General features: G+C 68.2%; 173 protein-coding genes and 10 pseudogenes (1 of these 183 cut by a window edge). 93 read left to right on the top strand and 90 right to left on the bottom strand.

Going from position 1 to position 230,686, the window contains the following annotated elements; all coding sequences use genetic code 11:
• A protein-coding gene (locus ACGFW6_RS00915) for a TetR/AcrR family transcriptional regulator (RefSeq protein ID WP_393503045.1) crosses the window boundary here: on the top strand, positions 1-345 show its 3' portion. 330 nt of this gene lie to the left of the window's left edge; the window shows 345 of its 675 coding nt (coding positions 331-675); its start codon lies beyond the left edge, outside the window; it ends in the stop codon at positions 343-345.
• A gap of 371 nt (positions 346-716) precedes the next feature.
• Here ACGFW6_RS00915 and ACGFW6_RS00910 read toward each other — a convergent pair whose 3' ends face one another.
• Complete coding sequence (locus ACGFW6_RS00910; RefSeq protein WP_393503043.1) at positions 717-3,458, bottom strand: ATP-binding protein; 2,742 nt, start codon at positions 3,456-3,458, stop codon at positions 717-719.
• A gap of 409 nt (positions 3,459-3,867) precedes the next feature.
• Complete coding sequence (locus ACGFW6_RS00905; RefSeq protein ID WP_393503041.1) at positions 3,868-4,320, bottom strand: SsgA family sporulation/cell division regulator; 453 nt, start codon at positions 4,318-4,320, stop codon at positions 3,868-3,870.
• Between the two features lie 322 nt (positions 4,321-4,642).
• Here ACGFW6_RS00905 and ACGFW6_RS00900 point away from each other — a divergent pair, with 322 nt between their 5' ends.
• Positions 4,643-5,443, top strand: a complete 801-nt coding sequence (locus ACGFW6_RS00900; RefSeq protein WP_393503039.1) for an alpha/beta hydrolase — start codon at positions 4,643-4,645, stop codon at positions 5,441-5,443.
• A gap of 7 nt (positions 5,444-5,450) precedes the next feature.
• Here the strand turns inward: ACGFW6_RS00900 and ACGFW6_RS00895 are convergent, their stop codons facing one another.
• The 3 genes from ACGFW6_RS00895 to ACGFW6_RS00885 form a co-directional block, all read right to left on the bottom strand.
• Positions 5,451-8,189, bottom strand: coding sequence for an ATP-binding protein (locus ACGFW6_RS00895; protein WP_393505033.1), 2,739 nt, complete (start codon positions 8,187-8,189; stop codon positions 5,451-5,453).
• Positions 8,190-8,663: 474 nt separating this feature from the next.
• Complete coding sequence (locus tag ACGFW6_RS00890) at positions 8,664-9,245, bottom strand: TetR/AcrR family transcriptional regulator (RefSeq protein WP_393503037.1); 582 nt, start codon at positions 9,243-9,245, stop codon at positions 8,664-8,666.
• 148 nt (positions 9,246-9,393) lie between these two features.
• Positions 9,394-9,882: a TetR/AcrR family transcriptional regulator gene (locus ACGFW6_RS00885; RefSeq protein WP_393505031.1), complete on the bottom strand. Its 489-nt coding sequence runs from the start codon at positions 9,880-9,882 to the stop codon at positions 9,394-9,396.
• A 198-nt stretch (positions 9,883-10,080) separates the two neighbouring features.
• Between ACGFW6_RS00885 and ACGFW6_RS00880 the strand changes: the two genes are divergently transcribed.
• Positions 10,081-11,619 carry an MDR family MFS transporter gene (locus ACGFW6_RS00880; protein ID WP_393503035.1) on the top strand — a complete coding sequence of 513 codons (1,539 nt, stop codon included), beginning with the start codon at positions 10,081-10,083 and terminating at the stop codon, positions 11,617-11,619.
• Between the two features lie 82 nt (positions 11,620-11,701).
• Here ACGFW6_RS00880 and ACGFW6_RS00875 read toward each other — a convergent pair whose 3' ends face one another.
• Together ACGFW6_RS00875 and ACGFW6_RS00870 are read right to left on the bottom strand one after the other, a co-directional pair.
• Positions 11,702-12,190: an SRPBCC family protein gene (locus ACGFW6_RS00875; RefSeq protein WP_393503033.1), complete on the bottom strand. Its 489-nt coding sequence runs from the start codon at positions 12,188-12,190 to the stop codon at positions 11,702-11,704.
• A gap of 164 nt (positions 12,191-12,354) precedes the next feature.
• Positions 12,355-15,141, bottom strand: a complete 2,787-nt coding sequence (locus ACGFW6_RS00870) for an ATP-binding protein (protein WP_393503031.1) — start codon at positions 15,139-15,141, stop codon at positions 12,355-12,357.
• Between the two features lie 181 nt (positions 15,142-15,322).
• Here ACGFW6_RS00870 and ACGFW6_RS00865 point away from each other — a divergent pair, with 181 nt between their 5' ends.
• A complete protein-coding gene (locus ACGFW6_RS00865) occupies positions 15,323-16,525 on the top strand; it encodes an RNA-guided endonuclease InsQ/TnpB family protein (RefSeq protein ID WP_393503029.1) in 1,203 nt (400 codons plus the stop codon).
• Between the two features lie 433 nt (positions 16,526-16,958).
• Complete coding sequence (locus ACGFW6_RS00860) at positions 16,959-18,362, top strand: FAD-binding protein (RefSeq protein WP_393503027.1); 1,404 nt, start codon at positions 16,959-16,961, stop codon at positions 18,360-18,362.
• A 144-nt stretch (positions 18,363-18,506) separates the two neighbouring features.
• On the opposite strand, the gene ACGFW6_RS00855 is transcribed toward ACGFW6_RS00860, so the two are convergent.
• Positions 18,507-19,076, bottom strand: coding sequence for a TetR/AcrR family transcriptional regulator (locus ACGFW6_RS00855; RefSeq protein ID WP_393503025.1), 570 nt, complete (start codon positions 19,074-19,076; stop codon positions 18,507-18,509).
• Positions 19,077-19,231: 155 nt separating this feature from the next.
• Here ACGFW6_RS00855 and ACGFW6_RS00850 point away from each other — a divergent pair, with 155 nt between their 5' ends.
• A complete protein-coding gene (locus ACGFW6_RS00850) occupies positions 19,232-19,624 on the top strand; it encodes a hypothetical protein (protein ID WP_393503024.1) in 393 nt (130 codons plus the stop codon).
• A gap of 165 nt (positions 19,625-19,789) precedes the next feature.
• Here ACGFW6_RS00850 and ACGFW6_RS00845 read toward each other — a convergent pair whose 3' ends face one another.
• The 3 genes from ACGFW6_RS00845 to ACGFW6_RS00835 form a co-directional block, all read right to left on the bottom strand.
• Positions 19,790-20,665, bottom strand: coding sequence for a helix-turn-helix domain-containing protein (locus tag ACGFW6_RS00845; protein ID WP_393503023.1), 876 nt, complete (start codon positions 20,663-20,665; stop codon positions 19,790-19,792).
• Positions 20,666-20,771: 106 nt separating this feature from the next.
• Complete coding sequence (locus tag ACGFW6_RS00840; RefSeq protein WP_393503021.1) at positions 20,772-21,632, bottom strand: alpha/beta fold hydrolase; 861 nt, start codon at positions 21,630-21,632, stop codon at positions 20,772-20,774.
• Positions 21,633-21,980: 348 nt separating this feature from the next.
• Positions 21,981-23,048, bottom strand: coding sequence for an alpha/beta fold hydrolase (locus ACGFW6_RS00835; RefSeq protein WP_393503019.1), 1,068 nt, complete (start codon positions 23,046-23,048; stop codon positions 21,981-21,983).
• 489 nt (positions 23,049-23,537) lie between these two features.
• Here ACGFW6_RS00835 and ACGFW6_RS00830 point away from each other — a divergent pair, with 489 nt between their 5' ends.
• Positions 23,538-24,980: an aldehyde dehydrogenase gene (locus ACGFW6_RS00830; RefSeq protein WP_393503018.1), complete on the top strand. Its 1,443-nt coding sequence runs from the start codon at positions 23,538-23,540 to the stop codon at positions 24,978-24,980.
• A 227-nt stretch (positions 24,981-25,207) separates the two neighbouring features.
• Here the strand turns inward: ACGFW6_RS00830 and ACGFW6_RS00825 are convergent, their stop codons facing one another.
• Positions 25,208-26,065 carry an oxidoreductase gene (locus ACGFW6_RS00825; RefSeq protein ID WP_393503016.1) on the bottom strand — a complete coding sequence of 286 codons (858 nt, stop codon included), beginning with the start codon at positions 26,063-26,065 and terminating at the stop codon, positions 25,208-25,210.
• 147 nt (positions 26,066-26,212) lie between these two features.
• The gene (locus ACGFW6_RS00820; RefSeq protein WP_393503014.1) at positions 26,213-27,052 is read right to left on the bottom strand and encodes an oxidoreductase; all 840 of its coding nucleotides are present in this window, start codon (positions 27,050-27,052) and stop codon (positions 26,213-26,215) included.
• A 610-nt stretch (positions 27,053-27,662) separates the two neighbouring features.
• Between ACGFW6_RS00820 and ACGFW6_RS00815 the strand changes: the two genes are divergently transcribed.
• A complete protein-coding gene (locus ACGFW6_RS00815) occupies positions 27,663-28,382 on the top strand; it encodes an alpha/beta hydrolase (protein ID WP_393503012.1) in 720 nt (239 codons plus the stop codon).
• Between the two features lie 290 nt (positions 28,383-28,672).
• Complete coding sequence (locus ACGFW6_RS00810) at positions 28,673-28,870, top strand: hypothetical protein (protein WP_393503010.1); 198 nt, start codon at positions 28,673-28,675, stop codon at positions 28,868-28,870.
• 295 nt (positions 28,871-29,165) lie between these two features.
• Here the strand turns inward: ACGFW6_RS00810 and ACGFW6_RS00805 are convergent, their stop codons facing one another.
• The 11 genes and pseudogenes from ACGFW6_RS00805 to ACGFW6_RS00755 all read right to left on the bottom strand — a co-directional run bounded on the left by ACGFW6_RS00805 (position 29,166) and on the right by ACGFW6_RS00755 (position 40,661).
• A complete protein-coding gene (locus ACGFW6_RS00805) occupies positions 29,166-29,612 on the bottom strand; it encodes a hypothetical protein (RefSeq protein ID WP_393503008.1) in 447 nt (148 codons plus the stop codon).
• 286 nt (positions 29,613-29,898) lie between these two features.
• Positions 29,899-30,828, bottom strand: a pseudogene (locus tag ACGFW6_RS00800) (IS5 family transposase).
• 26 nt (positions 30,829-30,854) lie between these two features.
• The gene (locus ACGFW6_RS00795; protein ID WP_393503006.1) at positions 30,855-31,088 is read right to left on the bottom strand and encodes a hypothetical protein; all 234 of its coding nucleotides are present in this window, start codon (positions 31,086-31,088) and stop codon (positions 30,855-30,857) included.
• Positions 31,089-31,276: 188 nt separating this feature from the next.
• Complete coding sequence (locus ACGFW6_RS00790; protein ID WP_393503004.1) at positions 31,277-31,903, bottom strand: DUF6192 family protein; 627 nt, start codon at positions 31,901-31,903, stop codon at positions 31,277-31,279.
• Positions 31,839-32,159 carry a hypothetical protein gene (locus tag ACGFW6_RS00785; RefSeq protein ID WP_393503002.1) on the bottom strand — a complete coding sequence of 107 codons (321 nt, stop codon included), beginning with the start codon at positions 32,157-32,159 and terminating at the stop codon, positions 31,839-31,841. Before ACGFW6_RS00785 ends, ACGFW6_RS00790 begins: the two co-directional genes overlap by 65 nt.
• Positions 32,160-32,544: 385 nt before the next feature.
• Positions 32,545-32,742 carry a hypothetical protein gene (locus tag ACGFW6_RS00780; RefSeq protein WP_393503000.1) on the bottom strand — a complete coding sequence of 66 codons (198 nt, stop codon included), beginning with the start codon at positions 32,740-32,742 and terminating at the stop codon, positions 32,545-32,547.
• Positions 32,743-33,134: 392 nt separating this feature from the next.
• The gene (locus tag ACGFW6_RS00775; RefSeq protein ID WP_393502998.1) at positions 33,135-36,998 is read right to left on the bottom strand and encodes an SAV_2336 N-terminal domain-related protein; all 3,864 of its coding nucleotides are present in this window, start codon (positions 36,996-36,998) and stop codon (positions 33,135-33,137) included.
• Positions 36,995-38,026 carry an AAA family ATPase gene (locus tag ACGFW6_RS00770; RefSeq protein ID WP_393502996.1) on the bottom strand — a complete coding sequence of 344 codons (1,032 nt, stop codon included), beginning with the start codon at positions 38,024-38,026 and terminating at the stop codon, positions 36,995-36,997. The genes ACGFW6_RS00775 and ACGFW6_RS00770 overlap by 4 nt, the downstream gene beginning before the upstream one ends.
• On the bottom strand, positions 38,023-39,918 hold the full coding sequence (locus ACGFW6_RS00765; RefSeq protein ID WP_393505029.1) for a trypsin-like peptidase domain-containing protein: 1,896 nt from the start codon (positions 39,916-39,918) through the stop codon (positions 38,023-38,025). The genes ACGFW6_RS00770 and ACGFW6_RS00765 overlap by 4 nt, the downstream gene beginning before the upstream one ends.
• A gap of 80 nt (positions 39,919-39,998) precedes the next feature.
• Positions 39,999-40,391: a CU044_2847 family protein gene (locus tag ACGFW6_RS00760; protein ID WP_393502994.1), complete on the bottom strand. Its 393-nt coding sequence runs from the start codon at positions 40,389-40,391 to the stop codon at positions 39,999-40,001.
• Positions 40,392-40,526: 135 nt separating this feature from the next.
• Positions 40,527-40,661: a hypothetical protein gene (locus ACGFW6_RS00755; RefSeq protein WP_393502992.1), complete on the bottom strand. Its 135-nt coding sequence runs from the start codon at positions 40,659-40,661 to the stop codon at positions 40,527-40,529.
• 28 nt (positions 40,662-40,689) lie between these two features.
• Between ACGFW6_RS00755 and ACGFW6_RS00750 the strand changes: the two genes are divergently transcribed.
• The gene (locus ACGFW6_RS00750; RefSeq protein ID WP_393502990.1) at positions 40,690-41,244 is read left to right on the top strand and encodes a DUF6328 family protein; all 555 of its coding nucleotides are present in this window, start codon (positions 40,690-40,692) and stop codon (positions 41,242-41,244) included.
• 157 nt (positions 41,245-41,401) lie between these two features.
• On the top strand, positions 41,402-41,644 hold the full coding sequence (locus tag ACGFW6_RS00745) for a DUF6411 family protein (protein WP_393502988.1): 243 nt from the start codon (positions 41,402-41,404) through the stop codon (positions 41,642-41,644).
• 571 nt (positions 41,645-42,215) lie between these two features.
• On the opposite strand, the gene ACGFW6_RS00740 is transcribed toward ACGFW6_RS00745, so the two are convergent.
• On the bottom strand, positions 42,216-43,202 hold the full coding sequence (locus tag ACGFW6_RS00740) for an NAD-dependent epimerase/dehydratase family protein (RefSeq protein ID WP_393502986.1): 987 nt from the start codon (positions 43,200-43,202) through the stop codon (positions 42,216-42,218).
• 430 nt (positions 43,203-43,632) lie between these two features.
• On the opposite strand from ACGFW6_RS00740, the gene ACGFW6_RS00735 reads away from it, so the two are divergent.
• The 4 genes and pseudogenes from ACGFW6_RS00735 (at position 43,633) to ACGFW6_RS00720 (ending at position 46,046) form a co-directional block, all read left to right on the top strand.
• Positions 43,633-44,106, top strand: coding sequence for a hypothetical protein (locus ACGFW6_RS00735; protein WP_393502984.1), 474 nt, complete (start codon positions 43,633-43,635; stop codon positions 44,104-44,106).
• Positions 44,107-44,229: 123 nt separating this feature from the next.
• Positions 44,230-44,417: pseudogene (locus tag ACGFW6_RS00730) on the top strand (IS5/IS1182 family transposase); the annotation flags it as partial.
• A 95-nt stretch (positions 44,418-44,512) separates the two neighbouring features.
• Complete coding sequence (locus ACGFW6_RS00725) at positions 44,513-45,235, top strand: hypothetical protein (RefSeq protein WP_393502982.1); 723 nt, start codon at positions 44,513-44,515, stop codon at positions 45,233-45,235.
• A 43-nt stretch (positions 45,236-45,278) separates the two neighbouring features.
• Positions 45,279-46,046, top strand: coding sequence for a transposase (locus tag ACGFW6_RS00720; RefSeq protein WP_393502981.1), 768 nt, complete (start codon positions 45,279-45,281; stop codon positions 46,044-46,046).
• 283 nt (positions 46,047-46,329) lie between these two features.
• On the opposite strand, the gene ACGFW6_RS00715 is transcribed toward ACGFW6_RS00720, so the two are convergent.
• The gene (locus ACGFW6_RS00715) at positions 46,330-46,908 is read right to left on the bottom strand and encodes a TetR/AcrR family transcriptional regulator (RefSeq protein ID WP_393502979.1); all 579 of its coding nucleotides are present in this window, start codon (positions 46,906-46,908) and stop codon (positions 46,330-46,332) included.
• 416 nt (positions 46,909-47,324) lie between these two features.
• Here ACGFW6_RS00715 and ACGFW6_RS00710 point away from each other — a divergent pair, with 416 nt between their 5' ends.
• From ACGFW6_RS00710 to ACGFW6_RS00695, 4 genes are read left to right on the top strand one after another with little or no spacing between them, the layout of a single operon-like run.
• A complete protein-coding gene (locus ACGFW6_RS00710; protein WP_393502977.1) occupies positions 47,325-47,903 on the top strand; it encodes a (2Fe-2S)-binding protein in 579 nt (192 codons plus the stop codon).
• Positions 47,900-48,892, top strand: a complete 993-nt coding sequence (locus ACGFW6_RS00705) for an FAD binding domain-containing protein (RefSeq protein WP_393502976.1) — start codon at positions 47,900-47,902, stop codon at positions 48,890-48,892. Before ACGFW6_RS00710 ends, ACGFW6_RS00705 begins: the two co-directional genes overlap by 4 nt.
• On the top strand, positions 48,889-51,012 hold the full coding sequence (locus tag ACGFW6_RS00700) for a xanthine dehydrogenase family protein molybdopterin-binding subunit (RefSeq protein WP_393502974.1): 2,124 nt from the start codon (positions 48,889-48,891) through the stop codon (positions 51,010-51,012). The genes ACGFW6_RS00705 and ACGFW6_RS00700 overlap by 4 nt, the downstream gene beginning before the upstream one ends.
• Positions 51,005-52,192 carry an XdhC family protein gene (locus ACGFW6_RS00695; protein WP_393502972.1) on the top strand — a complete coding sequence of 396 codons (1,188 nt, stop codon included), beginning with the start codon at positions 51,005-51,007 and terminating at the stop codon, positions 52,190-52,192. Before ACGFW6_RS00700 ends, ACGFW6_RS00695 begins: the two co-directional genes overlap by 8 nt.
• A 23-nt stretch (positions 52,193-52,215) precedes the next feature.
• On the opposite strand, the gene ACGFW6_RS00690 is transcribed toward ACGFW6_RS00695, so the two are convergent.
• The 4 genes and pseudogenes from ACGFW6_RS00690 to ACGFW6_RS00675 all read right to left on the bottom strand — a co-directional run.
• The gene (locus ACGFW6_RS00690; RefSeq protein ID WP_393502971.1) at positions 52,216-57,390 is read right to left on the bottom strand and encodes a hypothetical protein; all 5,175 of its coding nucleotides are present in this window, start codon (positions 57,388-57,390) and stop codon (positions 52,216-52,218) included.
• A 445-nt stretch (positions 57,391-57,835) separates the two neighbouring features.
• The gene (locus ACGFW6_RS00685) at positions 57,836-58,177 is read right to left on the bottom strand and encodes a helix-turn-helix transcriptional regulator (protein ID WP_393502969.1); all 342 of its coding nucleotides are present in this window, start codon (positions 58,175-58,177) and stop codon (positions 57,836-57,838) included.
• A 149-nt stretch (positions 58,178-58,326) separates the two neighbouring features.
• Positions 58,327-60,051, bottom strand: a complete 1,725-nt coding sequence (locus ACGFW6_RS00680; protein ID WP_393502967.1) for an MOSC domain-containing protein — start codon at positions 60,049-60,051, stop codon at positions 58,327-58,329.
• A 217-nt stretch (positions 60,052-60,268) separates the two neighbouring features.
• Positions 60,269-60,464: pseudogene (locus ACGFW6_RS00675) on the bottom strand (ANTAR domain-containing protein); the annotation flags it as partial.
• A 506-nt stretch (positions 60,465-60,970) separates the two neighbouring features.
• On the opposite strand from ACGFW6_RS00675, the gene ACGFW6_RS00670 reads away from it, so the two are divergent.
• The 3 genes from ACGFW6_RS00670 to ACGFW6_RS00660 all read left to right on the top strand — a co-directional run bounded on the left by ACGFW6_RS00670 (position 60,971) and on the right by ACGFW6_RS00660 (position 63,426).
• Positions 60,971-61,243, top strand: a complete 273-nt coding sequence (locus ACGFW6_RS00670; protein ID WP_393502965.1) for a hypothetical protein — start codon at positions 60,971-60,973, stop codon at positions 61,241-61,243.
• A 387-nt stretch (positions 61,244-61,630) separates the two neighbouring features.
• Positions 61,631-62,725 carry a hypothetical protein gene (locus ACGFW6_RS00665; RefSeq protein WP_393502963.1) on the top strand — a complete coding sequence of 365 codons (1,095 nt, stop codon included), beginning with the start codon at positions 61,631-61,633 and terminating at the stop codon, positions 62,723-62,725.
• A 71-nt stretch (positions 62,726-62,796) separates the two neighbouring features.
• Positions 62,797-63,426: a hypothetical protein gene (locus ACGFW6_RS00660; protein WP_393502961.1), complete on the top strand. Its 630-nt coding sequence runs from the start codon at positions 62,797-62,799 to the stop codon at positions 63,424-63,426.
• Between the two features lie 429 nt (positions 63,427-63,855).
• Here the strand turns inward: ACGFW6_RS00660 and ACGFW6_RS00655 are convergent, their stop codons facing one another.
• Complete coding sequence (locus tag ACGFW6_RS00655; protein ID WP_393502960.1) at positions 63,856-64,254, bottom strand: winged helix-turn-helix transcriptional regulator; 399 nt, start codon at positions 64,252-64,254, stop codon at positions 63,856-63,858.
• Positions 64,255-64,426: 172 nt separating this feature from the next.
• Here ACGFW6_RS00655 and ACGFW6_RS00650 point away from each other — a divergent pair, with 172 nt between their 5' ends.
• Positions 64,427-65,152 (top strand): alpha/beta fold hydrolase, encoded by a 726-nt coding sequence (locus tag ACGFW6_RS00650; protein ID WP_393502958.1) that lies wholly within the window; start codon positions 64,427-64,429, stop codon positions 65,150-65,152.
• A 389-nt stretch (positions 65,153-65,541) separates the two neighbouring features.
• On the opposite strand, the gene ACGFW6_RS00645 is transcribed toward ACGFW6_RS00650, so the two are convergent.
• The 3 genes from ACGFW6_RS00645 to ACGFW6_RS00635 form a co-directional block, all read right to left on the bottom strand.
• Positions 65,542-66,012, bottom strand: coding sequence for a hypothetical protein (locus ACGFW6_RS00645; protein ID WP_393502956.1), 471 nt, complete (start codon positions 66,010-66,012; stop codon positions 65,542-65,544).
• 411 nt (positions 66,013-66,423) lie between these two features.
• Complete coding sequence (locus ACGFW6_RS00640; RefSeq protein ID WP_393502954.1) at positions 66,424-66,789, bottom strand: iron chaperone; 366 nt, start codon at positions 66,787-66,789, stop codon at positions 66,424-66,426.
• Positions 66,790-67,156: 367 nt separating this feature from the next.
• Positions 67,157-69,136 carry a hypothetical protein gene (locus ACGFW6_RS00635; RefSeq protein WP_393502953.1) on the bottom strand — a complete coding sequence of 660 codons (1,980 nt, stop codon included), beginning with the start codon at positions 69,134-69,136 and terminating at the stop codon, positions 67,157-67,159.
• 466 nt (positions 69,137-69,602) lie between these two features.
• Here ACGFW6_RS00635 and ACGFW6_RS00630 point away from each other — a divergent pair, with 466 nt between their 5' ends.
• The 3 genes from ACGFW6_RS00630 (at position 69,603) to ACGFW6_RS00620 (ending at position 71,689) form a co-directional block, all read left to right on the top strand.
• Complete coding sequence (locus ACGFW6_RS00630) at positions 69,603-70,001, top strand: hypothetical protein (RefSeq protein WP_393502951.1); 399 nt, start codon at positions 69,603-69,605, stop codon at positions 69,999-70,001.
• Positions 69,998-70,192: a helix-turn-helix transcriptional regulator gene (locus ACGFW6_RS00625; RefSeq protein WP_393502949.1), complete on the top strand. Its 195-nt coding sequence runs from the start codon at positions 69,998-70,000 to the stop codon at positions 70,190-70,192. Before ACGFW6_RS00630 ends, ACGFW6_RS00625 begins: the two co-directional genes overlap by 4 nt.
• Positions 70,193-70,789: 597 nt before the next feature.
• Entirely contained in the window at positions 70,790-71,689 is a 900-nt protein-coding gene (locus ACGFW6_RS00620; protein ID WP_393502947.1) for a LysR substrate-binding domain-containing protein, read from the top strand.
• A 31-nt stretch (positions 71,690-71,720) separates the two neighbouring features.
• Here ACGFW6_RS00620 and ACGFW6_RS00615 read toward each other — a convergent pair whose 3' ends face one another.
• The gene (locus ACGFW6_RS00615) at positions 71,721-72,473 is read right to left on the bottom strand and encodes an SDR family NAD(P)-dependent oxidoreductase (protein ID WP_393502945.1); all 753 of its coding nucleotides are present in this window, start codon (positions 72,471-72,473) and stop codon (positions 71,721-71,723) included.
• A 383-nt stretch (positions 72,474-72,856) separates the two neighbouring features.
• On the opposite strand from ACGFW6_RS00615, the gene ACGFW6_RS00610 reads away from it, so the two are divergent.
• Positions 72,857-74,314, top strand: coding sequence for a dihydrolipoyl dehydrogenase family protein (locus ACGFW6_RS00610; protein WP_393502943.1), 1,458 nt, complete (start codon positions 72,857-72,859; stop codon positions 74,312-74,314).
• Between the two features lie 332 nt (positions 74,315-74,646).
• Here ACGFW6_RS00610 and ACGFW6_RS00605 read toward each other — a convergent pair whose 3' ends face one another.
• Positions 74,647-75,153: a GNAT family N-acetyltransferase gene (locus ACGFW6_RS00605; RefSeq protein WP_393502941.1), complete on the bottom strand. Its 507-nt coding sequence runs from the start codon at positions 75,151-75,153 to the stop codon at positions 74,647-74,649.
• An 851-nt stretch (positions 75,154-76,004) separates the two neighbouring features.
• Between ACGFW6_RS00605 and ACGFW6_RS00600 the strand changes: the two genes are divergently transcribed.
• Entirely contained in the window at positions 76,005-76,424 is a 420-nt protein-coding gene (locus tag ACGFW6_RS00600) for a ricin-type beta-trefoil lectin domain protein (RefSeq protein ID WP_393502939.1), read from the top strand.
• A 246-nt stretch (positions 76,425-76,670) separates the two neighbouring features.
• On the opposite strand, the gene ACGFW6_RS00595 is transcribed toward ACGFW6_RS00600, so the two are convergent.
• The 5 genes from ACGFW6_RS00595 to ACGFW6_RS00575 all read right to left on the bottom strand — a co-directional run bounded on the left by ACGFW6_RS00595 (position 76,671) and on the right by ACGFW6_RS00575 (position 81,688).
• The gene (locus tag ACGFW6_RS00595; RefSeq protein ID WP_393502938.1) at positions 76,671-77,018 is read right to left on the bottom strand and encodes a hypothetical protein; all 348 of its coding nucleotides are present in this window, start codon (positions 77,016-77,018) and stop codon (positions 76,671-76,673) included.
• A gap of 940 nt (positions 77,019-77,958) precedes the next feature.
• Positions 77,959-78,798: an alpha/beta fold hydrolase gene (locus ACGFW6_RS00590; protein ID WP_393502936.1), complete on the bottom strand. Its 840-nt coding sequence runs from the start codon at positions 78,796-78,798 to the stop codon at positions 77,959-77,961.
• 124 nt (positions 78,799-78,922) lie between these two features.
• Positions 78,923-79,615 (bottom strand): alpha/beta fold hydrolase, encoded by a 693-nt coding sequence (locus ACGFW6_RS00585; protein WP_393502934.1) that lies wholly within the window; start codon positions 79,613-79,615, stop codon positions 78,923-78,925.
• Positions 79,616-79,850: 235 nt separating this feature from the next.
• Positions 79,851-80,909, bottom strand: a complete 1,059-nt coding sequence (locus ACGFW6_RS00580; protein WP_393502932.1) for a CU044_5270 family protein — start codon at positions 80,907-80,909, stop codon at positions 79,851-79,853.
• Positions 80,906-81,688, bottom strand: a complete 783-nt coding sequence (locus ACGFW6_RS00575) for an RNA polymerase sigma factor (protein WP_393505027.1) — start codon at positions 81,686-81,688, stop codon at positions 80,906-80,908. Before ACGFW6_RS00575 ends, ACGFW6_RS00580 begins: the two co-directional genes overlap by 4 nt.
• 771 nt (positions 81,689-82,459) lie before the next feature.
• On the opposite strand from ACGFW6_RS00575, the gene ACGFW6_RS00570 reads away from it, so the two are divergent.
• The 3 genes from ACGFW6_RS00570 to ACGFW6_RS00560 all read left to right on the top strand — a co-directional run bounded on the left by ACGFW6_RS00570 (position 82,460) and on the right by ACGFW6_RS00560 (position 86,063).
• Positions 82,460-83,788 (top strand): cell filamentation protein Fic, encoded by a 1,329-nt coding sequence (locus ACGFW6_RS00570; protein ID WP_393502930.1) that lies wholly within the window; start codon positions 82,460-82,462, stop codon positions 83,786-83,788.
• 76 nt (positions 83,789-83,864) lie between these two features.
• Positions 83,865-84,689: a methyltransferase domain-containing protein gene (locus ACGFW6_RS00565; protein ID WP_393502928.1), complete on the top strand. Its 825-nt coding sequence runs from the start codon at positions 83,865-83,867 to the stop codon at positions 84,687-84,689.
• Between the two features lie 270 nt (positions 84,690-84,959).
• Complete coding sequence (locus ACGFW6_RS00560) at positions 84,960-86,063, top strand: AI-2E family transporter (protein ID WP_393505025.1); 1,104 nt, start codon at positions 84,960-84,962, stop codon at positions 86,061-86,063.
• Positions 86,064-86,146: 83 nt separating this feature from the next.
• On the opposite strand, the pseudogene ACGFW6_RS00555 reads toward ACGFW6_RS00560, so the two are convergent.
• From ACGFW6_RS00555 to ACGFW6_RS00545, 3 genes and pseudogenes are all read right to left on the bottom strand, one after another.
• Positions 86,147-86,748: pseudogene (locus ACGFW6_RS00555) on the bottom strand (XdhC family protein); the annotation flags it as partial.
• Complete coding sequence (locus tag ACGFW6_RS00550) at positions 86,703-86,927, bottom strand: hypothetical protein (RefSeq protein ID WP_393505121.1); 225 nt, start codon at positions 86,925-86,927, stop codon at positions 86,703-86,705. The pseudogene ACGFW6_RS00555 and the gene ACGFW6_RS00550, both read right to left, overlap by 46 nt.
• 280 nt (positions 86,928-87,207) lie before the next feature.
• Entirely contained in the window at positions 87,208-87,831 is a 624-nt protein-coding gene (locus ACGFW6_RS00545; protein WP_393502927.1) for a TetR family transcriptional regulator, read from the bottom strand.
• 104 nt (positions 87,832-87,935) lie between these two features.
• On the opposite strand from ACGFW6_RS00545, the gene ACGFW6_RS00540 reads away from it, so the two are divergent.
• The 3 genes from ACGFW6_RS00540 to mycP all read left to right on the top strand — a co-directional run bounded on the left by ACGFW6_RS00540 (position 87,936) and on the right by mycP (position 90,963).
• On the top strand, positions 87,936-88,631 hold the full coding sequence (locus ACGFW6_RS00540; protein ID WP_393502925.1) for a hemerythrin domain-containing protein: 696 nt from the start codon (positions 87,936-87,938) through the stop codon (positions 88,629-88,631).
• Positions 88,628-89,314, top strand: a complete 687-nt coding sequence (locus tag ACGFW6_RS00535; RefSeq protein WP_393502923.1) for an SDR family oxidoreductase — start codon at positions 88,628-88,630, stop codon at positions 89,312-89,314. Before ACGFW6_RS00540 ends, ACGFW6_RS00535 begins: the two co-directional genes overlap by 4 nt.
• 428 nt (positions 89,315-89,742) lie before the next feature.
• Positions 89,743-90,963, top strand: coding sequence for a type VII secretion-associated serine protease mycosin (gene mycP / locus ACGFW6_RS00530; RefSeq protein ID WP_393502921.1), 1,221 nt, complete (start codon positions 89,743-89,745; stop codon positions 90,961-90,963).
• 466 nt (positions 90,964-91,429) lie between these two features.
• On the opposite strand, the gene ACGFW6_RS00525 is transcribed toward mycP, so the two are convergent.
• Complete coding sequence (locus ACGFW6_RS00525; RefSeq protein ID WP_393502919.1) at positions 91,430-91,918, bottom strand: hypothetical protein; 489 nt, start codon at positions 91,916-91,918, stop codon at positions 91,430-91,432.
• A gap of 54 nt (positions 91,919-91,972) precedes the next feature.
• Here ACGFW6_RS00525 and ACGFW6_RS00520 point away from each other — a divergent pair, with 54 nt between their 5' ends.
• On the top strand, positions 91,973-92,953 hold the full coding sequence (locus tag ACGFW6_RS00520; RefSeq protein ID WP_393505023.1) for a helix-turn-helix transcriptional regulator: 981 nt from the start codon (positions 91,973-91,975) through the stop codon (positions 92,951-92,953).
• A gap of 916 nt (positions 92,954-93,869) precedes the next feature.
• Here ACGFW6_RS00520 and ACGFW6_RS00515 read toward each other — a convergent pair.
• From ACGFW6_RS00515 to ACGFW6_RS00505, 3 genes are all read right to left on the bottom strand, one after another.
• Positions 93,870-94,391: a MarR family winged helix-turn-helix transcriptional regulator gene (locus ACGFW6_RS00515; RefSeq protein ID WP_393502917.1), complete on the bottom strand. Its 522-nt coding sequence runs from the start codon at positions 94,389-94,391 to the stop codon at positions 93,870-93,872.
• A 165-nt stretch (positions 94,392-94,556) separates the two neighbouring features.
• Positions 94,557-95,642: an alkene reductase gene (locus tag ACGFW6_RS00510; RefSeq protein WP_393502915.1), complete on the bottom strand. Its 1,086-nt coding sequence runs from the start codon at positions 95,640-95,642 to the stop codon at positions 94,557-94,559.
• 314 nt (positions 95,643-95,956) lie between these two features.
• The gene (locus ACGFW6_RS00505; RefSeq protein WP_393502913.1) at positions 95,957-96,523 is read right to left on the bottom strand and encodes a TetR/AcrR family transcriptional regulator; all 567 of its coding nucleotides are present in this window, start codon (positions 96,521-96,523) and stop codon (positions 95,957-95,959) included.
• Between the two features lie 104 nt (positions 96,524-96,627).
• Here ACGFW6_RS00505 and ACGFW6_RS00500 point away from each other — a divergent pair, with 104 nt between their 5' ends.
• Positions 96,628-97,521 (top strand): alpha/beta fold hydrolase, encoded by an 894-nt coding sequence (locus ACGFW6_RS00500; RefSeq protein ID WP_393502911.1) that lies wholly within the window; start codon positions 96,628-96,630, stop codon positions 97,519-97,521.
• Positions 97,522-97,818: 297 nt separating this feature from the next.
• Here ACGFW6_RS00500 and ACGFW6_RS00495 read toward each other — a convergent pair whose 3' ends face one another.
• The gene (locus ACGFW6_RS00495; protein ID WP_393502909.1) at positions 97,819-98,445 is read right to left on the bottom strand and encodes a TetR/AcrR family transcriptional regulator; all 627 of its coding nucleotides are present in this window, start codon (positions 98,443-98,445) and stop codon (positions 97,819-97,821) included.
• Positions 98,446-98,619: 174 nt separating this feature from the next.
• Here ACGFW6_RS00495 and ACGFW6_RS00490 point away from each other — a divergent pair, with 174 nt between their 5' ends.
• Positions 98,620-99,192 carry a YceI family protein gene (locus ACGFW6_RS00490; RefSeq protein ID WP_393502907.1) on the top strand — a complete coding sequence of 191 codons (573 nt, stop codon included), beginning with the start codon at positions 98,620-98,622 and terminating at the stop codon, positions 99,190-99,192.
• 335 nt (positions 99,193-99,527) lie between these two features.
• Here ACGFW6_RS00490 and ACGFW6_RS00485 read toward each other — a convergent pair whose 3' ends face one another.
• The gene (locus tag ACGFW6_RS00485; RefSeq protein WP_393502905.1) at positions 99,528-100,574 is read right to left on the bottom strand and encodes a LacI family DNA-binding transcriptional regulator; all 1,047 of its coding nucleotides are present in this window, start codon (positions 100,572-100,574) and stop codon (positions 99,528-99,530) included.
• A 245-nt stretch (positions 100,575-100,819) separates the two neighbouring features.
• Here ACGFW6_RS00485 and ACGFW6_RS00480 point away from each other — a divergent pair, with 245 nt between their 5' ends.
• The 5 genes from ACGFW6_RS00480 to ACGFW6_RS00460 all read left to right on the top strand — a co-directional run bounded on the left by ACGFW6_RS00480 (position 100,820) and on the right by ACGFW6_RS00460 (position 110,243).
• A complete protein-coding gene (locus ACGFW6_RS00480) occupies positions 100,820-101,713 on the top strand; it encodes a carbohydrate ABC transporter permease (protein WP_393502903.1) in 894 nt (297 codons plus the stop codon).
• On the top strand, positions 101,710-102,531 hold the full coding sequence (locus tag ACGFW6_RS00475) for a carbohydrate ABC transporter permease (protein ID WP_393502901.1): 822 nt from the start codon (positions 101,710-101,712) through the stop codon (positions 102,529-102,531). The genes ACGFW6_RS00480 and ACGFW6_RS00475 overlap by 4 nt, the downstream gene beginning before the upstream one ends.
• A gap of 32 nt (positions 102,532-102,563) precedes the next feature.
• Positions 102,564-103,829 (top strand): ABC transporter substrate-binding protein, encoded by a 1,266-nt coding sequence (locus tag ACGFW6_RS00470; RefSeq protein WP_393502899.1) that lies wholly within the window; start codon positions 102,564-102,566, stop codon positions 103,827-103,829.
• A 75-nt stretch (positions 103,830-103,904) separates the two neighbouring features.
• Complete coding sequence (locus tag ACGFW6_RS00465) at positions 103,905-107,087, top strand: family 78 glycoside hydrolase catalytic domain (protein WP_393502898.1); 3,183 nt, start codon at positions 103,905-103,907, stop codon at positions 107,085-107,087.
• 207 nt (positions 107,088-107,294) lie between these two features.
• On the top strand, positions 107,295-110,243 hold the full coding sequence (locus ACGFW6_RS00460) for a family 78 glycoside hydrolase catalytic domain (protein WP_393502896.1): 2,949 nt from the start codon (positions 107,295-107,297) through the stop codon (positions 110,241-110,243).
• A gap of 17 nt (positions 110,244-110,260) precedes the next feature.
• Here ACGFW6_RS00460 and ACGFW6_RS00455 read toward each other — a convergent pair whose 3' ends face one another.
• The 4 genes from ACGFW6_RS00455 to ACGFW6_RS00440 all read right to left on the bottom strand — a co-directional run bounded on the left by ACGFW6_RS00455 (position 110,261) and on the right by ACGFW6_RS00440 (position 114,926).
• Positions 110,261-110,617 (bottom strand): hypothetical protein, encoded by a 357-nt coding sequence (locus ACGFW6_RS00455; RefSeq protein ID WP_393502894.1) that lies wholly within the window; start codon positions 110,615-110,617, stop codon positions 110,261-110,263.
• 143 nt (positions 110,618-110,760) lie between these two features.
• Positions 110,761-111,888, bottom strand: coding sequence for an alpha/beta hydrolase (locus ACGFW6_RS00450; protein WP_393502893.1), 1,128 nt, complete (start codon positions 111,886-111,888; stop codon positions 110,761-110,763).
• Positions 111,889-112,463: 575 nt separating this feature from the next.
• A complete protein-coding gene (locus ACGFW6_RS00445; protein WP_393502891.1) occupies positions 112,464-113,507 on the bottom strand; it encodes a zinc-dependent alcohol dehydrogenase family protein in 1,044 nt (347 codons plus the stop codon).
• A gap of 45 nt (positions 113,508-113,552) precedes the next feature.
• On the bottom strand, positions 113,553-114,926 hold the full coding sequence (locus ACGFW6_RS00440; protein ID WP_393502889.1) for an MFS transporter: 1,374 nt from the start codon (positions 114,924-114,926) through the stop codon (positions 113,553-113,555).
• A gap of 134 nt (positions 114,927-115,060) precedes the next feature.
• On the opposite strand from ACGFW6_RS00440, the gene ACGFW6_RS00435 reads away from it, so the two are divergent.
• Entirely contained in the window at positions 115,061-115,966 is a 906-nt protein-coding gene (locus ACGFW6_RS00435) for a helix-turn-helix transcriptional regulator (RefSeq protein WP_393502887.1), read from the top strand.
• A gap of 477 nt (positions 115,967-116,443) precedes the next feature.
• Here the strand turns inward: ACGFW6_RS00435 and ACGFW6_RS00430 are convergent, their stop codons facing one another.
• Both ACGFW6_RS00430 and ACGFW6_RS00425 read right to left on the bottom strand, forming a co-directional pair.
• The gene (locus ACGFW6_RS00430) at positions 116,444-116,596 is read right to left on the bottom strand and encodes a hypothetical protein (RefSeq protein WP_393502885.1); all 153 of its coding nucleotides are present in this window, start codon (positions 116,594-116,596) and stop codon (positions 116,444-116,446) included.
• A 1,701-nt stretch (positions 116,597-118,297) separates the two neighbouring features.
• Positions 118,298-118,684, bottom strand: coding sequence for a LacI family DNA-binding transcriptional regulator (locus ACGFW6_RS00425; RefSeq protein WP_393502883.1), 387 nt, complete (start codon positions 118,682-118,684; stop codon positions 118,298-118,300).
• Positions 118,685-118,758: 74 nt separating this feature from the next.
• Between ACGFW6_RS00425 and ACGFW6_RS00420 the strand changes: the two genes are divergently transcribed.
• From ACGFW6_RS00420 to ACGFW6_RS00410, 3 genes are all read left to right on the top strand, one after another.
• Positions 118,759-119,637 carry a YhjD/YihY/BrkB family envelope integrity protein gene (locus tag ACGFW6_RS00420; protein ID WP_393502881.1) on the top strand — a complete coding sequence of 293 codons (879 nt, stop codon included), beginning with the start codon at positions 118,759-118,761 and terminating at the stop codon, positions 119,635-119,637.
• A 497-nt stretch (positions 119,638-120,134) separates the two neighbouring features.
• Positions 120,135-121,046, top strand: coding sequence for a PQQ-dependent sugar dehydrogenase (locus ACGFW6_RS00415; protein WP_393502879.1), 912 nt, complete (start codon positions 120,135-120,137; stop codon positions 121,044-121,046).
• Between the two features lie 126 nt (positions 121,047-121,172).
• Complete coding sequence (locus tag ACGFW6_RS00410) at positions 121,173-121,436, top strand: hypothetical protein (RefSeq protein ID WP_393505021.1); 264 nt, start codon at positions 121,173-121,175, stop codon at positions 121,434-121,436.
• 240 nt (positions 121,437-121,676) lie between these two features.
• Here the strand turns inward: ACGFW6_RS00410 and ACGFW6_RS00405 are convergent.
• A pseudogene (locus tag ACGFW6_RS00405) lies at positions 121,677-122,423 on the bottom strand (transposase family protein); the annotation flags it as partial.
• A gap of 323 nt (positions 122,424-122,746) precedes the next feature.
• Here ACGFW6_RS00405 and ACGFW6_RS00400 point away from each other — a divergent pair.
• Positions 122,747-122,941 carry a hypothetical protein gene (locus tag ACGFW6_RS00400; protein WP_260474593.1) on the top strand — a complete coding sequence of 65 codons (195 nt, stop codon included), beginning with the start codon at positions 122,747-122,749 and terminating at the stop codon, positions 122,939-122,941.
• Between the two features lie 595 nt (positions 122,942-123,536).
• Here the strand turns inward: ACGFW6_RS00400 and ACGFW6_RS00395 are convergent.
• Complete coding sequence (locus ACGFW6_RS00395) at positions 123,537-124,400, bottom strand: helix-turn-helix transcriptional regulator (protein ID WP_393502877.1); 864 nt, start codon at positions 124,398-124,400, stop codon at positions 123,537-123,539.
• A 103-nt stretch (positions 124,401-124,503) separates the two neighbouring features.
• Between ACGFW6_RS00395 and ACGFW6_RS00390 the strand changes: the two genes are divergently transcribed.
• Complete coding sequence (locus ACGFW6_RS00390; RefSeq protein ID WP_393502875.1) at positions 124,504-124,944, top strand: VOC family protein; 441 nt, start codon at positions 124,504-124,506, stop codon at positions 124,942-124,944.
• Positions 124,945-125,104: 160 nt separating this feature from the next.
• Here ACGFW6_RS00390 and ACGFW6_RS00385 read toward each other — a convergent pair whose 3' ends face one another.
• Positions 125,105-125,440 carry a hypothetical protein gene (locus ACGFW6_RS00385; protein WP_393502873.1) on the bottom strand — a complete coding sequence of 112 codons (336 nt, stop codon included), beginning with the start codon at positions 125,438-125,440 and terminating at the stop codon, positions 125,105-125,107.
• 164 nt (positions 125,441-125,604) lie between these two features.
• Entirely contained in the window at positions 125,605-126,168 is a 564-nt protein-coding gene (locus ACGFW6_RS00380) for a TetR/AcrR family transcriptional regulator (RefSeq protein ID WP_393502871.1), read from the bottom strand.
• Positions 126,169-126,279: 111 nt separating this feature from the next.
• Between ACGFW6_RS00380 and ACGFW6_RS00375 the strand changes: the two genes are divergently transcribed.
• From ACGFW6_RS00375 to ACGFW6_RS00360, 4 genes are all read left to right on the top strand, one after another.
• Entirely contained in the window at positions 126,280-127,212 is a 933-nt protein-coding gene (locus ACGFW6_RS00375; RefSeq protein ID WP_393502869.1) for an NADP-dependent oxidoreductase, read from the top strand.
• A gap of 22 nt (positions 127,213-127,234) precedes the next feature.
• On the top strand, positions 127,235-128,305 hold the full coding sequence (locus tag ACGFW6_RS00370; RefSeq protein WP_393502868.1) for a saccharopine dehydrogenase NADP-binding domain-containing protein: 1,071 nt from the start codon (positions 127,235-127,237) through the stop codon (positions 128,303-128,305).
• Between the two features lie 1,342 nt (positions 128,306-129,647).
• Positions 129,648-129,983 carry an inner-membrane translocator gene (locus ACGFW6_RS00365; RefSeq protein ID WP_393502866.1) on the top strand — a complete coding sequence of 112 codons (336 nt, stop codon included), beginning with the start codon at positions 129,648-129,650 and terminating at the stop codon, positions 129,981-129,983.
• Entirely contained in the window at positions 129,974-130,456 is a 483-nt protein-coding gene (locus ACGFW6_RS00360; protein WP_393502864.1) for a hypothetical protein, read from the top strand. Before ACGFW6_RS00365 ends, ACGFW6_RS00360 begins: the two co-directional genes overlap by 10 nt.
• 1,176 nt (positions 130,457-131,632) lie before the next feature.
• Here the strand turns inward: ACGFW6_RS00360 and ACGFW6_RS00355 are convergent.
• The 5 genes from ACGFW6_RS00355 to ACGFW6_RS00335 all read right to left on the bottom strand — a co-directional run bounded on the left by ACGFW6_RS00355 (position 131,633) and on the right by ACGFW6_RS00335 (position 137,045).
• Positions 131,633-131,959: a hypothetical protein gene (locus ACGFW6_RS00355; RefSeq protein WP_393502862.1), complete on the bottom strand. Its 327-nt coding sequence runs from the start codon at positions 131,957-131,959 to the stop codon at positions 131,633-131,635.
• Positions 131,944-133,833 (bottom strand): NB-ARC domain-containing protein, encoded by a 1,890-nt coding sequence (locus ACGFW6_RS00350; protein WP_393502860.1) that lies wholly within the window; start codon positions 133,831-133,833, stop codon positions 131,944-131,946. Before ACGFW6_RS00350 ends, ACGFW6_RS00355 begins: the two co-directional genes overlap by 16 nt.
• Positions 133,834-134,251: 418 nt before the next feature.
• A complete protein-coding gene (locus tag ACGFW6_RS00345) occupies positions 134,252-134,701 on the bottom strand; it encodes a hypothetical protein (RefSeq protein ID WP_393502858.1) in 450 nt (149 codons plus the stop codon).
• A gap of 118 nt (positions 134,702-134,819) precedes the next feature.
• Positions 134,820-135,392 carry a hypothetical protein gene (locus ACGFW6_RS00340; protein ID WP_393502856.1) on the bottom strand — a complete coding sequence of 191 codons (573 nt, stop codon included), beginning with the start codon at positions 135,390-135,392 and terminating at the stop codon, positions 134,820-134,822.
• 132 nt (positions 135,393-135,524) lie between these two features.
• Positions 135,525-137,045 (bottom strand): hypothetical protein, encoded by a 1,521-nt coding sequence (locus tag ACGFW6_RS00335; RefSeq protein WP_393502854.1) that lies wholly within the window; start codon positions 137,043-137,045, stop codon positions 135,525-135,527.
• Between the two features lie 576 nt (positions 137,046-137,621).
• Between ACGFW6_RS00335 and ACGFW6_RS00330 the strand changes: the two genes are divergently transcribed.
• The 3 genes from ACGFW6_RS00330 to ACGFW6_RS00320 all read left to right on the top strand — a co-directional run bounded on the left by ACGFW6_RS00330 (position 137,622) and on the right by ACGFW6_RS00320 (position 140,837).
• On the top strand, positions 137,622-138,890 hold the full coding sequence (locus ACGFW6_RS00330) for an AAA family ATPase (protein ID WP_393502852.1): 1,269 nt from the start codon (positions 137,622-137,624) through the stop codon (positions 138,888-138,890).
• A 103-nt stretch (positions 138,891-138,993) separates the two neighbouring features.
• The gene (locus tag ACGFW6_RS00325) at positions 138,994-140,607 is read left to right on the top strand and encodes a Mu transposase C-terminal domain-containing protein (protein WP_393505019.1); all 1,614 of its coding nucleotides are present in this window, start codon (positions 138,994-138,996) and stop codon (positions 140,605-140,607) included.
• Entirely contained in the window at positions 140,604-140,837 is a 234-nt protein-coding gene (locus ACGFW6_RS00320) for a hypothetical protein (RefSeq protein WP_393502850.1), read from the top strand. The genes ACGFW6_RS00325 and ACGFW6_RS00320 overlap by 4 nt, the downstream gene beginning before the upstream one ends.
• 382 nt (positions 140,838-141,219) lie before the next feature.
• Here ACGFW6_RS00320 and ACGFW6_RS00315 read toward each other — a convergent pair whose 3' ends face one another.
• The 3 genes from ACGFW6_RS00315 to ACGFW6_RS00305 all read right to left on the bottom strand — a co-directional run bounded on the left by ACGFW6_RS00315 (position 141,220) and on the right by ACGFW6_RS00305 (position 142,960).
• Positions 141,220-141,894, bottom strand: a complete 675-nt coding sequence (locus ACGFW6_RS00315) for a helix-turn-helix transcriptional regulator (protein WP_393502848.1) — start codon at positions 141,892-141,894, stop codon at positions 141,220-141,222.
• A gap of 31 nt (positions 141,895-141,925) precedes the next feature.
• Entirely contained in the window at positions 141,926-142,189 is a 264-nt protein-coding gene (locus tag ACGFW6_RS00310) for a hypothetical protein (RefSeq protein WP_393502846.1), read from the bottom strand.
• Positions 142,190-142,720: 531 nt separating this feature from the next.
• Positions 142,721-142,960, bottom strand: coding sequence for a hypothetical protein (locus tag ACGFW6_RS00305; protein ID WP_393505119.1), 240 nt, complete (start codon positions 142,958-142,960; stop codon positions 142,721-142,723).
• Between ACGFW6_RS00305 and ACGFW6_RS00300 the strand changes: the two are divergent.
• Both ACGFW6_RS00300 and ACGFW6_RS00295 read left to right on the top strand, forming a co-directional pair.
• Positions 142,923-143,111 (top strand): annotated as a pseudogene (locus tag ACGFW6_RS00300) (hypothetical protein); the annotation flags it as partial. The gene ACGFW6_RS00305 and the pseudogene ACGFW6_RS00300 overlap by 38 nt on opposite strands.
• A 298-nt stretch (positions 143,112-143,409) precedes the next feature.
• Entirely contained in the window at positions 143,410-146,877 is a 3,468-nt protein-coding gene (locus ACGFW6_RS00295; protein WP_393502844.1) for a P-loop NTPase fold protein, read from the top strand.
• Between the two features lie 116 nt (positions 146,878-146,993).
• Here ACGFW6_RS00295 and ACGFW6_RS00290 read toward each other — a convergent pair whose 3' ends face one another.
• Both ACGFW6_RS00290 and ACGFW6_RS00285 read right to left on the bottom strand, forming a co-directional pair.
• Complete coding sequence (locus ACGFW6_RS00290; RefSeq protein WP_393502842.1) at positions 146,994-147,260, bottom strand: hypothetical protein; 267 nt, start codon at positions 147,258-147,260, stop codon at positions 146,994-146,996.
• A gap of 45 nt (positions 147,261-147,305) precedes the next feature.
• Complete coding sequence (locus tag ACGFW6_RS00285; protein ID WP_393502840.1) at positions 147,306-147,638, bottom strand: hypothetical protein; 333 nt, start codon at positions 147,636-147,638, stop codon at positions 147,306-147,308.
• Between ACGFW6_RS00285 and ACGFW6_RS00280 the strand changes: the two genes are divergently transcribed.
• The gene (locus ACGFW6_RS00280) at positions 147,616-148,053 is read left to right on the top strand and encodes a hypothetical protein (RefSeq protein WP_393502838.1); all 438 of its coding nucleotides are present in this window, start codon (positions 147,616-147,618) and stop codon (positions 148,051-148,053) included. The genes ACGFW6_RS00285 and ACGFW6_RS00280 overlap by 23 nt on opposite strands.
• A 276-nt stretch (positions 148,054-148,329) precedes the next feature.
• On the top strand, positions 148,330-149,703 hold the full coding sequence (locus ACGFW6_RS00275; RefSeq protein ID WP_393502836.1) for a helix-turn-helix domain-containing protein: 1,374 nt from the start codon (positions 148,330-148,332) through the stop codon (positions 149,701-149,703).
• 93 nt (positions 149,704-149,796) lie between these two features.
• Here ACGFW6_RS00275 and ACGFW6_RS00270 read toward each other — a convergent pair whose 3' ends face one another.
• Both ACGFW6_RS00270 and ACGFW6_RS00265 read right to left on the bottom strand, forming a co-directional pair.
• The gene (locus ACGFW6_RS00270; RefSeq protein WP_393502834.1) at positions 149,797-150,960 is read right to left on the bottom strand and encodes an XRE family transcriptional regulator; all 1,164 of its coding nucleotides are present in this window, start codon (positions 150,958-150,960) and stop codon (positions 149,797-149,799) included.
• 12 nt (positions 150,961-150,972) lie between these two features.
• On the bottom strand, positions 150,973-151,245 hold the full coding sequence (locus ACGFW6_RS00265) for a hypothetical protein (protein WP_393505017.1): 273 nt from the start codon (positions 151,243-151,245) through the stop codon (positions 150,973-150,975).
• Between the two features lie 817 nt (positions 151,246-152,062).
• Here ACGFW6_RS00265 and ACGFW6_RS00260 point away from each other — a divergent pair.
• The 5 genes and pseudogenes from ACGFW6_RS00260 (at position 152,063) to ACGFW6_RS00240 (ending at position 157,643) form a co-directional block, all read left to right on the top strand.
• A complete protein-coding gene (locus ACGFW6_RS00260) occupies positions 152,063-152,950 on the top strand; it encodes a hypothetical protein (RefSeq protein WP_393502833.1) in 888 nt (295 codons plus the stop codon).
• Between the two features lie 263 nt (positions 152,951-153,213).
• A complete protein-coding gene (locus ACGFW6_RS00255; RefSeq protein ID WP_393502831.1) occupies positions 153,214-154,422 on the top strand; it encodes a hypothetical protein in 1,209 nt (402 codons plus the stop codon).
• Between the two features lie 14 nt (positions 154,423-154,436).
• A pseudogene (locus tag ACGFW6_RS00250) lies at positions 154,437-155,309 on the top strand (alpha/beta fold hydrolase); the annotation flags it as partial.
• Positions 155,310-155,375: 66 nt separating this feature from the next.
• A complete protein-coding gene (locus tag ACGFW6_RS00245) occupies positions 155,376-156,923 on the top strand; it encodes a CHAT domain-containing protein (RefSeq protein ID WP_393505015.1) in 1,548 nt (515 codons plus the stop codon).
• A 270-nt stretch (positions 156,924-157,193) separates the two neighbouring features.
• Positions 157,194-157,643, top strand: a complete 450-nt coding sequence (locus ACGFW6_RS00240) for an SUKH-3 domain-containing protein (RefSeq protein ID WP_393502829.1) — start codon at positions 157,194-157,196, stop codon at positions 157,641-157,643.
• Positions 157,644-157,965: 322 nt separating this feature from the next.
• Here ACGFW6_RS00240 and ACGFW6_RS00235 read toward each other — a convergent pair whose 3' ends face one another.
• The 3 genes from ACGFW6_RS00235 to ACGFW6_RS00225 form a co-directional block, all read right to left on the bottom strand.
• Positions 157,966-158,736 carry a hypothetical protein gene (locus ACGFW6_RS00235; protein ID WP_393502827.1) on the bottom strand — a complete coding sequence of 257 codons (771 nt, stop codon included), beginning with the start codon at positions 158,734-158,736 and terminating at the stop codon, positions 157,966-157,968.
• Between the two features lie 1,095 nt (positions 158,737-159,831).
• On the bottom strand, positions 159,832-160,887 hold the full coding sequence (locus ACGFW6_RS00230; protein ID WP_393505013.1) for a DUF4135 domain-containing protein: 1,056 nt from the start codon (positions 160,885-160,887) through the stop codon (positions 159,832-159,834).
• A gap of 242 nt (positions 160,888-161,129) precedes the next feature.
• Positions 161,130-161,717 carry a hypothetical protein gene (locus ACGFW6_RS00225; protein ID WP_393502825.1) on the bottom strand — a complete coding sequence of 196 codons (588 nt, stop codon included), beginning with the start codon at positions 161,715-161,717 and terminating at the stop codon, positions 161,130-161,132.
• 2,014 nt (positions 161,718-163,731) lie between these two features.
• On the opposite strand from ACGFW6_RS00225, the gene ACGFW6_RS00220 reads away from it, so the two are divergent.
• The 8 genes from ACGFW6_RS00220 to ACGFW6_RS00185 all read left to right on the top strand — a co-directional run bounded on the left by ACGFW6_RS00220 (position 163,732) and on the right by ACGFW6_RS00185 (position 174,615).
• Positions 163,732-164,706 carry an endonuclease/exonuclease/phosphatase family protein gene (locus ACGFW6_RS00220; RefSeq protein WP_393502823.1) on the top strand — a complete coding sequence of 325 codons (975 nt, stop codon included), beginning with the start codon at positions 163,732-163,734 and terminating at the stop codon, positions 164,704-164,706.
• A gap of 101 nt (positions 164,707-164,807) precedes the next feature.
• Positions 164,808-165,920 carry a hypothetical protein gene (locus ACGFW6_RS00215; protein WP_393502821.1) on the top strand — a complete coding sequence of 371 codons (1,113 nt, stop codon included), beginning with the start codon at positions 164,808-164,810 and terminating at the stop codon, positions 165,918-165,920.
• 873 nt (positions 165,921-166,793) lie between these two features.
• Entirely contained in the window at positions 166,794-166,997 is a 204-nt protein-coding gene (locus ACGFW6_RS00210; protein WP_393502819.1) for a hypothetical protein, read from the top strand.
• A 670-nt stretch (positions 166,998-167,667) separates the two neighbouring features.
• Positions 167,668-168,513 (top strand): hypothetical protein, encoded by an 846-nt coding sequence (locus ACGFW6_RS00205; RefSeq protein WP_393502818.1) that lies wholly within the window; start codon positions 167,668-167,670, stop codon positions 168,511-168,513.
• 10 nt (positions 168,514-168,523) lie between these two features.
• Complete coding sequence (locus ACGFW6_RS00200) at positions 168,524-170,482, top strand: SsgA family sporulation/cell division regulator (RefSeq protein ID WP_393502816.1); 1,959 nt, start codon at positions 168,524-168,526, stop codon at positions 170,480-170,482.
• Positions 170,483-171,303: 821 nt separating this feature from the next.
• Positions 171,304-171,789 carry a DNA-binding protein gene (locus ACGFW6_RS00195; protein ID WP_393502814.1) on the top strand — a complete coding sequence of 162 codons (486 nt, stop codon included), beginning with the start codon at positions 171,304-171,306 and terminating at the stop codon, positions 171,787-171,789.
• Positions 171,790-171,811: 22 nt separating this feature from the next.
• A complete protein-coding gene (locus ACGFW6_RS00190) occupies positions 171,812-173,896 on the top strand; it encodes a hypothetical protein (RefSeq protein WP_393502812.1) in 2,085 nt (694 codons plus the stop codon).
• A complete protein-coding gene (locus ACGFW6_RS00185) occupies positions 173,896-174,615 on the top strand; it encodes a helix-turn-helix domain containing protein (RefSeq protein ID WP_393502810.1) in 720 nt (239 codons plus the stop codon). Before ACGFW6_RS00190 ends, ACGFW6_RS00185 begins: the two co-directional genes overlap by 1 nt.
• A gap of 34 nt (positions 174,616-174,649) precedes the next feature.
• Here the strand turns inward: ACGFW6_RS00185 and ACGFW6_RS00180 are convergent, their stop codons facing one another.
• Together ACGFW6_RS00180 and ACGFW6_RS00175 are read right to left on the bottom strand one after the other, a co-directional pair.
• Positions 174,650-175,282, bottom strand: a complete 633-nt coding sequence (locus tag ACGFW6_RS00180; RefSeq protein WP_393502808.1) for a hypothetical protein — start codon at positions 175,280-175,282, stop codon at positions 174,650-174,652.
• Positions 175,283-175,476: 194 nt separating this feature from the next.
• Positions 175,477-176,073 carry a hypothetical protein gene (locus ACGFW6_RS00175; RefSeq protein WP_393502806.1) on the bottom strand — a complete coding sequence of 199 codons (597 nt, stop codon included), beginning with the start codon at positions 176,071-176,073 and terminating at the stop codon, positions 175,477-175,479.
• A 643-nt stretch (positions 176,074-176,716) separates the two neighbouring features.
• Between ACGFW6_RS00175 and ACGFW6_RS00170 the strand changes: the two are divergent.
• The 4 genes and pseudogenes from ACGFW6_RS00170 to ACGFW6_RS00155 all read left to right on the top strand — a co-directional run.
• A pseudogene (locus tag ACGFW6_RS00170) lies at positions 176,717-176,977 on the top strand (helix-turn-helix transcriptional regulator); the annotation flags it as partial.
• Positions 176,978-177,140: 163 nt separating this feature from the next.
• On the top strand, positions 177,141-177,998 hold the full coding sequence (locus ACGFW6_RS00165) for a DUF6083 domain-containing protein (protein ID WP_393502805.1): 858 nt from the start codon (positions 177,141-177,143) through the stop codon (positions 177,996-177,998).
• Between the two features lie 2 nt (positions 177,999-178,000).
• A complete protein-coding gene (locus tag ACGFW6_RS00160; protein ID WP_393502803.1) occupies positions 178,001-178,477 on the top strand; it encodes a hypothetical protein in 477 nt (158 codons plus the stop codon).
• Complete coding sequence (locus tag ACGFW6_RS00155; RefSeq protein ID WP_393502801.1) at positions 178,474-179,973, top strand: UvrD-helicase domain-containing protein; 1,500 nt, start codon at positions 178,474-178,476, stop codon at positions 179,971-179,973. The genes ACGFW6_RS00160 and ACGFW6_RS00155 overlap by 4 nt, the downstream gene beginning before the upstream one ends.
• 141 nt (positions 179,974-180,114) lie before the next feature.
• Here ACGFW6_RS00155 and ACGFW6_RS00150 read toward each other — a convergent pair whose 3' ends face one another.
• The 4 genes from ACGFW6_RS00150 to ACGFW6_RS00135 form a co-directional block, all read right to left on the bottom strand.
• A complete protein-coding gene (locus ACGFW6_RS00150) occupies positions 180,115-180,501 on the bottom strand; it encodes a hypothetical protein (protein WP_393502799.1) in 387 nt (128 codons plus the stop codon).
• A gap of 641 nt (positions 180,502-181,142) precedes the next feature.
• Complete coding sequence (locus tag ACGFW6_RS00145) at positions 181,143-182,459, bottom strand: TIGR02679 family protein (protein ID WP_393502797.1); 1,317 nt, start codon at positions 182,457-182,459, stop codon at positions 181,143-181,145.
• Positions 182,456-186,694, bottom strand: coding sequence for a TIGR02680 family protein (locus ACGFW6_RS00140; RefSeq protein WP_393502795.1), 4,239 nt, complete (start codon positions 186,692-186,694; stop codon positions 182,456-182,458). Before ACGFW6_RS00140 ends, ACGFW6_RS00145 begins: the two co-directional genes overlap by 4 nt.
• 111 nt (positions 186,695-186,805) lie before the next feature.
• Positions 186,806-187,315 carry an exonuclease SbcCD subunit D gene (locus ACGFW6_RS00135; protein WP_393502793.1) on the bottom strand — a complete coding sequence of 170 codons (510 nt, stop codon included), beginning with the start codon at positions 187,313-187,315 and terminating at the stop codon, positions 186,806-186,808.
• 136 nt (positions 187,316-187,451) lie between these two features.
• Here ACGFW6_RS00135 and ACGFW6_RS00130 point away from each other — a divergent pair, with 136 nt between their 5' ends.
• From ACGFW6_RS00130 to ACGFW6_RS00095, 8 genes and pseudogenes are all read left to right on the top strand, one after another.
• Positions 187,452-188,312 carry a hypothetical protein gene (locus ACGFW6_RS00130; protein WP_393502791.1) on the top strand — a complete coding sequence of 287 codons (861 nt, stop codon included), beginning with the start codon at positions 187,452-187,454 and terminating at the stop codon, positions 188,310-188,312.
• Positions 188,313-188,344: 32 nt separating this feature from the next.
• A complete protein-coding gene (locus tag ACGFW6_RS00125) occupies positions 188,345-189,478 on the top strand; it encodes a hypothetical protein (protein WP_393502789.1) in 1,134 nt (377 codons plus the stop codon).
• Complete coding sequence (locus tag ACGFW6_RS00120) at positions 189,475-190,974, top strand: hypothetical protein (RefSeq protein WP_393502787.1); 1,500 nt, start codon at positions 189,475-189,477, stop codon at positions 190,972-190,974. The genes ACGFW6_RS00125 and ACGFW6_RS00120 overlap by 4 nt, the downstream gene beginning before the upstream one ends.
• Positions 190,971-192,303, top strand: a pseudogene (locus ACGFW6_RS00115) (AAA domain-containing protein). The gene ACGFW6_RS00120 and the pseudogene ACGFW6_RS00115 overlap by 4 nt, the downstream one beginning before the upstream one ends.
• Before the next feature lie 39 nt (positions 192,304-192,342).
• The gene (locus tag ACGFW6_RS00110; RefSeq protein ID WP_393502785.1) at positions 192,343-194,610 is read left to right on the top strand and encodes a Helicase associated domain protein; all 2,268 of its coding nucleotides are present in this window, start codon (positions 192,343-192,345) and stop codon (positions 194,608-194,610) included.
• 468 nt (positions 194,611-195,078) lie between these two features.
• A pseudogene (locus ACGFW6_RS00105) lies at positions 195,079-196,296 on the top strand (DUF6531 domain-containing protein); the annotation flags it as partial.
• A gap of 45 nt (positions 196,297-196,341) precedes the next feature.
• Positions 196,342-200,679 (top strand): RHS repeat-associated core domain-containing protein, encoded by a 4,338-nt coding sequence (locus ACGFW6_RS00100; protein ID WP_393505012.1) that lies wholly within the window; start codon positions 196,342-196,344, stop codon positions 200,677-200,679.
• 88 nt (positions 200,680-200,767) lie between these two features.
• Positions 200,768-201,070, top strand: a complete 303-nt coding sequence (locus tag ACGFW6_RS00095; protein WP_393502784.1) for a hypothetical protein — start codon at positions 200,768-200,770, stop codon at positions 201,068-201,070.
• Positions 201,071-201,639: 569 nt separating this feature from the next.
• On the opposite strand, the gene ACGFW6_RS00090 is transcribed toward ACGFW6_RS00095, so the two are convergent.
• Both ACGFW6_RS00090 and ACGFW6_RS00085 read right to left on the bottom strand, forming a co-directional pair.
• Positions 201,640-202,302: a hypothetical protein gene (locus ACGFW6_RS00090; RefSeq protein WP_393502782.1), complete on the bottom strand. Its 663-nt coding sequence runs from the start codon at positions 202,300-202,302 to the stop codon at positions 201,640-201,642.
• A gap of 6 nt (positions 202,303-202,308) precedes the next feature.
• Entirely contained in the window at positions 202,309-207,495 is a 5,187-nt protein-coding gene (locus ACGFW6_RS00085; RefSeq protein WP_393505010.1) for a DUF6531 domain-containing protein, read from the bottom strand.
• Positions 207,496-208,271: 776 nt separating this feature from the next.
• Between ACGFW6_RS00085 and ACGFW6_RS00080 the strand changes: the two genes are divergently transcribed.
• The 7 genes from ACGFW6_RS00080 to ACGFW6_RS00050 all read left to right on the top strand — a co-directional run bounded on the left by ACGFW6_RS00080 (position 208,272) and on the right by ACGFW6_RS00050 (position 221,781).
• A complete protein-coding gene (locus ACGFW6_RS00080) occupies positions 208,272-209,003 on the top strand; it encodes a DUF6531 domain-containing protein (protein WP_393502780.1) in 732 nt (243 codons plus the stop codon).
• A 351-nt stretch (positions 209,004-209,354) separates the two neighbouring features.
• On the top strand, positions 209,355-211,343 hold the full coding sequence (locus ACGFW6_RS00075; protein WP_393502778.1) for an NACHT domain-containing protein: 1,989 nt from the start codon (positions 209,355-209,357) through the stop codon (positions 211,341-211,343).
• Positions 211,344-211,911: 568 nt separating this feature from the next.
• The gene (locus tag ACGFW6_RS00070) at positions 211,912-213,681 is read left to right on the top strand and encodes an ATP-binding protein (RefSeq protein ID WP_393502776.1); all 1,770 of its coding nucleotides are present in this window, start codon (positions 211,912-211,914) and stop codon (positions 213,679-213,681) included.
• Positions 213,682-213,756: 75 nt separating this feature from the next.
• Complete coding sequence (locus tag ACGFW6_RS00065) at positions 213,757-214,926, top strand: exonuclease SbcCD subunit D (RefSeq protein WP_393502774.1); 1,170 nt, start codon at positions 213,757-213,759, stop codon at positions 214,924-214,926.
• Between the two features lie 41 nt (positions 214,927-214,967).
• Positions 214,968-218,321: an AAA family ATPase gene (locus ACGFW6_RS00060; RefSeq protein ID WP_393502773.1), complete on the top strand. Its 3,354-nt coding sequence runs from the start codon at positions 214,968-214,970 to the stop codon at positions 218,319-218,321.
• Positions 218,318-219,412: a hypothetical protein gene (locus tag ACGFW6_RS00055; RefSeq protein ID WP_393502771.1), complete on the top strand. Its 1,095-nt coding sequence runs from the start codon at positions 218,318-218,320 to the stop codon at positions 219,410-219,412. Before ACGFW6_RS00060 ends, ACGFW6_RS00055 begins: the two co-directional genes overlap by 4 nt.
• Before the next feature lie 104 nt (positions 219,413-219,516).
• On the top strand, positions 219,517-221,781 hold the full coding sequence (locus tag ACGFW6_RS00050; RefSeq protein WP_393502769.1) for a Helicase associated domain protein: 2,265 nt from the start codon (positions 219,517-219,519) through the stop codon (positions 221,779-221,781).
• 58 nt (positions 221,782-221,839) lie between these two features.
• Here ACGFW6_RS00050 and ACGFW6_RS00045 read toward each other — a convergent pair whose 3' ends face one another.
• From ACGFW6_RS00045 to ACGFW6_RS00035, 3 genes are all read right to left on the bottom strand, one after another.
• Positions 221,840-222,256: a hypothetical protein gene (locus tag ACGFW6_RS00045; RefSeq protein WP_269643080.1), complete on the bottom strand. Its 417-nt coding sequence runs from the start codon at positions 222,254-222,256 to the stop codon at positions 221,840-221,842.
• 140 nt (positions 222,257-222,396) lie between these two features.
• Positions 222,397-222,594, bottom strand: coding sequence for a hypothetical protein (locus ACGFW6_RS00040; protein ID WP_269643081.1), 198 nt, complete (start codon positions 222,592-222,594; stop codon positions 222,397-222,399).
• A gap of 211 nt (positions 222,595-222,805) precedes the next feature.
• Positions 222,806-223,303 (bottom strand): hypothetical protein, encoded by a 498-nt coding sequence (locus tag ACGFW6_RS00035; RefSeq protein ID WP_393502767.1) that lies wholly within the window; start codon positions 223,301-223,303, stop codon positions 222,806-222,808.
• 717 nt (positions 223,304-224,020) lie between these two features.
• Between ACGFW6_RS00035 and ACGFW6_RS00030 the strand changes: the two genes are divergently transcribed.
• Complete coding sequence (locus tag ACGFW6_RS00030) at positions 224,021-224,611, top strand: restriction endonuclease (RefSeq protein ID WP_362769286.1); 591 nt, start codon at positions 224,021-224,023, stop codon at positions 224,609-224,611.
• Between the two features lie 173 nt (positions 224,612-224,784).
• On the opposite strand, the gene ACGFW6_RS00025 is transcribed toward ACGFW6_RS00030, so the two are convergent.
• The 3 genes from ACGFW6_RS00025 to ACGFW6_RS00015 are packed head-to-tail and all read right to left on the bottom strand — an operon-like array spanning position 224,785 to position 227,898.
• Positions 224,785-225,762, bottom strand: a complete 978-nt coding sequence (locus ACGFW6_RS00025) for an RNAseH domain-containing protein (RefSeq protein ID WP_393502765.1) — start codon at positions 225,760-225,762, stop codon at positions 224,785-224,787.
• Positions 225,674-227,431: a pPIWI_RE module domain-containing protein gene (locus tag ACGFW6_RS00020; protein WP_393502764.1), complete on the bottom strand. Its 1,758-nt coding sequence runs from the start codon at positions 227,429-227,431 to the stop codon at positions 225,674-225,676. Before ACGFW6_RS00020 ends, ACGFW6_RS00025 begins: the two co-directional genes overlap by 89 nt.
• Positions 227,428-227,898 (bottom strand): hypothetical protein, encoded by a 471-nt coding sequence (locus ACGFW6_RS00015; protein ID WP_393502762.1) that lies wholly within the window; start codon positions 227,896-227,898, stop codon positions 227,428-227,430. The genes ACGFW6_RS00020 and ACGFW6_RS00015 overlap by 4 nt, the downstream gene beginning before the upstream one ends.
• Between ACGFW6_RS00015 and ACGFW6_RS00010 the strand changes: the two genes are divergently transcribed.
• Positions 227,897-229,456 (top strand): hypothetical protein, encoded by a 1,560-nt coding sequence (locus tag ACGFW6_RS00010; protein WP_393502760.1) that lies wholly within the window; start codon positions 227,897-227,899, stop codon positions 229,454-229,456. The two genes, ACGFW6_RS00015 and ACGFW6_RS00010, sit on opposite strands and share 2 nt — an antisense overlap.
• Here ACGFW6_RS00010 and ACGFW6_RS00005 read toward each other — a convergent pair.
• A complete protein-coding gene (locus ACGFW6_RS00005) occupies positions 229,374-230,126 on the bottom strand; it encodes a hypothetical protein (protein WP_393502758.1) in 753 nt (250 codons plus the stop codon). The two genes, ACGFW6_RS00010 and ACGFW6_RS00005, sit on opposite strands and share 83 nt — an antisense overlap.
• Positions 230,127-230,686: the final 560 nt, after the last annotated feature.

Below are 230,686 nucleotides of genomic sequence, written 5' to 3'. Positions count from 1 at the left end.
CGTCGGCCCCTGCTGTGCGGCCTGTTCGGTGCGCTCGGCTCCGAACTGGAGCGCAACATCTCCGCCGAGTCGGCACACGCGTTCAAGCTCGCTCACGTCCGCCTGCTGGGCGCGCTGGCCGAACTGCTGCGCGGGCGCATCACCACGCTGAGCCCGTCCGCGGCCCGTGAACTGGTCTCCCTGACCGTCGTGTGCACGGCCGGGCTCTGGCCGTTCGCCCACCCTTCGCCGGCCGTCACCGAAGCCCAGCAGGACCCCGAACTCGCCGACACCAAGGTCGACTTCGCCGCCCGGCTCGGCCGCACCCTGCACGTCGCGGTCACCGGTCTGCTCAGTCTTCAGTGAGGCCCGTGCGCGGAACTCCGGTTCAGGCGCAGCCCTGCGGTAGACCTCGCTGCAGGCGATCTCCCCGCTCAACTGAAACTGGCCGACGCCGAGGACGGAGACAGCCCTCAGCGCGCTGGACCACGTTCGCCGGAGCCGTCACGGATGCGCACACACCGGCGGATCCGAACTTCGAGCGGGCTCCGTCCGGCTCCGGTCACCGGCGTGCGTGCCTACGGCCAGCCGGTCTCCTCGCAGGACGTCGACCCCGCCGGAGCAGGACCACAGCCGAAGCCGCGTGTCGTGTGTGGTGAGCAGCCCTGGATCATCAGCCCCGCCCCCGCTGCGGCCTTCCCGCCCACGACGTCGATGCAGCGCTGGGATGCGGGTCATCACTGATTCTGTCGCTGCAGCGCGTCGCGCAGGGCCACCCGGGAAGCGATGCCGAGCTTGGGGTAGATCTGGTACAGGTGCGCGCCGACCGTGCGGTGGGAGATGCCCAGCCGCTCAGCGATCCGCTTGTTGGTCAGGCCCGCGGCGGCGAGTTCCGCGATCTCGCGCTCCTGCGCGGTCAGGGCGGCTCCGGGGCCGAGGGCCGGCGCGGCCTCCCGGCTCGCCGCCCGCAGTTCCCTGCGCGCGCGTTCGGCCCAGGCGAGGGAGCCCAGTCGTTCGAAAGTCTGCAGCGCGGCCGTCAGCGCGGCTTTCGACTCGGACACCGCCCGCGAGCGGCGCAGCCGCTCCCCGTGGGCCAGTTGGACCCGGGCCACGGTGAACGGCCAGCGCTCGGCGTCGGCAGCGGCCGGCGCACCGGCGAACAGGCCCGCTGCCTCGGTGTCGTCCTTCGTGGCGAGCGCCTCGGCCGCGTCGGCCAGCAGGGCGAGCCGGGGCGAGAGGCCGGCGATGTTCGTCTCCGCGCGCAGTGCCCGCACGTGGGACACCGCCTCGGCGTGCCGGCCGGTGCGCACGGCGGCCTCCACGAGTTCGAAGAACACCCAAGAGGCATGGGCGACGTAAGGCGGGAAGGTGCCGGCCGGGCTGATCGCGGTGACTCGTGTGAAGGCGGCATCGAAGTCGCTGTCGGCGATGTCGGCGAGGGCGTGGACGTGCTGGGCACAGTGGACGGCCTCGCGGATGCCGCGCGGCGCCGCCCAGTTGACCATCGCCTCGGCGAGCGCGTGTGCCGTTCCGGTGTCACCGCGGGAGGCCGTGACCAGGCCCTTGGTGTACTGGAAGAACCAGGTGCACACGGAGTAGCCGGATTCGGCGCACTGTGTCAGTCCCTCCTCGGACAGCTCCAGCACGGAGTCCCAGGCGCCCCGGTGGTAGTCCTCCAGGCACAGGTGCAACAGCGCGCCGATGTGGCGGCGTACGGCCGCGCCGTCACGTCCGTGCCGCACCAGCCGCCAGGCCGCTTCGCGCACACCCGCCAGCCGGTCCGGATACACGGCGGCGGTTCCCACGCGAACGATCCGCGCGGGGTCGCTGCCCGCGGTGGTGGCTTCGATGATCTCGTCCAGCTGCCGCAGGGTCGCGGTGTCGGCATGGGCCGGATCGCCCCAGGTGCGGGCGGCCACCAGCAGCAGCGGCGGGGGAGCGGGCCGCAGCTGGGACACCGCCCGGTGGTAGGGCTCCCACAGCTCCTCACGGGCTCCGTAGTTGCACAGCAGGAGCAGAAAGTGCAGCGCGTCGACGAGCGCCGGGTCCTCGGCGTCGTAGCCGTGGCTGCCCTCCTCGATGGCGCCGACGAGGAGGCGATGCGCGGTGCTGAGGTCTCCGTCGCTGTTGAGTACGAGCTGGACGGCGGCGGTAGCCGAGCGCAGGGAGCCGCCGTGGCCGGGATCCGCCCGCAAGGCGTCCTCCAGCAGCTCCGAGGCGCCGTCCAGAGCGCCGATCGTCTCCGCGCCCACGTAGGCGGCCTCCGAGAGCCGCCGCGCCCGGTCACTGTTGCGCGGGCTGAGGTCGGCGGCACGGGTGAGAGCGGCGATCGCCGCGACGGCGTCGCCGCGCTCCATGATGCGGTGCGCGGTCCGTTCCAGCAGGAGGGCCACCTCCTCGTCGGGCTGGAGCGTCGCCTCGCCGAGATGCTGAGCCCGTCGCTCGGGCTTGTCGGCCTGCACCGTTGCCAGCACGCGGTGGGCCGCCCGCCGGGCGCTGCTGGTGGCTTGGGCGACGACGGCGGACAGGATCAGGGGATGACGGAACACCAGACGTCGCGGTGACTCCGTGAATCTCACCAGCCCGTCCTGCTCGGCGGGGTCCACATCGAGCAGATCCACCTGCCCGTCCGCTTCCCGGGCGGCGGCGGAGAGGACCCCCAGGTCGCCGCTGCCGTCGAGGGCGGCGAGGAGCAGCACCGTGCGGGTCGCGGCGGGCAGCGTACGGATACGGGAGACGAACAGTGTGTGCAGGCGCTCGCTCAGCGGCAGGACCGCGGGCAGTACCTCACGAGCCCGGCGCTGTTCCGTCCGCAGTGCCGCCGGCAGTTCGAGCAGGGCCAGCGGGTTGCCCTGAGCGGTGTCCAGCAGTCTTCGGCGCACCGGCTGCGCGAGGTCGGGGAAGTGCAGGTCCACCAGGCGGGCGGCCGCTGACGTGTCCAGGGCGGACACCTCGAGGGAGGGCAGCCCGCCGCCGTCGAAGAAGCTGCTCACACCAGTACGGGAGGAGGCGAGGAACCGGATGGGAGTGCCGGACAGACGGCGGGCGAGGAACCCGAAGACGGCCGCGCTCGCCCGGTCCACCCAGGGCAGGTCGTCCACGATCATCAGGAGTGGGCCGTCCTCGGCCGCCGACCGCAGCAGGGTCAGGGCGGCGTTGCAGAGGACGAGCCGGTCGGGCACCGGCCCGGCGCTGAGCCCCAGCGCGCTCTTGATGGCGTCCCGTCCCGGGGCCTCAAGCCGGTCCAGGAGCGCGTCCAGCGGCAGCAGGATCTGGTGGAGCGCGGCATAGCCGACGTCGGCCTCGAACTCGGCGCCGCCCGCACGCAGCACGCGGTACCCGTCGGCGGCGGCCGTCTTCGCCAGGGCTTCCAGGAGTGCGCTCTTGCCGACGCCGGGTTCTCCCGACAGCAGCAGGACACCGCTCGCGTTGTGCGCGAGGTGCGCGCGGATCTGCTTCAGATCGTGGTCGCGCCCCACGAGCCGGTCGTCGGGCCCGGGTCGCGCGGGGCCGCTCAGGCCCACCTGCGGGAAGCAATCTGGAGCTGGTGGGGCTGCGTCGCACAGCGACACGACCGGCAGGTCGAGCGTCCTGGCGCGGTGCGTGTCATGGGCGTGCCTCCTGGGTGTCCGGCCATTGTAGGAGGTCACAGGCCACGGAACGGCGGACGGTGTGCCGTTCGCTCCGCTCTCCGGGGTAACGGGACGTGAGCCATGGCGGGTTCACCCGTCGGCGGACTCCGGCTCCGGCGCACCCGGCCCCGCTCGCACTTTCCCGCGCCCCCGGCCCGCTGGCCTCCGCCGCGCCCCGGCCCCGCTAGCAATCTCCCGCGCCCCGGCCCGCTAGCCCTCTCCCGCGCCCAGGGCCACCGACGTCCGTGACCGCCTGTCAGAGGCGCCCCAGCAGATCCGCGGTGGTGGCGTCCCAGTCGATCTCGGCCAGCTCGCGCCCCGCGGGAACGAGTGCGTAGGTGTACTCCAGCCACTTCGCCAGCGGAGGCACGGGCAGCTCGAACAGGGCGGCCATGTCCCTGGACGCCAGCTGCAGCCACACGGTGCCCCCGTCTTCGGGGCTCGCCGGCCACATCTGGATGTCACCGAGACCGCTCGCCGAACAGAGCCCCTGGTGGAGAAGATCGCGGCCGATCCGCCACAGGACACGCGGGCCGTCCTTGACGACGAGCTCCAGGGACACCGCCAGGGGCGACTCCGGGTCGAAGCGGAACTCCGCCCTGATCGTCTGCCGGGCGGCCACGTCCAGCACGCGCTCGATGTCCAGGATCAGCTCGGGACGGGCGTACGACGCCGGTCGGGGCTGCACACCAGGTGGGTTGCTGCTCATTGCGGATGGATCCTTCCCCGTGACGAGAACTGGCTCGCCCCACCCTGGCCGGTCCGAGCGCGTCGTTCATAAGTCACTTGACCGTCCACTTCGCCGATGTGCCGGCGCGGCGTACTGAGCGAGTGCCCGGGCCGAGCGGCGTCAGGTCCGGATCCAGTGCCTCGAAGGGGGTGCCCTCCCCGGGCCGCTCGGGCTCCCGAGAGCGCCGGGGGCCATGAACATTAAGTCATTCGACTGTCGCCTCCCACCTGCGCCTGAACGATCCTGAAAGTGTCGCCGGCGCGTCAGGGCCGGATGATCGTCATGCTCGGAGGAGCCAGCCGTGAACCACACTCCCGTCGTCTTCATCCATGGCACCTGGCTGCATGCGCTGTCCTGGGAGTCATGGGCGGAGCACTTCGCCAGCCGGGGGTTCCTCGCGTTCACGCCCGGCTGGCCGGGGGAGGCGGCCGCGGTCGGGGAGCTGCGCAAGACGGCCGAGAGCCTCGCGGGCATCAGCCTGGACGTGCTGACCGACCACTACGCCGGGATCGTGCGCTCGTTCGACACCGCGCCGGTGATCGTCGGGCACTCGGTCGGCGGCCTTATCGCGCAGCACCTCATCACCGCCAACATCGCGCGGGCGGCGGTCGCCATCGCTCCCACCCCGATCAACGACGTCCCGCTGCCCGGCACCTCGTCCCGGCTGTGGACCCCCGCAGGGTCCGATGCAGCCGAACCACTGGTGACCCTGTCACCGGAACAGTTCCACGACGTCTTTGCGAACACCTCCACGACGGCGGAGTCCGACCGGCTCTTCGAGCGGTACGTCGTCCCGGCGCCCCGCCGCCTGCTCGCAGACGTCGGTCACGGGGGAGCGACACGCAGCCCCCGTGCGGAGGTGGACGTCAGGAACGCCGACCGAGGCCCGCTCCTGCTGATCTCCGGGCAGGAGGACCTGCTGGTGCCCGACTCCGTGACGCGCGCGGTGTACAAGCAGTACGGCGACTCCACGGCTGTGACCGACCTCAAGCAGTTCGCGGACCGCGCCCACTCCCTGGTCGTCGACAGCGGTTGGCGGTACGTCGCCGACTATGTGCTCGGCTGGCTGGACGAGCATGGTCTGCGCGCCCACCACACATGACGCCGCGTCACACGTTCTCGTCGTCGGAGATCCTGCCCAGTGCGTCGCGGAGGGCGGCGCGGGAGGTGATGCCGAGCTTGGGGAAGACGCGGTAGAGGTGTGAGCTGACGGTGCGCGGCGAGAGGTGGGTCTGTTCGCCGATTTCCTTGTTGGTGAGCCCGCGGGCGGCGAGGTCGGCGATGCGGTGTTCCTGCCAGGTGAGCGGGGTGTGGTGGGTGGTGGTGCGAGTGGTGAGGCCCGTGGCGCGCAGTTCGGCTCGGGCGCGCTGGGCCCAGGGGGTGGCGCCGAGTCGTTCGAAGGTTTCCGCGGCCTGGGTGAGGTGGGAGCGTGCGGTTTTGGGGCCGTGGGTGTGGCGTTGGCGGATGCCGTGGGCGAGTTGGATGCGGGCGAGTTCGAAGGGGAAGGTGGTGGCGGCGGGGTGGTTCTGGGCGTGTTGGTAGTGGGTGGTGGCGTGGGCGGGGTCGGGGGTGGTGAGGGCGAGGGCGCCGTGGGTGATCAGGGCGAGCCGGGGGGAGAGGTGGTGGAGGTTGTTCTGGTGAGCGGCCAGGGCGTGGGTGTGAGCTTGTTGGGTGCGACCGGTGTGCAGGGCGGCTTCGGTGAGGTCGAGGAGGGTGCGGGGGGCTTGGTGGGCGTAGGGGGTGAAGGTGCCAGGAGGTGTGATGCCGATCGCGTGGAGGTAGGCGGCTTCGTAGTCGCCGTCGGCGAGCGCGGCGGTGGTGCCGATGGTGTCGGTGATCTGCGTGAGGAAGCCGATGCCGCGGGGGCGGGCCCAGGTGTCGACGGTGGCCTGGAGTTCGCGTGCTCGGTCGGTGTGGCCTCGTAGTGCCGCGATCTGCCCCAGATACGCCTGTGTATGCATGACGAACAGAGTGTGCCGGTGCGTGGTCGTCAGTTCCAGGCAGCGTGCTCCGGTGCGTTCGGCCTCGTCCCATTCGCCGACCGCGATCTGGTCCAGCATGATCAGATGCAGCATGGTCATCGCGTCGGCCAGCGCACCCGTCTCCACCTCGCGGTCCACGATGCGCTGCAGATGCGGCCGGTACGGGCTGAGGGAGTCCACGTGATAGGCGGCGACCGCCAGCCGCGTGATGTCCCAGGGCTCCAGGTCTCCGAGAGAGGCGAGGGCGCGGTCCACCCGATCCCGAACGCCGGCACCGCGCAGTACCACGTCGCCCCACGCGTCCTGGTAGATGCGTGAGTGCGAGGAGACCAGGTCGCCCAACGAGTCCAGCAACTGGTGAGTCCGCTCCCACGCGTCCCGGTCACTCGCGTACTGGTTGACGGCCAGCAGCAGGTCGATCAGGCGTGTGAGCACTTCGTTCGGCTCCTGCACCCCGCTGTCGCGCATGCTCTCGATCGCCGCGAAGACCTGGCGCTGTGAGGACCGCACATCGCCGTCCTCGAAGAACGCGACGTAGCCCGACGCGACCACCGATGAGGGGGAGTCGGCGGTGCCGGAGCCGGTGTCCGAGAGGACCAACTGCCGGGCATGATCCAGGCGTCCGGAGTGCCCGGCGACGTACGCCGCGTCGCCCAGTCGTCTGGAGCGTTCCTCGCGGGTTTCGCTGAGTTCGGCGGCGCGGGTCAGCCAGGCGACGGCGGTGACCGCGCCGCCTCGTCGGGTGGCGGAGTCGGCGGCTGCCTCGAGTGCGGTCGCCACGTCTTCGTCGGGGTCGACAGTGGAGGCTGCCAGGTGGGTGGCTCGTCGTTCGACGTCGTCGTGGTGCAGTTGGGCGAGGGCCGCGTGTGCGGCGCGGCGCTCGTTCGGTGTGGCGGTCTGTACGACGGTGGACCGGACGAGGGGGTGGCGGAAGACGAAATCGCCGTTGAGCGGGTCGATGTCCAGCAGCCCGCAGGCCACCGCCTCGTCGACATCGCGCATGCGGTAACGGGTGCCCCGGGTGCGGTCGGCCGCGGTGCCGGCTCCGACACCGTCGAGCGCACCACGCAGCAGTTCGGCGCGGACTCCCGCGTCGAGGGAGTCGATGCGCGCGCCGTAGACCTGCTGCAGCCGCTGAGGCAGCGGGACGCCCGTGTAGCCCAACCGTTCCTCGGAGTTGCGTCCGGTCCGGCCGCCGCGCATGTAGGGCGGGAGTTCGAGCAGGGCAAGCGGGTTGCCCTGGGCCTCGTCCAGCACCAGATCGCGGACCCGCGGATCGAGCCCGGGGTGGCGCTGGTCCAGGAGGTGCTCGGCCACGTTCTCCTGCAGCGGGGTGACGGGCAGTTCCGGCAGTGCGGCCGTGTCGAAGCCGGAGGGGACGCCGGAGCGCAGACCGACGACGAGCTTCACCGAGCTGCCGGTCAGCCGGCGGCCCACGAAACCGCACACCTCGGTGCTGGAGGTGTCGAGCCACTGGCCGTCGTCGAGCACCAGCAACAGCGGCTGCTGGGAGGCGGCGAGGGAGAGCAGGTCGAGGACGGCGATCCCGAGCGTCATGACCGAAGGGGGAGTGTCCTCGCCTCTGCCGAAGACGACGTCGAAGACCTTCCGATGCGCCTCGTCCAGCCCGTCGAGATGGTTGAGCAGCGGATACAGGAACTGATGCAGCCCGGCGAACGGCAGCTCCGACTCGGCTTCGACGCCCGCAGCCCTGATCACCCTGTGCTTGTCGGCGGCGAGTTCGATGACGTGGTCCAGCAATGCGCTCTTGCCCACCCCCGCGTCGCCACGCAGGACGAGAGCTCGGCCCTCGGGCGCCGTCACGAACGCCGACAGCACCTCCTGCTCGCTCTTGCGGCCGACCATGGTCCTGGCGATCGACTCCACACCCCACTCCCTTCACCGCTGAACCTCCCCGGCTCGAACGGTCTCGCGTCTGTGTGCACGGATCACGCCAGGCGCAAGGGCGAGGGTACGTCGTCGTCCCGGGCAGCCACATGCCGGGCGGCCGTGTGAATGCGCGCAGGCCAGGCGGCCCGTATGCGCACTCACACTTCTCGCAGAAGATTAGATGCCTCGACGGTGTTCCGTCACCCGGTATGGCCGAAACAGTTCTTGTTGTACCCGCCGAGCTGCCTCACATATGACATGTGTCGCCGTAGGAGGGCGGCCGGACGCGTTCGGTGGGACGGTAGCGCATGTGTGGGGACAGACTCATATGTGTGTACTGCCATGTGCACACCGACGCAGAGGCGGGGCTCGCGGCTGACCGCTGGGAAATGGAGTGAGCGTGCACCGGAGCGGCCGAGGCTCCTGGCGGACACAATGGCAGGGCCCGGCTCAGGGCCGCAGCGCTTGGAGGGTCAGTTCGCCGTACCGGCGCCACAGCGCCGGGTCCCGCTCCTCGAGTTTGATCAGCTGCAGACACATGCCGCACAACACCACCCGCAGATCGAGCGGGCTCGCGTCCGGGCGGACCCGGCCCGCGGCCTTGGCCTCGTTCATCAGAGCGGTCAGCCGGTCCAGCAGGGGACCCGTGTAACCGGTCGACGGCCCCTCGGCCAGCGTTTCGGACAGCAGACGGTCCCGGGCGAGGTTCTCGAAGAGCAGGATCACGTACGTGTCGAAGGTGCTGGCGGCTCCGGCCCGCTCCAGTGCGGGGGCGGTGACCCGGTCCAGTTCGGCCAGCCGGTGCCGGACGACCGCCGCCACCAGGTCCTCCTTGGCCGGGTAGCTGCGGTACACCGTCGCCTTGCCCACCTCCGCGCGCTCGGCGACCTGCGGGACCGTGGCCTGGAGCCCGAACTCCTCGAAGACCTCCAGCGCCGCGGCGAAGACCCGCTCGTGGTTGCGGCGGGCGTCGGCCCGTTTGCGGGGGGATTCCTGCCGGGCCTGCTGCGAAGTCGTGTGCGCCGGATCCATCCGCTCATTCTGCCCGCCGTTCGGCGAGGCGGCGGACAGGGTGAAGCAGGAGGGGAGCGCACCGGTTACGCAGGTGAGAAGCCCTCCTCTTCGCCGCCGACGCATCTCGGCCGGAGGCCTCCCTGAGCCCAGGCGGGCCGGCGGTGTGTCAGGACGTCCCGAAGCCGTGCAGAAAGGTGTCGACGACGACATCCGCCGCCTGACCCGCGCTCAGCTCGGGCATCTGCTGGGAGACCAGGTGCATCAGCTGGGGCAGCAGCGCGCTCGCCCAGCCCTGTGGCTGTTGCCGGCGGAGGAGTCCTTCGTCGGTGGCGCGTTGGAGGAAGGTGTCGACTTCCTGGATGGCTGCGTCGCGGCGGGTGTGGACGGTGTGGTCGGTGAGCATGCGGGTGAGGTCGACGGGCCAGGTGCGGTTGACGGTGATGATGTTTTCGACGTAGCGGTGCAGGGCGACGGCGACGGGTGCTTCGCGGAGCCGGGCGTCGTCGATGGCGTGTTCGATGGCGGTGAGCCGGGCTTCGTAGATGGCCGCGAGGAGGTCCTCGCGTGAGGCGAAGCGGCGGTAGACGGTGCGTCGGTCGACTCCTGCTTCGGCGGCGATGCTCGCGATGCTGGCGCCGGGGTCGGCTGCGAGCATGCGTGCGCCGGTGGTCAGGACGGCTTCGAGGTTGCGCGCTGCGTCGGCTCTCACCGCGCCGAGTCTAGTGGCGAAATGTGATGCCGGAGACATCTAGCGTCTCTCGGGAGTAGAACCCTGCCATCTAAGTGCTACAGTCAAGTGACAGATAGATCTGATAGTGGCAGATCAATGAGTCCTCTAGGAAGGCATCCTCCGATGTCGAAGGCAGACAAGTCCTCCTCCGCCAAGGCAGGGGGTGTCACCGCCGCGATGAGCGCACTGGTCCTGGCGGTCCTCCTCGCCGCCCTGGACCAGACGATCGTCTCGACCGCGTTGCCCCGCATAGCCGAGGACCTCAACGGGTTCGACGACATCGCGTGGGTCAGCGCCGCCTACCTGCTCGCCTCGACAGCGGTCACCCCGCTGTGGGGCAAGCTCGGCGACATGTTCGGCCGCAAGCGGCTGTACCTGGCCTCGACCTCGGTCTTCCTGGCCGCCTCCGTGGCCTGCGGCCTGGCACAGAACCTGCCCGAACTGATCGGCGCCCGCGTACTTCAGGGCGTGGGCGGCGGCGGCATGATCGTGCTGACCTTCGCCCTCGTCGGTGACATCGTCGCTCCGAACGAACGCGGCCGATACCAGGGCATGTTCGGCTCGGTCTACGGCGTAGCCAGCATCGCCGGCCCCCTGCTGGGCGGTGTCTTCACCGACCAGCTGTCCTGGCGGTGGGCCTTCCTCGTCAACCTCCCGGTCGGCATCGTCGCCCTGACCATCGCCGCGCGGGCACTGCCCGCCGCCACCCGGGGCACCCGGGCCCGTATCGACTACCTCGGCGCCACCGTGCTGGCCGCCATCGCCACCGGCCTCGTCCTCGTCACGTCCTTCGGCGAGCGCTGGGGCTGGGGGTCACCGGCCATCGTCGGCCTGATCGCCGCCACCCTCGCACTGGCCGTCGTGCTCGTGCCGGTCGAACGACGCGCCGCCGCCCCGGTCCTGCCGCCGGCCATGTTCGCCTCACGGACAGTGGTCTTCTCCTCCCTCATCGGGTTCTTCGCCAACGCCGCGATGTTCTCCGTACTGGTCTACCTCCCGACCTACCTCCAGATCGTCCACGGAGTCTCCGCCACCCTCTCCGGCATCCACATGCTGCCGCTCGTCGCAGGACTCGTCGTCAGCCAGTCCCTGGCCGGACGCTGGGCCGCACACGCCGCCCGACTGCGGATGATCCTCCTGGCGGGACTGGCGGCCAACCTCGCCGGACTGCTCCTGCTGGGCACCATCGGAGCAGCGACCAACACCCTCGTACTGAGCGTCTACTTCCTGATCACCGGCATCGGCATCGGCATGGTGCCCATGGTCGTGCTCACCACCGTCCAGAACAGCGTGCCCACCACCGACCTCGGCGCCGCCAGCGCCGTCGTCACCTTCGCCCGCTCCATCGGCGCGGCCTTCGGAGTCGCCGTCTTCGGCACCCTCCTCAACACCGGCTTCGCCGAACGCACCCACGCCCTGCCGACCGCGGGCGGCTTCGACGCCACCCGCCCCGACACCATCGGCCGGCTGCACGGCGCCCTGCGCGACACCGCACTGGACGCCTTCGCCCACGCCACGGCCACCGGCTACCTCTGGATCGCGCCCACCCTCGCCGTCGGCATCCTCCTCGCCCTCTTCCTGAAGCCGGCACGGAAGACCGGTGACACCCCCGCCTCCGGCCCGTCCACCCCCGCGACCACCGAGGAATCCGTCCCCGCCTGACTCACCGCATACCACGCCGCGACCGGCCGACGCCCCCACGGGGTGCCGGCCGGCGGCACGCCCTGACCGCTCACCACTCGGGCTACGCGTCGTCGTCCTGGCGGCCCGGCTCCGAAAGCCGCTTGAGCTGCGTGACCCACAAGGAGTTCAAACGCTGTACCCACAGCGGGGACAACACCGTCAACGACTTGGCTGCCGGACCACGGACCACGTTCTCAGTCACCACATGGGTGCCGCCGGACACCGCAGTGAGCAGCCACGCCTGATACAGCTGCACACCGGCACCGACACCCGACCACCCCACCCGCGCGTACGGCACATGTTCTCCCGGGAACAACTCGAACCGATGGCCGTGGAACCACACCTCGAAGCTCCGGACGAGCGGCCCGGCCCGCACCTCGGTGAGACCCGGCACCCACTCCGGCCACCGCGGCACATCCATGAGCAGCGAGAAGGCCAGATCCGGCGGAGCGTCCACCACGGCCTGCGCCTGGCAGAAACCGTGCGCCTGGTCGGGCGAGAAACCCGACGGCCAGTGGATGTCCGGATGGCCATCCGAGGCACCGGACATTCCGGCTCCCCCCTCATACGTGGCGCGAGGTGACGTCGGACGAAGCCACCGCGGAGAGGACACCTCAACAGGACATCCCCGCATCCACTGTGCGCGGGGGCCACGACCCCGGCATAGGTCAAATGACTCGGCCCACGACAGAGCGTCACCCCACACCCGGCGGCTCAGCCGCCGCCGTCGCTCTCCAGCCCCGACAGCGCGTCCCGCAGCGCGGCCCTCGAGGTGATGCCCAGCTTGGGATAGACCTGATACAGGTGCGTGCCGATGGTCCGATGCGACAGCAACAGCCGCTCGGCGATCTGCTTGTTGGTCAGCCCGGTCGCCGCCAGCCTCGCGATCTGAAGTTCCTGAGCGGTCAGCGACCCTGCGCCCGGTCCGGCGGCCGCCGAGCCGGAATGGCCGCCGGCCCGCAGCTCCGCCGCCGCCCGCGCCACCCAGGGTTTGGCGCCCAGGCGTCGGAACACCTCCAGCGCCTGCGACAACTGCTCTCGGGCCTCCGACGCTGCCCTCAGCCGCCGCAGCCGTTCACCGTGGAACAGCCGCACGCGCGCGACGTCGAAGGGCCGACGCTCCGGATCAGGCAGGGACAATGCCTTCTCGAAAAGCGCGAGCGACGCCTTTCCCGGCGTGGTCAGCGCCTCGCAGGCGAGCACCAACAGCTCCAGCCTGGGCGACAGCGCGGCCATCGACGAGGCACGCATCGCCGCCGCGTGCGCCGCCGCCTCCTTCTCCCGGCCGGTCCGCACAGCGGCCTCGACCAGATCCATGGCGCCCCACATCGCGATCGGCACGTAGGGGGCCACGGTCCCGGGCGGGCTGAGGGCACAGGCATGCTGGTAGGCGGTCTCGAAGTCGTTGCTACCCAAGGCGGCGAGAGCCCTGGCGTGGCACGCGAAATACCGTGCGCCGTGCGTCCCCCGGGGAGTCGCCCACCGCACGATCTCCTCCGCCAGCCCGGCACTGGTGCCCACGTCCCCCTGCACCGCGGCCACAGCCGCCTGAATGTACTGGAAGTACCACGCGAAGAACCGGTAGTCGTGGTTCTCGCACAGGCCGAGCCCTTCGGCCGCCAGCTCGGCCGCGTCGTCCCAGCGGCCCAGATGGAAATAGTCCAGACCCAGATGCATCAACGCGCCCAGATGACGGCGGACGGGCGCGGTCCCGGCGCGCCCCTGTTCCACCAACCGGCGCGTGGCCCACCGGAAGTCCCCCAGCCGGTCCGCGAACACCGAGGCGGTGCCCACACGGATCACCCGCGTGGGGTCGTCGCCCACTGTGGTGATCAGCTTCGTCAGCCGGGGCAGCGCCGCGGCGCCCGTACGCGCCGGATCGCCGAAGGTCCGGGTGATCACCCACAGCAGCTCGGGCGGCTCGGGAGTCAACCGCTCCACATACGTCAGCAGCGGCTCCCACAACTTCGGATCCCCGCCGTACCAGCACAGCAGCACCAGCACGTGCAGGGCCTCCACCAGACCGTCGTCCGACGCGTCGTAACCGTGCTCCCCGGACTCGATGGCGCCGATCAGCAGCTGGTACGCGGTGTCCATGTCACCGTCCCTGTTGATCAGCAGGAACGCGGACGCGGCCGCCGCGTGCAGGGACTGCTGACCGGCGGGATGGGCCTGAGCCCCGGCCAGCAGCCGCGAGGCGTCGTCCAACTCGCCGCTGGAATCCACCCCCACATACGCCGCCAAGGCCATCCGGCGGCTCTCCTCGGACGCCGTCGGGCTCAGTCCCGCGGCACGGGTCAGCGCCGCCACCGCGCCGAGCGCGTCCCCGCGCCGCAGCCGACGGCCCGCGGCCTCCTCCAGCAGCGCCGCCACCGACTCGTCCGGCCCCGTCGCCGCCTCGCCCAGATGCCAGGCGCGACGCTCGGGCCGTTCGCCGAACACATCGGCGAGCGCCCGATGGGCGCGTCTGCGTTCGGCGGCCGTCGCCAGTTCCACCACCGCGGAACCGATCAACGGATGACGGAAGGCCAGCCGCCGGTTGTCGGTCGAGACCGTCACCAGCCGGTGCAGCTCCGCGGAAGCCAGGTCGTCGACACCCGCCCGGTCCGCCGCGGCCGCCTCGACGGCGGTCAGGTCACCGGTTCCGTCAAGAGCCGCGAGCAGCAGCAACTCCCGGGTCCGATCGGGCAACCCGGACACACGTGAGGCGAACATGGCCTGGAGCCGCTCGCTGAGGGGCAGCACACCGGGCACCGCCGCCAGGGTCGTGCGCTGCTCTGCGGAGAGCGCCATCGGCAACTCCACCAGCGCCAGCGGGTTACCGCGCGCCTCGGCCGCGATACGGCGCCGTACGGCGGGAGAGACGTCCGGGTGCGCGAGGGCGAGCAGCTCGGCCGACGAGGCGTCGTCCAGCGGCTCCAGCCGCCGTTCGGTCAGACCACTGGACTCGAAGAAACTCTCGGAGCCGGTACGGGAGGCGGCGAGGAAGCCGATCCGGCTGCCCACCAGCCGCCGGGCCACGAAACCGAGCACGGCGTTGGTCGCCCGGTCCAGCCACGGCAGGTCGTCGACGACGATCAGCAGCGGCGTCCGAGCCGATGTCAGCCGCAGCAGCAGCAGAACCGCGGTCGAGGTCAGAAGCCGGTCGGGCGCCGGCCCGCCGCCGATCCCGATCGCGACCCGCAGGGCGTCACGGTGCACGGCATCCAGGACGTCGAAGTCGTCGAAAAGGGGAACCAGGAGCTGGTTCAGGCCGGCGTAGCTGATGTCCGCCTCGAACTGCACACCGGCCGCGCGCAGCACCCGGACGCCGTTGCGCACGGCACCGGAAGCCACCGCGTCGAGCACGGCGGTCTTGCCGACCCCCGCCTCGCCCGAGAGCAGCAGCGCCGCACCGTGCACCGCGGAGTCGTTGAAGAAGGAGTCGATGAAGCCGAGGTCCCCGTCGCGCCCGACCAGCCGTGTCGAGGCAGGGCAGACGATCCGGTCCAGGTCATTCATCAGGTCTTCCTTCGTGGATACCCCCGACTTCAGCGGGAGGAGGAAACGAAGCTCACGCGGGAGCGGGGCAGGGAAAGACGATTCGCGGGCTGGGCGGATCGGCGTAGACCGAAGCGCAGGTGAAGCCACCTTGTATTGCTGGAGGTCCCAACTGTCAGTCCTCCTAGGTAGGTTGGGACGCATGACGACAGAGGCGACCACGGAGGCGACTGGCCACTGCCGATACACCTACCGTCTGCGTCTGTCGTCCACGGCCCGTTCTGTTCTGGAGACGGAGTGGGACCGGTTGCGCTGGGTGTGGAATGAGTGCGTCGCCAAATCCAGGGCCGTCCACGCGCACAACCGGGCGACTGACGAGAGGACGACGTGCGGGCCGGTCCAACTCGCGGCGATGCTGACCGAGGCCCGCGCCCGCACAGCATGGCTGCGGGAAGGCGCGTGCGTTCCTCAGCAGCAGGTAATACGCGACTTCGGCAAGTCCCGCGCCAAGGCACTGAAGGACATCAAGGCCGGTGTCCCGATGCGGCAACGGGCCGGCATGCCCAAGTACAAGAAGAAACGTGAGGCACTGCCCACCCTCGAATACACACGGCGCGGCTTCCGTCTCAAGGACGGCCACCTGCATCTTGCCGGCGGGATCGTGGTGCGGCCGGTGTGGTCGCGGGAACTGCCGAAGCCGCCGTCGAGCGTGCGTGTGCACCAGGACGCGGTCGGGCACTGGTGGGCATCCTTCGTCGTCCCGGCCATTACCGAACAGCTGCCCTCCACCGGGCGTGTGATCGGGATCGACTGGGGCGTGAAGGAGACCGCCACCACCACATCCGACGGCCACGACCTTCCCCACCCGCAGCACGGGCGCACGGCCGCGCAGAAGCTTGCCCGCTACCAGCGGATGATGGCCCGCAGGAAGCCGAAGAAGGGACATCCCGCCTCGAAGGGCTACCGTGAGGCGAAGCGCCATACCGCCAGACTGCACCGCAAGGTGGCCGCTCAGCGGATGGACACCGGCCGTAAGTGGGCCAAGAGGGTCGTACGCGACCACGACGCCATTGCCGTGGAGGACTTCCGGCCCACGTTCCTCGCGAAGACCACCATGGCGCGCAAGGCCGCCGACGCGGCGATCAGTGCCACAAAGAAGGCCCTGGTCGAGATGGCCCGGAAGCACGGCCGGGCCATACACCTGGTCCACCCCGCGCACACCACCACGGACTGCGCCGAGTGCGGAGCGAGAACCAAGCACGCACTCCCTCTTTCCCAACGAACGTATACCTGCACCGCGTGCGGAGCCGTCTCCCCGAGAGACAAGAACAGCGCCCGCGTGATGCTGCTCCGGGCTGGTCTCAACCCGACTGGTGTTGATCTTGTAAGCCCTGCCACCTGCTAGGCGACAGGCGAAGTGAGTCAGGAATCCTCCTCCTTCAGGAGGGGGAGGAGTCAACGAGCTGCCTCCAACGGATGACGTCCGGAGGCCCGGTGAGGTCCGTCTGATGCGCCCGCACCTGTCTCCGTGCGGCCCATGCAATCACTGGATCCTGAGGGACGTCCATATCCGTCCGCGTCAGCGCGGTCGGGGGTCGAGGGCAATGGGGCGGTGCTCCTGAGCGCATCGATGGTTCGGCGTAGATCGTTTCGTTGATGCGTGCCAAGGGTTCGGCAAGTCTGCCGGCCGCCGCCCACGTATCCGCCGTCGGGCACACGTGTGCGTGGTGCGTGGCTCAGGTTGGTGTGAACGGTACAGAGCGTTCTGCTCGTCTCACTCGTGTCAGGTAATGACGCCTTCGGGTGTGAGCGAGGTTGTGATCAGGATGAGTGCGGACGTGTCACGTACGGCAGGTGTGAACTGGGGCCCGGAGGACGTGGTGGCTCTGCGGCGCGTAGTTCAGGGCCCGGTTCTGGAGCCCGGATCGGAGGGTTACGCGGCTGAGTGCGCCACGTTCAACCTGAACTGCGGGCTCAGCCCGGCCCTTGTGGTGGGCGCGCGCAGTGAGCCCGATGTGCGGGCGGCGGTCCGGTTCGCCGTGCGCCACGGGCTGCCGGTGGCGGTGAAGTCCGCGGCCCATCAGATCGTCGCGTCGGCCGAGGGCGGACTGCTGATCACCACGGAGCGGATGAAGGGCGTCTCCGTCGATGAGCGGAACCGCACGGCCCGGGTCGAGGCGGGTGTGCGCTGGAGCGAGGTGCTGCCGCGCACGGCGGAGTTCGGGCTCGCCCCCATCGTCGGCTCGGCGCCGGAGGTCGGCGTCATCGGGTACACACTGGGCGGCGGCCAGAGCCCGCTGCTGGGCCGCAGTCTCGGCTACGCCGCCGACCATGTGCGGTGGCTGAACGTGGTCACGGCCGACGGCGAGGCGCGCCGCGTGACACCGAGGAGTGAACCGGATCTGTTCTGGGCGCTGCTGGGTGGCAAGGGCAACTTCGGGGTGGTGACCGAGATCGAGTTCGAGGTGTTCCCGGTCACCCGGTTCTACGGCGGCGGCCTCTTCTTCGCGGGTGAGCACCTGCCGCAGGTGCTGGACGCCTGGCGGGCCTGGCTGCCGACGGTGGGGGAGGAGACCACCTCGTCCCTGGGCATCCAGCGCCTGCCCGACGTCCCCGTGCTGCCCGAGCCGCTGCGCGGCGCGTTCGTGATCCACCTGCGGATCGGGCATCTCGGCCCGGCGGCCGAGGGGGCCGAACTGATCGCCCCGCTGCGGGAGTCCGCGCCGGTGCTCATCGATCTGGTGGAGGAGAAGCCCTTCACCTCGATCGGGGAGATCCACATGGATCCGGTGGACCCGATGCCGTACTTCGACCGCAGTCTCTGCCTGGCGGAGTTCTCCGAGAAGACGGCGGGGACGCTGGTGGAGCTGACCGGTGCGGAGTCGGGGTGCACTCTGGCGAACGTCGAGATCCGGTCGCTCGGCGGAGCCTTCGACCGGGAAGGGGAATTCCCCAACGCGGTGCCCAGCCGGGGTCTTCCCTATGTCGTCTTCGCGTTCGCGGTGGGCGCCCTGGACCAGGCGGGGACGCTGCGGGCCGAACTGGCCCGGCTGGTGGACGGGCTGGCGCCCTGGGCGGCGGAGCGCGGCATGGTCAACTTCCTGTCGCCCGACGAGGCCACGGATGCCGATGGTGTGCGCGCGTTGTTCGGGGTGGGGCGGTTCGAGCGGCTCGCCGCGGTGAAGAAGCGCTACGACCCGGACAACGTCTTCCGCTTCAATCACAACATCGTGCCCGCCTGATGGCTGGGGTCTGAAGTGAACCGGCGGCCGTCCTGGATCCTTGCCGCGACCGACAGGGATCCGGGACGGCCGTTCCGGCGTGGTGCGTCCTCGCCTGCAAGCTGCAAGCTGCAAGCCGCTCGCCCTCTTCCTCGGTGAGGACGTCTACTGACCGGACTCCGCCACTTGCGCAGCTCCCGACGGACACAGGCCCCGTACGAGCACCTCCAGGAGGCGTCCGGACCGGTCGCGCCTCTCATGGTGCCCACCGACCCGCCACAGCGGTCCGAGCAGTAGGAGCACATCCTCGGCCGTCGTCCCGGGCACGATGGTGCCGGCCTTCTCGTTGGCCTCCACCAGCGCCGACAACGCCTCCAGCAGCGGCTGGTACGCCTGCCGGCACTGCTCGGTCAGGACCCCGCCGGCCGTGCTCATGGCGTCCGCGAACTCCGGCGTGCACGCGCCGACGTCCAGCATGCGCTGCAGCCACGTCCGCAGCGCGAGCGGCGGGCACAGGGCGCTCAACAGGTGGGGCACGGCGCTCACCAGTTCCTCGACCTCCTCCCCGTACACCGCGAGCACCAGGGACTCCCGGGTGGGGAAATGGCGGTAGAGCGTCCCCTGGCCCACGCCGGCTCTGCGCGCGATGGACTTCAACGAGGTGTCACCGGCGGCCAGCGTCTCCGCCGCCGCCTCCAGGATGCGCAGCCGGTTGTGGCGGGCGTCCGCTCTCATCGATGCTCCGGTCTCTCTCCGGTGGTGATGCCATGGGGCCGCGGTGCCGCGCGCGCCCGGCGGGGATCCAGTGCCACACATGTAGCCGTCGTCGCGGAGCCACACATGAAACACGTATTCTGAGTGAAACCTACTGCCAGGTGCCGTCCGGCGGGGTGGGTCACATACATATCTTCCGCACCGAACAGAAGGCCGCCGACTCGATGCCGCATGAGCGCCTCACCGCACTGTCCGCCGCCCTCACTCAGGATCTCGACCGAGGCGCCTGGGCCCCGGGGCCGCTGGAGCGCACCCTCGCGGCCCGACTTCTCGTGGCGTGTGCCGGAGACGGCCAGTTCACCCCCGTGCGGCTGCGCGAGGTCCTGTGGGAGGGCAGTCTTGCCCTGACGTACGCCGGCGGGGGCCGCCTCGCCCACCTTCTCGCCGACCTGCACGAGGTGACCGCTCACCACGTACCGGACGCCGACGCCGCTCTGGCCGACGCCGCACGGCTGCTGGAGCGGGTGGCGCGGGACGCCGAGGCCACCACGCACCCCTCGGTCATATGACATGTGCCCGTGCCGACGGGCGTCCGGGGCGCGAATGTGACGCCGGTGCACGGCAGGCTGATGGCCACCTGGATGCCCCTCACCGTGCCGTCCCGTATTCCGCTGGGCCGCGTCCTGCGAGGCCGCGTCCTGCTCGAGGGTGCCCGGGTTCGCTCGCGCGGGCCGCTATCGGGTCGTGCCGCGCGCCGGGTCGGGCTCCGTCTGCTGCGCGGTCCAGGAGGCGAGGATGCGCAGGGCGTCGTGGGAGGGGGTGCCGGGTTCGGCGGTGAGGACCATCAGGCGCTGTCCGGAGCCGTCGGGGCTTGCCCAGGTGTCGCAGTCCAGGGTGAGTTCGCCGACCACGGGGTGGCGGTAGTGCTTGGTGCCGTAGGTCGCGCTGTTGACACGGTGTTCGGCCCACCAGGTGCGGAAGTCGGCGTCCTGGATGGTCAGATCGCCGACCAGGCGGGCCAGCTCCGGGTCGTCGGGATCGGTGCCCGCCTCCATCCGGACGGCGGCCACCGCATCGCGGGCGTCATGTGCCCACTCCTGGTGCAGCCCCCGGATGGTGGGGTCGGTGAACATGAGGCGCAGATAGTTGCGGCGCTCGGCCGGTACTGCGGCGAAGTCGGTGTAGAGGCTGGTGGCGGCGGTGTTCCAGGCGAGGATGTCCAGGCGTTTGCCGAGGACGAGGGCGGGGGTGTGGGTGAGTTGGTCGAGGAGGCGGCGCATGGCGGGGCGTAGGCGTTGGGCGGTGCGGCGGCGGGGTGGCTGGTGGGGGCGGCCGGCGAGTTCGTAGAGGTAGCGCTGTTGGTCGTCGTCGAGGTGCAGGGCGCGGGTGAGGGTGGCCAGGACGGGGGTGGAGGCGCGGACGCGGCCCTGTTCGAGGCGGGTGTAGTAGTCGACGCTGATCGCGGCGAGCTGGGCGACCTCTTCGCGGCGCAGTCCGGCGACCCGGCGTGTGGAGCCCGTTTCCGGCAGACCGCAGGCGACCGGGTCCAGCTGGGCCCGACGGGCCCGGAGAAAAGCACCGAGGGCGTGCGGGTCGGGATGAGAGCTCATACGTCGATTCTCCTGCGGAGGGCACACACGTGCGGTGTGTGTCGGGTGGGTCCGGTGTACCGCCCGAGGGCGGCGGGACCTTACGGCCCTGCCGCCCTCGAGGGTGTCAGCGGACGGTGGCGCGAGCCGCGCGCTCGATGACGTCGGCCACCAGGTGCGGGTGGGAGACGGCGACCGAGTGGGATGCGGCGACCTCGGTGGTGTGGGCGTGCGCCCGCTTGGCCATGAAGCGCTGCACGGCGACGGGGATGTTGAGGTCCTCGGTGGTGATGATGTCCCAGCTGGGCTTGGTCTTCCAGGCTGCGGTGGTGGCCTTCTCCTCCAGAGCGGCCTGGGCGATGGGACGCTGCTCGGCGGCCATCAGGGCGGCCTTCCGCGCGGGCACGTCGGCGGCGAACTGGTGAGGGAACTTGTCCTGCTGGATGTACAGGTCGGTGGCGGTGGAGCCGTCGGCCTGCTGGTAGGTGACCGGGTCGAGGGTGCCCGGGAGCGTGGAGCCGGGGAACTTGTTGGTGAGCTCCAGGGCGCTCTCGCCGGGGGCGGGCAGGAACGCGGCGACGTAGACCAGGGCCTTGACCTCGGGGTCGTCGGTGGCGGCCTGGCTGATGACGTTGCCGCCGTAGGAGTGGCCGACGACGATCTTCGGGCCCTTGACATGGTCGAGGACCGTACGCAGGGCGGCGGCGTCGGAGGCCGGGCCGCGCAGCGGGTTGGCGGCGGCGATGACCGGGTAACCGTCGGCGCGCAGATCGGAGATGACGCCGTTCCAGCTGGAACCGTCGGCGAAGGCGCCGTGTTCCAGGACGATGGTGGGCTTGGCGTGCTTGGAAGCGCCGGCCGCCCGGTCGGTCTCGGTCGCGCCGCTTGCGGGGCCGCTGAGGGCGAACGCGCCGAGCGCGAGCCCCGCCGTGGCCGCCGCGACCGCGCCCGTCATCAGCCGCTTGCGTCCACCCTTGATGCTCACCACGACAAACCCCTCTCAGGAATCTTTCTCGGTACTTACGGTGTTCCGGCTCCGCCGGTGTCGTCACCGCTTTAACTAGTGACGAATCTGTCACGCTGTTTGTCACCTGTCAAGGCGGTGACGTGCTCGGCGAGTTCGGGATTGCTCGGACCGTGGACGCGCACACCTGCCGCCTCCCGTGCGCGAATTGGCGCCTGCCGAGGAGCGATCGAAGTCCGAACACCGGCGCGGCCGAGAGGGATGCACCCTTCCCGGCCGCGCGCCGCAGGCCGGGCTCGCCACCCGGCGATCGCCCGCGCGTCCGTGCGGGACCGGCGTTCGAGGGCGCCGGCGTTCGCAGGTGACCGGCCCTCAGAGGTGGTCGGCGTCGACCACGGCCTGGGCGAAGGTGGTGGGGGCTTCCTGCGGAAGGTTGTGACCGATGTTCGCGATCGTCCGGTGCAGGTAGGGGCCGGTGAAGTGGCTGCGGTAGGAGGAGCCGTCACCCGGCGCGGTGAAGGGGTCGAGGGCGGCGTCGAGGGTGACGGTGGGAACGCCGATGGAGGGCTGGGCGGCCAGCTTGCGCTCGTAGCGGTCGTAGCGACGGTCGCCGTCGATCAGGCTGATGCGCCAGCGGTAGTTGTAGAGGACGATGGCGGCGTAGTCGGGGTTCTTGAAGGCCTCGGCGGTGCGCGCGAAGGTGGCGTCGGAGAAGTTCCAGTTGGGCGAGACGAGCGTCCATGTGTAGCGGCACAGCGCGATGCGCTCGTCGACGTTCTCCATCGCCTTCACACCGCGGTCGGTGGCGAAGTACCACTGGTACCACCAGTTGTGCTCGACGGCCGGAAGGGTGGGCTCCAGCTGCGCCTTGCGGTTGGTGATGAGGTAACCACTCGTCGACACCAGCGACTTCACGCGCTCGGGCCACAGGGCGGCGATGATGTCGGCCGTCCGCGAACCCCAGTCGAAACCGGCGAGGACGGCCTTCTCGATCTTCAGGGCGTCCATGAACGCGATGATGTCGAGCGCGATCGCGGACTGCTCGGCGGTGCGAGGGGTGTGGCGGGACAGGAAGCTCGTGCTGCCGTGGCCGCGCAGGTAGGGGACGAGGACGCGATAGCCCAGATCGGCGAGGACTGGGGCGACGTCGACGAAGCTGTGGATGTCGTACGGCCAGCCGTGCAGGAGAACGACGACCGGGCCGTGCGCGGGACCGGCCTCGGCGTAACCGATGTCCAGGAGACCTGCCTTGACCTGCTTGAGCGTGGCGAACTCGGTGTGGGTGCCGGGGGTGATGGCCGCCACCGCGGGAACGGAAGCGCCGCCCGGCCCCTGTGCGGCGGTCGCGGCGGATGCGTTGGTCTGCAGGCCCGACAGCGAGACCGCCGCCGCGCCGGTGCCCAGGCTGACTGCCTTGCTGAAGGTACGCCTGTTGATCATGTGAAGCCCTCCGTCGTGCGTTTCCGATGACCGGCCCGTGCGGTGAAGCCAGTGGCGTAACGACCCTCGTACAGAGCTCGTCACCTGTCAAGCAGGTGACGCGTAAGGTCGATGCCCATACTCTCGTCCGTATCGAAATCAGACACATCAGTCATGTGACGGCCTGTTGCGAGGACCGGGCCGGGGTGTGCGGCGCGTCGCCTCTGTCAGTCATTCGACTGACACGTTTCGCGGCGCACACGCTCAATGGCTCTGTTCGCCCTCCGGCTTGCCGAGTGTGCCGCGGTGGGGTCGCGGCGTCCGCTTGCCGACGGCTCATGCCTCTTTCGCGGCTCCCGTAGGGGCGGCTCCACCAGGGGTGATGCGCGGAGTCGGGTGTCGCGATGGCACTTGCCTGAGACCTAAATCGAGTGAAGTGCTACATTGGAGTGGCAGTTATAAGCGAGCCTCTATAGCCCGCACCCAATGCACCCGGAAGAGAGAAAGCACATGATCACCTACGGCCGGCTTTTCATCGGAGGCACCTGGGTCGAGCCGAGCAACCCGGAGCTGCTCGACATCGCCTCGCCGCACGACCAGTCGGTGGTCGCCCGCGCCGCACAGGCGCGGCCGGCGGACATCGACCGCGCCGTGGCCGCGGCACGCGCCTCCTTCGAGGCGGGCGAGTGGCGCCTGACCCCGCCCACGCAGCGGATCGCCGCCCTGCGGAAGTTCAACACACTGCGTGAGGAGAACGCGGAGAAGATCGCCCACCTGATTTCGCTGGAGAACGGTTCGGCGGGCTGGTTCACCCGCGCCGGCCAGCCCGGTCTGACCCGGCAGGCGAACGCCTACCTGAAGGCGGCCGAGGAGTTCGCCTGGGAGGAGACCCTCGTTCCCTCCGACCCGGCGTCCCCGGTGCGCAGCGTGGTGCGCCGTGAGGCGGTCGGAGTCGTCGCCGCCGTCATTCCCTGGAACTCGCCCTTCTCCTCGGCCACCTCGAAGATCATCCCCTCCTTGCTGGCGGGCAACTCGGTGGTCCTGAAGGTGTCTCCGGAGAACTCGCTGAGCATGGGCTTCCTGGCCGAACTGCTCGAACAGGTAGGTCTGCCCGAGGGTGTGATCAGCGTGGTGCCCGCGGACCGGGAGACCAGCGAGTACCTGGTGTCGCACCAGGACGTCGACAAGATCGCCTTCACCGGCTCCACCCGGGCCGGCCGCCGCATCGCCGCGATCGCCGGAGAGCAGCTCAAGCGCGTCAGCCTGGAACTGGGCGGCAAGTCCGCCGCGATCATCCTGCCCGACGCCGACATCGACAAGGCCGTCGCGGGCGTGAAGTTCGGCTCCCTGCTCAACAACGGCGAGTCGTGCATCGCCCAGACCCGGATCCTCGCCCCGCGCAGCCGCTACGAGGAGGTCGTGGCCGGGCTCAAGGAACTGGTGGAGTCGCTCAAGGTCGGCGACCCCAACGACCCCGACACCTTCATCGGCCCGATGATCCGCCCCGACCAGCAGGAGCGGGTCCGCAACTACATCCAGCTCGGCATCGAGGAGGGCGCGCGTCTGGTCACCGGTGGCCCCCAGATCCCCGAGGGCCTGGAGAAGGGCAACTACGTCACGCCCACCGTCTTCGCCGACGTCGACAACTCCATGCGGATCGCCCAGGAGGAGATCTTCGGCCCGGTCCTGGTGGTCATCGCCTACGACGACGAGGACGACGCCGTCCGCATCGCCAACGACTCCGAGTACGGCCTGTCCGGCGGCGTCTGGTCCGCCGACGAGGAGCACGCCCTCGCGATCGCCCGCCGCGTCCGCACCGGCACCATCACGATCAACGGCGCCTCCGTCGCCTTCGACGGCCCGTTCGGCGGCTTCAAAGCCAGCGGCATCGGCCGCGAGTACGGCGCGGTCGGCCTCGGCACCTACACCGAGTACAAGACCGTCACCGTCTGACCCGGGACGTACGCACCGCGCAGCATCCCAAAGCACGCACACACACGCACGCACGCAGACACACGCACGCAGACACACACGCACGCACACGCACGCACGCACCACGCACGCATCCACAGCATCCCGACACGCGCACGCACGGAGGCATGTACGCACCGCACAGCATTCCGGCGAACGCCGACGGCGGCAGGTGGGCCGATCCACCTGCCGCCGGCGCGTCGTTCGGCTCAGAGCACCGCGTTGTCCGCGGCTCCCGGGAAGTCCGTGCTGAACGCCAACTCCCGACCCGCCTCGAACTCCGCCCGCAGCTGATCGAGCTTGACGCCGATGCGCCGCTGGGCGTCGCTGCCCAGTACGACCCAGTGGGCCGGCTTCTCGGCGCTGACGGCCTGCCGGATCGCCTCAGCGGCGCGCTCCGGATCTCCGGGGAACATCTCCGGGGTGAGGTTGCCCATCATGGCGCGGAAGGCCCCGGCCGTGGCGGCGTAGTCCTCGATGCCTTCGCCGGACACCTTCGTCCGGTTCTCGATGCCGGTGCGGAAGGAGCCCGGCTGGATGATCATCGCGTGCAGTCCGATGGGCTCGATCTCCTGCCACAGGGCCTCGGTGAAGCCCTCCAGCGCGAACTTGCTGGCGGAGTAATAGCCGTTGGCCGGCAGACTCGCCAGCCCGTCCATGGAGGAGACGTTGACGATGGTGCCGCTGCGCCGGGCGCGCATACCGGGCAGCACGGCGCGGGTGAGGGCGACCGCACCGAAGAAGTTGACCTCGAACAGCCTGCGGTAGTCGCTCTCCTGCTGCTCCTCCAGAGCGCCGACGAAGTCGATGGCCGCGTTGTTGACGAGGACGTCGATGCTCCCGAAGCGCTCCTCGGCGGCACGCACGGCCGCGATGCGGTCCCCGGCGTCGGTGACATCGAGCCTGACCGCCTGCGCGGTCTGCGGATAGCGCGCGGCCAGCTCGGTGGTGGCCTGCGTCGAACTGGCCGTCGCCACCACCTGGTCGCCGTGGGCCAGGAGGTGCTCGGCGAGGGCCTTGCCCAGGCCGCTCGAAGCGCCGGTGATGAGCCAGGTCTTGCGAGACATGGGGTGATCTCCCTTGGACGAGGATGAGGGTGCAGAGGGGGCGGGGGAGGGGAAGGGACGAGGATGAGGCCGGTGGGGCTGACGGGGATGCCGTAGCGACATTTCTGCAGTTGGTTGTGCGAGAGGGGCGCTGGAGGCCGGGCGCGTCTACGCCCCGGCCGGGAAATCGGCAGCACCGCTGGCCTCGGCCCACTTCCGGGTCTCCGCGGCCCGCGCCTCGCCCGCCTCCAGGGCCATGGCCACGGCCTGCGCACCGAGCAGGAGCCGACGCGGGGGGTCGTCATGCCGTACGACGTCGATGAGGACCTTGGCCGCGCGGACCGGGTCGCCGGGCTGGGTGCCGTTGTTCTGCGCCCGGTAGGTGTTCATGGCACCGACGGTCTCCTCGTAGTCGGCGCCGACGGCGTGCAGCTCCATCGACGAGCCCTGCCAGTCCGTCCGGAAGGCACCCGGCTCGACGATGACGACCTTGACGCCGAACGGTGCGACCTCGGTGGCCAGAACCTCGGAGAAGCCCTCCACGGCGAACTTCGCGCTCTGGTAGGCGCCCATTCCGGCCGTGCCCCCCACCCGGCCGCCGAGCGAGGAGAACTGCACGAACGTTCCCGTTCGCTGTCCGCGCAGCACCGGAAGGGCTGCCCGGGTGACGTTGACGACGCCGAAGAAGTTCGCCTCGAACTGACCGCGGAAGTCGTCCTCCGCCATCTCCTCGATGGGGGCGCTGTTGGCGTACCCGGCGTTGTTCACGACCACGTCCAGTCGACCGAAGGCGTCGACCGCCGCCTGAACCGCGTTCCGAGCGGCCGCCGTGTCGGTGACGTCCAGGGCCACTGTCCGTACCCGGTCGCCGTGGCGAGAGACGAGATCCGCCAGTTGCTCGGGACGCCGGGCGGTCGCGACCAGTTGGTCGCCGGACTCCAGAACCGCTTCCGCCAAGGCACGCCCGAACCCTCGGGACGCGCCGGTGATCAACCATGTACGAGTCATGAGACTGCCCTTCTCTTGGCTGGCGAGGTGTCTCTCACTCTGGTCGCACCGGAGGCATCCGGCCTCCGTCGATTGGCTGCCGGTTTCCCTTGCCGGGTGGCGGGCCGAGACGCGACACGTAAGTCATTGGACTGATCCGCCCATCCCGCCCGGGCTGTCTCACATGTGTGTGGCGGCGTGCACAGACCCGGAGGACGCCGAGGCGCTCCCGGCGCGATGCGGTGCATCAACACGCCAGCCGTCATGTATGAACACGTTGTATGGTTACTCTCGCGCAATGTCTCACCCGGCGTCCGGCACATGACAGATGCCGTCGACCGCGAGAAACCCCCTCCTTCTGAAGGCATGTCACACGTATGACGCTGGCAGCGACTTCCTTCGGGCTGCGCACCACCGCCGCTGCGGCGGCGCACGGCGGAGCAAGTCTCATCGGGCGTCGCCAGTTGGTCGGTGAGCCGGTCGCGGAAAGGCGGACGCGGCGGCGGTGCACGGCCGGCGCGGACCGCCCGTGGGACTCCCCACTCCCTGCGGTGACCTGACCTCTCCGCCACCCCTATTTGACCGCGCCGGACCGACCGGGACGGCCGCTCGGACGATGTGAAGGAACCAGATGAACGACCGTACGCGAAACCACCAGTTCCTCCTGGTGCACGGGGCCTGGCACCGATCCTGGTGCTGGCGCGAGCTCCAGGACGTTCTCGGCGACCGAGGCTGGACCAGCCACACGGTGGACCTGCCGAGCGTGGTTTCCGAGGGTTCCGGCGGGAAGCTTCCCGGGCTGCTGGACGACGCCCGGGTGATACGCGAGAAGATCGACGCCCTCCAGGCCCCTCTGGTGGTCGTCGGGCACTCCTACGGCGGCGCCCCGCTCACCCAGGCGGCCACGGGGGCCTCCAACGTGTCTCACCTGGTGTACGTAGCCGCTTTCGCGCTGGACGAAGGGGAGAGCCTCATGACGTGCTTCGGCGGCGAGCAACCGGACCTCGCCACGGTCGAGGGGGTCATCCCGGTCCGGGAGAACCCCGCGGTGACCCTCTACAACGACGTGCCCGAGGACAAGAAGGAGGCCGCTTTGGCGCGGCTGCTGCCCCAGACCGCGCTCTCCTTCGCCGAACCGGTCGACCGGGCGGCCTGGAAGACCCTCCCCTCCAGCTATGTCGTCTGCGACGACGACCGAAGCCTTCCCCCGTCGTACCAGGAGCCATTCGCCGCGAGGACGGGTGCCACATACCACCTCCCCAGCGGCCACACCCCGCTTCTCTCCATGCCCGACAAACTTGCCGATCTCCTCGAACAGATCGCGTACGACGCCTCGGTGCAAGCGCGGTGACCGGACCGCGAACTCCAGCCCAAGCGCGAGGACGAAGGGGTGCCCGCGGGCGACGGCCCTTCGGTGATCGCGCCACCTGTTAGGGCGGTGACGACCGCACAAGGTGTTCACATGTGTCTTTCGTGTTCCACGGCTACCGCCGCTGCCCCCGGGCGCGGTCCCAGGAGCGGGGACGCCTTCGCTGCCGCGATCGTCACCGCCTTGACAGGTGACGATGGTCGGGTCATGCTAGGGGTCGTCCAAGGCGACAAGTCGGACGCCATCCACGATTGACGAAGTGGAGCACTGCTATGAACAAAGGGCTGACCACGGAAGCCGCCGAAGCCGCGGTACGGCACGCGCGATTCGGAAAGCTTCCCGAGCGCATCCGTTTCGAGGGCATGACCGAAGCGGTTGATCCCACTTCAGCCGACGCGGCGCAGGGAGCCTACGACCCCGAAGGCTCGTGGAAGTTCTATTCGTGCCTCGCCGTCGACCTGGGTCTGTAGACACCACTGGATGTGCGGCGGTTCAGGTCGATTCGCCAGCACATCTACCTTTCCGTCGGCGCCGCATAGGCGAAGCAACACCAGGTCATGTACATGGGCTGGGCATACGGAGAGTGGGCCGGTCCTCGATGGCCAGCGGGGCTCAGAAGCTGTGTCGGAACCGGTGATCCGTGACGTTCCGTACCCAGGTCGCCGGTGACCTGGGCGTCCTGGCTGGCCGGATACCGACTCCTGCACCGCCACTATGGACGCAAGGCCGAACACTTCCTCGCCTTCGTCCGCATCGCCGCAGCCCTCATCGCTCACCGCCGCCTGGCCCGATGGAACGATCGTGAGGCGGTGACGTCGGCTCGTCCTCAGGCCTGTTGCGTCTCAGCAGGCGGTCAGTGACCCGGCTCAGCCATCCCGTGCAGGGCTGGTTGTCCCTGTCAATCAAGAAGCGGGCTGTCTGCAGCGGGTCGCGCGAGGGCTGGCCTATCTGGTGACGTTGCCAGTAGCGGGCCACTCTCCGCTCCAAATCGGCCAGGTCGCTTCTGTCGGTCGTGGTCAGAACGACCGGGCCTTGCGGGCCTTCGGGAGCAGTCAGTGCCAGCAGGCGACCCTCCGGTGAGTATGCCGCCGTGTACTCACCCTCGGATACGTCAATCGCCTCAAGGTAGTTCGTGGCATGAACGAAGGACTCGAAGACGATCAGATCTTCGTCCTGGTCAAAGACGAGCACAGTGGTGGGAGAGAGATCCATACCGATCACTGTGCCAGCCGCTCTCATCGTGCTGCACCAAAATTGAACCGCGTCTTAGCGATGAAGTAACTGGTCTGCTCTCGCACCCAGTTGGAAGCCCTGACCGCGGCTCTGGCGCCCGATCAGTTGGTCGGTACCTCCCGGAGGAACGCTCTGCCCGGGGCGAGCTGTGCACTGAGGCTCTCCAGCTCCTGGAAGATGCCGAAGCGGCAGTCGACTCTGGAGAATCCGTCGATAACCGCCCGCCCCCAGACTCATGGAGGCTCCGAGGAGGGGGTGCCCGAGGTCAGCGCAAGGCGGTGCGAGCAAGGCGGATCGTCTGTGGCTGCTGCGTCCGGAGGCGGATGGGCGTGGGCTTGCCGGCGGCTGTCACCGGCTCGACAGGGTGCGGCGACGAGCGGGGTGGGCGGGGAGGCCGGGTGAGGCGGCGGACCATGAGGGTGATGAAGGTCCAGGTGAGGTGGGCCTCGCTGTGGGAGATGAGCCGCTCGTAGTCCCGGACGTTTCTCCTGGCTCTCATGATCCACGAGATGGCCCGCTCGACTCGCCACCGCTTGGCGAGGACGGCGAAGCCGTCCTGGGCTTTTCGGCGGGGCACCGCCTTGAGGGTGATGCCGAGGAAGGAGCGGGATCAGTCGACGAGGGTTCCGCCGTAGGCGGAGTCCGCCCAGGCGACGGTGAGTTCGGGATGGGTCAGGCGCAGGCGGAAGAGCTGGTCGCGGGCCGGGACGCTGTCGTGCGGCGACGCCGGGGTGACCATGACGGCCAGGGGCATGCCGCGCATGTCCACGGCCAGGTGCCGCTTCCTCCCGTTGATCAACTTGCCGCCGTCGAAGCCGCGGGTGTCCTGGCCCACTGTCTCGGCGCCCTTGACGGACTGGGAGTCCAGGATCACCGCGACGGTGCGGGGGTTGATTCCGTCGTGGACGCGGACCTTTTCGTGCAGCTCAGCGTGGATGCGGGCCAGGTCCCCGCTCGCCCGCCACCGCTGAAAGAATCCGTAGACGGTGCGCCAGGGGATGCCGAAGTCGACCGGAACGGCCCTCCACTTCACGCCGTTGTCGTTGACGTAGCGGATGGCGTCGACGACGTTCCGGCGCGGATGGGCTTCCGGGCGCCCGCCCGTGGGCAGCTCGCAGGCCGGGACGGGCAGCAGCGGTTCGAGGACAGCCCATTCGGCGTCCGTGGTGTCGCTGGGGTAGTGCCGCTCGCGCACGGTGCCTTGCTCGGTGTGGATGCAGGTCATGGTCGTTCCATGCGGGAGAGGACTTCGAGGGTGGCTCTGATGCCTCCGAGCTGGTCCAGGATCAGGCGGGCCCACTCGTCCTTCGGGGTGCGTCTGGTGTGCGGGGCGACGATCCCCTCGATGAAGTTCGTCATCCGGTGCAACTCGGCGTCAAAGACTGCCTGTTCGTAGGCGATCCACACCTCGGGGTCCTCGGACAGCTGGAACCCGTCGCGGCGGCTGTGGGTCACCGGTGGTAGCCCGTCCTTGACCGCGTTCCTGCGCAGGAAGCGGATACCCGTCCAGACCTGTGCCGGACTCCGTTTGGTGGCTTTGGCCAGCTGTTTCGAGTGCAGCCCTGCGGGCCGTGCCTCTTCCAGAGCTTTGCGTATCGCTTCGGCATGAACATGAGCGGGATGCCCCGCCCGCCGTTTCATGGCTACTGGCCCCGCAGGAGCTCGGCCAGGGCTTCGTCCAGGTCCACCTTGCCGGTGGCCACCGCGGTCTCGATCCAGTCCGCTGTGGCCCGGATCTTCTCCACCTGCCGTGTGACCAGGGCGAGTTGGGACTCGGAAAACTCCCGGCCGCGCAGCTTCGGCACCAGCCGGCTCGCTCCGGCCACGAAGCTCTGGCAGACGCCGATCAAGTCGGTGAACTCCATGGCCCGGCGGAAACCGCGCACGATCGCGACCGGATCGACGACACCGTCCTCCTCAGCGTCGTTCTCCTCCCACCACTCCTCCTCGTCGCCCTCGTCGGCGAGGTCGGCCTGGTCGAACTGGGCCTGGTTGACCTGCTCACGGGCCTGCCGGTCCCGCATGGCCCTAAAGGCCACCTCCGGCCGGTGCAGCAGATCGCACGCGGCCTGGGCGGCCACCCGCTCGTCCTGCGCGAGGTCCCGGATGGCCTCGACTTTCTCCTCCACCGTCACGGGTGTCGCGGTCGACCAGCCCGCCGCCCGCTTCGCCGCGTCCCCGCTCCACTCGCAGCGGCCCGTCCGCTCACTGGTCGGCGGGTGCTGGATCAGCTCGTACGCGTCCGGCGCCGACGCCAGGATCCGGTGCACCTCGAACGAGACGGGACTCCTGGCGCTGGTCCTTCGGCCACCGCGCGGCCACCCACCGATACGTGCGCACCGTATGGAAGGACAGTCCTATCTCCTCGGCGAACAGGCGTAACGAGTCCGCCACTCCCAACTCCTCGCCCTCGCCCAGCGCCATGTTCCCGCCGTGCGTACGCAACGGAGCGATCTCCAGCGCGATGTCTCCCAGCGCGAACTGGCAGCCCGTCATCACCCGGACCAGCTGAACCGACCGGTCCACCAGATCATCGAAACGTTCACACGGCACACTGCCGACAGTCTGGACCACGACACGCACTCCCCGGGCGGGCCAGACAGGCCGGCACTTCACCGGCCACGCCCGACTCTGGCCCGCGCATGCCCGAGGCTCCATCGGCCGCCCCAAGGTCACCACAAACGACCGAAAATACCCTGCTTCACGTGTGAGTCATCCCGCTCCCGCTCGAACGCCGGCCGTACCGGAAACACAGCTGAACGACTCTGCCGTCCGGGCCCGGCACAAGTCTTGGGTTCCAGGGGCCTGTTAGGAGGTGCGATCCGTCAGTTGGCATCCGGCCACGAGTGCGTTCTCCTTCTTGCAGCCGCTCAAGATCGGGTCGTCGGGGTCACAAGAGTCAACGCCCCTGCTAGCTGATCGTGTCAGGAAGATCAGAGGACTTCGTATCGGCCACCAGCTCGGCAAGCTGGAAGAAGAACTCAAACTCAGAGAGGCGCCCGCTGACCCGAACGAAGTAGGATCGGTCCGAGCACCTGAACACCTCGCGTCGCTTGACCTTCGTGACGTCATGGTCATAGGTGTCCACACTCTTGGTGAACTCCGTCATCGCTTCCTCCACACTGCCGTCAAATTCGGCCAGAGTGCGAACGCTGGACGCTTCAGCGGCGACCCCGCCAACGGGGGTGACAAGCACTATCCATCGGGACATAACTGAACCCGACCTCTCTTGGTCTACTGATCAATGCCTGTCACGATCTTGGCACTCCCACGGCGTCACAGTCCGACACCTTGCCAACCCAACCGGCACCTCGCCGACGATCGGCCTGCCGGGACCACCCGGGCAGGCCGATCACGCTCTCACCCATCGGCACACTCTGAGCCGATCCGGTCCGCACTTTCAGCGTTGCCCAACACGGCTACGAGACGACAGTCCTCCTAGCGGCCATTCTCCAAGATGGACTACAGAGCGTCACCGACCACCGGTTCCGACACAGCTTCTCAGTCGTCCGTCCCCGCCACATGGTTCAGTACTCGGCGCTCCGCGGCGTCGACATCAGAGCGTCCGGCAGGGTCGCCGTTGCGGCCGCGTACTGCGGCGTGGACCAAGGTCAGGTAGTACACAGCCGGGGCACACGGCGTCCAGGTGTCAACGGGCTTGTTCAGCAGGAACGAGAGCACGGAATCGGGGTCAGCGGGCACGAAGGCGTACTCGTCGTGCACCCATTTGTCCTCGATGCCTCGGGCCCAGCGCCGGCGCAGGGTCGGCTCGTCCAAGTCGTGGAGTTCGGCGGTGAAGAACGCGGCCCACTGGTTGTTTTGCAGGTCCAGGCCGAAGCCGAGAAGTTCGAGGTCGAGGCTGTCGGTCGCCTGAATCGCCAGTTGCTCACGCAGGGCGCGCCGCGCCACGGCATGCAAGCTGATCCGTGCGTCGGGCCCAAGATCATCGTTGACTGCCATGCCCGCGCCCGCTGAAGTGTTCCAGCGCGAGCGGTTCGGGCCCGCGACCTTGGCGCTACGGTGCGAGAACAACATCTTGCCGTCCGGGCGAGTCCGCACGGTTACGTGAACGCCGAAGCTGCAGTACATGAACGACGGGGCCTCGACGGGGTCCTGGTTTTCCAGGTACTGCTGGCGCAGCGTCAGCCCGTTCGTCTGTGGGCGGTCCAGGTTGAGAGACGTGGTCAGGAAGTCGAAGTAGTCCGCGTCCCGCAGCGAGAGCGTGACGATCGGCGACTCGCTGGTTCGAGTGCGGGACACGGTCAGTCCCTCGACGGCGAAGCGGCGGGAGTTCCAGCTGTACGGTCGGCCCGCCGCCTCCTTGCGCCGCTCCTCGTCCTCGATCGCCAGCCGCCAGCCCGCGATCTCCTCGGGGAACGTCACGCGCTCCGGGGTGTAGTGGATGCGGACGTTCTCCTCCTTGATGGGCCGAGTTCCGTCGCCTTCGTAGATGTGGCAGTCGGTCGGATAGCCGAACAGTGTGAACTTGTCCCGACGTCCCGCGCGGGTCCGACTGTCGTCCAGCGCCCTGCCGAGCCATGACGACGCGGCGCGTGACGCCGCCGGAGGCTCGGACCCCTGCAAGGTCCTGATGCCGTGCACCAGTTCGCGGAGCTTCGCCTCGTATTCATCCCGCGTCGTCACCGTACGGAAATCGACGTAGACTCGTTCGGCGATCGAGGGCGGGAGTGTCGTCACATCCCCCCAGAGCACCGGGATCACCGGCATGCGACCGTCTGTCGCAGCTTTCGCGGCCATCTCGAACTCCTTGGTGGCCCACTGGGACGTGAGCCAACTCGGACTCACCACGGCCACCAGCGCGCTGGCCCTCGCCAGCCCATCCTGCAAACGCGCGAGCACGTTCTGTCCTGGGGTCACTTCCCATTGGTCGAGCCACACCCTGAGCCCCAGCCGCTGAAGATTCTCAGCCAACACGACCGGCCATTCCCCGTCCTGGTGGGCATACGAGACGAACACGTCGTAGCGCTCCAGATTCAGGAAGAACGGCTGCTCTGCCGAGGCGTCGGACATGGCGAGAATCACCTGCCCGCGCTGTCTGCTATCCCGTGAGGCGTGGAACTCCGACATCTTTCGTCGCACGTCATTCAGACCGATGAAGCGACTAGTGCCGTCGAGCGCAAGAGCGGCCAATGCGTCAGAAAGCGCCTCGGTGTACCAGCTTCCTTCCTCCGATCCGTAACTGACGGTTGCGCTGAGTACTGACACCGCGCCCGCGGACCGAGGGGCACGGAAAAGCCGCGAAGAGGCGTCGCCGGCCGGGCCCGGTTCACCGAAACACGTGTCCAAGAGAAACAGCAGATGCCCGACTTCGCTGCGGAGCAGGCCCTCGAACGCCACCTCGGGGAGCAAGGCGGTGGTCACATCCTCCAGCACGCTGTCAGCGGCCAGCAGACGCAACTGCCCGTGCACATTCCATGCGCTCCCGGCGAAGTACACGACTACCACGTCGGTCGGCCCCAGCAAGGCGTCGGCAGCCCATTCACGCAGGCCCTGCACCAACTCGGCGCGCCTCGGATCGGCGGCGAGCCCGAGCAGTACGTGTGTGTAGCCGAGCCCTTCGAAAAGGTCGTGCACACGCGCGATGTCCCGCCGTACGCCGGGGAGGTCGCTCAGCGACGGGTCCTCGTAGCGCGAGACACCGATGGTGATCAGGAAGCGGCGCACGCCCGGGTCCGGGGCAGAAGGAACCGAGAGGTGCTCGGTCCGCTGCACCGAGGGCCCGGGCATCAGGTCGGCCGCTGTTGGCACGCGGTCCGCCGTGGTCATGCGCCGCCCTTGTCGTCGGCGTACGAGATGGTGCACCTCCGCCCAGTGACGCGCGCCGAGCGGCAGGGCGAGCGCTCCGTCGGGATCCCGGACAGCCGCCGTGAAGCGGGCACCGGTCATCGGGGTGTGCCGGTCCACGTATGCCGAAACCGCGGCGATGACCTCGTCGGCCTCGTCCCGGCGGATGGTGCTCAGCAGGCGCTCCCGTACGCCCGGAACGAACTCGAATGCCTGGTTCAGCGCGTCGTCAGGGCGCCCGCCACCGCCGTTCACCTTGCGCAGCAGCCCGCTGTAGACGATCTCCGCGAGGTCGGACACCGGGCTGGCCGGCAGCATCGCGGACTGCACGGTCCGCATCACCCCGAGATTCAGCGGGGCGGCGGCGAGATACGCGGCGAGACGGAAGACATCTGGCTGCGCCTGGGCGCGGAAGTCCTCGAACGTGATGCTCCGGTCGAGCCCGTCGACGTCCAGGGGCGCGTCGAGTCGGCGGTAGGGAGATCCCCCGGGAGCGGGCAGCAGCAGCGCCGCTCCGTCGAACGCGGCCGGTTGCGCGATCGCGTGTGCCCATGGACCCAGCCACTCCGGAGTGAGCCCCAGCACCGGTACCGGGACGTGGTGCCGCACAGCGGGTGGCCGAAGCCCGTAACCGGTGTAGAGCAGACGGGAGTTGGGGCCGCCCGCCTCCCTGGTGCGAAAGCGCCCCGGCTCGGGCGCCAGTGCCGTCCGTTCCCACACGTTCTCGGGAAGCGTCTGGAGGATTGCCGTCGGGCCGTGATCCGCCCACTTCCGCAGTGCCTGAAGCATCGGGCCGGTTCGCCAGGCCGGTGCCACTCCGTCCGTGAGGACCAGGGTCACCGTTCGGCCGGTCGGATCGACGGCCGACCCTGTCGAGCGCAGCGGCTGCGACGAGGTCGCGGCACCTGTGCCTGCTCCGAGCCCGGGATCGCCGTCGCTGCGGGGAGCCAGATGGTGCAGCCGGACATCGCGGAACGCGCCGAGTTGGAGCAACAGAGTACTCAGCTCACGAGCGAGCGGTTCCCAGAAGGTGGCGCTCTCACCGTAGGTGTCCAGGACGATGAGAACGTCGAGCCATCGGTCCGCGGCCGGTGTGAGAACCGGGATCCAGTGATCGTGATCGGCGATGCGGCTGACGCTCGCGTCCTCGTCCAGGACGGTGCGGACCCTGGAGGGGACACGCCGTTTGAGCGGGCGGAGGGCACGCCCCAGCTCGCGGCGGCGCGGCAGCGTCGGCGGCCCGGTGACACGGATCGGGGTCGCCGGCTCGACCTCCGCCTCCTCGCCTCCGTCCGCCGAGGAGGGCCCGGGCAGGTACAGCCGCGTGGCCTCGGACTCGGAGCGGTGGTCATCGCCGGTTTCTGACGGCTCCGGTCCGTGGCCGTCCACCATGCCGGGCGGTGCCGGGCGCTCCTCGGGCCGCCCGGTGACCGGCTCGGTCCCTTCGGCCTCCTCGGGCAAGTGCCGTGCCAGCCAGATCAGTTCGGCGACTTCGCGAGGTGTGGGCGGCTGCTCCGTCGGACACAGGTCGGCCAGCAGTGAGCCGAGTCGCTCGATCACGGTTTCGCCGGAACCGTCACATTGAGGTGTTGGAAGACCAGGTCGGTGAGTCGATCGAGGCTGGGTGCGCCCTCACTCGTCGTGCGGCTCACCAGGTACACGGCGTTGAGAAGCTGGTCGGTGGCCAGCTCGCCGGAAGCGGCGTGGCTGAGGAACCTGTTGATGACTTCGTCGGCGTCCTCAACTGCGGTGGGGAGATGCGCCTTCACGATCGTGCGCAGCCGTTCGTCGCTGTCGACGGCTGGGAGATTGAGACGGACACAGCGGCGAAGGAACGCGGGCGGGAACTCGCGCTCGCCATTGCTCGTCAGGATGACGAAGGGGAAGGTCCGGCAACGTACCTTGCCACTCCCCACCGTGACCGGTTCACCGTCGTCCGCCGGGCGGACCCGGACCGTGGGGTGTTTGTCGGCCACCCTGGAGAGCTCCGGGATCTCGTACATGCCTTCCTCGAAGACGTCGAGGAGATCGTTCGGCAGATCGATGTCGCTCTTGTCGATCTCGTCGATGAGCAGGACGCGCGGCAACGCGTACGGCGCCAGGGCGGTACCCAGCGGCCCGAGCCGAAGGTAGCGCCCCAGGTCCGTGCCGCTCTCCGTCTTTTCGGCGGTCGGGGCGTCCTTGGCCGCGCGGGTGACTCCGGCGTCCTCCAGTCGTCCCAGGGAGTCGTACTGATAGAGCCCGTCACGCAGTCCGGTCTTGCTGTTGATCGGCCAGCGCAGCACTGTGCCCAGTTTCAATTCCCGGGCGACCGCGTACGCCAACGTGGACTTGCCGACTCCGGGATCGCCCGTCACCAGCAGCGGGCGGCGCAGGTACAAGGCCGTGTTGACCGCCTCGATGGTGTCTTCCTCGGCCTTGTACGCGTCGGCCCTCGGGAGTCGTCGGTCTCCGTGGGTCTCGGCGCTCCGGTCGAACGGCGTGACCTCACCGGAGTGCTCGAAGTCCCTCCACGGTGGTGGGGCCGGCAGGCGGTCGATGCCGTCGTGCGGCTCGCGCACACCTTGATAGATCCGCCACTCACTCATCGAGAGCGTCCTTCCTGGGCCGGGGCCAAAGGCGATCGGGGGATCTGGCGTCGAGGGTCGTCCCACAACAGAACGATGTCGTCACCGAGATGCCCCTCCCTCTTCGGGGGCTTCTCCGCGTCGATACGCAACCGGCGGATTCTTTCGGGCAGTTCGTCCCGGCGAGCATCGTCCAAGGTGGTGCACAGCTCGGCGAAGAACACGTTTCCGGGGCAGGCGTGGCGACCCGGTGCCCCGCACCGGCCACCCCCGACACGCTCGCACGCCAGGCTGCCGCGCCGCCACATCATCGTCGGTACTCCGGACGCGACGGCCACTTGGTACGCGTCCGAGACCGGCTGCGACTGCGGCGAACCGGCGAGTGCGAGCGCGGCCAGTGTCGGGTCGCTGTCGAACGAGGCGTCCAGCGCGGCCTGATGCTGATCACCCCGGCCGCACACGCACGCCATCATCTCACCGACCGCCTTGCCGTCGAGCTGCTGCCAGCGTTCGGCCCACGCAGCGTGCAACCAGGGGGCCTCGTGTCGCTCGAGCGGCCGGACCACCACACGTTGTTTGCGACCCAGCGAGAACCAGGGCAACTGCGGCCAGAGCCCGAGATCGGCAAAGCCTTCGTCGAGTGCCTCCTTGGGGAGGATCAACTCGATCAGACCGGGACAGCCGGCTCCGCCCATGATCTCGATCTGTGCGGGCAGTAATGCGGCAAGATGCTCGACCGCAAGGTTCAAGGGAAGCGCCTCCGACTCCGGGGCGGCCGGATCGATGTCGCTCGCCGAGCGGTATCGCCACACCATGACGTGGTACAGCTGCCGGTCGCGCATGGAATGCCGAATCCTGCCGATGATCGAGGGCTGGGCTTCCGGCCCCGGCCCCTCGGCCAGCCGTCGCTGCGTGGTGTCACCGAGCCCGAGCCTGCCCGCCGTGATCAGGACTCGGTCACGCAACTGCTGTACAGCGCCCTGATACGCAGGGCCGGCTGTCGCTCCCTCGCGGGCGAGATCGGTGGCGAAGGCAAGCTCGTAGGGAAGTTGACCGCCCTCGGGCGGCATCTGAGCCGCCAACTCGGTGAAGACATCACGGTGGTCCAGCAGCGGGTAGGCCGCGGGCGGCAGCGCACCTTCGACGGCGGCGGCGACGAATGCCGCGAGGTGGCTGCGGGCAGGGCTCTCGTCCGTCGACTCCGACGGCAACTGGGAGAAGAGCGCCATCAGTTGCCGCACCTCGACGGGGTTGAGTTCCTCATCGAAGCCTTCTTCGGCCCGGCCCGCGTCGTACCCGACGACGCGGTCGGACAGCCGGGACCACCGGTCGTCCTGCCCGTGAAAAGCGTCGTGTGCCCGTATGAGGGTGCGGTAGACCTCCGCGTCCAGCAGCCTCAGCGCACTCACGGGAGTCCCTAGGCCTCCCATAAACGTGTTCCTCAGCCTGGTCGCCTTGACGATCGCACAGACCCCACCGGACTCATGGTTCAGCACCGGGCCCCCGGACAGCCCTTTGTTGACCTCACCGCCCACCAACTCCAGCATCGAGCCGCCCTGCAGCTTCGTGGTGCCTCCACGGCGGAGGGCGGCAGAGCGCTCGGACGTGGTGCCGGGCTCGTAGATGTCGGAGAAACCGATCGCGGTCAGGTCCGCGTCACGCGAAGGAGGCACGGTGTCCAGCCAGACGCACGGGTGATCTGAGGGCGCGTCGGTGAGCTGTAGGACGGCCAGATCCGGATACGGCCACAACTCCCTGCTGTTCTTGGCCGGAGGCGACGCGGTCAGCACCGTTCCCTCGAACTCCGTGTCCTCCCAGAACACGGGTACCCGAGTCGCCAGTCCCGCACCCGCCACATGGGCGCAGGTCACAACGTAGCCCGGGGCGACGAAGAAGCCCGTTCCTTGTGTCACCCCCTGTACGCGCACGCGGCAGCTGCCCAGGTGTTCCTGAAGGAGTGACAATGGCGAGGGTCTGCGCACAGCGGTTGGCCTCAGCCCTGAGAGGGTGGTGCCGGGGGTACAACCGGGGGCTGGGCCGGCTGCGGTGGCACCGCCCGGGTGGTCGGTGTGTCGTGCGCCCCTTGGCCGTTCCAGGTCAGTGTCACCTTGAACGCCGCCTTGCCGCTGCCGCCGACCACTGCGGCGACGATGCCGCTTTCGCCGGCGGCCAGTTCCAGACCGAACTCGACACTCGCCTGGTCGGGGCGGGCCGACGCCACGGCACTGCGAACATTGGAAGCGACGGTCTGGAGGGACTCGTGGAAACCCTCCAGCTTTTCCGTGATCCTCTCGCCGAGCCCCGAGTCGCTCGGCCCGTCGCCCTCATCGACCGTCGCCCAGATCACCTGATCATCCGGCATCTGCAAGCGCACGAGCTGCGACATGACTCCCCCTCAACTGCTGTGTGTGGCAGCTCATATGGTACGAGCCGAACGTCGAGTCGGCAGGCCGATCACCGACCCAGTGCTGGTCGCGCGCCAAGTGCTACAGCGGTGCGCGCGAGGTGGGCGCGATACCCGTCACGGCGGATGGCGCGGATGGCGCGGATGGCGCGGATGGCGCAGATCGCGCAGATCGCGCAGATCGCGCAGATCGCGCAGGTGGCGCGGACGAAGCTTGTCCTCTGGGGACGTGGAATCGCCGATCGCGGGCATCCGAGTATTCCCTGAGAAGGAGGATGCCATGAGCCTGACCGACAAGACGCTGTCCGACGCGCACCAGCCCGAATGCCCCTCTTGCCACACGGCGAGAGACCAAAGAACCTCCGAATCGCAGGAACCGGAACGGGAACGTCTGAATCGCAGGTGGAACGAGATCCTGCAAGAGACGAGGGTCGCGCAGACGGGCGTGCAGATCCTCTTCGGTTTCCTGCTGAGCGTGGCGTTCACTGCGCACTTCCACAGGTTGGAAACCTTCGATCACGTGGTGTACGTGGTCACCGTGATACTCGGAGCCTCCGCAACCGGAGCGTTGATTGCACCGGTCTCCATACACCGACTGCTCTCCGGGCAACGCATGAAGGACCACATCGTCAGGGTTGCGGGCAGGCTGATGGTGTTCGGAATGGTGCTTCTCGCGTTGACGATCGGCGGCACGCTTCTGCTTCTCCTCCACGTCGTCGTGCCGAGCCTCCTCGCCGAAATTCTGGTCGGCGGGGTCATGTTGTGGTTCGCCCTGTGCTGGTACGGATTGCCTGCCTGGCTTCGCCGACGTTCCGCGCGGGACGACCAGGCATGAGGCACGGCGAGTTCGGTGGTTCCGCCCGTGAAGTACCCGGGTACCCGGGATGCACATCTGCCCGTCAGTGGCGTCGGCGCATTTGCTTTCGCCGTCTTGCATGGCCCCCCGCCCTGAGGGCAACCGACAGACACGTCTCACGTTCAGGAGCCGCATCATGATGATCGTCGGAATCGTCGCGCTGTGCGTCGTTCTCGCGCTTCTCGCCTTCCTCGTACCGCGCCTGTCTCACCGTCCGCAGCGCGGCACTCAGCGCACACTCGGCGCCGGAGCACGAGCCGGCGGGAAGGCCCCCGGCTTCCTGGGGCGCGTTCTCAGCAAGCCGTTCCGAAGCAGCTCCAAGGCTGCCGGACGCAGCGGTTCGGCCGGGCGACGGGCCCGTGGCCACATGCCGTTCTGACCGGCGCCGGGCCCCTCGTGAACGTCAAGGGCTCAACGCTCTTCCGATCGGGGGCCGCCGCACGCGCGTGTTGCCGGCCCCCTGCGCGGTGGCGGGGAGCCCAGGCCGTTTTCGGCGGATCATCTGATCCGCGATATGACCCGCAGGAGACGGCCTGGTTCATCACCACGACGCCGCGTATCCGAAGAGGGGCTAACGGCTTGCGACGCGCCACACGTTCGGAAGCTCAGACGTGCTGCATCGACGTCTGCTGACAGAATTCCCGCTGATACCGAGCGTCAAGACCGCCCGCGTTGTCAGGTGAAAAGGAACTGGCTGCACGTGCAGATATAGCAGCACAGAGGACCGCCAGGATCGTAGTCTGCTTCACGCAGGTGGGCCTCGGCAGCTGCGCGTACCGAGCGGCTGTGATTATCCAACTCGGCCAAGTCGGACTCGTTCTGCTTGAACGCTTCGCGTTGAGCTTCAGCAACGGCTTGACGCGTGCCCGGCGGGGCCCACCGTGAGATCGCGAAATCAGCGCGGAAGGCACCTGTACAGACGCTCGGCTGCGCGAGACCGTCCAGCGCCGTCAGCCAAGGGCGTCGAGCAACTCGCGCTCGCGCCGCGCGCTGAGACCAGCGCGCCTTTCCCGCTCCAGCCCCTGCTCGCGTTCCCAGCGCAACGTATCGGCCACCATCTCCGCCCGCGGCCGATGACGTAGCCCCTCGGTGCGCGCCGATGACCCGTCCCGGGCCGACCACCCTTCCCAGCCCGGCTCGACCAGCCACATCGCCAGCGATTCGGACCCCATGTACTGGGCCACGCCATTGGCGAGCAGCCACGCCGATCCGGCGGAGACCACCGGACCGGTGTGCCCGCCGACGGCGCGGCACAGCTCAATCCACTCTCCGAACGGAACGACCGGACCGACCGCGTTGTAGGTGCCGACGGTCCCCCTCTCCGCGGCGTCGAGCAGCCAGGCGGCGAGGTCCCGCACATCGATCACCTGGGTCGGCATGGCCGGTGTGTCGGGAACCAACATCGGTCCTCTCGGATCGCGTGCGGCGCGGGCCACCCAGTAGCCGGAGCGCCCGCTGTGATCACCGGGGCCGCCGATGAGCCCGGCTCGTGCGATGAGGAGGCGGTCGCCCACAGCGGCCGTCGACGCCTGCTCGCAGGCGACCTTCGCCTCGCCGTACAACTCGCGATCGGCCTCGCTCCGGTCGGTCGGGGCGAGCAGGGGCGCGGACTCGTCCGCCCCCGGAGTGGCATGGGAGGCGTAGGCGTTGCCGGATGAGACATACACCCAGTGCCCGGCCTTACTGCCCAGCACGTCGAGTGCCCCACGAACGAAGCCCGGCTGCCATGACACCTCGACAACCGCGTCCCACACGCGGTCGAGCAGGGGCTCGTACGCCGACGGGTCGCGCCGGTCGGCGGCCACCAGCCTCGCCCCGTCCGCTACTTGTCCGCTCTCACCACGCGCGAGGCAGGTCACCCGATGGCCGCGCTCGATCGCCTGCCGCGACAGCTCCCGACCCACCCATGCCGTTCCGCCCAGAACCAGGATTTCCACACCGACACACAAACACCGAGATCACCACGAGGCCAGACGAATTCGCTGACAGCAGATGGCCAGCCGCCAGACCGATCTCAACTCTCGGGCAACATCCGCTCGGCCCGTTGCGCGTCGGCTGGGGGCCGCGCGGATTCCACGTCCCTGGCTCCGGGGCTTGCTCGACCTTCACCTGCACACTGGCTGGCTCAGCTACCCGGCGGAGGGGCCGCAGCGTCGGCCGGCCCTGAATGCCGCACCCTGACAATTCTCAGGGTCGCGATGTCCGTGGCGCGGTCTACGCTTCGAGGCGCTGACTCGGGGGAGCTCTTGGCCGCTACGGCATTTGGAGCAGGCGATGTGAGCGCTCCGGTCGGGTACAGGAGCAGCCGTGGTGACGACATCTCTCCGTTGCAATGGCTGCGTCGGTTGCGACTACAGAGGAGATCACATGAGGTTGATAGGAATCAGAAAGCGCGCGGCTGCAATGGTCGTGACGTTGATCGCCGCAGTCCTTGTTCCGCTGGCGGCGCAGGCGCCGGCACAGGCAGCACCGAACGGTACGGTCGGAACGGCCGCATGGACACCGGAGATCTACCCGCTGTTCTCGGGCGAGTGGGTACAGCGGAACGTGTCGAGTGCCGATCGGAACGCGGCGCTGGTTGCGTGCTCCTTGGCAAATGGAATCGCCTGCGTGTCGGTTGGCCAAGGCGACGGCAAACACAGCGTCTTCCACCTGTTCAAGTGCGATACGCGGTCGCTCTCGAACTTCATCGACGCGCTCGCTGTCCGCAACCACCAGACGGGCGGAGCCCAAGTCCACTTCTGGGGGCCCAGGTACGACGTCAAGATTCCTGCGGACGGCGTGATCTACACGGTCCGGGACGAGGCGACATACGACTTCAATCGTCTCGATATCTGCTGAGGGCACAAGCATCGACCCGGGCACGCTGATCACGGTGCCCGGGTCGGAAGCCTTTGCAGTGATGGCCGCGGAGCGACGACTTTTTGACGTACAGGCGGTCGAGACCGCCACCGACACAACCACGGCCGCCGAGGCGGCCGGCCACCGGCATTTCGACCGGCAGATCTACCGCCGACGCAACCTCGTCGAACGCTGCTTCAACCGCCTCAAAGGCTTCGGCAGAATCGCCACCCGGATAGGACAAGCCCGCCACCTCCTACGAAGCAGCGGTCAGTCTTGCGTCATTCATACTCCGGGCAAGATCCGTTTGAAGACGGACCCTAAGGGCTGTCACGCAATGATCACCTTCGACTGCCTGCGTGGCGCCGCGGGCTCCCGTGGGGGTTGAATGCCTGGGGTGACGGACTTGACGCAGGCGGTCGATGCCCACGGGGCGACCGAACGAGTGCCGGTGCTCTTGGAGCAGGTCGAGCGCGCGGAAACCCCGGAGGCATGGGCTGAGCTGTGGGACCGCCTCTGCCTTCATGGGGAGACCATGTCTTCGGCCAGCTTCGCGGCGCTTCCACGCCTGGCAACGCTGGCCCCAAGAAGCGACCAAGCCCTAGAACTGGCTGGCGCAATCATGCGGGGCGTCCTTCGGCACCACGACGGCGAAGCTCTGATCGAGGACTGCACAGACGTCATCGCCAGCTTGCGAGAACTGGCAGACCAGCAGCTAAGGGCACGTCCTTCCGACTACCACCGCGTCTTCTGCGACCTACTCGCGTTTGCTGGCCAGTATCACTGGAGCGCGGCCCTGGAGGACTTCACCGACGACTTCTACACCGTGTGCTGTCCCCATTGCGATGTCGAGGTGATCATCGCCATCGGCGACTACGGGCACTACTCGGCGATCCGCGACTGGGATCTGGGCGACGTCGAGCAGCGTGCCCTGCGGCCGGCGCCAACCGAGGAGCTGCTCGATCCGGGCCGATGGATGCACGTCACGACGGTCCGCGACGGAGAACTCCGACTCGCTGAGGGCATCCGCCATCTGTTCGGCCAGGCGGAGTGCCCACGCTGCGCGAGCATGTTCGGCATCGCGGAGACCTATACGGTCGCCAACCTCCCTCCCGCTTCGGAGGCTTAACTGCCTGTGAGAGGAGCCGTGCGCGGCCTGCCATGATTTTGGAATGGCTGGTGTGATCACGGCGTCGGAGTCCTCTTGGATAGCCCCGTTCACCGGGTTGAGCCCTCGGGCGTTCGAGAAGCTGCTTACCCAGCTCCGCCGCGAGGGAGCCGACGACGCGCGGCCAGGTCGCCCCTGGTCTCTCCCGCTGGAAGACCGGCTCCTGCTGGTCGCGACCTACTGGCGCACCAACTTGACCCTGCGACAACTCGCGCCGCTGTTCGGAGTGTCCAAGTCGGCGGCGGACCGGATCGTCGACCACGTCGGGCCCATCCTCGCGCTCCACCAGCGCAAGCGGTTCCGCCGTGACGCTGTGCTGATCGTGGACGGCACGCTCGTGCCGACGCGCGACCACGCGGTCGCCGAGCAGTCCAAGAACTACCGCTACTCGACCAACCACCAGGTGGTCATCGACGCCGATACCCGCCTGGTTGTCGCGGTCGGCCGACCGGTCCCGGGCAACCGCAACGACTGCAAGGCGTGGGCGGAGTCCGGCGCCGCGGCAGCGGTAGGCAACACCACCACGATCGCCGACGGCGGCTACCAGGGCGCCGGCCTCGTCATCCCGCACCGACGCCCGGCTGGCAGCGACCTGTGTGAATGGAAGAGGGAGCACAACCGTTCCCACAAGCAGGTCCGCGCACGCGTCGAGCACGTCTTCGCCCGCATGAAGACCTGGAAGATCCTCCGCGACTGCCGCCTCAAGGGGGACGGGGTTCATACCGCCATGCTCGGCATCGCCCGCCTGCACAACCTGCTGCAGACCGCGTAGCCGTCCACTCCTCCGGACGCTCAGCCCGCCAGGCGCCCATCAAAGATCAATTACGGGACAGCCCTTAGCCACACCCCCGGCCGACCCGGTTCTCAGCCAACCAGATTCGACGCGAGCTCATCGATCGGGTTGCCGGACGTGCCGGAGGCGGATGGCGCCGCGGCGAGGCCTCCCTCAAGGTCCAATGTTCGTCGTATCGTCTCCCCTCACGGGCCACATTCAGCCCGGGGGCCTGCCCCGCGACGCGACCGCCGGGTCGCGTGCGGTCACACGACCTTGACCTCTACGACCGCGCCGCCCCCGCCCGCAAGCCGTCCATGACCAGGTCGAGCAGCCGTGCCGCGCGCGGGCGCCAGTCCTCCGTCGGGGTCATCTGCCACAGACCGCCGATGGCGAGGATGAAGTCGTCGGCCGTGACCCCGCGGCGGATGGTGCCCGCCTCCTCGGCTGTGCGGAGCAGGAGTTCGGCTGCCTCGGCGACGGGGGTGGGGGAGGGCTTCGCCGGCCCTCCTGGCGCACTGGTGGCGAGGCGGATCGCGTCGGCCAGGCCCGCCTTGGTCATGGCGAACTCGGCCAGCCGGTCCATCCAGGTGCGCAGGGCCTGGTCCGGCGGCAGCTCCTGGAGCAGTTGCGTCGCGCTGTCGGCGACCTGCTGCATCTCGTGGCGGTAGATCTCCAGGACGAGGGTCTCGCGGTTGGGGAAGTTGCGGTAGAACGTGCCCTGGCCTACCCCCGCCTTCTTCGCGATGGCGCTGAGAGGCGCGTCCGGGCACCGCGTCAATTCGGACAGGGCGACGCACAGGATGCGTTCACGGTTGCGTTGCGCGTCCGAGCGCAGAGGGGTGTCTTTTTTGTGCTGCACCGTCACTCCTTGAGGCACGTGGCAGGAGCGCACCCTTGCCAAGCGGACAACTGTCCGTTACGTTTCCCGGGTAGCGGACAGATGTCCGGTTGGGGTCCACTCTAGCTCCGGACACGACGGGCACGTCAGTCCTCTGCAGCCGTAAGCGCTGTTCACCTTCCGCCGCGTACGTCATGCACTCCAAGCGCCGCCACAAGCACAAGCGCACCACGATCACGCCCCCCACGCCCCCACGCCCTCCTCTGACGACAAGCGCCCCCCGATCGCCGAGCATGTCGCGCACCACCCGCACCACCGCAACCCGCCACGGCGACGGCCTACGCGCACCCCAAGCCGCCGAAACAGCCCCGCCAGGGTCCATCTGCGGCCCACGCCCGGCCGCCCCTCAAGTACCGCAAGCCTGAAAGAAGTTCCTCATGGCCTTACCGACGTCCAGCGTCATCACCCTGCACATCAACGGCGAGAAGCACACGCTGCCCGTCGACCACCGCACCACCCTCCTCGACGCCCTGCGCGAGCGACTCGATCTGACCGGCACCAAGAAGGGCTGCGACCAGGGACAGTGCGGTGCGTGCACCGTTCTCGTCGACGGCCGCAGGACGGTCGCCTGTCTGCAACTCGCGGTCGCGGCCGAAGGGCGCGAGATCACCACCATCGAAGGCGTCGCGGACGGCGACCACCTGCATCCGGTGCAGCAGGCGTTCCTCGAACTCGACGGTTACCAGTGCGGCTACTGCACGCCCGGACAGATCTGCTCGGCGATCGGCATGCTCGCGGAGCACGCCGCCGGATGGCCGAGCGCCGCCTCCGACGACGTCCGTCCGGCGGCCGGGCCGCCGCCGCTGACCCCGGACGAGATCCGTGAGCGGATGAGCGGCAACCTGTGTCGTTGCAGTGCCTATACGTCGATCGTCGAGGCCGTCGCACGAGCCGCCGAAGCCGACGTCCCGTCGGGTGCGAACGTGCCGGCGCAGTCCAAGGAGGTCGCCGCATGAGGGAGTTCGACTACCGCAGGGCCTCCGACGTGCCGGGAGCCGTCGCCCTCCTCGACGCCGATCCGGACGCACGCTACCTCGCCGGCGGCACCAACCTGGTCGACCTGATGAAGAGCGGCGTGGAACGCCCCGCCCGCCTCGTCGACGTACGTGAACTGCCCCTGGACCGCATCGAGCCGGCGCCGGACGGTGGACTGCGCGTCGGTGCGACGGCCACCAACAGCGACCTCGCCGCCCACCGCGAAGTCCGCAGCCGCTATCCGATGCTGGCCCAGGCGGTCCTCGCCGGTGCCTCCGGCCAGCTCCGCAACATGGCCACCGTCGGCGGCAACCTCCTCCAGCGCACCCGCTGCGCCTACTTCACCGACACGACCAAGCCCTGCAACAAACGCGAACCCGGCAGCGGCTGCCCGGCCATCAGCGGCGAGCACCACAACCACGCCATCCTGGGCGCGTCCCAGACCTGTGTGGCCGTACACCCGTCGGACATGGCCGTCGCCCTGACCGCCCTCGACGCCGTCCTGCACTACGAAACCGCCGACGGACAGGGCGAGTTGCCGATCGAGCAGCTGTACCTTCCCGTCGCCGACACCCCGCACCGCGAGACCGCCCTGCCGTCGGGTGCGCTGATCACCGGGGTCACCCTGCCCCGGGTTCCGGTCGCGGCCCGTTCCCGGTACCGGAAGGTGCGCGAGCGCGCCTCCTACGCCTTCGCCATCGGCTCCGTCGCCGCCGCGCTCGACATCCGCGACGGGGTCGTGCACGACGCACGCCTGGCGTTCGGCGCCGTCGCCTCCCGGCCATGGCGCGCACACATCGCGGAGCGTGCCCTCATCGGGGCGCCCGCCACGGCCGAGACGTACGCGGCCGCCGCCGAAGCCGAACTCGCCGCGGCCCGGCCGCTGCCGCACAACGGATACAAGGTGACCCTGATGCGCAATCTGACCGTGGCCGTGCTGAGCGAGCTCGCCGAGGAGGCCGCGCGATGACCACCACCGCGCAATCAGCCCCCGTACGCGCGGTCGGCACCGGTCACGTCCGGGTCGAGGGCCGCGACAAGGTCACCGGCGCGGCACGCTACGCGGGAGACATCCCGTTCACCGAACTCGCCTACGGATGGCTGGTGTTGTCCACCGTGGCGCGCGGCCGCATCCGCGACATCGCCAGCGCTGCAGTCCTTGAGATGCCCGGCGTCGTCGCCGTCCTGGACCACCGCAGCGCCCCGCGCCTGAAGACCGACTACGTCGGTCTGCTGGGCATCAGTCCCGACCCCACCTGCGCCGTCTTCCAGAACGACACCGTGCCCCACCTGGGCTGGCCGGTGGCCCTCGTCGTCGCGGAGACACCGGAGCAGGCGCGGGAGGCCGCCGAGGCCCTGGTCGTCGAGTACGAACCGCTGCCGCACGACATCGAGTTCACGGGGGAGCACCCGGACTCCTACCCCGTGGACGGCCACATGCCCGGGGTGACGGACAAGGGCGACCTCGAAGCCGAACTGGCCGCGTCGGCCGCCGTTGTGGACGAGGAGTACACCACCCCGGAGGAACACCACCACCCCATGGAGCCCCACGCGGCGACCGCCCGCTGGGACGACGGCCGGCTGGAGGTGGTCGACTCCAACCAGGGCGCCACGTGGGTCGTCGGCGAGCTGGCGAACCTGTTCTCGCTGGATCCCGCATCGGTACGGGTGCGTTCGGAGCACGTCGGCGGCGGCTTCGGCAGCAAGGGCGTACGCGCCCACCAGGTGGCGGCCGTGATGGCCGCGACGATCCTCCGGCGTCCGGTGCGCGTCGCCCTGACCCGGCCCCAGATGTTCGCACTGGCCGGGCACCGCAGCCCCACCGTCCAGCGGGTCAGGCTCGGCGCCGACGCCGACGGGCGGCTGCGTGCCCTGGACCACCGCTCGGTGAGCCGCACCGCCACCGTGTACGAGTTCGTCGAGCCGAGCGCCGGCGTGGCGCGGGTGATGTACGACGCCGACGCCCACCACACCGAGAACCGCGTCGTACGCCTCGACGTGCCCAGCCCCACCTTCATGCGCGCGCCCGGTGAGGCTCCGGGAGCCTTCGCCCTGGAGTCCGCGCTCGACGAACTCGCCGAGAAGTGCGGGATCGACCCGATCGAACTGCGCCTGCGCAACGAACCGGACAAGGGCCCCGTCTCCGGCCTGCCCTTCGCGACCCGCAACCTGCGCGCCTGCTTCGAGGAGGGCGCCCGCCGCTTCGGCTGGACCGAGCGCGATCCCCGGCCGGGCGTGCGGCGCGAGGGCCGATGGCTGCTGGGCACCGGCACCGCCGCCGCGTCCTTCCCCGCCGGTGCCGCCCCCTCCACCGCCGCCATCACCGCCGAGGCCGACGGCCGCTTCACCGTACGGATATCCGCGGCCGACATCGGCACCGGCGCGCGGACCGCGCTCACCCTCGTCGCGGCCGACGCCCTGGACGTCGTACCGGAGCGGGTGACCGTGCGGATCGGGGACAGCGAGTTCGGCTTCGCGATGATCGCGGGCGGTTCGATGGGCACCCGCTCCTGGTCCATGGCCGTCATCGCGGCCGCCCGCGAGCTGCGGGAACGACTCGTCCCCGGCATGGTGATCCCCGCCGAAGGCATCACCGCGCGCTCGGACACCACCGCGCAGATCGCCGCCCTCGCCAACATGGAACGACACTCCTACGGCGCCCAGTTCGCCGAGGTGGCCGTGGACCCGGCCACGGGCGAGGTGCGCGTACGACGCATGCTCGGCATCTTCGCCGCCGGCCGCATCGTCAACCCGCTGACCGCACGCGGCCAGTTCACCGGCGGCATGATCTGGGGCATCTCCATGGCCCTGCACGAGGAGGCCGTGCGCGACCCGGCCTTCGGCGGGCCCGTCGGCGCCGACCTGGCCGGCTACCACGTGGCCACACACGCCGACGTCCCGCGCATCGAGGCGGACTGGGTGGAGGACACCGACCCGGACGACCCGGTCGACATCAAGGGCATCGGCGAGGTGGGCATCGTCGGCGCCGCGGCAGCCATCGCCAACGCGGTCTGGCACGCCACCGGCGTACGGCACCGCAGCCTGCCCATCCGCCCGGACCGCGTCCTGACGGCTGGCAGCGATGCTTGACCTGCTGCCGGAGCTGAAGAACTGGCTGGCCGAGGGGCGTGATGTCGCCGTCGCCACCGTCGTGTCCGTCGGCGGCAGCGCCCCTCGGGGCCCCGGTGCCACCCTCGCCGTCGACAGGGCCGGCACGGTCATCGGCTCGGTGTCGGGCGGGTGCGTCGAGGGTGCGGTCTACGACCTGTGCGCGCAGGCCCTGGAGACCGGGCAGAGCGTGCTGGAGCGCTTCGGCTACAGCGACGAGGATGCCTTTGCCGTAGGTCTGACCTGCGGCGGCGTCCTCGACGTGATGGTCACGCCCGTCCTCGCGGACACGCCCGTCAGGACGCTGCTGTGCTCCGCCCTGGACCTGGTGGCCCAGGGCGAGCCGGTGGCCCTGGCCCGAGTCGTCGAGGGCCCGGCCGGGCACCTCGGTGCCACCCTGCTCGTCCGCGGCGACGGCTCCACGGAAGGCGGCCTCGGGATCCACGAGGACCTCGACCGCACGGCCGCGGCTCAGGCCCTGGCCGCCCTCGACGCCGGACGCACGGGCACGGTGGAGCTCTCGCCGGACGGCTCGCACTGCCCCGACGGCCTCACCCTGCTCGTGGAGTCGAGCACGCCTCCGCCGCGGATGATCGTCTTCGGCGCGGTCGACTTCGCCGCGGCGCTGGTGCGGGCCGGCAAGTTCCTCGGCTATCACGTCACCGTGTGCGACGCCCGGCCGGTGTTCACCACGCCGGCACGCTTCCCCGAGGCGGACGAGGTCGTCGTGGACTGGCCGCACCGCTATCTGCGGGGCACCCGGACCGACGGCCGGACCGTGCTGTGCGTCCTCACCCACGACGCCAAGTTCGACGTGCCCCTGCTCGAGGTCGCGCTGCGGCTGCCGGTCGCGTTCGTGGGCGCGATGGGCTCCCGCCGCACCCACCTCGACCGGAACCGCAGACTGCGCGAAGTGGGCCTGAGCGAGGAGGAATTGGCGCGCCTGAGGTCCCCCATCGGCCTCGACCTCGGAGGCCGTACGCCCGAGGAGACCGCCTTGTCGATCGCCGCGGAGATCGTCGCGACCCGCAGAGGCGGAACGGGCCTCCCGCTGACCGATTCGGGAACACCGATCCATCACAGGGCGACGGCTCCGGCTCTCTCCCACCGCTCACCCGGTGGACGGGAACCGTCCACCGAGATCGCGGACCTCGCTTCCTAGCCTCGGTTGCTTTCGCCGGAGGTCTAGGTCACGGCGATTTTCACGGTTGTCTCCGCGTACATGGGCGGGGTGAACTGGTCGCGAGTCTGCACCTGCACGGTGTAACTACTGGCCGCATCGTTCGGGAACTCTCCGGAAATGTGGCCGTTCTCCACCTTGATGCCTGTGGGCAGCGGCGGGTTCACCTCGGTGGTGACCAGGGAGCCTTGGAAGATCGAGTCGCCGCCGGAGAACAGGGCGACATCGAATTGCTGCCCGCGCTTCACCGATATGTTCTGGTTCGCCTCGATGGGCCGGGGACGGTGGGCGTGTGCGTCGCTTGCCGCGGCACCCTGCAGGATCAGCGAGGCTCCTGCCATGACCGCATCGCATACCGAGACCAGAACCCATACGTTCTTCGGCACTGCCTTGTGCAGGGTGATGTTGCGGATCACCTGGCAGGCCCTTGGCGTCGCGTCGAGCACGGATTCGGCCATGGCCATGGCGTAGAGCGGGGCCGGCATCTCGTCCTTGGACGACTGGGTGCCGCCGACGTTGCAGGTGAGAATGCCCAATCCGAAGGCCAGCTGGATGATCGAGCCGGGCACGAGGCTTGCCGCCGCCTTGGTCCTCGCCTGATTCGGGTCCGGGTCGCTGTCGTACCCGAGGTTCTTCAGCAGGGAGGAGACCGCGCCCGTGTTGTCCCAGAACATGGACACCACCGAAGAGACGATGTCGAGAACGAAGGCCACCGATTTGACCGTGCACCCGGCGATTCCCCAGCCGTCCCATTCCTTCCGCGGCGCGGTGACGGAGGGAATGCTCAGCGCATAGGACCAGGCCGTACCGACGATCTCACAGACGTTCAGTATTTCCTCGGCGATGTTCTTCTTGTTCCAGGAGGGGATCCAGTCCGTCGGTCCTTTCAGGAGATCGGTGAGCCCTACGACGACCGCGAGCATGACGCCGGCCGGGATGGCGCTGCACTGGAATTGCACCAGCCGCATGTTCTCGGCCGGGTCCTGCGCGACCTTCTCGCCCTTGGTGGGTTCGCGGAAGGTGGGGATGGGGATCGTCACGAACTTGCCGCCGGGGAAGGGCGGGTTGTCGACGCCGTTGATGAGTTTGTACAGCGTCGTGACGAAGAACGCCATGATCAGGCTGGCGAGACCCAGGATGCTGGGCTTCTCGCGCTCCTCCGGCTTGACGCCGGCGGCTGACTGCACCCAGGTGTAGAGGGTCTCGACGAATCCCATGTCCTCCAGGGGCTGGACGAGGAGCGCGACCACCTCGTCGACCACTTTGAGCGTGAAGTCGACGAACTTCTTGACGAGCTTCCCCGCTGCCACGAGGAAGTCATCCACGAACTTCTGAACGGCGCGAAGCAGGTTCACGACCTTGGCGCTGCTGGTGGTTCCTGCGTCACTCGGGTCGAGGAAGTCGGTGAGGGCGTCCCAGATCGTCCCCAGGTCGGTCAGGAGGTCCGTCCAGGCCGTGTCCCCGGCGAGGTCGCTCACGAAGTTCTTGAAGTCGTCGAGCAGCGGGCCGTCGCCCATGTCGAGGACGTCCGCGAAGGATGAAGGGAGGTCGTTTGCGCCCAGAGCCTTGTTCTGCATCCAGTTGGCCTGGGGGGTGTTGAGATCGCCCTTCGCGACCGACCCTCCGGATTCTGTGGGAATGTCACCGGACTTGTTCGGGAAGTCTCCGACGCGCGTGTCGGAGTACTGGGCGCTGATGAGGTCGAAGTATTCCTTGACCACGGGTCGTTGGTCCTGGAACCACTGTTCGGAGCGCAAGCCGAAGTTGGTGATCATGGTTTTGGAAAGCGGCAGGACCGTGCCGGTCACACATGACTGGATGGCCTTCTTTGTGTCCCAGATGTCACCCATTTCGAAGAGTGACTTCAGCCAGTCGATCACCCGCATGATGGCGTCGGCGATCATCTGGAAGACGGCCTCGACGGCTTGGATCGCCTGCTCGATCGCCTCGATGATCATTTCACCGAGCGAGACGATGGCATCGCCGATCCAGACCGCGATTTCGACTACGGCGGAGACGAGGACCTCGGCGACCTGGGTGGCGCCGGTCTTGATGCCCTCCCACACGTCGGATGCCCAGCTGGTGAAGTCGTCCCACCAGCCCCCGTAAGCGGGGTGGCCGTTGCGGTAGCCCCGGTAGGCGTCGATCTCGTCCTGGCTGCGGAAGGCCTGGAAGGCGGGCCGCTCCCGGTCCCAGAGCTGTATGACGTAGCCGACGACGGGCTCGGCGTATTCGCCGTCGAACGTGAGCTTGAGATCCTCGTTTCCTGCGGCCCGGGCGTACATGTTGGTGCAGTGGTCGACGACGACCTGTGGCGTGAGCCCGCGGTCCTCCAGGGCAGCCCAGTCGGCGAGATCGCTGACTCCGAGCTTCATGTTGTTCGGGGTGACCTTCGCGTCCTTGAGGAGGCCGGCCGAGAACTTCCCCTTCTGGGAGGGCAGTGTGCTTTCGCCGGCGAGGAAGGAGTTGGCCTGTGCGGCGAAGTCGATGGCAGCGCCTTGTTGGAGGTTGTCGGCGTTGAGGTGGACGACGGGTGGGTTGAGGCCCCGCGCGGCGATGGAGACGACGAGCTTGCCAGAGGGATTGGTGGTGACGGCGATGGGCCGGCCCGGTCCCACCTGGTACGAGATCTCGTCGATCTGCACTTCCACCAGCGAGTCCGCCGAGACGCTCACGCGATGGCCATTCATGGGCTTGCCCTCGGTGGACAGCAGGGTCGCTTCGGCGACATAGTGCGAGACGACGAAGGGGTCCTGGTTGGTGCGGGGTGGTATACGCACCTTGTCCGTCTGCCATTGCGACGTCGTGACGTCCTGAGTGCATACGCAGTACGCCTCGGCCGGGCTCATCCCGCTCATCTTGATCAGCTCGGACGGCTTGAAGTCCGGATAAGGATCCAGCTGGAAGTCGATGATGTCGGCGTGCAGTCCGACCGTGACCAACGTTGAGGCACCCGGCGGCGCTTGGTAGACGGGGGCCATCCTGCCGCCGCGCTGTCCCATCACGGATACCTTGCCGGCGCCGGGGCGATAGGCGATCAAGTACTCCAGGCTGCCGGTCCCGCTGTAGTCGTAGGCGGTCACTGTGTCCGCCGGTGAGGCGAAGTTGTAGCCGCCCATGCCGTGCCGGTTCCAGATGTCGCAGGCGTACTGCGTGGGCGCCTTGTCGTCGCGCTTGAGGATCCACACGGTCTGATCGCCGTAGTTCGGCACATCGCCCGGGCGGTAGGCGAAGATGTGGTCGTTCTTTCCCAGGCCCGAGAAGTCGAACGGCAGAAGACGGTCGTTGGGGCGGATGAGGTCGTAGCCGCCGAGGCCATGGGTGTCGCTCGCCACTTCGGCGGCGAACCCGCCCTGCTTGTCGGAGGTGACGATGTAGGCCATCCCCGCACCGGGGCGGTACGCCAGCAGGTGTGTGTTGCTGCCTGAGCTGTTGTAGTCGAGTCCGACGACGATGTCCGCGGGGTTGTTCAGGGTGAAGCCGCCCAGCCCTGTGGTGGAGATGACCTCGGGATGGAAGCTCCCGTCCTTCTGGGGGGCCAGGACCCAGGCCGTGCCGGTGCCAGGCCGATAGGCCAGCAGGTGATCGTTCTTACCGGAGCCGGTGTAGTCGAACGGCACGAGCCGGTCAGCGGCACTCGCCAGGTCGTACTTCCGGCCCGATTCACCGATGCCGCCCGTGGCCGCGGAGACCACCGAGGTGAAACCGTTCGCGCCGGCCTCCTTCTTGAAGATGGCGAACTTTCCCGACCCTGGTCGGTAGGCGAGAAGGTGACGGGCACTCCCGGCCCCCGTGTAGTCGTAGGACACCACCTGGTCCAGGGGAGAGGAGAAGTCATAGCCCGGGAGCCCCGATTCCGAGTGGTAGACGCGGTCGAACCCGCCGGGTGACGATGTGCGGCCGACGACCCACACCACCCGTGTACCGGGCCGGTAGGCGAGTAGGCAGTCGGCCTTGCCCTGACCCGTGTAGTCGAATGCCACCAGGCGATCCTGCGGAGCCAGCAGATCGTAGCCGCCGATCCCCGACGGCGCGGAGGTCACCTTGGCCGACGTCCACGCCGGCTGCACCACCCTGGCTTGGTCCGGCCCCACCCCCCGGCGAATGGTCTGCCACGTGGCCTGGTGGAGAACCTGCAGGTTTCCCGCCGCACCTCCCTGGTGCGAGGACGTGCCGAACACATGGAGGAGGCCGTCGGCGTCCTGCCACACCCGCGCACGTGCCTCGACGTCGAACTCCGTTGCCACGACGCCGTCCATCATGAGGTGATGGCCGGGGGCCATGTACGACCCCGTCATCAAGTAGGGACTGTCGAGATAGGCGAAGCCCACATCCCCTTGGGGGTTGTCCTGGTTGAGGTTTGGGACGTAGTAGCTTCCGCAGAACTGGTCGACGCTTTTGCTGACTACGTAGGGGCCGCGGAACTGTCCCGCCGATTCCTCGTACCGCAGCAACTGCTTCCCGTTCAAGAAGTAGTAGACATAAACGTTCCTCTGGCCGGTCGCCGCATAATAAGGCAGGAATCCACCGCCGACGATCGGGAAGCCGGGAGCGTACATCGTGGTGCTGTGCAGGGTCCAGGCGGGATCGCTGCCAGTGAATGCAGGAAGTTGCGGCAGCAGCACGAAGAAGGAAGCGCCGCCCGAAATGCTGAGTGTCGATCCGAGCACCAGCGGCCCGCTGTCCGGGGAGTATGAAACGCACAGCGAGCGGGCATAGTTGCCTTCAATGGCGAACTCGGTCCTGTTCGACCACGAGCACTGAGTGGTGCCGGCTGTGCCACTCTCCAGCATCAGCACCATCCCGAACGCGCGTGCCGCACCGTCCCGAGGAGAGCAGATGGCCCACACCTCCCCGGACGGATGCACGACAGCAAGCACCTCGGCGACCAGCGGTGCGTCCGCGACCTCCTGTTGCTCCCAACCGGTGTCGGACGACTCCGTACGCTGCAGGTAGGTCAGCTTTCCGGCGGGGGTGATGACCAGCGCTTCCTCTCGCCCCTCCTTGAAGGGATTGGCGAACAGGGCTTCCTGGTTGATTCCGTCACCCACGGAAACACCGATCGCGCGAACCGCGTCCTGCATCATCTGCGTCGTCACAGAGAACGACCCCGGTGTGATCGGAGCGGCGGTGGTTTCATCCGCGACGCTCGGGTAACGACGAAAAGTTTCGATGCCCATGGCAAACTCCAGCGAATTACACGCACACGTGATGACTCACGGAATGGGGCCCGAAAAGGGCAGTGTCGCAGCAGGGCGACAACTCACGTAGAGGCACGTCGAAATGGCGGGCCTGCAGGCACTCCCGGTGCCGAACCCGGCGGCCATACGGTCACGTTACGCCGAATGAACAAGCTGTCAACTGCAGGCCGCAAAATATCGCGGCCTTACTTGCTGTGAACCTAAACGGAACGCTTATGAACCGCTCATTCCGCATCTCAACGCCCAGCTATTCCGGTCGCGTTGCGGCGCTCATTCTTCGACGCCCGCAACTGCGCGCCGCAACTGCGCGGTGCTCAGGCGGAGTTGGCGTTCGCCGAGCGCGGGGAGTAAGCACGGCCAGGGACCCGGGTGACCGTCAAGGGCAGACTTGTCTGCAGCGCAGGCAGTGTCTCGTGCAAGGCGTCTACGGGGCCCCAGTTGGTAGGGCCCGCTGGCACAAGGCATCCGGTGTGGTCTCGGGTCCCTCACGAGCCGTCAGTGACGGCTGGGGGACTCGGTCGAGTTGACTGCGCGATGTGATTCCGAGCTTGGTGAAGGCTTTCCACCAGTGGTACTGCACGGTGCGGGGACTGATGAAGAGACGGGTGGCGGTCTCGGGGTTGAACAGGCCGTTGCGGGCCATCCCTGCGATCTGAGTTTCCTGTGCGTTCAATTGCTCTGCCGTGCCGGGGCCGTTCGTCTGTGGGAAGTCGCCGGTGATTCGAAGTACTCGGCTTGCTCGCTCGGCGAAGGCTGCCACGCCCATCGTGTCCAGCCTCACCGAGCACGGCAAGACCGACCAGGAAACGGTCCGGCACGGGGCCCTCTCGCAGGCCGAACGCGGTGCTCAGTGCATCACGCTGTTGCACGGGTAGATGTTCCAGCCGTTCCAACTGGCGAGGTCAAGGTGGTCGCCTACATGTCCAGGACGACGTCGGTTTCGGGGTGGGCGCAGCAGATGAGGGCCTGGCCGTCCGGGGGTGGCTCGAGCGGCGCGGGAGAGTAGGCGACCCTTCCGGACAGGACAGGGGTGATGCAGGTGTGGCACACGCCGGTACGGCAGCTCCAGCGGGTGGGGACGTCGCAAGCGTCGGCGAGTTCGAGCACGCTCCGTGCGCTGTCGGGGAACGGCGTGGAGATGCCGCTGCGGGCGAAGGTCACCAGTGGTCCCGTTCCGGTGGGGCCTGGTGGCTGGTGAGGCCGCGACCCGACCTTCCCGCTCACACCCGGGGTGATGGACGGCAGGGTCCCGAACAGCTCCGTGTGTATCCGTGCCGGGGCGATGCCCGCGGCGGCGAGGGCATGTTGCATGTCGGTCATGAAGGAGGCGGGTCCACAGATGTAGGCGCTCGCGTCAGCCGGTACGGCGAGAGCCGCCAGGGCGTCCTTGGTGAGGCGTCCCGGGGTGGCGTGGACCGTACTGACTTCTTCGAGCGTGGCCGCACTGTAGAAGATGTGTTCGTGGGCGTGCGGCAGTGAGCTGAGCACGGCGTGTGCCTCGTCGGCCAGCGGATGTTCTCGCGGCCTGCGGGCCCCGTGGATCCACCAGACCTCGCGGTCGGTGGGCCGGGCGGCCAGCTCGTGCAGCATGGCGAGCACCGGCGTGAGACCGATCCCGGCCGAGACGAGGAGAACGGGCCCCGTGGGTTCCGTGAGAATGAAGTCGCCGCGGGGCGCTGCGACTTGAAGGACGGTGCCGGCGCGCAGCTTGGTGGTGAGGTAGGCGCTGGCGGTGCCCTGCGGTTCGTGCTTGACACTGATCCGGTAACTGGCGGAGTCGGGCGCCGAGGACAGCGAGTAGCTGCGGATGGTGGCAGGCTTGCCGGCTCCGGGGATCCGGAGCGTGAGGTACTGGCCTGCTCGAGCGCTCGGCAGACGGGTCCCGTCGGTCGAGGTCAGGCGGATGGAGAACACCGTGGCGCTCTCGGCCACGACGTCCGCCACCCGCAGCTCGCGGAAACCGTCCCAGGCGGGACCGCGGGCGGCATCCGCACCTTCGGCCGCGGTCAGCAGCTCACGGAACGATCCCTGCCAACCCGGGCTGAGAGCAGGGATGTCCAGTGCGCGCCGCAGCATGGCCGGGTCACGGTCGGGAAGGTACAGCAGCGCGTCGGTGTCGGCGACGCTCAGTGCTCCGGGTCCGGAGCCGGTCTTGATGATCGGGTCGCCGGCCTGGATGTCTCCCTCCTGGACGACACGCATGTAGAAGCCGGGACGGTGGTGGCTGACCAGCAGGGCGGGCAACTCGGGCTCGCCCATCCGCAGCCCGACGCGGTAGCAGGTGACCCGGGGCTGGGTGACCTCGAACTCCGCCTCGCCGATGCGGTACCGATCGCCTATGCAGACTTCGTCGTCGGGCAGACCGTCGACGGTGAGGTTCTCCCCGAACTGGCCGTAGGTGAAGTCGTCCCGTCGGAAGTGCCGCTGCCAGTACCGGTAGGACTCGATCTGGTAGACCAGTACGGCGCGTTGCTCACCGCCGTGCCCCTGCGTGTCCCCCTGGCCGTCCCCGTCGATGTTGAGGCGGCGGGCCGTCACGGGGCCGCTCACGGGTTGTTTCCACACACCCGTGTAGACGGTCTTGCCCTGCCAGGGCACGTTCTTCGGCTTTCCCACGTTCACCGACAGCACTGAAGGCATCCCACTACTCCTCACGGCTGTGATCGATCACCTTCAGTGATCTCGCGATCACAGATCGGTGGCGCGACGGGTCTCGTCGAGCGTGGGATGGCGATCGACGCCGCGCGAGATCACGTTCTGTCCTGGTTCCAGTTGAAGCCGATTTCCGTCCAGGTACACCTCGATCTTGTCGGAGTTCGCATGACACGTGCCCTGAGATCCGCCGCACGGCCGTCCAACCGGTGCGTGCCCAGTGCAGGACCAACTCGGCGACTTGGCGCAGCTTGATGTTGGTGTGCTGCGGGACCTCCCACAGCACGGCCCAGCCCTGGTCCGGTGTGACCACGCCCCATGGCGACCATCATCCCGATGGCCTGGTCCGTCACCGCCTGCGAGACGACGGCCTGCCTGAGCCGCTGTACCTCTTCCTCCAGCTCAAGGCCAGGTCCACTCCGTGATCGCCGTCCTCACGTCCCGTGGTCACGCGTCCATTCTGCGCGGACGGTTTTGACACACCAGCGTGACACGTGGCAGACATGCGTCGCTCCGTCCTCGCGTGTGTGCTCCAGCCTGCGCGGCCGGAGCACACACGGGGGCTGCGCTTCCGAACCCCCACCCTCGGCAGACGCTGCCGCCGCGGGCCAGTACGGGGTCAGCGGGAGGAACGGGCACAACCGCCGAGTCACCATCAGCGGCTTTCTCACACGACCGCGCGGGGCAGAGAACGAAAAGGCGCGGTCGGCGTGGTGCCTGGTCAGAACCGACGCTGACGACTGGTGCGCGGCGGGATCTTCGTGACGACTCCACCGGCTTGCCTCACCTGCGGGAGCGGGCATGCGGGGCGGTCGCCCTCCCAGCGGTCGGTTTCGGACCGCTGCGAAGTGCTCCCGCCGGCCCTCAGCGCCTCCCGTTGTCGGTGCCGGCTGGGAGTCTTGGCGGCATGGACGCTGATGATGAGCAGGTGCTGCGTGGCCGGGTGTACGGAGCTGAGCCCGGCCACGCCGGACCGCTGTCGGGACAGACATATGTCGAGCTGGTGGGCGGCCCTCTGGACGGACTGCTCCTGGACGTCACCGGCTGGACGCGAGACGAGATCGGAACCGGCGTCGCCCTGGAGACGGAGCTCGGGCAGTTCGGACCTGGGGGGCGGGCACTTTACGACCCGCGCCCGGGCGACCCCGGCCGATTCGACTGGACCGGCGACAGCCCCTGACCGCGCCGTCCGGAGCCGCCGACACAGGAGGGTCGGCAGAGCCAAACGGCATAGAGCAGCTTCTTGAGGCGTCCATAACAGCTGGGCCGAAAAGCCAGGGAGGCGAGAGTGCGGTGCAGGTCGAGGCGTCCTTCCCGGCGGACGGGCGGGGCGCAGCGAATGCGATCTGAGTCACATGAGTGATCCGCCTCGGCTGATATGTTCACGACGACCAAACACCCGGAAGGGCCAGCTTCCGGCTATCTGTGCGCATGCGCACAAGGGGGAAACCGAATGTTCGCGAGGAAACTCGCTGTGCTCACTGTGGGCGCCTGCGCTGTCGCGGGACTCATCAATGTGCCTGCTTCACATGCCGCAACGGGGGATCCAGTGGCCTTCACTGGTCAAGTGGATTCTGAGATACCGCTGGACGGAGCCCAGTTCACGCTACGCGCCGACCTACCGGCCGTACAGACGGCAGACCTCGCCGACGGCGCGGAGGTCGACATGCTGAAGCTCCCCACAGCAGGGATCAGCACCACCGGCAACTCGTTCACCGTCGCGGTTGACCCGGACGACGTGCCCGCTCGCTACATTGGATCCAACGGTCTGGTGTCGCTGGAGATGGAGATTTACGACCCGAGGACCGACAGCTACGCGTGGACGACACAGTCGGTGCGGCTCATCGGTGAGGCGACCGCCGGCGCCGCCCGGTCTGCGTCGGCCAAGAGCTGGGCCAACCCGCTCGCCTCGGAGCGGTCTGGGAACGCCCGCTCCGCCGCGAGCCGGGCGCCGAAGGTCAAGGTCCATCTGGACAAGGCTCCCAAGGGAGTGAAGAACGCCTTCTCATCGCGCGCCGACACCTGCCGCACCACAAAGATCGGGCAGAACGATGCCTGGGCCACTATCGGCGAGGGCTTCCCGGCCGCCCCTGGCTACGGCACTACGCGCGGCAAGGCGTGGATGACCCACCGCAACGGCGCCGAGATCACCTACGGTGCGGCCGTCAGCAAGGACGGAGTCAAGTGGGCCGCGTCCGGCAGCGCGTCGGTGGCCAATTCCAAGGGCTTCGACTTCATCTGGGACGCCGACGCCAACCCGACCATCTCGTACCGGACCGAGGTGCGCTACTACAAGTACAAGTACGACTGCGGCGGTGTGATCATCAATCGCAAGCTCAAGGCCGTGTCGGAGACGGGTGGTGTGAAGACCATCCACACCAACTCCAATCCGCCGTACTGGCTGTCCCGCACGAAGTGCACCTTCGACATGCCTGCAGGCACGTGGACGAAGACCACCGGCAAGACGTACTCCAACTCCGGCGGCGTCAAGATCAGCACGGTCATCGGGATCGAACTGAGCACCTCGCGGGCTTACACCACGGGCTCCACGCTCAGCTACAAGATGGACGCCGGGCACGACTCCCTGTGCGGCAACACCGACAAGCCGGGCTACGCGTCCAAGGTGCAGCAGTTCTACAACCGGATCCAAGAGGAACTGTGACCCACAGTCCCGGAAGTGAGGAGGCCGCCGTGTCCGCACGGCGGTCCCTCCGCCCACGTAATCGAAAGACCGTGTTGATCCTCGCCGCGGCGGCCACCGCACTGGCACTTCTTGGCGGATGGCTGTACAGCAACAACGAGCGCGTGGAGCACATCAACGGCGAAGGCCCGCTCCAGTCCGACACATCCGAGGGTGCCACGTCGGTCTACGCACCGAAGACCGTTCCGTGGGCGGTGACATTCGGTAGCTATCTGCTCTGCTCCAGCAGCGGTGAGACGATCACTCTCGACGGTATCCGCTACGACACCCCGGTCGAGCCGAAGTCAGTCTCGCTGAAGCTGCGGACGGTGACTCCGCAGATGTGGAAAGCGAGCGTCGACGCGGGCTACATCGGCGCCGCCCTGGGCGAACCCCCGCACTTCCAAAAGCGCAAGGCACCCGGCCATTACGCGGACGCCCGCGCAGGCAGCCGTATCACCCAGAGCTGTTCCGATCAGGACCAGGAAGGTGCCGGCTTCACCGAGCTGCTGTTTGTCCTGGACGTGGGCAAGCAGGGCGGCTTCATCGACACCGCGTGGATCGACTACCACGTAAGCGGGAAGCCGTACTCGCTGCGGTTGGACTGGAAAATGGTCGCCTGTGGATCGAAGATCCCTCACACGGTGGCCGGAACAGTGGTGTGCGACGGACGCCAGTCCTGAAGTCGATCACGGGGTGTGGTCTCACTGTGTGTTGGCCTAGTAACGGGTCAACTCACGCCCACTACGCGTCTGCCAACGGCAAACACGTACCACGACCGACGAGGCTGGCCGGAACGGCAGTGCTCGTCAGGCCGTTGGCCCCGCGCAGTGCCGCCGCACGTCCCGCACGAGCGCATACGAGGCACTGAGGAGGATCACAGCTTCAGCCGCGATCCAGTGGGCCGATGCCCCAGAGCGGAACTCATGAACGGCACGAGCGAGCAGCAATATGAGTGATCCAAACGAATCGGCCTAGCGGCACGTGTGCCTGCCCCTGCCGGACCCGCTCAGTTCCCGTGCTGTGCTGATCAGGGTGGGTGACCACAGGACGGCCCTTAGGGTCGTGTCTTCAAAGTGGGATTGTCGGGCGACACTTCGCTAGCCGTCCCGCTATGAGGTCATCGGTGGATCCGTGCGGGCGTCGTAGGCGGCGCGGGCATCGTCGATCCGGGCGAGGTGCGCGACGCTCCATTCGAGCAGGGGCGCGGTGGCCTCGCGCAGGGTGATGCCCATGTCGGTGAGCTCGTAGCTGACGTGCGGCGGCATCACGTCGTGGACGGTGCGGGTCAGGATTCCGTCGCGCTCCAGGCTGCGCAGCGTCACGGTGAGCATGCGCTGGCTGATTCCGTCGATGGCCCTTTTGAGCTCGGTGAAACGGCGAGGCCCTTCTCGGAGATGGCGCACGACCAACAGCGACCATTTGTCTCCGACGATGTTGAGCACCACCCGGGTTCGGCATGCATCGCTGGGCTGCGTCGCCGGCTGCGGATCGCCCTGTGCCGCGTCCACGGTTACCTCCAGAGAACCGGGGCACCGAAAAGTGCCTTATTGCCTGCGGCGCGACGTGTGCACCAGCATGCTCATGGTACTGAAACGGTACCGAGGCACGAAAGGTAACCGTTAGCCGCGAGTCGGCGGCATGCGCGTGGCCGTGCTCTTCTACTCCTGCAAAGGAAGAACGATGTCCGTATTTCTCCTCATACACGGCGCTTGGCACAGCGGGAGTTGCTGGGAGCGGGTGGTACCGCTGCTGGAGGCCGCCGAGCACCGGGTGTTCGCGCCGTCCCTGACCGGCTTTGGCGACAAGGCACACCTGGTCGGTCCGGAGGTGGGTCTCGATACGCACGTCGACGACGTGGTCGGGCTGATCACCGAGGAGAACCTCAGCGACGTGGTACTCGTCGGCCACAGCTACGCAGGGCTGGTGATCTCCTCCGCAGCCCATCGGATTCCGGAACGCATCGCGCACCTGGTCTACCTCGACGCGATGGTCCCGGAGGACGGCGAATCCGCAGTCGACGTCCAACCCGTGACACGGCAACTGATCGAGCTCGCGGAGAAGTCCGAGAGCGGCTGGCGCGTGCCGCCGATACCCGAGCAGCCCGCCCCCTTCGGCCTGTTCGGCGTCACCGACCCCGCTGACGTTGCCTGGCTGCGCGGGATGCTTTCAGACCAGCCGGCGCGCTGTCTCCAGCAGCCAGTGCGACTGGGCAACCCAGCCGCTGACGCGATCCCGCGCACGCACATTCACAATGTCGGCGCCATGCCGGCGGGTATCACCCGTCGCCCCGTCCCTTCAATCCAACCCAACGGCACTGCCGCACAGGTCTGGGAGCTGCCGACCGGCCACGACTGCATGATCACCATGCCGAGCGAACTCAGCGAACTGCTGCTCAAACTCTCCTAGCCACGGCTTGTCGCCAACGTGTCACACCTACATCAGGAGCGAGGCAAGGGTGACGGCAGCCTGGTAGGACTTGGCGGTCCTGTCGTAGCGGGTCGCGATGCCTCGCGATTGCTTCAGGCGGGTGAAGCAGCGTTCGGCCATGTTGCTCCGCTTGTAGACCTGTCTGCCGAAGGCTGGTGGATGCCCGCCACGGTTGCTGCGCTGGAGCCGGTTGCGGGCGTAATGCCCTGACGGCGGCTTGTACGGCCGAGCACGCCGTTTCTCGCTGGCGTCTCAGCGGTGGTCTGCGTCGATCTGGCCCACGCAACCTGTACCCGTCCCGAGCTGGTTGTCTGGCTCCTACTCGACAATCCGGATTCCGGACGCAGTGAGCCGAGCCCGGCGGGCCGTCACCAGTCGGCGCGGGCCCCTGGATTGACCTCGCAGCGAGCGATCTTGTCCACGCGCCCCGTGCCGATACCGGCGACGGCCGCCCGGTGGGTTGCGGTGCCCTTCGCGGGCACCGGCACCTGAGCGGTGTGGGTGATCATGGTGAAACCGTGCGCGTCCTTGAAGGTCATCTTCATGGTGAAGACGGCGTCGCGGTCGTTCGGATTCCTGACTTCGACGGTCGCGTACGGGTAGTCCAGGCTCGCGCAGCTGACGAGTACCGCAGTGCCGTCTTTCAAGGGCTCGGGGGTCTCACCGGAGGGGGACGCGGTGGGAGTGGGAGTGTGGGTGGGCTGCGAGCGGTGGGCATCGCCGCCGCTGCCACCGGTACTCGTCTTGGAGGCCTGCGCCGCGCTCCCGGTAGAACTGGCATCGCTGCGGTTCCCGTGACCACAACCTGACGAGAACCCGGCCAGGGTCAGCACGACCATCGCCGACACCACCGTGAGTCTGGGCCTGCGCCCCCGCATGTACATGGCGCCACTTTACCCACGGGCGTCCCACCTGCACTGAGGGCCGTCTCCCGCCAACCGGTTGCCCCGACAACCCGGTGCCGACGGTTCCGTAGAAGGTCCCGCGTCACGTCGCGGATCTTCGGCTCAAGCCAGTGGCGGTCGCTCACGCGCCCTTCCGCTTCTTCTTCGGTTGAGGGGAGCGGCGGTCGCGGCTCGGGGGATGCCGCGACCGCCGTCTCATGTCGCCTTCCCTGTGCCAGAGCTGGGAGGTGAGGTGGCGCAATGGCACGCCAAGGCGGCACTCGGTCGCCTTGGCCGCCTGCCCTGCTAGGCATGTGCCGACGAACAGACGGCCTTCTTCGGATTTCGCTGGTCTCGAGATGATCGTCAGCAGGGCTTGCCCGGGGCGGCTGCGACAGCCCTGAGCAGGTCTCGCACGAGATCGAAATCGACGTCCCCCGGCTTACGGAAGCGCAAGCAGCCTTTGCCCATGTCGTGCCCGCTCAACCGCTCCTCGAACGCCTCTCGGACATCGCTGCGCATGAGGTAGAAGGAGATGTATTGCTTCTGACTCGCGAAGGCGATCTCGGCGGCGCCGTCCCGGGCGTAGGTGGGCATGCCGTACGCCATGAGCTCGTCGAATGCCGTGAGCTCGGCCTGGCACAACTGCCGCAGCCTGGTCAGGGCGTCCCTGCGCTCCTCGGGCACCTCGGCCAGATACCCGTCGACGTCTTCCGCACTACTCAGCACCATGCCATGAGCGTATTCCAGCCCGCCGGGGCCGACCCTTTCAAGTACAGTCCTGCTCCCCTCAACAGCCTCGTTCGCCGCCACGTGAGGAACAAGGCCACTGCCTTGCATGCAGCGGAGTTTGCCTGCCGCGCCGTGCAGAATCGCGACATCACCTATTCCATCCATCGGCCACACCGCTGGCGAACCGAGCGCAGCTGCGGACAGCCCTGCGTGGTCAGCGGTCCGCGCGGTCGGCGTCCAGCGGTAGTACGTCCCTGTGGGACCTTCTTGCCGTCGGTGCCGGAGCCGTCCCACGTCGTGGAGGTCCTGCTGGCGGCTGGATCACCGGAGAGGGCACGGCCGGTCTTCCCGCTGCAGGCGGCGATCGTCAGCCTTCAGCTCGCCGCCGCCTTCGGCAGGCGCCGCACCCACGGGTACTGACTACCGTGCGCACGCCGATCCATGCCGGCGGGGCTGTGGGTGGAGATGACGGCAGGGGAGAGGTGGTCACCCGGGGCCATTTGACCGTCACATCCCCCGCGTCGGTGAGGTAGGCGACGGGGCCGCCGAACCGGTCCACGGCCCAGAAGCGCCCACGCCGGTCGGCGGCGGCGCCCACCTGGTCCTTCAGCGGGCCGAGTTCGCTGGTGCCCACGCGATCGGACGGAACCGCGCCGGGGAAGTAGGTGATCTCCAGCTTGGCCGCCGTCTCGTTCTGGCTGACGAGGTACCCGTCGGCCAGTTCCGCGTAGCCGGACGGCACCGTGGTGACATGTTTCGTCGTGCGGTCGTAGACACCCGCTTTCCCGCTGGGACCGCAGGACCAGTAGATCCAGCGATTCACCACCTGGATCTCCTCGGGTATGCAAGGGGCGCCCACGGACACTGCGGGGCCGACCGCCTTCATCGACGGCAGGGACACCGCGGAGACGGTGCCGCTCTTGCGGCCCGCGCTCCACAGCTGGTTGCCCCAGAGGGAAGCGGCGTGCCACTTGGCGGTGTGGCTCAGCTCCTTGGTCCCGTCGAGGACGTACTGGAACCGTGAGTTGGGGCGCTGAACGCTGTACCTGCCGGATGCCGACAGCGTGGGTACCCAGTGGCCCCTGGGAAACCGCACGACGTCGCCTTCCCCCGTGGGGACCAGCCGCAGGCACTCCCCGGTGCACTGCAGGTCCCCCCTGGGCCCCTCCGCCGGATGCCACCCGAGATCGCCGACGTTCCGGAGGGGCGTGGCGTTCAGCGTGCCCCCCGCGGTGAGCGACAGGGAGGAGCCGGAGAGATATGTGGTCGCGCGTGAGACGCCGACCGGTACGTGCAGTGTGCCGACCCGCAGTTGACCATGGTCGACCGCGACTCCGCCGACGTCGTACACCGTCTGCCGGGGCAGCGGTGCGTGGGTGGCGACGGCCGGGGTCCCGTCGGCGTCGAGCGTGATGCGCCTGACCGCCTGGTCGTCCGAGTCCGAGCCGCCCACGACATAGACGGCTCCGTCTGCACCTGTGATGGGCCCGGTGCCGGATTTCGGCAGCAGGGTGCGGACCGTGCCGCCGGCGGCAGGCTGGGCCAGGAGTTCGCCGTAGCCACCGGGGTAGACCATCCAGTCGCCCAGCAACGTCAAATTGGCCGGAGAATCCTTGAGCGGGGTTCGGGGCGCGTCCGGATGGTCACGGTCGACGAGGTAGCGGGGCTGGTCGGTGAACGTTTCGTACAAAACCGTAGTGGTGCTGAGCGACACCAGTTGCGTTGCGGAGGCGCCATCGTCGGGCACGACGGTCAAGCGGCCGGTTGCGAAGTCCAGCAGCGCCTGGACGCCGTAAGAGCCCCCGCCCCCGAAATGGATGGCGGCTCCCCGGGAGTCCACCAGCGCTTCGGTGACGGTTCCCGGCAAGGTGTCCGGGACGCCGGTCACCAGTCGGTCGACCGGGCGGCCACCGGCCGCGGGTATCTCCAGCAGGTGCAGCGTCCACTTGCCGGCTGATTTCCGCAGCGTCATCAGGCGGTTCTCCGCGAACACCGTCGTGGCGGTGTCGCCGGCCGGCAGATCGAACTGTACGACCTTGCCGGTGTCGTAGTTCCGGATCCGGTAGGAGCGGGTGGCGCCGACCTGCTCCAGGCCGAAGCCACCATTGATGCCCCACATGTCGTCGAGACGGAAGGGCTGGGGCAATCGGTTCACGTACGTACCGTTCCGCCGCTCCCATGTGAACTGCGCCGGATTGCCACTGTCGGTGTCGAGGGACAGAAAGCCGGAGTCGTCGGCGCTGATCGGGGTCGCCGGCTTCGTCAACGGCCCCAGCTCTCCCTTGAGGGTGACCGACCGCATCCCCGCGCTGTTCGCGACCGCGGACCCCGCCTCCGCAGAGGGCACCAGCCCCACCCCAACCGCCAGTGCCGTCGCGACCGAGGCAGCCCCTGAACCGGCCCTTCGCCAATCTCGCCGACGTCCTGCCCGCGTCATCGCGCCCCGCCCCTGATCCGTTGATCCGTTGAGCATGATGTGTGATCGGTGAACACCGATGATGGCGTTCAGCCGCCGTGCCGATCCATCTGACGCATGATCCCCGCAGAACGTTGTACGGGGACGACGTGGCGTCCTGATCGCCCGACGGTCCCGCCGCACCCACGATCGCTCCCACACTTGCCGCAGACCGTGGTGGCGGCCGACCGCCTCAGCCTCTTGGTCGCGGGCCGGACGGTTGGAAGCCTGTCTAGTCCCCGCCGTCGGTGTCGCTCCGCCCCTATGGCCGCGTGCTCGACGTCAAGGAAACTTGACATGCCTACGGGTGCCTCTTAGCGTGTCAAGGACGCTTGACATCGCGCTGGAGGGGGCATCCGTGCAAGCACAAAGCGAGATCAAGGCCAGCGTTCGGCTTGTGCTCTGGACACTCGCCTGGGCGGGAACCCTTGCCGTGGCCAAGTTCGGCCCGCGACTCCTCTGGGATGCGCCAGAGCGGGGGGCGAGCTGGGTCGCCGTGGTCGTCAATCTCACCGTCGGCCTCGGCTGGATCCTCGCCTTCACGCGCTTTCTCAGCGCAGTCGATGAGCTGCAACGGAAGATCATGCAGGATGCGCTGGCGGCCACCCTCGGCGTGGGATGGGTCCTCGGCTTCTCCTATGCCGTTGCGGACGCCGCCAGCCTCGTCACCCGCGACGTCGATATCGCCGTCCTCCCTGCGCTCATGGGAGTCGTCTTCATGATCGCCTTCGTGGTCGGCAAGATCCGGTACCGATGAAGAACCGCATCAAGGAGCTTCGTGGCGAACGCGGTTGGACGCAGGCCGACCTGGCTCAGACTGCAGGCGTCTCCCGGCAGACGATCAACGCCATCGAAACAGGGAAGTTCGATCCAAGCCTCCCCCTCGCCTTCCGCCTCGCCAAGCTCTTCGGCCTGAGGATCGAAGAGCTCTTCCTCGACGATCAATGACGCGCACGCCTGAGCTCCTGTCGTGTCGATCTGGACTCCGCCTGGCCCCGCCATGATCGGCGCGACGCGGTTCAGAGCCGGGCGGCTGCGGCAGCGGCCGGATCGCGGCCGGCGGGCCGAGCGGTCAGGCGCCGGAGTCCTCGACCTCATTGGGGGCACACGTCCGAGCGGGGCCGGTGCAGGCGCGCGGGATGCCGCGAGCGGGACGGTGACCGTGCCGACGATCGCCTCGGTCGTCTCCCGCGGCTTGTAGTTCAACCAGCCCCGCGTGACCGGGCGGTTGGGATTCGCCAGCCCTTGCAGATCGCACCTTCCATTGGTGACGAGGCCGACGTAGTGCCCGACATCGGCGAGCGCGGGAAGGGCCCGTACCCGATCAGGCCCAACAAGGCTGCGGCGTCGGTGAGTTCGGTTGAGGCGGGGAGTGATGAGAGCAGGCATGACGGAGCTCACCGGTCGGGTGCTGGTTCGTGTCCCGGGAGCTGGGCCTTCGGGGTCGATGACGCGGCGCCACGGTTTTGTGACGACATCCGATTCCGCTGGACCTGGGGTGAGGCAGAGCGACGTCGGCCGGACGAACGTGGTGACATTGGGGTCATGGAGTTGCGGGAGCTGCGGGCGTTCGTGGCAGTGGTGGAGGAAAGCGGGCTCTCCGCGGCGGCGCGGCGGTTGCACATGAGCCAGCCGGCGCTGTCTCAGACGATCAGCGGGCTGGAGCGGCAGCTCGGAGTGAAGCTGCTGGTGCGCAGCAGTACCGGGGCACGGGCCACGGAGGCGGGAACGGCCCTGCTCGGTGAGGCGCGTGCGGTGCTGGCCCGGCATGACCAGGCGCTGCGGGCGATGGCCCGGTACGTCGGTCCTGGTGGCGGCGCGTTGCGAATCGGGATCCCTCTGGAGCTGCCGGCCGGGCTTCTCGACGCTGCGTTGGCAGAACTGGCGGAGGCTCACCCTGATACTCGGGTGCAGCCTCGGCACCTGTCCACCGCCGATCAGCTCGTCGCCCTGCGCGCCGGTGAGCTGGACGTCGGGTTCTTGCGGGAGCGCCCGGTCGGCCCGGAGTTCGACGCGCTGCTCGTCGTACGGGAGAACCTGGGTGTCCTGCTGGCCACGGAGCAGGCAGCCGAGCTCGCGGGGCCGGACGGGGTCGCGCTCGACGCCCTCACCGGACTGCGATGGGTGGGATTCCCGCGATCCGGGAGCCCGGTGTGGTTCGACGAGTTGACCGCGATCCTGCGCGGACACGGTCTGGATCCGGGGCCGGACGCGCCGCAGGGGCAGGCCCTGATCGCGGATGTGAAGCTGGCGGGCGTCAGGGACGGGCGGGCCTTCACCCTCGCCCCGGCCGGCTGGCAGCGGCCGCTGCCCGACGAGGTGACGTGGTCCCCGCTGGTCGGACATCCCCTCGTACGACGCACCTGGGCGGTGTGGCCGGCCGACGCGACCCGGCGTGACCTCGGCCGGTTCATCGCCGCACTCGACCGATCGGTCGAGCGCTGAACCCACCGAGGACACGCCATCGGTCCATGGGTCAGACGGCAGTGCGACCGCCGTCCACGGCCAGGAGGGCGCCCTGGACGAAGCTTGCGGCGTCGCCGACCAGATAGGCGATGGCCTCGGCGATCTCTTCAGCCTCGGCGGGGCGGCCCGCCGGCGCCTCGGCGGCCAGGGCTTCCAGAGCGTCGCCCATAGCGGCGGTGCCCCGAGTACGGGTCGGGCCCGGGGAAACGATGTTGACGCGCACCCCGCGCGGACCGTACTCGGCGACCCAGGCCTGGCTGAGCTGGTGCAGCGCCGCCTTGCTGGATCCGTACAGGGCCATGCCTGCCGTTCCGTAGTAGGCGACCTGGGTCGTGACATTCACGATCGCCCCGTTCCCGCGCTCGGCCATCCCCGGTGCCAACTCCGCGACCAGGTAGAACGGCGCCTTCACATTAAGGTCGTAGACGGTGTCCACGTCGCTCTCGGCCGTCACGTCCGTCGGCCCGAACGGGAAGATGCCCGCGTTGTTGACGAGGATGTCCACCCGGCCACCGCCCAGCTCGGTGGCCTCCCGCGCCAGTTGCCGCACCGCGCCCGCGGTGCGCAGGTCGGCCGCGACGAAGTCCGCCTTGCCGCCGCGCGACCTGATGTCGACGACCACCTTCTCGCCACGGACGGCGTCGCGACCCGCGACCAGTACATGCGCGCCCCGCTCGGCCAACAGAGCGGCCGTGGCGGCACCGATACCGCTGGTCGCGCCGGTCACCAGCGCCACGCGTCCGACCAGATCAACAGAACCCATGAGAGTCATCCTTCGCATCAGAAAGCCAGGGGCCAACGCGTTCGCGGTCATGCCGCGTCCGTTGTCCCGGCACCTCGTCCCTGAGGTGACGAGCGTTCAAGCCGCACTGTCGTCTCGCGGATTCCAGCCCGGCCATAGCCGGAGCCGAGGCCGGCCATAGGGGCGGGGCAGGCCGTACGCGGTGGTGCACGCCGTACTGCCGATGCGCTGGTCAGGGTGTGTGAGCGGGCCACAGGCGACGCTTATGGCCGCTCTTGGTGAGCCGTATGGGCGGGATGGGGTGGGCGGCGGGTGCCGTGCGGTTACATGCCTGGTTGGGGCGATCGCCGTCCGGCGACCCGGGCCGAGCCCAAGACAGAACCGACCGTGAGGCGAGGGACACCATGAGCGAGCCGCAGCAAACCCCGGGCACCGCCACCTACGACGTGATCGTGCTGGGCGCGGGCCCCGTGGGCCAGAACGTCGCCGACCGTGCCCGCGCCGCCGGTCTTTCCGTGGCCGTCGTGGAACGCGAACTCGTCGGCGGCGAATGCTCGTACTGGGCCTGCGTCCCCAGCAAGGCGCTCCTGAGGCCGGTCATCGCGGTCGCCGACGCCCGCCGCGTGGACGGCGCTCGGGAGGCGATGTCCGGCCGCATCGACACCGACCGGGTCTTCGCCCGCCGTAACCGCTACGTCGCAGACTGGGACGACAGCGGACAGGCGCTGTGGGTCAAGTCCATCGGTGCCGACCTCTTTCGCGGCCACGGTCGGATCGACGGCCCCCGGCGCGTGACGGTCGCCCGGGACGACGGCGCATCCCAGACGCTCACCGCCCGGCACGCGGTGGCGGTCGCGACCGGCAGCGATCCCGTGCTGCCCGACCTTCCGGGCATCGAGGAGGCCAGGCCCTGGACGAGCCGGCACGGCACCGACTCCAGCACCGTGCCCGGCCGCCTGGCCGTGGTCGGGGGCGGGGGAGTGGGGGTCGAGATGGCCACCCTCTGGCAGGGGCTGGGGTCCCGGGTCACCCTGCTCGCCCGCCACAGCCTGATTCCCCGCATGGAACCCTTCGCCGGTGAGCTGGTGGCTCAAGGCCTCACCGAAGCCGGCGCGGACGTGCGGATCGGCGTTCAGGTGACCGCACTGCGCCGCGCCGACCCGAAGGGGCCGGTCACTCTCAGCCTCGACGACGGGAGTGAGCTGGAGGTCGACGAGGTCATGTTCGCCACGGGCCGTACCCCGCGCACCGGCGACATCGGCCTGGACACGGTCGGGCTCACCCCGGGCTCGTGGCTGGACGTCGACACCACCTGCCTGGTCAAGGGAGTCGAGGGAAGGTGGCTGTACGGCCTCGGCGACGTCAACCATCGCGCCCTCCTCACGCACCAGGGCAAGTACCAGGGGAGGACCGCCGGCGACGCCATCGGTGCACGCGCCGCCGGCCGCTCACTGGACGACGAGGCATGGGGCGACCACGCCACGACCGCCGACCAGCACGCAGTGCCGCAGGTCTTCTTCACCGACCCCGAGGCGGCCTCCGTGGGACTGACCGCGCAGCAGGCCGAGCACGCCGGGCACCGCACCAAAGTCGTCGACCTCGATTTCAACGCCGCCCAGGGCGCCAACCTCCACGCCGACAACTATCCGGGCCACGCCCGACTGGTCGTCGACGCCGACCGGGACATTCTGCTCGGTGTGACCTTCGTCGGCCCCGGAGTCAGCGAACTCCTGCACTCCGCCACCGTGGCGGTCGCGGGAGAAGTCCCCCTCAAGCGGCTGCGGCACGCCATCGCCTGTTTCCCCACCGTGAGCGAGATCTGGCTGTTCCTTCTCGCTGCCTACCAGCGCGACCGCGACTGAGTCGCACTGTATGGGGGCAACGACCCGGGCGCGCTCTCAGGGAAGTCGTATGTACCAGCTCGCACGCCCTGACTGGCCCGCGCATCAGGCTTCGGGCGGGCGGTCAGCCGTCGTAGCGGTGGGTGTACGGCGTGGCGGAGTGGCGGGGCAACTGCGGCAGATGAAGAAATACATGCCTTCGAGATCGCCAGGTGCATGGAGCGCCCGAACGTGTCGAGGGCGACGGGGCCGGATTCGACTGGCCGACGCGGGTCGCGGGGCCGTCCTGGCGGGATCCCGGTCGTTGAGGGGGAGTCGGCCGCCCGTGCCCGGTGCAGTGGCGGTGATACGGGCTAGGCAAGAGGACAGCGGTAGCGCAACTTGTTGAGAGAGGCGCCACCGGTTGAGTCCTTCACGGCCGCGCCGTCTGCACGCCATCCGGCGGCTTCGTAGAAGCGCCGGGCACGTTCGTTGTCTTGCAGCACCCACAACGTGGCTTGTGTGTAGTCGGCATGCCGGAGGACCGCCAGGGTGGCCAGCATCAACTGCTTTCCGATGCCGGTGCCCCAGACCTCGGGTATTGCGTAGAGGGTGCCGATTTCGGCGATGACAGAGGTCTCCTGAGATGGGCCGAAGCTTGCGAATCCGACGATCCCAGCCTCGGTTTCGGCTGCCAGCACGCCCGACGATGGCCACGCTGTGTTCGCGATGCGTGTCTTCCACTCGGACTCTTCGTGACCTGGGTCCATGGAGTCGAGGTAGCGCTGCGGAACAAGGCCGGCAAAGCCCGCTTGCCACGAGCGCACGTAGACGCCGGCGACTGCCGACGCATCATCAAGCCAGGCCCGTCGAATCTGCATGCCGTCATTCTTCAAGTCCCGCTGATCCGGGCCAAGTTCTTTCCCGTGCACGATGGTGAGGGCCAGGCTTTGCCTTCCCGGAATTCGCGCCGAGCCTGTGTAGCGGACGACGGAACGAGTCAGGTATACGACCCGCTGCAGATGTGGCAGCGCGGGTTAAGGCTTGGTCCGTCACGCGTCCTCCGTCGTGGAGGACCAAGCATCGATGTTGTGACCGTGCGCGGTAGTTGGCCTGTTGGGCCCGATGCGCTCAGTCACGGGAGGAGCCCGCAGACGTCCCGACGGGTCAAGGGGTGGGTGAGGGCTCCGTGAGTGCCATCCAGTAACGGACCGTCTCCTGGTGCGAACGGCTGGCCGTGCTCGCAGCCACTGCTTCAGCGTCCTCGACGGTGCGCGGCTTCCCTGCTCGGGTGTGCAGGGCGAGTAGCCACGCAGGGCCGGTGTCGGCTGGCTCTCCATCGACCGGTCGGTCTTCCCGGGCAGCGTTGCTGCCGTACCCTCATACCGCGTGGTTCAGCCTCTGGTGGGGCACTTGGTCGCGGCGGACGCGGGCATCGACGCATCGTGCTCCTTGATCGGCTTCCCGAACGCCACGGCAAGCTCTAGGACTTCGAGGGGATCGGACAGCGGCCCCCCGTCGGCCCAGGAGCGCGCGCCCATGTGGGGCGGCGGCTCCTCGCCCACTGCCGTGGGCGGGGCGAACTCATAGATCAGATGAGCGCGTTGGGGGCGGAGGTCGGGCCGCTGCTGCAATGCCATTGCTGACCGTGGTGCGACCTGCCACAGTTGCGATCATGACATCCTGGAGAGCGAAACTGAGACTGGCGGTGCCTGTGGGGCTCGCTTCCTTCATGCTCGCCATCACGGGCGCCCTGTCTCCGGCGTCCGCGGCGACCAACTGGTCCTTCGTTAACGGCTACCAGGGATTGTGCCTGAAGGCCCCCGCCGGATCCGCTCCCTACGTCGGCTCGTGCTCCGGGGCGTACCTGTGGCACTGGGGCTCAGAAACCAACACCTGGGACGGGCATTCGATGCGCCGGCTGGTGAACAACACCACCGGTGATTGCCTCACGTCGCCCGACGTGTTCGACTTCAATCAGGTCACGATGGAGCCGTGCGGAAACGGCCGTTCCGGCCAGTTCTGGACCGCGGACGGAGACCGGATCCAGAACCAGAACGCGAACTATCTCGCCACCTACCCCGACGGCGACCTTTACTCCCACGCGTACGTGAACGCAACCGAGTACTCCTGGTTCGACTACCGCGACTGATACCGCGATGGACGCACCACCCGAGGGGCTCGCCATGTGCGGGCCCCCTTTTCTTGCGGACATATATCTGACCATGCGTCAGATGCAGCGCTGTGATGGCGTAGATGCCGGGATCCAAAGATGCCGTAGGGAGTCCCATACGCAGCTGGCCGGAGGTGTCGTCATCGTCACCGGGGGCGGCGCGCGGGCAGGGGTGACAACGTTCTGGTGCACGATGGTGCGTTCGTCCTCAGACAGCCTGACTGATTACATCGTCCAGCTGGCGCCCATGTTCCGGCGGCCGGCGCAATCCATGGCGACGTCGACGCCGACTTCCACGACAAGCCGGGGCTCCACGAGCGAGACATCGAGAGTCTCGCGACCGCCCCAGCCGACGGAGAGGAAACAGCCGGTCCACGAATGGTCTTCACCGGCTGCGGACAGCAGAGCGGCCACGGACTGACTAGTGGCTCTCGCCAGGGTGGTGGTGCGCCCGACGTACTGCAACTGCCCGCCAGAGTGATACCTGCCGAGCAGTAGAGTGCCGGGTGCCGTCAGCAGGCCGGTGATCGCACCGGCGATCGCTTCCGTCGTCTCCCGAGGCTTGTACTTCAAGCACCGCCGCATGCTCGCCTGGTATGGATCCGCGAGCTTTTGAAGATCACGCCTTGCATGCCGACGGAGCCCCATGTTGGCCACTCGGCGACCTGTTCCGGATCCGTGGTCGACGGGCACAGAGTCCACTGCGCAGTCAGCCGGCGTGCGGCGAACACGGCATCGAGGGTGGCACGTCGAGGCTGATAGGGCCAGTTCGTGGTGACTGTGCCGGACAGGCGCAGCAGGTCGAAGGCGACGAAGTGGGCCGGCCGCGCGTCGGCGACCCGGCCGGCACCAGGGCCCCGGCGGTGCAGCCGGTCCTGCAGCCGCTCGAACGCCAGCCGCCCTGCGCCCAGACGACCAGCTCGCTGTCGAGCGCGGTCTGGTCCGGCAGCTGCATCCCTCCGGCCGTGATCTCCGCGAAGGCGGCCGACGGGCCAGTCGTCCGACAAGACGCAGGCCGGGGTGTACGAGTTCGGGAGGCACCCGCCGCTGACCCGATGGGTACATGGGGCGGCGGGAGCAGACTTCAGGGGCCGGGCATCGTGAGCCGTGCCGCCGACATGGTCACCAGCTACCACCAGGCCGGGGGCTGCACCCTCGGGCAGGCGTTCTCCAGACCCTCGGAGGCGAATCTGCGGGGCCGGTCGGTAGGGTCTCGGAGACGAGAGAAGAGATCCTCCGATGGCCTCCCGCATACCCCGCATACGCTCCAAGCTGGCGAAGATGCCGTACTTGGCGCAACGCAGCAACTCCGCCTGAGAGGAGCGCCACCAGTTTCGCCTCAGCCCACGCATCAGCACTGCAGAAGCCGACGCCTTGCACGGCGAGTGGCCGATGCGGGACGTGGCCGGAAACAGGCTGTGTACCGGCACCGGCCCGGATCAGCAGATCTTCTCCCGCCTTCCCGATCAGGTGCGGAGCCCCGTCCCGTCGGTGCGGGCCGGGGCGACGCAGGTCAGCTGGTGGCTCTGGCGGCCTCCACGATCAGATTCGCGGTGACCCGCGGGTGACTCATCATCGCGACGTGGGACGAGGTGGGCACTTCGACGACCTTGCGGAAGTTCGCACGGCGGTACATCCAGCGTTCGGCCGCGGGCGGGATCGCCTTGTCCTGGCCGGCGACCAGCCCCCAGGACGGGATCGTCCGCCACGCGGCGGCCTGAGTGGGGTAGGTGAAGGAGTCCGCGTCGAAGGGACGTTGCGTGGCCTGGAGCAGCCGGAACGCCGATGGGGAGATGTCGGCGGCGAAGGCGGCCTGGCCGTCCTTGCTCAGGTACAGGTCGGTTCCTGTGGTGCCGTCGGGCTTGGTGTAGGGGACCGGCACACTCACCGGCAGGACCTCGCTGCCCGGGAACTTCTCGATCAGCTCGCCCTGGGTCTCGCCCACATCGGGCACGAACGCCGCGATGTAGACCAGTGCCTTCACGTTGTTCTTTCCGGCGGCGGCGTTTGTGATGACGGTTCCGCCCATGGAATGGGCGACCAGCACGACGGGGCCGCTGACGGAGTCCAGCAGACTCGCGATGTACGGGGCGTCCGTGGGGATGCCGCGCAGCGGGTTCGAGCCCGCGATCGTGGTGAAGCCCCTGCCCTGCAGCTCCTGGATGACTCCGTTCCAGCACGACGAATCGGCGTAGCCGCCGTGGACGAGCACGATGGTCGGCTTGGCGCCCGGTTTGGCATCGCCCGTGGCTGCTGCGGCGGCTCTGCTCGGGCTGAGGAGCGCCGCGGATGCCGCGGCGGCCGCTCCCGTGGCGATCACTGTGCGGCGGGTAACGGTAGGACGGTCGGACATGGTTCTCTCCTACGTCGTGCTGGGGTGAGGGCAGGTAGGCGGGGTGGGGAGTTGGGCGCGGGCACCGTGCCCGGGGGAGGACTGCTGGGCGTCGGCGTTGCGGCCCTCGGCGTCTCGGCCCGGGTCAGCTGTCGGCGGCCTGCCTGATGACGTCGGCAACTGCGGCGGACTGGGACACATAGATGGAGTGGCTTCCCGGGGCCTCGACAGTCCGTGCGCCGATCCGCTCCGCCATGGCGCGCTGGGCCGGCGGAGGGATCATGCGGTCGTCGGCCGCCACCAGGTACCAGGCCGGCTTGGTGCGCCAAGCCGACTGGGACACCGCCCCGTTGAGGGCGTCGACACCCCAGGGGACCTGGGAGTCGGCCATGAACGCGGCCAAGTTCGCGGGGAGGTCGGCGGCGAACGAGGCGGCGAACTTGTTCCGGTCCAGGAACAGGTAACCGTCCTGCGGCGGCAGGATGGGCGGCACCGGCGCGCCGGGCGGCGGGTCGGCGATGAGGGTGCTCACGGATTCGCCCTTGTCGGGGGCGAACGCAGCGACGTAGACGAGGCTCGTCACCTTCGCGTGATTGCCCGCCTCTGTGATCACGACGCCGCCATAGGAGTGGCCGACCAGGACGGCCGGACCGTCCAGGGCGTCGAGGACGCGATGGGTGGCGGTGACGTCGCCCTCGAGTGACTGTGTCGGGTTCTGCACGATGCTGACGCGGTATCCGTCCCCGGTCAGCTCGTCGTACACCCCCTGCCAACCGGAGCCGTCCACGAAGCCGCCGTGGACGAGGACGATGTTCCTGGGCTGCTCGTTCTCACTCATCACTTCACCTGTTTCGTCGCAGCGGATGAGGTCAGGTGAGGAACGCTAGAAGTGAGGTGGACAGGGCCGATTCCGTCATGTGACGTAGTTCGCGTCGGCGGCGGCCTGCCCTGGCTGCTTTCGTCCGCCGAGGCCGCCGACGAGGCCGCCGACGAGGCCGCCAGCGTGGCCATCGATGCCGGTGGTGGGGCCCGGGAAGGGGGCCCGCCGAAGCGGACGCCCCCTGAAGCCCGGCTCAGGTTGAGCTGCCCGGCAGCCCGCCCTTATTGTCCGCGACGCCGACTTCGAGCAGGGCGCTCTTGGTCGTTCCGAGATAGGTCAGGCTCTTGGCGTCGAAGACCCAGTGGCCGCTCGCATTCTCGGAGGAGCCGTCGGCACCCGAGTATGTGAGGCCGATGCCGGGCCGCCCCGCCCCGTCCTTGACGTTCTCCACGACGCGTACGTCCGGAAGCTTGGCCACGGCACGGTAGAGCGCGGCGCTGAGGTCGGGCAGCAAGGTGGCCTGGTCGAGGATGACTCCGACGTTCTCGAACACCGTCTCCGTCAGACGTGACTTCTCCACCCCGCTGTCGCTCTTGAGCTTCTTCAGCAACGCGTCGGGATCGGTGGGCAACGCCTGCAGGTGCCGGAAGGTCAGGTAAGCGGCGCCAGGCGACATGGCGATGTCCTGCTTCTTGGACGGGTCGGGTTCCCCGGACGAGGACAGCGCGATGAGTTGCCGCAGACCGTCACCCTTGCCGTCCACGGTGCGCCATTCCTCACTCTGGACGTTCCCCTTGTACGTCTTGAGGCCGACGATCTCCCCCTTGGAGTCCCGCACGGGTGTCGTGGGTCCGCCCCATATGGCCGAAGAGCCCTGGGACTTGGTGTAGATGAACTGGTCGTCGCTGACCTGCACCGCCGGGCGGTCGGCCGCCACCAGGGCGATCCTGTCGAGCAACTGCGCGGCCTCGCGGTGTTCGGTCGCGGACACGCCGCTGGCGCCGTTGTCGTCCTGCGCGCGGTCGACGGCCACCACACCCAGGCCCACGACCGCGGTCAGTGCCAGTGGCGCCGCGAAGAGGACGAGACGCCGCCCGGGGCGCCGAGGTGCGGGGAGCACGGGTGAGCTCGACGGTGTGTCTGTCGCCGCCGACTGCCGGGGGTCGGTGTCGTGGGTGATCTGCTCCATCAGGCGTTCCTTGAGGACGTGGTGGCGGTCCTGCGTGAGCACCGGATGGCCCGGAGCGGGCAGCAACTGGGCCAGATCCTGGTAGTCGTCCAGCTGATTGCGTCGTCGCGGGTTGGTGTTCATCGCTTCTTCTCCTGCTTGGACCGAGCCGCGGTGTGGCGGCCACCCGGTACTTGTCCGACCGTGGCGGGGCGTTGCACTCCGGCCAGCCCGGTTCCGCCTTCTGTGCCGTGGTTGCCGTCCGCGCCTTCTGTGCCGCGGTTGCCCTCCGCACCGTCCACGCCGCCCACGCCGCCCGCACCGTCCGCACCTTGCGAGCCGTTTGTGCCGCCTCTCGTGCTTGCGGTGCCAGAGGTGCCGTGCGGAGCGCCGTCCATACGGCCGTCGAGTTCCATCTCGGTGAGTTTGCGCAGGCGCTTGCGCGCGCGTGAGAGCCGCGACCGTACGGTGCCGATGGCCACGCCCAGGGCCTCGGCCGCCGCAGCGGCGTCCAGCCCCTCCCACACACAGAGCGTGAACACCTCGCGCTCCCCGCGGCGCATCGTGCGCAACGCCTTCTGCGCGGCGGCCAGTTCCTCGGTGTCGGCCAGGCGCTGCGTCACCTCGTCGGCGAAGTCCGGCACATGGGCCGGGAGCGGGACCCTGCTGAGGGCGGCCTGGTGTCTTCGCGCCGCGCGCGCGGTGTTGCGCGTGACGTTTGTCGCGATCCCCAACAGCCAGGGGCGCAGGTTGTCGTCACCATCAAGCACCCGTTCGCGTAGCCGCCACGCTTCCAGGAAAGTCAGCGACACGACGTCCTCGGCCATGCTCCAGTGGCCGGTCATCCGGAAGGCGTGCCGATGGACCGCCGAGGCGTACTCGTCGAAGAGTTGCCTGAACGCATCCGGATCCCCGGCTCGCACGCGGGCACGTAGTGAAATCTCCACACCCCTCCCTGTCCTCTCCCTGTCCCACGCTGCAGTGAGCCGCGTCACATCATGGCCGGGCCGTCCGGTCGATCCGTGCTCGGGACTTGGCGGCGTGGCGGCGTGGCGGCGTGGCGGTGTTGGGGCAACGGGGTGGCGAGGCCGGCGAGCGCGTTCTCGGAGTTCGGTAGACGGATGACTTCGATGCCGGTGTCGGAGCGGGCCAAGGGTGGCGATCCCAGGTCCCAGGCCCGTCCACGACCAGGAGACGAGAGCGACCCAGCAGTGGTCGGGGCGAGTTCCTCGACGATCCCCTCCTGGGCGAAGGAGGCGACAGCGGCGGGGAGGCTCAGGACGACTTCGCCTTGGCAGGGCCAGTCCGCCCCCGGCCCGTTCCTTCACGGAACCGGGCGCCTCCTCCTCCGGCTTCCCGCCAGCCAGCTCAAGACCCCCCATCCGGACCCCACCATCCCGATGCCGCTGGGCGTGGCCCCCATTCGCCAAGCCCCCAACTCCACCCACCCCGCGCAGGTCTTGCTCGCCTTCCACGGTCTGTACCCAGCCCACGGCGTGCGCACATGACGGACGCCGGCGGCGGAGGGCACGGCCGAGCCGACGTCGATGCCGCGCGAGGCGCCCAGGACGGCGGGGCGGCACCCCATTGGCCGGTCAGGCCCCGAAAAAACCGCTTGAATCAAGGTCGGGTGGACATGGCAGGCTTGCGCGGTGATTGTCGAGCTGTCTCCCCGTTTCTTGACCTGGGATGATGTGGATCCCGCCCAACATCCCTTCGACAGCGCGTCGGTGGCCGAGGTGGTGCGGTCCCTCGGGCCCGCCCGCAGCGTGCCCCTCCGCCCCGACATCCCCTTCGGTGACCCGGCGATGAGTGCCTGGAGCTGGGATGTCGCCAGACCCTGGGCCGACGCCATGTCGCACGCCCTTGTCGAGCGGTACGGCAGCTGGACCGCGGGCTGGCGCTGGGCGCACGACGAAGGAGACTTCGACGGAGGCCCGGTCGGGCACTGGTGCTGCCCGCGCGACTCGATCACCACTCCGCAGGAGACGCTCGATCGCGTGGTCGCGGCACTGCGCGAGTGGCGTGAGTGGCTGGAGAGCCTCGCCCGTTGGTTCGATACGCACCCGCTGGACCTGGCCGCGCTCGATGACCAGAGGATCCTGTGGGAGCGCGTCGCCCGGAACCTGATCCTTCAGGTGACCGACCGCACCGGCTGCGGCAGCGGCTGGTACGGACACTGCCACCAGGTACTCGGGTGGTTCCTCAGCCGCTGGGGCGTCCCGCCCGACACGGCGGAGGACTTGGTCCGCCAGGCGATCGGCGGCCGGTTCGAGAGCTGGACCGGGCCCGACCCCGTACTGATCGAGGACATCGCGGAGAAGCTCGCGCTGTCGCTGCGACCCGAGAGCGGCGCACGGCCCACCGAGTCCCAGCCGGACCACCTACGGCGCTGGATCGCCGTACGCGAGACCGTGCCGTGGCATCAGGTCCCGGACGGCGGCGGGGACGACCCGGTGACCCCGTCGCAGGACGGCGCGGCCGAGGACATCCGCGCCTTCGACGGCGCCCTGGACCCCGCCCGCGCACAGGGCCTGCTCGCCGCACTGGAACTGCTGCGGGCCGACGCGGCACGCGGCGCCCGTCTCGACTTCGAGCTGCTCCAGCGATGGCAGCAACACGTCCTGGGCACCGCACAGCCGCCGCCGTTCCGGCACCTGCCCGCCTTCGCCAAGCGGGGCAGGGAACGCTACGGGATCAGCACCGACACCCGGGCCCGCCTCGACGCCTGCCTCGCCGGCAGCGCGCCGGACGCCGGGCAGCCCATGCCCCTCACCGCCCGGGCCGCACGCGCCTGTCTCGACGTGTGCTTCTTCCATCCCTTCGACGACGGCAACGCCCGGTCCGCCTTCCTCACCCTGGTCTTCGTCCTCGCCCGCGAGGGCGTCGCCCTCGACGACGTCGGCCTGCTGCGCCGCGTCAGCTTCCAGGCCGACGAACCCGAGGACGCGCTGATCCTCACCCGCTACATCGACCTCCACCTCACGGAGACCCGGCGCAAGGCCGCCGCGGCCGGTTCCTGACGGGCGGCGCCATTACCCTGCACCTGCGGCAGTCGACTCCGAGCATCCCGGCCGTGCCCGTTCGTGAGGATCCCGCATGACCGTCGACCGGAAGAAGGACGAAGTGGCCGACTACACGTTGAGGCTCAGTGACTCGGAGGTCGAGCGCTACCGGCTCATGGCCGCACTCGCCGAGGAGCGGGAGCGGGACAAGTGGACCGCCGCCGGAGCAGTCCCCGGAGCGCGGATCGCCGACGTGGGATGCGGACCGGGCGCGATCGCCGTACGGCTGGCGGACATCGTCGCTCCGGACGGTGCCGTTTGGGCTGTGGACCGTGACGACGAGGCGCTGGCGGTCGCCTCGGCGCTCGCCGAACGAACCGGTGTGCCGGTGCACACCTCCATCGGATCGGCCGATGCCACCGGACTGGACGAGGGCTCCTTCGACCTGGTGATGCTGCGGCACGTCCTGGCCCACAACGGAGGGCGGGAGCAGGCGATCGTCGACCATCTCGCCGAGCTGGCGAAGCCGGGCGGGGGCACGGTGTATCTCGCCGATGTCGACATGAGTTCGTTCCGTCTGCGGGGAGCGCCTGCCGTGTACGACGAGATGGACGAGCGGTACCGCGAGATGCACCGACGCCGGGGCAACGACCTGACCATCGGTACCCGGCTCGACGAACTTCTCACCGCCGCGGGTCTGGAAGTCGTCGCCTACGAGGGACACATCAACGTCATGGCGCCGCCGCCCGGCATGCGCGGCCCCGCCTGGGCCGCCCGTGACGCCCTGGTCGCGGAGGGTCTTGCCACACCGGAGGACATCGCCCGCTGGGACGACGCCTTCCAGAAGACCGAGGAGATCAGAAGCGGACTCCGCTTCTTCGGCGCCACGTTCGTCGCTTTCGGCCGGCGGGCGGCCTGAGCCTTGTCGGGTAAATGATCTACGGCATGCCGGCCCGGCTTGCTCGCAGTCTCGGTCACCCGATGAGAGCGAGGTCGTGCAGGCGGGCGATGTCGAGTAAGGCGTGGTGCACGCCCGGATCCTGGACGCAGCCCACGCACTGTAGCCATGGCTCGCCGCGACGGACGGACTGTCGGGGGATCCGCTGATCTCCCGCTGAGGGGGTCCCAGTCGGCACCACCTGTGCCCAGTGTGACTGTGTACTACTAGGGTGCCTCCGTGACTGCCACCCTGAGCTCCACGAAAGTCCGCGCCGCGCTCCGCACCTCGGCGCGTGTCGGCGTGGAGTTGCTGCTGATATTCGTGCTGCTTGCGGTGACGCTGTGGCTGCTTGGCCGGATGTGGTCGGTCGTGTGGCCGCTCGTCGTCGGCCTGCTGCTGACCACGCTGACCTGGCCCCTGACTCGTTTCCTGCGTCGGCACGGCTGGAAGCCCGCCCTCGCCGCGTCAGCGGTGACTGTGCTGTTCCTGCTGGTCGCCGCGGGCGTCGTGGCGTTGATCGCGGTACCGGTGGCGTCCCAGTCCGGTGAGCTGACCGACGGCGTGGTGGAGGGCATCCAGAAGCTGCGCGAGTGGGCCGCGGGTCCGCCCTTGAACATCGGGGACGCCCAGATCAACAAGGCCTTCGACTCCGCGGTCGCCCGTGCTCAGGAGGGCATCGGAAGCATGGTCGGTGTCGTCGTCACGGGAGTGAGTACCGTGGTGAACGGCCTGGTCACCGCCGTGCTGGCCCTGTTCCTGATGTTCTTCTTCCTCAAGGACGGCCCGCGGTTCCTGCCGTGGCTCGCCCGTCAGCTGCCCGGCCGCCTCGCCACCGACGTCCCGACCGTGGCCGCGCGCAGTTGGGACACTCTGGGCGCGTTCGTGCGCTCGCAGGCAGCCGTCGGCCTGCTCGACGCCGTTCTGATCGGCCTGGGCCTGTGGATCCTGAAGGTGCCGCTGGTACTGCCGCTGGCGGTGCTGACCTTCGTCTCCGCGTTCGTGCCGATCATCGGCGCCCTGTTCGCCGGTTTCGTCGCGGTGCTCATCGCGCTGGTCTCCAACGGACTGACGGACGCGCTGATCGTGCTGGCCATCATCGTCGTGGTGCAGCAGCTCGAGGGCAACGTGTTCCAGCCGATGATCCAGAGCCGTGGGCTCGGCCTCCACGCGGCCGTGGTCCTGCTGGCGGTGACGCTGGGCGGAAGTCTCGCCGGCATCGTGGGCAGTCTGCTCGCCGTACCGATCGCCGCGCTGATCGCGGTGGTCTGGAACTATGTGCGCGAACAGCTCGGCGAGCCGCCACAGGAACCGGGGACTGACGAGTCGGACATGAGCACCGCCGTTGCGTCGTAGGGCTACGTAGGTGCGGCTCCGTCGCCGCCCTGCCGTGCACGACACCGCCCCGTTCAGGGCATACGGCAGGTAGAAGCGAGCAGCTATCCGGCACGTCGTAGATCATTGACGGGACACCCCTCTGCTAGCCGGCGAACGTTTCCCTCTCGGCGTGAAGGGGACCCTCGCCCACCCCAGAGCGGCAGGCAACTGCCCCCGCGGACGTGGGCGATGATCTCGGCCGCGATGGCGACCGCCGTCTCCTCGGGGGTGCGGGCGCCGAGGCCGATGGGGGAGTGGAGCGCGGCCAGTTCGGGCTCGGTGAGGCCCGCCTCGCGCAGGCGGGCCAGCCGGTTCTCGTGGGTGCGGCGGGAGCCCATGGCCCCGACGTACGCCACCGGCAGCCACAGGGCACGCTCCAGCAGCGGGATGTCGAGCTTGGGTCGTGGGTGAGGACGCAGATCACGGTGCGGTGGTTCAGCGTGCCCGCGGCGGCCTCGTGGTCGAGCTAGCGGTACGGCCAGTCGACCACGACCTCGTCGGCGTACGGCAGGCGCGCCTCGGTGGCGAAGACGGCCCTGGCGTCGCAGACCGTCACCCGGTGACTCAGGAAGCCGCCCACGCGTGTCACCGCATCGGCGAAGTAGATGGCTCCGAAGATCAGCATCCTGGGCGGCGGCACCTTGGATTCGACGAACAAGGTGATGTCCGGGGTGAGTTCGGATGTCGTTCCGTTTTGCCGTAGACGCCGGTCGCGAGCATCTCGACCGTCTCGCCTTCCCACAGCACCTCGGGAAGTTTCTGGATCTCCCGCTTTGCTCCGAACGCACTGCTGAGCTTGGCTGCTGCGGCGTCGATGTCCGGCCGTACGTTGACGGCCACCATGTGGCACCCCTCCACGTCGAGCGGCGGGCCCCCTGCACAGGCACATCGCGCCCCCGCCGCGATGAGGCACCGAGCGTATCGCCCGAAGTGGTGCCTGCCGAGGCGGAGATGGTCAATCAGTACCTGCTTTCGCCTCCCCGCGTAAGGTGTCCGCCACCGGCCGGAGAGACGTGCTCTCCCCTTGCCCCGCAAGAGTGGCTTCCCCGGAGAGGCCCGCAAGGACATCAGTGCGAATCAAACCGATCGACGGTTGGAATGAATCACCTTCCCGGGCGGGAAGTCACCCGAAGAGAATGTGCCGCAGTATCCGGGCAACGTGCTCGGTGAGTCGGTCGGGCGGCATCGAGGCGAGCGGTTCGGTGCGCGCGATATAGCGACTGAAGGCCACGCCGATCATCTGCGCTCCCACCAACGCCACGCGCGTGTCCAAGTCGTCGTCCGGCATTGGGGATTCACCGGGTGACAGGACGGAGCGGTAGACGTTGGCACTGTGTTCCTGCATCGCGACAAGAAGGTGGGCGGCCGCGCGTTCGTCGGATGCGGCACTGCGAAGAAGGGCGATCAGCGGGTCGTTGACGGCGTCGGTCTCCAGGCGCCGTACGAAGGCCTCGGCGATCCGGTCCGGCAACGTCTCGGGGTCACCTGCCGCGACTTGCTCCAGGTCACGATTGCCCGGCACCGCCGCGAGGAAGAGCCGTTCCTTGGAGGCGAAGTGACGTGTGATCAGGCCGTGTGTGACTCCGGCCCGGCGCGCGATCTCCCGGAGCGTCGTGCGGGCGTAGCCGCGCTCGGCGAAGGTGTGGCGGGCCGCCTCGATGATGGCCGCCCGGTGCCCCTCGGGATCCCGACGGCGCCTGCGTGGCGGCTCGTCGGCCGACTCGCTCGCCGGCTCTGCGTCGTTCACGGCGCCTCCTTCATGTGATCACTCTACGGCGCTGCGGCACGTCGCCTGTCGCCACTGCTACGTTAGTATCCATGTGGATATTAACGAGCGGGAGGGAGCCCGTCGTGAACCTTGGGGAGACTGTGGTGAACGTTCAACGGCCGGAATCCGCAGCGGTCGTCGAGACCCGGCTGCTGCACAAGATGCATCGGGCGGCGACGTCCTTACTGGCGGAAGCGGCGCAGAAGCCAGCCGCGCCCGCCGCCGCGCTGAAGGAGTTGCGTGACTTCGTCGTTGCGGCGCTGCGGCACCATCACGAGAGCGAAGACGACGTGCTGTGGCCGCAGTTGACCGCCGCCGATCCCGCTGCCGCCACCGGACTGGGCGAGCTCGCAGCTGAGCACGACGCACTGGACGCGTCGCTCGACGCGCTGGCCGCTGCTCCCGTGCGCGACGACGCCGGCCGGGCGCCGCTGATCTCCGCGGCCGTGGCCGTACGCGACCTGGTACACACCCACCTCGAACATGAGGAGCCGCTGCTCCTCCCTGCCCTTGAGGCACACATGCCCGACGACGCCTGGGCGCAGTTCTCCCGTGCGGTCATCGCCTCGGCCCCACCTGTGGGCGCACACCTCAACATCGGCTTCTTCGAGCAGGTGGGCTCTCCCGCCGAACTCGCGGTGGTCACGGCGAATCTGCCACCGGCCGCCCTGGACCTCGTCCCGGCCATGCGCGAGCAGGCCGAAACCACCCTGAGAAGCCTGAAAGCCACCGAGCAGGATCTGAAGGCCACCGAGCAGGAAAGGACGGTCACCGCATGACCAGCACCCTCATCGTCGGTGGAAGCGGCGGGCTGGGCAGTGTCATCGCCCAGCACTTCGCAGGCCGCGGCCATGACGTCATCGTCACCAGCAGGGACAAGGCGCGCGCCGAGGCCGTGGCCGCCCGGATTGGAGGCAGCACCCGCGGACTGGCCCTCGACCTCGCACACCCCGAGACGATCAGCGCCTCGCTGGCGGACGTGACGGAGGTGGACCACCTCGTGATCACCGCTGTCGGCCAAGCGGCAAACACCCTGGCACAGTTCAGCATCACGGATGCGGTCTCCGCCGTGACCATGAAACTCGTCGGCTACGCGGAGACCGTCCGTGTGCTGCGCGACCGGTTCACCCCGAACGCCTCCGTCGTACTCTTCGGCGGACTCGCCAAGGAGCGCCCCTACCCCGGCTCGACGATCGTCTCCACCTTCAACGCCGGGATCACGGGCCTGATCAGGACACTCGCGGTGGAAATCGCGCCGCACCGCGTCAACGCCCTTCACCCGGGCCTGATCGGCGACAGCCCCAAGTGGCGCGACGTCCCCAACCCACCCCACTCGGCGCAGACGCCGATCGGACGGCTGGTCACCATGGCCGAGATCGCCGACGCCACGGACTTCCTTCTCCACAACACCGGTATCAGCGCCCACGACCTGCACCTCGACGGCGGCCTGCTGGCAACCTGAGTCCCCTGGGCGACCGCAACTGAAGTGCGCGGGCCGGCTCTGCCGAGGGCCCTCATGCGCAGAACAGGCCTAATCATCTCGCGCCAACCGCTCGTACCTGCGTAAACGCAACGCGGGGGTTCTCGGTGGTAGTGCCTGCCACTGCGCAGCAGGGATGAGGCAGCGTCGCCGCGGCCGCCGCGGACTGCGGTGCCGTTAGGGGCCGGGCTGGGGAGGAGGTGGCGTGCGACCTTGATCCTCTAGCGTGGATCCGGTGCGTTGCCGTGATGGGCGCGTGCGGCCTTTGTTGAGTGAGGAACAGGGAGTTGAGCGTGAGGCGGGTTTGGTCCGCGACAGGAGTCGTGACGTTGACGGGAGCCTTGCTCCTTGCTTCGGCCCCCACTGCCTCAGCGGACTACATCCGCGACAGGCAGTGGGTCATTGACGCCATGGACTTCGAGAAGGTCTGGTCAGCGTCGCAAGGGCAAGGCGTGACAGTTGCCGTCGTTGATACCGGAGTGGACGGGAGTAGTCCCGATCTGACGGGGCAGGTTTTGAAGGGCCAAGATGTCACGGGGGGTGGCGATGCCCTGGATGACACCGCCGGTCATGGAACCGGTATGGCTAGTCTTATCGCTGGTCACGGACACGGTCCGAACAATTCTTCCGGCGTGATGGGCCTGGCGCCGAAGGCCAAAATCCTCCCGATCAAGATCTCCGACACGAAGGATTGGGGCCAAGTCGAATGGGCCAAAGGAATCCGGTACGCGGTTGATCTGGGCGCAGACGTGATCAACCTGTCGTTCGTTGATTCGCAGGGCTATCCTGGCTCTGAGGGGGCCAAAGCAATCGAATACGCTCAACAGCATGACGTCGTTGTTGTGGCGGGCACGGGAAATGAGGGAGCTGCAGGGTTGGAATATCCGGCCAAGCTCCCAGGCGTTGTCGCCGTAGGCGCTGTTGATGAGTCGTTGGACATCTGGGACAATTCAAATTTTGGGCCGGGAGTAACCCTGACGGCTCCTGGCGTGAGCATCGTTCGCGCGGCACCTAATCGCCCCAACGGCTACGCAGAAGCCGACGGCACATCAGATGCAACTGCTTATGTTTCCGCAACCGCTGCCCTGGTCCGTGCCAAGTACCCCGATCTCACCGCAGGCCAGGTCATCAACCGCCTGATCAAATCGGCCACATTGCTCGATCACGACGTCAAGAAGATCCCTGACGAGGAGTTCGGGTACGGCATCATCCGGCCGTACGCCGCGTTGACGAAGGACATCCCCAGGGGCCCCAAGCAGGGTCCTCTCGCCCAGGCATCGCCGTCCACGGGCGCCGGCGCCTCCTCCGGCGACAACGACCGTACAGGCCAGGCCGCCGAGAAGGCGAGGAAGTCGTCCTCGGGCAGCGTCCTCCTCTTCGCCGGCATCGTTGCCGCAGTGGTCGTCATCGGCATCGTGGTCGCGGTGGTCCGCAGCCGCCGTAACGGACAGAGCGGCGGCCCCGGCTCCGGCGCGGGAACCCCTCCTTACGGCACGAGCTACCCTCCCCAGCCCACGGGCCATCAGCACTACCCCAATGCAGCTCCCAACCCGGGGTACCCCACCTCTCCGGCACAGTATCCGCAGCACCCCAACCCCTACACCCAACAGCCGCCGAATCAAGGGCAGTAGGGAAGCCGGACCTGTGCTGAGGCCCTCGAGGTCAGACACTGGCAGCGACGGGTGGAGCAGGTCAACCGACGGAATTCGCTGATCTGCTGAACCGCGGCTCCCGCGACGAGGCCATCCCGTGACGGGCTGAGGCGTCTCCCGGTGAACTGCGGTCCACAGAGCGTCGTCAGTATGGGTGATCATGGCCGCTTCTCCTTGGGGAAAACGGCTGGGGGTGAACACTTCCGGTGCGGTGAGGATGAGTTCGAATGCGTCCGCGAAGCCCCGCCCGAGGCGTCCGGCGCTCCGGCTGGGGGAGATCGAGACCGGGTCGGACCTTACGCGGGCAGGTGGACGCCGGGCAGCTGAAGGCGATCGACAGAGCGCCACCGCCGGTGGGATCGCCGGCGGTGGCGCTCAGGGGTGTGGCCGGGGTGGTGCAGGCCGCGTCGATGGTGTGCAGGCCCGGTAGGGGTCGCTGCGTCGGTTATGCCGGGCGGTCTGTGGTCGTACGTCGGGTGAAGTCCATGTGCCAGTTGGTGATCCAGGTCTGTCCGTCGTCGAGGGAGAATGCCTGTTCCCAGTGGGCGTGGTCGGTGGTGATGCCGGACCAGATGAAGCGTGCTTTGACCGGGCGGCCGTTGTGCTGGTCGTCGCCGTGGAAGACGCCGGTGCCGTTTGCGCCGAAGGTGCCGGTGACGGGTGGGAAGAGCGTTCCGGTGCGCTTGCTGGCCCAGTACAGCGACCACAGGGCAGTCTCGGGATTGAACAGCCGCAGGGTCAGCCCCGAGAACCCCTTCGTCGGGAACTCGATCTCATCGAAGCTGGCGGCGCCGTTGAAGTGGCAGGAGGCGCGGGTGATGGCGGGGAACTCCTCCCAGCGGTCGTCGCCTTCGGTGGGGTCGAGGAAATCCTTGCGCCACCGGTTGGCGACGTCGTAGGTGCCGGTGAAGAACTGGAAGTCTTTGATCGTCATGCCGCGGACGCTAGGACCGGTCCCCTGACATCTTGTGTCAGGGGACCGGCGTAGATTTGCGGTCATGCGCGCCGGTCGACTCCTGTCCTGTCACTTCTGCTCCTGCTGCAAAACCGCGGGCGGATGACTGCCGATGAGCTGGCGGCGGAGCTTGAGGTGTCCGTGCGCACGGTGTACCGGGATGTCCAGGCACTGATCGCGGTGGGCGTGCCCGTCTACGGCGAAGCGGGCCACGCGGGCGGCTATGCCCTGCTCGACGGCTACCGCACGCGGCTCACCGGGCTGACCGCCACCGAGGCGCAGACCCTGTTCCTGGCCGGTCTGCCCGGCCCCGCGGCAGAGCTGGGGCTGGGCTCGGTCCTTGCGGCGGCCGAGCTCAAGCTCGAGGCGGCCCTGCCGGTCGCGCTGCATGACCAGGTCCGGCGGATCCGTGAGTGCTTCCACCTCGACGCCCCGGGCTGGTACCGGCAGGCGGACAAGGCGCCGCATCTGACGGCGGTGGCGGCCGCAGTCTGGGAGCGTCGGGTCATCCACGTGCGCTATCGCCGCTGGCACGCCCCACAGGTGGTAGAGCGGCGGCTGGAGCCGTACGGCATCGTGCTCAAGGCCGGGCGCTGGTACACCGTCGCCCGTGCCGAGGGTGACCTGCGCACCTACCGGATCGGGCAGATCCTTACCCTGGAGCCACTGGACGAGGTGTTCGAGCCACCGGTCCGTTTCGACCTGGCACGCCACTGGCAGACCCATACCGCGCGGCTGCAGGAACGGCTGTGGGAGGGCGAAGCGCAGATACGCATCTCACCGGCCGGCATCGCCCGTCTCCAGGACGTCGCAGCCCAGGCGGTGCTCGACGGCGTGAACCGGGGAGAGCCGGAGCCCGACGGCTGGCGCCGGACAACCGTCCCCATCGAGAGCCTCGCACACGCGGAGTCGGAGCTGCTGCGACTGGGCCCAGAGGTGGAAGTGCTCGCGCCGCCAGAGCTTCGGGAGCGCATCGCCGCATCGGCACGGGCCGTCGCGGCGCTCTACGACTGAAGTCACGATCCCGGAGTCGAGGCCCAATTCTTCGTGGTTGTTGCTGCGGCCGCGGAGCTGGCGTTTCTCAGTGCTTCTGGGTGATCTTCGCGGTGCCTGGGGTGATCGGAGTGTGACCTTGGGCGGGGCGGTGTCTGTCTCACCTGCGCGTGCGCGGGTGTGGGCGGGTTGATCGAGTGTTGTGCAGGTCCAGTGGTCTGCTACTTGATGGGACGTTCAGTTCGTGTCGGGGTTGGTGTGGTCGTCGTGGGTGAGGGTGACGCGGGTGGCTTTGCCGGCTTTGCTGGCGGTGGTGGTGAGTGGCAGACGCGGATGAAGTAGACGCGGACGTCGGTGAGTTCGGTGTAGGGGGCCAGGTACCGGGGGTGCCGTCAGTGGGCAGGTCGAGGAGCTTGTCGGTGATGTTGTAGATGACGAGGCAGGCGGTGTGCTGCCCGTAGTCGTTGGCGTACTTGATGATGTGGTGGACGCCTTTGACGAGGTAGCCCTTGCCGCGACGCCGTTCTCCCAGAGCCGAGCAGGCGGCGCAGCTGTGACCAGGAAGTAGGGGACCGCTCGCGGGCTGCCTTTTTCAGCGCTCCACGTTCCGCGTCCGCCGCCTCGACAACCTTCTCCTCAGCCAGCCAGCCAGCCAGCCAGCCACTGCCGTGCCGCTCCGCTCGTACCACGCCGTCCCGCTGCCGTAGCGTTGCGGGTCTCCGCGTGACTGGCTTCCGTCGCCCGGGCGGCCTCGTCACTGGACCAGGCCTGAGACTCAGGCTCCGACCCGGCGGACGAGGGCACAACCTGATCAAGAACCTGACGAGGTCTACCGAGCACCCCAGGACCAGGGCGGCCGGGCCGAAGCCGCCGTATCTTCGAGCCGGTGGATGTGCTGTCCGATGGTGGTGCGCCCGTCTGCCCACCGGTCGCCCGGTCAGGCGTTGGGAGGGCTGGAGCGCGAGGGCAGTCCGACGTCGCTGACGTGGGCAGCGAGGTTGGTTTCGAGGCGTTCGAGGGCGGCGAGGGTCTCGCCTCGTTCTGGGTCCGTGAGGTCGCCGGTGGCATAGTCCTCGATGCGGGCCCAGAGGTCTTCGACCTGTTGGCGCAGCGCCTGGCTGGCGGCGGTGGGTTCGACGAGGACGGAGCGTTTGTCGCTGGTGGAGCGCACGCGCCGTACGAAGCCGGACTTCTCCAGGCGCTGGATGGTGCGGGTCATGGTGGCGGCGTCGGCGCCGACGTGCCGTGCCAGGTCGGTCTGGCGCATTCGGCCGCGGTCCCACAGCTGCATCATGACAAGCTCTTGGGCCGGGTGCAGGCCGACCTCGCGCAGTAGTTGGCCGGCGAGCATGCGGTGCAGGCGGGCCACCCGGAAGATCGCATGGCTGATGGGCCCGCGGCGTGCGGCCTCGGGCAGTTCCCCGGTCTCGGGGCCCTGGGGCGTTGCCTCGGTTTCCATGGTGCCTTCGCTTTCTCCCGTGCGGCTGTCATTGCCTGGGCTGACCGCGGCAGTCGGCGGTGGGGCCGGCTGCCGCGTGCGGATCCTCGGGTCCGCATCCTGAGGGCAGGGTATGTGCTGCTCAGGCGGGGAGAACCCGGTGTGCTCGGGGCTGTCGCCGAACCATCAGGCGTGGGCTTCCTCCAGCGTGGGGTAGTCGGTGAAGCCCTTTTCGTCGCCGCCGTAGAAGGTGGCCTGGTCGGGGGTGTTGAACGGGCCGTTCTGGGCCAGGCGGGCGGGCAGGTCGGGGTTGGCCAGGAAGAGGGCGCCGTAGGCGAGCAGGTCGGCGGTGCCGTCCTCGACGAGTTCCAGCTCGGCCGGTCCGGTGGGCTCCTGGCCGGAGGCCGGGTTGAGGATGTAGGTCGTGGGCCATGCCTTGCGCAGCCGGAGCGTCAGGTCCCGGACGCCGGGGACTTCCAGTTGGTGCAGGTAGGCGAGGTTCAGCGGGGCGAGGGCGTCGACCAGTGCGGTGAAGGTGGCATCGAGGTCGGCGGTGTCGGACACGTCGATGTCGTTGTAGGGGTTGCCCGGGGACATTCGGAATCCGACCCGGTCCGGGCCGATGGCCTCGGCGGCGGCCTTGGCGGTCTCCACGGCGAAGCGGATGCGCTTCTCGGGACTGCCGCCCCACTCGTCGACGCGCTGATTGCTGTTCGAGGCGAGGAACTGGTCGATGAGGTACCCGTTGGCGCCGTGCAGTTCGACGCCGTCGAAGCCCGCTTCGATGGCGTTACGGGCGGCGTCCGCGTAGTCCGCGATGGTGGCGCGGATCTCGGTGTAGGTCAGCGCGTGCGGGGTGACGAAGTCCTGGGGGCCTTCGTGGGTATACACCTGTCCGGCGGCCGTGACGGCGGAAGGGCCGACGGGCTGAAGGCCCATCAGTGCGGGGTGGCCGACTCGTCCGGTGTGCATGATCTGGAGGTAGATCACGCCGCCCCGGGCGTGTACCGCGTCGGTCACCTGACGCCAGGCCGCGACCTGCTCGGGGGTGTGGATGCCCGGGGTGTCCGGGTAGCCCTGGCCGACCCTGGAGGGCTGGACGCCCTCGGTGACGATCAGGCCGGCACCCGCGCGCTGTGCGTAGTAGTCGGCCATGAGCAGGGTGGGGCTCTGGCCGGGACCGTAGGCGCGGCTGCGGGTCATCGGGGCCATCACCAGACGGTTGGCCAGGCGCTTGCCACCCAGCTCGTAGGGCTCGAATGCCTTCGACATCGTCATCTCTTTTCAGCGGTAAGGGAGTGCGTTCAGACGGCTGCCCGTGGTTCACAGGCCGTTACCTGTCCGAACAATAAAAAGCCTTTCCCTCTTCCTGTCGCGCCTGTGATCCACATCACGCGTGCCGCGATGCTGGCATAGTTAACGCCCGCCCGACCGTCCGCAACGGGGCGTGGGGGTAGGCCTCCAGGGTGGTACCTAAGTACCTGCTCGGACAATCAATGACGCCCGGAAGTCTCCGGCAGGGAGCTGAGGCGCCGTCTTCGGCTCGGCATCGACGCGAACACCGCCGCGCGGACGTGGACGGCGAGTCAGTCGCGCAGCCCCCGCAGCATCACGTCCAGGTAGCGGCGGCCGGACTCCCGGCGGGCCTGCCGTTCATCGGCGTGGATGTTGGCGGCGAAGGCGATTCCGCACATGAGCGGCAGCAGGTCCTCCCAGGTGACCACGCCCCGTACGGCGCCTGCCGCGCGCGTGCGGTCGAGCAACTGGCCGGCGAGCGAGTCCAGTGTGGCGGTCAGTTCCTCGGTGCGGGGCAGGACGCGCTCCGGTGCCGCGCGCACGATGGTGAGCGAGGGATCGGTCAGCTGCGCCTCCAGGGTGGCGCCGAGGAAGCCGGCCAGAGCGTTCCAGGGGTCCTGCTCGGCCAGAGCCTGTTCCGCGCGGGCGATCAGCGCCTCCAGGCCGGGTGTGGCCACCGTCTCCATCAGCGCCTCCGGTGTCGGGAAGTGCCTGTAGACGGTGGCCACCCCCACCCCGACACGGCGGGCGACGTCGTTCAGCTGGAGCGGGGTGCCGTCGTCGACGAGGTCTCGGGCCACGTCGACGATGCGCTGCCGATTGCGGGCAGCGTCCTTGCGCTTCGGTGCGGCGGTCATGCGTCACAGTGTAAGTGGATGAACTATCCGGCTCGTGTTACGGTGAAGTGGATAGTTCATCCGTTTCTATGTGGTGCCCCTGCACCACACAAGGAGGCCCCACCATGCCGTTCACCGTCACCGACGTGCCGCACCTGCCCGACGGGTTCACCGACAACTTCACCAGCCACACCATCAAAACCGGCGAGGTGACCCTGCACGCCGTGATCGGCGGCGACGGGCCGCCGCTGCTGCTCCTGCCCGGCTGGCCCCAGTTCTGGTACAGCTGGCGCTTGGTCATGCCCGCCCTGGCCGAGCGCTTCACCGTCATCGCCCCCGACCTGCGCGGCATGGGCGCCAGCGACAAGCCCGCCACCGGCTACGACGCGGCCACCCTCGCCGACGACATGGCCGGGCTGATGACCGAGCTCGGCCACGACCGCTTCGCCGTCGTCGGCTACGACCTCGGCATGGTCGTCGGCTACGCGCTGGCCGCACAGCATCGCGAGCGCGTCACCCGCCTCGTCGTCGCAGAGGCGATCATCCGCGGCATCACCCCGTCCCCGCCACTCCTCGCGGACCCGGCCACCAACGAGATGCTGTGGCACTTCGCCTTCAACCGCCTGCGGGACATCAACGAGCGCATGGTCGCGGGCCGCGAGGAGATCTACTTCGGCCACCAGTTCACGTCCAAGGTCGCCATCCCCGGCGCCATCCCGCAGCACGCCATCGACGTCTACGTCGACCAGCTGCGCGACCCGGCCGCCCTGCGCGCCAGTTTCGAGTACTACCGCGAGGAGAGCTTTGCCGAGAAGGCCCAGGCCCTGCGCGACCAGGGGCCGCTGACCGTCCCGGTCCTGGCGATAGGCGGCCAGTACAGCACCGGCACCATGCCGGCGGACGTCATGCGCATGCTCGCCACGGACGTCACGGAGATGGTCATCCCCAACGCCGGCCACTTCCTGCCCGAAGAGACGCCGGCCGAACTCAGCAAGGCAGTGCTGGACTTCCTGCGCTGACCCACCGATCTCGCACATCATCCAAACGCGCGGTAAGTGGCGTGATGCCTGGCTTGTCGCCGCTCGATGGGACCCACGCCGACGGCGTGGAGCGGCGCCGCACCCACCCCTCTGGCGCGGCCCGTTCCTCGTCCGAGAGGCCAACTCGGCCTTCGGCTGCCCAGCACGCGCCACCCCGCAACCCTGCCCGTCTGAAGAGAATTCCCGACTCGGAAGACCAGCGGTCAACCCCGGAAGTCAGCGGCCGAACACCACAGCGGACGTGTGTGGGGCAACGACGCTCCAGGACGAATTCCTCTACTGGGGGAAGTGGGCTTCCGGTAGGAGTCGTTGGATGAGGTTCTGCCAGCTCTCGGCCAGTGGATGGGCTTCCGGGGCGGGTTCTGCGGCGGCTTCGTCCATGGACAGGTAGAGCAGGAGCGGCCCTTCCAGGGCCGCGGTGAGCTGGACGGCAAGGGTGTCGGGGTAGGGCGGGGAGGGGCGGATCTGCCCGAGGAGCATGCGGATGTGGGGCCGGGTCATGGTGGCGCCGCCGACGGGGATGGGCTTGGTGCGGTCCAGGGAGGCCCGGGCGGTGCCGTGGTTGTCCAGGAGGAAGGCGATGCGGGCGCGACCGTAGGCGATCAGACGCTCTACCGGGCCGGCGCCGGGTCCCAGTGGGGGCGGCCCGAACATGACCTGCTCCTGGAAGCGGCGCTCATCCTCGTCGAGGAGGGCCTGGAAGATGCCCGCGCGAGTGCCGAAGCGGCGGAAGACGGTGCCCTTGCCCAGGCCGGCGCGTTCCGCCAGGCCGTCCATGGTCACCTTCTGCGTCCCGCACTCGGCGATCATCTCGCGGGCGGTCTGCAGGAGTCGTTCACGGTTGCGCACGGCGTCTGCGCGTTCACCGCGCGGCTTCCCGAAGGGCACGACAGGCAAGTTCACGGGCTCAATGTACCTCCCCGAAACAGCTAAGCGGGGTAAAGTCCGTTTAGGTGTTAGCGTGGAAGCACCAGCTCGAAGCCTGGTCTGCGGCCCTGAAGCCGCTGCGCGGCTGAACGCCGGCGGCTGCTGCCGGCTGCATGACCGGGATCACCGAAACGTGAAGGAGCCAGCACTATGACCACGGCCTCGAAAGCCATCGACGCCACCCAACTCGGCGTCGGCACTTGGGCCATCGACCCGGTCCACTCGTCTATCAGTTTCTCGGTACGCCACCTTCTGGTGGCCAAGGTGCGAGGGATGTTCGAGACGTTCAGCGGTGCCATCGTCGTCGCCGCCGACGGCACCCCTTCGGTGACGGCCGAGATCGCCGTCGACTCGATCAACACCCGCAATGACCGGCGCGACGCGCACCTCACATCTGCCGACTACTTCGATGCCGAGAAGTATCCGACCGCCACCTTCACCTCTACGGGGGTCCGTGCCGACGGTGACAAGTACGCGATCGACGGCGACTTCACCCTCAAGGGCGTTACCAAGCCAGTGACTCTCGACCTCGAGTTCAACGGCGTGATCCGCGTCATGGACTACGGTGAGGTCGCAGGCTTCGAGGCGTCGGTCGTGTTGAACCGCAAGGACTTCGGCATCGATCTCGCTCTGCCATTCGACACCGGCAGCAAGATCGTCTCCGACAAGGTCGGCGACAAGGCCACCATCACGCTGGAGATCGAGGCGCTCAAACAGGCTTGACATGCTCGCAGGCCGGCGAGCGTGCGCGGATCCGGGACTGCCGCGGGCGACCGGGACGGCCGCGAGGGCGCCGGCCACGCGTGCCGTGTGGAACACAGAGGCCCGCAGCCGAGGCACTGTAGTGCGGCCGCGGCGGCCTCGCGAACGGGCCCGTCCGGGTAGCGCTGGGCCTCACCGATCGGAGACCCGCCGAGCACCTCGCGGACGGCCCGGTAGCGGTACTCGGCCAGATGCTCTACAGCCACGACCACTGACCGAAGGGCCCCGCCCTAGTGAGGGACGGGAGACGGCAAACCTTCAGCCGAACGTGTTACCCGTGTCCTGAGTGCAAGCGGTCAAGCATCTCCTGAGACCTCAGGCGGAGCGGTGGTCCGGCGCGGCACGAGCGTCGGCGACAGCTTGACCTGCACGGACGTCTTAAGCCGGTCGGCGATCCGTTCCAGGAGCAGGCGGGCGGCGTTGTCGCCCATCGCACGGCCGGCCTGGTCGACGCTGGTGAGGGAGATCGGGCCGAGTGCAGCGAAACTCGTGTTGTCGTATCCGGCTACCGAGATGTCCCCAGGGACGGTGAGCCCGGCTTCGCTGACGGCCTCGAGTACTCCCATGGCGACGACATCCGCGCCCGCGAACACGGCGGTGGGCCGGTCGGTGCGTGCGAGCAGTTCTTTGGCGCCTTGGTATCCGCCCTCTGGGGTGTAACTCGTGGCGACGACGTCGATCGCATTCCCGAGCCCGTGGTCCCGCATTGCTTGTCGATATCCTTCGGCGCGCTGCGCGTTGGGCATCTCCTGAATGCGGGTCGGGTCGGTCTCGTGGTGCTCGATATGGGCGATCCGGCGGTGCCCGAGGCTGGCCAGGTGGCCTACGACCAGAGCAGCTCCGGCCATGTCGTCGTCCGTCACGGTGTCGTACACAGGTGAGTTGCCGTGCCGGCCCACCACCACGGTGGGTACGAGCGAGGCGACGCGCTCGAGGCGCGAGCGCGAGGAGACGGGCGCGACCAGAACGAGACCGTCCATGCCGCGGTCGATCATGGCCTCGGTGACCCGGGCTTCCTCCTTCTCCCCGTTGCAGCCCGGGCCCAGCAGCACCTGGTAGTCGGTGTCCGCGAGCCGGGTGGTGACCCCGTCGAGGATCTCAGGGAAGAAGGGGTTGCGGATGTCGGGCAGCATCACACCGATGGTGTATGTCTGGCCGCGCAACCCCCGTGCGGCGGCGAGCGGCCGGTAGCCCAGTTCGTCGATCGCGCGCCGGACCTTCTCCCGCATCTCCGGGCTGGCCCCGTAGGCGTTGCGCAGCACCTTCGACACGGCCGTGGTGGACACCTGGGCGTGCCGGGCGACATCGACGATCGTGACGCGACGGGACGACGACGGCTGCATCCGGCTCCTCCGACGCTGTGGGAAACGTTGCCGCAGAGTCTACGGACGAAGTCCCGGTTCGCCGTAACAATCTTGCAGTCTGCGCGACACCTTGACGTCGTGAATCGCGCTCTCTAGGGTCTGGCACCACCTGATGGGAAACGTTACCCACTGCCCGTTCGTGAAGCGGGCCCCCTCCACATAACAGAGAGTCTTGCGTCGCCGATCGGCAGTACTTGAATCGTTTCAAGAAAGTAGGACCGCCCGTGAAGGTCGTCCCTGCGCGTCGAGCGCGTTCCAGCCCGCCGTGGTGGTTCATGGCCCCGGCGCTGTTGCTGTTCGCCTTCGTCGTCCTGGTGCCGAGCGTGCGCGGGGTGTACTACGCGTTCACGGACTGGGACGGCCTGAGCCCGGACTTCTCGTTCGTGGGGCTGGGGAACTTCGCCGACATGGTCGCTGACGCCGACGCGCGGCAGGCCGTCTGGCACACCCTGGTGATCGCGGTGTCGATCACGGTCATCCAGAACGCGGTGGGCCTGGCGCTGGCCCTCGGGGTCAACACGGCCATCAAGTCGAGGAACCTGCTGCGGGTGTTCCTGTTCGCCCCGGCCGTGATCACCCCGATCGTGACCGCCTACCTGTGGCGGAACCTGCTCGGTCCGGACGGGGCCGTCAACAGCCTGCTCGGCGCGGTCGGCCTGGGTGGCTGGGAGCAGGACTGGCTGGGGGATCCCGATGTAGCCCTGTGGGCGGTGGTCGGAGTGATCGTGTGGCAGTTCGCCGGCTACTCGATGGTCATCTTCCTGGCGGGGCTCCAGTCGGTGCCCAAGGAGATCCATGAAGCCGCGGAGATCGACGGCGCCGGTCCTGTGCGCCGCTTCTGGTCGGTGACCCGGCCGCTGCTCGCCCCGGCGTTCACCATCAACCTGATGCTGTCGATCATCGGCGGGATCAAGCTCTTCGACCAAGTTTATGCGTTGACGGGCGGGGGCCCCGGGCACGCGACGGACACCATCTCCACCCTCATCTACAAGGATGCCTTCACCCTAGGGGAGTTCGGGTACAGCATTGCCCTCGCGGTGGTCCTCACGATCATCGTGGCCGTCGCCTCCACCGGCCAGTACCTGGCGCTCTCCCGCAACGAGAGGGCCGCGTCGTGAACCGCTACCGCCCTCGCACTCTCGCCCTCGAACTGGCGATGATCGCCGCCGCGCTCTTCGTCGGCTTCCCGGTCTACGTCCTGGTCAACCTCGCGGTCCGCCCCGCCTCGGACACCTCCTCGCCCATCAGTCCGACGACCTCGCCCACCCTCGACAACTTCACGACCGCCTGGCAGCAGGGCTCCCTCGGCGGGGCGTTGGCCAACAGTGTGCTGGTGACGGTGTGCAGCGTCGTCATCGTGCTGGCCGTCTCCTCCCTCGCCGCCTACCCGCTGGCTCGCATCACGGCCCGCTGGTCGAAGGGGACGTATCTTCTCGTTCTGCTCGGCCTGGTGCTGCCGTTCCAGCTCGCGTCGCTGCCGCTGTACCAGACCATGCGCGACATGGGCCTGCTCGGCACCCCGTGGGCACTGGTTCTGTTCTACTCCGGACTGCAGGTGCCGTTCACCGTCTTCCTTTACGTCGGCTTCCTGCGCGCCCTGCCCCGTGACTTCGAGGACGCCGCCCTCATCGACGGCTGCACCCCACTGCAAGGCTTCCGCTACGTCGTCCTGCCCATGCTCAAACCGATCACCGTGACCGCGCTCGTACTCAACGCGGTCGCCATCTGGAACGACTTCTTCACTCCGCTGCTGTACCTCAGCGGCAGCGCGCAGCAGACCATGCCGGTCGCGATCGCCGGATTCGTCGGTCAGTACGTCACGGACTGGAACCTCATCTTCGCCGCTCTGGTGATCAGCATCCTACCCGTGCTGCTCGTCTACTTCCTGCTCCAGCGCAGCATCATCAGCGGCTTCGCGGGCGGGCTCAAGGGATGACCTCCGTCGCCTTTTCCTCAAGGGAGACATCAATGAAGACACGCTTCACCACCGCCGTGGTCGCTGCGGCTACAGCCGCCGTACTTCTCGCCGCCTGTAGCGGTGGCACCAAGGCAGGCTCCGACGGAGAGGGTTCGAAGACCCTGACGCTCGCCTCCATCGACCAGGGTTCCGTCGAGGACGTCGTCAAGGCGTTCGAGAAGGCCAATCCGGGTGTCAAGGTCCGCTACACCACCAGCGGCGCCGACCAGTACCAGCAGCAGATCCGCACCCAGCTGTCCTCCGGCACCGCTCCGGATGTCATGTCGGTGTGGCCCGGCAACGGCAATCCGGGTGCCACGCAGGTGTTGGCGAAGCCGGGCTATCTGCGGGACCTGTCCGACCAGGCGTGGGCGGCGAAGATGCCGGAAGCGATCAAGAGTGTGGCCCAGTACGAGGGCAAGACTTATACCGCGGTCTTCGGCCAGAACGGCATTGGCGCGGTCTACAACGAGCAGGCGATGGACAAGGCCGGGCTGACCGCGCCGGAGACCTGGACGGAGCTGCTGGCATTCTGCCGGGACGCCAAAGCCAAGGGCACCCCGGCTTTCGCGCTGGGCAACCAGGACAACTGGGTGACTCAGCTGGTGCAATACGCCTTGGTCGCTACCACCGTCTACGGCCCTGACCGCGACTTCGACCAGAAGATGCAGGACGGGCAGGCCACCTTCGCCGGCTCGGCCTGGAAGACAGCCCTCGACAAGTACCTGACGATGGAGAAGACCGGCTGCTTCCAGAAGAACCCGTTGGGCACCAACTACGAGGCCAGTCAGGAACTTGCCGCCACCGGAAAGACGTTGGGCATTATCCAGGGCAATTGGGTCATCGCCCTGCTCGAGGGCAAGAACCCTCAGGGCACCTTCACGCTCAAGGCGCTCCCGGCGACTGACGCCCCGTCCGAGACCCTCATCCCTGCTGCGGCCGGCGCCGGCTATGGCGTCAACGCCAAGGCGAAGAACGAGGACCTGGCGCTGAAGTTCGTGAACTTCGTGATGTCGCCCCAGGGCATGAACTTGTTCGTCAAGAAGCAGGGCGGCCTGCCCTCGCTCCCCGACACCGGATACCAGGCCGACCCCTCACTGGCCGAGCTGTCGCAGTTCATCACTTCGAACCGCACCGTGCCGTTCATGGACCAGCTCTGGCCCAACGCCAAGGTGCAGCAGACCATGCTCAGCGGCCTCCAGGAGATCTTCAGCGACCAGTCCGCTCCGGACGAGGTGCTCAAGGCGATGGACGCCGACTACAAGGCAGGAGCCTGACCGACACCCACCGGCCGGCCTCACACCGGCTGAGCCACGCTCTCATTGAAACGTATCAATCGAAAGGGAGTTCGCATGTCCATGGAGCAGCACGGTGTGCCCAGCCGCAGACAGGTCGTCGGAGGCATGGTGGCCGCTGGAGTAGGGATGACGCTGCCGATCGGGGCGGCGCGGGCTGCCGAGGCCGTCGAAACCGAAACGCACGAACCGCACGTCACCGGCCTGTCGGTCGACGGCCGCACGGGCATTCTGCTCGGCATCGACGACACGGCGCCCAGACTCGGCTGGCGAACAGCGGGCGTGCCTGCCGGCTGGACGCAGACGGCGTACCGGATCCGTGCTGCGCGCAGTGCGCGAGACCTGCGCGAGGGCCGTTACCTGTGGGATTCAGGCAAGGTCCGTTCATCCGCCCAGAACGACATCGCGTGGGGTGGGCCGACGCTCACCTCCCGTCGGGAGGTCGTCTGGCAGGTGCAGGTGTGGGGTAAGGACGGGAGGGCCACGCCGTTCAGTCGCCCGGCGGCCTGGGAGATGGGCCTGCTCAAGCGGTCCGACTGGGGTGAGGCCCAGTGGATCGAGCACCCGGGCAGGAACCTTGACCAGCCCTTGCCGCTCCTCGCCCGCCCCTTCAGGGTCCGCGCGCACATCACCAAGGCGCGGCTGCATATCTCAGGCGTCGGTTTGCACCATGCCCTGCTCAACGGCCGGCCCGTCACCGACGAGGTACTCGCGCCCGGCAATTCCAACTACCAACTGTCCACCGAGTACCGCGTCCACGACGTCACCCCCCTCGTCCGCCGCGGCGCGAACACCCTCGGTGTCGAACTCGGCCATGGCACCGCCCTGGTCACCCGCTCCGTCACCAACCAGGCGACCGGCCGGACCGCCCCGTACAGCTGGTGGCAGAGCCAGTTCAAGGGCAGCGGCACTCTGGTCGCGTCGGCGTCGGCCGGGGCCACGAACGTCAAGGTCAGCGGCGTGACCGGCTACCACCTCGGCGGCACGATCAACATCGACACCGGCGCCGGTGGCGAACGGTTGGAGTCACGCACGATCACCGCCATTGGCACTGCCGGCCCCGACGGCACGGGCATCACCTTCGAACCGGCCCTCAGCGACGGACACGCCGACGGTGCGGCCGTCACCGGCTCCGGCAACCCGCTCGCGAGCACCGACCCCAGCGCTGGCGCCGCCGTGACGCCCCGCCTCATCGCCCGGCTGGAACTGACCGGCGCGGACGGTACGGTTCAGACCATCGTCAGCGACCGCTCCTGGAAGGCCGCACTCGGCCCGACGACACTGGCCAACTGGTACTCCGGCTCCGACTACGACGCCCGCCGCGAACAGCCCGGCTGGAGCGCACCTGGAGCCGACCTCGGCGAGAGCGCCAAGCGCCGCGACGGCACGCCCGTCGGCTGGGTGAGCGCCGGAATCGCACCGCCCCCGAACCTCACGACCGCCCTGGTCTGGCGGGTGGGCGAGCCCGTGAAGATCGCCGACAGGTTGCGGCCGACTCGGATCACACAGCCCCAACCAGGTGTCTGGGTCTTCGACTTCGGCCAGAACTTCGCCGGCTGGCCCCTGCTCAAGCTCGAGGGGACGGTGCCCGCGGGCACAACGGTCAAACTCCTTCCCTCCGAGTCCCTCAACGCCGATGGCACCGTCCACCAGGCGTCGCTCATGGGCGGCGGCGCGGCCCGCGGCACCCATCTCTTCGCGACGTACACCACGCACGGCGATCCCGATGGCGAGAGCTGGCATCCGCAGTTCCACTACTTCGGCATGCAGTGGATCCAGGTAACCGGACTGCCCGAGGGCTACACACCCACTGAGGAAACCCTCACCGGCCTCCAACTGCACGCGGATGTCCCGGCGGCGGGCGACGTGCGAACCTCCGACGACCGGATCAACCGCATCCACCGCATGGCCCGTTACTCGATCATGAGCAACACCATGTCCACGTTCACGGACTGCCCGGGCCGCGAGAAGCTGGCCTACCCTGCCGACTACCTCCAGCCCTTCAGCTCGCTGCACCGTACCTTCGGCTACGACGCCTACCTGCGCACGATGGAGCGGCACCTGGCGGAGGGCCAGTCCAGGTCCGGCGACAACATCGGCAACGTCGCCCTCAAAGCCCCGGTGTACGACTGGGGTTACACCGGCCGGTTCGGCGACGAGATCAACTGGGGCAACGGCATCATCCTCACGCCGTGGCTGCTTTACGAGACCTACGGCGACACCCAGACCATGGCCCGCTACTACCCCCAGATGCAGGCGTTCCTGGACTACATCAGGACCCGCAAGGCGGGCACCGGAGCGGACGCCTACATCGTCGACGCCGCCCTGGCCGACTGGATCGCCGCCGAGAACACCTCCGGCCGTATCACCGGCACTTGGGGCTACTACCAGATCGCCGAGCGGATGGCTCGGATGGCCGCGCTGATCGGCCGCGACGGCGACGCGCGCGAGTACCGCAACCTGGCATCCAACATCAAGGACGCCTTCAACGATGCCTTCTACAACACCGCCCTCGGCCGCTACACCAGCCAGGGCAACCAGGGCAGCACAGGGGCGACACAGGCCGCGCAGGCCTTCGCGCTCGTCGAGGGACTCGTCCCTGAGAGCGAGCGGGAACGGGTCCTGGATGCTCTGGTCGAATTGGTCTACGCCTACCAGCCGTCCGGCGGTGGACCGCACTTCAGCGCGGGCACCATCGGACTCGCCCCCACGGTGCGGGCCCTGATGGAAGCCGGCCGCGACGACGTACTCTGGGCCGTGCTGAAGGAGGACACTCAGCCGAGCTACGGCTTCTTCATGGCCCCCACCACGGCGAACCCCGACGGGCTGACCACCATCCCCGAGAACTGGGGTTTCGGCGCCTCGAAGAACCACATGATCCTCCTGCAGATCGAGGAGTGGTTCCACGCCGGCCTGGCCGGCATCCGCCAGGCGCGCGGCTCCGTCGGCTACCGCGAACTGGTCATCGACCCGCGCCCGATCGGCGACCTCACCGAAGTCGAGGGCCGCTACAGGACCCCCCGCGGTGAGGTCACCTCGCAGTGGACCCGCCGCAACGGCACCTTCCGTCTCGGAGTCTCGGTGCCGCCGAACAGCACGGCCGAGGTGCGAGTGCCGACACGGGACCACAAGGTGCCCGAGGCATCCAACGGTGCGGTGTTCCAGGGCTTCGAAGGCGACCGAGCCGTCTACCGGATTCCGTCCGGGACGTACGTCTTCATCGCCCGTGCGGCTATCTGAGTGTCGGCGAACCGAAGGGACGAAGGTGTGGCCAATGACATACCCGACGACGCAGGCTCGCGGAGCGCGCGAGGTCTCCGGCGCCGAAGCGTACTTTCGGCGACAGCCGGCGCGGCGCCGGTAGTGGCCGGTGCACTGGGCGGCGGCAGCACCGCCGCGGCGGCACCGGCAGATCACAGCGAAGCCGGCGCCGTATACGGACTGACCGTGGAACACCGGACCGACCCGCTCGGCGTGGACGCCACGCACCCCCGCCTCGGCTGGCGTATGCGCACGACCAGACACGGGCAGAGGCAGGGCGCCTACGAAGTCCTCGTGGCCGGTTCACCGGGCAAGCTCACCTCCGGCCGCGCGGACGCCTGGAGCAGCGGCATCGTCCACTCCTCCGAGTCCGTGACCATCCGCTACCGGGGCAAGCCACTGAAGCCCATGACCCGCTACTACTGGTCTGTCACCGTCTGGAACGCCGACGGCCGGCGGGTGGGCACCAGTCCCGTGGCCTGGTTCGAGACAGGCCTGATGAGCACCGACGGCATCACCGGTTGGGACGACGCCCAGTGGATCGGGATGAAGGGCAAGATACCTAACTCGCCCGGCGCACCGATGCTCCGCACGGAAGCCCGTCTCAAAGGCCCGGTCCGTGAGGCCCGCCTTTACCTGTCAGCCCTCGGGGTCTACGACGCCTACGTCAGCGGACACCCGGTGACAGTCCCACAGGACGGTGGCACCACCCGTGAACTGCTGCCCCCGGGCTGGACCAACTACGACGTACGCGCCACCTACCTCACCTACGACGTTACCCACCTAGTCGCCCGGGAACCGATCGTCACCCTCGCCGCCGTCCTCGGCAACGGCTGGTACAACGGCCGTATCTCTGAAGGCAGCACCTACTACGCCGAGGACGGCAACGCCCTCGCCCTCAAGGCCAAGCTGCTGATCCGCTATGCCGACGGCACGAGCCAGTCCGTCGTCACCCGGCCGGACGCCACATGGAAGGCCACCGACACAGGCCCACACAGAGCCAACGACATCTACGACGGCGAGACCTACGATGCCCGCAAACAACTGCCGGGCTGGACGGCGTCCGGTTTCGACGACTCCGCATGGTCGGACACCGCACCCATCCCCTGCGCCACCACGTACCCGGACGCCCGACTGGTCGCCTACCCGGCCGAGACCGCGCGGCTGATGAGCCGCTGGGATCGCAGACCGGAGTCGATCACCGTGTACACGGGAGTGACCGGGGAAGGCAGGGGCCGTATCGTCGCCGACCCGGACCGGACCGTGACCGACCCCCGGCAGGCGGCTGCAGCGTCGGTCACCATTGGCGCCAACGACACCGCCGTGTTCGATCTGGGCCAGAACATGGTCGGCGTCCCCCGCTACACGATCCGCGGCCCGGCCGGAGCCAGGGTTGAGTTCCGGTTCGGTGAGATCCTCAACGACAGCAGCGCCGGCGCGGACGGCCCCGAGGGCTCGCTGTACCGGGCCAACCTGCGCAGCGCCAAGGCCACCAGCACCTACATCCTCAAGGGCGACCGGCACGGGGAGACCCACCAGGACTCCCTCACCTTCTACGGCTTCCGCTACGTCTCCGTCACCGCGACGGAACGGGTCACGATCACGCGCCTGAGCGGCAAGGTCGCCACCTCCGCCATCCACGAGACGGGCAACCTCACCACCAACGACCCCGACACCAACCAGTTGATCAGCAACATCCGCTGGGGCCAGCGCGGCAACTACCTCTGGGTGCCCACCGACTGCCCGCAGCGCGACGAACGCCTGGGCTGGACCGGCGACACCCAGGTCTTCGCCCTCACCGGCCTCTACAACGCCGACGCCGGACCGTTCCTCGGCCACTTCCAGGACAGCGTCGTAGACTCCCAGGCCATCTACGGCATGGACAAGGCCCAGTTCACCGGAGTCGCTCCCGGTGGACGCTACAACTTCCCCGGAGGCGGCAGCGGTTGGGCGGACTGCGGGGTGATCCTCCCTTGGACCCTCTGGCAGATGACCGGCGACCCCACCGTCATCGAGCGCAGCTGGCCCGCCATGACCCGCTACCTAGACTGGATCCGGCACCAGACCGGCGACACTTACGCAGGCCAGGGATCCCTCACCGGCGACTGGCTCGCGCCGCAGAAGACCAGCGCTCAGCTCATGAGCGACGTCTACTACGGCTATGTTGCCCAGCTCATGGGACAGATGGCCCGAGCCATGGGCCGTGTGACGGAGGCCGCGGCCTACGAGCAACTCTTCACCAACATCAAGAGGACGTTCATCGGGAAGTATCTGAGCACCGACGGTGGCACCGTCACCGTCAGGTCCAGCCTCGGCAGCGCCTCCCCGATCGAACCGGGCGCCGACCCCGACCAGAGCACAGAGGACAACACCCAGTCCGCCCTGCTGTGGGTCCTCAAACTAGGGCTGTACGACACCGAGGCCCAACGCCGCACCCTCGTTGGCAACCTCGCGGACAACATCGGCAACGACGCGGACTACAAGGCAGCCCATCCGAACAGCAGCCGGGTCCAGTACGCCGAGAACACCCTCTCCGTCGGCTTCCTCGGCGTCAACGTCCTCGCCCCCGTACTGAGTGACGAGGGCCGCGTCGACCTGGCATACAAACTGCTGCACCAAGACGCGTCGCCGTCCTGGCTGTACTCGGTGAACAACGGCGCCACCACGGTGTGGGAACGCTGGAACTCCTACTCACAGGACCACGGCTTCGGCCCGGTCAGCATGAATTCCTTCAACCATTACGCCTATGGGGCCGTCATGGAGTGGATGTACAGCTACATGGCGGGCATCGCCCGCGATCCCAGCAGCCCCGGCTTCAGGCACTTCATCCTGCAGCCGCACCTCGACCCCACCGGAACGATCACCCAGGTCGCGGCCTCGCACGTGTCACCGTACGGCGAGATCATCAGCGAGTGGAGCGTCGGTGATACGGACACCACCCTCCGGTACAACGTGCAGGTTCCCGCGAACAGCGAGGCCACCTTGCGCATTCCGGCCGTCTCGGCCGACGCGGTCCGGGAAGGGCGATCGCCGCTGGCCCACCTGGACGGCGTGCGGTTCGGCGGACACGAATCCGGCGTGGCTTCGTACCGGCTGGCGCCGGGCTCATATCGCCTGACGTCCCGTATTCGCTGACGCTCAACTTGGGTTGATCACCGCTCTTCCGGCAACGACCGCGCCGGAAGAGCCGGGCCGGCCTGACCCGCCGGGACGAAATCAGGGAAGCCATTGGACTTTGGCACTTCGTGCATCCACGAACACGCCTGCGTCCGCTGCTCGATGCTCCGCCCCGAGCACGGCCGGCGTGGCCGCCTGGCCGAGATCCGCGACAACCTCACGCCCGCATCACCGAAGCCGAACGTGAAGGCTGGCTGGGCGAGCTGGAAGGACTTGAAGTCGGCCTCGCCGGAGCCCAGGACAAGCTCGCCCAGCTGGATGCCGAACAGGACCGCCGCAGCACCACTGTGGACCTCGGCATCCCCACCTTCCACGACGTCGCTGGCCGTCACGGCACCTCACACCTGCCGCCTGGGTAGAAGCGTCCCCTCACTTCTGGGGTGGCGTCGTCGCGAGGGCCACAGGCCCCGTTTCCGCCGGGGTGGCTCCTCGACAGGCCGGTGGCGGTACCGGCCTGTCGAGGGGGCACTCCCGATCAGGCGAGGTTCTGGGTGAAGAAATCGTCGAGCTTGTCGAAGGGGATGAGGTCCCTGCGGTCGTACAGGTCGACGTGGTCCGCGCCCGGGACGATCACGAGGCCGACGGTGTCGGGGGCCATCGCCTGGACGTCCTCGGAGTAGTAGCGGGAGTGCGCTTCGGCGCCGGCCACCAGGAGGGCCTTGCGGGGCGCCAGCATGTCGATGTTCGTCATTTGCCGGAAGGCGAAGAACGACATCGGCGTGGTCGCGGTCCACGCGGTGGTGGAGTTGATCGAGCGCGGGTGGTAGCCGCGCTCGGTGCGGTAGTAGTCGAAGAAGATCTTCGTGATCGGGTCGGCGTCCGCGGGGAGGGTCTTGGGCAGGACGCGGTTCGAGGGGGCGGGGTTGCCGTTCTTGTCGAAGGGGATCTCGTGGGACCCGCGCGCGTAGGTACCGTTCTCGGCGTCGGTCCAGCGTTGCCGGCTGAGGTGGTCCACGATCTTCTGGCGCTGCTCGCGCGTGTAGTAGTCCTCGTGGCCCCGGGACATGCTGCGCGACATGTCGTACATCACTGCTGTGGCGACCGCCTTGATACGGCTGTCCGCAGCCGCCGCGGTGAGCGCCATACCGCTCAAGCCGCAGATGCCCTGCACGCCGATCCGTTCGCGGTCGACGATCTTCTGCAGGCCGAGGAAGTCGACGGCGGCGCTGAAGTCCTCGGTGTAGATGTCGGGAGAGGCCACGTCGCGCACGGTGCCGCCGCTCTCCCCTGTGAAGGAGGGGTCGAAGGCGAGGGCGACGTAGCCGCGGCGGGCGAACTCGTTGGCGTAGAGCCCCGAGGACTGTTCCTTGACCGCGCCGAACGGGCCGCTGACAGCCAGGGCAGGCAGCTTGCCCCTGGCGCTCCTCGGTATGTAGAGGTCGGCTGCGACCTCAATGCCGTAGCGGTTCTTGAACCGCACCGAGGTCCGTTTGACATTCCTGTCCAGCGCGAACGTGTAGCCGCCCTTGCCGTTGGCCTTGCCTTGTCCTGTGGCGTCCGCGGCGCGGCCGGTGTCCGCACCGAAGGAGGGCACAGCCGTCAAGGAGGCGGCGGTGGCGGCTCCGGTGGCGGCGATCAGTCCGAGCGCTTTGCGACGTTCCATCGAGTGGTCCTCATATTCGATCGGGGGGTAAAGGCGCGACGGTCGGTGGTGTCGTGACCGAGGCGCGATTCCAGGAAAGTGCTTCTGCGCCAGCCGTGGCAGGTTGGGTTTATGGGGGGTACAAGCTCGACCCCCCAGCCCGCGGGCTGATGAACTGCTGCTGCAAACGGATGCAGTGGGTCACCGTCGGCCAGGCCCTCGATCGTGGTGACCTTGACGCCGTCCAGAGGGACCGCGAGGGTCAGGCAGATGTTCTGCCGTTGTCCGTCGACGAAGGAACGTGCACGCCCCGCAGGTCCCGGCGGCGCACCGCCAGCCGCGGTGCTGGTGGCGATGAAGGTGCGCCGGGTGGGGGCCAGGGACGGCTCGTCGGCCGCTCTGGGGGGCGGGTGTTTCGGATTCAGTAGACGTACGTACGTCTTCGCTTGACGGAGGGATCTGCCGCAGCAGGGCGGTACAGCAAGAGACGGGACCGTGCCGCTGCTGAAGCGCCGTGCATGTCGCAGCGGTGGCCCGGACCAAGGGTGGAGACGCGGACATCGGAAGAGCCCGCGTCTCCTTCCCGCGAGCGTGTGTCAGGGCTTGACGAGAACCTTGAGGCTCTTGCGGTCGGCCATGTCCTGGTAGCCGGCCGGGACGCCGTCGAGGTTCGTGGTGGCGTCGAAGACCTTGCCGGGCTCGATGGTGCCGTTGAGGATGTCGGGCATCAGTTCCTCGATGTAGGCGCGCACCGGTGCAGGTCCTCCGGCCAGGCGGATGTTGCGGCCGAAGAGGCTGTCGAAGCCGATCGGTGCCTCCTCGTACTGCGGGACGCCGACGCGGCTGATGACACCGCCCGGGCGGACGATCCCGACGGCCTGCTGGTAGGCGGGCATGTTGCCGACGCACTCCAGGACGACGTGCGTGCCGTGCCCTCCGGTCAGTTCCCGCACCTGAGCGATGCCTTCGTCACCGCGCGCGGAGACGATGTCGGTGGCGCCGAACTCCCGGCCGAGGTCGGTGCGCGCCTGGTGGCGGCCCATGAGGATGATCTGTTCAGCGCCCAGGCGCTTGGCCGATAGCACTCCCAGCAGGCCGACCGCGCCGTCACCGATCACGGTCACGCGGGTGCGCTCGCTCACGCCGCCCGCGAGGGCGGCGTGGTAGCCGGTGCCGAGGACGTCCGAGAGGGTCAGCAGGGACGGGATCAGGGCTGAGTCCGGGGCGACGGGGAGTTTGACGAGCGTGCCGTCGGCGAGCGGGACGCGGACCGCTTCGGCCTGGCCGCCCTCCTCGGCTTCGCCGTCCCAGAAGTTGGCCTGGGCGTGGGCGCAGGAGGTGTGCAGGCCCTCGCGGCAGAATTCGCAGGTGTTGTCGGAGATGGCGAAGGGGGCGACGACCAGGTCTCCGCGCTTGACCGTGGTAACCTCCGCGCCGGTTTCCTCGACGATGCCGACGAACTCGTGGCCCATCCTCGCGGGCCCGTCCTCGGGCTTCTTCGAGGCGTATGGCCACAGGTCGCTGCCGCAGACGCAGGAGGCGGTGATCCGGACCAGCGCGTCGGTGGGCAACTTGACGACGGAGTCTGGGACGTTCTCGACGCGGACGTCGCCGGCGCCGTAGAGGAGGGTTGCGCGCATCGGTGATGCTCCATTCCTTGTGGTGGGTGATGGGGGGCGGGTGGTTCAGGGTGTGTGCTCGCGTGCTGTCCGGAGCGGGAGACGGCCGTCATCACCCTCACCGCTCCGACAGAGTTTCGTCGTATTCATGGGTATTGAGGGTTTTGTGTCTCGTGCGGCAGGGGTCTCCGTGAGGGCCTGGACGCCTGTTGCGGAGGGGCGGCGCCGGGTGAGAGCGATGGCGGTGGTGGGGATCAGGGTGAGGGCGGCGATGGCGGTGCCGACGACGGCGGGGCCGGTGGTCCCGAGCGAGGTGTCGAGGGTGAGGCCGGCGATCCAGGAGCCGATGGCGGTGCCGAGGTTGAATGCCGAGACGGTCAGGGCGGAGGCCAGGACGGGTGCTCGGCGTGCGAAGCGGACGGCCAAGGACATCAGCACCGGGTTGGCGCCGAGCCCGAAGAAGCCCAGCAGGGCGATCAGAATGATGGTGGGCACGGCGTAGCCGGCCAGCAGGGAGATCGCCAGGAGCAGGAGGGCAGCTCCTGCGGCGGCCGTGATGGTCACTGTGTAGGGGCGGCGGTCGCCCAGACGGCCTCCGACGAGTGAGCCGGCCAGGGCGCCGAGGCCGAACCCGACCAGGACCAGGGGCACGATCCCGGACGCGATGCCCGACCGGTCGGTCAGCAGCGGCGCAATGTAGGAGTACGCCGCCAGCACACCGCCGGTCGTGGTGGCGCAGGCTGCCAGCACCAGCCACAGGCGGCCGGAGCGCAGAGCGGTCAGCTCAGAGCGGATCGATACCGCCTGCTGGTCGCTGCCGTCGTGGGGGACGGTGCGGGAGATGAGCGCGATGGCCGCCGCGGAGAGGGCTGCGAGGGTCCAGAAGGGTCCGCGCCAGCCCACGATCTGCCCGGCGAATGCGCCCAGTGGCACGCCGACGACGTTGGCGAGCATGGCGCCGGCGCCGACCAGTCCCAGGGCGCGGGCACGGGCGGCAGGGCCCGCGGCGCGTGCGGCGGCCACATTGGCCACCGCCCAGAAGGCGCCGGTGGCGATCGCGGTCAGGAAACGCGCCGCCAGGACCAGGGTGAAGTTCGAGCTCAGGGCGACGATGACGTGCCCGGCGGCGAAGAGGCCCAGGGCAATCATCAGTGTCAGCCGCTTGGGCAACCGCAAGGTGAGCATCGCCATCAGCGGCGCGCCGACGATCATCCCGATGGCGAAGACGGTGATCAGCAGGCCGGTCTGGGCGACGCTGACCTGTAGGTTGCCTGCGATCTCGGGCAGCAGGCCGGCCACGACGAACTCGGTGGTGCCCATCAGGAACGTGCCGAGCGCGAGCACGTGGACGACGAGCGGAGGACTGGCACGCGGTGCCTGGTGAGGCTGCTCCGTCCGTGCTTCGGTGGGGGCGTGGAGGGTCGCTCCTCGCGTACTCAAGGTTCATCTCCGTGTGGTCTGGATCGGGGTACGTGTCCCAGGAGACCGGCTTCCGCGCAGGTGGAGAAGGTCGTGTTTATAGGGGGGACAAGCTCAACCTCCCTTGGCGCCCCTCGCTGGCTACCGTGGATTGCATGGACGACCGAAGCGATCACCGTGCCGAGATCCGGGACTTTCTTGCCAGCCGCCGCGCGAAGATCACCCCGGAGCAGGCCGGGCTGCCCACCAGCGGCCGCCGCCGGGTCCCCGGGCTTCGGCGTGAGGAAGTCGCCGTACTGGCCGGAGTGAGTACCGAGTGGTACACCCGGCTGGAGAAGGGCCACATCAGCGGAGTGTCCGAAGACGTGCTGGCCGCGGTCTCTCAGGCCCTGCAGCTGGACGAGGACGAACGCACCTACCTGTTCGACCTGGCCCGCGCCGCCCGGCCCGCCCGCCGCACGCCGTCCCGCCGCAGGGACGTCGAAGTCCCGCCACGCATCCAGTGGCTGCTCGGTTCCATCACGATGTCCGCCGCCTTCGTACGCAACGGCCGCCTGGACGTCATCGCCCACAATGCGCTCGGCCGGGCCCTGCACGCGCCGATGTTCGACAGCCGCACCACCGACAAACGCGGCCGTCCCAACTTCGCCCGCTACCACTTCCTCGACCCCGGCTCACAGGAATTCTTCGTCGACTGGGACGCCGGCGCCGCCGCCACCGTCGCGTTGCTACGTGCCGAGGCCGGACGTGAACCGCATGATCGGGCGCTGCGCGAGCTGATCGGTGAGCTGTCCACGCTCAGCGCCGAATTCCGCACGATGTGGGCCGCACACGACGTCCGTATCCGCCACGACGGCATCAAACGGCTCCACCATCCCGAGGTCGGCCTCCTGGAGCTGACCTACCAGTCTGTGAACCTGCCCGTGTCTCAACGGACCGTGCACGACCTGAGCCTCTACACCGCCGAACCGGACAGCACCTCCGAAGAGCGCCTCAGACTCCTCGCCAGCCTGGCAGCCACCCCCATCCAGGCGACGGAGCCCACCGACCAGCTGCATTGAGCGCTGAATCGGCGACGGCGAGTCCGGGCTCGCCGCCAGCTACAACGTGCACCGCCTCGGCCTTGACCTTCTCATCCTCAACGCCTCAACCACCGCCGACGGAGCGTGGCAGGGCGGCGCCTCAGCCGATGGCAGCAGACTCCGGGCTGCGGCGAGAATCTGCTCAAGTGGGCCGTCAGGGCCGCACGCTACATCTACGCGCTACGGATTGGTCTTGCGTGCCGAGTACCGCGAAACAGACCGTCGGGTTCGGACCGCGTAGCCCCCGTGACGATCACCATGCAGAACTAAGCGCTCACCTGGACCGACGCCGACGGCGCACCCCGCGCGTCCGCAGTCGCATACGACAAGCCCACCGCCGGACAACGCCGGACAGAAATCGATAAGGCCCACGCCACGGACATAGAGCTCGTGCCCGTCAGGCCCGGGCAGCTTGCCGGCCCGAAGGCGTAGCGTGCGGACGTCCGCGCCTTGCATCTAGCCAACCGTCAGGGACACCCCGTTCCCCAACACAATCAATGTCCCCACGATGACGCCGACCACGACCAGGACGACGATCAGCCGGGTCGTTCGATGCTCCTCGGCGATAGCGAACCGAACCGTCCGCCACCACTCCGCATTGAGCTTCATGCTCCTCACCCCTCCATCTATGCAGGTGAGTTGAGCTTGCAAGGCCCCTCTAGAGCGCCTCCCTCACGGATACACACCGACGCAGCGGGACTTACCGGTTATCTCACCTGGTTTCTGAGTGACCGGTGACCTATTCCGTAGCTCCGCAACGTGGGGAGAAGTGTCGTGCCAGTATCAGCAAGCCGAGCGGTGGAGATCCCTGACTCGGTTCCTCCCGGTCCGCTCAGAACTTGGATGGAGCGGCGCAAGAGGGCGGGAACGCCGTCCCTGTCTGCGATCGCTGAGCTAGCCACAGCCAGAGGGCAGAAGGTCAGCACGGCAACGGTGCGGCGCATGCTGCTCGGCGAGACGTGCAGTGCGGGCCCTGCGACTGCCGTGGCCTACACCCTGGCGGAACTCGACAGCCGCCCTGTGTCCGGCAATCCGTCGGACGACTGGGATTCATTTGATGAGCAACTACGCAGACCGCTGGAGGCTGCGCACGGCGATTTCAATCAGCCGCCCAGTTTCTTGGAACAGGCCAAGCCGTTGCCCTACTGCCCTGATCGACGAGGGCAGGGGATGCGCTTGCACCGCCACACATTCATGCATGTGGAGGGCCCATTAGCTCGGGGTGAAGCCCATCAAAGCGCCGCTCGCGCTGCGGCAGCAGCCGCTCCAGGCGGTTCCACAACTCATCTGACACGATCCACGGCAACGTCCCCACACCGGACGAACGCTCAACTACCGCCCTCGATACGGCCATCAGGACCAATCCACCTCATTGTGCTGGCTGTCGTTAGTCAGCAACGCGAACTCCCCGTGGCCAGCCCCGCCAGCTGACCCGCGCGCGGCGAAGGCAAAACTGTCATCGTGCCGGTGAAGACGGTGGCTGCCGTGTCGCCCATGGCGTGCATCCAGACCATGATGAGGTCCTGAGGTGATGCGCTGACCTTCCCGCTCCCATGTGCCCACCGAGGGTGGCAGCGGTGCCGATCGCGACCGTTGTGTGGCGGGTGGTCATGGGTGAAGGTGCTGGCCCGGTGCGGGGCTGGTTGCACCGCGTAGCCGCGGGTGCCAGGTGGGCGGCGGACGATTTCGAGGATGAGCCTGTGGCGTGCAGCCAAGCGCACCACCCGTGACGTGCGAATCGCCGGTCAACGAAGCGGGATGAGAAGACCGAGGGCCTGATCGCGGCAGTTGACGTTGAGGTTTTGTGGGACTGGCGGGGGAGGGTTCTGGTCCTCGGCCATCCATCCCCACCGCTCGTGGCCCGCCAGAATAGACTGTCCGGCTCGGCGACCTTGGCGTGCGTGGGCGACCCGCCGGCGCGTCAGCGAGATGCCGAAGCCGGAAGGTCGATCGTGGTGCCACAGATGGTGCCCGACCCAGCTGAGTCGGCACAGACAGTTGACCACGGCGGCTGGCGCCGGGTAGATTCAATGCGATCCGCGTCGATCCTGATGGACGCGATGTGTCAGTGACGCGTTGCCTGACCTGCTCCAGGGCGATGCGACCGGTGCGGCGGCGCTCGGTGCAGAGCAGGTCGGTGATCAGGTAGCCGTTGAGGACGAGGAACACGTCGGCAGCGAGAAGCCGCCGGGCAGCCAGAATGGGACCGCGCAGATCGACGCAGGGGTATTGTCACCGCCGCGTCGTCCACGTGCGGTTCGGCCACGTTGGCGCTGTCGATGTCGACCGACGACAACCCCGCACCGGGCTTCACCGGAGGGGCCAGCACCAGCGCGAAACCGTGCACGAGTGCCCGCTCGGCGACCGCCGCGGCCACATCCGTGGAGAAGCCGAGCAGGGACGGACTGCCCGCACCGGCGATCGGAATCGACGACGCGAGCGCGATCGCCCTGGCCTGCCCCTGCGCAGCCGCTGAGCGCGGAGGCCGAGCGGGTGGCCCAGCTCGGCCGCGAGCCGCTTCACCCACTCCCGGGTGCGCAGATCGACCTTCCCCAGCCCGTTGAGGGCGTGCGAGATGGTCGTACGGGAGACGGAAGCGGTCCTGGCGACACGGAAGCGGCCCTGGCGACATCGGCCTTTGTCGGCGGCCGGTCGAACAGGGGGCGATGTCGGGCACCTCGGCGATTTTTCCTCCATCGACGGGGCGGGGAGACACCCGTTCGGGGGCAAGCACGTCGGGTCCAGCCCGGCGGACGGGTAGTCGACGGCACATGCCCTTTAGATTCGGTGCGTCGGCTGACGGCCACGCCGCGCATCACGGCCACAGATTCGCTCGGCTCCATCGGCGGGTGCTCACGTCGTGGGTGGGGCTCGCCTGGAACCGGGGGCGCGAGATGGAGCTGATGCATCGTGCCATGGGCTTCGCGGCGCTGTGCTTCCTCACGCTGCTGCCGTTGTTGGTCGTCGTCGCGGCGGGAGACCTCGCGAGAGGTCAGGGCTTCGCCAAGTGGCTGGTTCAGGGCCTGGGTGTGTCGGCGGTCTCGCAGGAGGAGGTCGAGCGGATGTTCGGCCAGCCGGGGCAGGCGCTGCAGCGCACCACGGCGCTCGGCCTCGCCGCGCTGGCCGCGTTCGGTGTGACCTTCGGCTCGGCCGTACAGACCGGGTACGAGCGAGTGTGGGACCTGCCGATGGCGCGCTGGCACACGATGTGGCGCCATGTCGTCTGGCTGGCCGTACTGATCGGCTCCCTGCTGCTGTTCTTCGCCGCGCCCACCCCCGAGGAGTCGTCCGCCCTGAAGACGGTGCTGGTCGCCGGGGTCGATGTGGTCGGTGCGTTCGTCTTCATCTGGTGGTCGCAACGGCTGCTGCTCTGCGGTCGCATTCGTTGGCGGGCGCTCGCGCCCGGGGCTGCGGCGACGGCCCTGGGGCTCCTCGGGCTGCGGGTCTTCTCCCAGTACATCTTCTCGCCGCTGATCGCGTCGAACACGGTGACGTACGGGCCGTTCGGGACCGTTCTGGTTCTGCAGTCCTGGCTGGTCGGCGTGGGTTTCGTGGTGTATGGAGGTGCTCTGGTCGGTCGGCTCTTCTACGAGTATCTGGAGCGGCGCCGGCTCACCGTGCAAGCGGCCACACGGCCGCCGCTGTCATGAACGGAAGCCCTGCGGAATGGTGGTCACTGCTGCTGTAATCCACCGGACCCTCGCGGGGGCGCCCGCGGCAAAGGAGTCGTGCCGTTCGCCAAGAGGTTGATGCCACCCGGAAGTAATACGGGTTCTGGCCCAGGGCGCGGTGATGGTGGCCTGGGGTGCCAGGGTTCTGTCTTCCAGGTCTGGATGCGTTCCCTGGTGGCCGCGGCCAGGAGTGTCGTGTCGCCGACCGGGGGGGGCGAGCGCGGCGGGTACGCCGGGCCCTGCCCGGAGACTCAATTCTTCAGGTGCCGGTCATCTTTTCGAGGTGGTTGGCGCGGCTGTGCGATTCCTAGGATCACCGCGTGCGATGGCGACGGGTACTTGTACTTGGCTTGGCTGGCGTGCTGGTGGCTGCGGCTGCCGTTGGTGTCTACTCCTACGGTTCGTTCTTCGGGTGGTGGGCCCGACCCACCGTCCGCGACGCGCCGGAGGCGGAACCGGCGGCCGTGGAGCCACTCGTGAGCGGGCTGCGCCACCCCTTCGACCTGGCGTTCCTTCCCGATGGGTCTGCGCTCGTCACCGAGCGGGAGAACGGCCGTCTGCGGAAGGTCACCCCGGACGGGCAGCTGAGCGAGGTCCGCACGATCGACGAGATCGCCGAGCCGGTTCGCCAAGCCGGGCTCCAAGGGGTGGCGGTGTCCCCCACCTACGAGCGGGACGGCTGGATCTACCTCTACTACACCACCGCACAGGACAGCCGGGTGAGCCGGCTGAGGCTGGACTCGTCCGCTCCGCCCGAGCCGATCCTGACCGGCATACCCAGCGGCGAGATCCACAACGGCGGGCGGATCAGGTTCGGCCCGGACGGCATGCTCTACGTCACCACCGGGGAAGCCGACGAGCGTGCCAGGGCACAGGACCGCGACGACCTCGGCGGCAAGATCCTGCGCGTCACGCCGGCGGGCAAGCCCGCACCCGGCAACCCGATCGAGAATTCACCGGTCTACAGCTGGGGCTTCCGCGACCCGCAGGGGCTCGCCTGGGACGACAAGGGCCGGTTGTACGTCTCGGAGTTCGGCCACCACAACCTCGACGAGTTGAACCGGGTCGAAGCCGGTGCCAACTACGGCTGGCCCGAGCTGGAAGGCACTGGGGGCGAGCCCGACTTCACTGACCCGATAGCGACCTGGAAACCCGCCGACGCCTCGCCCAGCGGGATGACGTACCACGACGGCCGGATCTGGGTCGCCTGCCTGCGCGGGGAGCGGCTCTACCGGATAGCCACCGACGGCTCGTCCGCCGAGCAGTTGCTGACCGGTGAGTACGGCCGGCTGCGGCTCGTGACGGAGGCTCCGGACGGTTCGCTGTGGGTACTGACCAACGGCCGACCCGGCCCCGACCACGACATGATCCTCCGGGTGACCCCGTGACGCCCGATTCCACCGCAAGCGACTGTAAGAAGACACACCTGCCGCATTCGCGAGTCACGCCAGTACCTCGACCGCGGCGTCTTCCTCCTCGCGGAGCTCGGGTAGTTCTGCCCACTCACCGACTACATAGCCTGGGAACACCAGCAGACCCGCGCCAACGTCTGGGCCGGCGAACTGGTGCGCTGGCTTCCCCGGCATGAACCTTCCTGGTGGGGTTCGCCGTCACGGCCGCTCAGTTCCTGGCCTCCCGGAACTTCGAGCCGTTTAACGGCGCCGCGGCCTTCACCGCATACGCGGTGGCCATCGGCTTCGGCATCTCGGTCTTCAACCTTGCCGCGTATGACGACCTCAGGCCACGGGAGACCGTGGACACCTACGCCCGTTCGATGACGGGCGCGACCCTGGGGGCACTCGCCGGACCGCGGGTGGGCCTTTTTGTAAAAGAACGACGCCCGCACCAGCGGGAGACGAACCGGTGGACGGTCACGCTGGCCGCGGTCGCCGCCGGGATCTTCTCTCGACTGTCAGTCTCGCCCTGCACACTGACGACCATGACAAGCACACAGAACCAGGGGAACCTGCCCCACCTCCTCCACCGCCACCTCCGCCCAGCCTCACTGAGGTCTGGCAGCGTTGCCGCTCCAGAGTGAGCACGGCCGCGGAGATTGACGACATTCGATTCGGACTGCACCGGGACTTGCGGAAGATCCGCCAGGACTTCAGTCGTGCGACGCCGCGTTCGACCGGTGCCCGTGCCGTGGCCAGCGCTCGGCTGATGGTTCGCTGGGTCGGGGTGAGGTCACGGCCCGGCGGGCGTCTGAGGGGTGTTGTCACCCATGGGCCGGCTCCCATGTAGGCGCGGTCGGCGAGAATCGGGACGCCCTGGCGTTCACAGATCCGGATGATCCGGTGGGCGCGGGCCGCAGTGAGATCGTGCGCGCGGCCGGGCATCGTCGGCGAGCTCCACAGCAGCCGCCCGGCGGGGTCGGTCACCACCTGCGCGTTCACCCCGTGTCGGCGGTGCTTGTGGGGGTAGTCGGCCCGGCTGTCGCCGACCCGGTCGCACTCGGCAGGGGCGCCGTCGAGCAGGACGTAGCCCGGGTCCGTCTCGCGCAAAGCACGCAGCAGGCCGGGAGCCCGGTCGGCGAGCAGGTCGACGACGGCTGTCGTGTAGGCGTGGGCGGTGCCGGCGGAGATTCCGAACCCGGCAGCGAGCTGGGCGAGGGTGTCGTGCCGGCGCAGGTACACCAGGCCGACCAGGGCACGCTGGTGCGGTGGGAGCTTGCAGCGGCGGTCACCCTCGCGGGTGACGATGAGCATGGTGACCCACTCGACCAGGGTGTGAGGCAGGTCGAGTGCGGCAGAATACGGAGCCAACGCGACTCGTGTGCCTGTGGGTTGAGACTTCGAACACCTCCCTCAACGGCACGGGAGCCTCGTTCGTTGCGCAAGGGCTCACTGACACCAAGTCGCTCCGACAATCGGCCGCCGACGCGGGCATGACGATCACCACGCGAGTGGTGAAGACTGGATAGATGCGACCTCACGCCCCTGGCGGACTCCTGTTCGTAGCGCTCGGTCTCATCCTCGTTGCCGCCGGCTACGTCTGGAGGGGACGTGTCCTGCGTCCCCTCTCGGCGAAACGGGCCCAGGCAGCCGTGATCCGGGATCGTTCCAGAAACCTGCTGCGCTCTGCGGACATGGCAATCGCCGGAGCGCGTCGACGGGCCGCACATGGCGAACCGGCCATCGTCACGGTCGGAGACGTGACCAGGGTGGCGCGCCGGCACTACGGGTACCTCTTTGTGGAGCGCGAAGAAGCAGCTGCCGCCCTCCGCCAGCGCTATGAGGCTGCCGACTGCCGGGTGGACTGCATGACCGACGCTTTCAACTGACTGCCTCCCCGGCAAGTGCTTGACGCCAGAGGCGCCGGAGCTGTCACCTGATAGGTGGTCACGCTGAAAATGCTCACTGACTCCCTCGCCAATCCGGCTCTCGTGGGCACGGAGAAGAGGAACGAGGACGAGACCGCACGCAACAGGGCTGCCACCAGAGGGCAGACCAGGGAACGGCGCTGACCGGCACCGCGAGTAAGCTGCCCTCGCCTGTGTGGCGAGACAGTACGAGACCTCGCGCATCTGCGGCCCGGGGTCTCTCTGTGCTCTGGGGTGTCCGACCGGTGCAACGACCAGCCAGCGGGAGCGTCACGCCTCCTTTTCGCCGGGGCCTGGGGGGTTCCAGGAACACTCAGCCGGGGCGGAGTGTCTCAGAACACCCTGCCCGGTTCCTGCCTGACGCCGGGCGTCTGCCGCTGCGGCCGGGGCGTCGTGACGTGAGCGGAAACGCCTTCCAGCCGGAGCCGACTCGAATCACTGACCGGCAGACGTTCGTTCAACTGCGGCGGGATTGGCAAGCTTTCACCCGCATGCGTCGACGCTCGATTCGCACGGGTGATGTGCCTGGCGGCTCGGAGGGGCGGAGCGCCACTGATCAGGCGTGAGCGGAGTTGGACATGCCCGATACCACCGCCAGGCGGAACTTGGTTTCGTCCTCGGTATCGGGAGCTGCGGTGAGAACGACGATCTTGCGTCCCGCGTCGCCGTCGGTCAGGACGTCGCAGTCCACCGCGATCGGCCCGGTCGCCGGGTGCTGGACGATCTTGTGGTCTTCCCGGTGCGCGCCGACCACGCCGGAGGCCCACAGTTCGGCGAAGCGCGGGCTGCCCGTCGTGAGGTCCCGGATCAGGCTGGCCAGGCGGTCGCTGTCCGGGAATCGCCCCGTGGCGCGGCGCAGGTCGGACACGACGGAGGCCTCGACCTCGGGCTGGCTGAGCGAGGTCACCGGCCAGTGCGACAGGCAGGGGGCGGCCCCGTCGGCAGGGAAGGTGTCGCGAGCGAAGTTACGCAGCGCCGAGGGCGTTGAGGACGGGTCGCCCAGCAACGCCGCCCAGGAACGGTTCCACCAGATGAGTTGCCAGTCCGCGGCGAACACGGCGGCTGCGGAGTCGCCGAGCCGGTTGAGCATGCGGTGCAGGCCGGGCGGGATGTGGTCCGACATCTCCCCGTCGGCCGGAGGGGCAAGCCCGGCCAGCCGGTAGAGATGGTCCCGCTCGGCGTCGGTGAGCTGCAGCGCGCGGGCCAGCGCCGCGGTCACCTGAGCCGACGGGGTCACATGGCGTCCCTGCTCCAGGCGGACCACATAGTCGACCGAGATCCCCGCGAGCTCGGCGAGGTCCTCCCGGCGCAGTCCCGTGACCCGGCGCCTGTGGTTGTTGGGCAGTCCCGCCGTGTCCGGCGAGACACGGCCGCGCCAGGTGCGCACCATCGGGCCGAGTTTCGCGATGTCAGCGGTCATGAGACTGATTGTCGCACCCGGCGCCGACCGGAAGGTGGTAGCGGTTTTCCTACCGAATTCCTCTCTCTGGTTACCGGCCCGGCGGCCGATGATTCTTACGGACATGACCTTCACGTTCTTCCACGACCACGTGGGCATCACCGTTACGCAAGAGGACCTCGGCGCCACCATCGCGTGGTATTCGCGCAATCTCGGTTTCACTGTCGAGCAGCGGTTCGAGGCCCACGGTACGACGTTCGTCTTCCTCACCGCCGGTGACGTCAAGATCGAGCTCCTCGCGGGCGCATCGGACCGTGGCGGGGCACCGACCGACAACGTCCTGACGAGCATGGAAACGTCGCGCCTGCACCACTTCTGCCTCGCCGTAGCAGATCTCGACGCGGCGGTGTCCCGGCTGCTGGCACTCGATGTGCCGCTGATCGGCGGCCCCATGGAAATCCCGGCGACCGGCCAGCGCATCGCCTTCGTCACCGACAACGTCGGCACCATCATCGAGCTCAGCGAACCCGGCACGTGGATCTCCGGCCGGAAGGCACAGGCATAATGCCGAACCGCGCAGACTTCACCTGGCCTCAGGACGCCAGGCAGGCCTGCTGGCAGTCCGCCAAGGTGGCGAGCCCGCATCTCGATCGTCGTATCCCGGTCATCGCCGCCAAGGACATCCCCTACATCCCCAACGCCAACCGGCTCCAGAACCTCAGCATCTACCTGCCGCGAACGCCGCAAACCGCCATGCTCATCGGCACCCCCGTCACGTCCCCCCAGGAACTGACTCCACGGCGCGGCACTTGCGGTACCTCGTGCACATCCACGGCGGTGCCTGGCGCGACCCGCGGCTCACCTCCGCCTCGATCGATCTCCAGCAGCGCTTCCTGGGCCCGCTTGAGGTGCCGGGACATGCGCTTGGAGAGCATCACCACGGTCTCGTCCCGCACCGCCGCTTGCACCTGCGCGAGCAGACACACGGTCATCGCGGTGTGGCGGGGTTCGGTGATGTCCTTCATCTCGCCCACCGACAGCACCTTCGCCTGCTCGGCCACGGCCAGATCACAGAGCGTACGCACACTCACCGTAATTGAGCGTCACGCTCTGCTGTGAAGTGGCGGCTATTTCGCGAATCCGCTCCGCCCGCCCTTCGCGCGTTCCGAGACGAGCGAGGACTGGCCGATGTCGATTCGCAGCGGAGATCGCTCTGGGTGTGGGACTACGGGGCGGTGAGGGCCCGAAGGCGGGTCAGGGTCTCGCGGATGACGTCCTGCAAGTCGCCCTTCTCGGCGGCGTTGATCCACTGGCTGAAGGCGACGCGGAAGATGGCCGTGCCGGTCTCTGCGGCCAGACCGGCCTCGGGGTTGCCGATACCTCGTTGTCGCAGGGCGTCGGTCAGCGCGGCTGTCAGGGAGGCCTGCTTGATCAGCTCGCGTTCACGGAGGTCGGTGTTGGCGGTGATCACTGCATGGCGTGCCCGTGCGCGATCGCGGTCGTCGCCCACCGGCTCGGCCACCGCGTCGAGTACGGCCGCGACGACGTCCAGGGGCGATGCCGTGGGCGGCATCGTTTCTGCGATGTCCACCACCTGATTGGCCAGGTCGGCCGAGCCGTCGAAAAGTACCTCGCGCTTGTCGGTGAAGTACCGGAAGAAGGTGCGGGCGGTGACGCCGGCGCGCTCGGCGATGTCGGCCACCATCGTCTGCTCGAACCCGCGTTCCGTGAACAGTTCCAGCGCGGCCTCGCGCAGTCGCTCTCTGGCTCCAGGTTCCCACCGTCCCATGCCGCGAGTGTAGGTGAGGTCACCCAGTGGTAGGCCGCCGAGTGATGTCATCAAGTGACATCAGAGGTGTTAGAGTGATGTCACTCGATGACATCACTTGTGGAGGCGGCTATGCAGCGGATTCAGTACCACCAGTACGGCGGTCCCGAGGTCATGCGCCTGGAGGATTTCGAGCCGGCCCGGCCTGGCAGGGGGCAGGTTCTGGTCCGCGTGCGGGCCGCGGCGGCCAATCCGATGGACTGGGGGCTCCGAAGCGGGGCTATGAAGATGGTGACCGGCCGGACCTTTCCCCGCGGGCTCGGCCATGACTTCTCAGGCGTCATCGAGGCCGTCGGCCCGGACGTCACCCGCCTCGGTGTCGGTGACGACGTGCTCGGCGGAGCATCGATCAAGGCGTCGGGGGCCTTCGGTGACATGGTCGTCGCCGATGTGAAGGCCGTCGTGAGTAAGCCGGCGAATCTCACCTTCGAAGAGGCGGCTGCCCTCCCGACCGTGGGGCTCACCGCCTTCCAGGCCCTGACCAAGAAGGGCCGGCTGCAGCCCGGGCAGGCCGTTTTCATCAACGGCTGCCTCGGCGGAGTCGGCCGAGCCGCCGCTCAGCTCGCCCTGGCGCGCGGCGCCTTGGTGGGCGGCAGCTGCCGTGATACCGCGGCGCAGGATGCCCGCGACCTTGGTATCGATCCGATCGTGGGATTCGGCTTCGATCCGGAAGAGCTCAACGGTCGATTCGACCTCGTCATCGACACCGCCCACACGCTGTCCGACCAAGGGGCGAAGAAGCTGCTCAAACCGGGCGGGCGCATCGTCGGCCTCCACCCCACGCCCGCAACGTTCGTGAAGGCCGCACTGCCGGGCCCGTTCCACGTCCTGCTCGCCCAGGCTGTCCCCGAGGATCTCGAAGAGGTCGCGCGCGCCGCCGAACAGGGGGCTCTGAGGGTGCCGATCGCCCGCACGGTGCGACTCACCGAGGCCATGGAGGCGCTCACCGAACTCGAGCGCGAGGGCACGCCCAAGGGCGGCAAGCTCATCATCACGACCGGCTGATCCCGCCGAAGGAGCTCTTCGAATGAAGGCACAGACCTGGGTGCTCGGCGGCACCGGACGCAGCGGCCGCATGATCGCGGCACAGCTCGCTCGGCGCGGCCTGACGGCCGTCCTCGTCGGCCGGAACGCGCACCGCCTGCACGCCGCAGCACAGGAGGCCGGCAGCGAAACCCTGCAGGCTCCCACCCTTGCTGTAGCCGCCTCGGAAATCCGGCGGCAACGCCCCAACGTCGTCATCAACACGGTCGGGCCGTTCACCGCAACGGCCCCTGAAATCATTGATGCCTGCCGTGCCGCCGGCAGCCACTACATCGACCTGGCAAACGATGTCGCAGCGCTCTCCGCTGCGTTCGCGATGCACGACGCAGCCACCCAAGCCGGCCATACGCTCGTCACCGGCGCCGGGTTCGGCGTGACCGCCACCGAAAGCGTGGTGGTGAAGCTGTGTCAGGGCCGACCCGCACCGCTTCGGGTCCGGGTCGACATGGTGCCCTCGATCGGGATGGAGGAAGGCACCGCCGGCGAAGCATTGATCGGCACCCTCCTGGGCAGCCTCGAAGGCCGTCAGATCACCGATGATCGCCTGATGCCCGCCCGGATCTTTGGCGATCCGCAGCGTCTCACCCTGCCGGACGGCTCCCAGGTGACCACCGCGAGTATGCCGCTGGGCGAACTTCTCGCCGCTCACCGGGCGTGCGGTGCCCGCCATGTCCTTTCAGCGTCCAGCGAAGCGCCCGTCTCGCCCGTGATCCGTGCGTTGATGCCGGCCGTGAGCACGCTCATGCGGTGGGAGCGGCTGCGCTCCTTCACTACTCGCCACCTAGCCCGGGTACGCGTCAAGGCGAAGGAGCGGCCACGCGAGCACTCCTGGGGACACGCCGTTGTGACCTGGTCGGACGGGGAGACACGAGAAGGCTGGCTGCGACTGGGCGACGCACAGGAGTACACCGGAGCAGTGCCCGCAGAGATCGCCCAGCGGCTGCTGGCCGGTCACGGCCGCCCAGGCGCACACACCCCGGCCGCCCTCTTCGGCCCCAACCTCGCCGAATCGTGCGGCGCCGCATACCTGCTGCCCCCGCCCGGCCAACGGTGACCCACAGCCGATCCTGCCCGATACACCAATTTGTCGGCGGCTGCCGCAGATGACCGCCCCTGTTGCGGGTTGGAGTACGCCATACGCCGTTTCCTCAATTCACCTACAGAGCGAGCTGCGGGCGAGGGACCGTCGCATTCGGCCGGGATGGGCTTCGGGTGAGTCGCCGGGGCATCAGTTGTGAGTGCCGCGATGGTGACCATCGCTTCGGCGCCCTCTCGGGGAGTCGTTCGTGGTCGCGGACCAAGCGGCGGGCAGGACTTCACCCACGCCCAAGATCTTCCACGACCCACTGCACGGGAGCACAACGACGCCGCTGACGTCCTTGAGCCTGTTTCTCGGTCTTGATCGTTAGGTTAAATTCGGACTTGGCCCAGTCGGCAAATCGGCCCCAGTGGGTGGAGTCGGCCCAGACAGAGGCGATTTCCGGATGCCAGCGTCGCGCTACGACCACAAGCCACCCGTACTCGTTGCAGACTTAACTGCCAGCCGCTACGGCGGCGCGTCTTCCCCTCACGTGAGAGGCATGCCGATCTCCAACGGGGGCTGGTCTTCGAGCACGGGCATGCTGCTGGTTCACCGCGCGACGAGCAGCCGGCTGATCGGTCGTGGCCCCGGCGAGCAGTGGCGTGGTCAGGGTGCGCGCCCAGGCCAGTCCGGCAAGATCCACCCCAGGAGCTGTGCAAGCCCAACTCCTCGGCCTGCACGGCAAGGTCCTCCACCCCGGGGTGTGCGGCGACAACGACGCCTGCACGCATCCCAACCTCCAAGGTATACGGATGGAATCGAACTTGTTCAGCATGACAGGCCCGGCGCAGCGCCGTTGCGCCGACGCATGATCTTGTAGCGTCGCAGGTTGCGGCGGCCGTGCCGGACCGGATCTCTTGCGCGCAGGCCCCGTCCGTCAGGACATCCTCACTCAGGAGACCACAGGTGAGGGAGCGGTGCCCCTTCCCGGGCGCCGCGATGCCCCGTTCCATAGCGGGGCGTCGGGCAGGGAGGTGGCCTGACTGCGGCCGCGAGCCGGATGGGCGGCCTGTGCGAGTGGTGGGCGACGGCGCTCACCGCGCGTCCTGGGTTGCGGGGTGAGCTTCGGGACCACCAGGGCGACTGGGGCCCATGTGTATTGTCATCAGCAGCCCCTCCGTGGGCTCTCGGGGCCTGTCCGCTTCTGCGTCCGCCAAGATTTACGAACGGGCAGGCCTTCGCTCCTGCGAGGCGCTGCTGCACGGCGCGGGCCCGGCTGCGATCACTGGAAGGCCCCATGAAGAGCGGAGTACGCCTGGGTTGCGAGTCAGTGACGCATCGTTCGGAGGGGCGCATTCCGCGGGATCGTTGAGTCGTGCCCAAACTTGCTGACGAGCAACACTACGGCGTACAGGGTGCCCTCACCGCGGGCTGCCTCCTGCTGCTCGTACTGGTGGCGGACGTGGCCGCGGGGCTGTTGGTCGTCATCGTGCTTACCGTCCGGGGGCTTGGCCGGATGGACGCAGGCTCCGGAAGGACAGTGACCACGCCGCCCCCGGACTGGACGCCAGTGCTGGGCTTCGGTGCTCTGGCTTTGGCGGTAGGTGTCACGGCGGTCGTGCTGCTGCGGATCGGGCATCGAGTAATCGGGGCGCTGCAACTGACGCTGTGCGTACTCCTGGCAGCCCACGCGCTGAGGTTATGGCCCTGACCCAGTTGCAGTCAGCACCGTTGTACGAGCGGGCGGTGCTCGCTTGGGGCTGGGAGGCCGAGGTTGAGGTTGCCGGGACGCATTCAAGGTCCGCCGCACGGATGGCAATTGTTCAGCCGTTTCGTTCTGTGGGCGAAGACGGGGACAGTCATCGGATGGACGGTTCCGTTGCACTGAATCTGCTAGCGCCGATCGTCTCGGCAGCGGCCCTGGGTCCGTCCTTCGTGGCAGCGCGCGAGAAGCTGAAGCTTGCTCACCACTCCAACCCGTTGCCGATGGTTGTCGACCTCATCAAAGAGACCCGGACACCGGAGTTCTCCCGGTCGGTTGAACACATCCGCTACCGGCCCGCGGCCGACCACCGCCGCCAACGGGCATCGCAACCGTCCGGAAGTGGTGAAGGTGCACATCCGCCGCGTGGGGCTTTCTACGACGATGTCGGCACGTTCGTCGCGACTCGCAGAGTTGACTGATAGTCAGTGCCGACTTTTTCGACGGATGAGCGCTGTGACCTGCCGGTTCGTGAGTGCCCTAACCGGTCTGCTCGCCACCAGCGTTGAATGCTCAGTGTGGGAGAGCCGTGGGTAGTGGCGGTCAAGGCAGTCGGTTGCGCAGTGGCCGGAGATCCGCTGCCGGATGCCGACAATGGGGCCGCTGGTCGCTCGTCCACGAGTTGGTCCAGGCGATGGCGAGGGTCAGAGGCTGCGGATGTGTCCGGTGTCGGATTCCGGGTGCCAGACCAGGTGAACTTGCCCTTGGTCGGGCCTTCGGAGCGTCAGTTCGTTTGCGGCCAGTGCCGGTCGGCACGCAGCGCTTCAGCGGAAGCGTTCGACCGGAGGACGAGCGAATGCCTGTATCCGGGTCCTGGACGATGGCAAGGCCCGCGCCGGCGGCGGGCGGGGAAGACGGCTTGCCTTCGCCTTTGCTGGTTGTGCGGTTTCGGCGCACCAGGCGCTGGACGAACTGCCGGGTCTTTCCGTAGGTGCCGTCGGCGCTCTTGGACACGAGCGCTTGAGTGAACGGCACAAGGGCGGTGGTGACCACGGCGGCCACGATCACTTCGACAAAGCCTAACCCGGCGGGCACACCTCCTGCGGCTCCCCGAGACCCCGAGGTCTCGGCTCGCGCGCGCCACTCAGCGGCCCGGCCCAGCCGTTCGAGGACCTCGGCCAGCTGTCTGGCAGCTGCCACGAGCCCGCTTCGGTCTCCGCGCTCAATAGACTGCCGGGGCGCCGGCCTGGGCCCGCCCACCAGTGGTGCGGGGTTACGCGTGGTCGTTCCAGATGGCCGCCTGCTTCCCCACCGGCCGGATCGTCAGCGGCCCAGAGTGCAGTGCCCCCTTGCACGTCAGAACAGTGATCAGCGACGTTCTGTGATCGGTGGGCCGGCCGGTGATTGCGAGGCGTGCGGTCACCGTCTTGTAGGGCTGGACAGGCGGCGGAGATGACGTGGCCGCAGGCGCAGTAGGTGCTGAACGACGGCTGCGCCAGCGCCTTGCGAGTGCGAAACGCACGGCCGAGGTCTGTCTGGGGTGTGGGACCCGCTGGGTGGCCGGCGCGTAGAGCGCTGGTCGGACGCGGTGTTCTGCACGCGGCCGCCCGCGGAAATTCGGTGCCAGCTAACGGTTGAGGGGTCCTTGCTCCCTTGCGTCAGTAGTCGGTGAGATCCACGAGCACGTCGCAGTGTGGATCGTCGGAAGGCTGATGTAGATGCTCGTTCGCCAGGAACGCCGGGGAAACCAGGGAGCCGAGCAGACCGGGGCCTACCCGGCTGATCAGCACGTCGACACCGTATGTGCGGTCCCGCTCCGGTGAACGGAAGTAGAGGCGCATGAGGTCGTCACCGGTGATGACCGCGCCGATGAACAGAGGCTTCCACGACACGTGCGTGGTGACGAAGGAGCGCACGAGACCGAGCAGAAGATCTGTGGCTGCTTGCTCGGTGCCTGCTTTGGGAGGATTCACATCTTGGCCCATGCCGGACACTTGTTCCCCGGTTGGTTGTGGCAGTACGCCGTGATGACGCCGATCTTCTGACCGCGACCGGCATCATAGTTGCCGTCCGTAGTCTTGCGCGTGTACTGCACGACCACCGTGAACTTCACCTGGCGCGGCCGCGGGCCCGTCTCGATGACAACCCCGTCGTATTCCAGGTGACCGTGGTGGTCGTCGCGGTCCACCCGGTCTCGTAAGGCCGCGTCCAGGGAGGAACACTTCTTGATGTTGTGACGGCCGGTGAAGTGGTGCCAGCCCAGTTTCGAGTTTCTGTAGCGGGTGACGATGTGCCTGCCATTCCGGTCGTCCGACTGACACTTGACGCGCTTGTCCCACGGGTGCGGCTGCGCGGGCCTCAAATCACCCGCACCGGCAGTCCCCGACATCAACGAAGCAGCGAACACCGTGGCGGCAGCGGGGCCGAGGATCCTGTGCTGGTCGGACAGGAGGCGTTCGAGCGTGGGAATGGCAGCGGTGAGGTCCCCGGTCAGTCCTTGCCAATGGGCGAGCTGGTGCCGGGTGGCCAATGCGTCCGGGTGGTCGGAGCTCCGGTGGTGGGCAGCGGCAGAACGCAGGCGCTGCCAGTAGACGAGCGCGGCGGTGAGCTGCCCGGATTCGCCGAGACTGGTTCCGGCATGGAACAGCACGGCGTGTTTGTTGGGATGCCAAAGGGCCTGTTCGGCGACGTCGTAGAGGGCTGTGACGTTGGTCTGGAGTACGTGGACCAGGGCAGTGTCCCGTTCGATCTCGGGCCAGGCCGCCATGAGAGCGTCGCCGGCTGTGCGGGCGTACGCAGCGTGCTGGTCGGGGGCGAGTGTTTCGCGGGTGGTGCGCTGGATGAGTTGGTGGACGCGGACGGCCAGATGCGGGGTGCCAGGCGCGTGATTGACGAGGTGAAGACGGTGCAGGGCACGCAGGGCCTGTACCGCTTGTCTGGCTGAAACCGGGACCGGTGCCGGGTTGCGGTTGTGCCCGGATGGGGTGCGGTGTGCAGACAGGTGGGCAAGAGCGGGCTGACTGGTCAGAACGGTCTGGGGGATGCCGTTGGCGTCCAGCAGAGCACACAGTTGCAGCATGGGACGGGCGAGACCGACGGGCTGGAGGGTGTCAGCGCGGTCGATGGACAAAGACCAGGACGTGGCGAGCGGAAGCTCCTGGTCGTCGGGGAGCCTGGCGGGTGCAGTGTCGGCGAGTCTGGTGGCGCGGTCGGCGAACAGGGCACGGTAGTCGGCCACGCTCTCACCGGAGTCGGAGAGGTGGGCGGCAGCCTGGGAGAGGGCAAGCGGCAGATAGCCGAGGTCGTCAGCCAGCGCGGTGAGATGGTGGGTGGGCTCCCTGCGGTGGTGCGCGCCCAGTGCCTCGGTGAGATAGGAGATGGCCTCGCCCTCGGTGAACAGGCCCACCTCGATCAGACGACGTCCGTCGCCCGCCAGGGCTGCGTCGCGGCGACGAGTGGTGACCAGGGCCCGGCCCACCGGGCTTGAGGGAGGCCAGAGCCCTCGCAGATCGTCAGGATCGCCGACGTCGTCCAAGACAATCAGCCACCGGCACGGCTTCGCCCCGGCCTTGGGCGTCAGCCAGGCCAGAAACACGCGCGCGGCCTGCTCGGGGGCGTCGGCGCTGGCCTGGCACAGCTCGACGCCGGCCTGAGCGTACCCAGTCACCACGGCAGATCGGGTGCTCGCAGTGACCCAGACCAGCACATCCAGGCTGCCTTCAGCCAAGGCAGTTCGCGCATAGTCGGCAGCGAGCTGGGTTTTGCCGACGCCGCCCATACCCGCCAGCACCCGGCCGGCCGGGTGCTGGTGCAGTACGGCGGTGCCGCCCCCTGCCACCCCGGCTCGCAGACGCTCCATTTCAGCACGGTGCTGGAAGGCCTGCGCCCTGGGTGGGATCACCCCGACCTGGTGCGGCCACACGGCAGGCCCGCGAGGCGCCTGCTGCTGCACGACGGTCAACTGCTCGGCGTGTACCTGGTGGAGGTATCCGGAAATGGCAAGCCCGCCCGCTGAAGCAGTTGCGTCTCCGGTCCCAGACACCCGCACCGGACCAGAACTCGCCATCGGTCCAGGGCCGCGGTAACCGGTCACAGCCGTTGCCCCTGTCGTGCCAGTCGCCGTGCCGGTCTCGGTCACAACCACATGTGCGTCGGCGCTGTCCCCAGGGCCTTCTGTGACGTGAGTGGAAACGCCTTCCAGCCGGAGCCGATCTGCTCCATACCCACGCACGCGCTGCTCCTTGATGATCCCTGCGATCCGGTCGCAGGGGCGCGGGCTAGTTCTTGTACTTGATGGGTGGTCCGAGGCGGATGATGGTCGAGCAATCCACCAACTGCTGGTACTCCTTGTCGTTCTGCTGGTACCAGAAACGGCAGCCCTTCAGCGTCCCGTGGATGGGGCCGGTGACCTTGACCCGCGCGGCGTAGTAGATGTCGCTGCCGGCCTTCGCCTTCACCTTGACAGGGTGGTCGGCATAATTTCTGACCTTGGTCAGGTCGGGAATGCCGCCCTTGCCGTCTGCGCGGGAGAAGAGGATGTTTCCGTCGGTGTCGTTGCTGTCTACGGCCCGGTACTCGATGATCTTCAGGCCCTTGGGTATCTGGGAGAATTCAGCTCTGGTGATCTCCAGGTCTTGGCCGGAGGTGTTCCATGGGAGGGGCAGGCCGGCCCAGTACTCGGCACCGACCTGGGCGTGGTCGTAGCCGACGTCTCCGGCAGACTGCATGCCTCCGTCGAGTGCCGAGCCTTCGCGGACTCCGCCTCCCCACGGGCCGATGATCATCCAGGCGGTACCGGAGGCAAGGGCCGCAGCGCAGAGTCCGGCCATGACGATGAGGCGTCTCCTAGTAGGAGTAGAAGACGCCGGGCTTGCCGGAGACGGGTCCATTCTTCCCCCAGACCAAGTGCTTCGCGTTGGTGCGGTTGCCCGCTGAGATCTTCTGCTTGTGGTTCTTGTCGTAGCCGGTGGTGACGCCGAGGGCGACGCCCATGAAGTTGACGGCGTTGCCGAATTTGGCTGACTTCTTCGAGGTGAGCTGGAAATAGGTCCCCGGCTCCACCCTGGCGCGGTTTCTCGTGGGCGAGTTTCGGTAGGGCGTCAAGCCGTCCTTGGCGCTGACGTTCTTGCCGATCTTGCCGACCGATCCGCCGGAGGGAACCTTGTAGCGGCCGGCTTCGATCGTGTACCAGGTCGCGCGGACGGTGCCGGAGCAGATCCGCTGGTGCTTGTACTTGATGTACTCAACCGGCACCTGGTACTGGCGGGCGTAGTAGGGGCCCTTGTTGACGTAGCCAGTCGACACACCGGTCTCGTGTGACACCTGCTTACTACCGCCGACCTTCCAGTCCCCGTTGCTGTTGACAGCGATGTCGATGCTGCTGTTCATCGTGGAGTCGTACTCGAAGGACGCTTTCACGTCCCAGAAGGCATGCGCTTCGCCGACCACCGTGTACTTGATTTTCGAGCTCTTCTTGAACCGCAGGGTGTCGCAGCTGCCCGATGCGCGGGAAGTGACCTTCTCCGCGCTGATGTCCTTGCCGGCTGTCAGCTACGGGTTGTAGTCGGCCGCGAGGGTGCCGCGGTCGGACTGCCAGGTCGGCGTCGTGTCGTCCGTCGCCTTCGGGTCGGCTTCGGCCTGAGCTGCGAGGGTCCGCTTCTCCTGCTCCGGTGTCGGGTCATTCGCCGCGGCGTCGTCCACGGTGTTGGGCAGCATGGAGACGCTGTGTCCGTCGTCGATCGCTTCCGCGATCGCGTCCGTCGCCTGACTGCTTGCGGCCCGCAGGGCCGTGGACTGGGGCGGCACGGCGACCAGGGCGTCGACGCCGAGTACGGGGACACCGGATGACGTGGTGCCGATCGTGGTGGCATTGAGGTTCAGGGCGCCGCGGTTGTCGTCCATGGCCGTACGCACGGCCGTAGGCAGCGCTGCGGGAAGCGTCAGAGACCAGGTGCCGTCGGCGGCAGTGGTCGCGGTACCAAGAACGGGCTCTGTGGCGCCGGCGGCACTGTCGCTGCCGGCGATCACGTCGGCAGCGGTGACGGTGACCTGCAGACCGGCGGCCGGCTGGCCGTTGCCGAGGGTGAACTTGCCTGTGACCGTGTTCGACGGCTGCTGCTCCGTGGGGCCCGAGGGCTCCTGCGCGATGGGCAGGTCGTCCTCTGGGGCCGCAGGGGTGCCGAAGTAGGGCGGGATGCCGGGGTCAGGGTCGGCCAGGCAGGAAGCGGGGTCCGCCATGATGTCGCCGGTGACGCCGACGGTCACTTCGTCATTGAGTCCGGTGAACGGGCCGGTGGTGTATTTACTGATGCGGCCCGTGGTGTCGGGGTCGTTGGTGAGGGTGAGGGTGTTGATGGCGCCAGGCCCGGGGCTCCATGCGTGGGTGACACCGCTCAACCCGGTCGTGTCGATGGCGGAGGCGCCCAAGGTCGGCTTGATGGCGTCGGCGGAGTCGCCGGTCTCCAGGTAGGTCTGGTGGGCGATCGTGCCGTCGGTGCTCAGGGTGTAGATGACTGACCCGATCATCCACACGTCTTCGGCGTTGAGGATCTCGGTCAGCCGGTTCGAGCGCGGCAGCGTGGTGAGCAGGTTGATGGTGCCGTTGCCGGCGGCTGGGGCGGTCTGCTCGAACACGTTCACCGTGTCGTCTGCGGTGATGACGAAGATCCGCTTGCCGTTCGACCACACCCGCTTGGCGGTGCTCCAATTGGGCTTGTACGACTTCACCGGCGTCAACAGCGAGCCGCCGGTGGCAGTGTTGTCCTTGTATGCCTTCAGCGGCGCGTCACGGTCACTCGCCGAGATCTCGTAGATCACACCGTTCGGTGCGGTGAACAGCTTGCTCGTACCCGGTATCTGGGCGGTGAGCTGTGTGTCGAAGAAGCTCGACTCGCCCGTCTTGGGCCCCCAGTCCATGTACTTGGACAGAGTGCGCTTCTTGGCCGGATTGGTGCTCGCCGGGCTCAGCACATAGGTGCCCACCGACGCGACACACGAACTGTCTGCCGCGTGGGCCGTGTTCGGCGTGATCGCCTGCGGCGCGAATGCCGCAGCGGCGACGAGAGAGCCCACGCCTACGGCCCAGGTGGCACGCAGCGTAGACCTTCGAATGGCATGAGGAGTCAAGGTTCCCCCTGGTCTGGTGGCGATGGCTTGGGCGAGCTGGTCGGGCTCCCCTGGCCGAGGTCAAACACACTGGTCGGACGGCGAACCAGAACACGGCCTTCCGGATGTGTCCATGATCGCTGGAACAGTAAAACCCGTGATTGTTATGTGGAACAGATATGTTGAGCTTCATCTGAGCTTCAATGTTGATCTTTTACTAACCGATCGCTGAGTGCTCTAGCTGGAATCAACCCCGCTACTACGTCACGGCGTTGGGCGGCGAAGCTTGGCTGCGATGTGCCGGTTTGGTGTCCGTGGGTGGGTGTCAGTGACGGGGTGTCAGGTAGCGGTGTTTGTGCTGGTGGGGTGTTGAGGTCGGGGCGGGGTCACTGACGTGGGGTGGTGTCTGTTGCTGATGTCACTGTCGTGGGGCGGTACACCCCTTCTCGTGTCGCTGTCACGGGAACGGTACTTCTGATCTTTTTGCGGGGCGGGCGGGTTCACGGTGGTCTTCTGTCGGGCGTGTGGCCGGGGGAGGACCGGGTGGGGGAGCGGGAGATTGAGGGCTTGGTCTCGGTGTCGCGGCCGGTGTTGGTGGGGCGGTTGCTTCAGCTGGATGCGGCTGGTGGTGTGACGTCGGCGCATGTGCGGGCGGGGGCGCAGTTGGCGGGGGTGCATCCGCGGACGGTGTGGCGGTGGGTGGAGGCGGCGCGCAGTGAGGGCCGTGTGGAGCGTCGCAGGCGTTCCCGGTTCGAGTTGTCGGAGCAGGCGTGGGAGGTACTGGCGCAGGCGGGCGGCAATGTGGCTGTGCTCTACCGGCATTTGGAGGAGTGCGGGGACGGGGATGCGGGGGTGTCGCTGGCTTCGGTGTACCGGGCGGTTCAGCGTGAGCTGGCCTCGGGGCGGGTGTTGCCGGACCGTGCTGTGGTGCGCCGGGCGAGGGTGGAGCGGGAGACCCGGCAGGCTCTGTCGGACCTTGCCGTCGGGGGTGTGGGCACCGGCACGCCGTCTGCTTGTGCCGCGGCTGGTCCGGCCTCGCTGACGCCTGCAGGGCGGGAGGCCGCGCCGGCGGGGGACGTGCCGGGCGTGGTGCTGCCGGTGGGGGCTCAGGCGGTGGGTACGGCGTCGGTGCGTGCGGTCGCCGAGGCGGTGGGGCAGGCGATGGTGGCCGGGGGTGCGGCGTGTGTGTTCGGGGATGCGGGGCGGGGCAAGACGGTGGCGCTGCGGATGGCGCTGTCGGATCCGTCGGCGGGCTGGGGCGTGTCGTGGGTGCGGGTGCCGGTGCGTCCGTCAGTGTCGGAACTGCGGCGGGCTGTGTTCGAGGCTCTGGCGTTGCCGGGCCGGTTTCCGCACCGTTCGGCCGAGGCTGATGAGCGGATCGTCGGCGCCCTGGGCGAGGCTCGGGTGCTGGTGGTGGATGAGGCGCAACGGTTGCCGGTGCCGTGTCTGGAGTATCTGCAGTCATTGTGGGACCACCCGCAGGCCCGGATGGCGCTGGTGCTGTGCGGGGCGGGCAGCGAGCGCGCGGTGGCGCGTGTGCCGCAGCTGGCGTCGCGGGTCTGCGCGTGGCAGGAGGTAGGGCGTCTCGCCGGGAGCGAGGTGGCTGCGACGGTGTCTGCCTTTCATCCGCTGTGGGCTGGCGTCGCGGGTGGGGAGGTGGCGTGGATCGACCAGTCCTGCACGCACGGTGTCTTCCGTACCTGGGCTGCCTTGACGACGCATTTGCAGAACGCGCTGCTTACCGGGCCGGATGCGGCGGTGGACCGGGCGCTGCTGCGTCGTCTGTTCCGGCGTCTGAGCCCTCCGGTCTGAGCGAATGTGCGGACAGGAGGGGGAGATGGAAGACGGTGGTGCGGTCGGCGCCGCGCGGGGCGGACTGCCCGCGGCGTCGCGTACCGCGCTGCGCGGTGTGGCGGTGCGCCGGCTGCTCGCTCTGCGGGTGCGGGGCGAGCTGACGGCCGGTCATGTCCGGGTGGCGGCGGATGCGCTGGGGGTGTCGGAGCGCACGGTGTGGCGGTGGCTGGCCGCAGCCAGCCGCGACGAACGGGCAGCTGACGAGCCCGGGGCACGGGCCCAGACCGGCACGAGGTTCACGATCACACCGGAGGTCCGCGCGCTGTTGGCGCTGTGGAAGGGCAACGTGCGGGCGGTCCATCGCGAGCTGGTCCTGCGCGCGGCCCGGGGGTCTCCGCCTGCCGGTGCACCGTCGCTGACGACGCTGCACCGGGCGATCCGCCGGGATCTGACGCCGGGGGAGCGGGCGGGGCTTACGGGAGGAGAGCGGGCGGCACGCAAGCATGATGTGTTCCTGGCCCGGCCGCGGAGTTGGCGCAACTACGTGTGGGAGACCGACCACATGCAGGCGGCGGTGTTGGTCGACGTCGAGGGCAGGGCCTGCAGGCCGTGGATCACCTGGTTCACGGACTGCGCGACGAACGCGATCACCGGTGTCGCGGTGACGCCGGGGGATCCGTCGCGGGAGTCGGTGCTGGCCGCGCTGCGTTCCGCGGTCCTGCGGGAGGAGCCCTACGGTCCGTTCGGTGGTCTGCCGGAGAAGGTGCGTGTCGACCGCGGCAAGGACTTCCTGTCCAGGACGGTGACTGCCGCGTTCGATCTTCTGGACGTGACGGTGGAGGACCTGCCTGCCTACACCCCTCATCTCAAGGGCACCGTGGAGGGACTGAACCGGGCGGTGGAGGGCATGTTTCTGGCCGCGTTGCCCGGCTACGCCCGCCAGCCGCGCCCCGGTAAGCGTGCTTCCCGTCCGAAGGACGAAGTGCTGCTCGGTTTCGAGGACTTCACCGCCCGGCTACTGGCCTGGACGCTGTGGTGGAACACCGAGCACCGTCCCGCGCCGTTGCGGGGCAGGACTCCGCTTGAGGCGTGGCAGGACGATCCCACCCCGCTGCGGGACGTGCCTGCGGCGGATCTGTGGACGTTCACCCTGGAGGACGCCGGCACCCGCACGCTGACCACTCGCGGCATCCGTTTCAGGAAACGCGACTACGTGGGGCCGTGGATGACCGGCCAGGCCGGGATCCAGGTCCGGGTCCGTTTCATGCCTCACCACGACCACCGGATCGAGGTCTACCACGCGGCCACCGGCCGCTACCTGGGGCCTGCGGACCTGGCCGACCGGGCCACCGACGAACAGATCAGCGCCGTACGGAAAGCGCGGGCCGCCCGCACCCGCCGCCTGAAGAAGGACCTTCAGGCCTCACAGCGCGAGCGCTACGCCGCCGTGAGCCGGCCCGCCGCCCCTCAGCGGCTGGGCGCGCTCACCACTGCGCAGGCCGAGGCCGAACTCGCCCAGGCAACCGGCACCGACCTGTCGGATCTGGCGCTGCGGGACCTCATCCCGCCTGCTGCGCCTCCGGCCGGGTGGCGCACCCCTGCTTCTCTGGCGGCGCTGACCACAGCAGACCTGCCCGCTCCCGTGCCATCCGGCCGTGATTCCGCTTCCGCCCAGTGCGGCCCGGACGGGCGGACCGCACAGCCCACCCCCGATGAAGACGGAGATGGCTTGTGAGCGCGGCCTCCTACCAGTACGTCGATCTGCAGGATGCGTCCGTGGTCACCACCCGCGCCCTGCTGACCGCGCGGGAGAACATCACCGACACGGTCGCGGCCCGAGCGATGACGTGTATCCACGGCGGGGCCGGCTTCGGCAAGACCCTGGCCGTCAACATGTGCCTGGACGAGCTCGGACCTGCCGAGGACGTCCGCAGGATCACCTTCCGGGTATGTCGTCTCAGTTGAAATGCAGGCTTAGAGCTTGATAACGACACTCTGACCTGCGGCGCTGCAATAATTGAGAAGATGATCAAGGAGTGTTTGGCTGCAGAAAGATGTGTGACCTGCAAGGCTGCACAGAATGAGACGAGCCTGCAGAGCTATTGAGACGTCCTTGGGCAAGGCAGGGGATTCGGTGTTGCGACTCCGGCATCGCGGCCTGCGCGCGCGGCCCTCGAGGGTCCAGCTGGTGCGGTGACTCGGGCGCCGGTAGCTCGGTGTCCAGCCTGGTACATCAGGCAGTGGGCTGCCCTTCCTGCCCGGTGTCGCGGGGCTGGTGGAAGGGGCTGTGAAGAAGCGCGCGGCTTACATCGCGTCCGCGTGCTCATTCTTCACGAGGACTCCGTGATCATCCCGTCCACATGGCGGGATCCTCGCCCGTCATGCGGGCGTACTCCTCGACCGCCCTCCTCGCGTCGGCGCGGTCTCCCGGTTCCTGTCTGTGAGGCCGGACAGGCGGAGAAGACAGCCGATGTTCGTGCCGCAGGACGCTGCGCCATGCCTCCAGCCACTGGGGCCACTCGGTCTCGGGGACCTCGCAGGCACACAGGAATCCCTCGAGCTGGTGGTCGTGTCGCGGCAGCGTCTGCTTGGTCAGGATCCTGTGCGCGGTGCTGTGGGGCAGTTCGCTGTAGTTGCCCGCCCGCTTCTGCATCTCGCGCGTGGAGGGAGCACCGGCCCGCTCCCACAGGTCGTGCAGCGCGGCGGCAAGATCCCGGCGGTCGTGTATGAGCTCCGGGCGGGGAGCAGGCCGGTGCTGTCCCTTCCGCCCGGAGCGGGTCTGTTGTTCGCGCCGGGCCTGCAGCCATAGACGGTCCGCCGTCTCGACGCTGGCGTAGCACGCTTCGGCGTAGGCGCGCACGACGTCGCGGAGCGGCACCGTATTGCCCGAGGCGGCCCGTGACAGCGTGGTGGGGTCGTACTCGGTTCTGCCCGCAAGCTGCCGGTAGGAATGCCCCAGGTGTCCGCGCTGTTCGCGCAGCCACTCCGCCAGTCTGCGCAACGACTTGTTGCCGGTCGTCACCGGCCTCTCCCGGCGGCCCACGAGGCACTCCTCAGGCCGGCGGGCCGAGCAGTGCGCTCAGTGCCCGGCGCAGGCCCTGCTGCGGTGCTCTGGTGACCATGGCAACCACCAGGGCTGCGACCGTCCCGGCTCCCGCCAGCAGTTGCAGCACTGCAGGGATGTTCATGCCGGCGACCGTCGCCAGAACTGCGCCCAGGCAGATGATGATGACGATCACCACTGCCTCGGAGCCGGTCAGGCGCCGCGGGCCGAGAAGGCCGGGTTCGACACAGGCGGCAGGCGAGGACTTGACCATGAGGGCCTCCTGAGGTTGTGGGCCCGGTGGCTTGTGCCACCGGACACCGGCTTGCGCTCCAACCGATGCACCACGGGCGGTTGCCGCCGCCCATGACAGTGGTGCAGGTACATAGTCATTGGTAGCCGGAGCAAATTCCAGGCCCTCCTGTCACTCGTCAGGCCCTTTGATGCGTTGCTAGTCCCGGATTCGCCGACACGTATAACGGTCGGAACTTCAGCAGCTCAAACCTTGTGGCCGCCTATTCGTCCACCTCTGGGCACTCCGGGCTCACGATGTTGCGGCGCCAGATCTCAGGGAGCATGCAATTGATGCAGTTGTGAACCAGGGTAGCCTTGCGCCGCGCCCGACCGGCTGGGATGCTCCCGGGGAAAGGCACAAGATGCCCTCCCTGAGGCGACGGCTCCAACCATTGCTTTAGAGGGAAACAACCTCGTGTTGCCGCACGAGGACGCGAGAGCCGGTACCGCCCACGCGGTGTCGGCTCGTCGCATGTGGGGGGCGCTGACCTGCACGAACCGAGCCGGACGGTCACCAGTCGTCGGGAGCACTGCCCACCCACGCCAGGGGCCGGACGTCGCTGGTGCGCCCCCAGTGCGGTGCCTCCATCAAGGTCTCGTGCCCCTCGTCCAGCGCGCAGATGCGCCCCCAGCGGTGGTGTTTGCCGGGGCAGATCCCGATGGGGACCTCGATGCCGTCGGAGATCTCAGGGGCGGGAGTGTGGGGTGCCGGTGCCCCGCCCGTCTTCTCCCGGACTCGCAAACAGGTCATCGAGGCCGGATGGCTGGAGGAGACCGAGAGGCTCGGGCACATCAAGTACTACCGTCTTGATCCCGAGCGCATGGGTGAGAACGTTGTCGTACCCCTGCGACGCGCAACCTGTTGTCCTCCAGACGGCACCTCATGTACGTCACGTCAATGAGGTGCGGTTCGGAGGCGTCCCTCTTGCTCTCCTAGCAACTCATGGCGTCTGATCGCGAGTACGCCGGACTTGGCCGTCACCCCGGATGTCATATGGGGGAGGGCGGTCATGCGTTGTCGATGCGATCGACAACCCGCGTCCGCCGACGACGATAGCCGCTCGACGCGTCTGCGTAGGCGTTTTCAGCATCCCTGTCCCTGGCAGGCCGGCACAGCACTCACAGGTTCCTGTCCCCGCGCTCCGGGCACACTGGCCCGCCAGCGTGGCACGAAGCCCCTGGGCGGGTGTTAGGCCGTGAATGGCGGCCCCAGGACCCTACATTTCGATCATGGGTACACCGAATTCCCTACTCCGTGGCGTGCCGCTCGGCGGGCCGCTGACCGGCCACACCGGCCCGGTGCGATGGGGCGCATGGGGCGGAGCGACCGATGACCTGATCCTGGCGACGGGTGGAGACGACGGCACAGTGCGGCTGTGGGACCCAGTCGCGGGCACGAGTCGGGGCGAGCCGCTGTTCGGCCACCCCGGACCGGTGCGGTGGGGTATGTGGGGCCGGGTGGGTGACGTACCAGTGCTGGCAACGGGTGGGGACTACGGTACGGCGTGGCTGTGGTACCCGGAGAGTGGCACGAGCCGGGGCGGGCCGTTGACTGGCCACACCGGATCTGTGTGGTGGGGCGCGTGGGCCAGCGTGGGCGGCGTGCCGGTGCTGGCGACGGGCGGAGACGACGGCACGGTTCGGCTGTGGGACCCGGCTGCAGGAACGAGCCTGGGAGAACCGTTCCCCGGTCACATTGGACCGGTGCGGTGGGGTGCGTGGGCCAGCGTGGGTGGCGTGCCGGTGCTGGCGACGGGCGGAGACGACGGCACAGCGCGGCTGTGGTGGTACCCGGAGAGCGGTATGAGCCGAAGCGAACTGCTGACAGGTCACACCGGCTCTGTGCGGTGGGGCGCGTGGGGCAAAGTGGCCGACGATCTGATCCTGGCGACGGGCGGAGACGACGGCACGGTGCGGCTGTGGAACCCCCGCCTGGGCCCGGGCCGCGGCCAACAGCGGCTGACCGGTCACGCCGGTCCCGTGCCGTGGGGGGCGTGGGGCAGCATGGGGCATCTCGTCCTGGCCACCGGTGGCCACGACGGTACCGTGCGGGAGTGGACCCCGATGGCAGGCCCACATCAAGGCGCACCGATCGACATCCACACCGGACCTGTGCTGTGGGGCGCGTGGGCAAGTGTGGGTGACGTGCCCGTGCTGGCGACGGGTGGAGGCGACGGCACGGTGCGGCTGTGGCATCCGGAGTTCGGCAGGCGCTTGGGTGAACCGCTGAGCGGCCAGAGCGGACCTGTGCGGTGGGGTGTGTGGGGTCGGTTGGGTACCGTGCCCGTGCTGGCTACCGGTGGTGACGATGGCACGGTGCGGCTGTGGGAGGTCGTTGAAAATCTGCAGGTGACCCGCCTTCCCTCCTACCGGTCCGACATGACGGCGGCTGCGGACGAACTCGACCGCACCAAAGATGCGATGGCGGTCGCGCAGCTGATCACCGCGCGCACCGCCAAGCCTCCATTGGCTGTTGGTCTGTTCGGTGACTGGGGAGAAGGCAAGAGCCATTTCCTCAGGCTGCTGCAGGACCAGGTTGAGACAACCACCCGGCTTGGCAATCTTCTCTGGCACAGAGCCGTGCGGCAGGTGCGGTTCAATGCCTGGCACTACGCCGAGACTGACCTCTGGGCCAGCCTCGTCGCCGAGCTGTTCGCCCAGCTGTCCGCACCAGTGGAAGGAGACCTGGGAGCCGAACAACGCCGCCAGTCACGGCTGACAGCGGAGCTGGTCGGAGAGAGAGGGCTGCGGGAGAGGCTGGATGCCGCCCGTGCACGCCACCGGCAACTGCAGACCGCCCTGAGCAAGCCGGCGGACCTATGGGACAAGTTGCCTGAGGACCAGAAGCGGGAGCTGCGGTTACTTGCCGGCGATCGCCCCGAGCAGATGTACCGACAGGCAGCACAGCAGGTGGCAGCGCTTCGGGAGTCGGGACGGGCATCGTGGCGGATCATCCGCAGCGCGTCGCTCCGTACGACCCTCAAGTTCCTGGTTCTGCTCCTCGCTCTGATCACGGTGACGGCCGGACTGGTGTGGTGGTTGCCGGCCGTGTGGCCACTGATTGCCACCATTCCGGGCCTTGCCAGTGTGTGGGCAGGGGTTGTGTTTGTCAGGCGGACGGTCAAGGCTGCGCGCCACCGGACAAGCGGGGCTTGGGCGAGGGCCCAGCAGATCGGCGAACGCCAGCGGCTACGGCTAGAGACCGCAACGGAGGTCGCAGCCACGGAAGTTACCGCACTTGAGCAACAACTGCACAACCTCACCGCGGCGGGGCAACTGGCCGGACTCGTTGCCGAGTGCGCGAAGAACTCGGATTACCGCAGCCAGCTCGGGATCATGAGCCAGATTCGCGGGGACTTCGAGCGCATGGCTGCTCTTCTGGCTGATGCCGCTCGCGAGCCGATGCCTGGCGAGCCAGCCCCACACGGGGGTCCGAAGACTGCAGACACTGGTGCCGGCAGTCAGGACAATCATGTTGCCGGCTCTGGCACCACCGTGCGAGCCGACGAGGTAGGCGATGAACTTCCGCAGATCGACCGGATCGTGCTGTACATCGATGACCTCGACAGGTGTCCGCCCCGGCGCGTGGTGGAGATGCTGGAGGCGATCCACCTCCTGCTCGCGGTCGAGCTGTTCGTCGTGGTGGTCGCAGTGGATCCCCGCTGGCTTCTGCGAGCGATCGAATGCCACTACCGCGACCTCCTGCACCGCCACGCATCCCCTGCAGAAGTAGGCGAGCAGACCGGCGCGGTTGACCCCAACTCCGAGGAACTCTGGCACTCCACCCCCGCCCAGTACCTCGAGAAGATCTTTCAGGTGGTGCTCACCCTGCCGCCACTGGACTGCGACGGCTACCGGCAAATGCTGCGGACGCTGATCGGTGCTCGTCCCGACCATCTCGCCGCTTCCGGCCCAGCAGCCCCCGCTCCTCCCGAGACAGAGTCATCTCCGCCCGAGCCTGCGGCAGCTCAGCGGATGGAAGCCGCAGGACAGACGCCGAGCGAGCTGTGGCAGCAGGGACTGTACGGGGCCGAGCTGCCAGCGGCGCGGGTGGTCGAGCGGATTGACCCGCTGACTCTCGAACCAGACGAGCTGGAGCTGCTCGACCTCCTCGGGCCGCCGCTGCTGGTCGCCACTCCTCGTGGGGTAAAACGTCTGGCCAACAGCTATGGGCTACTGACCCAGCTTCGCGGCAGTCATCGCCAGTCCGATCTCGCACAGACGACGAGACTGCCGAACGCCCCGTCCGAAAGCGTGAGTTACTTCCCGTATCGAGCCGGCATGGTGCTGCTCGCTGTCCTCGTGGCCTACCCGTCCCTCGGGCCGGCCCTGTTCCTCCACCTTCACCACACTGTGGCGCAGCAACGCGACTGGACCTGGCTGCAGTATGTGGCTGCTTTGACCCCCCATCAGAAGGATGGCCGCTGGCGTAATCCTGCTGACCCGCACATGACCCCTGTCGAAGCCCAGCGGTGGCAGGCCCTCCTTCAGGCACTTGACCACGTCACTACCAAGGCGACTGAGGCGCAACTGGATCTTCCGGAGCCGCTGACAGCCTGGGCCGAGTGGATCGTCCCGGTCGGCCGCTTGTCCTTCCCTACCGGCCGGATCGTCAGCGGCCTCGAGCGCAGCGCTCCCTTGCCGTCTGTCCAGCCGCCGACGCAGTAGCCAGGACTGATCCGGGCCAACAGCAACAGCATGGCCGGTTCGCCCGGCCTGTAGACGGCAGCAAGGCTTCTGGCCGCACCTGGCTGACAGGACACTGAGCAGCGCCACGTCGGCGGCTACGCGCCGACAGGGCCGAACCGAAGCTTGTGGCTTGGGTTCCCGAGCCCCTGCTGGCGTGTGGCGAGATGCCAGGAAGAAGCACCCGCGGGCTTTTTCCTCCGCCCGCGTCGTGGTGTAGAGATGAAGTCATGCCGCGCAGCCTTTTCGACCGCCTGCCCAAGCTGTCTGACGAAGCCACAGAACCGCGTTTCCGCGCGGTGCGCGACGACCGCGTCCACCAGGCCACCCGGCGTCTGATGGACGAGACCTTCGCCGCTTTCCACGGCGCCGACCGTAGCTTCGCCCGCGAGTTCCAGACCGGTGGCTTCTCACCGCGCGTCCTGGAACTGGCCCTGTTCGGTGCCCTCCAGGAGCAGGGGCACGTCCTCGAACGCACCGGCGGTGCACCCGACTTCCTCATCAGCGGCCCGCACCCGGTGGCCATCGAAGCGACCACCAGCAACCCGGCCGGGACCGCACCCCTGCCCGATCCGGACCAAGTTGCCGGCCGACCGCACCCACTGGTCCCGGACGACCTGGACGCGGCAGAGGCGGAGTTCGTCTTCCAGAGCGCCAAGGCGCTGCGCCGCAAGCTCCTCAAACGCGACGCCCAGAACCGGGCCTACTGGGAACAACCGCATGTCGGGTCGGCCGTTTGTCATCGCGCTGGAGTCCTTCCATCACCTCAGCTCCCTGTTCCACACGGTCGGCCCGCTAGGCGGCTACCTGTACGGGCACCGCACCGTCCCCGCCCGTGACGACCACGGCAACCTTGAGTGGACCAGCGAGAAGATCACGGAACACAGGTACGCGGACACCACCATCCCCAGCCAACTGTTCGCCCAGCCCGAAGCCGCCCATCTGGCGGCCGTCATCTTCTCCAACAGCGCCACGGTCGCGAAGTTCCACCGGATGGGCACCGAACGCGGCTACGGACCGGACGACGTCGCGCTCCTGCGCTACGGCAGTGTCCTCGATCCCGACCCCGGCGCGGACCGTCCCCGCCCCCATGCCTATGTTGTGGGCGACTACGGCGCCGAGGACCATGAGACGTGCACCCAGTCGCCCACGGAGTGATAAGCCAGGGCGATCCGCGGGGCGCGCAGCCGAGCGCCCACAGGCCGAAACTCGGTCTGCTGAAACATCGTCACCGCATCTCATCGTGAGACTGCCAAGCAGCAGCGGCGCAGCAGCTGCGGCGTCGCCGCCACGCTACAGGCCTCCGCCAACATATCGGCCGCGCCGGCGCACCAGTGTGCACAGCCGCTGCGCTCAGCGTTCCGACGACGGCCGAACTGCTCCATAAAACGCCCTTGCCACCGCCGCAGCGGCCGGGGCGCTAGCGTGTCGCGCATGCTGTACAGATCACGCCGGCTCGAGGCCCTGCTGGGCGGCTCGCTGGATACGGTCAGCTATTCCGATCTTGCCGCGCTGGTCGGCAACCTGGAGGCCGGCGAGAGCGAGGAACTGGACTACAAGCGCGAGCTGTCCGCCTCCGGCGACGCGCAGAAGACCGAACTCGCCAAAGACGTCGCCGCGTTCGCCAACCATGTGGGCGGCGTCCTCCTCATCGGCATGGCCGAGGCCGACGGCCTGCCGTCCCGGGTGATGGACACGGACCTATCCGATGCTCACCTGCGCCATCTTCATCAGGTCATCGCCCGCCACACCACCCCAACGGTGCGCGTCCAGATGCGCCCGGTGCCCAACCCGGACCCGGCTGCCCAAGGCAAAGGCATACTGCTGATCGCCGTGCCGCCCAGCCCCCATGCCCCGCACGCCGTCACCGCCGTCGCGTCGACAGTCCGCGAGGCGCTGGTGTACCCCCGGCGCGGCGCGACCAAGACCGACTGGCTCACCGAGACCGAGGTCGCGACCGCCTACCAGCGCCGGTTCAGTGCCGCAGCCGACCGCTCCCGCCGAACGGCGAGCGTGGAGCGCGAACTGCTGATGGCACTCCCCGAAAGCAACATGCCCCACCTCATCGTCTCCCTGGTCCCGGAAATCCCCGGAGACATGATCATCAACCGGGAGGCGTACCGGACCATCCAAGCCGAACTGCTCAACACCCGCCTGATCGGCGACGACCAGGACCTGTTCGCAGGGGTCCGGATCGGCTCCCGCCGCTACACCGCAGACGGCGGCGATCCAGGCGGACTCTTCTACAGCCAGGCAGACTTCCACAGCGACGGCTCCGGCTGCTGCGCAGTGCGGTTCGCGGTTCACACCAGCACCACCGACCTCCAAGATTTCTTCTGGGCCGAACCGGACACGGTGGTGTGGCTGCTGATGTCGGCTCTGCAGGTGCTGGGCACACATGCCCGAGAACGCGCCGGCGCCACCGGCACAGCCGTGGTGCGCGCCACGCTCGTTGCAGCTCCGCATCACGCTCCTGCGGGACCGGCACAGCCCAACCTGCACCCCCTGCTGCCCTTCCGGCTGGACATGCTGGCTCCAACAGGCCGGCGCGTTCCCCTGAGCACACAGAGCTGTGACCATGCTGACAGCGAGGCGGTCGCGTTCCTGGACGACCTCGTCGATCAAGGGCCGGGCCTCGTCCAGACGACCTCCTTGCTCGCCGACGAGCTCGTCCAGGCCTTCGGCCTCGCCGAGGCAGAGCCCGTCACCCATGACGGCCAACTACGCCCAGACGCGTGGTCGCCGCAGCTACGACCAGGCGTGACGCAATGGGCCCAGTCGCACGGCGTAGGCTTGCTCACCGGCTGATGCCCCGAGCTGCAGCCCCAGGACCGGAGTTGGTTCCGCACCAGGGCCGCAAAGCTGAGATGTTCGGCCAGCTGCTGCTCGTCGTCGTGGTGGTCAAACGGCGGTTGCGGGTGTTGGCGGTTCTGGGGTGTGGGCGCCGGGCAGCGCAGGGGGAGGGCCGGGCCGTTGCCGGCGACTCTCGATCTGGAAATCGGTGGGGCGCAAGCCGGGGGTGCGGGCGATGAGGCCGATGCCGTCGTCGGTGACGTGAGGGGCGACCACGACATCGGCACGGGCGGGATCGATGCCTTGGCTGATGAGGTTGGTGGCGGTGACCCAGTCTGGTGGGGTGGTGCCGTTGCGGTGTGCTTCCCGGCTGGCCGACCGGAACATGACGGCGAAGGCGTCCGCGAACACCTGGACGCCCGCCGCCATCGCGGTGGGGGCGTTGCGGACGACGGGGTCTGCGACGAGGGCTTCCATGACGGGCATGATGCCTGCGGCCAGCCTGGTGGCGTCGTAGCGGGCGCGGTCCGCGGCGATGGCCTCCACGACCGGCCTGATGCCTTCGGCGAGCCGTGCGGCGTCGTGACGGGCGAGGATGCCTGGCCTGCCGCGGGTGGCCCGGCGGACGTCGGCGGCGGTGGGGCCGAGCTCGGCCCGTGGAAGAGTCCGGGTGCGTTTCCAGGCGTCCAGCCAGGGGCCCTTGATGCGGCGGTGGTGGATGCCGCAGCCGCGCAGGAAGGCCTCGCACTGGGTCCAGTTGACGGGGCCCTGGCCCTCGCGGCGGGTGATGCGCCAGGCGGTGGTCAGCGGCAGCAGCACTGCGCCGTCGACCGCGCCGGTGCCGGCCCGGTCCTGCAAGACGCGCAGGGGCGGAGCACCTGCGCCTTCGTAGGCGGCGACGAGAGCCGCTCGGAAGTCGGCCCGGGTGCGGGTGGCGGAGACCGACGGAGCCCGCAGCGCGGCGAGGATCCCGCGGTCCTCGGCGCGGGCGGCACGCCACACCTTCAGCACGTCCCGTTCCTCCTCGACGGCGCCGCCGCAGGCACGTACGAACGCGGTCACCACTTGCTCCTTGGGCACGGCGCGGGGGTCGAGGGCGCGCTTGAGGGTGGTCGCGGGGACGGCGTCGGCGTCCTCGAGCCCGGCTGTGCGGGCGGCCAGTTGGACGTAGGTGAGCCGGCTGCGGACTTTGAGTGCGGCCAGCAGGCCGATGAGCTGGGTATGGCGCCGGCCGGGGCGGCGGGCGTGCGGGGACGGAGCCGGTGAAGTCATCGAAGCCGCCTCCTACTTGCCGGGTTCGGTGCCGGCGGCCGCGCGGACGGCGGTGGCCGCGAGAGCGGTGAGCAGGCGGCGTCCTCCGCCGGCGGCGGCGATGGTGGCCGCGCCGATCGCGCCGCACCCGGCGAGCAGCGTGAGGGCGTCGGCCACGGGCATGCCGGCGAGCGCGAGACCGGCGCCCAGGAGTGGGAAGACGACGATGCCGCAGATCTGCGCGGCGGTGAGCGGACGGGCTACAGGGCGCGACGGCTGGGGCGCGGGCGCGCCGGGGCGGTGCATGGACACGACGGTGGATCTCCTGACGAGTGTGCCCGGGCCGCCGGCCCGCGAACGGGACCCGGCAGCCGGGCGATGAAGTGCTACTGGCCGCAAAACCGGTGTGACGGGCGGCAGTTGACGGCTGCCGTCCTCCGGTGCGGAAGAGAATGGCACGTCCCACCCCTGCACCGCTCGCCCGGAAAACCCCATACATGCGCAATATCCGTTTGCCGGTCCGCGGGTGTACCAGCGCGCTTCCGGCCGCCGGCCCGGGCACCAGGCGTCCCCGCCCGCAGCGACCAGCATGTTGTCCGCTGCGCCCCCAGAGCCCCGGTCCACGGGTGTTCCAGCCCGTCTTGCCCGCAGCCCGCCGCATGTTGATGCTGCGTCACAACCCGGCCGTCGGCGCGGTGTCGGGGGGCCCGCCCCCCCCGGCCCGGGCCCCCCCCACCCCCCCCCCCCCCCCCCCGGCCGTCGGCGCGGTGTCGGGGCCCCGGCCCAGCCGGTCCGGGCCCCCGACAGCGCCCGACACCCGGCCCCTGACCCGCTACTGGCCGCAAACCGACGCGACAGGGACACCTTCCGCACGTCACGGTGACGCGTGCCCGCGGACATGAGGACCGGCCCGAACACGGGACCGGTCCTCTTGCACCACCGGCAACGCCGATGGCGAGGCCATCGAGACGCAGCCCCGAGGACTTCTTACGGCCGGCCTCCGCGCCGGACACGGACCTCGGACGCCGCCTCGGCACTCATGCCCTCGCGCACGGATACGACCCGGAGACCGACGTGCCGTGCGAGAGCTGAGCACGGCCTGCGAGGCGACGGGGGAGGGCGGATGACCTCCGCTACGATGCCGACTGGCAGGACGCGCACCGCCGACCGCCGCCGCTGCATCCCCGCCCGCGCCGGGACAGCCAAGACGGCCAAGGTCCCCAACCGGGCCCGCGACATCCGCCCGCACGACTGCGGGCACGCGCGGGGTGCCCGGAGAGAAGACGTCATGCCACGCCACCAGTCCCGCGCCGGCCAGCGCGCCCGCGCCCTGCAGAAGGCCGCAGGCCGCAGGGGCAAGTACACCGAGCTGCTGCGCGCCATGCCCAGCCCGCGCGGCGCCCGCAGGGAACCCGCCCACGCCGAGCCCGCCCGCCGGCTCGCCGACCGGCTGCGCGCGGACCTCGGGGCCGACGGGGAGAACCCCGCCCGCCTGGTCGACGCCGCGGTGGCCTGGGCGCTGAAGGGCCGCGAACTGAAGCATGCCCTGCTACGCACGCAAGGCGACCTTGCCGCCCGCGTACGCCTTCGTCCCGCCCTGGACGAGCACGCCGCCGATGAGGTCACGGTGCACGACGCGCCCCTCGTCCAGGTCGTGTACATGGTGCTGGAGATGGCCGCCGATGAAAACAAAGCGGCGAGCGCGGACCTGCTGCGCGCGGCCGCCGACGTCCTGGAACGGCTCGTCGGCCACGGCAACCACATCTTTAACCCCGCGATCCACGGCGTACGCGCTGACGGATGGCTCACCGAGCCGAGGATGTGGGAGCGGCTCTACACCACGACCGCCCCGGCCGCAGTCCTTGCCGCGGCGGCCCTGCGCACGATGCGAGAGGCCGCCCGCATCCCCGCCGAGGACGAACTGACCGACGCCGACTGCATGTTCACCCTCGAAGAGGCCGTCCGCTTCGCGCGCACTGCCGCCGACCTCGCCGTCCGCCCGGCCGCCTGACACTCGCACACGTGCCTGCCGCCCCGCGCCGCGCCGGGCGGCACCCCTCCTGCGCTGCCCGGCCCACCGCGGGCTTGGTGCCGGCCGTGCCGTCCCCAGACACTCCCGCACCCGACGATGGACATGGCGATGCCCCCGGCCCGGCAATCGGGGCGGGGGCAGGCACTTTTCCGCACCGGGAACCGGCAGCCGCGGACACCTGCCATCATGCCCATGCGGGTGCTTTGTCCGGTGTGGGCCGCCACGGCGGAAACGGGGGCGTCATGGCAGAACCGATCTTCGTGATCCACGGCGTAGCCAACCGGGATCCTGCGCGATTCACCGCGGCCGTCGCGGCACTCGAGGCCGCCTGTGGGGTGGAGATGGTGCCCGTCTACTGGGGCGACCTCGGCGCCCGCAGCCAGTTCATGTCCATGACCGTCCCCGCCTGGGCCCCCTCCGCAGCCAGAACCACCACCACTCTGAGGGACGACAGCCAACCCGCCCCCGCCGAGTTGACCCTCGACCTGCTCCCCGGACCAACGCCGGGGACGGAGGGCGGCGCAGGACAGTGGCCGCGCGTCGAGGAAGAGATTCGGCATGTCCTCGCGGACGAATCCACGGACACGACAGTGGGGTTACGCCACGACGAAAACCAACACCCCAACCTCCAGGACGCTCTGGCCCTCCTCGCCGACGAATGGGACACAACGCGATGGCTGGCCCGCACTGACGACCCGGATCTGCTGCGGGCAACCGCCCACGCCCTGGCCCACGCCCTGGGCGACCTACGGGCCGCCGAAGGAGACGAACCATACGGCGGTGGCCTGCGGTCCATGGGCGGGAGCGAGGGGGGCGGCCGCTGGCGTTCGGCGCTGCGGCGCAGGCTGGAGGACCTGGACCGGATCGCCGGCGCCGCCGTGCAGGCCGTGGCAGGCCGGGCCAACCATGCTCTGCGGACGCGGATCGGCCCGGGAACCACCAATTTCCTCGGCGATGTGCTGGTCTACCAGCGTCACCAGGCCGCCATCCACGCTCGGGTGCGCGCGACTATCGACCGGGTGGACCCGCGCCTGGGGCGCGGCCCGGACACCGCGGTCCGAGTCGTCGCGCACAGCCTGGGGGGAGTCATCGCGGTCGACATGGCCACCGCCGCCGTACCGGTGTGGACGTCGTCGCTGGTCACCTTCGGCTCCCAGGCCGCCTTCTTCCACGTATGCGACCCCCGTGGCGGCCAACTGGCCGACTACGAGGGCGAGAAGCACGTCGCGCTTCCCCCCTCTCTTACGCGGTGGGTGAACCTGTGGGAGCCGCTCGACATGCTCGCCTTCTCCGCCTCGCGGGTCTTTTGCCACCACGACGGCGCACAGCCCCAGGACATCCCTCTCCCTCACTCGGCAACCGCAGGCCTGTGGACGCATTCCGCCTACTGGGACATGCCCGCCGTGGCCGCCGAGATCAGCAAAGCAATGGCCGCGGATCCACACAGCTAGGACAGGGAGGCTTCGTGCGCACACGCGTGCGGGCAGCCGACGGACGCCACCTCCTGGTCGAGCGAGTCGGGGACCCGAAGGGCAGACCGGTCTTCCTGCTGCACGGCACGCCGGGAAGCCGACTAGGTCCGACGCCCCGCCCCATGTTCCTCTACCACCTGGGAATGCAGGTGATCACCTACGACCGGCCCGGATACGGCGGATCGGACCGCCAGCCCGGACGCAGGGTCGTCGACGCGGTGGCCGATGTCGTCGCGATCGCGGACGCCCTGGGGCTCGACCGCTTCGCCGTCGTCGGGCGCTCGGGCGGCGCTCCGCACGCGCTCGCCTGCGCCGCGCTGCTGCCCGACCGCGTCACCCGTACGGCCACGCTGGTCACGCTGGCTCCCCCGAACGCAGACGGTCTCGACTGGTTCCAAGGGATGGCCGCCTCCAACGTCAGGGAATACACATCCACCTCCACTGATCCGGAGAGTGTCACTGCCCGGCTCATCCCACGTGCTGAGCAGATCAGAAACGACCCGAAGCGCCTGTTGGACGCCCTGCGCCGGGAGCTGACGGACTCGGACCGGCTGGTAGTCGCGGATGTAGGCGTACGAAGGATGCTGCTGCGCAACTACCAGGAGGCGCTGAGGACTTCGGCGTGGGGCTGGGTCGATGACACGCTGGCCTTCTGCAGCCCGTGGGGCTTTGAACCAGAGCAGATCACCAAGCCGGTGCTGTTGTGGCACGGAGAGAAGGACGTGTTCTCACCGGTGGGCCACTCCCGCTGGCTGGCCGAGCGGATCCCTGGCGCGACAGCCGTCCTGGAACCGGCCGCCACGCACTTCGACGCGCCGAACGCGCTGCCCCAGGTTCTGACCTGGCTGGTCAAATCCGACGAGCCCGACCGGCCCACCAGGGCCGAACCGCGCGCCACCAGCAATGAACCGGGGCCGACCCGCCCGCCGTTCATGACCGGCACCACCCCGTGCGAGAGCGGAGGGGCCACGGCCCAACACCCTTCCGCCGGCGCCTCGCCTCCCGATGCAATACCTCCAAGCGTGTTTCACGCCCCGGATCGTGAACCCCACCGCCTGGTGGCGGAACTAGCCGAACAGGCACCTCCAGGACGCACCCTCCCCCTCCAAGTCCAGATCGTGTGCGGCGTCGGCCACGGAGTCGTACTGCCACCCCTCGCGCTGCCGCCCGAGGGGGCACACCTGACCGTCACCGTGCACGCACCGGGCCTGGTGGCCCTGGACGACCTCCAGCAGGAGGTCACCGTGCTGCCCGGCAAGAGCTCCTCCGTCCTGCGCTTCGGCCTGCGCACCGACGTCCCCGGCACCCATGTCGTCACCGTGCGGGCATTCCGCGGGGCCTCCTGCCTGGGCGAAGTCCGCTGCCCCATCACCGTGGAACCGGGCAGCGTCACCCACGACGGCCCCCAGCGCCACGCCCCGCTCGGCAGCCTTGCGCAGCACCCTGGCGAGACCACGCTGCTCATCGACCGCGACGAGATCACGGGAACCTACTCCTTCAGGCTCATCGGACAGACGTGCCACGAGGCACAGAGCTTCCAGTTCCGCGGACAGGACGCCCGCCAAGCCCGCGAACAGCTCTACAGCGAACTGCGCCGAATGGCCCAGCACGCCAACGGCCAGGACGATGACCAGAGCGCCGCCCTGCGCTACCGGCGGCTGCAGAACCTCGGCGTCCAATTATGGTCCTCGGCCGTGCCACCAGCCGTGCAGCGCCAGTTCTGGGACCAGGCCACCGCCATCACCTCCCTCACCGTCATAGGCGAACACGACGTTCTGCCCTGGGAACTGCTCTATCCCGTCAACGGCGACAACGAAGCCGGCGGATTCCTTTCCGAGTGGATGCCGCTCGTGCGTCGGATCTACGGCCAGACCCCCGTACGCCACCTCACCCTGGACCACGCCGCGTTCGTCGTGCCGCCGGGCTCTCCTCCCGAAGCCGCCAACGAGGTCGAGCGGATACGCGCCTGCCTCGGCGCAGAGACGGACGGCCTGACCTCGCTCTCCACCCACCGTGAACTGACCGAACTCATCGATCTCGGCCAGACCGGACTGATTCACTTCGCCTGTCACAACACCTTCACGGCCAGCGGATCCCACATGTCGATGGCGGACACCGCCTTCGACCCGATCGACCTCAGCACAGCCGCCGAGTCCCGTTCACTGCGTGACGGACAACCCCTCGTCTTCCTCAACGCCTGCCGCAGCGCGGGCGAGATCGACTGGTTCAACACCTCACTGGGCTGGGCCCCTCAGTTCCTGCGCGCCGGCGCAGCCGCCTTCATCGGCACCCTCTGGCCCGTCCGCTCCGACTCCGCCCTGGCCTTCGCCGAAGCCTTCTACCAGCAGTTCGTCACCGGCGGCCAGACACTCGGCGAAGCCTCGCTCAACGCCCGTCGCGCCATCAGCGAGAACAGCGGAGACCCCACCCGTCTCGCCTACGCCGTCTACGGCAACCCCGCGGCCCGGCACCACCCATGACAGCACGTACGCCTCGGCGCGGACCCCTCCCGTGTCCGCATGCACAACGATGGCGCCGCCCTGCTGCGCTCGGCCACCACCCCAGGGAGGGGGCGACTGCTGGAGTCGTGACCATCGGTGTGGCCACCATCAGGGGTGACTCCGCGGCCATCGACCACCGCCGTCACGACTCGGGCCTTGGACCACTTCCTGTGGTTGGTCACGCGCTGTTCTCTCGGGTCGTCTGCTGGAATCATCGCCTGATACTTCAAGTTGGGGGCTGAGCCGGACATGGGCGAATGGTCGCCGGAGGTGCTTGAGGTCCTGGAGGCTGCGGGATGGACGGCGGGCAGGCGGGTCGACACGGCCGACTGGCGGTCCATGTTCGAGGCGGTCGGCATCGTCATGCACGATGCTGCGGAGGTGTTTCTCCAGGAGTTCGGGGGGCTGAACGTGAGCATTGGTGGCCCGGGTATCAACCGCGCTCGGGAACCGTTCGTATTGAACCCGGAGTTGGCTTGGGGAGAGGATGACCGATTCTCCGAGTGGAGCGACTCCTTGGGGAGACGTCTCTTCCCGCTCGGCGAGCTGGATGGCGGCCGTTTCTTTCTAGGTATCGATGAGGGCAGCGAGATCTGCCTTGTCGAGACCCGGGTCGCCAGCTTCGGGCCAATGCCGCACGCCATGGAGAATCTGATCCTCGGCGTGATGCCCCGCTGGATCGATGACGAACACCAGTAGTCGGATCAGGCCCGCTGACAACGTCACTTGGCGAGCAGGACGCGCGCGTGAGGCCCGCCGCCCTGGTGAAGTGCGGAGGTGATGCGGCCCAGTCCCTCAAGCGAGCGGGATGTCTCAGACTCAACCCGAACCGGCAAAGGGGTGGCGTCGGCGGCGCTATCGGCTGCGCCGCCGCGGTGCTGACCGCGCCGGTGCTCGTCCTCGGCGGCGCCCGGCCTGCGACGCCGACCCCCGGTGCCGCCTGGCAGCGGGTGTCCTCCGAGCCCGTCTCTTCTGCTCCCGGTTCGTGAGCCAGAACCGGAGCCAAGGAGCCCGCGCCTGGCTACTCTCCCGCTTGTTCGCCCTTCTTGCGGGCTCGGCGCTCCGCCGCTGTGTCTAGGGACTTCTGCCGGAGGGTGAGTTCCCTCATGCAGATCTTGACAGCGTCCTGGCCGAGGCCTCGGTCGGTGACCTGCCAGCGGTACGGCTCGTAGCGCTGGCGCTCCTGCCGTGCCCAGAAATCCATCACCTGGTTGCCGAGTTTGTCCGGGTCGCTGTCGAGGTCGCCGGAATGGGCATGGCGGATGAGGTCGAAATCGCGGAGCCGCTGACAGGCGTCCTCCCACGGGTCTCGTTCCATGCCGAAGTCCTCCTTGCGGGCCTTCCCGTACAAGTAGACCCCCGTCTCGGCGTGCTGGCCGCGAGCCCACTGACTGAGCGCCCGCAGGATGAGCCAGGTGGCGACTTCGGAGGGGTGGAGCACCTGCACCCATCCGTTGAGGAAGAAGCTGGCGGGGACCGTAACGGTCCGGACGGACCAGTGGTTTCGGGGCACGGTGTAGGCGTCGGGGGTCTGGTGCCCGCCCCGGCCGGTCTCCTTCATGAGCGAGAACTGCCCGTACAGCCGCCGGCCGCCGTTCTTCGCCCGCGGCACGGTGACCAGAGCCTGGTCGGGGCCGAGGTCTTCCAGCGTCCGCAACGCGGACTGGATCTGCCGCAGACGCAGATCGCTTCCCGTCCTGTCCTGCTTGGTGTCGGGCATGTACGTCTGCGACCGGGAGTCGTACGCGCCATCGATGGCGATGAAGTCCGCCCAGGATCTCAGCCCCGTCAACGGGCGGTTGCTGGACCAGGCGGCCTCCGTCTGCAATCGGCAGTGCGCTTCGAAAACGGCCAGCAGGTAGAAACGGAGCGCGATGCCCCGTGACTGGATCAACCGGACCAGCGGAGCCCGTCCTACCGTATCGCCGGCCGGCTGTATCAGGCCGACGCGGAGAACGACGTCGTCGGGCTTCCTGCCTCCCGACCAGGTGTCCCGCAGCGCTCGGCTGGCCCTGTCGACAGCCCTGGTCCTGTCCATCTGCGTCAGCCGCCGCAGTCGGCGAGCGTTCGTTTCGCGAGCATCAGCCACGGTCCCCTCCACGTTTTGATCCCAACGTTCTGATCCGCACCTAAGAAGACTTACTAGTTAAGTAGGAGGTCTTAATGCGGATCAAAACGTCTTCACGCGCCGCTCAACACACCTGTCCGGGACGGGATCCTTGATGCATGAGCCCCAAGGGAGCTCAGCGGCCACGCCGTTCGCGTAGACGCGCGAACGGCCCCGGATACCAGCCGGGGCCGCTCCAACTCGTAGAACTCGACACTCAAGGAGTCCTGTATGGCCAACCGTACGCCAACCAAGCAACCAGAGCGACTGTCCCAGAGATGGGCGCTCATCCTCGTCGCGGCCTTTGTCGTGGGGGCGATCTTCTTTGCTCTCGCAGGACCGCTCGCCGGCCTCAGCGCCGCTGGAGCCACGATTCTCGGCCTCCACACGCTGGTGGCATAGCCGAGCCTCGGGGGCGCCCTTCCTCGGGCGCTCCCGCTCCGCCGGACGTCGGCGCCGAGTGTCACGCTCAAGCTGTCTCACGGTCGCCTGCCTGGATGCGACGCCCGAACGGACGGCCGGACAACAGCATCGACCGCGCCTGCTGGGACATGCCACCCGTACCCACCGTGCCGACGAGGTCGGCGACTTCGTTCGGGCGGGCCTTCACACGGTACGCATGGTGCAGCCCTTCACAGGGGACAGGGATCGGCCCGTTCCCCCTCGGAACCTGGATCCACACCACCCGCCGCAACCCTTACCAGCTCACCGAGCCTGAGCGAGCAGCACTGGACGTACTGCGCATGGCCTGGTGAACAGCGCCCGCACCGGCCTTGCGTGCTACAGCGGGCGGGAAACTGCTACGCGCAACTCCTCGGCCAACCGGTCGCGAGCATTCGATGTGAAGCGAGCCTCAAGCAACGAAGCGCGGTCGACTTGCGGAAGTTCCTCCAGGACGACGTCGGTCCTGTCACGAGCTTGGACAAATCCGGACGCACTGCCGTTCCCCCACCAGCCGAACCAAGGAACGTCACCACGAGCAAGAGCCTCGGCTTCTTGCTTCGCCACTGCCCGGTTCGACCATTCTGCTTGGCCCCCTCGCTGCATCAGGTCGTCGACATAGTTGAGCGCTCTCTGGTCTCTCGGTGTCACGCTAGGGGCATCCAAGAGATCCAGATAGGCCTGGTAAAGCCGCGTCGGACGAAGGATGTGCCGGCCTTTTCTGGTGGCTTGTAGGAAGAATTTCGGCCCAATCGCAACCAAGCGGCCCCAGGCCCAATTCAATCCATCTATCAAGTCGTCAGCAAACTTCTCCGGGGAAACGGGATGACCCCATTCATTGAGAGGCCTGTGTTCCGTAACCGCCTGCCCCTTTGATCTGCTTACCCGGCCGGAGGCGTCGACCAACCGAGTGCCACGTCGTCTCAGTCTATCTGGTCCATCGATTGTGCTCTGAACGGATTCTGCCGCCGTCGGAGGGCGGATCAAGCTTGTTATGCTGAGGGGAGCTCGTATCGACAACGGGTCCAGGACAAACTCCGCGTCGATGACGTACGGAACCATCGATACCACTACGTTCTCCGCATGCAGATCTGTTATTCCCAGGAGCCATGCCGTGGCGGCCAGGGCCCCGTACCCGAAATAGCATGCCCGGAGATCTGCTTGCGTGAGGGCAGTACGGGCGTCGATCCATTCGATAGCCATCCACTGCCGCCCGCAGGCGGAAAATTCCTGGTGTCGAGGAACCCGGAATGTATTGGCGAGCAGATTTGAGGCTTCGGCCAACGCCCGATATCCATCGGTAGGCCATGGTCTGAGTACCGCCGACGACCCATCTGCGAGCGCAACTCGGGTGACACTCAAGCCCCCATGCTGATCTGCGTCGAGGGGACGCATAGCAGTTGTGAACGCCTCGGTGCCTGTCACATACCCTATCGCTGATGGGTTTTCCGTGACCGCGCGAGAACTCAGAAGATACCCAACCTGCGTTCGCCGCCGAAGGTCTTCTGCCGCGGCGATAATCGCCTCACGATGATTGAGGGAAAGGGCATCCTTTCCCAAGCGCCTTTCGATGGCTTTCAGCCACGCCATATTGTCGCTGAAAGCCTCGAGAGCAGCTGTCTCACATGCAGTTATGTCTACTCGGGGTTGTCGTCGTCGCATGTGCCGCTCCGACAGCAATTAGTCGTTTCAGGGCACAGCCCAGACGCGTCTGCTCCCCACTTTTGCTTTATCCTGAGTTCTACCTCTTCGAGAGTTGGGAGCGCGTCGTCATATGGAGAGCGCTGGAGGGTTACCCACTGCGTCTTGGCGCTATTCGCCACAATCTTGATCCCCTCAGGGACCGAGGCGCTCGCAGGATCGTTGAGAAGGGTGCGTCGGTACTCCTCGTCAGTCAACGCGCGCCCTACAATCTCTGCAGGCAGTACCCACTCGAATGACTCATCGTCCCCAATTTCCTCTCGCAGCTGTTCGATGATCTCCGCGTCGGACAGGCCAGAGGGCCTTTGGGGCAAGGGGAGGTGCCTGACGTCCGAGGTGTCGGCAATTGCCTGAAGGCTGGATGGAACGTGATGGAGCAGCCCCTCTGTTCCATCCAAAGCCTCATGCGCGCCCGCCGAATGTTCGTGCAAAGCTTGCGGTGTGTCCGCAAGCAGGCGAGTTGCGTATTCCGGGTCGACCCAGGCTCTGGCTATTGCCCAGGACGGGAGTTGCGTCCACTCCATCACTGGTGTTTGGGGACGAGTTCCAGGCATTTTCGACTCCTTAGGTAATAGGGTTTCTGACCTTGAGTGGCGTTTCGTTACCGCGTGGCTGGAGCGCTGGCCTCTGAGATCAGGAAGTCAGCGAAGTGCTCAGTTAGCGGCTCCCCAGTCAGTGGCTCAAGGAATAGAAATTGTCCTTGAGGGTTTACCTCTAGCCAAACCGGCTCACCCTCAGGTGTCAGCTTCAAATCGACTACCCCCATGCGCAGCCCCATTCGGCGTAGCACCTCGCTAACCATTCGGCGTAGTTCTGGGGGAACAGGCCAGCGAGATATGGGGACGTTGAGGTTAGGGCGCCAATCGAGGTCATCGGTTTCAATGAGAGCGGCGTACATCTGTTCACCGAAACAGTTGAGTCTGATGTGCCGGCGGCCCTCGATATACTCCTGATACGTGGCTGGGCATACCTCGAAAGACGATGCCGGGATTGTTTCTGGGGCGTCCAGCCAGCGCGTATAGAGGGCCGGGCCGCGAGCGCCAACAACTGGTTTAACGATAGTTCGCTTGACGGATCGCGAGAATGCGATTACGTCGTCGCGTGACTGTGAGACGAGAGTCCGCGGCACCCGGAGCCCGGCTTCTCGGGCCACGCATAGCTGATACAGCTTGTCGGCGGCCTGGTCTGTTGCCTGGGGCGATGAGAGCCACTCACCTCGGAAAGTGGCAGCGAGGATGCCGCCAAGTGCGCCACGGCAATCATTGTTGACGAGACCGCGTTCGTGCGTGCTACCCGTGTGTGCGGTGATTTCCTGGTCCATTTTGGGCCGACGCCACCACAGCAGCTCGGCTTCCTCGACCGAGATCTTGACACTCTCTGAAGTCAGGAAGGCTGCGGCAGGCGCCCCATAGGATCTCTCGCTGTGCGAGCTCCAGGAAACCCCCTCTCTCCCGCTAATATTGTCGGACTCCACGATATGAAAGTCGTGCGACCCTCGGCTACGCACCGCGTGTTGGACGGCGAGAGCGTGGAGATCTTCGCGGTGGGAGACGGCTACTATCACGTCAATGCATTCCGGAGTCGTCGCTGTTGGACGATTGGTGATAATTTGACCCCGTCTCGCAGGCGATACCCGCGAGGTTGTCGGCTACAATCTCCAGGCCCGTGGTCAGCCGAACGTTGGCTTCCCAGGCCCGAAGTTGTTCAGGCGTCCGCATAGGGACGAATGAAGTTGGCTGAACGCTGAGGACAACGGGCGGAGGCATCTTCACGAGACCTTCCACACTGTCATCCAGCCGGTCACCGATGTTGAATTTTGGCATAGTTCTCACCTCGGACCAGTATCCGATGTGCCTTGACGCCCTCTTCCATACAAACACGGATATGCCCTTGTCGCCCACCCGAGTACGGGCACCACGAGCAGTGGTGGGTGACGCGGGAGCGCAGTGGTCACGTGCAGGCGGCGAGAGCGGGCAACGGGCAGGCGTGTCCGCGGTGTTGACGTTGCTGAGATTGGCCCGCAGGGTCGAAGTGGAAGCTGGCCCGACCGACCCGGCCGATCATCCGTCGCCCGCGTGTGGACGGACCGGCGGTGCCTGCTCGCCAGCGCGCACACCGGTGGCGGGCAGCCACTCGGATGCTGTCCCGGAAGGGCTATTGAAGGCTGCTCCGACTCTGCCGGGCGAAGCAGACCGGCGTGCGGCGGCCGTCAGCCTGGCGGTTTACTCATGCGCCGTTGCCTCTGACGATTGGGCTCTGCACAACTGCCGTGCGGCGGACACGTCTTCCGTATCGCGCCGATGATGCCCGCATTCAGCGGCATCCCTGGAACCGCAATCGGGCGGCTGCAAAGCGCACTTGAAGCCTGCCTATAGCTGCCCGCAAGGGACCCGGTCTGTGTTCGGCGCCGTCCTGGGCTGGAGCCGAAGAGTGGTGCCAGTGCCGATGGGTGCGAGTGTCACCGCAATGGCGTCTTGTTCGGGCCGGGTGTGTTTTCGATGTTGTGGGTGTTGATGCCTTGCGGAGGAGGTCCAGCTCGTGCCGGTGGAAGTTGATGTGATGGCGCCGCCCCAGCGGGTGGCTGCGCGGGTGGCGCGCTGGGAGGAGGCGCTGGACGCCCTGGTGCCGGCGCGGGTGGTGCGGAGTAACATCCGGATCGCGACGTGGAACCTGCGGGTGTTCGGCGGCCTGACGAAGGCCTGGACGACCCCGGAAGGCGCGTCACCCATGCGGAATTTCACCGACGTACACCTGATCGCCGCGGTGATCCGCCGGTTCGACGTGGTCGCCGTTCAGGAAGTCCGCGGGGACCTACGCGCCCTGCGCCATCTGATGAAAGTGCTGGGCGATGACTGGGCGTTCATCCTGACTGACGTCACCAAGGGCGCGGACAAGAATCCTGAACGGCTGGCGTTCTTGTTCAACACCCACCGGGTCAAGCCGTCCGGGCTGGCCTGCGAGCTGGTCGTGCCGCTCGCCGAAGGCGTGAACGTGGGACGGGGTGAGCTGGACCGGCAGTTCGCCCGCACCCCCTATGCGGTCAGCTTCCTCTCCCAGGGCCAGACCTTCACTCTGGTCACCCTGCACGTCGTGTTCGGCAAAGCGGCAGACCGGGTTCCGGAACTACGGGCGATCGCCCAATGGCTCGCCGACTGGGCAGAGCAGGAATTCGACTGGGATCACAACCTCATCGCGCTCGGCGACTTCAACATCGACCGCGCCGGCGACCCGCTGTTCAAAGCCTTCACCTCCACCGGACTCGCCCCCGCGCCACACCTGGATGGCCTGCCCCGCACCATCTTCCACACCGGCGAGGGAGGGCACTTCTACGACCAGATCGCCTGGTTCAACCACGGTCAGGAAGGCCGGCCAGTGCTGACTCTGGAAGCCGTGGCGGGCGGGCACGCCGACTTTGTGCCCGAGCTCCGTGGCAACCGCACGCTGAAGGACCTGTCGTTCCACATCTCCGACCACTACCCGCTCTGGGTGGAGTTCGCCGCCCCGACGACCTGAACGAGACCCCGGACCCAGAGTCCGCCACACTCCCGTTCCCGCAGGACATCGAAAGCCTCGGTCTCAAAGCCCCGGAATCATGCACGGCAAGGAGTCGGACGTTGCTGCTCAGAGTGCTCGCTTTGATGTTCCTGTGGCCCATTGCCCTTCTCGGACTGAGCGGCGCGGCCCACGCGGATTCCAGCAGCTACGCCGTGACGTCGGAAAAGGTGGTCCTGGAGCGCCACGAGGACGGCACCGGGTCGTTCTCGGTATCGATCATCAACCTGAGCGACCGCGAGGTGACCGTCTCCCCGTCCATCCCTGGCACACAGCAGGAGGACTGCAAAGCGGCGGTGGATTCCGCGGCACAGCTGGGCCAGCGCAGACAGGCCTCGTTCAAGATCAAGCTGACGGGCTGCAGCCTCCCCGAAGAAGACTCTTTCCCCGTGAACATCACGGTGGACAACGAGCCGGCGACGCGGGTCCTGGCAGAACCCGATCCGCAGCCCACCCCGAACTGGGACCTGATGAAGTGGTTCGGTGCCCCCCTGCTTGCAGCCCTAGCGATCGTCGTCATCACGACCCTCTTCTGGAAGAGTAAGAAGCAAGCCCATTGGATGACCGAGCTGAAGTACCTCAAAGAAGGATGGACGCTCAAGGACTCTCTCGCGGCTGACGTGTCAGTACTCGCTGCCGCATTCACCGGTGTCTTCGGCGTCTCCGCCGTCCTCGATGTCCTGGGAGACGAGTCCAAGCCTGTACTGGGACTCGCCGCGGTGGCATCCGCGGTCGGAGTCGGCCTCGTTGGTGCAGCCGGCTTTGCCGTTCAGGCCCTGCGACTGAACGAGCACGTCACAGCCCTCGGCTTCGTCGTCGGGGCCGTCCTCGCGCTGGGGGGCACCGGAGGCCAAATGTGGGTCATCTTGCTGGCCGCCCGCCAACTCGACCTCGGCTGGATCGGGCCCAACTGGCTCTATGGACTCGGCGCTATGGCCAGTCTTCTACTTGCTGTATACGCCGTGACCAACACGCTCATCAGTTTGAACAAGGGCATGCACGGACCGGAAGAGCCCCCCACCTACGAGGAAACAGTGCAGCGGCTCGAGGAGCTGTACCAAGAGATCAGCGACACCGAGGACGCGACAGTGAGGCGGAGGGCCGTGATGGAGTACACGAACTCCATTCGCGGTGGCACCGAGAAGACGGAGAAGGTGATGTCTGCCCTGCCCTGAGCAACGCCCAATCAGCATCGGGACCGCCCGCGCGCAGGGCTCCGCCCTGCAGCGAGGGGCCTCCTAGCGGAGATGAGAGCGCCAGCAGCATGTCCTCGAGTGGGGCGAACAGGCGCAGCCCTCAACTCCCGCCAGCCATGGGCAGCATTGGCCGTGCCGGGTACGTGGGCTGAAGCGTTGGGCGTCGTCTGGCCGCCTCCGGTCATACCAAACCGTGCTCGGCGGTGCCCGTTCAGACGCGTGGGACTCACGGGAACGATGTGTTCGTCCCGGCCCTAGCGGGCCGTGGTGCGATGGCAGCAGAGGCCATGGCTACGACGTAGATTGTGATGTCGACCCGGTCTGAACGGCCGAAATTCCGTGATCACCATCCGGCCGGCAACAGCGACCCGCTAAGGTTCAGCCAAGCGCTCTTCTCAAGCTTCCGGTCCTAGGCCATGAGGCCGACAGACCAAGGAATCCTGAGGGGAACCTCAAATTGGAAAACAAGCGCAACCTTTGGCCGCGCGCCCGCCGTGCGATGGTTTCGAAGGTCGTTCCAGGCGTCGTGTCGGCTGTGCTCGGCCAACTCATCCTCGCCTTGCTTGGGCTCAACTAAGAGATGAGCGCCTAGAGGGAGTCACCCGGGGAGCACCCCGGGGCCCTCGCCTCTCGGCTGACGAGCTCAGACCGCGCCGCACCGATGCCCCCCGGCTACAGAATTCAGTGGCGACGCGGGAAGAAGAAGTGTCCGGCCACCAGACAAGCAAGCCCAAGGCCACCCCAGAACAAGGCAGCAGGAACGCAGCGGAGGCGGGGAAAGCGGCCGTGGGGCGACACAGTGAGCAGGACTTAGGAGAGGGCATCTGAACAGTCAACACCCGGGAGACATACGTGAGTTCCTTCCCGCCTCCTCCGCCTCCGCCCGTCCCGTTCCTGTCCCTGCAGACCGCCCTGGTCCTGCTTGCCGCGGCAGTGATCGGTCTGGTGGTCGCATGCCTCATGTTCCTGAGCGGCACTCCGGCAGCCGGGGCGGTTCTCGCGAGCCTGGTCAGTACCGGCGGCAGTGTGCCCGTGCTGCGTACGCTCATCGGTTGAGCCCCGCGCCTGTGTTCTTGCTGCGACGGAGCAGTTGATCGGCTGCCACCATGCAACCCAGGACGCCTGGGGGAAGGCAGCCGGCATGCCGGGCCAGCCGTTGTGCGGGGCCTCCTCGTCCTGAACCCGGGCGGGCGTCTGCTCGCTGACGGGGCCGAGGCTGGTCCCCCGTGAAAGGGCGGTCCACTACCCCAGCCAGGGGGATGGCGAGCAGGCCGCCAGCTCGAAGCTCAGCCGTTCATCGACCGATCGCCGTACTCGTCAGCCGATGAGCGAGTTGAAGAACAGGACGGCTCCCGCGAAAGCGGCTCCTCCGGCGAGCACGGCCTGCGGGCGAGTGCCGCCCGCCATGACGGTGAGGACGCCAGCTCCGAGGGCCACCAGGGCACCGAGCAGCAGAATAATTGCGGCGCGTAGGCCGAGAAGAGGGCCGTGGGGCTGGGGCATGGCCAACTCCAGTAAACGGGGGACGCGTTGGCGTCCGCACGGAAGGTGTCGCTCAGGGTGTAGGTTCTTCCACCCAGGCATCCCACTGTGACGTGAATCACGTGGTGCAAGGGTAAAGAGACGCCCCGTTATACGGGGGGTAACAGGAGTGGGGCCCCTAAGACCTAGGACGTGAGGCAGTCCGAGCAGACGCGCAGGCACAGCGCGCAGCATGGGAGCCGCCATGTCGGATAAGACCACAGGCGGCGACGCGCCCGCAGGTCAGACGCCGATCTCGCCTCGAGAAGACCTCTCGCAGCTGTCGGTCGACGCACTGCTGAGCTTGGAGAGTGATCTTATTGCCGCCCCGTACAAGGAGGGAGCGGATGAGCGCGCACTGCGATTGTCGGTCGACGAGCGGCTCGTGGAACTGCTCAGAGTCGAAGGCTTTGCAGGGCCGCGCTACGAGCGATTCACTCAGGGCCTGACCGACTACGCACTGGCCACCATGATCAAGTGGAACGTAACCGGGATGATCTTCGTCAAGTCCCGGAAAATGCGGCGCGAAGTCCCGCCCGACAAAGTCACACTGGACTGGGACTACGAGGAATGCCGGGATGTGGCCGTCGACTCCGTCCTCAACGGCCACGACCTCTTTCGAGAACACGGTCTGGTCAAGGGGAGGTGGAGGCCATCCGGAGGTGCCTGTCCGACCACCTACTTCGTAGGCGCCGCCGTTCTTTCCTTCCGTCCTGTCTACCTGCGCTGGTACGAAGCCCGCGAAAGCATGCGCTCCGCACTGAAGGAAGCTGCCCGCGCCGAGGGGGCCCAACAGTGGCTGTCCTGCATCCCCGACCAGCGGTCAACCGACCCCTTTGACGCGGCAGACCTATGGGATCTGATCAGCCGGCTCGAGATCACTGACCCGCAAACCAGGGGCGGCCTGTACTACTACGCGCAAGGCTTCACCCAGCGTGAAGCAGCCCAGCAAGTGGGCTTGTCCACCCGGGCACTCGAAGGCCGTCTCCGGCGCCTGCGGGACCGAATGGATCAGCGCCAGGACGATGTCGACGACGATGCGGGGGAATGAGGGAACCACGATGAAGCTCTCCAACGAGCAGCCGTCGCTCCTGCCGGCCGTGGACGACGACTTCGAAGCACTGCTGGATCGCTCCAGTCTTGGCGCACCGCACGTCCGCGCAGCCCAAAACAGTGTGGACGAAGAACTTCGACAGCACCTTCGGGCCGCGGAAACCGCCCACCGTGCGCCCGCCCGCCCCATCCAGCCGACCAGCACCACGCCGGCCCCGCCCACCGACATGGCACACCTGTACACCGCCTATGACCAGGACCGAACTACCGGTCGAACACCTCTGATCATGGTCGTGGATGATCTGAGCTCGAGCTCTGCGGGCGAAGTACACGCCCGAGGAACTGCGGACCTGTATGCACACACCACCGCGCGCCCCACAGCCGTAGCCCTGCGCGAACTCCTCACCGGCGGCCCGCATGATCGCCGATTCCTCTTCTCCACGACCCGAGGGCACGACAACCTGATTGTCCTTGTCGGGCACTGCACCAGCGGGAAGTCCGCCATCGCCAACGCGCTGCTCCGCCAGGAGCCGCGCAATCCAATGAGTATCTTTGCCCTTTCAGGACAGGCAGAGCAGTCGCCCGCATCCGATTGCATTCCCCGCGGGATCGCCTCCATCCGCAACGCCTACCTGCACCACGGGACCGGCACACGCGGTCAAACGTGGCCGGGCGCCCTCGCGGAACGGTACGAAGCCTTCCTTGACGCGCTCAGGTGGGCCGCGGTAATCCCCAATCTCGCACTGCATGAAAACCGCGCGGGCGCGGTCCACGAAGACAGACTTTGGAAATGGAGTACACCCACCGCTCTGCAACAGGAGCTCCTCCCTGCTCCCCACAGCCAGGTACACGAGCTTCTCGTAGGCCACCGCGCCGCCGGGGACGCGCGTTGCTGGGCTCCGCAGCACAGGCCTGTCATTGCCTCCTCAGGTCACCTGCTGCCGTGGTACCTGGCAGAGGAATGCGTGAGCGGTATCCACGCTGGCCTGCTCGGAGTCGAGCACTCCATGTCTGCAGACACATCGAACGGCGCAACCAACGGGTTCTGGACGCCCGGCTTGTGGGCCCTGCCGCGCAGCTTGGCAGCGGCCACGGGAACTCGCACTTGCCTGTTCTGGCCGTGGCCAAACCGGCACCTCGCCGTCCGGTCGATCCGCCTCAAGCTGGCGATGGCAGGGGTGCTGCTGTGGTCGGATCTGGACATCTCCGGCCAGCGAGCCCCGGCGACGCTGTGGCCAGCTGCTAGCGGGTTGCACGGCGAACGCCTGCTGCCCGGCCGCGTGCCCCTGTGGGCCCAACGATGGACGATGGCCGGAGCAGCCGGAGCACCCACTGGGAAGAGCGGGAGCAACAACCCGTGCTATTTCCCCAGCCGTGCCCCCTGGATCAAGCCGCCCGCGTCTGGGGGTTCACCGCCAGAGCTGTGGCACCCCAGGCTGGAAGCGGATGCCTCCTCCCCGCGCGTGCCTGGGCTGGGTGAAGAACTCACCTCCGCACAACTGCCAATCCTGGGGCAGGGAATGGCTCTCGTGCAGGATGTGGTCGCCGACCTCAGCGCACTGCTGCACTTCGGCGACCACCGCGCCGCAGCGGTGCAGCTGCACTTGACTTACCGGGTCGGTGACCCCTACGCAGTCGAGGCTGTCTTCCATGTCCCCAACGGCCCCGACGTCGCATGGAATCTCGCGCGCGAACTCCTCATGCTCGGGCTGGACCAGCGTGCGGGCCTGGGAGACGTCGTCGCCTGGAGCCAGGACCCCGGAACCCCTCCGGAGCAGCGCCACACTTTCCTCAAACTCCAGCCGTCCCGGGGCGCGGCGCTGTTGGCCGTGCCCCGGGAGAAGCTTCGCTGTTTCCTGACGCGCACCGAGCAGACCGTCGCTAGGGGAGCCGAAGAGCGCTTCACAGCGTGGGACACCCTCCAACAGCATCTGCACGGGGTAGACCGACCTCCCGACGACAGGTAAGGGCCGCAATGAGCGGCGGCGCTCTCCAGGCGGTTGGGGCCGTCGGCGGCCTGACGGGACGGCAGGGGGGCCGACTTGTGCAGCGTCCGCTGTGCGGCTGGCTTTCTGATACGCCGTTCCCGGAACATGAAGAATCCAGACCGGAGCACTCCGGCGCACCCTCCGCGGTCGCGCATGCGCCCCCAGGGCCGCTCCAGCACCCAGCCGTGATGCCGTGCGAGCCTGGGGGCCTGTGGCGCTTTGCTCGAACCGCTGACAGCGAAGACCGTGATGACTGACGGGATGCTCTTGCCTGCGGCGACAACGAGCCCGGCACCACCGGCGGTTGGCCCGGCGCCCGCATACGGCCGCGCCAGGGCTGTCGAGCGCACCTGGACGGTCCGCCCGGCAGACTGGAGCTGCCCTCGGCCCCTCACAGCATGGTGGTCGTCTCCGCGTAGGTCAGTTGCGCCCGCTCCTTTGGCTCACACCGCCAAGGCTGCCGCGCCCTCGGCGCGGAGCGTTCGACGGAGTGTCCCTGGCGCCATCCCGCACCCGGAAATGCCGCTTGAGCCCGGCCGTCCGGGCCACGATGGTGAGCGTGGCCTCCACCGGGCAGCCCGGAGTGTCTGCCGGAGTGGCCGGAGTGATGTGTGTTGACGCCCTTTCACTCTCCTGACTATCGTGCATGCCGAATCAGATATCAGAGTAGGGATAGGAGGGGTGATGTGCTGCTGACGACCGGACAGGCTGCGGAAGAACTCGGATGCGCGATTACCACCTTCCGCCGCCTCATCTCAGCCGGAGTGCTGCCGGGGCTGTCCCATCGTGGTGTACGTGTCATGGTCCCGCTCCACGTGGTCCAGGCCCTTCAAACGCGTGAGCAGGCACGACTCGATCAGCTGCCGGCCGGGGAAATCGCCGTCCTGCGGGTCGACGCGGCGCGGCGCGCTGATGAATCGGAGCGCTCCTGGCTCGGCTTCGCGGGCACCCTCCCGCCCGAGGACCTGCTCAAGGCACTGCGCGGCTGGTGGCGGTGCGATGCCGCGAGCGTTGCCGCCGGGGGAGTGCTGCCGGTGACGGTTTCGGGATACGTCGTGGCCGTTCTGACCGGCCTGGAGCGGTGGGAGAAGAACTCCGCTGGCCGTCACGCCTTCCCGGACGCGCGCCTGGCCGGCTACGTCACCGACCTGGCCGCGCCGAACACCTCGATCACCTCCACTCTGGACGGTGACCGCTGGCTCGCCGAGCTGCTGCTGGGCACCCGTCTCGCCTCCCACTCGGGCGGTGCCATCGCGTACGTCACCACCCAAACCACCGCCCGCTGAACGCCCGGACAAGGAATGCTCGATGGACGCACAGAGCTACAGCGCCGCGCTTGCCGACCTGCGCGCCGTGCGGGACCAGATCAAGAAGACGCGGGCAGCGCTGGCGAAGCAGGAAGCGGACCGGGACAAGCGGATCGTCCAGCTGGCCTCCTATGGAAAGGCAAACGCCCAGCGGATTGCCCCGGCAGCCGGCGTGAGCGTGGCCGACGTCGTGGCCCTCGCCCCCGCCCTGGCCCCGGACGCCCTTGCCGTCGATAGCCCGCGGCCGCACGCACTTGAGCCGTCCTTGGCCGCCCAGGCCGTCGCCGAATCCGCCCCCGCCCCGCGGCAGCACGCCCCTGCCGCCCGCGCGGCGCTCCCCGAGCGCGCCCTCCCTGCCCCAACTGAAGCGGTCTTGGAGCCGCCCGCAGCCTCCGAGCCGCCGCGGGATCTGCCCTCCCTCCCCGCGGGGCCTCAGGGGGACGCCTGGCTCGCCCACGCCCCGAGCCTGGCTTCCACCCGGCCCAACTTCACCCAGCAGGCCCGCTCCACCGTCTTCCTGGACACCGACACCGGCGTCCTGGTCCACCGCAACCAGACCCACCACCTCGACCTCGCCGACCGGTCGGCCGCGGACCTCCTCACGGCTGTCTTCCACGCCGTCCCCGAGGGGGTGGAACGGATCTACATCACCGCAGGCGACCCCTGGCATCGCGACACCGGCCGCTACCCCTACCTGCGCGACGCCGTCGCCGCCTGGCTCAACGCCCCCACACCGGGTTGGCGTACCGACACCGGCCGTGGCCGCGACCGGATGGCCGGACACTTCGTCCACGCCCGCAACCCCGTCGGCCGCTACCAGCGCGAGAGCGGCGACAGCCACGTGGAGATCCGCTCGGTGGGGGAGTGGTTCGACGTCGACGGCGATGACCCTGCAACTGTCCGAGACGCGTTCGTGCTGCTGTGGCAGGCCCTGCGCCGCCACTGGAACGACGCCGTCCTCATGGGTTCGCCCTCGCAGACCGGCCGCGACCTGTGGACGCGCACCATCCCCACCCGCGGCCAGTACTCCGACGGTTTCCCCGTGCTGTCCGAGGAACTGCGCGGCCTGTTGCACGCCACCGCCGGACAGGGCCGCAATGAACTCATCACCCCGCCCCGCCTGCCCGACCAGTTGCCTCAACTTGTTGAGTACGACCGCACCTTCGCCTACGCCAAGCACACCTGGAAGTCCCCGGTCGGCATCCCCCGCCGCGTCACCGCTGGCACGTTCGCCGCCTGGTCGCAGAAGGAGCAGATGCGTGCCCTGTACGGGTGCGGGCACTGGCAGGTCCGCGTGACGGTCCCCGACACCTGGAACCATGTCGGTCTCCTCCCGGCCCCCGCCCCGGGAGACCGTGCCTGGCACTACCCGGCCGGACCCGGTACCACCTTCACGACCTGGGCGGGTGGCCCCGAAATCCACACCGCCCTGACCAACCCCCTGATGCCATGGAAGGTCGAGATCCTCGACGGCATCCTGTGGGACGACGGCAAACCGCTGGACGACTGGGCGAAGAAGCTCAAGGAGACGTGGTCCAACCTCTCCGCCCAGGCGCACTTCCAGGGTGACGCCCAGCAGGCCCGTGCCGCGCACCTCGCCTCCCGCGCGGTGCGTTCTATCCTCCTGTACGGCATCGGTGCCTTCGCTCAGCGCCCCCGCATGGTCACCGGCACCACCCCGCGCAGCGCCGAGCGTGACGTGCCGCCGGATGCCGAGATCCTCGGCTTCGACGACGAGTTGATCACCTGGCAGAAGCCCACCGGCTTCGCCCGCGACCCCAACGCCCACCCCGAATGGGCCGCCGCGATCTGGTCCGGCGCCCGCGCCGCCCTGCTCACCCAGCGCCACCGCGACGACGACACCTACGCCGGCGCCCTGCACAGCCCGCCCGGCACCGTGGTCGCCTTCCGCACCGACGCCCTCTACCTCACCCAGCCCCAGAACTGGCCCTACCACCACCAGCCCGGCGACTACCTCATGCGCGGCCGCCTCACCGGCCCCGTCATGGCCCCCGCCACAGAGGAAGAGCTCCTGACCCTGCGGGACGCCGGTCGTGCGGCCCTCACCGCTGAGCGGGAGGCCTGATGCCGCCCCGCCGCCGCAACCAGAGAGGCCGCCGGGGGGAGTTGAACGAGGCGGCGCAGCTTGCCGACCGGCTCCAGCAGGCCGGTTACACCAAACGCGACATCGCCCGCATCATCGCCCGTGACCCGTCCCTGGTCTCGCAGTTCTACACCAAGAACAAGGGGGCTGCCTTCGTCCCCGCACTCCGGCAAGTCCTGGCCGCCGTCGAGACCGCAGGCATCACCGAACTGCCTGAGCTCGCTGCCATCGCTGCCCGCCACACCCAGCGGCGCACGACCGCCTCCGGCGCCCGCGCCCGGGTCCGCAGCAAGGCCGTCCTGATCACCCCGACCGGATCCGGCACCGGCCGCGTCGGCGTCCAGGCCATCGCCTCCGGCTCCGCCCGCCTGCGCCCCCTGATCGCCGAAGCCGCCCGCCTGGGACTGCGTCTGGCCTTCACCGTTCGTCTCGCCAAGACCGGCTACGTGCATCCTTCCGGGAGTCGCGTCGACTCGCCCGGCATCCGCCGCGAGGTCATCCAGCGCGCCGACCACACCGAGGAGCGCTCCTACGGTTCCGCGCAGACCGGCGGGTTCGACGCTGCCGACTTCGCCCGTCGTGTGGATGCCGCAGGCGGCGACGTCACCACAGCCGTACACCAATGGCTCGTGGAAACCGGGCGCATCCGCCCGGACGCCCACATCATCCACCTTGAGGTCCGCACCTGGCGCCCCCGCTGACAGCGCCCTGGGACAGCCGCGTCTCTCCGTGCTGTCAGCTGTCAGCCTCTGCGGGCTGCGCCTCATCCCCAGGCGCATCCGCCGGCTTGGAGGCGGGAGCGGTGTAGAAGACGGACCTTCCTTGCTTGGTGCGCTCCGCCTGGCTCTTGGCCACGAGCCCTTCGAGCGTGACCCGCACGACCTTGGCCGCGATCTGACGCTCGGGGTGGGCCTGGACGAGGGCTGCGGAGATCTCTGCAGCCGAGCGGGGTTCCTTCAGTTCGAGGAGGTGACGGCGGATGAGTTCGACCAGAGTGGGCTGGGCTGCCGGTGCGGCATCGGCCGACTTAGCCTCGGCCTTTTTGAGTGCTGCCTTCTTCGGCGCGACGGCCGGCTTCCGGGCCTTTTGCTTCCCGCCGCGCGCGGCACGGGTCTTCTGCCGCGGGGAGGGCACTACGGCGCTCTCGGTGTTCGCGGAGGGCTGGGCCGGTGCCTCAGTTACGCCGAGTGCCTGCTGCACGTTCACCAGCACCGAGTGGTCGTGCTGCACCGCGGCGAGCTGCTCTTGCAGGGACGCGATCTCCTCGCTGAGACGTTCCTGCTCCTTCACATTGCGTTCGAGGTCATTGGTCACCTGAGCGACGTACTGCGATGTCAGTTCGGTGGCGGGAGCTGCTGTCTGGGGCATGGGGCTGACCTTCCTCGGCGATTGAACGTCCTGCGGGGCTGTGCCATATGCGGGCGACGCCCCTTCTCGGGCGAGGTATCGGCGGCCCGGCAAGGGCGCCGCAGATGCCGCAAGATGCCTCGGCGTACAGATGGTACGGACGAACAGCGCTGGTTGTTCGTGCCAGGTGGTGACTTCTTACTCTTGAGACAGTCTCACAATTCTCGTACCCCATGGCCACCAGGCAGTCCGGCGGAACATGGCTGGGCCTGCTGCTCGGGCAATCGCCAGCACACCTCATCGGTGTCCCGGTTGTGCTGCCATGCCCTCAGGGTGCGTGTGGCCACCAGCCGGTCGAGCAATTCGCCGGTCTGCTGCGGGGAGTGCCCGCACAGGCGACTGAGGATGTCCATGTCGGCGCTGTGTTCACCGCGGGCGCAGGTGTGTGCAGCCAGCACGAGAGCGGTCAGCCGCAGTGCGGGTGCCGCGGCCGGCAGGACCAGAGGAAGCGGCCGAAGTGCCCAGTCAGCGGCGCGGCAACGGGCACGGCGCCCGGGCGCCTGGTCCAGCACCGCGGCGTCGAGCAGCCGCACCTGCACCGGCAGCGCCCGGAAGTCAGGCAACGCGAGCCAGCCAGCATGGGCCAGCTCCAGCCACAGCTCGCGGTTCCGGCGCAGACGCATGCCCTGCAACAGGCCCCCAGGCAGTCGGACATGACCACGGATGTCAGTACGCAGCGCGCACTGCAGGGCCAGCAGCCGGGCGGCGGGGGAGGTGAACCGGGGCAGCGCGGCGCCGAGGTAGGTGAGCATCTCCCGCACCCGCGCTCGCTCCTGGAGCCCGGAGTGGGGCCGGTGCGCGGGCGGAGCCGGACGGGCAGAGACTGACGGTCCAGGCGAGCCGGACAGCGTGTCTGGCACGACGGCCGTGTGGCTGGTCGCCGCGGCGCAGGCCGCACAGGTGTCGGCCAGTCGCCAGGCGCGGCCGCTGCGGTCGCGGGTGAGGGCGAGCAGCACCGGTCCCGCGCAGCCGCGGTGACGCGGATGCCACCGGCAGCCCCGCGCCTGGCATTGGCAGCTACGCAGATGGGCGGGCAGCGCGTCGGTGCGGGCGTGGCACGCCAGGTGAGCCAGGGCGGCCGCCCGTGCGGAGGGGCCCGTGAGCGCAGACGTGTGAGCGGTGCAGGTGGGGCAGACGAGTGCGGGGCCGCCCGGTCGCGGACGCAGTTCCACTGTCCAGATGCGCCGCACTGCTGTGTGCGCGCCGGCGAGCCTCATGGGCTGGTCGTCCTCCCTGTCTGTCCGTGCCCGAGGTGGTCGTTGCCCCGGCGTCAGAGGGCCGGTAAGCCGCACGGTAGTGCAGAGCTGTGCACCGTGATGGACGTCTTCGCCACCCAGACAAATAGTGCTGAGGTCTGCACTGACAGGGCAGGTGTCTGCACCATCGGATGGTGGGGTGACGATCTTGCCGCCCGACCCCGACCTCACCGCACTGCGCGTCAACCTCGCGCGCCTGCGGAGCGCGCGCGGCTGGACCTTCGATGAGCTCGCCAGCCGCAGCGGCCTGGCCCGGCGCACCCTTATCGACCTCGAACACGGCCGCACCACCGGCACCGTCACCACCTGGCACGCCCTCGCCCACGCCTTCGACGTACCCATCGAGTACCTCCTCGGCGCCCTCTGCGACGACCACACCCCGCCCGGCACCCCAGAGGCCTGGCGCCCGCTCCAGCCCTCTGACGCAAATCACCCGAACGGCAAACGGGCACCGAACAAATATGTGCGCCTTGGGTCACTTGTTCGGCATTGCTGGGCTGGCCGGGGGATACCTGCGGCGCCATGTCGCCCGCAACTGCGTGTCGCCTGGCACCGTCCGGGCCATGTGCTCCACTCCTGCCCCTGCCGCCCGGCACTGGGACGGCAGTCCCCGCATCACCAAGCGCTTCCGGCCCCTGCGCGTAGCAGGCACCAGCCCCAGCCGGCTGTTGCGCGCTGGCCGGAGCGGCCGCTGCCGCCAGTGCGGCAACCGCATCGACCTCTACCAGCGCGCCGACCAGCGGCCCATCGCCCTGCACCCCACCGAACTAGGCGCCACGCACGTCCCCGAACCCTGCCGCTGGCATCTGGGCGGAGGCATCGCCTACCCCCACAGCGACGGCAGCCCCTGGTGTCGAATCCCTCACGCCGTGCTCTGCCCCCGCCGCACCCCCCTCTGCCGAACCAACCCCTATCTCGACGAGATCCGCCGCCAGCTCGCTGTCCGTACCCGCCGCCTGACCGACACCGGCGCCTTCACCCCCGCCCCACCTGCCGAGAGCTGTCCACAGGCTGCCGAGCGTCCTGTCCGTCCCGTCGTGCAGATGCTGCTGTGCCGCTACCTCGCCGAGCACGCCGTCGAGCACATCCGCTGCGTGGCCCAGACCCGTAACCGCCACCGCTGCCCTCACTCCCTCCTCACCCCCGCCGGACCGGCCGGAACCTGGAGACTTCTGCCCACGGCACCCCGCCGCGACCAGCTGACTCTGCCCAACGTCCTCATGGCCGTCTACGACCTCGGCGACCTCCCCTACAGCGAGCAACTGCGCTGGCGCGCCCAGCGCTGCCCCCAACACGTCACCGCCCCCGGCGCCGCCGACCTCGCCCTGGCGGGCTGGCAGCCCTTCGACCCCCTCCTGCACGCAACACACATCCGCACCCGCCTGCCCCACCCCCCGGCCCGCGGGCGCAGAAACCGGTAACCATGCCGCACCACGCCCTGGAAATCGCACTGACCCGGCCCCTGACATCGGTCGAACTGCGCCACGCCGCCCAGACCTGGCCGCTCGCCGCCAACCACGACACCACCCGGCTCATTGCCCTTGCGAGCGGCAAGACCCCCGAACGGGCCGCCCACCGACTACGCCGGCGCCTGACCGCCCAGCTGCCCATCGACGTGATCACCACCCACTACCCGGACGCGCACGGACAGGTCCTGCTCAACGTGGCTTTCCCACCCTCCATCCACACTGCTCTGAAACGAAACGCCCGCCACGCAGGCCTCACTCCTGACCGCTACCTACGACAGGCCCTCCACCGAACGCTGGCCGAACACGACAACCGGGAGGCCCACCGCCTCGACGACGCCGTACGCCAACTCCTCGCCCACACCACCCCCGCACACCTGCTGTCCGCCGTCGGGCACGCCCTCACCTGGCCCCAGAAAGGACCCGAGCTGTGAAACCGACCGACGAACAGACGGCAGCCGCCGACGCCTTCCACTCCGGCGACCACCTCGCCCTGCAGGCAGGCGCCGGCACCGGAAAGACCACGACCCTCACCCTGCTCGCCCACGCCACCACCACACGCCGCGGCCGCTACCTCGCCTACAACCGCGCCATCGCCCAGGACGCACGCGCCCGCTTCCCGGCCACTGTCCAGTGCAAGACCGCCCACGGACTCGCCTACGCAGCCGTTGGCCACCGCTACACCCGCCGCCTGAACGCACCCCGCCGCCCGGTCTGGCAGACCGGCCAGGCCCTCGGCATCACCAAAGCCCTCCGCATCGGAGACCGCGAAGTCACCCCCAAAGCACTCTCCAACGCCACCCTGCGCACCGTCACCCGCTTCTGCCACACCGCCGACGACGCCATCACCCACCACCACGTCCCACGCATGCGCGGCCTGGACGACACCGACCTCCACGCCCAACTCGCGGCCCACATCGTGCCGTTCGCCCGCAAAGCCTGGGCCGACCTGCAGCACCCCGAGGACGGCGCCGTCCGCTACGACCACGACCACTACCTCAAAGCCTGGGCCCTCACCCAGCCCAGCATCCAGGCCGACTTCCTGCTGCTGGACGAGGCCCAGGACACCAACCCCGTCGTCGAACAGGTTTTCCTCGCCCAGCGGGACCACGCCCAGCTCGTCATGGTCGGCGACTCCGCCCAGGCCATCTACCAATGGCGCGGCGCTAAAGACGTCATGACCGGTTTCGACGGCACCCAGCTGACCCTGTCCCAGTCCTTCCGCTTCGGCCCCGACCTCGCCGCAGAAGCCAACCGCTGGCTGCACCTCGCCGACGCCCCGATCCGACTCACCGGCACCCCTGCCGTGCCCACCGAACTCGGCCCCGTCACCCAGCCGGACGCCGTGCTGTGCCGCACCAACGTCGGCGCCATGGCACAGGTCATGACCCTCATGGCAGCCGGCTACCGGGTCGCCCTGGCCGGGGGAGGAGGCAGCCTGCAAGCATTGGCCCTCGCCGCCCGTGACCTCAAGGAAGGCCGCCGCACCCACCACCCCGAACTCATCCTCTTCCCCTGCTGGAGCGATCTGCAGGACTACGCCGCCTACGACCCGGCCGGCCGCGACCTGCAGCCCCTGGTCAACCTCGTCGACACTCACGGCACCGATGCCATCCTCGCCGCCGTCGCCCAACTCGCCCCGGAGCTCCACGCCCAGATCACTGTCTCCACCGCCCACAAGGCGAAAGGACGCGAATGGCCCCGCGTGCTCATCGCACACGACTTCGCCCGGGCCGAGGACAACGCTCCCGACGAGCAGACAGGTGCCGAGACGTCCCCCGATCCCATCGACGACGCCGAAGCACGTCTGGCCTATGTAGCTGTCACTCGCACTCGCCAGCGCCTCGATCTAGGCGGGCTCGCTTGGATTCATCTTCACCCTGACGGCACCCCACCTGGCTGGCGTCAATCGGGTCATGATGTGCAGTGAGGTCAACCTCGAACATCAGTTGCCTCTCGAGCAGTTGCTGCCGAGGCGGGCAGGCCGGATGCGCCTACTGATCGTTTCAGAAGTCGGTGCCGCGGCCGACCGCGGCACCCCGCGGATGCGGGTATCGGAAACGCGGCACGGTTAGCCGATCATGTGGTCGTTGTCGAAGTATGCGTCCCCCCGACAGGCCGAGCAGGTGTCCATCCATTCGCCGGTCCGGGTATTCCACGAGCACGGCCTCACATTGCACCCCTCGCAGGTCGGGGAGAGTGGGCGGGCGTAAGCCTCGCGGAGCCCTTCATGGTAGCGGCGGACTGCGAAGACCTGTTGGACGAGCGACAGGCCGTAGACCGTGGGTATGGCGATCAGCACGACCGCAAAACCCAGGGCCCAGTTGGTTCCGACGTTCCACGGGGGCCGCGACATGTCCCCGTAGGCATAGATCCCGAACGGCGTGAACCACACCTGAAGCGCAGCCCAGGCCAGCCACTGCGTAGGTCGTACCGGCTTGGGTGCATTTTCATGCATGACCGCCTCACCTCCTAGGCGTGCGTGATCTGGTGCAGCTTGACCGAAGGGACCTCAGCGCCGTTGGAGAAGCGGACAGTGACGAGCCCGTGGAAGAGCGACACTGAAGTGACCGTTCCGCGTGTGCCTTTTGTGACCCCTCGGCCCAGGTCGACCAGGGCAGTGACCTGGTCCCCGACAACGAAGTTCCTACCCATGTTTGCCTGCCTCATCAGAAAGGGGCGAGGGGGATGGGGCTGCGGGAAGCCCTGGCGGTGCCCCGGCAGTCCGAAGGTCCACGAGTGTCCACGCACAGCCAGACGAAGAGCTGTTCAAAGAGTCTGCCATGCGGGGATCGGGCTTGTGCGGGGATCAGGGCAAGCGCGTTGGGGGACGTTCTGTCGGCGCAGCGCCTGGAGGCTGGCAGGCTGCTCATGGAAGCTGAGGCCGCTCTCGGGACCCGGGCGGCCCGCCTACGCGAGTGCGCGAGACTCGGCATTGAAGAACTCGACCACGGCGAAGGTTGCGTTGAGGCCCTTGTCGTAGGCCGGCCGCAGCGGGCGCACGTGGCCGCTGGCGTCCAGGGGTCCGTTCGGCAACACCCACCAGCACAGGGGGATTCTTGTCGCCAGCGTTGAACTGTGCCGACTCCTTGGGGGCACTCACGCGGAGTCATGCCGCAGATCTGCCAGGAGATGGTGTAGCTGGGCTTCTTCATGCACGGCGAAATCGTTCTGGGTCATGACGTCTGCGAGTTGCGGATCCCAGGGGGTGGGCGCGGGTGGCCCGTCGAGGGCAAGGAGCCGTTCGGCGGGAAGTTCGGTCAGTGCGTTGAGGTAATCAGCAGCGTGCATGCGCCAGGGACGTGCTCCAGCCCGTATCACGCGGTCGGCGATGACAATGCCGGGCCAGTCGAAGTCACCGTGGTAGATGACGTCCGCTCCACCGGCGATGAGCCGTCGCAGTAGTTCCCATCCTGCGGCGGACGGGTTGCCGCTGCCGCATACCAGGATGCCGGGCGCACCGTAGCGTGCGGCGGCTTGAAGCACTTGAGGGTTCTCGCAGAAGTGCACCGTCGTTCCAGGCACCGTCAAAGCGGTATCGGGAGCAGTGCGCAGTTCTTGCAGGGTCAGATGGGTCACCAGCGCGAGATCTCGGCGGGTGCGCATCATCTGGGCCCAAGGGTGTCCTCCGGGCGGGGCGAGTCGCCACACCATGATGGTTCCCGACACGGAGTCCGTCCTGACGCCGACCCGCTCCCACAACAGCCGGCGGCCTGCGGCCGAGTCGGGCCAAGGTAGTGTGCACGCTGCTGCAATGGCTTTCAGGACCAGGATGCCGGTGAGACGGCCCTCGTCGAGTCCGTGGGCGTCGCCCGTCGTGTGTGCGGCGAGCTCGCTCAGCTCCCACTGTTTCACAGCCTCTGCTTCGGTGCCGGACCTGGAGTGAAGAGGTGTGTTCGTGAGTGCGGAGATGGTGCGTATTGCGCTGCCGAGGGCGCTCGTGGCCGCTTCGATGCCGGCGCGGGTGAGAATGCCGGTGCTCCTCAACTCCCCGAGCCAGTCGGCGATCCAGCCTGCGTGGGCCAGGCCTGTACAGGTGAGGTCGGCATCCAACTCCTGCCACATCGCTGTCCATGCTGTCTGCTGTGCTTCCTTGGCCGACACCCTGTCCTGCAGAGGCTGGCCGGTCAGTTCTGACACGACGCTGACGAGGCCGCATTGGGCGGCCGATGCTCTCAAAGCGGCATCCAGGGCGCCTAGTTGAATGCGGCGCAGACCAGGTTCGAGACGGGTGCCGAGCAATCCTCCCAGCCGCTTGGCGCCTTCGGCGTCGAGCTGGGCCTGCACGGTGCCGGTGGGGGCTAGGCGGTTGCGCTCCAGTCGTTTGCGGGCCGCTGCCCACAGGGCGGTGAGGCTGGGGTCGTTGAGATAACTACGGACGGGGGCGGACAGCTGGGGGAGGGAACTGGGGGTCATGACGCGGCGCGCAGGTGGCGGGTGCGGCCGTCCCAGTGGACGTGGGTGGTCACGGCCGCGGTGCCTTCGGCACGGCGCACTTCGTAGGTGTCCAGTGCGGGAACCTCAGCGAAGAATCCCCACAGGGCGTGGCCAGTCATGACGAAATCGAGGTCCAGGCGGACCAGGAGCGCCATCAGTTCACCGATGGTCCGGTGGTCGACCTTGGCGAATGCGTCGTCCAGGAGGATCAGCCGCAAGGCCCTGCCGGTGTCGGGCAGGCTGCTGAGGTAGGCGTCGGCGGCGGCGAACAAGGTTACGTAGGACACGAAGCGGGTCTCGCCCTGCGAGAGCTTCGCCCGGCGGCTGATCTTGCGTTCTTGGCTGGGGCCGGGGCCGGTGATGAAGGCGTCCACTACGTGCCACGCCCGGTAGTCGAGAGCCGTGTGCAGGTGGGTGGCGTATCCAGCTTGAGGGTCGGCGCTGTAGGCGGTGTCCACGAGTGCCTTGAGCCGGCTGATCAGTTCTTCGGATTCCGCTTCGCGCAGCATATGGACGTCGCGTTTCATCAGCTCTTTGATCCGCGTGATGTGTTCGCTGGCAGAATCGGCCAGGCGCCAGCGGATCTTGACGCCGATGCCGTGGCTGGTGGTGATGGGCCCCAGTGAGGTGTTCATCGCCTTGATCAGGCCTTCCGCCTCGATGATCCGGTTGCGGAGTTCTTCGGCCATCCCGCCCAGGACGAAGTTGTGAAAGGCCGTGCGCTCGCGCTGGGTCAGCGCGCTGCGACCGCGGTCGCGTCGTTCCCGCAGTTCGGCTGCGGCATCAGCGATGTGGCGCCGGCCGCTGGCATCCGTCAGCTCGACCACATGCAGGTCGTCCTCGATCGTGACGGTCACGTCGTACGCGCCCGCAGTGTTGCGCTCCAGCACTGACTGGGCGCGTACCAGGGCGGTGGCATCGGCGGTGCTGTCCGGCCGCTGCACCGCTGCCCGGACCTCGCGCAGCGCCGCCAGGATGTCGTCTGCGCCGGCACCGGCCGACAGCAGCGCGGCCGGAGGATCCGTGTCCGGGACCAGAGCCACGGCCAGAGCCGGATGGCTCAGGCGCCGGTGCAACGCCTGGGCCTGCTGGACGAGAGCCGTCCGGGCCTCCTGCGCTTTGTCCCGGGCGCCTTGCGCCTTTTCCCCGGCCGCGGCCACCTGGCCGGTCAGGTCGAGTACCTGCCGGTTGGTGCGTTGCAGGACCTCCTTGGTCTGCCTGAGTTCCCTTTCGGCTGCATCGAGACGGTCGTGCACCTCTTGTGGGCTGGATCCGAGGCTCTCCCGCAATGCGGCCAGTGCTGAGGCCTCCCGTGACCAGGCCAGGCCTGCCGACTCGGCGTGTCCTTCTGCCTCACTGCGCCGGTCGCGAATCGTGCGCATGCGCTCCAGCAGAAGTTGCCGGCGGGCGAGATGCTTCTTGACCGCTTCGCTGGCGCGGTCCACGTCCCGGCACATGCTCTGCGATCGTTCCGCACAAGACTGCGTGGCCCGCAGGCCGTCTGCGTCGTCGGGCATTCCCAGGGCCGCACAGATCTCGCGGTGGTTATGCCGGCGGGCTGTCCAGGCCCGCTGCATCCGCTGGGCCTCCTCAGCGAGGGCGCCTGCTTGCTTACGGGTGGCGACGGCGTCCGTGCGGGCTGAGGCAGCCTGCAGGCGCAGAGTCGCGAGCTGCACCGAGCGCGGAGCCTCCACCAGATGGTTCTCCAGGTCCCGCAGCCCGGCGTCCAGGGCGTCCTGCTGCTCGCTGCGTTTCTGTGCCGCCTGCTGTAACTGCTCAAGCAGGACGTCGATCTCGGCGAGTCGGGCCGCCCGTGTGGCGGCCCGAGCCCTGGCGCCGATGTAGCGGGCGCTCGTGGGCAGGTGGCGTCCCGTCAGGGGACCGTTGCCCCATGAGCCGTCGGATGCCACCCAGGTGGGGTGCCCTGGACTCAGAGCAATCTGATCCAAGATGGCGTTGACGCGTTCCACCTCCGTGCTGTCACTACCTGCCGGGACCAGAAGTGAGCGCGCTGAGCGCAGCGCCGGGGGACCGCCCATCCCCAGCAGCAGTTGGCCGCTTTCGGCGACTACGCTGCCGTCCTGTGTGAGGACGCCGCACAGCAACCCCGAGGCGAGCAGGGCTCCCTCCACGCCGGCACGTACTCCTGCGTCGGCCTCGGGCCGGAACTCCAACAGCTGCCACAGTGCCGGTGCATCGGTGGGCTGGCTGTCCAGCCAGTCGGGCCCGGGGGGCGGTACATCGCGCTCTTGGCGCAGTTCCCCGGCTTCGGCCAGCAGTTCCACGCGCCGGGCGTTGTCCTGCTGTGCCTGTGCGGCCAATGCGGCCGTCTGCTGGGCGTGCAGGGCCCGGGCAGGGGCAGCCACTTGATGGGCGAGAGCATCCAGGCTGGCTAGTTCACGGTCCGTGTGGGGACCGGCCGGCACGTCACCGGCCAGGGTTTCGACGTCGTCCAGGAGGGCGGCGACGGCCGTGCTGCGCCAGTCGACGTCTCCCAGCAGGTGCTGGGAGCGCGGGGATGCAGTCCAGACCCGCCACGCCACGGCCAGCTTCGCTGCCGCTTCGTCGCGGTTGGTTTCCGCTTGCTCTGCTTTACCCTCGGCCGTGACGGCGTCTTCGGCGGCGTCTTCGGCCCGGTCCTGAGCGCGCCGTACTTTCTCGAGTGCGGAGACCAGTTCCTGGGCCTCACCGGCGCGAGCCGCTGCCTGCTGGGCCCGGGTGGTCGCAGCCGAGCGCAGCGCGGGAGTTGCCGCAAGCAGGGCGTCGATGTCCGCAGCGATGTCCTCCCCGGCGGGGACGAGAGAGAGCGCAGCCGGGCGGCTGACGGGCTCCGGGTCAGCATCCGCGCTGGTGCGCACCGCCTCCACCACGGGATCGGGCCCTTGTACCTCGAAGTGTGCAGCAGCCGGCATCGGGGTGCTGAGACCAGCTCCCACGAGGAGTTCACCGGTCTGCTGGGCGATCTGAGCCGCCTCGTCCGCCGCGCTCTTGGCGTCCTGGGCCGCCTCGTTGCATGCGTCAGCGGTGCGCTGTTCTTCCTCACGGGCCCCCTGGGCGGTGGCCATGGCGTTGCGGGCGGCCGATTCCAGTGCTTGCAGGGTGCTGAGGCGTTCGCTGAGTTCCCGGGCCGCCCGGTATTCGCCTGACTGCCGGATTCCGTCGACAGTTGCTTCCAGCTCATCGCGGTAGCCGTCCAGTTCATGAACCTGGGCTACCGCGTTGGCATGGTCGCGGACGAGTTGGAGGTGTGTCTCCTCTCGCTGTGCTGCCCTCGCATCGGTGTCCCGGGCCAGGACGGCTGCAGCCTGGGTGCGGTCACTGGCGGCGATGCAGACGCCTGTGGCGTAGCGGGTGTAGACCCTGAGGAAGTCGGCGACGTGACCGTAGGCGGTTTCCAGCCGGGCCAGCGCTGCCCGGGTCTCCTCCAGCCCGTCGAGTTCTTCGCCCGCGGTGGCGATGGCCTTGTCGGACAGAGGGGGCAGGGCGTCGGAAAGGATCTGGGGCAGGCGGCCTTCGTCGATGCGGTTGCCCACGTCAGGAGAGCGCAGCGTGTGCAGAAGCTGCAGCAGTCCCGTATAGCGTTCGCGTCCCTGGTCGCCGTGGAGGCCGAAGACGGCCGCGCGTACCCGGTCGCGGTGGACGTCGGGAGATGAGGTCAGACGGTCCGCTCCGATGACACCGGCCAGGCCTTCCTTCGACAGGGGAACCCGGCTGGTGTCGAGAAGGATGAGATCCTCGTCAACTCGCAGGGGGGTGAGGAAGTACCAGGCCTTCGCCTCCGCAGCACTGTGCGAGAAGCGGATCAGAGCACCCGTAGTTAGAAACTCTGTGCGCTGCTCACTGCCGACGCCCTCCACCTCGCGGGCGAGTTCCAGCCACACATACCCGAGCCGGTTGGCCTGGCCGTCGCCGCCAGCCCGCATCAGGTCTTCCAGCCGGACCTTGCCGGACCCTGTGGCATCCATGCGGCGCCGGTCACCGTCCAGGACGAACGGCAGCAGCATCTCCAGGGCCCGGGACTTGCCGGACCCATTGGATCCCCGCAGCACCAGGCGGCCCCCCGAGAGATCGAAGCGCTGGTCGAAGTAGAACCAGACATTGACGATTCCCGCCCGGCTCAGCCGCCACCGGTGCGGGTGGGCCGCACTGACGTGCGGCTGCCTGCCCGCAGGACTGTCGGGTGTGCGTGGACCGGGAAAGGCGAGGGCACTCACAGCGCCTCCCTGAGAAAGGACTCGGTGAACAGCGTGTCGGACGGCGCGCCGGTGCTGGCAGGAGGCGTATCGGCCAGCCGCTGTGCGGCACGTGTCGGCTGGGCGTGCGGTTCAGGCCGATAGCGGGCCGCTGCCGGGTGCAGCACCAGCCCTTCGGACAGACTGAAGGCCAGCGACATGGATTCCAGCAGGGCCACGCACATACGGCAGTGCGGCCAGGCGGATGCGCTCGTGCCCGTCGCGGCTGTCGAAGTCGAGCACGGTGCCCGGTTCCGTGTCGCCGCGGCTGTGCACGAAGCGCAGACGGCCCTGGTCGGCGTCGGGCCGCAGAGTGCACACGTAGTTGAGCAGGTCGAACAGTTCGGGGGAGTCGTGGTTTCCGCCCAGGACCACGGTGGGCGCGATGCGCGCCAGGGTGTTCAGGCAGCGCATCGCGCGCAGGATGTCCTTGTGCGCGGGCCGGTAGGAGTGGAACAGGTCGCCGCTGTGCACGATCAGGTCCGGCTGTTCTGTCTCGGCTATCGCGGTGATCTCGGCCAGGACGGCGTCGAACTCCTCGTCCCGGGAGCGGCGGGCCAGTGTCCGGCCCAGATGCCAGTCGGACGTGTGCAGGGCTTTCATTGAACGGCTCTCCTCAGTGCAGGCATGGCTGCCCGACGCCCCCTGCGGCAGCGGCAGTTGGCGAAGTGCCGACGACTCTACAACAGGAATCACAGGAGAAAGCTGGAAAACACTGGAATACGGTAGGGTGGGTGTCATGCACGAGCATCTGGACGCACTCGAAGCACGCATGCAACAGCTGCAGCAAGCCATGCGGCGCGCCCAACTGGCCCGTGACAGCGACGAGGTCAAGCGGCTACGCGACGAGCTGCGCCGCATTCAGCGGGCCTGGGACGCCCTGTTCGAACAGGCCGAAGACGGTGAGGACGCCACCGCTCCCACCGACACCTCGCGCAGCGCTCCCGCACAGGACACGACGACGGATCCGTCGGCTCTGCTGCCCGCACGCGAGCAGGTTCACCAGGTCCTGACGATGCTGGCGGTGCCCGCAGCGCCCAAGCTCATCAGCACGGTCCACGAAGCGTTCTTCGCCGGCGCCCTGGCCCCCTCCCGGCTGACCAGCCTTCGCCGCGACGAGGAACGCTCCTACCGCTCTGCACCCGGCGCCCGCCCGTACTACCTGTGCCCGGCGCTCACTTCCGACCTGCTCTCACCCGCCCGGGGCCTGCTCACCGTCAGCACTTGGCCCCTGGAGCAGCGCATCGTCGGACCCCTCAGCGCCCGCGTCCATTTCCTCACCAGCGCCCTGAACATCGCCGACGCAGCCGACCGCCTCGACCACGACCACCTGCCACTGCCCGCCCGGCAACTCCTGGCGCGTTACGCCCAGAACATCCCCGGCGCCCAGCCCCCCGTACAGCAGCGCACCCCAGGTCACACCACCGTCGATCTGCCGCTGCTGCGCCGTGCCGCCGAGGACGAACTTGCCTTGCACACCGACAGTGACACCACCAACCGCACCGAAGCAGCCGACCGCGCGCGTCACCAACTCGATGAGGCAGGGCTGCTGTTCGGCGGCTCCTTCCAGTCCGCCCGCCGCCTGCGCTCCGTTCCCTAACCGCCTCTGACTTGTCCCCGCAAGGAAGCTCCGTGAGTCTGCTCAACGACCGGCTCGATGCACTGCGCGGCCCCGCCCCCGCCAAAGGGCACGACGCCCGCACCCTCGCGGCCCTGACCACCAACCCCGGCTGCAGCCGTCGGGCCCTGCTGGACGCCGCTGGCGTCGACAAGGACGCCATCGCCGTCCACCTGGGCAAACCCCGCCCGCTTGCCAAGTCCTCCCTCGCCCTGCGCAGCGGGGCCGTCTTCGAACAGCAGGTGAAGGCCGACGGCGGCGCCGAACTCCTGCGCCTGCTGCGCGAAGTCCTCGGCCTGCCGCTGCCCGAGGCCGCCCACAACGACCTCGCCAACGTCGGCACACAGGACGCCTCCCTGCAGGTACGCCACGCCTACACCCGCACCGCCGTCCTGGAAGCCGTCCGCTCCACCAGCCCCGTACGCACGCTGCTGGACCACCCCATCCTGCAGCTGACCGTCGCCGGCCACCCCGTCTACCTCGAGCCCGACGTGGTCGCCTTCCAGATCGACGGCGTCTTCCACATCATCGAGATCAAGTCTTTTGCTGTCCTCGACGGCCAGGCCAACCCGGCCAAAGTGGCCGGCGCCGTCACCCAGGCCGCCGCCTACATCCTCGCCCTGCGCGAACTGCTGGAAAAGGAAGGCATCGACAAGGGCACGGTCTCCGACGACGTCATACTCGTCACCCCCCGCAACTTCAGCCGCCGGCCCACCGCCAGCCTGGTCGACGCCCGCAAGAAGGTCGCCGCGCTCACCCGCCAGCTCAGCCGGCTCACCCGCATCGAGCCCCTGCTCGACGCACTGCCACCCGACACCACCTTCGACCTCGCCCTCGACCCTGACGACCGGCCCACCCGCGACCCCAAGGCCCTCGCCGCCGCCCTGCAGACCACCCGCTCCCGCTACACCCCCGCCTGCCGCCACTTCTGCGACCTGGCCTACTTCTGCCGCGGCGAGGCCCGCGACGACGGCTCGATCGACGTGCTGGGCATCGGCGTCCGGGACGACCTAGGCGGCATCGACCACATCACCACGGCCCTGCGCCTGGCCGACGGCACCCACACCCCCGCCCCCGACCAGACCGACCTGGCCGCTGCCCTCCAGCACGCTCACACCATCCGCGCCCAACTGCGGGAGTCCGCATGAGCCTCCTCACCACCCTGCTGCGCCTGGAGGCGGCCGAAACCGAGCAGGCCCAGGACGCAAGCACCATCCGCCACTTCCACCTCACCGAGCGGCCGATGGTCTTCCTGCCGCTCAACCGCTCCGGCACCGAAGCCACCTCGCTGGCCGTCATGTACGGCGACGACCCGTCCCGCCCCCAGCTGCTGGTCGCACCCCCACGCGGCCGGCCCACCGCATTCCTAGACGACCTCGCCGACGGCATCCTCACCTACATCGACAGCTTCCAGCACACCACCGAACGCCTACCCGCCCGCGGCAACAGGCCCGCCCGGCAGCGCTACACCAACGCCCCCCAACTCCTCGTCGCCAACCGCAAGTCAGTCCCCCACATCGAGCGGCTGGGCCGCGCCCTGCGCTTCACCGAGACACCCGAGGGCACCGACCCCGCCCGCAGCACCGGACGCCTCGGCCAGTGGCTGACCTTCTTCGCCGAACACGCCGAATACCCCGGCTCCGCCCTCCTGGCGGCCCTGACGGAACTACTGACCTCCCACTGGGTCACCGGCCAAAGCCCTCTGGAAGACGAGCACCTCGCAGCCCTGATGGCCTGGATCAGACCACCCGCCGGAACCACGGGCCTGCACGCGGCCCTCGCCGCCGAAGACCCCCAGCTGCGCCGGCCCGCCGGACCGGCCACCGATCCCTCCTTCGACACCTTCGAACTCGACCCCCTGCTGACGGCCTACGACACCGCCGCCGAAGAAGGCAACACGGCCGCCATGACCCGGCACACCGACCGGCTGCGCGATCTCCTCCACACCTATCTCCACCCCACCTGGAACGACGCCTGGCAGGCGCTCTCCCTGCTGCGCAGCCTGCCCCAGACCCCGGACGCACACCGCCGCTGGGACGCCGACCGAGACCGCTTCACCGCCTACAGCACCTACCTCGCCGACGACGGCCGCCCCCAGCCCATCAAGGACGACGCCATCTCCGCCGCCCGCCGCCTGGCCCGCCTGGAACAGGCCCAAGGCGCCTTCGAAGCCCGCCGCGCGATGGAAGACCCTTTCGTCATGGCCGAGCGGCGCACCAGCGGGGAGGCCCTCGCCGGCACCGTCATCGACACCGACCCCCACCACACCATCACAGGCCCCAGCGGCCGTCCTCTGCTGCGTCCCCGCTTCACCCTGCACACCACGGACCCGGTGCGCCTCGACACCGGAAGCCTGCTGGCCGGACCCCACAACCCCCGGGTGCACGCAGCCATTCGCAGCATCACCCCCCGCGACGGCGGCACCGACCTGCTGCTCGAGATCACCACCCTCACCGGCACCGTGGCCAAACCCAAGCCAGATTCCGTCCCCGCCGTCGAGGACCATCTCTTCCTCACCCTCGCCCCCGAGTTCTTCCGCCAGCCCCCCTTCCCCAGCCGCGACGACACCCCCTGGACCCACGGCGGCCCCCAGCACGACCACCCTGCTGCCGCCCTGGAGGCGACCGAGGAGGCCCAGCCATGACCCCACCCACGCCCTCACCCGCCGAGCTGGCCCAAGCAGCCGTCACCGGCGTCATCGACGCGCTCGCCACAGGCAGCGACCAGGCCCTCGTTGTCGACTCGCCGCCCGGCGCCGGGAAATCCACCCTGGTCGTCCGCGCCGCCCGCACGCTCGCTGCCGCCGACGAGCGGTGCATCATCGTCGCCCAGACCAACCACCAGGTCGATGATCTCCTGGTCCGCCTCGCCGATCCCGAAGCGCCCCGGATGCGCCTGGGACGCCTCACCGGTCACACCTACCAGGTCCCCGACCACATCAGGGACTTGACCGACACCATCATCAGCAAGGACATCAAAGACGTCCTCGCCTGTGACGTAATCGTCGCAACCGCCAAAAAATGGGCGAACGTCGACGGACCCCGCTGGAGGTGGGCCATCATCGACGAGGCCTATCAGATGCGCTCCGACGCCCTGCTGCTGATCGCCAAACTCTTCGACCAGGCCCTCTTCGTGGGCGATCCCGGTCAGCTCGACCCGTTCTCCACCATTCACTCCCCCCGCTGGATCGGCCTGCCCCACGACCCTATGAACAGCGCCGTCACGGTCCTGATGAACCACACCAACGCCACTGTCCACACGCTGCCCGTCTCCTGGCGCCTGCCCCCTTCCGCAGCAGGCCTCGTCTCCCGAGCCTTCTACCCCTTCACCCCCTTCCAGGCCGGCACCGCCCCCGCCACCCGGAGCCTGCACTTCACCACCAGCGGCCTGCACAACCCCTTGGACGCCACCGTCGAGGAAGCCGCCCGCTCCGGCTGGGCCCTGCACGAGCTACCCGCCCGGCACACCGCCCCCCACCGACCCCGAAGTCGCCCGTGCCACCGTCGCCCTGGCCGACCGTCTACTGGCCCGCGGCGCCGAGGCCGTGTGCGAGACCTATCCCTCCGGCCGTCGCCTGGAGCCCACCGACATCGCCATCGGCACCGCACACCGGGAACAGGCCCGCCACATTCAGCAACTCCTTGACCACACGCCCCACGCCCGAGGAGTCCGCGCCGATACCGCCAATCGCCTGCAGGGACGCGAATTCGCCGTCACCATCGTCCTGCACCCGCTCTCGGGCCGCCGCGATGCATCTGCCTTCCATCTGGAAGCCGGCCGCCTGTGTGTGCTGGCTTCGCGCCACCGCCATGCCTGCATCGTCGTCGCCCGCGCCGGCATCGCCGACCTGCTCGACAGCCACCCGTCCAACGACCCCGTCCACCTCGGCGTTCCTGCCAAGTTCCCCGATGGCTGGGAAGCCCACCAGCACGTCCTCGACCGGCTCTCCCAGCACCGCATCCGTAGCGCCTGAATCCGCCTGCCACCCGCTTCTGGAAGCCGCCCACCACCCATGGCACCTACTGAGCTGACACTCCGCCCCCACCAGAAGGAGGCGGTCGCCGCAGCCACCCGGACCCTCAACCAACACCCTCGCGCGAGTGTGATCGCGGCCTGCGGCACCGGCAAGACCCTGATCGCGGCCCGCACCACTGTCCGCATCGCGGCGCGCGGTCGAGTCCTGGTGCTGCTGCCGACCCTGGACCTCCTGTCCCAGACGATCCGTTCCTGGCGCCTGGCTGGCCGCAAGGGCACCGCGGTCGCAGTGTGCTCAGCCCGTCAGGCCCTCGACCACGAACCACTCGGCGCCAACGTCCCCCTCACCACCGACCCCGGCGAGCTGACCGCTCTCACCCCCACGTCACCCTCAGGCCCCGTCACGGCTTACGCCACCTACGCCTCCCTGCCCGCCGTGGTCACCGCCCACCGCGACCACCACCTGCCGCCCTGGGACCTGGTCGTTGTCGACGAGGCCCACCGCACTGCCGGCCGTCTGGGCAAGGCATGGGCCGCCGTCCACCACGACGACCAGGTCCCCGCCGCCCGCCGCCTGTACCTGACCGCCACACCGCGGATCTGGGACGCGGACGCCGAGCAGGATGGGGACACCGAGTCGGTGGCGTCCATGGATGACGAAGCCCTCTTCGGCCCGGTCGCCTACCGGCTCACCCTCTCCGACGCCATCGACCTCGGTCTGCTCGCCGACTACCAGATCCTTGTCCCCGTCGTCAGCGACGAAGACCTGCGCGACTGGCTCGCCACCGGGCCCGGTGCGGGAGTCGACGGACTGCGCTTGGCCGGCCGCCAGGTCGCTGCCCTGCGCGCCATCCACGACCACCGACTGCGCCGCGTCCTGACCTTCCACCACCGCGTGGCCGACGCCCGTGCCTTCGCCACCACTTTGCGCGACACTGCCGTCACCCTCCCCATCCACCTGCGCCCCATCCACCTGCGCCCCGCAGGGGTGTGGGCAGACTGGATCAGCGGCAGCCACACCCCCCAGGTCCTCCGCCGTCTCCTGCTGGAGTTCGCCTCCCACACCGATCCCCACACCCCGGCAGTCCTGTCCAACGCACGCGTGCTGGGGGAGGGCATCGACGTGCCGTCCATCGACGCGGTCGTCTTCGCCGACCCCAAAAGCAGCCCCGTCGACACGGTCCAGGCCGTCGGTCGCGCTCTGCGCCAGGAACCCGGCGCAGGAAAGAAGGCCACCCTCGTCGTCCCCGTCTATCTCACGCCCGGTGAAGACCCCGACGACCTCCTCGGTGCCGATGCCTACACTCCGCTGTGGCACACCATCCAGGCCCTGCGTGCCCACGACGACCGCCTCGAAGCACGCCTTGCCGATCCGCGTACGCACCGGCCCACCATGCCTCCCGAAGACCCCGAAGCCTGGCTGCACTTCGACCGCCCGACCCAGGCCGAAGACGTCGCTCTCGCCCTCTCTCTACGAGTCCTGGCTCCCAAGAGCGCCGAATGGCGCCGCGGCCTGAACGCTGCCCGCCGCTTCCACCGCACGCACCACCATCTCGATGTTCCGCAGACCTACGAAGACACCGCCGGCTACCCGCTGGGCCGCTGGCTGACCTGGCAGCGTCACCTCCGCACCACCGGCTCCCTCGATGTGGCCCGCACGCACGCTCTGGAACGCCTCGGCATCATCTGGGACCCTCGTCAGCAGGCGTTCGACCGCGGACTCGCTCACGCCGCCGCTTACGTCACCCGGCACGGACACCTCGCCGTCCCGGTCGACGAGACCCAAGACGGCTTTCCCCTCGGCCGCTGGCTGGCTACCCAGCGCACCCGCGCCGAGACCCTCACCGAAGAACGCGCCGCCGCTCTCAGGGCCCTGGATCCGCGGTGGAATCCCCCCTGGTCGATCACCTGGCAGCGTGCCTACCACACCGTCAGACGGCAGACGGAGAAAGCCGCGGCGGAGTCACCGCTGGGGAAGTGGCTCACCGCTCAGCGGATGCAGGCATGCGACCTTCACCCCGAGCAGCGCCGCCTTCTCATGGACGCGGGCCTGAGCCTGCCGACTGTGCCCGCATCCCGCGAGCAGGACATCAACCTGCCGGCGCGTGAGCGGGCTTTCCAGCGAGGACTGGCCGCCGCACGGGCGTTCCGCGACCGGGAAGGCCATCTCGACGTCCCCCAGCGGCACATCGAGGCGGTGGAAGACGATCAGGTGAGGCTGGGACAGTGGTTGAGTAACCTGCGCCGTCGGCGTTCCAGCCTCAGCCCGCAGAGGCAGACGGCACTGGCTGAGCTCGGTCTGTAACTGGCTCATCTTTTTGAGAACTAGCGAGTCGGTCCTGGGCAAGACTCCGAAAGCGCGACCAGGGCCTGCCTTCGGGCAATCGATTGCGATCGTCATTTGGGCGTACGTTGAACGAGAGGCAAAAGTGGCATGTTGCGCTCCAGCAAGGGCTTTCGACTGCGCGCAGGGTGAGATCGTTTGATGAACTTCAGCCAATTCCGTCCGCACTCTGAGCCCGCGCCACTCCTCCGCTTCACAGGATTCGCACAGACGGCACAGCTCCTGCAAGGCAATCTGTGACGCTCCGGTTTGGGGCAACTTTCAGCCAACTCTGTTTGTGTTGCAGAAACTGTCTCTTGTGGCACATGTTTGTACCGCGCCTACAGTGATCGCTTGCCGGCCCGTACGTGGGACCTAGACCATCCTCACCTTTCGGCCGGACTGCACGACCACTGCGGGGGGACCGTTTCACGCACCACGCCGTACGTCATGCCCCCCGCCCGCCATGTGCACGGGAACGGGGAGGAAGCGGTTATGGCAGGTGTGCCGAAGACGGCGAGGATGCTCGTCTGTCTTCTCATTTCGTGGAGCCTGTTGCTGACAGGTGCGGCTCACGCGCTCACCCCAAAGACTCCTGCGCCGGAAGCAAGAACGGCGGCGCAGCAGGACAAGGGGCCAAAGCCGGCCATGCGTCAGGAGGCAATGAACCTCGAAGAACGCAGGGCGCAGGTTGCGCGAGATTTCAGAGTCAGAAAGATAGATCCGGCCGAAAAGGAATTCCGCAAGAGAAGATCGACTCCGAAGGCGTCAGCCGCCGCCTCGGTGGTCCCATATAAAATCGAGGTAGATTCCAGCAAGCTGGTTGATGCTTCAGGGAATCAGATAGCGCACATGCGGTATCAGGGTGGGTATGAAACTTCCGGTGGGTACATCCCGAAGTCGGGAGATGTGTTCACCTACACGGCAGAGGTCTACTACAACTGGGAGGGATCTGAAGCTGCAGATCTAGAAGAAAAGGGCCCCCAGTCCATTGTAGTGATGCCCGAGGTGCTATGCCGCCCCGGCCTCACCGCGAACCCAGGAGCCAGGTCCGCGAGTCAGCGGCTCGGCAGCACTGAGGGAAAATGGCTTGGTGACCCAATTACGGTAACAGCCCCATCGTGGGTTCACTCAGAGCTCTGGGGTGGTGGGCCCTTCTCTCCGCCGAAGTCGCCGGGCGTGACGGTTTCCTTCACCTATAAATACGACCCTCAGGTGTGCCTGGACGGCGCAGAAAGGGGAGGGTCTAGGCCTACTGAATTTCATGTGTCCATTATGGGCAGGTCTGAAGATGGGAGCTGGCCTGAGTTCTCGTCAAACATATGGGCCGGTCGCGGCTTGGGTTATGCAGGCATCCCCGCAGATCAAACGTATGGATCTTCCTGTGACAGTAGCTCGGCAGCCGCAGCCCATTGTCAGACATTCCAAGGGGACGGTGTAAATACCGCCACTGGAGCATTCAGTCAAACGTACTCGGATGCTACATTGCCTGGCACGGTTCCGATTGATATCACTCGGAGCTATGCATCAAACAACAGGGCGACCAGCTCACTGGCTGCGGCCGACGGATCCCCTGGGATCCTCGGAGAAGGCTGGACAGCGCCATGGGATGCAAGGCTCGAGAAAAACAGTAACGGCGACATTGTTTTTCATGCCGAGGATGGCTCCCAATACCCTTTCTCGAAGAGCGGGGACACGTACCTAGCCCCAACCGTGGCGCATTCTGAACTCACCGCCACCGCTGATGGGTATCAGCTGAAGACGCCTGAGGGAAGGGTGGTCTCCTTTGATCAGGAAGGGCGTCTGACTCAAAGTACAGACAAGCAGGGGCGCGTGGTGCTTTATGGCCGCGATGCCGCAGGCTTGGTGTCGTCAGTGACATCGCCGTCCGGCCAGAAAGCCGAGTTTACGTATACCAATTCCCAGCTGGCGAATATCTCCCTGTCGGACGGCAGAAGAGTCTCCTACGCGTACACCGGCGGCAGGCTCTCACAGGTCACCCAGCCGGACGGCAATCGAGTCAACTACAGGTACGACTCTGCCGGGCGCATTAGCGCAGTCATTGACCAGCGTGGAAATGCGGCAGTGGCGAATGTGTACGACGCCACGGGAAGGGTCAAGGAGCAGACAGACGCACTCGGCAATAAGACACAATTCGCCTACAGGGGTGTTGAGACGGATGTCACTGCCCCGGATGGCGGCATCTGGACGGACGTCTACAATCAGAACGTTCTCCTGGCCCAGTACGACCCGTTCGGAAACAAAACCTCCTACGGATACACCTACAGGCTGGATCCCATAGAGGTGACCGATGCTCTCGGGAACAAGATAAACCGAGAGGTAGACGGTGCGGGACGCCTCAAGGAGATAAAGACAGCACTGTCGAGCCGATCGTGGACTTACAACACGTCCGGAAACATCTTCCTCTACACCAACGGAAACACCAAGAGGAGCTCGTACTCCTACGACGCCAAGAGCCAGCTCAGTGCGGCCACGAATGCTCTCGGCAAGAAGATCGCATTCACGCACACGGACCGAGGACAGCTCGAGACGGTCACAGACCCGCGTGGGAAGATCACCAAGTACGGGTATGACACGGCCGGTAACCGCACATCCCAGACGTTTCCTGACGGAGCTCGCCAGACTTGGGGCTATGACGCAGCGGGCCGTGTGACCAGCTCGACAGAGCCACGGGGCAACTTGTCAGGCGCCAACTCGGCGGACTTCACCACCAACTTCACCTACGACGACGCCGGCCGTCGCACCTCCACAAAGGATACGAACGGGAACACGACCCGCAACGAGTATGACGCCGCGGGGAATCTGACCTCGGAAACGAACGCCGCGGGCAAGGTCACCAGTTTTGTCCACGACGCTGCGAACCGGCTGACCGAGGTGAAGGACGCCACTGGCCGCGTAGCGAAGGTGACGTACGACGTCATGGGCAATGTGGCCTCGCGTACTGACACGTCGGGGGCGAAGACGGCCTACACCTATGACAAGGCTGGCCGTGTCCTGACGATGACTACCCCCAGGGGCAACATCGCGGGCGCAGATGCCGCCAAGTACACCTGGAAGTACGGCTACGACAAGGTCGGCAACCAGATCACTGTGACCGACCCAGCGGGCAGCACCACGAAGACCGACTACAACGCGGAGTACCGCCCGATCGCCAGTACGGACCCGCTCGGACGGGTGCGCAAAACCGAGTATGACCGCGAGGGAAATGTCACCAAGGCAACTGACTCCCTCGGCAAGACCACTTCCCACACCTATGACGCCAACAACCAACTCCTCACGACCACAGACCGCGGTAGCAAGCCCGTCACCTACACCTACGACGACGCCGGCAACCTCTCCTCCACGACCTCGCCGCTGGGCAACAAGACCACCTACGCCTACGACGACAACGGGCGCCTGACTACGACGGTGGAACCACGCGGCAACATCGCCGGGGCCGATCCCGCGCAGTACACGTGGAGCAGCGCATACGACGCTGCCGGCAATGTCCTGAGCCAGACGGACCCCTACGGGAGAAAGACCTTCACCAGCGCCTACGACGGTGACGGCCGCGTCGTCGAACGTACCGATGCACTGGGCAAGAAGACCGCCTACGAGCATGACGCGCTGGGGCGTCTGACGAAGGTCACCGCCCCGGACGGCGGCATCACCAGTCTCGACTACGACGCGCTGGGCAATCTGACTTCTCGCAAAGACGCCAACGGCCACACAGCCAACTTCGGCTACGACGAGGCGAGCCGCCTGACCAAGGTGACCGACCCTCTGGGCCGAGCCACCTCCTATGGCTATGACGCCGACGGCAACCGCACCACCATCACCAACGCCCGCGGGCAGAAGGTCGCCAACACCTACGACGCCCGCAACCTCCTGACGACGGCCACCTTCTCCGACGGCACGCCCACTGTCAGCTACACCTACGACGCGGCCGGCCAGCCCAAGACGATCAAGGACGGGACCGGCACCCGCACCGTCACCTACGACGATGAGGGACGCCCGCTGTCCATCACCTCTCCGGGCGCGACCAACCCGTTCAAGTACACCTACAACGACAACGGCACCGTCAAGAGCCGCACCTATCCTGACGGCCGGGCCATCACCTACGCCTACGACAGCGACAGCCAGATCGTCGGCCAGACCGCTGGCGGAAAGACCACCAGCTACACCTGGGACGCGGCCGGCAACCGCACCTCCACCAAACTTCCCACCACCACCCCCATCACCGAGGCCCGCACCTACGACAGAGCTGGCCGGCTCACCTCGGTTTCTGAGGGCACCGGCGCCCGCAACCTCGAACGCGACGCCGCGGGCCGTGTGATCAAGGACTACTTCAAGGACAGTGCAACCACCGGCCTCGCCGACCGCTACGCCTACGACGCAGTCGGCCGGATGACCCGCGCCTGCACAGACACCTCGTCCACCACCTCCTGCCTGACCGGCAGCAGTGGCAGCACCTACGCCTACGACAAGGTCGGCAACCTCGCCACCTCATCGACCAGTACCAGCACCCGCACCAATACCTACGACGCCGCCGACCAGCTCACCAAACGCGTCGAAGGCACCACCACGGTCGACTTCACCTACGACGCCGACGGCAATCTCACCAAGGACGCTGCCGGAACCTACATCTACGACCCGCTGAGCCGCCTGAAGACGGCAACCCTCGGTTCCGATGCCTACGCGTTCGTCAACGACGCCGATGGCAACCGCACCACCACGAACAAGAACGGCGCCCTCTCCCGCACCTCACGCTGGGACATCGTCAACCCCCTGCCACAGATCGCCACCGAAACCAACAGCACCGGCGCCCTGATCGCCGACTACCAGTACAACCCCGAAGGCGTCGCCGAATCCCAGAACCGCACCTCCGGCACCTTCTACATGCGCCACGACCGGCAGAACTCGATCAACGCGGTCTACGACGCGTCCGGCAAGGAGACCTACACCTACACCTACACGGCTTGGGGCGTCTCCAGCGGCAAGGAAAGCACTGCTGACGGCCAGAGCAGCATCTTCGGCTACACCGGCCAGTACAAAGACCCGATCCTGTCCGGACGGCTCTACCTGCGCGAACGCAGCTACGACCCGGGCAACCGACGCTTTACCACACCCGACCCCGAGCCCGCGGCCAACGACAGCCCCAATCCGACCCCGTACGCCTACGCCAACAACGACCCCATCAACCAGTCCGACCCCTCCGGCCGCTGCCCGCTCTGCATTAGCGTCGGCATAGGCGCAGCGATCGGCACTGCCGTCGAGGGCGGCATCTACAGCTGGCAGCACCGCAACGGCGGATTCACCTGGGGAGGCCTCGCCAAGGCTGGTGCACAAGGAGCCGCCACGGGCGCCGTCGCCGGCGCTCTCATGCCGGGCGCGGGTCACGTCGCCGCCCGCTCGCTAGGCCTGAGCGGAGGCCGCGGCCTCGCAGCCTCCACTGCAGTCAACTCGGCCGTAGGAGCAGGATTCTCCTGGGGCCTCAACGAGGTTCACTGCCGACCCACCACTCCGTGGGACCTAGTGATCGGCGCCGCAGGCGGCGGCAGCAGCAGTCTCATCGGCCCGGCCTTCAGCTGGCTCAAGAACCGCCTCTTCGCGCCGACCGTCACGGTCTCGGCACACACGAATCGGTTGAGCGGCTATGCCTACCGAGGGCTGCGCGCCGACGAAGACCCCAGTCAAGGATTGCGAGCAGCCGGTACCAACCCAGACGTCCAAGCCTGGCAGCACGTCGTCCAGGACAACGACTCCCCGTGGATATCCCTCTCCCGTGACCCGAACGTTGCATGGAAGTACAGCGGCCAAGGACAGAAGACCATCGTAGCCGTGGATCTCTCCAAGCTGGGCTCGGAGACGATCGACGCGGCCGCCAACCTTCGGGTCCCACACGAGTTCTACAACTTCGCAAAGGATGCTGCATGGCGCGATAAGGAGATTCTGGTCAAGTTCACTGTCCCCGCTGAAGCCATCGTCATGCGCTGGCCAGCTGGTACAGACTTCGACCAGATCCTCAGAGACATATCCGAAGTGAATTAGGAGCAGCGAACGGTATAGTGTGGGTCCGGAACTGATGAATTTCCGGACCCACACTTCGGCATTCTCCGAGAAATGAGAAGGGTGCTCTATGCCTTCGCAGTCATGGGAGCTAAAAAGCAGAAGCACGCTGCTTGGAATCGTCTCGCTGGCCGAGATCGACCAACCCTGGTTCCGGTGCGAGTTCGCCCCAAGCGAGGGTTGGCAAGAATTTGAGTACCTCTTTCAAGAACAGGCTGCTGCGGTCGACAGTGGGGACCAGCAAAGGATGATGGAAGCCATCGGAGCTGTCCGTGGCCTCCAACTCGAGCTTCAGCCTCAAGAGGACGACGGCGAGGCCATCACGCCGATCATGATTCAAATCAGAGGAAATGAGGCGAACTTCCGGTACTGAGCTACCAGCCTCAGTGTGAGCCTGCGCGGCGTTGACCTGCCAAGAGCCGGCTCGACCGGCCGCTGAGGGGCACCCGCTGCCGCCCACGCTCTGGTCTTCATCCGAACGGGACTTGACCCTAGCGCGTGCCGACATGATCCCGGTTCTTTGATCTAGAAAGCCCACAACTGGAGAGATCGCCCTCCAGTGGCGGCAGCATGGTACGGGGCGGGGCCGTGAAGTATCTGCACTGCGCGTTCGCTGCTCATGGAGGCGGACTGACAGCCGGGACCTCGCTCGGTCAGCCGAGGCGGTGACCCGTGTTAGCGGAACAGGCGGCAAGTGGGCTGAATGGACACGCCGTTCTGGTGAACCCAGGAGGCGAGAGGGCCCGGCAGCCTGGGTCGCATCTCGCGCTGTCGGAGGGTGGGACCGCCAGTCATGGGGATACCCCGTGCGTCGACGCGTACCGCACGGCCGGGCCGCCTGCTGGCCCTCCGGGAGGAGGCCAGCAAGCGGCTGGTGTCCATCGGGCGCAGGCTCGTTACCCTACAGACTGACACATCAACCCGGCACATCGCACAGAGCCGTCAGGCGTCCTCTTGGCGTCTCCTCAGACGTATGTCAAGTAGGTCTGTCACGGTGCTTCCGAGTGTGAGACCGGAGTAGACCTCGAGCCATGAGTCCAACTCTCCTGCGATACCTCGGTCGCTGACCTTCCCTTGAAACCAGCGGGCTTCCGGTAGCAGAACGACCATTGGCTGAAGGTCTGAGTCTCCGTCTACGCGGACTGCGTGATCGAATTCCGCTCCTTCCAGACCTGCCGCCAGCGCATCCTGATAGCGCTTACGTTGCGCACCGGCCACCTCCAAGGCCTGCGCACGGGTGAGGCGGAAGCACCGCAGCGTTCGGGCTATCACGGCATCAACCTGCAGGGAGGGCGGAACTACGTCAGCGCTGTCCTCGACCGCCTTGCGCGCGATCTTGATGTACGCGCGTGTGACAATCAGCGGATCAAAGGCATCCAGTTCCTGTTCCACGAAGTTCAGCAGCTTCGACGCGAAGTGGAGACGCACCGTGAGGTCGATGCCAGGCTCTTGATTGACGGGATAGTAGTCCGTGCAGGCGATGTCGAGGAGGGCGAAAATCCACTGACCTACGGATTTCGGCGGTGCGCTGCTCCACAGACCCTGCGAGAGTTCGGCGGAGTCGAGCCTGACAAGTGCGCGATAGTCGATCATCGGATTGTTCACGGATGATCACCATCCAAATTTTCTGACGGCTTGGTCAGGCACGGTTACGCCTGCATTGCGGAATGCGTCTACACCCGACTGAAGGAAGGAATCTGTGTTGTCCTCAAGCCAGGGAAAGTAGTGGCCGCTCTGATCGGTGATGAGTGCGACTCTTCCGCCTTCGAACGTCACATCGCCCGCCCCCTGTACCGGCCCGCCACCGAACAGTACTGAGTGTTTGATCTTATCGGACACGTTGGCCAGGATGCGAAGGTTTCCGTTGGGTCCGACGGCCCACAGGTAGGTGCCTCCGCTTCTCACCGCGTCACCGAAGGCTTGGGTGCCTGCGCTGATAGGCGCTACACCGGCGGAGGCCGCGTCGGCGAGTTCCCTGGCTAGCAGGCTGGAGTCTTCCGCGTAGTGGTTGGGGTAGGTGTTGGGGCCATCGGGGGCATGAGCTGAGACGGTGATCCGCGGCGCTACTGCGGCGCGCCTCCAGCCGGTGAGGCCGCCGATGCCGACGAGGGCGATCTGTTGGGTGAGTTCGTCGGCGGTGTCGGCGTACAGGTCGGCCAGGGCGTCGCAGCCTTGCTGGCGGAGCATGTACTCGGCGCGGTAGAGGCGGTAGGCGGGGCGGACGGGGAGGTATTTGTCGACGAAAGCGCCGGCTCCGCCGTTCTCGCCGGTGAAGGCGTAGTGTGCGTCCCCGAGGAAGACGAAGGGGGACTTGAAGACGTCGACGAAGGCGTTTCCGAAGATGCCGAGTGCTTCGCCGAAGCTGTCGACGCGTTCGTTGTTGGGGTCGTCGGGGGTCAGGCCGCTGGGGTCGGTCAGGAGGCTGGGGACGTTGTCGGCGTAGGCGTAGGCCGACACGTACGGGTTGCTGCGGTCGGGGGTTGCGGGATCGGGGCGGTTGAAGCGGCCGGTGGTGGTGTTGTACTGGCGGGCGTGCAGGTCGAGGTTGCCGGTGGTGGTCTCGTAGCGGGCGCCTGTGTAGGACGGGGTGTCGGCGGGGGCGCCGCTGGTGACGGTGTTCAGTACGCGGGTGCCGTAGGGGTCGTAGGCCCAGCGCTGGTGCAGGGTGCCGGTGCTGCCGGCGACGTCGACGGGGGAGCCCTGGGTGTCGTGGTGGTAGTAGAAGAGCGCGCCGGCACCGGTCTTGGTGGCGGCGGGCTGGCCGAGCGGGTCGTAGCGGTAGGACTGCTTGATGGCCCAGGCGCTGTCGTACTCGGTGGCGCGGATCGGCAGCGGGGCGTTGGGGTCCCACTGGGTGCGTGCGGTGACCGTGCCGTCCTTGGCGGTGGTGACCTGGTTTCCGCTGGCGTCGTGGTCGTAGGTGTAGTTGGCGCCTGCGACGGTGGCGGCGGAGATCTGCCCGGCCAGGTCGTGGGTGTAGGTGTCGGCGCCTGCTGTGGTCTGGTTGCCCTCGGCGTCGTAGTCGTAGGCGGTGGTTGCGCTGCCGGTGGTGCTCGAGGTGAGCTGGTCGGCGGCGTCGTAGGCGTAGCTGGTGCTGGTGGTTCCGAGGGCGGAGGTGAGCCGGTTGCCGACCTTGTCGTAGGTGTAGGAGGTGGTGCGGCCGGCGGCGCATCCGGTGACCCAGGGCTGCGGGAAGCAGCCGGAGGCAAGGCGGCCGGCGGCATCGTAGGTGAGGTCGTAGCCGCCGGTGCCGACGCTGGCGCGGGTGACGTCGACGCGGGTGGGCAGGCCGCCCGCGGACAGGGTCAGCGCGGTCTTGGTGACAGTCGTGCCGGCCTTGGAGGAGGTGACGGCCGTCAGACGGCCGGCCCGGTCGTAGGCGCGGTCTTCCGTCTCGGTGTTGGGCAGCGCCGACTTGGTGAGGTTGTTCGCCGCATCCCAGCTGTAGGTGGTGGTGCCCCCGTCGGCCGCCATCGTGGAGGTACGGCCGTCGTTGTCGTAGCCGTAGGTGATGGTGTTGCCGTCGGAGTACTTGCGGGTGAGCATCTGCCCGGCGGCGTCGTAGGTGTAGGAGAAGCCGCGGGTCTTGGTCAGGTTGCCGACCTCGTCGTAGACGAAGTCCTCCGAGACCTTCGAGTTGGCGCGCGCGGTCATGCGCCCGGCTTTGTCGTAGCCAAAGGTCGCGTCGGGAGTGCCGTCCGAGTAGTCGATCTTGGTGAGCAGGCCGCGCGGGTCGAACGTGTAGCTGGTGGAGCCTCGGGGCGTGGTCTTCTTCGTGAGGTTGCTGTCCGCGTCGTAGGTGTACGCCGTCGCCCGGTCGAGCGGGTCGGTGACCGAGGTCAGACGGCGGGCCTCGTCGTAGCCGTAGGCGGTGGCGTGGTTGTTGGCGTCGGTGCGCTTGGTGACGTTGCCGACGGTGTCGTAGTCATAGGCGGTGTCGGCTCCGCCGGGGGCGGTGACGGTGGTGAGCTGGTCGAGCTTGTCGTAGCCGTACGCAGTGGCGCGCTTGTCGGCGTCGGTGCGCTTGGTGACGTTGCCGACCGCGTCGTATGCCGTGCTCGTCACGCCGCCGAGCGGGGCGGTGACGGAGGTGAGGTTGCCGACCGGGTCGTAGTCGTAGGTGGTGGTGTACTGGGCGGGGTCGGCGCCGGTGGCGTTGCCGCGCGGGTCGACGGCGGTGGCCTGGCGTCCGTCGTCGTCGTAGGTCCAGCTCTCCTTGCCGCCCAGCGGGGAGGTGCGGCTGAGCAGGTTGCCGTCGGCGTCGTAGCCATAGGCGGTCGTCTTGGTGAGCTGATTGGTGCTGCTGGTCAGCCGGTTGTTCTTGTCGTAGACGGAGGTGACCGTCTTGCCTTTGGCATCCGTGATCTTGGTGACGTTGTGGTTGCCGTCGTAGGTGTAGCCGGTGGTGTTGCCCTCAGGGTCGGTGACCACTAGGGGCCGGTTGATCGCGTCGTACGTCGTCGTGGTGAACGCGCCGGTGGGACCGGTGACCTTGGTGCGGTTGCCCGCCGCGTCGTAGGTGTAGGTCGTGGTGTAGGCGGCCGGGTCGGCGCCGGTGACGTTGCCGCGCGGTGAGACCGTGGTGAGCAGGCGGCCGACCTTGTCGTAGGTGTAGCTCGTCTTGTTGCCCGTGGCGTCAGTCTCGGAGGCCAGACGGCCGGCGGCGTCGTAGGTGCGCGTGACGAACTTGCCGGACGGATCGGTGGTCCGGGTCAGGTGCCCGGCGTCGTCGTAGTCGAAGGCGGTGATGTTGCCCGCCGGGTTCTTCGCGGAAGTCAGCTGCTCGGCGCCGTTGTAGCCGTAGGTGGTGGTGCGGCCCAGCGGGTCGATGGCCGAGCTGAGTAGTCCGCGGCCGTCGTAGGCGTACTTGGTCGTGAAGGCGGCCGGGTCGGCGCCGGAGACGTTGCCGCGCGGGTCGGTCTTGGAGGTGATGCGGCCCGCGCCGTCGTAGGCGAAGGTCGTCTTCTCACCCAGCGGCGTGGTAACGGAGGTCCGGTTGCCGCCCGCGTCGTAGCCATAGGTGGTGGCCTTGCCGCGCGGGGTCGTGACCGTCGCGATGGCACCCAGGGCGGTGTACGTGTAGGCGATCTTGCCGCCCAGCGGGTCCGTGGTCGTGGTCAGCTGGTTCGACGTGTTGTACGCGTAGGTGGTCTTGTAAGTGCGACCGTCGGTGTGGCTGGTGATGTTGCCGGCGCTGTCGTAGGTCCAGCTCTCCGAGTAGCCGAGCGCCGAGGGTGCGCTGCGGGTGAGCATCCGCCCGGCGCTGTCGTACGTCATCGCCGTGGTGTTGCCGCGCTGGTCGGTGATGCTGACCGGGCGCAGGAAGCGGTCGTAGTCGTAGGTGATGCGCTTGCCGTACGGGTCGATGGTCTCGATCAGGACGTTGCCGGAGTACACATCCGTCCACACCCCGCCGTCGGGTGCGGTGGTGTGGGACTCGCGGCTGCCGTCCCAGGTGAACGTGGTCTTCTTGTTGTTCTGGTCGGTCTGGGATGTGATGCGGCCGCTGGTGTCGTAGCCGTTGGTGACCTTGCCGCCCGCCGGGTCGGTGTAGGACGACAGCCGCTTGTTCGCGTCGTACGTGTACGACGACGCCTTGCCCGCCGGGTCGGTGACGGAGGTGAGCAGTCCGTCCGTATAGCCGTAGGAGACCGAAGTGCTGTCCGGCAGGTTCACCTTGGACAGCAGGTTGTCGGCGCCGACGGTGAAGGTGGTGGTGCGGCCGGCGGCGTCCTTGACGGAGGCGAGTTTGCCGGACGCGTACGTCAGGCTCAGTCCCTTGCCGGCGGTGTCGACCAGGGAGGTGAGCTGACCGCTGCTGCTGAAGGTCCGCTTGGTGTGGTCGGGCGTGGTGAGGGTGTAGTCACTGGTGCCCTTGACCAGCTTGGCTGCCGAACCTGCGGGAGCGGTGTATGTCCCGTCGCTCGCTTTGGTGAAGGCGAACTTCGCCCCGTCGTCGGCCTGGTAGGTGACCTTGTCGGTGGCGATCGTCAGCTTCGCGTCGAAGGGGGTGGCCCACCCGCGCCCGAGGAGGCCAGTCGCGCTGGAGTCGGAACGGTAGGTCCGCTCCAGCGACACCTGCTTGCCGACGCCGACGAGTTGGGCGTCGGTGAGCTGCTCGAAGAACATGCCGGTCGCGGTGTTGACCGGGTCGGCGCGGTGGGCCTGCGCGTAGCAGGTGCAGATGCCGGCCTGGGCGCCGGGGATGTCCGGGGTGTAGAACGCCTCCACCAGCGGTGAGGTGGTGCCGTTCGAACTCCAGCTGCCGTCCGAGCCCTTGAGGAAGATCCAGGAGTAGTACTTCTTACCGTCCTGGAGATGGCCGCCGAGCTTGTTCGTGCTCCACCAGAAACACTGGTCGGCCGGGTAGGAGGTGCTGCCCCACCAGCCGTAGCACCAGGCGCCGTTCTCCAGGAACTTCCCCGTGGGGTCACCGGTTGCCTTGCTGACTTCCTGGTCGAAGACGATGTTCCCGGCCTCGTCCAGGACGTACATCCACAGCCCGGAGTACGAGGAGGCGGTGCCGGTGGAGAACTTCAGCTGGCCGCCGATGGACAGGTACGCCGGATACGCGGTGGCATAAGCCGTCACCCACGCCGGATCCGCAGTCGCCGCGGCGGCTAACGGCGCGGCTTCGCCGCTCCCCAAGTCGGCTGCTGGGCCTCGTTTGGCAGGCTTCTCGGGGCGGGCGTGCGGTTTGCCCGACGGTCTCTTGGCGGGCGGGTCCACGAACTGGCGCATGGGCGACAGCTCGTCCCGGTCACGCTTCACCTGCTGACGCCGCTCGGCCAGCGTCATGGCCTTGGGCGGTTTGGGGAGGTCAGCCGCAGTCCTGACCTGAGCCTGACCGACGGCCGCCGTGGCCGTGGAGGCGAGTTGGTTCCGGGGCGAGGCCCACGAGGGGACCACGCCCGCTATCGCCAGGAGGGTCAGGGCAAGTGCGGCTGTGACGAGTCTTCGCGCTGTTGTGCGCATTTTGCATCACCTGTGGGGCAGAAGTGAAAAGGGATCGACCGGGTGATGCTTGATCCAGGGATCCTTCGAACTAACGCGCCATGAGGGATACGGCTGGAACGCGATGGTGGCCCGGGAACGAGTCGACCGCTTGTGCCTGGTCAGGTAGGCAAATCGATGCGACCGGCACGTGAGATGGCGTGAACAGGCTCACGCATGAATACGGCGGTGTATATGAACGGGTCGCCAGCGGCAGGTAAACGGCAGGATTTGATTCGACAAGGCAGTGAGGAGGGGGCAATTCCTCATCCTGTTCTGCCGACCGTGGGATGCGGAAAGAGTCGCCTGCAACCATGCACGCCGCATCACCGTCATTTCAGATCCATAGCCGGCGGCAGCTGTGAACGGCCAGCTCTGGACGTCGTTCCGTCGGCCCCGCACCAACGTCCGTCAACGGCCCTCAAATCTGACCCAGGCCCCGCGTTTTTCAGAACGGCTCATTTCTCTCGGCAACCTTCACGATCTGCGGATGAACAAGTCACCATTCTCTGGCGCCCAGTGATCAGTGCCTGCCACACTCCCCACGTCTGATCAACTCAGCCGAAACCGGGGAGTGACGCATGGCATTAGCCATACGGACCAAGACGTTCATCGCCATCGGCGCAGCGCTTGCTGCACTCGGCGGGGCCGCCGCCCAGGCAGCTACGGCGACACCACTGTCCCAGGCGAAGACGCAGCTACCGCACGCGGTGCACCAAGCGGCGAGTGACGTGCGGGAGGTGGACGTCGAAGTCAGCAGTCAGGGCTTCCCGTTCAGCCTCACCCGCATCTACCACTGGGAGCCACAAGCCCCATCGGGCCTGCTGGGCAAGGGCTGGAGACTCACCTTCGAGTCCCGGCTCGTCCTGTCCTCAGACACAGTGACCCTCGATGACGCGGACGGCACCGACACCGTCTTCACGCGACAGCCCGACGGCTCGTATACCGCGCCGGAGGGTGTGTCCTACGCATTGGCAGCCGTGACCGGCGGGGGCTACGCCCTGACCACGCCCAACGGTCCAACCCGCACCTTCGACGCGGCCGGACGTCTGACAGGCCTGGTAGACGCGGCTGGCGAAGGCCTGCGACTGGCCTACACCTCAACCGGACGCATCGCCTCTGCCACCGATGCCGAGGGACGTACGGCAGCCTTCTCCACCGACAGCGCAGGACGTCTACTGCGTGTCACCCTCTCCGACGGCCGACGCGTCACGTACCTGTACACCAGCCAGAGCTACCTGTCGGCAGTGGCAGGCGTGGACGGCACCATCCGGACCTACACCTATGACGCGCAGGGACGCCTCATCGTCTGACGCAAGATATCGGCCGACTTCGGCGCACGCCAGATTCAAGGAAGGTCACGAGAATCCGCTCACTAGTCGCGGGTGAGCTGCCCGCCGCTTCGATGATCGGCCGTCAGTCCTGCGGCGGTGCCCCCCGGCAAACGTGCCGCAAGTTCGCTGCGTGAGCGAATGCCGAGCTCGGATGACCGCCTTCGGGCAATCGAATGCGATCGGATGCAGCTGGTTTGCCTGTTTGGTGCCGCGCAGCCCTTCCTCCCGGTCACGATGGAGGGCATGCAACTCGGGGGGCGCCGGTACCGGCGTGTGTGGCGGGCCGTCATGGCCGTGGGCGGCCTCACCACGACGGCATGTGCCGTCTGGGTGGCGTACGCCCTCCAGCGCGGTGGCCTGGAACCCGCCGATACCGCAGGCGTGGTGGGCCTGGTGTTCGGCGTGGCCGGATTCTGGGCGGCAGTGGCTGCGCTGCGTCAAAAGCCCTGGGACCAGCCTGATCTCGCGGCAGCAACCGAGGCTCTGGCACGCAACGTCATGCGCCTGGAGGAAGAGTCCCTCCACCAGCTGCGGGGCGCCGACTTCCCGGCGATCGACCTCGCCTTCACCCTGCGCGATCAATACCGGCGCGCAGAGGTACGCAATGAGTCCGGCACACTGCAACACGGACGGCTGAGCGAGGCATCGGCATTCTTCCGCGCCGCCCGGCCCCGACGTCTGGTCATCACCGGCGGCGCCGGGGCCGGAAAGACCGTACTGGCGGCTTCCCTGGTACTAGCTCTGCTCGAGGAGCGGCAGGCCCACGAGCCCGTGCCAGTTCGCCTGTCGCTGGCGGGCTGGGACACCGCACGCCCCCTGGGCGAGTGGATGGTGGAACACCTGGTCCGGGACCGGGGCTTCGACCTCCATCCAGCCGTGGCCACGGCACTGGTCGAGCACCACCGGGTGCTGCCCGTACTGGACGGGCTCGACGAGATGGACGCCGAGACAACCCCGGTCGACCAGTCCAGAGCCCGGGCCGCGCTGCGTGCCCTCAACAGCATGCCCCAGGGAAGCGGCCCGGCATCCGCCGTGCTGACCTGCAGGCACGACCGCTACGCCGAACTTGCCGGCCACGGATACCAACTACGGGACGCAGCCTGGGTCCACCTGCAACCGGTCGCCCTGGACGTCGCGGTCGACTATCTGAAGCGGCGCGACAGCGACGGCCGGTGGGAGACTGCGTTGACTGAACTCACCACAGGCCATGCCCCAGTACTTCAACAGGTGCTGACCACACCCTGGCGACTGACGCTCGCCGCGACCGTCTACGCCGAGGACGGCGACCCCGCAGAACTGACCGCGTTCACCACGGCCGCCGAGGCTGACACCCACCTGCTGCGTCGCTTCGTCCCGGCAGCCAGCCGCCTCCATCTCCCTGCCTCCAGCCACCACTACGCAGACCAGATCCACCGATGGCTGCACATCCTGGCGGCCTACCTGACCACCCCACCGCCAGGCGCCGGCCCGGTCGGCGCCGACCTCATCCTGCACCGCCTGTGGCCCATTGCAGGACCGCGTAAAGCCCGCTACGCCCACGCCGTTGTCGCCACCCTCATTCTCACAGCGGCCGTCGGCCTGCTCAGCGCCCTGTCGTTGCTCTCGCCGACCGCGCCTCCGCTCGCCTTCCTGGCCGCTGCCGGAGCGACCGTCTGCCTGCTGAGCCTGCGGCGGTGGACGCAGAAATGGCCACGCCCGCACAGGCCGGCCGGCGTGCATCGTCTCCGTACGGTTGAGTCGATCCTCCTGGCCACGAAATCTGCGTTCTCGGCCTTGCTGGTCGTGGCAGCGTCAGGCGGTTTCTTCCTTGGCACCGAGCATGCTGTGGCCTACCTGTCCGAGCCGCACCGGCCGGACTGGTACGTGCCGGTGCTGGTGGTTGCAGCAGCAGTGGTTGCCGCGCTGGCCGTGCTGACAGCAGCGTCGTCCTTCACACGCTGGCTCGCCGAGTTGTCCGACGCCACTCCGGACCGTGTCACCACGCCGCGCAAGACGCTCACCAATGATCTGATTGCGGGAACGCTGACCTCACTCGCCTTCTCCCTCATCGCTGGTGTCACTGCCGGCCTGACCATGGGGCTCTGGTTCGGCCTCGGACTCGCTCTGGCAGCACTCGCAGGCGTCGTGATCGTGGCTGATGCCTGGATGCGTTACGTCGTTCTCCTCCTGTGCACTCGGCGGCGCCTGCCGTGGCAGCTAGCCGCCTTCATGGACTGGGCCTACGACGCCGGACTCCTGCGGATCTCGGGCACCGCCTACCAGTTCCGCCACCGCGAGCTTCAGGACTGGCTCGCGGCCAACCCCCACCCCGTCTCCTGAGACGTGTCTTCGGCAGGCTTGAGCGATTCATGGCATAGGCCGGGCAGGCCGCCATCTGAACGCCCCAGAAGTTCGGGACCAGCGAGGATGCGCTGCAACTGGCGGTCATACTCTGAGGGGCACCTCCGCGCACCAGCTCGAGCTCAAGTCTTTTGCGCCATTTCCGATGCCCTACGTCGAGGGCCGGCACCGTCTTCGATGCCGCCCTGGCGTACGACCACAGGACACAAGGGGCTCCGACAGGCACCGAATGGCTTCCTGTCCAGGCGCTCCGGCCTGCCCCGATTTCCCTCGGTTATCAGCAAAACCTCCCGCGGCAGGCATCCCATTAGTTACGGTCTGTACTCACAGGACCGCCAGCTAGTTCAGCCCCCGACAACCGTTTCCCACCACCAGTCGGCGGTGCCTGGCTCGGCAAGAACGACACAGGGAACAGTTGATGACCGACAACGACTCTGAGCCCCCCGGCGCCGCCAGCACCGCGTTCGGCCGTGTTTCCGCCGCTGTGCCCGGTTGGCAGTCGTCTGCAGGCCTCCTCGCTAGCGGCGCCGAGGACGAGGTGGGGAAGGTGGCCGGCACCGAGGACTCCACTCCGCTGAAGTTCCATGTGGCGCTGTCTCCAGACGCCTATCTGCAGCTCGACGACGTGGTCAGCACTCGCCGAGAGATCCCCGGGCGAGGCATGATCGTGACCTCCGGTGTGGTGACCGAGGTCGTCGCCCGCCACGAGGGCGCCGCGTTCGGCTCGGATGTCTTCCTCATCGCCGACGGAATCCTGCCGGCGACGGTGCAGGAAATCGCCGAGGTCACCACCACCCGCGTCGACCCCGAGTGCTACGTCCCACCACGCCCCGGCGAGGTCGCCGTCCGGGCCGCGGGCATGGCCCGGGACGCCGCGCTGTACTTCGACCGGATGGACGCACGCATCCCCGCCGGCATCGGCCGTGACGGCGAACCGATCTACCTCAACCTCGAGTTCCTCGACGGCACCCGCGGCGCCCACGTATCGATCTCGGGCATCTCAGGAGTGGCAACCAAGACCAGCTTCGCACTGTTCTTGATGCACTCGCTGTTCACCTCGGGCGCCCTTGGCGCCCGTGCTGTCAACGCCAAGGCCCTGATCTTCTCGGTCAAGGGCGAGGACCTGCTGTTCGTCGACCAGCCCAACACTCGTCTCGACGAGAGCCTGCGAGCCCAGTACGCCCAACTCCGCCTGCCCGCCAGCCCTTTCGCCTCGGCCGGCTTCTACGCCCCGCCGCTGCCCGGTGACACCACCGGCCGCCCCCACGTCACCGGCAGGACCAGCGGCGTCACCGCCTTCTGGTGGACCCTGGCCGAGTTCTGCCAACGCGAGCTGCTGCCGTATGTGTTCGCCGACGTCGAGGACGAGAAGAACCAATACACGATCGTCGTGCACCAGGTCACCAGCCGACTGCGCCGCGAGTCCCAGCCCGCCGGCAACGACGGCGCGGTCACCATCGACGGAACCATCCTCCGCACCTGGCCCGACCTGGTCGACTTCATCTGCGACAAGGTCACCGACGACCTCACCCGCGCGGACTGGGCGGGCCCGGCCATCGGCCTGGGCACGGTGAACGCGTTCGTGCGACGGCTGCGATCGTCCCAGCGGCCGCTCGGGCCCCTGCTGCGCGGCGACCTGAGCACGGTCACCGACCACCCCGTTTCACACTCCATCGACACCTCGCAGCAGCAGGTCACCGTGGTGGACCTGCACAACCTGCCGGAACGGGCCCAGCGGTTCGTTGTCGGTGTCGTGCTGGCCGCGGAGACCGCCCGCAAGGAGCAAGCCGGCCCGGGCGGACTGCTGTTCACCATGGTCGACGAACTCAACAAATACGCGCCTCGCGAGGGCTCTTCCCCGATCAAGGACGTCCTGCTGGACATCGCCGAACGCGGCCGCTCGCTCGGCATCATCCTCATCGGCGCCCAGCAGACCGCCTCCGAGGTGGAACGGCGCATCGTCTCCAACTCCTCGATCAAGATCGTCGGCCGGCTCGACGCCGCCGAGGCTGGCCGACCCGAGTACGGCTTCCTGCCCCCCTCGCAGCGCCAGCGCGCCACGCTCGCCAGGCCCGGCACCATGTTCATCTCCCAACCGGAGATCCCGGTGCCGCTGGCCGTCGAATTCCCCTTCCCTGCCTGGGCCACCCGGCTCTCCGAAGTCGCAGACCCCACCTTCACCACCAGCACCTCCACAGCGGGCCAGACCACCGGCGGCGCAGCGCGACCGGACCCGTTCAACAGGCTGCCCAGGCCCGAGAACGATCCGTGGCCCGACGACACCGACGACGGCGCCATCGACGAGCCGCCCTTCTGACGACTGCCACCGCACTCCGCGGCCCACTGACGCGACACGCTGCTCTGCCTCAGCCACCCGAAAAGGACCCGCCCCGTGAAGTTCCTTCACACCTCCGACTGGCACATCGGCAAAACACTCAAGAGCCGCAGCCGGCTCGACGAGCAGGCGCGCGTCCTGCGGGAAATCACACAGATCGCCATCGACAACGACGTCGATGCCGTCCTCATAGCCGGCGACATCTACGAAAACGCCGCACCGACCGCGGACGCCCAGAAACTTGTCGTACGCACCCTGCTCCACCTCGCCAGGCAGAACATCGAGGTCGTCGTCATCGCCGGCAACCACGACCACGGCGCCACGTTCGAGGCCTACAAGCCGCTGATGGACGTCGTCGGCATCCACGTCTACGGCCAGGCCAGACCAGCCACGAAGGGCGGCGTGCACACCTTCCACGCCAAGTCCACCAACGAGCAGGTCAACGTCGCCGTCCTGCCGTTCCTCTCCCAGCGCTACGCCGTCCGCGCCGCCGAGATCATCGCCAACACCCCATCGCAGAACGTCGGCGCCTACGACCAGCTCGTCCGTGACGTCCTCGACAACCTGACAGGAACGTTCGCCCCGAACGCCATCAACATCATCATGGCCCATTTGACGTGCACAGGCGGCACCTTCGGCGGAGGTGAGCGACCCGCCCAATCGATCATGGAATACCACGTGCCTGCCGCGATCTTCCCCGTCGAGGCACACTACGTAGCCCTGGGACACCTGCACCGCCGGCAGGAAATCCCGGCAGCCTGCCCGGTGCACTACAGCGGCTCTCCCTACGCCATCGACTTCGGCGAGCAGAACAACACCCACGTCGTCTGTCTCGTCGAGGCGTCCCCCGGCACCCCCGCACACATCACCGACATTCCCGTCACTGCCGGCCGCAGGCTGCGCACCATCGAGGGAACCGTCGCCCAGCTCACCGCCGACCCCGCCAGCTACGGCGAGGACTACCTCCGGCTGGTGGTCACCCAGCCCGGCTACGCCGGCATGCGCGACGACCTCTACGAAGCCCTCCCCAACGCCCTGCAGATCCTGATCCACCCCGACCATGCGAGTACCGGCGCTACCGCAGGGATCGGCGTCCACCAGCCGGTCAGGACGCCTGCGCAGCTGTTCGCCGACTACTGCGACAGCGTCGGCGTCAGCGACGACCGGGTCACTGATCTGTTCAACCAGCTCCACGATGACCTGACCCGCTCGACCACCCGTCCCTGACACCAAAGGCCTGCCGACACCCGCTCAAAGGAATCCCACAGATGCGTCCCGTTCGCCTGGAGCTCAACGGCTTCGCCGGCTTCCGCGCACCCACCGTGGTCGACTTCACCGACACCGACTACTTCGCCCTCGTCGGCCCCACCGGTTCAGGCAAGTCCACCATCCTCGACGCGCTGACATTCGCCCTGTACGGCTCGGCCTACCGATGGGGGCGCAGCAACGCCATCGCCTACGCGCTTGCCCCCACGAGCAACCGGTGCACGGTCTCGCTCACCTTCGACGTCGGCTCGCAGCGCTACCAGGTCGCCCGCGAGGTCCGCCGCATCGGCCAACAGATTCAGCAGAAGTCCGTCAGCCTGGTGCAGTTCGCCGACCCCACCGCCACCGTGGTCGAGGCCGACGGGCCGCAGCCCGAAGTGCTGGCCGGGGAAATCAAGGAACTCAACCCCACCATCGAGAAGTTGCTCGGCCTGTCCTTCGACGACTTCTGCCAGTGCGTGGTCCTGCCCCAGGGCGACTTCGCCCGCTTCCTGTCCGCCAACGCCAGCGCACGGCAGCAGATCCTCCTCAAACTCCTCGGCGCCGCCGAGTACGAAGGCATCGGCAAACGCGCCAGCGCCCAGGCCGACCAGGCGGCCAACGAGGTCGAGATCCTCAACGACCAGCTGAGCCGGCACGCTGACGCCACCCCCGAAGCCGAGGCCGCCGCACAGGCGCGTGTCGAGACGCTTGAACACCTGGCCGTCACCGTCGACCAACTCGTGCCTCAGATCACCACAGCACACGCCCGCGCAGTTGAGGCCGACGCCCGAGCCGACATGCTGCGCGGCGAGGCCACTCTACTGACCTCCATCCGCACCCCCGACGGCATCGAAGAGCTGCAACGTCAGGCCACCCAGGCGCACGCAGCGGCCCGGCAGGCCCGTGACGAAGCCGACGCGGCCGCCCAGACCCTCTCCGACGCCACCAAAGAGGCCCAGTCCGGCCCCCAGCGCACCGACCTGGCCCGCACCCGCGAGCGGTACACCGAGAAGTCAACCCTGATGGGGCGCCGAGACGGCGCCATCGCCGATGCGGAGCGCGCCCAGGAGCAGGTGACGCAGCGCGAAGAACAGCTGAAGGCGGCGAAGGACGCCGTCGACGAGGCACGCCGTGTTGCCGAGGAGACCCGTGAGCGCCGCGACCACGTCCGGCAGACGCACGAGAAGCTGCAGCGTCGCCGACAACTGCTCGCTGCCGTCCACACCCCGGTCGGAGTCACCGACCTGACCAGCCGCGCGGCCGCCCATGCCGACAAGGCGGAAGCCACCGCCGGGCAGCTGACGGCGGCCCGGGACCGGCACGAGCAGGCTGTCCATGCACTGGCCGCTGTCGGCGATGGCAGCCGCCTCACGGACGCGCACCAGACCCTCGACCAACTCATCGACGTCATCGGCGCACTCACCGACGCCGCCAGCGAACTGAACGACTTCGCCGAGACGACCAGCCGGACCGCACAGGCGAAAGCCGGTGCACAGGCGCGCCTGAACACGGCCATCTCCGCGCTCGAACAGGCCCAAGCCCTCGCCGGTGCCGCCCAGTTGCGCCCCCATCTTCAGGTAGGCCACGACTGCCCGGTCTGCGAGCAGAACGTCACCACCCTCCCGCCGCCACTGTCCGACCCCGCGCTGGACGCAGCCGAGGAGGCGCGGGCCGCGGCCGCAGAAGAGCACCGTGACCTGCTGGCCCAACACGAGGACGCCAAAACGCAAGCCGCCGCCAAACAGCGGACCGTCGACCAACTCACCACCCAGCGCTCCCTGCTCGACACGAGGCTGAGCACGCTGCTGCCCGACCGCCCCGCCGGTAACAACCGCGACTGCACCGCCGACCGCGCCCAACTTGACGAACTCACCGCATCCCGCGACCAGTTGACCGCTGATGAGCGCCAGGCCCGCGACGCGCTGCAGACGGCCCAAACCGCGCACGATTCCGCCACGTCGGCCGTGGCCGCGCTGCAGCGAGAACTCGACCGGGCCCGCAACGCCCTGCACTCGATGCTGGGCACGGTGGCCGCCCTCGATCCGCCCGCAGCCGACACCGACGATCTGACCGCCAACTGGGCCGGCCTGGAGGCCTGGGCCCGCACCCAGACCGCCACCGCAGAACGCGATCTCGACGCCGCCGCAGCCGAAACCACCGACGCCGAAAAGGCACACACGGACGCGACCCTTGCGCGAGAGGCAGCCGACCGTGCACAGGCCGACGCCCAGACCGCCCACACCGCAGCCGCCCGGGACGCCGCAACCGCCGACCTTGAAAAGACGAACCTGATCGGCCGCCTGAGCGAACTCGATACGCTCCTGGACCAAGCGACGCCGGAAGACGAACTGACGGCCCTGTTCGAGGAATGCGGCCGTCTCGAGGCGGCCGTTACGACAGCCACCGCCAACGCCGGTAATACACGGGCGACCGCCAAAACAGCGGCGGCCGAGCAGGAACAGTGGCAAGACCGCACCGCGAAAGCCCGATCCGTGTTGACCACCACCCGGGATACGGTGGCGGCGCTGAACCCACCGAGTCTCGACACCGACGACCTCGCCACCGCCTGGTCCACCCTGAGTGGCTGGGCCAGCCGGTCGGTCAGCGACCGGCAGGCTGCCACCGCGCGCGCCGAATCCCACGCGCAGAGCGCCCACGCCGAAGCCGATCAGCTGCTGGACCGCCTGGAGACACTCCTGCGCGACAGCGACCTGGATCCCCAAGCACTGGGCGACGGCCCAGGGCGTGCCGCCCAGGCCCCGCGGATCGTCGCGGTCACCGCCGAACGCGCACGCGGCCAGGTCGAGACGATCCAACGCAGCCGTGCCGACGCCGCCTCGATACAAGAAAGGATCGAGGCTGCCCGCGACAAGCAGCAGGTGGCCGCCGAACTGGCCCGGCTGATGCGATCCAACAGGTTCCCCCAGTGGCTCGCCAACTCCGCCCTCGACACCCTGGTCGCCGGTGCCTCCCAGTCACTGCGCCAACTATCAGGCGACCGCTTCGACCTCAGCCACCAAAAGGGCGAGTTCTACGTCATCGACCACTTCGACGCCGATTCCGCGCGCTCGGTGCGCACCCTGTCCGGCGGCGAAACCTTCCAGGCCAGCCTGGCCCTTGCCCTGGCTCTCTCCGACCAACTGGCCGGCCTGGGCGGCGCCACGAAGCTGGAGTCCATCTTCCTCGACGAAGGGTTCGGCACCCTCGACGCCGATTCGCTCCAGACCGTCGCCGACACCCTGGAAAACCTCGCCCAGGGAGAGCGGATGGTCGGAGTGATCACCCACGTCACCGCACTCGCCGAACAGATCCCGGTGCAGTTCCACGTCCAGCGCGACACCCGCACCTCCACCATCACCCGGCAGGGCACATGACCATCGCAGCACAGGCCTCCCGGATGAGGTTCCACGTCGACGGCTGGGACCCCACCTACGGCTCCAGCGTCGAGAACGCCGAATACAACATTGCCGACTCCACCGCCAAGGTCACCCCCCACATCGAACTCGCCCCGGCCGACTGGAAGCCCATCTCACCCTCCCAAGTGTCGGCACCAGGCGCCGTCCTGTTCGTCGACGGCGTCCGCCGCGTCGAAGCCCGCATCTGGATCGAACAACCCCCATCCGGGTTCGTCGACGGCGTCCGCCGCGTCGAAGCCCGCATCTGGATCGAACAACCCCCATCCGCCGAACCGGCCACGAGCACCGGCAACACCGTCCGGGACGCCCAGATGGCCCTGTGCGCCTCCTACGCGGCAGGCACCGTCTGCTGCTGCCCCGACCGCGGCGCACACCTGCTGACCATCGACTACCAGCGAGGCCTGTTCACCACCGCCACCAACGCCGCCGACGTGCCCACCACCGCCGGAACCTACAAGGCCACCATCACCCCCGACGACCAGGACCAGAACCTCGCCGTGCTCCTGTCCACGGCACTCCAACGCCAACTCACCGAGCTCGAGGTCCTCGTTGCCACCCACGCCCGTACCGCCCTGACCGGCCACGGCGTCCCCGACGGCTCGGACCTCCTGGTCGTAGACGGCCCCCTGCGCGGCCGCACCCACCTGCCGCGCGCCCTGGGATTCATCAAGTCCCACCGCACCGCCTACCTGCCACCCGACCTGCACGCCATGATCGCCACCCTCGCCCCCGGCGAACGCAGCCCGGTGTTCTTGATGGGTACCTCCTGGGACCGCCACGCCTGGTACCTGCGACTCCCATGCACCCCCGGTGCCCCATGGGCCGGGATCGTGCGACTGGAATGCGCCGCCGACATCCCCGCGGCCGCGGCGATCGAGCTGGCCAACCTCTCCCAGGCCCTCCTGCCGCGGTACGCCAGCATCGAGTACAAAGACACCCGGGCCCCGCAAAACCTGGTGCCGGTCGCCGGCCTGGAAAGAGAACTACGCCGCCACCTGGGCAACCCCATCCTGCTCAGCCGCGCCCTCCGCGTGGCATCGGCAAGCTGAACCGCCCACACTGCCTGCAATACCACCGCCCACACCGCCGAGCAGTCTCCCCGCAGCATCCATGACCGCCTCACCAGTCTCATGCCCCGGAGCGGCACCCCCTCATGGTCAACCCAGCCCTCGAACTGCGCCCCCACCAAAGGGAAGCCGTCACAGCGACCACCCGCGTCCTCGGTAGCCACCCCCGCGCGAGCGTGATCGCCGCGTGTGGCACCGGCAAGACTCTCATCGCCGCCCGCACCACCGCCCGCATCGCCCCGCGCGGACGGGTTCTGGTGCTGCTGCCGACACTGGACCTGCTGTCCCAGGCGATCCGCTCCTGGCGCCTGGCCGGCCGCAAGGGAGCAGCCATCGCCGTATGCTCCGCCCGCCAGGCCCTCGACCACGAACCCTTCGGCGCCGACATCCCCCTCACCACCGACCCCGCCGAACTGGCCGCTCTGCACAGGCAGCTCGGCCCCGGCCCGGTCACCGTCTACGCCACCTACGCCTCCCTGCCCGCCGTCATCGCCGCCCACCGCGACCACCGCCTGCCCCCATGGGACCTGGTGGTCGTCGACGAGGCCCACCGCACCGCGGGCCGCCTGGGCAAGGCCTGGGCCGCCGTCCACCACGACGACCAGGTGCCCGCCGCCCGCCGGCTCTACCTGACCGCCACCCCCCGCATCTGGGATGCCGACGACGCCCCGGACGGCGACGGAGCAGAGACGGCGGCCTCCATGGACGACGAGACCCTCTTCGGCCCCGTCGCCTACCACCTCAACCTCTCCGACGCCATCGATCTCGGCCTGCTCGCCGACTACCAGATCCTCGTCCCCGTCGTCACCGACACCGACCTGCGCGACTGGCTGGCCACCGGAGCCGGCGCAGGTGTCGATGGACTGCATCTGGCTGGCCGTCAGGTCGCCGCGCTGCGCGCCATCCACGACCACAAACTGCGCCGCATCCTGACCTTCCACCACCGCGTCGCCGACGCCCGCGCCTTCGCCACCACCCTGACCGAGACGGCCGCCGCCCTTCCCGCCCCCCTGCGCCCCCAGGGACTGTGGGCGGACTGGGTCAGCGGCCACCACACCCCGCAGATCCGCCGCCGCCTCCTGCTCGAATTCACCTCCCACACCAGCCCCGACACCCCGGCCGTCCTGTCCAACGCCCGCGTGCTGGGGGAGGGCATCGACGTCCCCGACATCGACGCGGTGGTCTTCGTCGACCCCAAGAACAGCCCCGTCGACACCGTGCAGGCCGTCGGCCGCGCCCTGCGCCAGCAACCCGGCGCCGGCAAGAAGGCCACCCTCGTCGTCCCCGTCTACCTCACCCCGGACGAAGACCCCGACGACCTCCTCGGCGCCGACGCCTACACCCCGCTCTGGCGCACCATCCAGGCTCTGCGCGCACACGACGACCGCCTCGAAGCCCGACTGTCCGACCCGCGCACCCACCGTCCCACCATGCCCTCCGAGGACCCCGAAGCCTGGCTGCGTTTCGACCGCCCGACCCAGGCCGACGAAATCGCCCTCGCCCTTTCCCTGCGTGTCCTGGCCCCCAAGAGCGCCGAATGGCGCCGTGGCCTGGCCGCGGCCCGCCGCTTCCGCCACACCCACCACCACCTCGACGTCCCCCAGACCTACGAGGACCCCGCCGGCTATCCCCTGGGGCGCTGGCTGACCTGGCAACGCCACCTGCACACCAAGGGCACGCTCGACGCTGTACGCGTGCATGCCCTCGAACGCCTCGGCATCATCTGGGACCCCCGCCAGCAGGCCTTCGACCGCGCCCTGGCCCACGCCGCCGCCTACGCCGCCCGCCACGGCCACCTCGCCGTACCCGTCGACGAGGTCCACGACGGCTTCCCCCTCGGACGCTGGCTGGCCACCCAGCGCACCCGCGCCGAGACCCTCAACCACCAGCGCGCCACCGCGCTCGCGGCCCTGGACCGGTGGTGGAATCCACCCTGGCCGATCACCTGGCAACGGGCCTACCACGCTGCCCGTCAGAACCTGGCAGCCAACAAGACGGCCGCCGAGGCAGAGAGCTGGCTTGAGACCCAGCGCGCCCGTTCCGACCGCCTACACCCTGAACAGAAGTCGCTGCTCCAGGAGTTGGGGCTCGTCGAACTACCCGACACATCCTCCTCCCTACCGGTGGAGAGCCACCTGCCGGCGCGCGAGCGCGCCTTCCAGCGCGGACTGGCCGCCGCACGGGCCTTCCGCGCACGCGAAGGCCATCTCAACGTCCCCCAGCGCCATATCGAGGAGATCGAAGGCGACTCAGTGCGCCTGGGCCAGTGGCTGAGCAACCTGCGCCGACGTCGTCCCGGCCTCAGCCCACAGCGGCAGGCTGCCTTGGCCGAACTCGGCCTGCAGATGTAGCACGTGCCCGACTGGCTGCCGTACCTCATCATGCCCACGAGGTCGAGCCGCGGTGGCGTCAGGACTGCACGGTCCCGTGCTGCGACGCAGGAAGGGAGTTGGCGGAGGCACTCAGCGGTGCAGGCACCTCGGGCGGCAGCACGAGAGCGGGCAGCACGATCTGCCCGTCAACGTAGCGGGCGGTACGGCGGCGGTGGTACCAGGCCCTCAACCCCGCCCGGATGAGAGCCCGTCGGGAGGCGCGGGCACGCCGGTTCCAGTCGCGGCGCTGCGCTTTCCACTGCCGGTAGCGGATGCGGTTCGCCTGCATCGTCACGGCATCTGCGGACTCACCGGGCTGCATGGCTTTGACCACGGTGGCGATGGCGGCCGCGATCGTACGGATGAGCACGATCAGCATCGTGAAGAGCAGCAGCGGCAGTACGACCTTCATCGGCGCGCCCATAGCGACCAGGTCGGAGATCAAGCCGTTCATGTCTTCCTTGGACTCGGGGCCTCACACGAAGCCCAGCGGATGCAGGTCCGGTGGGGCCGGCACCTGCTCATTGAGCCGAAGGGCCCCCGATCACCCGGGGGCCCTTCGCTACGACCTCGTGCCTGGCGCGCACGAAGTCCCTACAGCCGGGCGACCTGCCCCGGCAGGTCAGTACGCTCCGACTCATCGGCGTCCGGGGCAAGGACGAGCCGGGGCAGCCGGACAGCGGGGGCCGGCGTGTAGCGCCGGAGCACCCGCGGCAGCACGGTGTTCCATCCGATGGCGAACAGCGCGATCAGCAGGACGCCGAGCGCGATCATGATTGCGATAAGAGGCACGTCAGACTCCTAGTTCTGACTGGCCCGCTCCTACCCCCGTAGGGATCGGGCCGGTCTTGGGGCCGCCCCCGCATCTGTTGGCGCAGGCCGGGGGCGGCGTCATTCCTTTCCGAAGCGTGGGGCCACCACCTCGTGGCCCCCAGAGGAGTGGCTAGCTCCCCCCGCCCCCGTACGGGCCCTGACCGGTGGGCCCGTACGGGAGCGGGGCGCTCTAGTCGCCCCCCTCGCGGGGCGGGGGAAAGCCGAGGTGCCGGAACTTGCCCTCACGCCAGGCTTTCCTGACCTTGCGCATGGCCTTCCACTTCAGCGTGGCGACCGCTGCGGAGGTGGTGGGCGGCTCCAGCCATTCCGCGACGACGGCGTTCTCCTCCCCGAGCACCTGGGCGAGAACGTAGACGTCGGCTTCGCGCTTGGACAGCACACCGGAATCGCGGATTCCCTGCACCGTCTCGATCAGTTCGTGGTTGTAGGACAGGATGCCGTCGAGCTGCGGGTCGCTCACACTCTTCGCCCGCAGGATCTCCAGCTTCTCCTCGCCGACCAGAACCTCGATCGTGGCGCGCAGCTTGCTCAGCTCGTTCGTGACGCAGCGGTTGAGGTAAGACTCGAGGTGCTCCACCGGGCCCTGGCTCTGCAGCGTCCTCTCGAAGCTGATGAGGACCTTCTGCCACATGTCCTCCGCCCTCGCCCGGCCAGCCTTCTTGGCCATCCGTGCGATGTGGAGCCCACTGTGCTCTAGGGCCGCAGCCAGCTGTGCGCGCGCCGTGTCCGAGAGACCTCCCGGAATGTCTGTCGAGGCCATGTCCTCGGTGGTGGTGAGCTGTCCCGCGCGGGCCGGCGGCCCTGCTACTAGCTCGGGGGATGCGGGGCGATCGCCGCCTTGCATCGCTTCAGCCATCTGGTGCTCCTGGTCGAAACGGGTGGGACACCACCTCTCAGTCGACCGGGGACACTCTCATCACCACATCCGGACACATTTCTTTGGCAAGTCGTCGACCCCTCCCAGGGGCTCTTAGGCCGGAATGCACCCAATCCGGGCCGGCGTAGCCACCACAAGGACGTGTCCGGCCGATCACGTACGTGGGCGGTCAGGCACGATGCCTGTCGGCTTGGCGCTTCAGCCCGGGCCGGGAGGTGTCATCGAGTCACTTCCCTCCGGCGAGATCCGCGCGGTCAGACCGACCGGCTGCTCCTCGCGCCAGCCGGCACGAGGCGGGAGGCTTCAGGCCAGTGGCCTGACTGCGCCCTGGCGGGGCCGCTCGGCTTGACCACACTGCACAGCAGGGAGGAATTCATCCCGGCCGGTGCAACAGGGGGCAGAAATGGCGGCTAAACGTCGGGGCAGGGCGGTGCGCAGACGGCACATCGCCCGGAACACACAGCAGGCGTCCTCGCTGCGCTGGTCCTGTTAGGTCTGCTGCGGCCCATGCTGTTGCTCTATCTCGGCACCCTGCTTGCTGCCGCGGGAATCGGCTGGATGGTGTGGCGCCTCTGGCGTACCGACCGGCTGCTGCGAAGCAGGGACACCGCCTGGAGGCGACAGGAGGACATCGCAGCAGGACAGCGGACGCTGGCTGCCATCGACACGATGTCCGGCACCGAGTTCGAGGAAGTGGTCGCCGAGTTATGCCGCCGTGACGGTTGTACAGAGGTACGCCGAGTGGGCGGCGCCGGGGACAATGGAGCCGACGTGCTTGGCCAGCTGCCCGATGGCCGGACCATGGTGATCCAGTGCAAGCGGTACGCACCCCACCGTACGATCGCCAGCCGCGAAGTACGCGATCTGCTGGGGGCCAAGGTGCACTTCGCTGCGGACGTGGCCATCTTCGTCGCCACCACACGCTTCAGCCCCCAGGCCGAGGCGTTTGCGGTCAAGCACAACATCCTCACCCTGCACCGTGACTTCTTCGGTCTGTGGAACAACGGGACACCGCTGCTGTCCTTGGCCGAAGTCAACGGACGGGGACAGGGACAAGCCCGCCACCGAGCGCGCTGGAAACAGACCTACTCCAAGTAACCAGCCACACGACCCAGTTGGGCGGGTCTGTTCGGACCATGATCAGTGAGGGCAAGCGGCACAGCACACCGGCCCCGCCAGCCCTGAGTCCGGACGAGGCACGGCAGCAGCCAACCGCCCATCAGCTGCGCCAGCGCCGGGTCTAGAAGCCGCCGCGCCCACCGTCACCGCGCCTACTCGCTCAGCCCTTCCTGGTCGCCGAAGCCCGGGTGCTTCTCATCAGCGCTCTTCGCCAGGTGCAGCGGTGCGGGCAGGTTGGTGCGCCCGTCCCACATGGCGGCCTGCTCCGAGAGCCGCGCGGCAAGACCGGCCAGCTGTTCCTCGCGCCACCCGCCGCGGTGGGCGACGACGTACTCGGTACGGGTCATGGCATGGAACGGGGCGCCCATCTGGGCCAGTTGCCCGCCGGGCAGGGTGCGGCGCGTGTACTGGGTGCCGGTGCGCTGGCCTCCGGCGTGCTGGCGGGACTGCCCGGAAAACAGCCAGGACACCACACCGCCGTGATCGTGCCGGTAGAGGATCTTCTCCGGCATGACCGGCTGCAATGGGTTGGCCGGCAGCTTGCCCACCCCGCCGGTACGCCGTGACGGCTGAGGTGTGCCCTGCCCGTTGCCCACCCTGACGACCGCGATATCCCGTCCCTGCGCCATCAGGCTCTGCCCGGGAACAGCGCCGTCCCCGAGCCGGTCGTTGCACAGGCCGGGCCAGATTCGCTCACGCTCCTCGGCGAAGACGATGATCGGATACCGGTCACCGAGCGCAGCCAGCGCCCGCTCCACAGAGGCGCGTACGTTGTCCGGGCCCCCGTGGTCCTCCCGCAGGTGATGCCCCTTCTTACCGATGGGGCCGGCATGGTGCAGGGCCCGGGCCTGGGCCAGCGGGAGCCAGCCCTGCTCGCTGTACATCAGAGTGGGCCAGTAGGCGTCCTCGCCGAGCGGGATCCTCATGGCGACCAGCGTGATGGCCAGTACGGCCGGTCTGCGGGGGCGGCCGGGTCGCTCGTCGAAGCGGTGGTAGCGGGTCCACAGCCCTACCGCCACGGCTTCCCGATCCAGGGCGGTGTCACGTGCGTTGCGGTGGAAGGCGGTGGCGGCCAGACGGTTGTCGATGATGCCGGAGTCGCAGTGCAGGCTGCCGAGCGCGATCTGCACCGCATGGTCGTCCTTGTAGGCGACGTCCGGCTCCGGCAGACCCGCGTTGCGGGCCCTGGCCCGCGCGACCTTCTCGGGGGGTGTTCAGCCGGTAGGGATCGCCGGGGTCGGAGTCCATGGTGATGAACTGCGAGGGGATGCCCCGCTCGGCGAAGAGCACTTTGAGCGCATGCTTGGCGTCCGTCACCCCGGCCTCTTTCTCCTGCTCGGTGGGGTAGCGCGTCTCGCACAGGGCGGTAACCAGCGCCCGCCCGGCACCGGGCTTGAACCAGGGCAGCGTGTTCAGGATCAGGCTGCGGTCGTGGCTGCCGTGGCGGACGAGCTCGGGCAGCCGCACCGCCACGAGCTCGGGCAGCCGCACCGCCACGAGCTCGTACCCGGACGCCAGCACCACCGGCTGCTCATCGGGCAGATCGGCCAGTTCGGGCCGCGCGTAGTCGCGGGCCAGCTGCCCCATCACCCGCGTACGCCACTCGGCCGACTCGTACAGCACGACGGTGCGCACCGTATCGAGGCGGGCAACTGCCATGGCGCCGGCCATCCTGTCGGCCGGCACGTAGGGCGGAAGGCTCCCGCCCGGCTTGGTGATCTTGATGGAGGTTCCGGCGTAGACGACGGGCTCCTGACCGAAGACCTGCCCGGCATGTTCTTCGAGCCGGGCGTGGAACATCGCCCCGGCGCCCTTGTCGATCGGGTGCTTGCCCGTGCGGTGCACGCCGCGCACCTCTGTCAGTTCGTCCAGCCCCCTCAGGGGCGGCTCGGGCAGACGGCCGACACCGCAGGCCTCGACGATCTGTGCCGTCGCCCCGCGGTAGCGGACCTCCTTGGGCTGCATGAACCCCTCCGGCCCCTTCCCCCACCGGGTGGTGATCGGGGCCTTGAGGATGATGTCCGGGTTGACGGGATGGCGCAGCAGGACGTTGCGGATGCCCTTGTAGTGGGTGGCGACGCGCGAGATCCGCGCCGACAGATGCGCGATCAGCGTCTTTCCGCCCGGGGCGGCTTCGACCTCGATGTGGATGCGTTCCATGGCGTAGCCGGCGATGCGCCGGCGTTTGCCGCTCTCCTCGTCGATCCACGTCCGTTCGTGGACCAGCGGGGCCTGCCAGGCCAGCAGGTCGCCCTCGGTGTCGAGGTGGAACCGCAGCGCAGGCAGGTTCTCGTCGACCGGGAGCGGCTGGGCGGCCAGCATGCCCGCCAGCCGCCACCCGGCCACCCGAAACGCCCAGCGGGGTCCGGTGATCCGCCCCGTGGCGTCGCGGTGCAGCAGTGAACTGAGCGGCTGGGGCCCGTCGTCGGACAGCTGCAGCAGAGCGGCCAGCGTGTCGCGGCCGTCATGCCCGTCCAGCCGCGTCTCCCACTCCCGCATCACCGTGCGCACCACAGCTTCGTCCAGCGGCCCGTGTGTGACGATCACGCTTCGCCCGGCCCATGGGCCGGTCCTGGCAGGCCGGTCGGGGTTGGTGAACATCAGCCGCTCACCGGTCACGGCGCGCGCCGCCGTCTGCAGGGACGCGATCGGCTGCACAGCGTCCTTACCGCGGGGCCTGGGCAGCCGCCGCCAGGCGGGCGCGAACGTCTCATCCTGCGGATAGGCATGGACCGCGCCCAGCAGCCGGTCATCCAGCGGGAAGGACAGGGTGAACAGGCGGCCGCGCTCGTCACTCACCACTCGTAGGTCTCCTCTTCCTCGTCCTCGGATCCGGTGGGGGAGTGCTCCGTCAGTCCCAGCAGGGCGTCGGTCATGGTGGTGCGGTAGATGGCGTCGATCAGCGGCATGTGGTCCTCGTCCTGCCATTTCCCGCGCAGCTGCCCAAGGAGGGCGGGCAGGGTGGAGTGGGCGGCGGTGTGGGTGAAGGCGGCGTCCAGCAGCCGCAGCCGCCCCGGGTCCCCGCCGCAGCGGGTGCGCCCGCCCAGCTGGATCAGCCGGGTCAGGATCTCCGCGACGACGGCGAGTTTGACGTCCTCGCCCAGCGACTTGAAGTAGCCCTGGCCGCTGCGGATGTCGTGGAAGGTCTGGCCCGCGGCGATCCGTAGCCGCTCCAGCTCTGCCGCGGGATCGGGGCCGGGCTGGCGCTGGCGGTAGGCGAGGGAGTTGACACCGGTGGCGGGCCGGCCCGCTCCGGGACGGCGCATGACCACCGAGCAGCTGCTGCTGCACCGCAGCCATCTGGTGATCATCGACGAGGCCGATGCGCTGCAGGCGCAGGCGTTCGACCGGGCGGCCCGTCAGGTGCTGCTGGCCCAGGACGGTGCGGAGCACACTCCGGTACGTGATCTCGACAGCCAGTTCCGGCGGCACTGCCACCGGCTGCCGATGAGTCTCGAACAGTTTTTGCGGCCGCTGATCAACCACCTGGTGTGGCTGGCCGAGTCTTATGTGTCCCATCTCGTCGGCGGGGTCATCCATCCCGACCGAGAGCGGCGCAGCATGGTCGTGCCGTGTCGCTGGGACGGGATGTTCGCTTCCCGGATCTTCCGGCTGGAGGCGGGTGAGCGGCCCACGGCGCAGCAGATGCAGGCGGTCAACCAGCTCTACAAGCGGGAGGGGCCGCTGGAGTTCGCTGATGAGGTCGAGGGGCTGGCGGAGCTGAGGGAGCTGCTGTGCTCGGCCACGGACCTGGCCGGCGGGTCGGACCGGCTCACCCACGCCACGCTGAAGCGCATCGGGGAAGCGTTCTCGGCGATCACCGGTGAGACGGACGAGAAGCGGCTGTCCTCCCTGGCGCTGCTGGCGGCCCGGCGGGCGTATCTGGAGGAGATGCGCAGCATCCTGCACCGCATCGTCGGGGTCGCGGCGCCGCTGCAAGGGGCGGGGATCTCCGCCAGCAACGGTCTCGTGGACGCGCTGGCCTCGCACATACCGTGGCGGGCTGCCCCGTACGGCCCTTTGGGGCGGGCGCTGTTCGCGTTCTCCGAGACGTTCGACCCGGCCGACCGGCACCAGACGGCGCTGCGGCTGAAATCGTATGTCGGCGACCCGCACGCCCACCTGGCGTATTTGGGTGAGGTGACCGCGCTCGCCCACACCGGCACCCGCCGGGCGGTGATCGGGATGTCCGCGACGGCGTTCATGCCGTACGCGCCGCGTCATCATCTCCTGCCGGAGCCGTCCTGGTATGTGCCGGACGACGTCAACGGAAGCCTCACCGTAGAGCTGCAGGCCGGCCAGGACGACGGGGCGGGCATCGTGGTGTCGGGCACCGAGGGGGCCAGCCGGGAGCGCGCCTATACAGCCATGGGGCGCAGTGTCGGCCAGGACCTTCCCGCGCAACTCGATGCGGTGGCCGCCGACCCTGCTACCGCGCACCGGGCGTATGCGCTGCTCGCACCGACCGCCTACAACGCCGGTCCGGCGCTCGCGCGCGGCATGATCTCCGTAGGGGTCGCGGCGTCGGGGATCTGCGTGGCGGTGCGGCCGCAGGACATGGCTGCGCTGGAGCGGATGCCGCCCGGCTGGGTGCCCATCCCCAGCAACCGGCTCGAGCAGTTCCCCCATGCCGTGGGCCGGGGCCGGTGCCGGTACCTGATCGCCCCCATGGCACGGGTCGAGCGCGGCCTGAACATCGTCGACCGCGACGGGCGGTCCCTGCTGCATGTGGCCTGCCTGGTCAACCGGCCCGTCCCGGTGATGGAAGACCCCCCGGTGCTGCTGTCCCTGGTACTGCCCGCGACAAGACCGAACCGGCTCTGATGCGGCGGATACTCACACCGCAACTGCCCACCACGCAGCACCATCGGATACCGGCACTGCGGACACGGCCACAACCACGACGACGCCCCCACCCACACCCGGTCGGAGGGAACAGGCCGATATACACATCCATCCGCGCCGCACCACGGCGCGAGTACTCCTCGACCAACGCCCGCTCCGTGCCATGCGGCACCTCGGCCAGCATGGTCCGCGCCGCCACATAGCCGGCCTGCCCGCCAGAGCGGATGTGCCGAAAAATAGCCCGCTCCGTCTGCTCAGCCGTCTGCCGAACCCACGCCGGAAGCCACGCCCCACCGAGATCGAAGTATCCGTCGTCCCCGTACAGGGCCTCCAGATAGTTCATTCCCGCCTCGAAGGCCTCCTCGGTCAGCTCACCGTTGTCCGTCAGGACAACCAAATCCCCCATTACCGAAGGCAGTTCGTCCCAGGCCAGAGGCACCCATTCCCGCAGGCGCACCGGCAGCAAGTCGATCATCTCGGCAGGCGTCGAAGGGCCGGCTCCCACCGGCAGACTCGACAGGAGCACCCCGTGCATACGGGAGAGCTCCCGCCACGCACGAGGTTCCTCAACCCGGTTGATCCACGCCGCACCGGCCCGCAGAGCGGCAGTAATGATCCTCCGAGCGGCAACATGTTGACTAACGGGCACAGCTCATCACCCCTCCATGCCCCACCAGTGGTATTCGGGGCCATTCCAGACGGGCCAACAACTTCCGGAACATACACGCCGGGTCTGACAACGCCCCCGAAAGCCAACGAAGATGGGCCCCGCGGCAGCGGGGCACCACAAGGATCCAGACATGCCGGCAGGCACGCTGCGGGCCACCAGGCCCCGCCTCAAACCGTTCTGTTGGCACGTCAGGGCCAAGCCCCACAGCCCAGGCCCACCACGAGAGAGGGGAGAGAGCAACCGGATAACTGTCTAACGAACCCTTACGACATCACGGCGCCGCACGGCGCCGACACACATCAACCCCTGCCCGCCAGGGCAGGGAAGTCCCAACTCGAACCCACCGTCATGCCGCCAGGCATGACACCCAGACATGCGACAGCGGGGCCGCCAGGCCCCGCCCTGTCTGTTCCTGTTGGCCCGTCAGGGCCAACCCAGCCAACACACAGTCATGCCGCCAGGCATGACGACACGTCATCTTACGGGCCGTCAGGCCCGTAGTTGGCCGCCAGGCCAACTTAAGAGCCGAACGGCTCTCC

Source organism: Streptomyces sp. Y7 (genome assembly GCF_043195415.1).
Classification (GTDB): Bacteria; Actinomycetota; Actinomycetes; order Streptomycetales; family Streptomycetaceae; genus Streptomyces.
This window is presented reverse-complemented; position numbering and strand designations above follow the sequence as displayed.

Coding starts and splice junctions, on each gene's coding strand:
- ACGFW6_RS00905 (WP_393503041.1), bottom strand. CDS start 4,320: ATGAGCAGCAACCCACCTGGTGTGCAGCCCCGACCGGCGTCGTACGCC.
- ACGFW6_RS00895 (WP_393505033.1), bottom strand. CDS start 8,189: ATGGTCGGCCGCAAGAGCGAGCAGGAGGTGCTGTCGGCGTTCGTGACG.
- ACGFW6_RS00890 (WP_393503037.1), bottom strand. CDS start 9,245: ATGGATCCGGCGCACACGACTTCGCAGCAGGCCCGGCAGGAATCCCCC.
- ACGFW6_RS00885 (WP_393505031.1), bottom strand. CDS start 9,882: ATGCTCGCAGCCGACCCCGGCGCCAGCATCGCGAGCATCGCCGCCGAA.
- ACGFW6_RS00880 (WP_393503035.1), top strand. CDS start 10,081: ATGTCGAAGGCAGACAAGTCCTCCTCCGCCAAGGCAGGGGGTGTCACC.
- ACGFW6_RS00875 (WP_393503033.1), bottom strand. CDS start 12,190: ATGTCCGGTGCCTCGGATGGCCATCCGGACATCCACTGGCCGTCGGGT.
- ACGFW6_RS00870 (WP_393503031.1), bottom strand. CDS start 15,141: ATGAATGACCTGGACCGGATCGTCTGCCCTGCCTCGACACGGCTGGTC.
- ACGFW6_RS00865 (WP_393503029.1), top strand. CDS start 15,323: ATGACGACAGAGGCGACCACGGAGGCGACTGGCCACTGCCGATACACC.
- ACGFW6_RS00855 (WP_393503025.1), bottom strand. CDS start 19,076: ATGAGAGCGGACGCCCGCCACAACCGGCTGCGCATCCTGGAGGCGGCG.
- ACGFW6_RS00845 (WP_393503023.1), bottom strand. CDS start 20,665: ATGAGCTCTCATCCCGACCCGCACGCCCTCGGTGCTTTTCTCCGGGCC.
- ACGFW6_RS00835 (WP_393503019.1), bottom strand. CDS start 23,048: ATGATCAACAGGCGTACCTTCAGCAAGGCAGTCAGCCTGGGCACCGGC.
- ACGFW6_RS00830 (WP_393503018.1), top strand. CDS start 23,538: ATGATCACCTACGGCCGGCTTTTCATCGGAGGCACCTGGGTCGAGCCG.
- ACGFW6_RS00825 (WP_393503016.1), bottom strand. CDS start 26,065: ATGTCTCGCAAGACCTGGCTCATCACCGGCGCTTCGAGCGGCCTGGGC.
- ACGFW6_RS00820 (WP_393503014.1), bottom strand. CDS start 27,052: ATGACTCGTACATGGTTGATCACCGGCGCGTCCCGAGGGTTCGGGCGT.
- ACGFW6_RS00815 (WP_393503012.1), top strand. CDS start 27,663: ATGAACGACCGTACGCGAAACCACCAGTTCCTCCTGGTGCACGGGGCC.
- ACGFW6_RS00810 (WP_393503010.1), top strand. CDS start 28,673: ATGAACAAAGGGCTGACCACGGAAGCCGCCGAAGCCGCGGTACGGCAC.
- ACGFW6_RS00805 (WP_393503008.1), bottom strand. CDS start 29,612: ATGGATCTCTCTCCCACCACTGTGCTCGTCTTTGACCAGGACGAAGAT.
- ACGFW6_RS00780 (WP_393503000.1), bottom strand. CDS start 32,742: ATGACGGAGTTCACCAAGAGTGTGGACACCTATGACCATGACGTCACG.
- ACGFW6_RS00770 (WP_393502996.1), bottom strand. CDS start 38,026: ATGAGTGAGTGGCGGATCTATCAAGGTGTGCGCGAGCCGCACGACGGC.
- ACGFW6_RS00760 (WP_393502994.1), bottom strand. CDS start 40,391: ATGTCGCAGCTCGTGCGCTTGCAGATGCCGGATGATCAGGTGATCTGG.
- ACGFW6_RS00755 (WP_393502992.1), bottom strand. CDS start 40,661: ATGCCCGCGATCGGCGATTCCACGTCCCCAGAGGACAAGCTTCGTCCG.
- ACGFW6_RS00750 (WP_393502990.1), top strand. CDS start 40,690: ATGAGCCTGACCGACAAGACGCTGTCCGACGCGCACCAGCCCGAATGC.
- ACGFW6_RS00745 (WP_393502988.1), top strand. CDS start 41,402: ATGATGATCGTCGGAATCGTCGCGCTGTGCGTCGTTCTCGCGCTTCTC.
- ACGFW6_RS00735 (WP_393502984.1), top strand. CDS start 43,633: ATGAGGTTGATAGGAATCAGAAAGCGCGCGGCTGCAATGGTCGTGACG.
- ACGFW6_RS00720 (WP_393502981.1), top strand. CDS start 45,279: ATGGCTGGTGTGATCACGGCGTCGGAGTCCTCTTGGATAGCCCCGTTC.
- ACGFW6_RS00710 (WP_393502977.1), top strand. CDS start 47,325: ATGGCCTTACCGACGTCCAGCGTCATCACCCTGCACATCAACGGCGAG.
- ACGFW6_RS00705 (WP_393502976.1), top strand. CDS start 47,900: ATGAGGGAGTTCGACTACCGCAGGGCCTCCGACGTGCCGGGAGCCGTC.
- ACGFW6_RS00700 (WP_393502974.1), top strand. CDS start 48,889: ATGACCACCACCGCGCAATCAGCCCCCGTACGCGCGGTCGGCACCGGT.
- ACGFW6_RS00695 (WP_393502972.1), top strand. CDS start 51,005: ATGCTTGACCTGCTGCCGGAGCTGAAGAACTGGCTGGCCGAGGGGCGT.
- ACGFW6_RS00690 (WP_393502971.1), bottom strand. CDS start 57,390: ATGGGCATCGAAACTTTTCGTCGTTACCCGAGCGTCGCGGATGAAACC.
- ACGFW6_RS00685 (WP_393502969.1), bottom strand. CDS start 58,177: ATGGGCGTGGCAGCCTTCGCCGAGCGAGCAAGCCGAGTACTTCGAATC.
- ACGFW6_RS00680 (WP_393502967.1), bottom strand. CDS start 60,051: ATGCCTTCAGTGCTGTCGGTGAACGTGGGAAAGCCGAAGAACGTGCCC.
- ACGFW6_RS00670 (WP_393502965.1), top strand. CDS start 60,971: ATGGACGCTGATGATGAGCAGGTGCTGCGTGGCCGGGTGTACGGAGCT.
- ACGFW6_RS00650 (WP_393502958.1), top strand. CDS start 64,427: ATGTCCGTATTTCTCCTCATACACGGCGCTTGGCACAGCGGGAGTTGC.
- ACGFW6_RS00645 (WP_393502956.1), bottom strand. CDS start 66,012: ATGGTCGTGCTGACCCTGGCCGGGTTCTCGTCAGGTTGTGGTCACGGG.
- ACGFW6_RS00640 (WP_393502954.1), bottom strand. CDS start 66,789: ATGGTGCTGAGTAGTGCGGAAGACGTCGACGGGTATCTGGCCGAGGTG.
- ACGFW6_RS00625 (WP_393502949.1), top strand. CDS start 69,998: ATGAAGAACCGCATCAAGGAGCTTCGTGGCGAACGCGGTTGGACGCAG.
- ACGFW6_RS00620 (WP_393502947.1), top strand. CDS start 70,790: ATGGAGTTGCGGGAGCTGCGGGCGTTCGTGGCAGTGGTGGAGGAAAGC.
- ACGFW6_RS00615 (WP_393502945.1), bottom strand. CDS start 72,473: ATGGGTTCTGTTGATCTGGTCGGACGCGTGGCGCTGGTGACCGGCGCG.
- ACGFW6_RS00610 (WP_393502943.1), top strand. CDS start 72,857: ATGAGCGAGCCGCAGCAAACCCCGGGCACCGCCACCTACGACGTGATC.
- ACGFW6_RS00605 (WP_393502941.1), bottom strand. CDS start 75,153: ATGCAGATTCGACGGGCCTGGCTTGATGATGCGTCGGCAGTCGCCGGC.
- ACGFW6_RS00600 (WP_393502939.1), top strand. CDS start 76,005: ATGCTCGCCATCACGGGCGCCCTGTCTCCGGCGTCCGCGGCGACCAAC.
- ACGFW6_RS00590 (WP_393502936.1), bottom strand. CDS start 78,798: ATGTCCGACCGTCCTACCGTTACCCGCCGCACAGTGATCGCCACGGGA.
- ACGFW6_RS00585 (WP_393502934.1), bottom strand. CDS start 79,615: ATGAGTGAGAACGAGCAGCCCAGGAACATCGTCCTCGTCCACGGCGGC.
- ACGFW6_RS00580 (WP_393502932.1), bottom strand. CDS start 80,909: ATGAACACCAACCCGCGACGACGCAATCAGCTGGACGACTACCAGGAT.
- ACGFW6_RS00565 (WP_393502928.1), top strand. CDS start 83,865: ATGACCGTCGACCGGAAGAAGGACGAAGTGGCCGACTACACGTTGAGG.
- ACGFW6_RS00550 (WP_393505121.1), bottom strand. CDS start 86,927: ATGGTGGCCGTCAACGTACGGCCGGACATCGACGCCGCAGCAGCCAAG.
- ACGFW6_RS00535 (WP_393502923.1), top strand. CDS start 88,628: ATGACCAGCACCCTCATCGTCGGTGGAAGCGGCGGGCTGGGCAGTGTC.
- mycP (WP_393502921.1), top strand. CDS start 89,743: ATGGACTTCGAGAAGGTCTGGTCAGCGTCGCAAGGGCAAGGCGTGACA.
- ACGFW6_RS00525 (WP_393502919.1), bottom strand. CDS start 91,918: ATGACGATCAAAGACTTCCAGTTCTTCACCGGCACCTACGACGTCGCC.
- ACGFW6_RS00515 (WP_393502917.1), bottom strand. CDS start 94,391: ATGGAAACCGAGGCAACGCCCCAGGGCCCCGAGACCGGGGAACTGCCC.
- ACGFW6_RS00510 (WP_393502915.1), bottom strand. CDS start 95,642: ATGTCGAAGGCATTCGAGCCCTACGAGCTGGGTGGCAAGCGCCTGGCC.
- ACGFW6_RS00505 (WP_393502913.1), bottom strand. CDS start 96,523: ATGACCGCCGCACCGAAGCGCAAGGACGCTGCCCGCAATCGGCAGCGC.
- ACGFW6_RS00500 (WP_393502911.1), top strand. CDS start 96,628: ATGCCGTTCACCGTCACCGACGTGCCGCACCTGCCCGACGGGTTCACC.
- ACGFW6_RS00490 (WP_393502907.1), top strand. CDS start 98,620: ATGACCACGGCCTCGAAAGCCATCGACGCCACCCAACTCGGCGTCGGC.
- ACGFW6_RS00485 (WP_393502905.1), bottom strand. CDS start 100,574: ATGCAGCCGTCGTCGTCCCGTCGCGTCACGATCGTCGATGTCGCCCGG.
- ACGFW6_RS00470 (WP_393502899.1), top strand. CDS start 102,564: ATGAAGACACGCTTCACCACCGCCGTGGTCGCTGCGGCTACAGCCGCC.
- ACGFW6_RS00465 (WP_393502898.1), top strand. CDS start 103,905: ATGTCCATGGAGCAGCACGGTGTGCCCAGCCGCAGACAGGTCGTCGGA.
- ACGFW6_RS00450 (WP_393502893.1), bottom strand. CDS start 111,888: ATGGAACGTCGCAAAGCGCTCGGACTGATCGCCGCCACCGGAGCCGCC.
- ACGFW6_RS00445 (WP_393502891.1), bottom strand. CDS start 113,507: ATGCGCGCAACCCTCCTCTACGGCGCCGGCGACGTCCGCGTCGAGAAC.
- ACGFW6_RS00435 (WP_393502887.1), top strand. CDS start 115,061: ATGGACGACCGAAGCGATCACCGTGCCGAGATCCGGGACTTTCTTGCC.
- ACGFW6_RS00430 (WP_393502885.1), bottom strand. CDS start 116,596: ATGAAGCTCAATGCGGAGTGGTGGCGGACGGTTCGGTTCGCTATCGCC.
- ACGFW6_RS00425 (WP_393502883.1), bottom strand. CDS start 118,684: ATGGAGGAAAAATCGCCGAGGTGCCCGACATCGCCCCCTGTTCGACCG.
- ACGFW6_RS00420 (WP_393502881.1), top strand. CDS start 118,759: ATGCCCTTTAGATTCGGTGCGTCGGCTGACGGCCACGCCGCGCATCAC.
- ACGFW6_RS00400 (WP_260474593.1), top strand. CDS start 122,747: ATGGCAATCGCCGGAGCGCGTCGACGGGCCGCACATGGCGAACCGGCC.
- ACGFW6_RS00395 (WP_393502877.1), bottom strand. CDS start 124,400: ATGACCGCTGACATCGCGAAACTCGGCCCGATGGTGCGCACCTGGCGC.
- ACGFW6_RS00390 (WP_393502875.1), top strand. CDS start 124,504: ATGACCTTCACGTTCTTCCACGACCACGTGGGCATCACCGTTACGCAA.
- ACGFW6_RS00380 (WP_393502871.1), bottom strand. CDS start 126,168: ATGGGACGGTGGGAACCTGGAGCCAGAGAGCGACTGCGCGAGGCCGCG.
- ACGFW6_RS00375 (WP_393502869.1), top strand. CDS start 126,280: ATGCAGCGGATTCAGTACCACCAGTACGGCGGTCCCGAGGTCATGCGC.
- ACGFW6_RS00370 (WP_393502868.1), top strand. CDS start 127,235: ATGAAGGCACAGACCTGGGTGCTCGGCGGCACCGGACGCAGCGGCCGC.
- ACGFW6_RS00360 (WP_393502864.1), top strand. CDS start 129,974: ATGGCCCTGACCCAGTTGCAGTCAGCACCGTTGTACGAGCGGGCGGTG.
- ACGFW6_RS00355 (WP_393502862.1), bottom strand. CDS start 131,959: ATGGGCCAAGATGTGAATCCTCCCAAAGCAGGCACCGAGCAAGCAGCC.
- ACGFW6_RS00350 (WP_393502860.1), bottom strand. CDS start 133,833: ATGGAGCGTCTGCGAGCCGGGGTGGCAGGGGGCGGCACCGCCGTACTG.
- ACGFW6_RS00345 (WP_393502858.1), bottom strand. CDS start 134,701: ATGCAGTCTGCCGGAGACGTCGGCTACGACCACGCCCAGGTCGGTGCC.
- ACGFW6_RS00310 (WP_393502846.1), bottom strand. CDS start 142,189: ATGGTCAAGTCCTCGCCTGCCGCCTGTGTCGAACCCGGCCTTCTCGGC.
- ACGFW6_RS00305 (WP_393505119.1), bottom strand. CDS start 142,960: ATGACCTGTTTGCGAGTCCGGGAGAAGACGGGCGGGGCACCGGCACCC.
- ACGFW6_RS00295 (WP_393502844.1), top strand. CDS start 143,410: ATGGCGGCCCCAGGACCCTACATTTCGATCATGGGTACACCGAATTCC.
- ACGFW6_RS00280 (WP_393502838.1), top strand. CDS start 147,616: ATGTCGGGTCGGCCGTTTGTCATCGCGCTGGAGTCCTTCCATCACCTC.
- ACGFW6_RS00285 (WP_393502840.1), bottom strand. CDS start 147,638: ATGACAAACGGCCGACCCGACATGCGGTTGTTCCCAGTAGGCCCGGTT.
- ACGFW6_RS00275 (WP_393502836.1), top strand. CDS start 148,330: ATGCTGTACAGATCACGCCGGCTCGAGGCCCTGCTGGGCGGCTCGCTG.
- ACGFW6_RS00270 (WP_393502834.1), bottom strand. CDS start 150,960: ATGACTTCACCGGCTCCGTCCCCGCACGCCCGCCGCCCCGGCCGGCGC.
- ACGFW6_RS00265 (WP_393505017.1), bottom strand. CDS start 151,245: ATGCACCGCCCCGGCGCGCCCGCGCCCCAGCCGTCGCGCCCTGTAGCC.
- ACGFW6_RS00260 (WP_393502833.1), top strand. CDS start 152,063: ATGACCTCCGCTACGATGCCGACTGGCAGGACGCGCACCGCCGACCGC.
- ACGFW6_RS00255 (WP_393502831.1), top strand. CDS start 153,214: ATGGCAGAACCGATCTTCGTGATCCACGGCGTAGCCAACCGGGATCCT.
- ACGFW6_RS00245 (WP_393505015.1), top strand. CDS start 155,376: ATGACCGGCACCACCCCGTGCGAGAGCGGAGGGGCCACGGCCCAACAC.
- ACGFW6_RS00240 (WP_393502829.1), top strand. CDS start 157,194: ATGGGCGAATGGTCGCCGGAGGTGCTTGAGGTCCTGGAGGCTGCGGGA.
- ACGFW6_RS00230 (WP_393505013.1), bottom strand. CDS start 160,887: ATGCGTCCCCTCGACGCAGATCAGCATGGGGGCTTGAGTGTCACCCGA.
- ACGFW6_RS00225 (WP_393502825.1), bottom strand. CDS start 161,717: ATGGAGTGGACGCAACTCCCGTCCTGGGCAATAGCCAGAGCCTGGGTC.
- ACGFW6_RS00205 (WP_393502818.1), top strand. CDS start 167,668: ATGTCGGATAAGACCACAGGCGGCGACGCGCCCGCAGGTCAGACGCCG.
- ACGFW6_RS00200 (WP_393502816.1), top strand. CDS start 168,524: ATGAAGCTCTCCAACGAGCAGCCGTCGCTCCTGCCGGCCGTGGACGAC.
- ACGFW6_RS00195 (WP_393502814.1), top strand. CDS start 171,304: ATGGTCCCGCTCCACGTGGTCCAGGCCCTTCAAACGCGTGAGCAGGCA.
- ACGFW6_RS00190 (WP_393502812.1), top strand. CDS start 171,812: ATGGACGCACAGAGCTACAGCGCCGCGCTTGCCGACCTGCGCGCCGTG.
- ACGFW6_RS00185 (WP_393502810.1), top strand. CDS start 173,896: ATGCCGCCCCGCCGCCGCAACCAGAGAGGCCGCCGGGGGGAGTTGAAC.
- ACGFW6_RS00180 (WP_393502808.1), bottom strand. CDS start 175,282: ATGCCCCAGACAGCAGCTCCCGCCACCGAACTGACATCGCAGTACGTC.
- ACGFW6_RS00175 (WP_393502806.1), bottom strand. CDS start 176,073: ATGCTCACCTACCTCGGCGCCGCGCTGCCCCGGTTCACCTCCCCCGCC.
- ACGFW6_RS00165 (WP_393502805.1), top strand. CDS start 177,141: ATGTGCTCCACTCCTGCCCCTGCCGCCCGGCACTGGGACGGCAGTCCC.
- ACGFW6_RS00160 (WP_393502803.1), top strand. CDS start 178,001: ATGCCGCACCACGCCCTGGAAATCGCACTGACCCGGCCCCTGACATCG.
- ACGFW6_RS00150 (WP_393502799.1), bottom strand. CDS start 180,501: ATGCATGAAAATGCACCCAAGCCGGTACGACCTACGCAGTGGCTGGCC.
- ACGFW6_RS00145 (WP_393502797.1), bottom strand. CDS start 182,459: ATGACCCCCAGTTCCCTCCCCCAGCTGTCCGCCCCCGTCCGTAGTTAT.
- ACGFW6_RS00135 (WP_393502793.1), bottom strand. CDS start 187,315: ATGAAAGCCCTGCACACGTCCGACTGGCATCTGGGCCGGACACTGGCC.
- ACGFW6_RS00130 (WP_393502791.1), top strand. CDS start 187,452: ATGCACGAGCATCTGGACGCACTCGAAGCACGCATGCAACAGCTGCAG.
- ACGFW6_RS00120 (WP_393502787.1), top strand. CDS start 189,475: ATGAGCCTCCTCACCACCCTGCTGCGCCTGGAGGCGGCCGAAACCGAG.
- ACGFW6_RS00110 (WP_393502785.1), top strand. CDS start 192,343: ATGGCACCTACTGAGCTGACACTCCGCCCCCACCAGAAGGAGGCGGTC.
- ACGFW6_RS00095 (WP_393502784.1), top strand. CDS start 200,768: ATGCCTTCGCAGTCATGGGAGCTAAAAAGCAGAAGCACGCTGCTTGGA.
- ACGFW6_RS00085 (WP_393505010.1), bottom strand. CDS start 207,495: ATGACGCTGGCCGAGCGGCGTCAGCAGGTGAAGCGTGACCGGGACGAG.
- ACGFW6_RS00080 (WP_393502780.1), top strand. CDS start 208,272: ATGGCATTAGCCATACGGACCAAGACGTTCATCGCCATCGGCGCAGCG.
- ACGFW6_RS00060 (WP_393502773.1), top strand. CDS start 214,968: ATGCGTCCCGTTCGCCTGGAGCTCAACGGCTTCGCCGGCTTCCGCGCA.
- ACGFW6_RS00055 (WP_393502771.1), top strand. CDS start 218,318: ATGACCATCGCAGCACAGGCCTCCCGGATGAGGTTCCACGTCGACGGC.
- ACGFW6_RS00050 (WP_393502769.1), top strand. CDS start 219,517: ATGGTCAACCCAGCCCTCGAACTGCGCCCCCACCAAAGGGAAGCCGTC.
- ACGFW6_RS00045 (WP_269643080.1), bottom strand. CDS start 222,256: ATGAACGGCTTGATCTCCGACCTGGTCGCTATGGGCGCGCCGATGAAG.
- ACGFW6_RS00035 (WP_393502767.1), bottom strand. CDS start 223,303: ATGGCCAAGAAGGCTGGCCGGGCGAGGGCGGAGGACATGTGGCAGAAG.
- ACGFW6_RS00030 (WP_362769286.1), top strand. CDS start 224,021: ATGCTGTTGCTCTATCTCGGCACCCTGCTTGCTGCCGCGGGAATCGGC.
- ACGFW6_RS00010 (WP_393502760.1), top strand. CDS start 227,897: ATGACCACCGAGCAGCTGCTGCTGCACCGCAGCCATCTGGTGATCATC.
- ACGFW6_RS00015 (WP_393502762.1), bottom strand. CDS start 227,898: ATGCGCCGTCCCGGAGCGGGCCGGCCCGCCACCGGTGTCAACTCCCTC.